Origin of the sequence: Acinetobacter sp. MYb191, assembly GCF_037572605.1 — a bacterium.
GTDB classification, from domain to species: Bacteria; Pseudomonadota; Gammaproteobacteria; order Pseudomonadales; family Moraxellaceae; genus Acinetobacter; species Acinetobacter johnsonii.
Genome location: NZ_JBBGZP010000013.1, coordinates 57,672 through 288,357, shown reverse-complemented (window position 1 = coordinate 288,357; position 230,686 = coordinate 57,672). Strand labels below are relative to the sequence as shown.

Annotated in this window: 210 protein-coding genes, 1 tRNA gene and 12 pseudogenes (2 of these 223 only partly in view); 82 read left to right on the top strand and 141 right to left on the bottom strand. The window is 40.6% G+C overall.

Going from position 1 to position 230,686, the window contains the following annotated elements; all coding sequences use genetic code 11:
- Together WH214_RS08285 and prpF are read right to left on the bottom strand one after the other, a co-directional pair.
- Nucleotides 1-734: the 5' portion of a polyprenyl synthetase family protein gene (locus WH214_RS08285; RefSeq protein ID WP_339421484.1), read on the bottom strand. It extends 178 nt beyond the left edge of the window; the window shows 734 of its 912 coding nt (coding positions 1-734); the start codon lies at nucleotides 732-734; its stop codon lies off the left edge, out of view.
- A gap of 316 nt (nucleotides 735-1,050) precedes the next feature.
- On the bottom strand, nucleotides 1,051-2,241 hold the full coding sequence (gene prpF, locus WH214_RS08280) for a 2-methylaconitate cis-trans isomerase PrpF (RefSeq protein ID WP_004981278.1): 1,191 nt from the start codon (nucleotides 2,239-2,241) through the stop codon (nucleotides 1,051-1,053).
- 331 nt (nucleotides 2,242-2,572) lie between these two features.
- Here prpF and WH214_RS08275 point away from each other — a divergent pair, with 331 nt between their 5' ends.
- The 5 genes from WH214_RS08275 to WH214_RS08255 all read left to right on the top strand — a co-directional run bounded on the left by WH214_RS08275 (nucleotide 2,573) and on the right by WH214_RS08255 (nucleotide 8,644).
- Entirely contained in the window at nucleotides 2,573-3,925 is a 1,353-nt protein-coding gene (locus WH214_RS08275) for an amino acid permease (protein ID WP_339993176.1), read from the top strand.
- 79 nt (nucleotides 3,926-4,004) lie between these two features.
- Nucleotides 4,005-4,080: transfer RNA gene (locus WH214_RS08270), tRNA-Arg, on the top strand.
- 681 nt (nucleotides 4,081-4,761) lie between these two features.
- A complete protein-coding gene (gene hppD, locus WH214_RS08265; RefSeq protein ID WP_058952181.1) occupies nucleotides 4,762-5,823 on the top strand; it encodes a 4-hydroxyphenylpyruvate dioxygenase in 1,062 nt (353 codons plus the stop codon).
- A gap of 164 nt (nucleotides 5,824-5,987) precedes the next feature.
- On the top strand, nucleotides 5,988-7,388 hold the full coding sequence (locus tag WH214_RS08260; RefSeq protein WP_339993173.1) for an amino acid permease: 1,401 nt from the start codon (nucleotides 5,988-5,990) through the stop codon (nucleotides 7,386-7,388).
- Nucleotides 7,389-7,417: 29 nt separating this feature from the next.
- Complete coding sequence (locus WH214_RS08255; RefSeq protein ID WP_339421485.1) at nucleotides 7,418-8,644, top strand: amino acid aminotransferase; 1,227 nt, start codon at nucleotides 7,418-7,420, stop codon at nucleotides 8,642-8,644.
- A 254-nt stretch (nucleotides 8,645-8,898) separates the two neighbouring features.
- On the opposite strand, the gene WH214_RS08250 is transcribed toward WH214_RS08255, so the two are convergent.
- A complete protein-coding gene (locus WH214_RS08250) occupies nucleotides 8,899-9,720 on the bottom strand; it encodes an IclR family transcriptional regulator (protein ID WP_339421486.1) in 822 nt (273 codons plus the stop codon).
- A 185-nt stretch (nucleotides 9,721-9,905) separates the two neighbouring features.
- On the opposite strand from WH214_RS08250, the gene fahA reads away from it, so the two are divergent.
- Genes fahA through WH214_RS08235 form a run of 3 tightly spaced genes read left to right on the top strand, consistent with a single transcriptional unit; the run spans nucleotide 9,906 to nucleotide 12,446 of the window.
- Complete coding sequence (gene fahA, locus WH214_RS08245) at nucleotides 9,906-11,189, top strand: fumarylacetoacetase (RefSeq protein ID WP_339421487.1); 1,284 nt, start codon at nucleotides 9,906-9,908, stop codon at nucleotides 11,187-11,189.
- A 21-nt stretch (nucleotides 11,190-11,210) separates the two neighbouring features.
- Nucleotides 11,211-11,849, top strand: a complete 639-nt coding sequence (gene maiA, locus WH214_RS08240; RefSeq protein WP_339421488.1) for a maleylacetoacetate isomerase — start codon at nucleotides 11,211-11,213, stop codon at nucleotides 11,847-11,849.
- A 21-nt stretch (nucleotides 11,850-11,870) separates the two neighbouring features.
- On the top strand, nucleotides 11,871-12,446 hold the full coding sequence (locus WH214_RS08235; protein ID WP_058952186.1) for a VOC family protein: 576 nt from the start codon (nucleotides 11,871-11,873) through the stop codon (nucleotides 12,444-12,446).
- 273 nt (nucleotides 12,447-12,719) lie between these two features.
- On the opposite strand, the pseudogene WH214_RS08230 reads toward WH214_RS08235, so the two are convergent.
- From WH214_RS08230 to WH214_RS08195, 8 genes and pseudogenes are all read right to left on the bottom strand, one after another.
- Nucleotides 12,720-13,784, bottom strand: a pseudogene (locus WH214_RS08230) (ArsO family NAD(P)H-dependent flavin-containing monooxygenase).
- Nucleotides 13,785-13,938: 154 nt separating this feature from the next.
- Nucleotides 13,939-14,643: an arsenical resistance protein ArsH gene (arsH, locus tag WH214_RS08225; protein ID WP_339421489.1), complete on the bottom strand. Its 705-nt coding sequence runs from the start codon at nucleotides 14,641-14,643 to the stop codon at nucleotides 13,939-13,941.
- Between the two features lie 5 nt (nucleotides 14,644-14,648).
- On the bottom strand, nucleotides 14,649-15,692 hold the full coding sequence (gene arsB, locus WH214_RS08220) for an ACR3 family arsenite efflux transporter (protein ID WP_339421490.1): 1,044 nt from the start codon (nucleotides 15,690-15,692) through the stop codon (nucleotides 14,649-14,651).
- Nucleotides 15,693-15,699: 7 nt separating this feature from the next.
- On the bottom strand, nucleotides 15,700-16,173 hold the full coding sequence (locus WH214_RS08215; RefSeq protein WP_339421491.1) for an arsenate reductase ArsC: 474 nt from the start codon (nucleotides 16,171-16,173) through the stop codon (nucleotides 15,700-15,702).
- 6 nt (nucleotides 16,174-16,179) lie between these two features.
- Complete coding sequence (locus WH214_RS08210) at nucleotides 16,180-16,500, bottom strand: metalloregulator ArsR/SmtB family transcription factor (RefSeq protein ID WP_339421492.1); 321 nt, start codon at nucleotides 16,498-16,500, stop codon at nucleotides 16,180-16,182.
- Between the two features lie 57 nt (nucleotides 16,501-16,557).
- Complete coding sequence (arsC, locus tag WH214_RS08205; protein WP_339421493.1) at nucleotides 16,558-16,992, bottom strand: arsenate reductase (glutaredoxin); 435 nt, start codon at nucleotides 16,990-16,992, stop codon at nucleotides 16,558-16,560.
- Between the two features lie 486 nt (nucleotides 16,993-17,478).
- Nucleotides 17,479-19,197 carry a GMC family oxidoreductase gene (locus WH214_RS08200; RefSeq protein WP_339421494.1) on the bottom strand — a complete coding sequence of 573 codons (1,719 nt, stop codon included), beginning with the start codon at nucleotides 19,195-19,197 and terminating at the stop codon, nucleotides 17,479-17,481.
- A 114-nt stretch (nucleotides 19,198-19,311) separates the two neighbouring features.
- Entirely contained in the window at nucleotides 19,312-20,757 is a 1,446-nt protein-coding gene (locus WH214_RS08195) for a coniferyl aldehyde dehydrogenase (RefSeq protein WP_339421495.1), read from the bottom strand.
- Between the two features lie 153 nt (nucleotides 20,758-20,910).
- Here WH214_RS08195 and WH214_RS08190 point away from each other — a divergent pair, with 153 nt between their 5' ends.
- Entirely contained in the window at nucleotides 20,911-21,930 is a 1,020-nt protein-coding gene (locus WH214_RS08190; RefSeq protein ID WP_339421496.1) for an AraC family transcriptional regulator, read from the top strand.
- A gap of 101 nt (nucleotides 21,931-22,031) precedes the next feature.
- Here WH214_RS08190 and WH214_RS08185 read toward each other — a convergent pair whose 3' ends face one another.
- Nucleotides 22,032-22,856, bottom strand: coding sequence for a transporter (locus WH214_RS08185; protein WP_339421497.1), 825 nt, complete (start codon nucleotides 22,854-22,856; stop codon nucleotides 22,032-22,034).
- A gap of 709 nt (nucleotides 22,857-23,565) precedes the next feature.
- Between WH214_RS08185 and WH214_RS08180 the strand changes: the two genes are divergently transcribed.
- Together WH214_RS08180 and WH214_RS08175 are read left to right on the top strand one after the other, a co-directional pair.
- A complete protein-coding gene (locus tag WH214_RS08180) occupies nucleotides 23,566-24,897 on the top strand; it encodes an OmpP1/FadL family transporter (RefSeq protein ID WP_004981322.1) in 1,332 nt (443 codons plus the stop codon).
- Nucleotides 24,898-25,226: 329 nt separating this feature from the next.
- Complete coding sequence (locus WH214_RS08175) at nucleotides 25,227-26,465, top strand: OmpP1/FadL family transporter (protein WP_339421498.1); 1,239 nt, start codon at nucleotides 25,227-25,229, stop codon at nucleotides 26,463-26,465.
- A 76-nt stretch (nucleotides 26,466-26,541) separates the two neighbouring features.
- Here the strand turns inward: WH214_RS08175 and thrH are convergent, their stop codons facing one another.
- On the bottom strand, nucleotides 26,542-27,159 hold the full coding sequence (thrH, locus tag WH214_RS08170; RefSeq protein ID WP_078426022.1) for a bifunctional phosphoserine phosphatase/homoserine phosphotransferase ThrH: 618 nt from the start codon (nucleotides 27,157-27,159) through the stop codon (nucleotides 26,542-26,544).
- 202 nt (nucleotides 27,160-27,361) lie between these two features.
- Here thrH and WH214_RS08165 point away from each other — a divergent pair, with 202 nt between their 5' ends.
- Entirely contained in the window at nucleotides 27,362-28,096 is a 735-nt protein-coding gene (locus WH214_RS08165; protein WP_004694654.1) for a phosphoadenylyl-sulfate reductase, read from the top strand.
- A 161-nt stretch (nucleotides 28,097-28,257) separates the two neighbouring features.
- Nucleotides 28,258-29,637, top strand: coding sequence for a WS/DGAT/MGAT family O-acyltransferase (locus WH214_RS08160; RefSeq protein WP_010326169.1), 1,380 nt, complete (start codon nucleotides 28,258-28,260; stop codon nucleotides 29,635-29,637).
- 63 nt (nucleotides 29,638-29,700) lie between these two features.
- Here the strand turns inward: WH214_RS08160 and WH214_RS08155 are convergent, their stop codons facing one another.
- From WH214_RS08155 to WH214_RS08130, 6 genes and pseudogenes are all read right to left on the bottom strand, one after another.
- Complete coding sequence (locus WH214_RS08155) at nucleotides 29,701-29,874, bottom strand: PA1571 family protein (RefSeq protein ID WP_004981331.1); 174 nt, start codon at nucleotides 29,872-29,874, stop codon at nucleotides 29,701-29,703.
- A 131-nt stretch (nucleotides 29,875-30,005) separates the two neighbouring features.
- The gene (gene rng / locus WH214_RS08150) at nucleotides 30,006-31,460 is read right to left on the bottom strand and encodes a ribonuclease G (RefSeq protein WP_339993167.1); all 1,455 of its coding nucleotides are present in this window, start codon (nucleotides 31,458-31,460) and stop codon (nucleotides 30,006-30,008) included.
- 38 nt (nucleotides 31,461-31,498) lie between these two features.
- Complete coding sequence (locus tag WH214_RS08145; protein WP_339421499.1) at nucleotides 31,499-32,065, bottom strand: Maf family nucleotide pyrophosphatase; 567 nt, start codon at nucleotides 32,063-32,065, stop codon at nucleotides 31,499-31,501.
- Nucleotides 32,053-32,544 carry a rod shape-determining protein MreD gene (gene mreD / locus WH214_RS08140; protein ID WP_058952196.1) on the bottom strand — a complete coding sequence of 164 codons (492 nt, stop codon included), beginning with the start codon at nucleotides 32,542-32,544 and terminating at the stop codon, nucleotides 32,053-32,055. Before mreD ends, WH214_RS08145 begins: the two co-directional genes overlap by 13 nt.
- Entirely contained in the window at nucleotides 32,531-33,388 is an 858-nt protein-coding gene (mreC, locus tag WH214_RS08135; RefSeq protein ID WP_004694667.1) for a rod shape-determining protein MreC, read from the bottom strand. Before mreC ends, mreD begins: the two co-directional genes overlap by 14 nt.
- A 15-nt stretch (nucleotides 33,389-33,403) precedes the next feature.
- A pseudogene (locus tag WH214_RS08130) lies at nucleotides 33,404-34,450 on the bottom strand (rod shape-determining protein).
- Between the two features lie 133 nt (nucleotides 34,451-34,583).
- Between WH214_RS08130 and gatC the strand changes: the two are divergent.
- The 4 genes from gatC (at nucleotide 34,584) to WH214_RS08110 (ending at nucleotide 38,345) form a co-directional block, all read left to right on the top strand.
- Nucleotides 34,584-34,898 carry an Asp-tRNA(Asn)/Glu-tRNA(Gln) amidotransferase subunit GatC gene (gatC, locus tag WH214_RS08125; RefSeq protein ID WP_004694671.1) on the top strand — a complete coding sequence of 105 codons (315 nt, stop codon included), beginning with the start codon at nucleotides 34,584-34,586 and terminating at the stop codon, nucleotides 34,896-34,898.
- 53 nt (nucleotides 34,899-34,951) lie between these two features.
- Nucleotides 34,952-36,430 (top strand): Asp-tRNA(Asn)/Glu-tRNA(Gln) amidotransferase subunit GatA, encoded by a 1,479-nt coding sequence (gene gatA, locus WH214_RS08120; protein WP_004981342.1) that lies wholly within the window; start codon nucleotides 34,952-34,954, stop codon nucleotides 36,428-36,430.
- Entirely contained in the window at nucleotides 36,430-37,905 is a 1,476-nt protein-coding gene (gene gatB / locus WH214_RS08115; RefSeq protein ID WP_168158417.1) for an Asp-tRNA(Asn)/Glu-tRNA(Gln) amidotransferase subunit GatB, read from the top strand. Before gatA ends, gatB begins: the two co-directional genes overlap by 1 nt.
- Before the next feature lie 86 nt (nucleotides 37,906-37,991).
- Complete coding sequence (locus WH214_RS08110) at nucleotides 37,992-38,345, top strand: hypothetical protein (protein WP_339421500.1); 354 nt, start codon at nucleotides 37,992-37,994, stop codon at nucleotides 38,343-38,345.
- A 192-nt stretch (nucleotides 38,346-38,537) separates the two neighbouring features.
- Here WH214_RS08110 and WH214_RS08105 read toward each other — a convergent pair whose 3' ends face one another.
- On the bottom strand, nucleotides 38,538-39,017 hold the full coding sequence (locus WH214_RS08105; RefSeq protein ID WP_339421501.1) for a hypothetical protein: 480 nt from the start codon (nucleotides 39,015-39,017) through the stop codon (nucleotides 38,538-38,540).
- On the bottom strand, nucleotides 39,004-39,318 hold the full coding sequence (locus tag WH214_RS08100) for a hypothetical protein (protein ID WP_339421502.1): 315 nt from the start codon (nucleotides 39,316-39,318) through the stop codon (nucleotides 39,004-39,006). Before WH214_RS08100 ends, WH214_RS08105 begins: the two co-directional genes overlap by 14 nt.
- A gap of 301 nt (nucleotides 39,319-39,619) precedes the next feature.
- Between WH214_RS08100 and WH214_RS08095 the strand changes: the two genes are divergently transcribed.
- Together WH214_RS08095 and WH214_RS08090 are read left to right on the top strand one after the other, a co-directional pair.
- On the top strand, nucleotides 39,620-40,093 hold the full coding sequence (locus WH214_RS08095) for a hypothetical protein (protein WP_339993163.1): 474 nt from the start codon (nucleotides 39,620-39,622) through the stop codon (nucleotides 40,091-40,093).
- A gap of 224 nt (nucleotides 40,094-40,317) precedes the next feature.
- The gene (locus tag WH214_RS08090; protein WP_339421504.1) at nucleotides 40,318-40,896 is read left to right on the top strand and encodes a DJ-1/PfpI family protein; all 579 of its coding nucleotides are present in this window, start codon (nucleotides 40,318-40,320) and stop codon (nucleotides 40,894-40,896) included.
- A gap of 182 nt (nucleotides 40,897-41,078) precedes the next feature.
- On the opposite strand, the gene WH214_RS08085 is transcribed toward WH214_RS08090, so the two are convergent.
- The 4 genes from WH214_RS08085 to sbmA form a co-directional block, all read right to left on the bottom strand.
- Nucleotides 41,079-41,597, bottom strand: coding sequence for a hypothetical protein (locus WH214_RS08085; protein WP_005399999.1), 519 nt, complete (start codon nucleotides 41,595-41,597; stop codon nucleotides 41,079-41,081).
- Between the two features lie 113 nt (nucleotides 41,598-41,710).
- Entirely contained in the window at nucleotides 41,711-42,574 is an 864-nt protein-coding gene (locus tag WH214_RS08080; RefSeq protein WP_339421505.1) for a hypothetical protein, read from the bottom strand.
- Nucleotides 42,575-42,633: 59 nt separating this feature from the next.
- Nucleotides 42,634-43,686, bottom strand: coding sequence for a hypothetical protein (locus tag WH214_RS08075; RefSeq protein WP_339421506.1), 1,053 nt, complete (start codon nucleotides 43,684-43,686; stop codon nucleotides 42,634-42,636).
- A 143-nt stretch (nucleotides 43,687-43,829) separates the two neighbouring features.
- Entirely contained in the window at nucleotides 43,830-45,026 is a 1,197-nt protein-coding gene (sbmA, locus tag WH214_RS08070) for a peptide antibiotic transporter SbmA (protein WP_339993160.1), read from the bottom strand.
- 449 nt (nucleotides 45,027-45,475) lie between these two features.
- Here sbmA and WH214_RS08065 point away from each other — a divergent pair, with 449 nt between their 5' ends.
- Nucleotides 45,476-45,670 carry a hypothetical protein gene (locus WH214_RS08065; RefSeq protein WP_004694700.1) on the top strand — a complete coding sequence of 65 codons (195 nt, stop codon included), beginning with the start codon at nucleotides 45,476-45,478 and terminating at the stop codon, nucleotides 45,668-45,670.
- Nucleotides 45,671-45,856: 186 nt separating this feature from the next.
- Here the strand turns inward: WH214_RS08065 and WH214_RS08060 are convergent, their stop codons facing one another.
- Together WH214_RS08060 and WH214_RS08055 are read right to left on the bottom strand one after the other, a co-directional pair.
- Nucleotides 45,857-46,267 carry a YbaN family protein gene (locus WH214_RS08060; RefSeq protein WP_339421507.1) on the bottom strand — a complete coding sequence of 137 codons (411 nt, stop codon included), beginning with the start codon at nucleotides 46,265-46,267 and terminating at the stop codon, nucleotides 45,857-45,859.
- 9 nt (nucleotides 46,268-46,276) lie between these two features.
- A complete protein-coding gene (locus WH214_RS08055; RefSeq protein WP_445206359.1) occupies nucleotides 46,277-46,873 on the bottom strand; it encodes a biliverdin-producing heme oxygenase in 597 nt (198 codons plus the stop codon).
- Nucleotides 46,874-47,228: 355 nt separating this feature from the next.
- On the opposite strand from WH214_RS08055, the gene WH214_RS08050 reads away from it, so the two are divergent.
- Together WH214_RS08050 and WH214_RS08045 are read left to right on the top strand one after the other, a co-directional pair.
- Nucleotides 47,229-47,699 carry an RNA polymerase sigma factor gene (locus tag WH214_RS08050; RefSeq protein WP_339993232.1) on the top strand — a complete coding sequence of 157 codons (471 nt, stop codon included), beginning with the start codon at nucleotides 47,229-47,231 and terminating at the stop codon, nucleotides 47,697-47,699.
- Nucleotides 47,687-48,685 (top strand): FecR family protein, encoded by a 999-nt coding sequence (locus tag WH214_RS08045; protein WP_339421508.1) that lies wholly within the window; start codon nucleotides 47,687-47,689, stop codon nucleotides 48,683-48,685. The genes WH214_RS08050 and WH214_RS08045 overlap by 13 nt, the downstream gene beginning before the upstream one ends.
- A 183-nt stretch (nucleotides 48,686-48,868) precedes the next feature.
- Here WH214_RS08045 and WH214_RS08040 read toward each other — a convergent pair whose 3' ends face one another.
- From WH214_RS08040 to WH214_RS08030, 3 genes are all read right to left on the bottom strand, one after another.
- Nucleotides 48,869-52,084 (bottom strand): TonB-dependent receptor, encoded by a 3,216-nt coding sequence (locus tag WH214_RS08040; RefSeq protein WP_339421509.1) that lies wholly within the window; start codon nucleotides 52,082-52,084, stop codon nucleotides 48,869-48,871.
- A gap of 321 nt (nucleotides 52,085-52,405) precedes the next feature.
- Complete coding sequence (locus tag WH214_RS08035; protein WP_339421510.1) at nucleotides 52,406-53,191, bottom strand: 3-hydroxybutyrate dehydrogenase; 786 nt, start codon at nucleotides 53,189-53,191, stop codon at nucleotides 52,406-52,408.
- Between the two features lie 37 nt (nucleotides 53,192-53,228).
- Nucleotides 53,229-54,653, bottom strand: a complete 1,425-nt coding sequence (locus WH214_RS08030; protein WP_078426036.1) for a GntP family permease — start codon at nucleotides 54,651-54,653, stop codon at nucleotides 53,229-53,231.
- A gap of 575 nt (nucleotides 54,654-55,228) precedes the next feature.
- Here WH214_RS08030 and WH214_RS08025 point away from each other — a divergent pair.
- From WH214_RS08025 to WH214_RS08010, 4 genes are all read left to right on the top strand, one after another.
- Nucleotides 55,229-56,110, top strand: a complete 882-nt coding sequence (locus WH214_RS08025) for a LysR family transcriptional regulator (RefSeq protein WP_336955479.1) — start codon at nucleotides 55,229-55,231, stop codon at nucleotides 56,108-56,110.
- A gap of 235 nt (nucleotides 56,111-56,345) precedes the next feature.
- On the top strand, nucleotides 56,346-57,050 hold the full coding sequence (locus WH214_RS08020; protein WP_339421512.1) for a CoA transferase subunit A: 705 nt from the start codon (nucleotides 56,346-56,348) through the stop codon (nucleotides 57,048-57,050).
- Between the two features lie 2 nt (nucleotides 57,051-57,052).
- On the top strand, nucleotides 57,053-57,700 hold the full coding sequence (locus tag WH214_RS08015) for a CoA transferase subunit B (RefSeq protein WP_114837685.1): 648 nt from the start codon (nucleotides 57,053-57,055) through the stop codon (nucleotides 57,698-57,700).
- A 253-nt stretch (nucleotides 57,701-57,953) separates the two neighbouring features.
- Entirely contained in the window at nucleotides 57,954-58,340 is a 387-nt protein-coding gene (locus WH214_RS08010; protein WP_004981378.1) for a carboxymuconolactone decarboxylase family protein, read from the top strand.
- Nucleotides 58,341-58,438: 98 nt separating this feature from the next.
- On the opposite strand, the gene WH214_RS08005 is transcribed toward WH214_RS08010, so the two are convergent.
- From WH214_RS08005 to WH214_RS07940, 14 genes are all read right to left on the bottom strand, one after another.
- Nucleotides 58,439-60,538 (bottom strand): TonB-dependent receptor, encoded by a 2,100-nt coding sequence (locus tag WH214_RS08005; RefSeq protein WP_339422943.1) that lies wholly within the window; start codon nucleotides 60,536-60,538, stop codon nucleotides 58,439-58,441.
- A gap of 94 nt (nucleotides 60,539-60,632) precedes the next feature.
- Nucleotides 60,633-63,056 (bottom strand): glucose/quinate/shikimate family membrane-bound PQQ-dependent dehydrogenase, encoded by a 2,424-nt coding sequence (locus WH214_RS08000; protein ID WP_339421513.1) that lies wholly within the window; start codon nucleotides 63,054-63,056, stop codon nucleotides 60,633-60,635.
- A gap of 446 nt (nucleotides 63,057-63,502) precedes the next feature.
- On the bottom strand, nucleotides 63,503-64,780 hold the full coding sequence (locus tag WH214_RS07995; RefSeq protein ID WP_445206362.1) for a carbohydrate porin: 1,278 nt from the start codon (nucleotides 64,778-64,780) through the stop codon (nucleotides 63,503-63,505).
- 105 nt (nucleotides 64,781-64,885) lie between these two features.
- On the bottom strand, nucleotides 64,886-66,346 hold the full coding sequence (locus WH214_RS07990) for a NosD domain-containing protein (protein WP_339421515.1): 1,461 nt from the start codon (nucleotides 66,344-66,346) through the stop codon (nucleotides 64,886-64,888).
- 44 nt (nucleotides 66,347-66,390) lie between these two features.
- Nucleotides 66,391-67,251, bottom strand: coding sequence for a type I 3-dehydroquinate dehydratase (gene aroD, locus WH214_RS07985; RefSeq protein WP_339421516.1), 861 nt, complete (start codon nucleotides 67,249-67,251; stop codon nucleotides 66,391-66,393).
- Between the two features lie 149 nt (nucleotides 67,252-67,400).
- Complete coding sequence (gene pcaG, locus WH214_RS07980) at nucleotides 67,401-68,030, bottom strand: protocatechuate 3,4-dioxygenase subunit alpha (RefSeq protein WP_339421517.1); 630 nt, start codon at nucleotides 68,028-68,030, stop codon at nucleotides 67,401-67,403.
- Nucleotides 68,031-68,045: 15 nt separating this feature from the next.
- Complete coding sequence (gene pcaH, locus WH214_RS07975; protein ID WP_087014105.1) at nucleotides 68,046-68,771, bottom strand: protocatechuate 3,4-dioxygenase subunit beta; 726 nt, start codon at nucleotides 68,769-68,771, stop codon at nucleotides 68,046-68,048.
- 26 nt (nucleotides 68,772-68,797) lie between these two features.
- Nucleotides 68,798-69,232, bottom strand: a complete 435-nt coding sequence (gene pcaC, locus WH214_RS07970; RefSeq protein ID WP_004981395.1) for a 4-carboxymuconolactone decarboxylase — start codon at nucleotides 69,230-69,232, stop codon at nucleotides 68,798-68,800.
- A 14-nt stretch (nucleotides 69,233-69,246) separates the two neighbouring features.
- The gene (locus WH214_RS07965) at nucleotides 69,247-70,602 is read right to left on the bottom strand and encodes an MFS transporter (protein ID WP_279745355.1); all 1,356 of its coding nucleotides are present in this window, start codon (nucleotides 70,600-70,602) and stop codon (nucleotides 69,247-69,249) included.
- 42 nt (nucleotides 70,603-70,644) lie between these two features.
- Complete coding sequence (gene pcaD / locus WH214_RS07960; RefSeq protein WP_445206361.1) at nucleotides 70,645-71,421, bottom strand: 3-oxoadipate enol-lactonase; 777 nt, start codon at nucleotides 71,419-71,421, stop codon at nucleotides 70,645-70,647.
- Nucleotides 71,422-71,429: 8 nt separating this feature from the next.
- Nucleotides 71,430-72,785 carry a 3-carboxy-cis,cis-muconate cycloisomerase gene (pcaB, locus tag WH214_RS07955; RefSeq protein WP_339421519.1) on the bottom strand — a complete coding sequence of 452 codons (1,356 nt, stop codon included), beginning with the start codon at nucleotides 72,783-72,785 and terminating at the stop codon, nucleotides 71,430-71,432.
- A gap of 22 nt (nucleotides 72,786-72,807) precedes the next feature.
- Nucleotides 72,808-74,013, bottom strand: coding sequence for a 3-oxoadipyl-CoA thiolase (gene pcaF / locus WH214_RS07950; RefSeq protein ID WP_339421520.1), 1,206 nt, complete (start codon nucleotides 74,011-74,013; stop codon nucleotides 72,808-72,810).
- A 253-nt stretch (nucleotides 74,014-74,266) separates the two neighbouring features.
- Nucleotides 74,267-74,914: a 3-oxoacid CoA-transferase subunit B gene (locus WH214_RS07945; protein ID WP_339421521.1), complete on the bottom strand. Its 648-nt coding sequence runs from the start codon at nucleotides 74,912-74,914 to the stop codon at nucleotides 74,267-74,269.
- Between the two features lie 13 nt (nucleotides 74,915-74,927).
- A complete protein-coding gene (locus WH214_RS07940; RefSeq protein WP_119063792.1) occupies nucleotides 74,928-75,608 on the bottom strand; it encodes a 3-oxoacid CoA-transferase subunit A in 681 nt (226 codons plus the stop codon).
- A 279-nt stretch (nucleotides 75,609-75,887) separates the two neighbouring features.
- Between WH214_RS07940 and pcaU the strand changes: the two genes are divergently transcribed.
- Nucleotides 75,888-76,712 (top strand): IclR family transcriptional regulator PcaU, encoded by an 825-nt coding sequence (pcaU, locus tag WH214_RS07935; protein ID WP_004694744.1) that lies wholly within the window; start codon nucleotides 75,888-75,890, stop codon nucleotides 76,710-76,712.
- Nucleotides 76,713-76,817: 105 nt separating this feature from the next.
- On the opposite strand, the gene WH214_RS07930 is transcribed toward pcaU, so the two are convergent.
- The 11 genes from WH214_RS07930 to WH214_RS07880 form a co-directional block, all read right to left on the bottom strand.
- The gene (locus WH214_RS07930) at nucleotides 76,818-77,630 is read right to left on the bottom strand and encodes a DUF4198 domain-containing protein (RefSeq protein ID WP_339421522.1); all 813 of its coding nucleotides are present in this window, start codon (nucleotides 77,628-77,630) and stop codon (nucleotides 76,818-76,820) included.
- Between the two features lie 92 nt (nucleotides 77,631-77,722).
- Nucleotides 77,723-78,532, bottom strand: coding sequence for a hypothetical protein (locus WH214_RS07925; protein WP_339421523.1), 810 nt, complete (start codon nucleotides 78,530-78,532; stop codon nucleotides 77,723-77,725).
- A 64-nt stretch (nucleotides 78,533-78,596) separates the two neighbouring features.
- Nucleotides 78,597-80,843: a TonB-dependent hemoglobin/transferrin/lactoferrin family receptor gene (locus tag WH214_RS07920; protein ID WP_339421524.1), complete on the bottom strand. Its 2,247-nt coding sequence runs from the start codon at nucleotides 80,841-80,843 to the stop codon at nucleotides 78,597-78,599.
- Between the two features lie 554 nt (nucleotides 80,844-81,397).
- The gene (gene alr, locus WH214_RS07915) at nucleotides 81,398-82,597 is read right to left on the bottom strand and encodes an alanine racemase (protein WP_339422944.1); all 1,200 of its coding nucleotides are present in this window, start codon (nucleotides 82,595-82,597) and stop codon (nucleotides 81,398-81,400) included.
- 83 nt (nucleotides 82,598-82,680) lie between these two features.
- Nucleotides 82,681-84,180, bottom strand: coding sequence for an amino acid permease (locus tag WH214_RS07910; RefSeq protein ID WP_058952225.1), 1,500 nt, complete (start codon nucleotides 84,178-84,180; stop codon nucleotides 82,681-82,683).
- A gap of 402 nt (nucleotides 84,181-84,582) precedes the next feature.
- Entirely contained in the window at nucleotides 84,583-85,560 is a 978-nt protein-coding gene (gene astE / locus WH214_RS07905; protein WP_339421525.1) for a succinylglutamate desuccinylase, read from the bottom strand.
- Nucleotides 85,561-85,581: 21 nt separating this feature from the next.
- On the bottom strand, nucleotides 85,582-86,922 hold the full coding sequence (gene astB, locus WH214_RS07900) for an N-succinylarginine dihydrolase (RefSeq protein WP_339421526.1): 1,341 nt from the start codon (nucleotides 86,920-86,922) through the stop codon (nucleotides 85,582-85,584).
- Nucleotides 86,923-86,944: 22 nt separating this feature from the next.
- Nucleotides 86,945-88,414: a succinylglutamate-semialdehyde dehydrogenase gene (gene astD / locus WH214_RS07895; RefSeq protein WP_339421527.1), complete on the bottom strand. Its 1,470-nt coding sequence runs from the start codon at nucleotides 88,412-88,414 to the stop codon at nucleotides 86,945-86,947.
- Complete coding sequence (astA, locus tag WH214_RS07890) at nucleotides 88,414-89,445, bottom strand: arginine N-succinyltransferase (protein ID WP_339421528.1); 1,032 nt, start codon at nucleotides 89,443-89,445, stop codon at nucleotides 88,414-88,416. The genes astD and astA overlap by 1 nt, the downstream gene beginning before the upstream one ends.
- 13 nt (nucleotides 89,446-89,458) lie before the next feature.
- A complete protein-coding gene (locus tag WH214_RS07885; protein ID WP_339421529.1) occupies nucleotides 89,459-90,676 on the bottom strand; it encodes an aspartate aminotransferase family protein in 1,218 nt (405 codons plus the stop codon).
- A 77-nt stretch (nucleotides 90,677-90,753) separates the two neighbouring features.
- A complete protein-coding gene (locus tag WH214_RS07880) occupies nucleotides 90,754-92,028 on the bottom strand; it encodes a Glu/Leu/Phe/Val family dehydrogenase (RefSeq protein WP_171253722.1) in 1,275 nt (424 codons plus the stop codon).
- A gap of 203 nt (nucleotides 92,029-92,231) precedes the next feature.
- Between WH214_RS07880 and WH214_RS07875 the strand changes: the two genes are divergently transcribed.
- On the top strand, nucleotides 92,232-92,654 hold the full coding sequence (locus WH214_RS07875) for an Lrp/AsnC family transcriptional regulator (RefSeq protein WP_004981435.1): 423 nt from the start codon (nucleotides 92,232-92,234) through the stop codon (nucleotides 92,652-92,654).
- 605 nt (nucleotides 92,655-93,259) lie between these two features.
- Nucleotides 93,260-93,682: a hypothetical protein gene (locus WH214_RS07870; protein WP_339421530.1), complete on the top strand. Its 423-nt coding sequence runs from the start codon at nucleotides 93,260-93,262 to the stop codon at nucleotides 93,680-93,682.
- Between the two features lie 219 nt (nucleotides 93,683-93,901).
- On the opposite strand, the gene WH214_RS07865 is transcribed toward WH214_RS07870, so the two are convergent.
- Together WH214_RS07865 and gabT are read right to left on the bottom strand one after the other, a co-directional pair.
- Nucleotides 93,902-95,350, bottom strand: coding sequence for an NAD-dependent succinate-semialdehyde dehydrogenase (locus WH214_RS07865; protein ID WP_005400031.1), 1,449 nt, complete (start codon nucleotides 95,348-95,350; stop codon nucleotides 93,902-93,904).
- A 16-nt stretch (nucleotides 95,351-95,366) separates the two neighbouring features.
- Nucleotides 95,367-96,629: a 4-aminobutyrate--2-oxoglutarate transaminase gene (gene gabT, locus WH214_RS07860; protein WP_339421531.1), complete on the bottom strand. Its 1,263-nt coding sequence runs from the start codon at nucleotides 96,627-96,629 to the stop codon at nucleotides 95,367-95,369.
- Nucleotides 96,630-97,206: 577 nt separating this feature from the next.
- Here gabT and pdxR point away from each other — a divergent pair.
- Both pdxR and WH214_RS07850 read left to right on the top strand, forming a co-directional pair.
- Complete coding sequence (gene pdxR, locus WH214_RS07855; protein ID WP_279676802.1) at nucleotides 97,207-98,709, top strand: MocR-like pyridoxine biosynthesis transcription factor PdxR; 1,503 nt, start codon at nucleotides 97,207-97,209, stop codon at nucleotides 98,707-98,709.
- Nucleotides 98,710-99,124: 415 nt separating this feature from the next.
- Entirely contained in the window at nucleotides 99,125-100,570 is a 1,446-nt protein-coding gene (locus tag WH214_RS07850) for an amino acid permease (protein WP_339421532.1), read from the top strand.
- Nucleotides 100,571-100,686: 116 nt separating this feature from the next.
- On the opposite strand, the gene WH214_RS07845 is transcribed toward WH214_RS07850, so the two are convergent.
- Nucleotides 100,687-101,913 carry a heparin lyase I family protein gene (locus WH214_RS07845; RefSeq protein WP_339421533.1) on the bottom strand — a complete coding sequence of 409 codons (1,227 nt, stop codon included), beginning with the start codon at nucleotides 101,911-101,913 and terminating at the stop codon, nucleotides 100,687-100,689.
- 501 nt (nucleotides 101,914-102,414) lie between these two features.
- On the opposite strand from WH214_RS07845, the gene WH214_RS07840 reads away from it, so the two are divergent.
- The 5 genes from WH214_RS07840 to WH214_RS07820 all read left to right on the top strand — a co-directional run bounded on the left by WH214_RS07840 (nucleotide 102,415) and on the right by WH214_RS07820 (nucleotide 107,742).
- Entirely contained in the window at nucleotides 102,415-103,110 is a 696-nt protein-coding gene (locus tag WH214_RS07840) for an alpha/beta hydrolase (RefSeq protein WP_004981456.1), read from the top strand.
- Nucleotides 103,111-103,661: 551 nt separating this feature from the next.
- Nucleotides 103,662-105,122: a cytochrome ubiquinol oxidase subunit I gene (locus WH214_RS07835; protein WP_339421534.1), complete on the top strand. Its 1,461-nt coding sequence runs from the start codon at nucleotides 103,662-103,664 to the stop codon at nucleotides 105,120-105,122.
- Nucleotides 105,115-106,119, top strand: a complete 1,005-nt coding sequence (gene cydB / locus WH214_RS07830) for a cytochrome d ubiquinol oxidase subunit II (RefSeq protein WP_339421535.1) — start codon at nucleotides 105,115-105,117, stop codon at nucleotides 106,117-106,119. The genes WH214_RS07835 and cydB overlap by 8 nt, the downstream gene beginning before the upstream one ends.
- A 14-nt stretch (nucleotides 106,120-106,133) precedes the next feature.
- Nucleotides 106,134-106,256, top strand: coding sequence for a hypothetical protein (locus WH214_RS07825; RefSeq protein ID WP_004694789.1), 123 nt, complete (start codon nucleotides 106,134-106,136; stop codon nucleotides 106,254-106,256).
- 79 nt (nucleotides 106,257-106,335) lie between these two features.
- The gene (locus WH214_RS07820; RefSeq protein WP_339421536.1) at nucleotides 106,336-107,742 is read left to right on the top strand and encodes an aminotransferase-like domain-containing protein; all 1,407 of its coding nucleotides are present in this window, start codon (nucleotides 106,336-106,338) and stop codon (nucleotides 107,740-107,742) included.
- 133 nt (nucleotides 107,743-107,875) lie between these two features.
- Here the strand turns inward: WH214_RS07820 and WH214_RS07815 are convergent, their stop codons facing one another.
- The 6 genes from WH214_RS07815 to WH214_RS07790 form a co-directional block, all read right to left on the bottom strand.
- Complete coding sequence (locus WH214_RS07815; RefSeq protein WP_339421537.1) at nucleotides 107,876-108,802, bottom strand: HPP family protein; 927 nt, start codon at nucleotides 108,800-108,802, stop codon at nucleotides 107,876-107,878.
- Nucleotides 108,803-108,820: 18 nt separating this feature from the next.
- Nucleotides 108,821-109,531 carry an LrgB family protein gene (locus WH214_RS07810; RefSeq protein ID WP_339421538.1) on the bottom strand — a complete coding sequence of 237 codons (711 nt, stop codon included), beginning with the start codon at nucleotides 109,529-109,531 and terminating at the stop codon, nucleotides 108,821-108,823.
- Nucleotides 109,524-109,940 carry a CidA/LrgA family protein gene (locus WH214_RS07805; protein WP_339421539.1) on the bottom strand — a complete coding sequence of 139 codons (417 nt, stop codon included), beginning with the start codon at nucleotides 109,938-109,940 and terminating at the stop codon, nucleotides 109,524-109,526. The genes WH214_RS07810 and WH214_RS07805 overlap by 8 nt, the downstream gene beginning before the upstream one ends.
- A gap of 1 nt (nucleotide 109,941) precedes the next feature.
- Entirely contained in the window at nucleotides 109,942-111,594 is a 1,653-nt protein-coding gene (locus tag WH214_RS07800) for a nitrite/sulfite reductase (protein WP_339421540.1), read from the bottom strand.
- Nucleotides 111,595-111,663: 69 nt separating this feature from the next.
- Nucleotides 111,664-112,485: a hypothetical protein gene (locus WH214_RS07795; protein ID WP_339421541.1), complete on the bottom strand. Its 822-nt coding sequence runs from the start codon at nucleotides 112,483-112,485 to the stop codon at nucleotides 111,664-111,666.
- Between the two features lie 294 nt (nucleotides 112,486-112,779).
- Nucleotides 112,780-113,241: an Lrp/AsnC family transcriptional regulator gene (locus WH214_RS07790; protein WP_339421542.1), complete on the bottom strand. Its 462-nt coding sequence runs from the start codon at nucleotides 113,239-113,241 to the stop codon at nucleotides 112,780-112,782.
- A gap of 108 nt (nucleotides 113,242-113,349) precedes the next feature.
- Here WH214_RS07790 and rarD point away from each other — a divergent pair, with 108 nt between their 5' ends.
- Nucleotides 113,350-114,255: an EamA family transporter RarD gene (gene rarD, locus WH214_RS07785; RefSeq protein ID WP_339421543.1), complete on the top strand. Its 906-nt coding sequence runs from the start codon at nucleotides 113,350-113,352 to the stop codon at nucleotides 114,253-114,255.
- Nucleotides 114,256-114,414: 159 nt separating this feature from the next.
- Here the strand turns inward: rarD and WH214_RS07780 are convergent, their stop codons facing one another.
- Nucleotides 114,415-115,326, bottom strand: coding sequence for a LysR family transcriptional regulator (locus WH214_RS07780; RefSeq protein WP_339421544.1), 912 nt, complete (start codon nucleotides 115,324-115,326; stop codon nucleotides 114,415-114,417).
- 96 nt (nucleotides 115,327-115,422) lie between these two features.
- Between WH214_RS07780 and WH214_RS07775 the strand changes: the two genes are divergently transcribed.
- The gene (locus tag WH214_RS07775; RefSeq protein ID WP_339421546.1) at nucleotides 115,423-116,676 is read left to right on the top strand and encodes an MFS transporter; all 1,254 of its coding nucleotides are present in this window, start codon (nucleotides 115,423-115,425) and stop codon (nucleotides 116,674-116,676) included.
- Between the two features lie 12 nt (nucleotides 116,677-116,688).
- Nucleotides 116,689-117,024 (top strand): gamma-glutamylcyclotransferase family protein, encoded by a 336-nt coding sequence (locus WH214_RS07770; RefSeq protein ID WP_339421547.1) that lies wholly within the window; start codon nucleotides 116,689-116,691, stop codon nucleotides 117,022-117,024.
- 127 nt (nucleotides 117,025-117,151) lie between these two features.
- Here the strand turns inward: WH214_RS07770 and WH214_RS07765 are convergent, their stop codons facing one another.
- From WH214_RS07765 to madL, 9 genes are all read right to left on the bottom strand, one after another.
- Nucleotides 117,152-118,069 (bottom strand): acyltransferase domain-containing protein, encoded by a 918-nt coding sequence (locus WH214_RS07765; protein WP_339421548.1) that lies wholly within the window; start codon nucleotides 118,067-118,069, stop codon nucleotides 117,152-117,154.
- Nucleotides 118,047-118,925, bottom strand: coding sequence for a triphosphoribosyl-dephospho-CoA synthase MdcB (gene mdcB, locus WH214_RS07760; protein WP_339421549.1), 879 nt, complete (start codon nucleotides 118,923-118,925; stop codon nucleotides 118,047-118,049). Before mdcB ends, WH214_RS07765 begins: the two co-directional genes overlap by 23 nt.
- Entirely contained in the window at nucleotides 118,903-119,583 is a 681-nt protein-coding gene (gene mdcG, locus WH214_RS07755; RefSeq protein ID WP_339421550.1) for a malonate decarboxylase holo-[acyl-carrier-protein] synthase, read from the bottom strand. The genes mdcB and mdcG overlap by 23 nt, the downstream gene beginning before the upstream one ends.
- Nucleotides 119,584-119,593: 10 nt before the next feature.
- Nucleotides 119,594-120,310, bottom strand: coding sequence for a biotin-independent malonate decarboxylase subunit gamma (mdcE, locus tag WH214_RS07750; RefSeq protein WP_339421551.1), 717 nt, complete (start codon nucleotides 120,308-120,310; stop codon nucleotides 119,594-119,596).
- 4 nt (nucleotides 120,311-120,314) lie between these two features.
- Complete coding sequence (locus WH214_RS07745; RefSeq protein WP_339421552.1) at nucleotides 120,315-121,202, bottom strand: biotin-independent malonate decarboxylase subunit beta; 888 nt, start codon at nucleotides 121,200-121,202, stop codon at nucleotides 120,315-120,317.
- A 3-nt stretch (nucleotides 121,203-121,205) separates the two neighbouring features.
- Entirely contained in the window at nucleotides 121,206-121,514 is a 309-nt protein-coding gene (gene mdcC / locus WH214_RS07740) for a malonate decarboxylase acyl carrier protein (protein WP_016166424.1), read from the bottom strand.
- A 5-nt stretch (nucleotides 121,515-121,519) separates the two neighbouring features.
- Nucleotides 121,520-123,175: a malonate decarboxylase subunit alpha gene (mdcA, locus tag WH214_RS07735; protein ID WP_339421553.1), complete on the bottom strand. Its 1,656-nt coding sequence runs from the start codon at nucleotides 123,173-123,175 to the stop codon at nucleotides 121,520-121,522.
- Between the two features lie 21 nt (nucleotides 123,176-123,196).
- The gene (gene madM, locus WH214_RS07730) at nucleotides 123,197-123,958 is read right to left on the bottom strand and encodes a malonate transporter subunit MadM (RefSeq protein ID WP_168158472.1); all 762 of its coding nucleotides are present in this window, start codon (nucleotides 123,956-123,958) and stop codon (nucleotides 123,197-123,199) included.
- Nucleotides 123,959-124,021: 63 nt separating this feature from the next.
- Nucleotides 124,022-124,423 carry a malonate transporter subunit MadL gene (gene madL / locus WH214_RS07725; protein ID WP_332478020.1) on the bottom strand — a complete coding sequence of 134 codons (402 nt, stop codon included), beginning with the start codon at nucleotides 124,421-124,423 and terminating at the stop codon, nucleotides 124,022-124,024.
- A 136-nt stretch (nucleotides 124,424-124,559) separates the two neighbouring features.
- On the opposite strand from madL, the gene WH214_RS07720 reads away from it, so the two are divergent.
- Nucleotides 124,560-125,228, top strand: coding sequence for a GntR family transcriptional regulator (locus WH214_RS07720; protein WP_218288171.1), 669 nt, complete (start codon nucleotides 124,560-124,562; stop codon nucleotides 125,226-125,228).
- A gap of 303 nt (nucleotides 125,229-125,531) precedes the next feature.
- Nucleotides 125,532-126,488 carry an NAD(P)-dependent oxidoreductase gene (locus tag WH214_RS07715; protein WP_339421554.1) on the top strand — a complete coding sequence of 319 codons (957 nt, stop codon included), beginning with the start codon at nucleotides 125,532-125,534 and terminating at the stop codon, nucleotides 126,486-126,488.
- A gap of 107 nt (nucleotides 126,489-126,595) precedes the next feature.
- On the opposite strand, the gene WH214_RS07710 is transcribed toward WH214_RS07715, so the two are convergent.
- The 4 genes from WH214_RS07710 to kdgD all read right to left on the bottom strand — a co-directional run bounded on the left by WH214_RS07710 (nucleotide 126,596) and on the right by kdgD (nucleotide 130,314).
- Nucleotides 126,596-127,309 carry a FadR/GntR family transcriptional regulator gene (locus tag WH214_RS07710; RefSeq protein ID WP_339421555.1) on the bottom strand — a complete coding sequence of 238 codons (714 nt, stop codon included), beginning with the start codon at nucleotides 127,307-127,309 and terminating at the stop codon, nucleotides 126,596-126,598.
- Between the two features lie 217 nt (nucleotides 127,310-127,526).
- Complete coding sequence (locus WH214_RS07705) at nucleotides 127,527-127,718, bottom strand: type II toxin-antitoxin system Phd/YefM family antitoxin (RefSeq protein ID WP_004981514.1); 192 nt, start codon at nucleotides 127,716-127,718, stop codon at nucleotides 127,527-127,529.
- Nucleotides 127,719-127,785: 67 nt separating this feature from the next.
- Entirely contained in the window at nucleotides 127,786-129,372 is a 1,587-nt protein-coding gene (locus WH214_RS07700; protein WP_339421556.1) for an aldehyde dehydrogenase (NADP(+)), read from the bottom strand.
- Nucleotides 129,373-129,402: 30 nt separating this feature from the next.
- Nucleotides 129,403-130,314: a 5-dehydro-4-deoxyglucarate dehydratase gene (gene kdgD / locus WH214_RS07695; RefSeq protein WP_259234315.1), complete on the bottom strand. Its 912-nt coding sequence runs from the start codon at nucleotides 130,312-130,314 to the stop codon at nucleotides 129,403-129,405.
- Between the two features lie 482 nt (nucleotides 130,315-130,796).
- Here kdgD and WH214_RS07690 point away from each other — a divergent pair, with 482 nt between their 5' ends.
- The 3 genes from WH214_RS07690 (at nucleotide 130,797) to WH214_RS07680 (ending at nucleotide 134,751) form a co-directional block, all read left to right on the top strand.
- Nucleotides 130,797-132,158 (top strand): MFS transporter, encoded by a 1,362-nt coding sequence (locus WH214_RS07690; RefSeq protein WP_339993141.1) that lies wholly within the window; start codon nucleotides 130,797-130,799, stop codon nucleotides 132,156-132,158.
- A 76-nt stretch (nucleotides 132,159-132,234) separates the two neighbouring features.
- The gene (gene garD / locus WH214_RS07685; protein ID WP_062035297.1) at nucleotides 132,235-133,785 is read left to right on the top strand and encodes a galactarate dehydratase; all 1,551 of its coding nucleotides are present in this window, start codon (nucleotides 132,235-132,237) and stop codon (nucleotides 133,783-133,785) included.
- 75 nt (nucleotides 133,786-133,860) lie between these two features.
- Entirely contained in the window at nucleotides 133,861-134,751 is an 891-nt protein-coding gene (locus tag WH214_RS07680; RefSeq protein ID WP_339422945.1) for a DMT family transporter, read from the top strand.
- Nucleotides 134,752-134,789: 38 nt separating this feature from the next.
- Here WH214_RS07680 and WH214_RS07675 read toward each other — a convergent pair whose 3' ends face one another.
- Genes WH214_RS07675 through kdpA form a run of 5 tightly spaced genes read right to left on the bottom strand, consistent with a single transcriptional unit; the run spans nucleotide 134,790 to nucleotide 142,543 of the window.
- Complete coding sequence (locus WH214_RS07675) at nucleotides 134,790-135,500, bottom strand: response regulator transcription factor (protein WP_339421557.1); 711 nt, start codon at nucleotides 135,498-135,500, stop codon at nucleotides 134,790-134,792.
- A gap of 10 nt (nucleotides 135,501-135,510) precedes the next feature.
- Nucleotides 135,511-138,159, bottom strand: a complete 2,649-nt coding sequence (locus WH214_RS07670; RefSeq protein ID WP_339421558.1) for a sensor histidine kinase KdpD — start codon at nucleotides 138,157-138,159, stop codon at nucleotides 135,511-135,513.
- Nucleotides 138,160-138,171: 12 nt separating this feature from the next.
- On the bottom strand, nucleotides 138,172-138,807 hold the full coding sequence (gene kdpC, locus WH214_RS07665) for a potassium-transporting ATPase subunit KdpC (protein WP_339421559.1): 636 nt from the start codon (nucleotides 138,805-138,807) through the stop codon (nucleotides 138,172-138,174).
- Between the two features lie 9 nt (nucleotides 138,808-138,816).
- A complete protein-coding gene (gene kdpB, locus WH214_RS07660) occupies nucleotides 138,817-140,829 on the bottom strand; it encodes a potassium-transporting ATPase subunit KdpB (RefSeq protein ID WP_339421560.1) in 2,013 nt (670 codons plus the stop codon).
- Between the two features lie 16 nt (nucleotides 140,830-140,845).
- Nucleotides 140,846-142,543 carry a potassium-transporting ATPase subunit KdpA gene (gene kdpA / locus WH214_RS07655; RefSeq protein WP_339421561.1) on the bottom strand — a complete coding sequence of 566 codons (1,698 nt, stop codon included), beginning with the start codon at nucleotides 142,541-142,543 and terminating at the stop codon, nucleotides 140,846-140,848.
- A 640-nt stretch (nucleotides 142,544-143,183) separates the two neighbouring features.
- Between kdpA and WH214_RS07650 the strand changes: the two genes are divergently transcribed.
- From WH214_RS07650 to WH214_RS07625, 6 genes are all read left to right on the top strand, one after another.
- Complete coding sequence (locus WH214_RS07650) at nucleotides 143,184-143,984, top strand: undecaprenyl-diphosphate phosphatase (RefSeq protein WP_339421562.1); 801 nt, start codon at nucleotides 143,184-143,186, stop codon at nucleotides 143,982-143,984.
- Nucleotides 143,985-144,463: 479 nt separating this feature from the next.
- A complete protein-coding gene (locus WH214_RS07645) occupies nucleotides 144,464-145,225 on the top strand; it encodes a hypothetical protein (protein ID WP_339421563.1) in 762 nt (253 codons plus the stop codon).
- A complete protein-coding gene (locus WH214_RS07640) occupies nucleotides 145,222-146,115 on the top strand; it encodes a hypothetical protein (protein ID WP_339421564.1) in 894 nt (297 codons plus the stop codon). The genes WH214_RS07645 and WH214_RS07640 overlap by 4 nt, the downstream gene beginning before the upstream one ends.
- Nucleotides 146,112-147,365: a glycosyltransferase family 2 protein gene (locus WH214_RS07635; RefSeq protein WP_339421565.1), complete on the top strand. Its 1,254-nt coding sequence runs from the start codon at nucleotides 146,112-146,114 to the stop codon at nucleotides 147,363-147,365. The genes WH214_RS07640 and WH214_RS07635 overlap by 4 nt, the downstream gene beginning before the upstream one ends.
- Nucleotides 147,362-149,185: a hypothetical protein gene (locus WH214_RS07630; RefSeq protein WP_339421566.1), complete on the top strand. Its 1,824-nt coding sequence runs from the start codon at nucleotides 147,362-147,364 to the stop codon at nucleotides 149,183-149,185. Before WH214_RS07635 ends, WH214_RS07630 begins: the two co-directional genes overlap by 4 nt.
- A 2-nt stretch (nucleotides 149,186-149,187) precedes the next feature.
- A complete protein-coding gene (locus tag WH214_RS07625; RefSeq protein ID WP_339421567.1) occupies nucleotides 149,188-150,057 on the top strand; it encodes a hypothetical protein in 870 nt (289 codons plus the stop codon).
- 1 nt (nucleotide 150,058) lies between these two features.
- Here the strand turns inward: WH214_RS07625 and wecB are convergent, their stop codons facing one another.
- Both wecB and WH214_RS07615 read right to left on the bottom strand, forming a co-directional pair.
- Nucleotides 150,059-151,204, bottom strand: a complete 1,146-nt coding sequence (wecB, locus tag WH214_RS07620; protein WP_339421568.1) for a non-hydrolyzing UDP-N-acetylglucosamine 2-epimerase — start codon at nucleotides 151,202-151,204, stop codon at nucleotides 150,059-150,061.
- A 2-nt stretch (nucleotides 151,205-151,206) separates the two neighbouring features.
- Nucleotides 151,207-152,385 (bottom strand): tetratricopeptide repeat protein, encoded by a 1,179-nt coding sequence (locus tag WH214_RS07615; RefSeq protein ID WP_339421569.1) that lies wholly within the window; start codon nucleotides 152,383-152,385, stop codon nucleotides 151,207-151,209.
- Between the two features lie 957 nt (nucleotides 152,386-153,342).
- On the opposite strand from WH214_RS07615, the gene WH214_RS07610 reads away from it, so the two are divergent.
- Nucleotides 153,343-154,569: an acetamidase/formamidase family protein gene (locus tag WH214_RS07610; RefSeq protein WP_339421570.1), complete on the top strand. Its 1,227-nt coding sequence runs from the start codon at nucleotides 153,343-153,345 to the stop codon at nucleotides 154,567-154,569.
- Between the two features lie 549 nt (nucleotides 154,570-155,118).
- Here WH214_RS07610 and WH214_RS07605 read toward each other — a convergent pair.
- Nucleotides 155,119-156,117 carry a Fic family protein gene (locus WH214_RS07605; protein ID WP_339993135.1) on the bottom strand — a complete coding sequence of 333 codons (999 nt, stop codon included), beginning with the start codon at nucleotides 156,115-156,117 and terminating at the stop codon, nucleotides 155,119-155,121.
- A gap of 147 nt (nucleotides 156,118-156,264) precedes the next feature.
- Here WH214_RS07605 and WH214_RS07600 point away from each other — a divergent pair.
- Nucleotides 156,265-156,996, top strand: a pseudogene (locus WH214_RS07600) (Fic family protein).
- A gap of 458 nt (nucleotides 156,997-157,454) precedes the next feature.
- On the top strand, nucleotides 157,455-158,057 hold the full coding sequence (gene ribA, locus WH214_RS07595; RefSeq protein ID WP_168158494.1) for a GTP cyclohydrolase II: 603 nt from the start codon (nucleotides 157,455-157,457) through the stop codon (nucleotides 158,055-158,057).
- A 123-nt stretch (nucleotides 158,058-158,180) separates the two neighbouring features.
- On the opposite strand, the gene trpA is transcribed toward ribA, so the two are convergent.
- Nucleotides 158,181-158,966, bottom strand: coding sequence for a tryptophan synthase subunit alpha (gene trpA, locus WH214_RS07590; RefSeq protein WP_168158495.1), 786 nt, complete (start codon nucleotides 158,964-158,966; stop codon nucleotides 158,181-158,183).
- A complete protein-coding gene (gene trpB / locus WH214_RS07585) occupies nucleotides 158,963-160,174 on the bottom strand; it encodes a tryptophan synthase subunit beta (protein ID WP_234623129.1) in 1,212 nt (403 codons plus the stop codon). Before trpB ends, trpA begins: the two co-directional genes overlap by 4 nt.
- Nucleotides 160,175-160,276: 102 nt before the next feature.
- Between trpB and WH214_RS07580 the strand changes: the two genes are divergently transcribed.
- From WH214_RS07580 to WH214_RS07565, 4 genes are all read left to right on the top strand, one after another.
- Nucleotides 160,277-161,158: a LysR family transcriptional regulator gene (locus WH214_RS07580; protein ID WP_234623128.1), complete on the top strand. Its 882-nt coding sequence runs from the start codon at nucleotides 160,277-160,279 to the stop codon at nucleotides 161,156-161,158.
- A gap of 120 nt (nucleotides 161,159-161,278) precedes the next feature.
- The gene (locus WH214_RS07575) at nucleotides 161,279-161,851 is read left to right on the top strand and encodes a nuclear transport factor 2 family protein (RefSeq protein ID WP_339421571.1); all 573 of its coding nucleotides are present in this window, start codon (nucleotides 161,279-161,281) and stop codon (nucleotides 161,849-161,851) included.
- Entirely contained in the window at nucleotides 161,827-162,324 is a 498-nt protein-coding gene (locus WH214_RS07570; RefSeq protein WP_339421572.1) for a chalcone isomerase family protein, read from the top strand. Before WH214_RS07575 ends, WH214_RS07570 begins: the two co-directional genes overlap by 25 nt.
- 11 nt (nucleotides 162,325-162,335) lie before the next feature.
- Nucleotides 162,336-163,022, top strand: coding sequence for a response regulator transcription factor (locus WH214_RS07565; protein ID WP_004981566.1), 687 nt, complete (start codon nucleotides 162,336-162,338; stop codon nucleotides 163,020-163,022).
- Nucleotides 163,023-163,039: 17 nt separating this feature from the next.
- On the opposite strand, the gene WH214_RS07560 is transcribed toward WH214_RS07565, so the two are convergent.
- The 9 genes from WH214_RS07560 to nudC form a co-directional block, all read right to left on the bottom strand.
- Nucleotides 163,040-164,362 (bottom strand): sensor histidine kinase, encoded by a 1,323-nt coding sequence (locus WH214_RS07560; protein WP_035326925.1) that lies wholly within the window; start codon nucleotides 164,360-164,362, stop codon nucleotides 163,040-163,042.
- 35 nt (nucleotides 164,363-164,397) lie between these two features.
- Entirely contained in the window at nucleotides 164,398-165,447 is a 1,050-nt protein-coding gene (locus WH214_RS07555) for an SAM-dependent methyltransferase (protein WP_339993131.1), read from the bottom strand.
- Between the two features lie 8 nt (nucleotides 165,448-165,455).
- Nucleotides 165,456-166,235 (bottom strand): DUF1295 domain-containing protein, encoded by a 780-nt coding sequence (locus WH214_RS07550; RefSeq protein ID WP_339421574.1) that lies wholly within the window; start codon nucleotides 166,233-166,235, stop codon nucleotides 165,456-165,458.
- A gap of 24 nt (nucleotides 166,236-166,259) precedes the next feature.
- Nucleotides 166,260-167,465 carry an SAM-dependent methyltransferase gene (locus WH214_RS07545; RefSeq protein WP_062034219.1) on the bottom strand — a complete coding sequence of 402 codons (1,206 nt, stop codon included), beginning with the start codon at nucleotides 167,463-167,465 and terminating at the stop codon, nucleotides 166,260-166,262.
- The gene (locus WH214_RS07540; RefSeq protein WP_234623125.1) at nucleotides 167,462-168,250 is read right to left on the bottom strand and encodes a DUF1365 domain-containing protein; all 789 of its coding nucleotides are present in this window, start codon (nucleotides 168,248-168,250) and stop codon (nucleotides 167,462-167,464) included. The genes WH214_RS07545 and WH214_RS07540 overlap by 4 nt, the downstream gene beginning before the upstream one ends.
- A gap of 9 nt (nucleotides 168,251-168,259) precedes the next feature.
- Nucleotides 168,260-169,543, bottom strand: coding sequence for an NAD(P)/FAD-dependent oxidoreductase (locus WH214_RS07535; protein ID WP_062034221.1), 1,284 nt, complete (start codon nucleotides 169,541-169,543; stop codon nucleotides 168,260-168,262).
- Nucleotides 169,540-170,526 (bottom strand): acyl-CoA desaturase, encoded by a 987-nt coding sequence (locus tag WH214_RS07530; RefSeq protein ID WP_234623123.1) that lies wholly within the window; start codon nucleotides 170,524-170,526, stop codon nucleotides 169,540-169,542. Before WH214_RS07530 ends, WH214_RS07535 begins: the two co-directional genes overlap by 4 nt.
- Nucleotides 170,527-170,660: 134 nt before the next feature.
- Nucleotides 170,661-171,209 (bottom strand): lipocalin family protein, encoded by a 549-nt coding sequence (locus tag WH214_RS07525; RefSeq protein WP_004981577.1) that lies wholly within the window; start codon nucleotides 171,207-171,209, stop codon nucleotides 170,661-170,663.
- A gap of 169 nt (nucleotides 171,210-171,378) precedes the next feature.
- Nucleotides 171,379-172,152: an NAD(+) diphosphatase gene (nudC, locus tag WH214_RS07520; RefSeq protein WP_004981580.1), complete on the bottom strand. Its 774-nt coding sequence runs from the start codon at nucleotides 172,150-172,152 to the stop codon at nucleotides 171,379-171,381.
- Nucleotides 172,153-172,535: 383 nt separating this feature from the next.
- Between nudC and WH214_RS07515 the strand changes: the two genes are divergently transcribed.
- Nucleotides 172,536-174,059 carry a cryptochrome/photolyase family protein gene (locus tag WH214_RS07515; RefSeq protein WP_339422946.1) on the top strand — a complete coding sequence of 508 codons (1,524 nt, stop codon included), beginning with the start codon at nucleotides 172,536-172,538 and terminating at the stop codon, nucleotides 174,057-174,059.
- Between the two features lie 3 nt (nucleotides 174,060-174,062).
- Nucleotides 174,063-174,197, top strand: a complete 135-nt coding sequence (locus tag WH214_RS07510) for a DUF2256 domain-containing protein (RefSeq protein WP_080632296.1) — start codon at nucleotides 174,063-174,065, stop codon at nucleotides 174,195-174,197.
- 14 nt (nucleotides 174,198-174,211) lie between these two features.
- Here the strand turns inward: WH214_RS07510 and WH214_RS07505 are convergent, their stop codons facing one another.
- The 3 genes from WH214_RS07505 to WH214_RS07495 form a co-directional block, all read right to left on the bottom strand.
- Entirely contained in the window at nucleotides 174,212-174,466 is a 255-nt protein-coding gene (locus WH214_RS07505; protein WP_058952279.1) for a TIGR03643 family protein, read from the bottom strand.
- Between the two features lie 179 nt (nucleotides 174,467-174,645).
- Complete coding sequence (gene uraH / locus WH214_RS07500) at nucleotides 174,646-175,047, bottom strand: hydroxyisourate hydrolase (protein ID WP_004981585.1); 402 nt, start codon at nucleotides 175,045-175,047, stop codon at nucleotides 174,646-174,648.
- Nucleotides 175,048-175,057: 10 nt separating this feature from the next.
- Entirely contained in the window at nucleotides 175,058-175,546 is a 489-nt protein-coding gene (locus WH214_RS07495) for a GlcG/HbpS family heme-binding protein (RefSeq protein WP_035326664.1), read from the bottom strand.
- Nucleotides 175,547-175,651: 105 nt separating this feature from the next.
- On the opposite strand from WH214_RS07495, the gene WH214_RS07490 reads away from it, so the two are divergent.
- Together WH214_RS07490 and WH214_RS07485 are read left to right on the top strand one after the other, a co-directional pair.
- Entirely contained in the window at nucleotides 175,652-176,323 is a 672-nt protein-coding gene (locus WH214_RS07490; RefSeq protein WP_004981589.1) for a heavy metal response regulator transcription factor, read from the top strand.
- Entirely contained in the window at nucleotides 176,320-177,699 is a 1,380-nt protein-coding gene (locus WH214_RS07485; RefSeq protein WP_159128700.1) for a heavy metal sensor histidine kinase, read from the top strand. Before WH214_RS07490 ends, WH214_RS07485 begins: the two co-directional genes overlap by 4 nt.
- 55 nt (nucleotides 177,700-177,754) lie before the next feature.
- Here the strand turns inward: WH214_RS07485 and WH214_RS07480 are convergent, their stop codons facing one another.
- A complete protein-coding gene (locus tag WH214_RS07480; protein WP_004981592.1) occupies nucleotides 177,755-178,702 on the bottom strand; it encodes a sensor domain-containing diguanylate cyclase in 948 nt (315 codons plus the stop codon).
- 246 nt (nucleotides 178,703-178,948) lie between these two features.
- On the opposite strand from WH214_RS07480, the pseudogene WH214_RS07475 reads away from it, so the two are divergent.
- Together WH214_RS07475 and WH214_RS07470 are read left to right on the top strand one after the other, a co-directional pair.
- Nucleotides 178,949-181,519 (top strand): annotated as a pseudogene (locus WH214_RS07475) (bifunctional diguanylate cyclase/phosphodiesterase).
- A gap of 164 nt (nucleotides 181,520-181,683) precedes the next feature.
- Nucleotides 181,684-182,610, top strand: a pseudogene (locus WH214_RS07470) (IS5 family transposase).
- Nucleotides 182,611-182,744: 134 nt separating this feature from the next.
- On the opposite strand, the gene trxB reads toward WH214_RS07470, so the two are convergent.
- The 8 genes from trxB to WH214_RS07430 all read right to left on the bottom strand — a co-directional run bounded on the left by trxB (nucleotide 182,745) and on the right by WH214_RS07430 (nucleotide 188,470).
- The gene (gene trxB, locus WH214_RS07465; protein ID WP_067669989.1) at nucleotides 182,745-183,698 is read right to left on the bottom strand and encodes a thioredoxin-disulfide reductase; all 954 of its coding nucleotides are present in this window, start codon (nucleotides 183,696-183,698) and stop codon (nucleotides 182,745-182,747) included.
- A gap of 17 nt (nucleotides 183,699-183,715) precedes the next feature.
- The gene (gene arsH / locus WH214_RS07460; protein WP_339421576.1) at nucleotides 183,716-184,420 is read right to left on the bottom strand and encodes an arsenical resistance protein ArsH; all 705 of its coding nucleotides are present in this window, start codon (nucleotides 184,418-184,420) and stop codon (nucleotides 183,716-183,718) included.
- A gap of 4 nt (nucleotides 184,421-184,424) precedes the next feature.
- A complete protein-coding gene (arsB, locus tag WH214_RS07455) occupies nucleotides 184,425-185,465 on the bottom strand; it encodes an ACR3 family arsenite efflux transporter (RefSeq protein WP_067669987.1) in 1,041 nt (346 codons plus the stop codon).
- Between the two features lie 7 nt (nucleotides 185,466-185,472).
- The gene (locus tag WH214_RS07450) at nucleotides 185,473-185,946 is read right to left on the bottom strand and encodes an arsenate reductase ArsC (protein ID WP_004981612.1); all 474 of its coding nucleotides are present in this window, start codon (nucleotides 185,944-185,946) and stop codon (nucleotides 185,473-185,475) included.
- 6 nt (nucleotides 185,947-185,952) lie between these two features.
- Nucleotides 185,953-186,273, bottom strand: a complete 321-nt coding sequence (locus WH214_RS07445; RefSeq protein WP_004981615.1) for a metalloregulator ArsR/SmtB family transcription factor — start codon at nucleotides 186,271-186,273, stop codon at nucleotides 185,953-185,955.
- Nucleotides 186,274-186,330: 57 nt separating this feature from the next.
- Nucleotides 186,331-186,765, bottom strand: a complete 435-nt coding sequence (arsC, locus tag WH214_RS07440) for an arsenate reductase (glutaredoxin) (RefSeq protein WP_004981624.1) — start codon at nucleotides 186,763-186,765, stop codon at nucleotides 186,331-186,333.
- Between the two features lie 195 nt (nucleotides 186,766-186,960).
- Nucleotides 186,961-187,503, bottom strand: coding sequence for a cysteine hydrolase family protein (locus WH214_RS07435; protein ID WP_163169899.1), 543 nt, complete (start codon nucleotides 187,501-187,503; stop codon nucleotides 186,961-186,963).
- 82 nt (nucleotides 187,504-187,585) lie between these two features.
- Complete coding sequence (locus WH214_RS07430) at nucleotides 187,586-188,470, bottom strand: MBL fold metallo-hydrolase (protein ID WP_339421577.1); 885 nt, start codon at nucleotides 188,468-188,470, stop codon at nucleotides 187,586-187,588.
- Nucleotides 188,471-188,603: 133 nt separating this feature from the next.
- On the opposite strand from WH214_RS07430, the gene WH214_RS07425 reads away from it, so the two are divergent.
- The gene (locus tag WH214_RS07425; RefSeq protein ID WP_339421578.1) at nucleotides 188,604-189,572 is read left to right on the top strand and encodes a GlxA family transcriptional regulator; all 969 of its coding nucleotides are present in this window, start codon (nucleotides 188,604-188,606) and stop codon (nucleotides 189,570-189,572) included.
- A 388-nt stretch (nucleotides 189,573-189,960) separates the two neighbouring features.
- Here the strand turns inward: WH214_RS07425 and WH214_RS07420 are convergent, their stop codons facing one another.
- The 6 genes from WH214_RS07420 to WH214_RS07395 form a co-directional block, all read right to left on the bottom strand.
- Entirely contained in the window at nucleotides 189,961-190,188 is a 228-nt protein-coding gene (locus WH214_RS07420) for a hypothetical protein (RefSeq protein WP_004981635.1), read from the bottom strand.
- Nucleotides 190,189-190,403: 215 nt separating this feature from the next.
- A complete protein-coding gene (locus WH214_RS07415; RefSeq protein WP_004981638.1) occupies nucleotides 190,404-190,589 on the bottom strand; it encodes a zf-HC2 domain-containing protein in 186 nt (61 codons plus the stop codon).
- Nucleotides 190,583-191,203: an RNA polymerase factor sigma-70 gene (locus tag WH214_RS07410; RefSeq protein WP_004981640.1), complete on the bottom strand. Its 621-nt coding sequence runs from the start codon at nucleotides 191,201-191,203 to the stop codon at nucleotides 190,583-190,585. The genes WH214_RS07415 and WH214_RS07410 overlap by 7 nt, the downstream gene beginning before the upstream one ends.
- Complete coding sequence (locus WH214_RS07405) at nucleotides 191,200-191,958, bottom strand: HvfC family RiPP maturation protein (RefSeq protein ID WP_339421579.1); 759 nt, start codon at nucleotides 191,956-191,958, stop codon at nucleotides 191,200-191,202. Before WH214_RS07405 ends, WH214_RS07410 begins: the two co-directional genes overlap by 4 nt.
- Entirely contained in the window at nucleotides 191,909-192,769 is an 861-nt protein-coding gene (locus WH214_RS07400) for an HvfB family MNIO-type RiPP peptide maturase (protein ID WP_339421580.1), read from the bottom strand. Before WH214_RS07400 ends, WH214_RS07405 begins: the two co-directional genes overlap by 50 nt.
- A gap of 70 nt (nucleotides 192,770-192,839) precedes the next feature.
- Nucleotides 192,840-193,148, bottom strand: coding sequence for an HvfA family oxazolone/thioamide-modified RiPP metallophore (locus WH214_RS07395; protein ID WP_218287667.1), 309 nt, complete (start codon nucleotides 193,146-193,148; stop codon nucleotides 192,840-192,842).
- A gap of 158 nt (nucleotides 193,149-193,306) precedes the next feature.
- On the opposite strand from WH214_RS07395, the gene WH214_RS07390 reads away from it, so the two are divergent.
- The 4 genes and pseudogenes from WH214_RS07390 to WH214_RS07375 all read left to right on the top strand — a co-directional run.
- Nucleotides 193,307-193,951 (top strand): HvfX family Cu-binding RiPP maturation protein, encoded by a 645-nt coding sequence (locus tag WH214_RS07390; protein ID WP_339421581.1) that lies wholly within the window; start codon nucleotides 193,307-193,309, stop codon nucleotides 193,949-193,951.
- Between the two features lie 20 nt (nucleotides 193,952-193,971).
- Nucleotides 193,972-194,903: pseudogene (locus WH214_RS07385) on the top strand (IS5 family transposase).
- Nucleotides 194,904-195,303: 400 nt separating this feature from the next.
- Nucleotides 195,304-197,001: a DUF4394 domain-containing protein gene (locus WH214_RS07380; protein ID WP_339993123.1), complete on the top strand. Its 1,698-nt coding sequence runs from the start codon at nucleotides 195,304-195,306 to the stop codon at nucleotides 196,999-197,001.
- A 16-nt stretch (nucleotides 197,002-197,017) separates the two neighbouring features.
- Nucleotides 197,018-197,197: pseudogene (locus WH214_RS07375) on the top strand (type II toxin-antitoxin system RelE/ParE family toxin); the annotation flags it as partial.
- Nucleotides 197,198-197,733: 536 nt separating this feature from the next.
- On the opposite strand, the gene WH214_RS07370 reads toward WH214_RS07375, so the two are convergent.
- Nucleotides 197,734-197,943: a hypothetical protein gene (locus WH214_RS07370; protein ID WP_004981654.1), complete on the bottom strand. Its 210-nt coding sequence runs from the start codon at nucleotides 197,941-197,943 to the stop codon at nucleotides 197,734-197,736.
- A 501-nt stretch (nucleotides 197,944-198,444) separates the two neighbouring features.
- The gene (locus tag WH214_RS07365; RefSeq protein WP_004981656.1) at nucleotides 198,445-198,714 is read right to left on the bottom strand and encodes a hypothetical protein; all 270 of its coding nucleotides are present in this window, start codon (nucleotides 198,712-198,714) and stop codon (nucleotides 198,445-198,447) included.
- 887 nt (nucleotides 198,715-199,601) lie between these two features.
- On the opposite strand from WH214_RS07365, the pseudogene WH214_RS07360 reads away from it, so the two are divergent.
- Nucleotides 199,602-200,031, top strand: a pseudogene (locus WH214_RS07360) (exodeoxyribonuclease VII large subunit); the annotation flags it as partial.
- On the opposite strand, the pseudogene WH214_RS07355 reads toward WH214_RS07360, so the two are convergent.
- Nucleotides 200,023-200,577: pseudogene (locus WH214_RS07355) on the bottom strand (acyl-CoA dehydrogenase); the annotation flags it as partial. The pseudogenes WH214_RS07360 and WH214_RS07355 overlap by 9 nt on opposite strands.
- 246 nt (nucleotides 200,578-200,823) lie before the next feature.
- Here WH214_RS07355 and WH214_RS07350 point away from each other — a divergent pair.
- The gene (locus tag WH214_RS07350; RefSeq protein WP_004981666.1) at nucleotides 200,824-201,057 is read left to right on the top strand and encodes a DUF2171 domain-containing protein; all 234 of its coding nucleotides are present in this window, start codon (nucleotides 200,824-200,826) and stop codon (nucleotides 201,055-201,057) included.
- A 199-nt stretch (nucleotides 201,058-201,256) separates the two neighbouring features.
- Here the strand turns inward: WH214_RS07350 and WH214_RS07345 are convergent, their stop codons facing one another.
- On the bottom strand, nucleotides 201,257-202,663 hold the full coding sequence (locus WH214_RS07345) for an iron-containing redox enzyme family protein (RefSeq protein WP_339993120.1): 1,407 nt from the start codon (nucleotides 202,661-202,663) through the stop codon (nucleotides 201,257-201,259).
- 621 nt (nucleotides 202,664-203,284) lie between these two features.
- Here WH214_RS07345 and WH214_RS07340 point away from each other — a divergent pair.
- The 4 genes from WH214_RS07340 to WH214_RS07325 all read left to right on the top strand — a co-directional run bounded on the left by WH214_RS07340 (nucleotide 203,285) and on the right by WH214_RS07325 (nucleotide 206,988).
- Nucleotides 203,285-203,431: a hypothetical protein gene (locus WH214_RS07340; protein WP_339421584.1), complete on the top strand. Its 147-nt coding sequence runs from the start codon at nucleotides 203,285-203,287 to the stop codon at nucleotides 203,429-203,431.
- A gap of 137 nt (nucleotides 203,432-203,568) precedes the next feature.
- Nucleotides 203,569-203,865 carry a hypothetical protein gene (locus WH214_RS07335; RefSeq protein ID WP_339421585.1) on the top strand — a complete coding sequence of 99 codons (297 nt, stop codon included), beginning with the start codon at nucleotides 203,569-203,571 and terminating at the stop codon, nucleotides 203,863-203,865.
- Nucleotides 203,866-203,936: 71 nt separating this feature from the next.
- Nucleotides 203,937-204,620, top strand: a complete 684-nt coding sequence (locus WH214_RS07330) for a DUF421 domain-containing protein (RefSeq protein WP_336162990.1) — start codon at nucleotides 203,937-203,939, stop codon at nucleotides 204,618-204,620.
- A gap of 289 nt (nucleotides 204,621-204,909) precedes the next feature.
- A complete protein-coding gene (locus tag WH214_RS07325; protein WP_339421586.1) occupies nucleotides 204,910-206,988 on the top strand; it encodes a catalase in 2,079 nt (692 codons plus the stop codon).
- A 67-nt stretch (nucleotides 206,989-207,055) separates the two neighbouring features.
- Here WH214_RS07325 and WH214_RS07320 read toward each other — a convergent pair whose 3' ends face one another.
- The gene (locus WH214_RS07320; protein ID WP_004986534.1) at nucleotides 207,056-207,196 is read right to left on the bottom strand and encodes a hypothetical protein; all 141 of its coding nucleotides are present in this window, start codon (nucleotides 207,194-207,196) and stop codon (nucleotides 207,056-207,058) included.
- A 219-nt stretch (nucleotides 207,197-207,415) separates the two neighbouring features.
- Here WH214_RS07320 and WH214_RS07315 point away from each other — a divergent pair.
- Nucleotides 207,416-208,336: pseudogene (locus tag WH214_RS07315) on the top strand (IS5 family transposase).
- Between the two features lie 110 nt (nucleotides 208,337-208,446).
- Here the strand turns inward: WH214_RS07315 and WH214_RS07310 are convergent.
- The 5 genes from WH214_RS07310 to WH214_RS07290 all read right to left on the bottom strand — a co-directional run bounded on the left by WH214_RS07310 (nucleotide 208,447) and on the right by WH214_RS07290 (nucleotide 211,647).
- The gene (locus WH214_RS07310) at nucleotides 208,447-208,842 is read right to left on the bottom strand and encodes a rhodanese-like domain-containing protein (protein WP_035327273.1); all 396 of its coding nucleotides are present in this window, start codon (nucleotides 208,840-208,842) and stop codon (nucleotides 208,447-208,449) included.
- 244 nt (nucleotides 208,843-209,086) lie between these two features.
- The gene (locus tag WH214_RS07305; RefSeq protein WP_339421587.1) at nucleotides 209,087-209,869 is read right to left on the bottom strand and encodes a sulfite exporter TauE/SafE family protein; all 783 of its coding nucleotides are present in this window, start codon (nucleotides 209,867-209,869) and stop codon (nucleotides 209,087-209,089) included.
- A gap of 68 nt (nucleotides 209,870-209,937) precedes the next feature.
- Nucleotides 209,938-210,810, bottom strand: a complete 873-nt coding sequence (locus tag WH214_RS07300; RefSeq protein WP_339421588.1) for an MBL fold metallo-hydrolase — start codon at nucleotides 210,808-210,810, stop codon at nucleotides 209,938-209,940.
- A 2-nt stretch (nucleotides 210,811-210,812) separates the two neighbouring features.
- A complete protein-coding gene (locus WH214_RS07295; protein WP_339421589.1) occupies nucleotides 210,813-211,229 on the bottom strand; it encodes a DUF6691 family protein in 417 nt (138 codons plus the stop codon).
- A gap of 1 nt (nucleotide 211,230) precedes the next feature.
- Nucleotides 211,231-211,647: a YeeE/YedE family protein gene (locus WH214_RS07290; protein WP_336955584.1), complete on the bottom strand. Its 417-nt coding sequence runs from the start codon at nucleotides 211,645-211,647 to the stop codon at nucleotides 211,231-211,233.
- A gap of 120 nt (nucleotides 211,648-211,767) precedes the next feature.
- On the opposite strand from WH214_RS07290, the gene WH214_RS07285 reads away from it, so the two are divergent.
- Nucleotides 211,768-212,079 carry an ArsR/SmtB family transcription factor gene (locus tag WH214_RS07285; RefSeq protein WP_004984482.1) on the top strand — a complete coding sequence of 104 codons (312 nt, stop codon included), beginning with the start codon at nucleotides 211,768-211,770 and terminating at the stop codon, nucleotides 212,077-212,079.
- Nucleotides 212,080-212,336: 257 nt separating this feature from the next.
- On the opposite strand, the gene WH214_RS07280 is transcribed toward WH214_RS07285, so the two are convergent.
- The 3 genes from WH214_RS07280 to WH214_RS07270 are packed head-to-tail and all read right to left on the bottom strand — an operon-like array spanning nucleotide 212,337 to nucleotide 215,489.
- Complete coding sequence (locus WH214_RS07280; protein ID WP_339421590.1) at nucleotides 212,337-213,050, bottom strand: ABC transporter ATP-binding protein; 714 nt, start codon at nucleotides 213,048-213,050, stop codon at nucleotides 212,337-212,339.
- A complete protein-coding gene (locus tag WH214_RS07275; protein ID WP_339421591.1) occupies nucleotides 213,043-214,266 on the bottom strand; it encodes an ABC transporter permease in 1,224 nt (407 codons plus the stop codon). The genes WH214_RS07280 and WH214_RS07275 overlap by 8 nt, the downstream gene beginning before the upstream one ends.
- On the bottom strand, nucleotides 214,263-215,489 hold the full coding sequence (locus tag WH214_RS07270) for an efflux RND transporter periplasmic adaptor subunit (RefSeq protein ID WP_339422947.1): 1,227 nt from the start codon (nucleotides 215,487-215,489) through the stop codon (nucleotides 214,263-214,265). Before WH214_RS07270 ends, WH214_RS07275 begins: the two co-directional genes overlap by 4 nt.
- A 421-nt stretch (nucleotides 215,490-215,910) precedes the next feature.
- Between WH214_RS07270 and WH214_RS07265 the strand changes: the two genes are divergently transcribed.
- Nucleotides 215,911-216,750: a TIGR02391 family protein gene (locus WH214_RS07265; RefSeq protein WP_339421592.1), complete on the top strand. Its 840-nt coding sequence runs from the start codon at nucleotides 215,911-215,913 to the stop codon at nucleotides 216,748-216,750.
- 222 nt (nucleotides 216,751-216,972) lie between these two features.
- Here WH214_RS07265 and WH214_RS07260 read toward each other — a convergent pair.
- Nucleotides 216,973-218,048, bottom strand: a pseudogene (locus WH214_RS07260) (IS3 family transposase).
- Between the two features lie 164 nt (nucleotides 218,049-218,212).
- Between WH214_RS07260 and WH214_RS07255 the strand changes: the two are divergent.
- Nucleotides 218,213-218,404: pseudogene (locus WH214_RS07255) on the top strand (Tn7-like element transposition protein TnsE); the annotation flags it as partial.
- Between the two features lie 46 nt (nucleotides 218,405-218,450).
- Here WH214_RS07255 and WH214_RS07250 read toward each other — a convergent pair.
- From WH214_RS07250 to WH214_RS07195, 12 genes are all read right to left on the bottom strand, one after another.
- A complete protein-coding gene (locus WH214_RS07250; RefSeq protein ID WP_339421593.1) occupies nucleotides 218,451-218,786 on the bottom strand; it encodes a DUF6527 family protein in 336 nt (111 codons plus the stop codon).
- Nucleotides 218,783-220,153 carry a ThiF family adenylyltransferase gene (locus WH214_RS07245; protein WP_339421594.1) on the bottom strand — a complete coding sequence of 457 codons (1,371 nt, stop codon included), beginning with the start codon at nucleotides 220,151-220,153 and terminating at the stop codon, nucleotides 218,783-218,785. Before WH214_RS07245 ends, WH214_RS07250 begins: the two co-directional genes overlap by 4 nt.
- On the bottom strand, nucleotides 220,150-221,211 hold the full coding sequence (locus WH214_RS07240; RefSeq protein WP_339421595.1) for an E2/UBC family protein: 1,062 nt from the start codon (nucleotides 221,209-221,211) through the stop codon (nucleotides 220,150-220,152). Before WH214_RS07240 ends, WH214_RS07245 begins: the two co-directional genes overlap by 4 nt.
- Before the next feature lie 129 nt (nucleotides 221,212-221,340).
- Entirely contained in the window at nucleotides 221,341-221,871 is a 531-nt protein-coding gene (locus tag WH214_RS07235) for a winged helix-turn-helix domain-containing protein (protein ID WP_339421596.1), read from the bottom strand.
- 42 nt (nucleotides 221,872-221,913) lie between these two features.
- Nucleotides 221,914-223,083, bottom strand: coding sequence for an ATP-binding protein (locus WH214_RS07230; protein ID WP_339421597.1), 1,170 nt, complete (start codon nucleotides 223,081-223,083; stop codon nucleotides 221,914-221,916).
- A gap of 153 nt (nucleotides 223,084-223,236) precedes the next feature.
- Nucleotides 223,237-223,914 (bottom strand): hypothetical protein, encoded by a 678-nt coding sequence (locus WH214_RS07225; RefSeq protein WP_339421598.1) that lies wholly within the window; start codon nucleotides 223,912-223,914, stop codon nucleotides 223,237-223,239.
- A gap of 982 nt (nucleotides 223,915-224,896) precedes the next feature.
- Nucleotides 224,897-225,127, bottom strand: a complete 231-nt coding sequence (locus WH214_RS07220) for a helix-turn-helix transcriptional regulator (RefSeq protein WP_339421599.1) — start codon at nucleotides 225,125-225,127, stop codon at nucleotides 224,897-224,899.
- A gap of 68 nt (nucleotides 225,128-225,195) precedes the next feature.
- A complete protein-coding gene (locus WH214_RS07215; protein ID WP_339421600.1) occupies nucleotides 225,196-226,098 on the bottom strand; it encodes a recombination directionality factor in 903 nt (300 codons plus the stop codon).
- Nucleotides 226,099-226,216: 118 nt separating this feature from the next.
- Complete coding sequence (locus WH214_RS07210; protein ID WP_339421601.1) at nucleotides 226,217-227,260, bottom strand: YqaJ viral recombinase family nuclease; 1,044 nt, start codon at nucleotides 227,258-227,260, stop codon at nucleotides 226,217-226,219.
- Nucleotides 227,261-227,409: 149 nt separating this feature from the next.
- Nucleotides 227,410-228,456, bottom strand: coding sequence for a DUF932 domain-containing protein (locus WH214_RS07205; RefSeq protein WP_339421602.1), 1,047 nt, complete (start codon nucleotides 228,454-228,456; stop codon nucleotides 227,410-227,412).
- A gap of 48 nt (nucleotides 228,457-228,504) precedes the next feature.
- Complete coding sequence (locus WH214_RS07200) at nucleotides 228,505-228,822, bottom strand: hypothetical protein (RefSeq protein WP_339421603.1); 318 nt, start codon at nucleotides 228,820-228,822, stop codon at nucleotides 228,505-228,507.
- 423 nt (nucleotides 228,823-229,245) lie between these two features.
- Complete coding sequence (locus WH214_RS07195) at nucleotides 229,246-229,431, bottom strand: hypothetical protein (RefSeq protein ID WP_336955592.1); 186 nt, start codon at nucleotides 229,429-229,431, stop codon at nucleotides 229,246-229,248.
- A gap of 209 nt (nucleotides 229,432-229,640) precedes the next feature.
- Between WH214_RS07195 and WH214_RS07190 the strand changes: the two genes are divergently transcribed.
- The 4 genes in view from WH214_RS07190 to WH214_RS07175 are tightly spaced (at most 59 nt apart) and all read left to right on the top strand, a layout consistent with a single transcriptional unit that may run on beyond the window.
- On the top strand, nucleotides 229,641-229,916 hold the full coding sequence (locus tag WH214_RS07190; protein WP_339421604.1) for a hypothetical protein: 276 nt from the start codon (nucleotides 229,641-229,643) through the stop codon (nucleotides 229,914-229,916).
- 22 nt (nucleotides 229,917-229,938) lie between these two features.
- Entirely contained in the window at nucleotides 229,939-230,085 is a 147-nt protein-coding gene (locus WH214_RS07185; protein ID WP_004984451.1) for a hypothetical protein, read from the top strand.
- 17 nt (nucleotides 230,086-230,102) lie between these two features.
- Nucleotides 230,103-230,408, top strand: a complete 306-nt coding sequence (locus tag WH214_RS07180; RefSeq protein WP_339421605.1) for a hypothetical protein — start codon at nucleotides 230,103-230,105, stop codon at nucleotides 230,406-230,408.
- A 59-nt stretch (nucleotides 230,409-230,467) separates the two neighbouring features.
- Nucleotides 230,468-230,686 carry the 5' end (the start) of a hypothetical protein gene (locus WH214_RS07175; RefSeq protein WP_339421606.1) on the top strand. The gene runs 315 nt beyond the window's last position, so only the first 219 of its 534 coding nucleotides appear in the window; the start codon lies at nucleotides 230,468-230,470; its stop codon lies beyond the right edge, outside the window.

The window sequence follows — 230,686 nt, the reverse complement described above, 5'->3', positions numbered from 1 at the left end:
GCAGTTTTACCCAGTACATCTGTATTTGAAATGATATCTAAAATATCGTCTTGCACCTGAAAAGCCAAACCAATTGCCTGTGCATATTCGCGTAAGTTTGGAATCGCTTGATCGCAACCGTCAAATACAGTCACCGCGGCCATCATCACCGCAGCAGAAATCAATGCACCCGTTTTATTTCGGTGGATATTTTCAAGTGCGGCCTGATCGACGCGTTTACCTTCGGCTTGTAGGTCAAGGACTTGTCCACACACCATTTTAGAGCTCGCTGTCGCTAAAATTTGCATCTGCTTCAGTACAATACCCTGATCAACCACTGGGCCAGCATCAAACAGTCGACTACCTAAAATTTCAAATGCCATGGACTGCAAGATATCGCCCGCAAGCAAAGCTGTATCTTCACCATAAGCCACATGACAGGTCGGCTGACCACGACGCAAAAGATCATTGTCCATACACGGCAAATCATCATGTGCCAAGGAATAACAATGGATCAGTTCCACAGCCACCGCGGCACGACGCACGGCTGCTGCATTATTGTTTGGATTTAAATGTGCCGTGGCATAGCACAGCGCAGGACGCACACGTTTGCCACCTAACATGACCGCATGATGCACAGCACTCTTTAACGGTTCCGGAATTGAAAAAGCATCAAGTGCCGTCAATAAATCATCGTGAATACGTTGTTGAGCCTGTTGGAGTGCATTTGCTGATACGTCGGTTAGTGCTGACACATTCGCCTCGAATAACAATAGGATAAATTAATCTGGTACTCAGTTTGCCTGAGCCGATCATTTGAAATGATCTGTTGGCATGATACTGCTTTCTGCCCGCTTTCTCTATGCCAAAAGCACAAACAAGGCACAGTATTCTATTAATTTTTGCAGACGAGGTGATAAGAATGACTTTTCTACTATTTCAAGCAACCATTACACAAGCAATCAAGCTCTAAAATTCACTGCTCATGGTCTTAGTTATTTTTAGCCTTCTTATCACAGACCTAGAGTTGACATAAAAAAGCCTCTACAGAAAGAGGCTTTTTACATCGCGTTAATCCAAGCTTTCCGCTGGAATACGCACCCAACCTTCCATCAACACGCGAGCACTACGACTCATGACAGCTTTTTTCACTACCCACTGACCCTTTTCTTGTATCGCTTGCGCTCCTACACGTAAGGTCCCTGAAGGATGACCAAAACGAACGGCTTCACGTGCTCCACCACCCGCGGCCAAATTGACCAAGGTTCCTGGTATCGCTGCTGCGGTACCAATGGCAACAGCTGCTGTCCCCATCATCGCATGGTGTAATTTACCCATAGAAAGTGCACGAACCAATAAATCGGTGTCTTGCTCTATAATGATTTTACCACTCGACGAGACATATTGTTTTGGCTTAGAAACAAAAGCAATTTTAGGCGTGTGTTGACGACTGGCAGCTTCAGAAATGTCTTGAATCAGCCCCATCTGTTTTGCACCATAGGCACGAATGGTTTCAAAACGCGCTAAAGCTTTAGCATCGCCATTAATTGCGTCTTGTAATTCACTCCCCGTGTAGCCAATGTCTTCTGCATTTAAGAAAATGGTCGGAATACCTGCATTGATAAACGTTGCTTGAAAGCGACCAATCTCTGGAACCTCTAAAGTGTCAACCAAATTCCCTGTTGGGAACATTGCACCCCCATCTTCACCATCATCGGCTGGATCTAAAAATTCAATTTGCACTTCTGCCGCTGGGAATGTCACACCATCAAGTTCAAAATCACCTGTTTCTTGAACTTGCCCCTGCGTAATAGGTACGTGTGCAATAATGGTTTTTTGAATATTCACCTGCCAAATGCGGACTGTGCAGATGCCATTTTCTGGAATACGTGCAGCATCGACCAAACCATTTGAAATTGCAAATGAACCCACCGCAGCGGTTAAGTTACCGCAGTTTCCGCTCCAGTCGACAAAAGGCTGATCAATCGACACCTGCCCAAATAAATAGTCGACATCATGTTCGGGCTGTTGGCTCTTCGCTAAAATCACCGTTTTACTGGTACTCGATGTTGCACCACCCATACCATCAATCTGCTTTGCATAAGGATCGGGGCTACCAATTACACGGAGCAATAACTGATCTCGAACGCGTCCAGCCTGTTGCGCGGCTTCTGGGAGATCATCTAATTTAAAGAATACGCCCTTACTGGTCCCTCCACGCATATACGTTGCTGGAATTTTGATTTGCGGTGCAAAACTCATTTTTATTGAATCCTTCATATTTATCATTGTGTTAAGTCAAAAGATCTGATTTAACTTAGGCTCATCATACCTTTTTTCCCTATGCCTACGTAAAATACAGACTTAAGTCTAAAAAAACATCATTTGTGAACGTCCGGTTTCCAAATAAAATTCCTGATTTGATAATTTAAATAAAATTAATATATTGATTCATATGTTTTTTATTTACAATTCATTACACATTATTTTTCATATGAATAATAACTTTTTTTCATGAATTTTGAGCTACTATGCGATTTCTTCGCGATCTATTACAATCGGAAACACTTATCCATTGTCGGGCTGAAATAACTTGAATAAAGAGTCGTCTCAACTTCAGCGTGGCTTAAAGAACCGTCATATTAAATTGATTGCCATGGGCGGCGCAATTGGTACTGGCTTATTTTTAGGTTCCGCACATGTGATTGAATCTGCTGGCCCATCCATTATTTTGGGCTATGCAATTGGTGGTTTAATTGCATTTCTAATCATGCGTCAACTCGGGGAAATGATCGTTGAGGAACCTGTAGCAGGTTCTTTTAGTCATTTTGCAAACAAATACTGGGGCAAATTTGCAGGCTTTTTGGCTGGTTGGAACTACTGGATTCTATATGTTCTGGTGGCCATGACCGAGCTGACCGCTGTTGCGAAGTATATCAACTACTGGTGGCCTCATATTCCTGCATGGGCATCTGTTCTCACCTTCTTTGTGATCATTACCTTAGTCAATTTAGGTAATGTGAAATTTTACGGTGAATCAGAGTTCTGGTTAGCTATCATCAAAGTCACAGCCGTCGTCGCCATGATTGTATTTGGTCTTTATCTTTTGGCTACGGCAGGCGCAGATTCCACGGCTTCATTCAGCAACCTTTGGTCTCATGGCGGCTTCTTCCCGCATGGCGTTGAAGGTCTATTCTATATGCTTGCCTTCCTCATGTTTGCCTTTGGCGGTATTGAATTGATTGGTATGGCTGCAGCAGAAGCTGATAACCCACAAAAATCAATTCCTAAAGCAATCAACCAAGTGGTATTCCGTATCCTCATTTTCTATGTGGGTTCATTGACCATTTTATTATCGCTTGTTCCTTGGAATGAATTACAACTTGGCGGCTTAGATAAAAGTCCATTTGTAATGATCTTCAGTCAATTAGGTATCGGTTGGGCTGCGCATTTACTGAACTTTATTATCTTGACTGCAGCACTTTCTGTATATAACAGCGGTATGTATGCTAACAGCCGTATGCTGTTTGGTTTAGCACAGCAAGGCAATGCACCTAAAATCTTCAGTAAAACCAATAAACAAGGTGTGCCAATTCCAGCAGTCTTGTTCTCTGCTTTACTGATTTTCGGTTGCGTACTGTTGAATTATTTTGCGCCAGAAGATGCTCTCAGCAACTTAATTTATATTGTTGTTGGTGCTTTGGTATTGAACTGGGCCATGATCAGCTTAACTCATCTTCAATTTATGAAGGCCATGAAAAGCGAAGCAAAAAAACCATTATTTCCTGCACTTTGGTCGCCTTTCAGTAACTACCTTGTGCTTGGATTTATTGCTGTAGTGCTTTACATCATGTGGACTCAAGGTTTAAGCGGCGCTGTGATCATGATTCCAATCTGGATCGTATTAATGTTCGTTCTATACAAAATTCTGTATAGAAAAGCATAAAATATTCATTTTTAAATAGTTATTGTTTCGGCAATAACTATTTTTTTTGAGTAAAATCAGCTACATTAACCCCACTTTTGCGCTCTTAGCTTAACTGGATAGAGCAGTTGCCTCCTAAGCGACCGACGTGGGTTCGAGTCCCGCAGAGCGCACCATTTTATGGTTGTTTTCAATCTCTCTAAGCCTAATCATAAACACTAAAAATTCGATTCACCGCGCCCAGATACTAATAATCCCCTCTCAAACTTGGACGCTGATTCAACAGCCGCTCAAGCTGATGCAAAAAATTCAGCGTAATCAAACTCGCTCGCGGCGACACCTACATCTGGGTTTTCAAATCAGGTTTTAGTAAGTCAAACTGTTCTTGATCTTTTACAATTAATTTTCGTTATCAAATCAGTTGCTTGGCTGTTTCATTTTCAAATAGCTGTTCTCAATAGATGCACTGAATGAGCCAAATTTCATACACAATTTTTCCCTTCTATTTTAGTCCTATAGCACAGATTTCATCCTGAAATCTTGGTATAACAAAGCGCCCTATTTTAAAAAATATTTTTATGAATAATATTAATTTAATTTATAGGTCAATCATTTACCAATTTTATTTATTACGTAATTAAATTACGTATTGAATAATAATCTGGATCAAGTATGATGAATTAAAACTTCTACACTTGTTCACTCAACATTGAGAATGCTGCAGAACAGGTGCCCATGTCAGACAAACGGATTTGTCTCTCTCGCTCTAAAATTGTAGCGACCAGTCCGTTGGCTCTGAAAGGAATCGTTAAAAAGATAAGCAATAGGATTGCTTAAAAAAGAAATGAGGACGTTGTATGAATGAATTAGCCAACCCATTAGAACTGTGTGGATTCGAATTTATTGAATTTGTTTCTGAAGATGGTCAGCTAGATGCGGTCTTTGAAACCATTGGGTTCAGCAAAGTGGCAAAGCATAAGTCGAAAAATGCGTATTTATGGCGTCAGGGCAAGATTAATATCATTCTAAATTATCAGCCTGAATCGTATGCAGCTTATTTCTATAAAGAACATGGCCCTTCTGCCTGTGCAATGGGTTTCCGCACCAAGAATGCGGCAAAGGCATTTAAAAAGGCGATAGAAATTGGTGCAGAACCAATTTACAACCAAGTTGGTCCGATGGAGCTAAATATCCCAGCAATTAAAGGGATTGGCGGCTCTCCTATTTTCCTTGTCGATTGTGACATTTACCAAAATGACTTCATCTTCTTTGATGATGTAGCATCCAATCCTGTCGGCACAGGTTTATATGAAATCGACCATTTGACCCATAATGTGTATAAAGGCCGTATGCAGTATTGGGCTGATTTCTATGAAAAGATTTTCAACTTCCAAGAAATTCGCTACTTCGATATTAAAGGTGAATATACTGGCCTGACGTCCAAGGCACTCACGGCGCCAGATGGCAAAATCCGTATTCCGCTGAATGAAGATTCGGATAAAGGAAATGGTCAGATTGCTGAATTCCTCAATGAATTTAACGGTGAAGGTATTCAGCATATTGCCTTCATTTGTGATGATCTAATCAGCACTTGGGACAAACTCAAAGCTTTAGGTGCCAAATTCATGACACCTCCACCCAATACCTATTATGAAATGCTAGATGAACGTTTGCCTAACCATGGCGAACCTGCTGATGAGCTACAAAAACGTGGCATTTTGCTGGATGGCAATACTAAAGACGGTAATAAACGTCTCCTCTTGCAAATTTTCTCTCAAAATATGTTAGGCCCTGTCTTCTTTGAATTTATTCAGCGTAAAGATGACGACGGTTTTGGTGAAGGCAACTTTAAAGCGCTATTTGAGTCGATTGAACGCGACCAAATTAAACGTGGCGTTTTAGATGTATCTAAAGCTTAAACGATTTCTAGAATTTCCCTGTACATATAGTTTTATGTACAGGGAAATTTAACTTTTGCGCAAGAACTATACTCGTAAAATTAAAGTCTGCTCCGATGACAATATAAAAATAACTAAACATCATCATGGTTCAGGGCTTTATCTCACATGGATGAAGAATAAAAATGCAGCATATTGAACAAGGAAACCTGAAAAAAGGTTTAAGTAATCGTCATATTCAGCTCATCGCCCTCGGTGGTTCTATCGGCACGGGGCTATTCCTCGGTATTTCACAAACCATCAAACTCGCAGGACCTTCTGTTATTTTAGGCTATGCCATCGCAGGCCTAATTGCCTTTCTCATGATGCGCCAACTCGGTGAAATGATTGTGCATGAACCCGTGAGTGGTTCTTTTAGTCATTTTGCTTATAAATACTGGGGCAAATTTGCGGGCTTTATGTCTGGCTGGAATTATTGGGTACTCAATATTTTAGTGTGTATGGCTGAACTCAGTGCTGTCGGCCTCTATATCCATTACTGGTGGCCTGATATTCCAACGTGGGTTTCTGCTTTGGGTTTCTTTATTTTCATTAATGTCATTAATTTACTGCACGTGAAATTATTTGGTGAAATGGAGTTTTGGCTAGCCATCATTAAGGTCGTGGCAATTATTGCCATGATTGCTTTTGGTAGTTACTTGTTGGCTAGCGGTAGTGGTCATAGCCAGTCTAGCTTACAAAATTTATGGCAGCTTGGTGGCTTCTTCCCCAATGGTATTACAGGTTTAGTGATGGCTATGGCCATGATTATGTTTGCTTTCGGTGGAATTGAACTGGTAGGTATTGCAGCAGCAGAGACAGATAACCCTCAAAAAACCCTCCCAAAAGCCGTCAATCAAATTGTTTACCGCGTCTTGTTGTTTTATATCTTGAGCCTAGTCGTAATTTTGTCGCTTTATCCATGGAATATGATGGCTGAAGGCGGTAGTCCTTTTGTATTGATTTTCGACTCTTTAGGCAGCCAGACCGTGGCCGCTGTTTTGAATTTTGTGGTTTTGACTGCGGCTGTTTCTGTCTATAACAGCACCAATTACTGTACCAGCCGAATGCTGCTTGGTCTGGCACAACAGGGCAATGCCCCAAAATTTTTAAGCAAAATTAATCCGCGTGGTATTCCTGTAAATGCCATTATGGTTTCAGCTTTCTTTACTTTAATATGTGTTCTGATTAACTATTTATTTCCTGAAAAAGCATTTAACTTACTCATGATGCTGGTCGTAGCGGCTATTGTGATTAACTGGGTCGTGATTTCTTATAAACATTTAAAGTTTAAAAAAGCCATGAATCGCATGCAGGTAAAAACTCACTTTCCAAGTGTGGCCTATCCATTTACCAATTATTTATGTATTGCCTTCATGGCGAGTATTCTGCTCATTATGAGCCGTAGCCCAGATATGCAAATTGCAGTTCTTATGATTCCAGTCTGGATTGCAATTTTACTGACGGCTTATCTCTTTAAACGAAAGCAAGAAGATCATGTTGCGTTGCTTGAAAAAAGTAAAATCACTTCCTTACCAGAAGCGTAATATCGTATTTATCATATTAGGATGTATTCATGTTTCAACATATTGATGCCTATGCAGGTGACCCGATTCTTTCTCTGATGGAGGAATTCAGCAAAGATACGCGCCAGAATAAGGTCAATCTCAGTATCGGACTTTATTATAATGAAGATAATATCGTGCCGCAGCTACAGTCGGTTCAAAAAGCCTATACGCATTTAATTCCTGACTATGACAAAGTCCGAGTCTATTTGCCGATGGATGGGCTCAAGAGCTTTAATGAGGCTGCACAAGAACTCATTTTCGGTCAGGCTAGCCCTGCCCGTCAGCAAGGGCGTGTCGTCACCATTCAGACTTTAGGTGGTTCTGGTGCACTCAAAGTAGGTGCAGACTTCTTGAACAAATACTTTCCGCAGTCCGAGATCTGGGTCAGTCAGCCGACTTGGGAAAACCATATTGCGATCTTTAATGGCGCTGGTGTTCAAACCCATTTCTACCCTTATTATGATGCGGACACCCATGCCGTAAATTTAACGGCAATGCTAGATACCTTAAGGCAGCTACCTGCTCAAAGTATCGTACTACTGCATCCTTGCTGTCATAACCCGACAGGTGCAGATTTAGCCCCCCATGAATGGGATCAAGTGATTGAGGTTCTAAAAGCAAATGACTTGATTCCTTTCTTGGACATGGCCTATCAAGGCTTTGGTCAAGGCTTGGAGCAAGATGCTTATGCGATACACGCGCTAGATCGATCTGGTATGAACTTTATTGTCAGCCATTCTTTTTCCAAGATCTTTTCCTTATATGGCGAACGCGTTGGTAGCTTGAGCTTTGTCTGCGATGACGCAAACATTGCCCAAAATGTATTGGGCCAGCTTAAAGCGACAGTCCGTCGCATTTATTCTAGCCCAGCAGCTAACGGTGCGTTATTGGTGAGTCAGGTATTAAATGACACAGCATTGTCTCAGCTATGGCAGTCTGAATTAGAAGAAATGCGTCAGCGTATTCTACTGATGCGTCGCTTACTTGAAGACAAACTCAGTCAAGCTTTACCAGATATGGACTTTAGCTATCTGACCCAGCAACAAGGCATGTTTAGTTATACGGGCTTAAGTGCAGAACAGGTCGATTTGCTGAAACAAGATTATGGTATTTATTTAGTCCGCAGCGGCCGTATGTGTACTGCTGGCCTGAATTTAAACAATATTGATTATGTGGCTGAGTCGATGGCAACTGTGCTTAAAGCGGCAAGCTCGGCTGAGTCCATGCTTACTTAAAATATATCATGTTCACTTAGGCTTCTCACTCTAGGGTTAGAAGCCTTTTTTATCGTTATTTTTCAGAATTTGAATCCAGGCAACCTAAGTCTGTGGGTTTCAATGTCACTATCTAGTTCCTAATTTCCCCTTTTCCTTTAGATAGCGTGGCAAAAAAGCAAATATTTCGACTGTCTGCCTCCACAACCCCATAAAAAAATCCACCAGAGGGTGGATTTAAAACTTAATTCATCTTTTCAATGTAATCGACGCTTTTATATGGCAGCAGCTGGACGAAATAAAGCATCGATCTGTCGCTGTACGCCAAGTACATAATCAATTGCTTGCTGTATTTGTCCTTCGGGTAACTGATCTTCTGTGCCAATACAAGTAATGACATGATCCAGTTGCTGCGTGAAATTAAAGACTGGAATACTAATCGCATTGATCCCAGCCATCATATCTCCTGTGACTGAAGCATAACCTTGACTCAGGATTTTCGCTTTTAGCTCTAAAAAATCTTCCCAATTTGCAGGATACTGCTCTGGTTTAGCGCTACTTTCCCATTCTTTTTCCAATAATGGCTTGATGATGTGCTCGGGCTGATAGCAGGCATGCAAGCGCCCTGTCGCAGATTTCAGCAGCGGCATGCGTGAACCAACTCGAGTAATAATATTAAAAACATGGTTAGATTCTAAAGACTGAACCACGACTGCGCCATCGGCAAACCATTTACTCACATGAATACTGCAATTCAGACGTTGCTGAATGTCCTGAATATAACGCTGGCTTAATTCCAGCATATCTGTTCGCTTGAGTGCATTCACCCCAAAAGCATGTGCGCGCTCACCTAAACTATAACGCCCATCCGTTAATTGCTGAGCATAGCCTTTACGAATCAAACTCACCACATAACGGTGTACTTTGGCTGGATGCATGGATAAAACTTCGGACAGCTCTTTTAACATCATCGGTGCATTATGTGCGGTTAATGCATCTAATACGGTTAATCCAACTTCCAGAGACTGAACCCCTCCCTGTATTTTTTCTTCCTCAACACTCATCGCTTTACCCTGCATAGCTGCATTAGTTTTCATGACTCCATCGGTGAATTGTACTACTTAAATCAAAAATGTGAGCCATCTAAACCTGACTCTCTCATTCAGAGTAGTATAGCCTAACAATTTACACTATTCATAAATAAATTATTTATTGCGTAATTCTAAAATATAAGTATGATTCTATCTAGAACTTAAATTTTCCACGGAAAGGATCAATATCCATGAGCAAACGCTTGAAGTCATTTGTTGAAATCGCTGCACATTCAGATTTCCCGCTAGAAAACCTGCCTTATGGCATTTTTAGTGAAAAACACAATTCGCAGCCTCGTGCCGGCGTAGCACTAGGAGAATGGGTGGTTGATCTGGCGGTACTGGAAGCGCATGGTTATTGCAAACTGGCAGATAGCAAACTGCTCTTTAATCAACCGACATTGAATATGTTTATTGAATCAGGTCAAGCCAATTGGTCTAAAGTTCGCGCAGAATTACAAGCTTTGTTATCTGCAGATAATCCTGAACTTCGTGACAATCAGGCCCTGCGTGATCAAGTTTTCTTCAAACAATCAGACGTTAAAATGCATATGCCTGTACACATCCTAGGCTATACCGATTTCTATTCATCTAAAGAACATGCCACCAATGTCGGTTGCATGTTCCGTGACCCGAAAAATGCTCTGCTGCCCAACTGGTCAGAACTCCCTGTTGGTTATAACGGTCGTGCCAGCTCAGTCATTGTGAGCGGCACTGACATTGTCCGTCCATCAGGACAAATCAAGCTGCCAGATTCAGAACGTCCTGTATTTTCTGCTTGTCGTAAACTCGACTTTGAACTGGAAACTGGCTTTATCGTAGGTAAATCAAGTCAGTTGGGTCAACCTGTTCCAATTGAAAACGCTTGGGATCATATTTTCGGTATGGTGCTGTTTAATGACTGGTCTGCTCGTGACTTGCAGCAATGGGAATATGTGCCACTTGGTCCGTTTAATGCCAAAACTTTTGCGTCGTCTATTTCACCTTGGATTGTGACGCTGGAAGCACTTGAGCCATTTAAAACCAGTTCACCTGAACAAGAGCCGAAACCTTTGGCTTATCTGCGTGAAGACAACAGCAGCAATAGTTATGACATTCATCTTTCGGTTGAAATTCAGCCTGAGAATGACGACCAGAGCGATGTAATCTGCACAACCAACTTTAAATATATGTACTGGTCCATGGCTCAGCAGCTCACACATCATACGATTGCGGGCTGTAACTTACAGGTCTGTGATTTGATGGGTTCAGGGACCATTTCAGGACCAACCCCAGATTCTTATGGTTCATTACTCGAAATCACATGGAATGCGACCAAACCTTTAACGCTATCAAATGGCGAACAACGTAACTTCATTCAAGACGGTGATACCGTCATTATGAAAGGCTATTGTGAAAAAGATGATTTGCGTATTGGCTTTGGTGAAGTCAGCGGCAAAATTCTGCCAGCAGTCGATTTTGGTTTTACCCAATAATTGCAGATCAGGATGTTGCCGATGAAACTGTATACCTATTTTCGTAGTTCTGCGGCTTACCGAGTTCGTATTGCCTTGAATTTAAAAGGTCTGGCCGCTGAACATGTACCTGTGCACTTAATCAATAATGGCGGCGAGCAGCATAGTGAAAGCTACCGTCAGATCAATCCGAGTGAGCTGGTGCCCACATGGACAGAGCAAGATTTTGTCTTGACCCAATCGCTAAGTATTCTTGAATATTTAGAAGAAAAATTCCAAGACATAGCCCTGCTCCCTCAAGACTTGCAGCAGCGTGCTTTGATCCGTGCATTTAGTTTAAGTATCGCCTGCGACATCCACCCACTCAACAACCTACGGGTACTTCAGTATCTGACGGGTACATTGGAAATAAGTGATGAGCAGAAAACGGCTTGGTATAAACACTGGGTTTTAACGGGCTTTAAAGCCCTTGAAGCACAACTGGAACAGTCAAATGGCAAATTCTGTTTTGGCAATCAGCCGACCCTCGCAGATTGCTGCCTGATCCCACAAGTCTATAACGCTCTACGTTTTAATCTTGATTTATCGGACTATCCAAAAATTTGTTCGATCTACACCCATTGCAACACTTTAGAGGCCTTTCAACACGCTGCACCTGAAATACAACCTGAAGCCGCTTAAGTTTTTTATAAGGATATAAAAATGACCATTCAAATTGAAAAAATTCACCACGTGGCCTATCGTTGTAAAGATGCTAAAGAAACGGTGGAATGGTACAAAAAAAATCTAAATATGGATTTCATTCTCGCCTTTGCTGAAGACCATGTCCCTTCAACCAAAGCCTTTGATCCCTATATGCACCTCTTCCTAGATGCAGGAAACGGCAATGTGCTGGCTTTCTTTGAACTACCAACCCAGCCTGAAATGGGTCGTGATGAAAACACCCCAAAATGGGTGCAGCACATTGCACTCAAAGTCAAAGACCGTCAGGCACTGATTGATGCTAAAGAACACCTAGAAGCCAATGGCATAGAGGTCTTGGGCATTACCAATCATGGTATTTTCCACTCAATTTATTTCTTTGATCCAAATGGTCATCGTTTGGAACTGGCCTATGACGATGAAAAAGCGCCACAAAAAATTGCCATGATTACAGAACAAATGAAATATGACATGCTGGAAGAATGGAGCAAAACCAAACGCGCACCGCAGCATACGCACTTCCTACATGCAGATGAATTAAGCCAAAACTCTCGTACCGCCAAAGTAGACGCTTAAGTCTGGCGGAAATTGTGCTGATGGTGAATGCCTTAGAGGCAACTTCAACGATGATAAAAAACGCAAAGCAGCTTCGGCTGCTTTTATGATTTAAATAGATAGGATTTCTTATTTTAATTAGCTATTTAGAGTACCTTAAATCTCCTATCAATCATCAACAATAACTTTGCGTTTATTGCACGGCGAATCCTATCTCAGTCCTCATCCATATAAAATCGAATCAAATTGTTCATGCATGAAACCTGTCTATGCATCCCTTTAAACTTATACGTTTTAGCTAGTCAAGTAGACAGCAATTTCATCAGCCGCAGCTCTTGCTGTTCTGGACACTCCAATTAAAGTCGCCGATGCCATGCCTGTCCACTCACCATAGCCAACCAACCATAAATTATTTAGTTTCATTGAACGCCCATTATGAACAGCAACCGTTTGATCAAGCTCGACCACACCAAGACTTCTTAAATGATTAAGTGCGGGGTTAAACCCTGTACACCAAATGACAGCATCTACCGCTTGCATTGAACCATCAGCCCAAATTGCCGAATGCTCAGTAAATGCGACAAAAGGCTCTCGACTGTGCAAAACTCCTCGTGTTCTTGCCTCTTTGACACTGTCAATCATGACAATATCTCCCAACCCACCTGCGAGTTGTTCCAAACTCCGACCTTCCTGTTGTGCTTTTAAACGCTCCGTTGCACGAAGAAACAAGACTCGCCCATCCACATCATCCGATAAAAATGCTGGTGCTGTCGTCGTGACCCAAGTCGTTTCTGCCACTTTTGAAACTTCGGCAAGAATTTGTGCACCTGAGTTACCACCACCGACAACGATGACTTTCTTATTTTTAAAAGGCGCTGCATTGACATAGTTTGCTGAATGAAGCTGTATTCCTTTAAATTTTTCACGTCCAATATCATTAGGAATATGAGGCTGGCTCCATGTACCTGTTGCACTGACCACAGCCTTTGCCCGCCAATATTGATCTCCAACATACACATCTAAATAGTCATCTTCTTGTTCAATACGATCGACATGGACTGGCCGAATGGTCGGAAATTGATAGCGTTGCTCGTATGCCGACAAATACTCGATCACTTCATTTCGCGTTGGGTAGGTGTGTTCAGTCGTTGGCATCATCCAACCCGACAACGAACTTCATGTATGCGGTGAAAAAAGACGTAGCGACTGCCATGCATGCAGCCATGCACCGCCAGCTTGCGATTGATCATCTAAAATCACAAATGAAACTTTTTTACGTTTGAGAAAATAAGCTGTAGCAAGTGCCGACTGACCACCACCGATGATAACCACATCGACTTCTGCTTGTAGTTGTGCCAAAGCCACTCTCCCATTTGCTATAGTGAAGCCATATTCATAATTAAAAAATCTCAGTCTATTCAATAAACTAAGTGACTTTTAAAAACTGATCAAATCTGTAATTGGGCTTTTCAATTGCACAAGCTACTTTTCAACATCTTTGATCATCTAGAGTTTATAAACTCCGTTGATTGACACGCTTAGATAATTCTTCTGCCGACTCTTTTCGCTCTGAATAACGGTCTGTGAGGTACTGAGTTTGCCCACGCGTCAGTAGCGTGAATTTATACAGCTCCTCCATGACATCGACAATTCGATCATAAAAGGCTGAAGGTTTCATTCGTCCATCTTCTTCAAACTCTAAAAAAGCTTTGGGAATAGACGATTGGTTTGGAATGGTGATCATACGCATCCAACGACCTAAAATACGCATCTGGTTTAAGCTGTTAAAAGACTGCGATCCACCACTGACTTGCATGAGCGCCAAAGTCTTGCCTTGGGTTGCACGAATCGCACCACCTGCCAGTGGAATCCAATCAATTTGCGATTTAAAAATTGAACTCATGGAGCCATGACGCTCCGGCGAACACCATACCATCCCTTCTGCCCATGCGAGTAGGTCATGCAACTCTTTAACTTTGGGATACTCAGTGTCCGCATCTTCAGGTAAAGGCAGCCCTTTAGGATGAAAGATTTTAACTTCTGCACCAAACTGCTCCAAAATACGCCCAGCTTCCATCACCGCCAATCGGCTGTATGAACGCTCACGGTTAGAACCATACAGCAGTAAAATACGGGGTGGATGATCTAGCGCTTTGGCCTGTACCTTTTCTAAAGTCGGTTGATCCAAAAGATTCATATCTACATTTGGGAGAGTCATAGAAATTACACCTCTTCTTTAAAAAACTTTTTTCTAAGCCACAAAGAAACACTGACTAAAGCAATCAACACTGGTACTTCAACCAGTGGACCAATTACAGTAGTAAACGCCACAGGTGAAGCTAAACCAAAAGTTGCAATGGCTACAGCCAGCGCCAATTCAAAATTATTTCCCGCAGCAGTAAAAGAAATGGCTGTGGTTTTAGGATAGTCATTCCCCATCCACTTACTCATAAAGAAGCTGATGAAGAACATCACGATAAAGTAAATCGTCAATGGAATCGCAATACGCATGACATCGAGTGGCAAGCTCACCACATCGTTTCCTTTCAGGCTAAACATCGCCACAATCGTGAATAATAAAGCCAACAGACTCAGCGGACCGATCTTCGGTAAAAAGACATGTTGATACCAATCCAAACCTTTAGCTTTCACTAGAGTGAATCGCGTCATAAAGCCAAGGAAAAATGGAATTCCCAAATACACTAGTACCGCATGGGTAATCGTCCAGAAATCGACATTGATTACCTGTCCTGCAACACCAAAATAAGGTGGTAAGAAGGTCAAGAACAACCAAGCATAGGTACTGAAAAATAAAATTTGGAAGATACTGTTAAATGCCACCAATGCAGCAACATATTGGTTATCCCCACAGGCCAAACCGTTCCACACCAAGACCATCGCAATACAACGAGCCAGTCCTATCAGGATTAGGCCTGTCATATATTCTGGATAGCTATGCAAAAAAATAATGGCTAATGCAAACATCAGAACAGGTGCGATGAGCCAGTTTTGTACTAAGGATAGCGTCAGCGTTTTCTTATCTTTAAACACCTGTGGCAAAGCTGCATAGTCCACTTTTGCTAATGGTGGATACATCATCAGAATCAAACCAATCGCAATTGGAATATTAACGGAATCCACACTCATTTTATCCAATGCCACTGAAGCTTGTGGAAAGAACACGCCTATCGCAATTCCCAACGCCATGGCAATAAAAATCCATAGCGTGAGGTTACGATCTAAAAATGACAGTCTTTGTTGAGCCATGATGATCTCATTTAATCTGCGAAATTTGATGGATTGCCACAATCAAATCTAGGCGAGACATATGTGTTGTATCGAATGCCCATAAAGCATCTAAGCGACGGTTGATATGATCCACAGTGACTTGGAAGGCTTTGAGTTTTTCTTCTTTCGGCAAGACTAAATGTGATGGATCAGCCAAACCCCAATGTGCTTTGATTGCACCACCTAAATAAAGTGGGCAAGCTTCCTGAGCGGCTGAATCACAAACCGTAATCACCACATCAGGTTGATATTGTTCACAATCATCAATGGTTTTACTCCACAAACCATCTGTTGAAAGACCAAGATTTTCTAAAGTTTCAATCGACAGTGGATGCACCTGTCCCGATGGCTGACTGCCTGCACTATAGGCTTTCCAACCCTCTGGGGCACGACTATTAAATAGCACTTCGGACAAAATGCTGCGACAACTATTTCCTGTACATAAAAAAATAAATTTCATATTGTGCTACTCGCAATAACTCTTTATTTGCGAAAAAGGGCGTTCAATTTGGGGCTGTAAATTGGCATTTTTAAGGGTATTAAGTACGTCTAAGCACCAATTGGGCAAATTGGGATTGAGACTGTAATAGACCCATTGCCCTTGACGTCGATCTTGTAAAAGACCTGAAGAGCGCAGTAAAGCTAAGTGCCGCGAAATCTTAGGTTGGTTAAGTTGCAATTTTTCAGTCAAATCACAGACACACTGCTCATGATTAACCACAACCAACATCACAATGTTGAATCGCGTTTCATCAGCTAAGCATTTAAAGAAATTGATTTGATCCATATTTTTACTCACTCAAACATATGGATATATCAATATTCACATATATCCATGAAATTTTTATTTCAATCGCTGCCCATTTGCATCCAGAACTTGTTCACCGTCTTCTTTAGTAAAAGCACCCTTTTGTGGGAGTGGCAGAATTTCTAAAACCAATTCTGACGGACGACTTAAACGAGTTCCTAATTCAGTCACTACGAATGGACGGTTAATCAAAATTGGATGCTGCAGCATAAAATCTAAAAGCTGTTCATCCGTCCAGTCCTCACGGCCCAACTCGAGATCACGATAAGGATCAACATTCTTACGAATCGCTTCTCTCACCGTTAAACCTGCATCCGCGATCATTTGAATCAGTTCATTTTTAGATGGAGGATTGACAAGATATTCAATGATTTCAGGTTCAATATTGGCATTACGGATCAACGCCAGTGTATTGCGTGATGTACCACAGTCTGGATTGTGATAAATCTTAATGTTTGGAGTAGCAGTCATTTACTCAAACTCAATGGAATCTTTAAATACATTTATATATGAATATACATATATATGAAAATCCATATTTAAAGAACGAAAAATGATCTTTTTTAAATATATCGTGATCGAATGAGCATGTTAAAATTAGATAAAATCCAAGATTTAGAGGTCAAACTATGGAAACAGTCATGATTACTTTGATCTTAGTGATTATTTTGATTTTACTTGTCATATTTTATAAAAAGAAAAAATAAACGATGGCTTTTGGATTTATGGATAGGCTCCGTAATAACCTAAATCATTCATTGATCTGTGAAAAGGTAAGAGAGCTTTTCGCTCTCTTCTTAGCTTAGGAATTTCTGAATCATAGCCCATCAAATCAGCAACACCCTCTAACACTGTCATACAGCGTTAGAGGGATAATGATCTAAAGATTGTATTGCTTCGGCTGTCTAATTTGCCTTATTAGGCACAATCACCAGCCCAACCCATATCCACTTTTTTTTAAGCATTGCTTAATGCACTAACTAAATCCCCACTGCCCTTTAAGTCAGACACCTGTCCGTCCAAAGGCTGACTAAACTGGATACGCTGAATCTTTGCTGCACGCTCTGCGGAGAACACTGGGATTTGACTCATCGCAAATTCAGACAGTGCGGTAATGGTCAGTGAGGGATTCACACCTAAATTTCCCGGCACAATTGAACCATCTAATACGCGTAAATTTTGATAACCAAAAACTTGACCAGTGAAGTCCACAACGCCATTCGACCTGTCATTACCCATCGCAACGCCACTCATAATATGTGCTGTCGTTGGCGTTCCCAGTAGAATTTCAGTAAGTGCAGAACCTGGCTCTCCACCCAACTTTTGCGCAATCATTTTAGTGGCTTCTTCAGCCGCAGGGAATGAAACGGTGAGTGGTGTGTCCCCTTCTTTTTGCACGGCAGTAATACTATTCTGGAACAGTCGATACCACTTTCTACGCCATTCAAAATGAATGAACGCTTCAGACTTCTGCATTACCAATAAAATAATAGAGTCTTTGGCTTTACCCTTATAACGCAGTACTTTAAAGGTTTTTAAGGGGTGCAACAGTGTATTGAACACAAACTTCATAAAGCGCATAAAGCCCTGACCAGTCACCATAGGCACGTATGGAATATAAATCCATGAAGCATCCGCACCTTCAGGGAAACGCGTGACTTCAATATTGGTATCTGCATCGACCGAAATAAAAGAGCTGATTGCCACCCCATCATCTAGTTTTTTCCCTGTGTTGTTCACTGTGGTCAGGGTTTCCGAATTCGTCCGAACTTCCTGTCCCAGAAATGAAGAAATATTGGGTAAAGTCTTATGCTGATCACGCATTTTTAATAGCAATGGTACTGTGCCCATTACCCCCGCAGATAACACTACCCCACGACTGCGTAAACTATACTGACGAACATCCTTGCCTAGAGTTTCTTTGACGATGATTTCATAGCCTTCACCACCATCCTCACTCAAAGGTGTAATTTTAAGGACTTCAGAACTTGGACGAATTTCAACGCCATTACGTTCAGCAAAATACAGGTAATTTTTCATGAGGGTATTTTTGGCATTATTACGACACCCCAACATACAAGCGCCACAATAAATACAGGAGTTACGATCTGGCCCATCACCATTGAAATACGGATCTTTCGCTAATAGCCCTTCCTGACCAGCTACTTGCGAAAAGAATACCCCTGTGTTGACCGTTTTAAAGGAGTTTGCATATCCAATTTCACTCGCAACTTCTTTTAAAGTGTCGTCAGCAATATTGGTATAGCTATTATTCGCTGTACCTAACATGCGTTGAGCGAGACCATAAAACGGCTTTAAGGTTTCTTTCCAATCTTTACGAATCTTGGTCCATGCCTCGGACTCAAAAACTGCATCAGGTGGAATTAAATGTACATTGGCATAAATTTGTGAGCCCCCACCAACACCAACCCCATGCAAAATGGTGGTTTTACTGGTGAAAGTAAATTGCATCGTGCCTCTGAATCCCAGTTCAGGCCGCCACAAATAGTTTTTGGTGTCTAAATTGGTGGTTGGAAAATCCTTGTCTTCACGGCGTAAACCTTTCTCCAAAATCAGGACTTTATAGCCTTTTTCACTGAGGCGTAAAGCACTGACCGATCCACCAAAGCCTGAGCCAATCACGATTTGATCAAAATCAAAATCTTTATTCTTCATCCTATTAACTCCTTTAATAGTTTTATTTTTCTGTTTTTAAACACACAAACCCCTTCACTTCAAAATACCCATCTTGAAGTGAAAAGTGATTTTGAGGTTTTAAAATTTAAGCGCTTATGACTTGATGCGGATCAATAAATTCAACAGCCAATTGGCAAATTTTCCGTAAGGCGGCGCGAGAAACTTCAAGCTCGAAAAACCCGCCTGATAAAACACAGGACGCATTTTGGAAAAAGTCAAAAAGCCTTCATAGCCATGATAATGCCCCATCCCGCTGGCACCGACTCCACCAAATGGCAAGTCATGCTGCCCGACATGAAATAAGGCATCATTGACCGAAACCCCGCCCGACATAACTCGGCTGATATAAAATTCGACTAGGCTTTTGTTATTACTAAATGGATAAAAGGCCAATGGACGATCACGCTGCACAATATAGTCCACCACCTCTTCAGGCTTCTGGTAGATTTTGACCATCAAAATTGGGCCAAAGGTTTCACGCGTATCGATTTCCATCGCATCATTGCTGTTCAACACCAAAGTCAGTGGGAATTTTCGTGTCCCCGCATCAGGCTCTTGCTGATTTAAATTAATCAAACTTGCCCCTTTGGCTTCAGCATCTGCCAAGCTATGTACTAAGCGCTGAAAGGCACGCTCATCAATCACAGAAGTATAATCTTTGCTATGAATATCAGGCACATGTTCCTGCACCCACGCTGCCGCAGCTTGAATAAACGCTTGTAACTTCGACTCATGTACAAATAAATAATCGACATTAGTACAAATTTGTCCCGCATTAAACTGTTTCACAAACATAATGCGTTCTACAGCTTTATCGATGGGATATTCAGGGTCAATCACCGCAGGAGATTTTCCGCCTAGCTCCAGAGTCACTGGCGTCAAGTTTTGTGCTGCAGCAGCCATGACTTTACGCCCTGTCGCACCAGAGCCAGTAAACATCAAGTGATCAAACGGCAGTTTTGAAAATGCGATGCCCACTTCACCAGTCTCATCGAAAATCTGTAATTTTTCCGCTTTAAAGTATTTGGGGCTTAACTCAATCAGCAATTCAGCCAAATGTCTTGAATTTTCAGACATTTTAACCATAGCGGTATTTCCCGCAGCAAACACGGCCGACAACTGTGAAAACATCAAATTGATGGGGAAATTCCACGGCACAATAATTCCAATCACCCCCAGCGGCTGCGGAATCACACGGTTCTTCGCGCCAAAATACAAGCTATGATCGACATGACGCTTTTGTACTTTGGTCCATTGCTTCAAATGTTTGATGCTGCCGTTAATGTCATCCGTGACAGTAATAATTTCTGCCAATAAGGTTTCATGACGTGAACGATTGCCATAATCACGATTCAGGGCGTCAATAATTGCTTCACGGTGATCGTTAATCAATGCTTTTAAATTCAGTAAATGTTGCTTGCGTTGTGCAATCGTTTCAATGCCTTGGTCATGAAAGCTTTTGCGCTGTAATTGAAAACAATCGTGTAATGTCTGTTCTATCACTGTTTGCTCGACATGAGACTGAACCGTAAGTTGCATATGCTTTTCCTTTCACGGCTAAAAATGGTGATTCAATACTTCTTTTCTATGTTGGTTGAGATAATCTCTTATCCTACTTTAACAAATGACTTGAATTACGCTTGACTTTTTAGGACACTAAATTGATCTTTTAGGACAACACGGAATGTTGTAATGGGAAGTTATATTCGTGCAGCCAGCCTCGGCGGTTTTGAAGACTTAGTCCGTAGTTATGGCATAAACCCTATAGAAATCTTGAAAGAGATCGGGATTTTACCTGCTTTACTCCGTGATCCAGATTCATTTATTCATTATGATCATTATTTAAATTTATTGGAAAAAGCGGCATTAGCTTGTCAGGATGATTGCTTCGGTTTAAAACTCGGTGCACTCCAAAATATTAGCACAATCGGTTTAATTGGCGTCTATATGTCCCGACAAACGACCATACTTGAAGCCTTAAGCGTGGCGCAAAAATATGTCTATTTACATGCTGAAGGCATTGTCTTCCACGTCTCGCAACATAATGCTCTACTCTGTAAGCTGAACTTTGTGCGTTTAAGTGAATACAACACCGATGTACCACAAAAATCACAACTGGCCATTTGCCTTGTCGCGAATATTTTAAAAGATTTGATTGGCCCACAGTGGCATGCAGAAAAAATTTGCTTCAAGCAAAAAGCACCACAAAAAGGTGCCCAAACTTTCCAAGCTCATTTTTCATGTCAGGTAGAGTTTGAAACCGATGAAGATGCACTTTATTTTCCTGCAAGCTTTTTAAGCTATAAACCCTATAATTTTAATGAGGATGCCATCAATCAACTGATCGTACAGCAGCTTGAAACACAAAGCAGCACCAAAACTGAAGACAATACCGCACTGATAGAGAGTTCAGTCCGCATGCTGATGGCGACAGGAGACTGCAGCATTGAAAATATTGCGCTATGTATGGGCATGCATCCGAAAAAGCTTCAGCGCGCTTTAAAAATACAAGGAACAACCTATCGAGATATACTCGAAAATGTCCGAAAAAAAGAAGCACTACGTATGCTTGATGCAGGCAATGTAAATTTGACAGATATTGCTCTACAGTTGGGCTATGCAGAGTTATCTATTTTCAGTCGCAACTTTAAAAGCTGGTTTGGCGTTCCTCCAACCGAGTTAAGAGACAAAAGTCGAAGCCATATTGTATGACTTCTGGTTTTGCTACTTCATTAAATAAAAAGTACCCAACGGATTCAAGCATATAGTTTAAATCCGTTGAATGTCACTCTAATCAATACAGACTCAATTGATTATTTCGGGAAAACAAAGGATGCGACCAAACGTGCCCCCCAACCTTTCGGGCTGCCATCAGTATCATCAACCCAATATCGAGCACCACCGCCCACACTAATCGCCTGACCATTTAGGCGAATCACTTTGGTCACAGTCAGGTTTACAGGAACTGTGGCTTCTTCTGCATTCCAGTCATATGTCGTTTCAGTATTCAATGCCACCGTCGTACTATTTGGATAAGTGTAACTAATAAAAGGTTGCACAAAGGTACTACTGATCGCCTCAGCATCATCTTCATGCTCTACTCCCCAAATATGGTTTGCCAATGCACCAAATGTCCAACCGTGACTTTGCTTCAAAACGACAAAAGTCGGGCCAGCACCATATTGATCCGCGCCCAAGGCCTTTTCAGAAGCGGTAGGAAATAGAAAGGCAGGACCTACTCCCCATGTAATCCCACTGTCCGATGTTTTTGAGGGAGAAAAGAATAAGCTTTGTACAATGTCACCCACGCCCCAATCATCATCACGCCCACCTTCATTATAAATTTGATAATTTACGGGTAATACAGTACGAGAGATCAAATTCCAATTTTCATTTAACTCAATCGGGATAACAGGCTGAATATTGAGTTGATAACGTTCTATATTTTCAGCTGCACCAATGTTTTCATCATAATTTAACTGAAATGGCACACTGACCAAGTTCGCGACAGGATTTGATAACTGTTGGGCCAAATCTGCACCATCGTCGGCATAAGCCTGAGAAGCTCCTAATCCTCCCAAAATGCTAAGAAGAAGCAAGCCTTTTATTGCTCTAGGATTGAAAGAAAAATTATTCATGTACTTATCTTATCCTTCTAATCATTTATGGTTCACAGTAGAGCGATAGCGAACTAAAACTCTAAATTTTTTAATAAATTATGCTTTTAACGGTATAACAAAACTACAGCTTAATTTAAGTCAAGATTGAGTGCTGATTACACCGCTTAATAACCACCTGTATTCATTCATCTATATTTAAAACTAAAGATTTTTGTTCTTAACATTTGTTTCAGCTTTTATATATTTTTTATAACACAACGCAATATAACCGCAACAATTATCATTGTCGCTGTAGACAATATTAATCATGTAAAAAACAATAACTCGATCTTCTAAATAAAAATAATCGATAAATGATCTACAAAATATAATTTTGTATTATAAAGCAGCAAAGAAAAACAGTGATCAGCATCACAAAAAAGATTTATTACAACACTCAATTGAGTGATTTTTAACCAAAAAATAAATTTTATATTTCAAATTATATAGTTATATTTTTCAAAAACTTAAATCTTAAAAGCGCATTTTTTTAGTATAAAAACTCTATTGTGACTACTTTTTGAACTGATTAGTTATATCTAGAGCATTTACTCTTATTTTAATTGTGCTATTTTTGTGACACGGAGTAACAAATGATTTCGGTTAACCGACTTCTCCAAAAGCCAAAAAACATAAACACAAAATGAGCAACAAACATTTGCATTTGCACCTCAAGGAAAGACGTAGAATGAAATTAAAGACATTAACGACAGCAATGATTTTAGCAACTGTACCAATGACGGGGGCATTTGCCGCTGCTCTAGATCGTTCAGGTCAGTCAATCTCTGCATTCTTGCAACCTGGTAATTACTTTGAAGCAGGTATTTCTGTATTAGATCCAGATGTATCTGGACAGGAAGCTGGCACAAGCACAACAAATCGTCAAATTGGTGATATGGCGGGCGATTACTATTTCCCTAGTGCCGCACTAAAATTCCAACTTACTGATAAATTCTCTTTTGGTCTGCTTTACGACCAACCTTTTGGTGCAGATGCTGAATATACTGGCACTAATAATTTTGTTGCAGCTCCAACAGATCGAGTACTAAGCTCACTACCTGTTACAACATCAATGATTGGTGGTACCACTACAGGTAGTACTTCAGTTGAAGTGGACACACAAAACATTTCTATGATTTTTGGTTTCCAGCCTACTGAAAACTTTAATATTTATGGTGGTGGTGTATATCAAACAATTAAAGGTCATGTTTCATTACGTGGTTCAGCTTATAGCGTATTCAATGGTTATGATGCGAACATTAAAGAGGATTCTGCCGCAGGTTGGTTAGCTGGTGCAGCATTTCAGATTCCTGAAATTGCATTAAAAGCTTCTGTAACATACCGTTCTGAAATTGATCATGAATTTGTTGCGAATGAAAATCTGAGTTTAGCAACGCCATTAGCAAATGCAGCACCAATGTTGGGTGGTATTGTACCGCCTGCATTATTACCTGCTATTTCACAAGCAATTGGTGGTTTTGCAGCAGCTAATTCAGCTGATGGCAAAACTAAAATTACAACACCTCAATCTGTGAATCTAGACTTCCAAACAGGCATCATGGCGAATACTGTAGCATTTGCAAATGTACGCTGGGTAAATTGGAAAGACTTCTCAATCACACCTTATAAATTTGGGAAAGCTGCTGAAGCTGTTGGACCTTTGGTCAATCGTCCAAATGGTTTTTCTCTAGTAGAATATACCGATGACCAATGGTCTGCAAACGTAGGTGTAGGTCGTAAATTAAATGACCAATGGGCGGGTAACGTTTCTGTAGGTTGGGACTCTGGCGCAGGTAACCCTGTATCAACGCTTGGCCCAACAGAAGGCTATTGGAACGTTGGTTTGGGTGTTCAATATAGCCCAACGCCAGCAACCTTCATCGCCGGCGGTGTAAAATACTTCTGGTTAGGCGATGCTAAAGCTCAAACTGGTGCTCAAGCAGGTGGCTCTGATTATGTAGCAGAGTTTGAAGATAACAATGCTTTAGCTTATGGCTTAAAAATCGGTTACAAGTTCTAATTATTAATACTGAAAAAACCATCTGTAAAGATGGTTTTTTCATTTTCAACAATGACATCTACGCTCTTTTTTATACACTTGTGATTCATTTGAGCAACAAATAAACACTTAAACATTTTGCATAATATTCAATCAGCCACTCAGCATCTAAAAATAAATCTATATAAATCATAAAATTAATATTTTTTTTTAGTGTTTTTACTCTACACAAGTACATTTTTTAACTTTTCAGTTCATTTTACAACCGTAGTTGAGCATTTACTCTTTTTGTATTTATGTTACTTTTCGTGCCAATCACTTACATAAAGCTACAACAAGGAATGTTCCCTATGAAGCTTACAGCTCTTCGCTCGGCTATTTTGCTCAGCTTAATCCCAACAACTTCAGTATTTGCTGCAGGTCTTGATCGCTCAGGCCAATCTATTGCTGCTTTCCTTCAACCTGGCAATTATTTTGAAGCAGGTATTTCAGTCCTTGACCCTGAAGTAAAAGGAAAAGATACAAGTGGCAACCAAACGGGTGACATGGCAAGTGACTACTACTTCCCTCACGCTGCTCTAAAAATTCAAGCAACGGATCATTTCTCTGTTGGTCTTATTTACGATCAACCTTTCGGTGCAGACGCAGAATACTCGGGTAATAGCACTTTTGTAGAAAACCGCCCAGTTCCATTTCAAGGTGGGACATCTGTTACTGTCGATACTCAGAACTTGAATTTACTTTTTGGATACCAACCGAACGAAAACTGGAATCTTTATGCAGGTGCGGTATACCAAACTGTAGATGGTACAGTTTTACTTCGCGGTACAACTTATAGCGTATTCAACGGTTACGACTTTAGAACTGGCGAAGACGAATCAGTAGGTTGGTTAGCAGGTGTTGCGTATCAAATTCCAGAAATCGCGCTTAAAGCATCAGTAACTTATCGCTCAGAAATCGAGCACAAAATGAATGCTTCAGAAAGTTTTGGCGCAGCTGGATATATTTCAATCCCTGGCGCACCTGGCCAATCTGCTCAACTCAATCAATTAATGACAGCCTTAAATGCATCTTCTGGCGAAACTAAGTTAACCACGCCACAATCTGTCAATATTGATTTCCAAACAGGTATTATGGCCAATACAGTTGCTTTCGCAAATATACGTTGGGTCGATTGGTCAAACTTCAAAGTACAACCGTATAACTTTGCTAAGCTTTCAAAAGTCGTTGGCCAAAACCCAACGATTAATAAACCAAATGGCTTTAATCTGATTGACTATAAAGAAGATCAAATTTCTGCAACCGTTGGTGTAGGTCGCAAATTTAACGAGCGCTGGGGTGGCAATGTTTCAGTAGGTTGGGATTCTGGCGCAGGTAACCCAGTGACAACACTTGGCCCAACAGAAGGTTTTTGGAGTGTGGGTACAGGTGTTCGTTTTTCGCCAGCAGAAAACTACTTTATTGGCGCTGGCGTGAAGTACTTCTGGTTAGGCGATGCTGATGCTGTAACAGGTGCTCACTCAAATGCTGGAAAATTCACCAACAATGATGCGATCGCTTATGGTTTAAATATCGGTTATAAATTCTAAACCATAGCATCATACTCAATAAAAAAGGCGCATCTATTGAGATGCGCCTTTTTGTTTTCGTAGATATAGCTGTTTTTTAAGCTGGAATATCACGAACTGAAGCATTACGAATTGCCTCTTTTAAAGCTTCATAACCATGAATTGCAGGGAATTGTGGGAATTCTTTAATCACATTTTCTGGTGCATCAAACAAAAAGCCTTTATCTGCTTCACCTAACATTGTGGTGTCATTATAAGAATCACCTGCGGCTATCACACGGTAATTTAGTCCATGCAATCCTTTAACTGCTTCACGTTTTTGGTCAGGTTGGCGCAGCTTATACGCTGTAATCATACCCTTTTCATCAGTTTCTAACTTATGGCAAAAAATCGTTGGCCAGCCCAGTTGTTTCATTAAAGGATGCGCAAACTCGTAGAAAGTATCTGATAAAATAATCAGCTGAAAGTGTGTACGTAACCATTCAACAAATTCTTTTGCGCCCGGAAATGGTCCCATTTCAGCAATCACTTCTTGAATATCATTTAAACCTAAACCATGTTCTTTTAATATATTCAAACGCTGCGTCATAAGCACATCATAATCAGGAATATCACGTGTGGTTGCTTCAAGCGCTTTAATGCCTGTTTTTTTAGCAAAGTTAATCCAAATCTCTGGAACTAACACCCCTTCTAGATCTAGGCAAACAACTTCCATGAATACTCCCTTTTATTTACGTGGAAAAATTTTGAACTATCATAGCTTAATATTTGTCTAATGCATTGTTGTTTTTTAAATCTATTTTTTTCATAAGCATTTATTTTTTAGTGATAAGTAGCTTATTTCAACTCTATTAAAATACGCAGCAAATAACGTAATATAGGTCTTGTTAGATTCCAAGCCTATTGCCAGGATACTCATGACAACCATTCCAACTATTGATCTTGTTGATGCTCTCGCAGCTGAATATGCAGACAAATCGCCAAGTGAAATTTTAGCACTTGCACTAAATCAAACAGGTGAAATTGCCATCTCGTTTTCAGGTGCAGAAGATGTCGTACTTATTGATATGGCTGCTAACTTAGGTAAACCCTTTCGTGTCTTTAGCTTAGACACTGGACGTTTACATGCAGAAACCTATCAATTTATCGAGACTGTGCGTAAACACTACAACATTAATATCGAAATCTGTTTCCCAGAAGCAGATGCCGTTCAACAACTGGTCAATGAAAAAGGTTTATTCAGCTTTTATCAAGATGATCATAAAGAGTGTTGTGGTATCCGTAAAGTTCAGCCTTTACGTAAAAAATTGGCGACTTTAGATGGTTGGATTACTGGTCAACGTAAAGACCAAAGTCCCGGCACACGAACTGAAATTCCAGTTGTTCAAGCAGATGTGGGGTTTTCAGGCGAAGGTAAACAGTTAATTAAATACAATCCCCTTGCCAACTGGTCAAGTGCCGATGTGTGGAGTTACATCCGCATGATGGAGGTACCTTATAATCCATTGCATGAGCGCGGTTTTATTTCTATTGGCTGTGAACCATGTACGCGTCCAGTGTTACCAAACCAACATGAACGTGAAGGACGTTGGTGGTGGGAGGAAGCGACTCACAAAGAATGTGGTCTGCATGCAGGTAATTTGAAAAAGTAAAGACTAAAACCACTGCAAAGCAGTGGTTTTTCGCAACCAATGGATACACACAAAGCGCTCCCATTGTTAAAAAAAATCGATATACTAGGTTTAAGTTCTATAATTCTAACAAGATTGCTCATATAGGAGCGGTCAGATATTGCAGTGAGGCAATCCAGACTATGCGTCCATTACATCCGATTGACTTTATTTTTTTATCACTTGAAAAACGCCAGCAACCCATGCATGTCGGTGGATTATTCTTATTCCAAATCCCTGAAAATGCACCTGCCAGCTTCATTCAAAATTTAGTTGCAGATATTCGTAACTCCAAATCTATTCCTATTCCTCCATTTAACAACAAACTCAACGGCTTATTTTGGGATGAAGATGAAGAGTTTGATCTTGATCACCATTTTCGTCATATCGCACTCCCACAACCGGGGCGTATTCTTGAACTGCTCACCTATATTTCACAGGAACACAGTAGTTTAATTGACCGCGCTAAACCGTTATGGACCTGTCATATCATTGAAGGGATTGAAGGGAATCGTTTTGCGATGTACTTCAAAATTCACCATGCGATGGTGGATGGTATCGCGGGTATGCGTTTGGTGGAAAAATCATTATCACAAGATCCAAACGCAAAGAGTATTGTGCCACCTTGGTGTGTTGAAGGCCCTCGTGCAAAACGCTTAAAAGAAGCTAATGTCAGTCGCTTTAAGAAAATTATGAATGGCGTAATGGGACAACTCGAGTCGACGCCACGTGTCATGTATGAGTTGTCACAAACAGTCATGAAAGATATGGGACGTAATCCTGATTATGTTTCAAGCTTCCAAGCACCCAGCTCTATTCTTAACCAGAGGGTTAGCTCCTCCCGCCGTTTTGCAGCACAGTCTTTTGAGTTTGACCGTTTACGTCATATTTCTAAAAGTTTGGGTGTCACGATTAATGACATCGTACTGGCGATTTGTTCAGGTGCCTTGCGTGAATATTTATTGTCCCAAGACGCACTTCCTAAAAAGCCTTTAATTGCCATGGTACCTGCATCGGTTCGCGATGACGATTCATCTATGTCAAATCGCATCACCATGATTTTGGCAAATTTAGGCACGCATAAAGAAGATCCATTAGAGCGCCTCGCAATTGTTCGTCGTAGTGTGCAAAATGCCAAAGAAAAATTTAAACGCATGAATTCAAACCAAATTTTGAACTATAGTGCCTTTGTTTATAGTGCAGCTGGGCTCAACATTGCCTCAGGCTTACTGCCTAAACGCCAAGCGTTTAATTTGGTAATTTCGAATGTCCCTGGCCCACGTGAGCCATTGTATTGGAATGGGGCACGACTCGATGCGCTATACCCTGCCTCAATCATTTTAGATGGTCAGGCACTCAACATCACTATGACCAGTTATTTAGATAAACTTGAAGTTGGTTTGACGGCTTGTCGAAATGCCCTACCGAAGATGCAGAATCTACTTACACATTTAGAAGAAGAGATTCAACGCTTTGAGGCGATTGTAGGGGTCGAAGGCCCAAAGTTGCAAGCGGTCAGTTGATGCCGCAAAACGAATCAGAAATACAAGAATAATCAATAAAACTAAGGGGCTTCGATAAGCCCCTTAGTTTTTAATGCTACGACATTGTTTTAATAATTGGTGACACGCAGTACGAATCATGGCAGTTGTAATTTGTACTTCTTTACCCTGATCATCCACAATATACGCATTATGCGTTACTTTCGTATCTAATAAATGTTTCAAACTAGGTTGAATAATTGCTTCTCTAACACCCATATCACACCTCATTTGCTAAACCTATTTGGGAGAATAAGCTTTGGCTATTTCCGTGTTTCTAGTATTAAAAATCTAAGATCGAAAGTAAAATTTCAGTTGTAACAACTATTTAACCATATATTGTTACAATTTCAGCTCAGAATGATATCGTATTGCTCTTGCGTATATAAATTTTCCACCTTAAATTTAATCACACGACCAATGAAATGCTCTAAATCCGCGACTGCTGGCGCTTCTGCGGTTAACAAGCGGTCAATCACGGATGGATGCGCAACGACAGTAAAGCCAGTCTGAGATTGATACGCACGTGTATATCTCATAATTTCTCGAAAGATTTCGTAACATACAGACTCAGCTGTTTTCACATAACCCCGTCCCTGACAGGTCGGACAAGATTCACATAATAAGTGCTCTAATGATTCACGCGTACGTTTACGCGTCATTTCGACCAAACCTAACTCAGAAACCTGTGTAATTTTGGTTTTTGCATGGTCCTGCTCAAGCATCCGTTCAAACTGAGTCATGACCTCAGTTCGATGCTCCTGCTCTTGCATGTCAATAAAGTCGATAATAATAATACCGCCTAAATTGCGTAGTCTCAGCTGACGCGCAATAACCTGTGTCGCTTCCATATTAGTTTTAAACACGGTGTCTTCTAAAGAGCGGCCACCTACATATGAGCCTGTATTGACATCAATGGTGGTCATAGCTTCAGTCTGGTCAATCATCAAATAACCACCGGACTTCAGCGCAACACGCGTCTGTAAGGCTCTTTGAATGTCTTCTTCGACATTATACAAATCAAAAATTGGGCGCTCACCCGGATAGTGAATGAGACGTTCTTTGATATTCGGGACAAATTCTTCTACGAATTCTTGGAGCTTGCCATGAATTTCACGCGAGTCGACTGAAATTTTAGCGGTCTTTTCACTCGCAAGATCGCGAATAATGCGCTGGGGTAAAGGCAGTTCTTCAAAAATTAACGATGGCACCGCAATACTGATTTGCTTGCGCTGAATAAATTCCCAAAGTTTTGCCAAATAAGCCATATCTTGTGCAATAGCAGCTTCCGCAATCCCATCAGCAGCTGTACGAACAATCACTGAACCCGGAAGTTTATGTTCCGCTTGAATACGCTCAATCATCGAACGTAAACGATCACGCTCAGCTTCAGACTCAATACGTTGAGACACACCCGTATGATTGCCATAAGGCATCATCACTAAATAACGCGAAGGAATGGAAAGGTCGGTTGAAAGCCGAGCCCCTTTGGTTCCCAGCATATCTTTCATGACTTGAACAGTAAGAATTTGTCCCGGCTGTAAGAGCTCAAAAACATTGGGTGTGGGTTGATTACGTGACCAAACCATATCATTAATATGTAAAAAAGCAGTTCGTGACAGTCCAATATCGACAAAAGCAGCCTGCATTCCCGGAAGAACACGCACCACTTTACCTTTATAAATATTGCCCACTAAACCACGTTTCACCGTACGCTCAATAAATAATTCATTGACCGTGCCGTTTTCAATTAACGCGACGCGACATTCCATAGGCGTGACGTTAATTAATAACTCGTCAGACATAACAAACTCAAAACATTATAAAAAATCTTTTGAGACAGTTAATTTAGTGCCTTAACTGCCTGTAATAACTGTACCGTTTCATGCAACGGTAGCCCCACGACATTGCTATAGCTTCCCTCTATGCGTGGAATATAACGTGCTGCAATGCCTTGTATGGCGTAGGCTCCCGCCTTACCAATGGGTTCAGATGTAGCCCAATATGCTTCCATATCATTCGGGCTTAAATGCTGAAATTCGACTTCAGTACGAACTACTATACTTGAAATTTGCGTATTTGTACGGACACAAACTGCAGTATATACATCATGCTTACGGCCAGAAATTTTTCCCCACATTTCAAATGCATGCTGCTTAGATTCTGGTTTGCCTAAAATCTCTTGATCGACCCCTAAACTGGTATCGGCAGCAATCACAATTGCATCAGGATATTGAAGCTGTACTGCCTTAGCTTTGGCGCATGCCAGTCGCTCTACATAATCGGCTACCGACTCGCCTGCTTGTACAGATTCATCAATATCTGGACTATAGATATCAAAGACTAGACCGAGCTGTTCAAGCAGCTCTCGGCGACGGGGCGAACCGGACGCTAAAATTAAACGCGCCATTTCTTCAAGATGAAATAGACCATCGGGAAAGTCAGCACACTACTCAACAGCGGTTGCCAATGACGTGCAAGGGAAAACTGTGCCCCAATCATAATTTGTGCGATCCACGTAATAAACAGATGCGCGATCACAGCCAAGGTAGCGATGACCCAAATATTGGCAAAGGTCATAATTCGACGTTCCCGCGTTAAAAAACGGGACACAAATGTAATCAGGACAAAGCTGAGCGCGTTTAAGCCCAAAGGTGCATCGAGCAGTAAATCGGTGAAAATCCCGACTGCAAAGGCAAACCAAATCCCACTCCATGTCGGCTGGCATAGCACCCAAAACAGCATCACCATCATCATAAACAGTGGACGCCAGCCAGAGAGCGCATAAGACAAAGGATAAACCATTAACACTGAAGCAATGATCACCGAAAAAATGATCGGAAATAACGGGTCACGCTGTTTGGCAGCACGAAGTTTAGCGATCGGCATGCGGTTGCTCCATCGCTAAAGAATCGGAAAATAACACAACGACATGATGCCCACCCGCTAACTGTGCAGCAGGAACAACATCAATTTGAGCAAACTCGCCTGAATTATGACGACTGATTTTTGAAATGGTGCCCACCAGATAACCTGCTGGAAAATGCTCACCTAAACCAGAGCTATACACTTTTTCACCCACTTTGATTTCGGCACTGGTCGGCACGTATTCCATTTTCAAATGACCCAAATCTCCAGTCCCTGAAACAATGGCACGCATTCCAGATCGCTCTAAGCGAACCGAAAGAGAATGTTCTTTATCTGAAAGCAACATGACGCGACTACTATGCGGATAGACATTAATAATCTGTCCCATAATACCTTTGTCATCGAGCACGGTTTGCCCTACCTTTAACTGACTGTTAGCACCACGGTTTACCACAATAATATGACGTAGTGGATCGGCATCTGTCCCAATGACTTCTGCAATTTCCATACGACCATCAATGATCAACGGGGTATCTAACAGACCACGTAAACGCGTATTTTCCGCAGATAATTCAGATAATTTTTGTAAACGCACCTGCGCCTGCAATAACTCGGCTTGCATCGCGGTATTTTCACGGCGCAATTGAGCTTCAGACTTGGTTTGTTGATTCAGCCACTCTCGCGATAACACGGGATAACTTGCTACGGCATAAATTGGATTATAAGCGGCGTACAAGACATCTCTTGCAGGTTGAATCACATGCGGCATGCGCCAGTTAAAAAACAGCACGACCAAGCATGTGATCACTGCAATGATAAATGAGCGAAAAGATGGCGGTTGTCTGGAAAACAGATTTGTTTGCACCCGCCGATTCCTTTATTAGCCTACAAATAACATGTCGTGATTTGGATTATCGAAGAATTCTAAAACTTTGCCACCACCACGAGTGACACAAGTTAGAGGATCTTCTGCAACCACCACAGGTAAGCCTGTTTCTTGCGCAAGAAGTTTATCGAGGTTACGCAGTAATGCACCACCACCGGTCAACACTATACCGCGCTCAGCGATGTCTGAAGACAGCTCAGGAGGCGTTTGCTCAAGTGCAGATTTCACAGCTGAAACAATACTTTGTAATGGATCAGAAATCGCTTGCGTAATTTCGTCCGAAGTCACAGTGATCGCACGTGGCACACCTTCAGCAAGGTTACGGCCGCGAACTTCAATTTAAAGTGCTTTGGCATCCGCTTCTGGTAAAGCCATACCCACTTCTTTCTTGATAATTTCAGCGGTGGTTTCACCAATCACGCAACCATGTGCTTTACGTACGTAGTTAATGATTTGTTCATCAAATACATCACCACCAATACGTAGTGAGTCAGCATAGACACAACCTTGAAGCGAAATAATCGCAATTTCAGTTGTACCACCACCAACATCGACCACCATAGAGCCGCATGCTTGTTCAACTGGCATACCCGCACCAATTGCAGCAGCCATTGGCTCTTCAATCAAACGAACATCACGCGCGCCTGCATTAAATACAGCTTCACGAATAGCACGACGTTCAACCAAAGTTGATTTGCAAGGCACACACACCACAACACGAGGTGCTGGTGGGAACAGACGTTTTTCATGTACTTTACCAATAAATTGGTTCAGCATAGTTTCGGTCACTTCAAAATCGGCAATCACACCATCCTTCATTGGACGAATGGCAGAGATATTTGCAGGTGTACGGCCCAGCATTTGCTTTGCATCAAGACCTACCGCGGCAACGATTTTTTGTGAACCACTGTGACGAATTGCCACAACTGTCGGTTCATTTAATATAATGCCTCGTCCTGGTGCATAAATAAGTGTATTTGCTGTACCTAAATCAATGGCTAGATCGGGCGAAAACAAGCCAATTAGTCTTTTTAGAATCACGGAGACGTTCTCGATTAAACTTTATGTGGACGCAAGGTGGCAACTTTAACTAAATGTGATGATTTGAACAAGTCAATCGCTTATTATAACGCACGATATTTTGAAATTTTTTAATACTGACTCAGGTGATGTTATGTCTACATCGGATGCACAGCATTCTGCAGATTTAAATGCACAAACAGTTTCAGCAATCGCCAATCTTGCTCGATTGTCGCTAGATGATACGCAATCTGCTGAATATGCTCAAAGTCTAAATAAAATTTTAGGCATGATGGAAACCTTAAAAGGCATCGACACCGATGGTGTTGAGCCGCTTAAAAGCCCATTTGATCACCCACAACCCTTACGTGAAGATGTGGTTTCAGAAACCAATCATCGTGATGAATATCAAGCCATTGCACCGCAAGTGCAAGACGGTTTGTACCTAGTTCCTCGCGTGATTGAATAATTTCTATTCAGTTAAACCATTATTTTGTAAAAATTAACGTAAAGACATTTCTCATGACAGATTTACATCGCTTATCGATTCGTGAACTCTCTGAGGGTTTAGCTGGGGCTAAATTTTCATCTCGCGAACTGACTGAACATTATTTAAAGCGCATTGCAAAACTGGATACACAAGTTAAATCTTATGTAACCGTGACTGCAGAACAAGCGCTTGCACAAGCCGATGCTGCCGATGCTGCAATTAAAGCAGGCACAGCAACCGCATTGACAGGTGTGCCAATTGCACACAAAGACATTTTTTGCACCCAAGGCATTAAAACCACTGCGGGCTCAAAAATGTTGGATAACTTTATCTCTCCTTACGACGCTACCGTTGTAGCGAAAGGTAAAGCCGCTGGTCTAGTCACTTTAGGTAAAGTGAACATGGACGAATTTGCAATGGGTTCAACCTCTGAGAATTCATTCTACGGCGCTACAGCAAACCCTTGGAACTTAGGTCATGTACCAGGTGGTTCTTCAGGTGGGTCTGCGGCAGCGGTTGCAGCGGACCTTGCTCCATTTGCCACAGGTACAGACACAGGTGGTTCAATTCGCCAACCTGCATCGTTCTGTGGCTTAACGGGTCTTAAGCCAACTTATGGCCGTGTCTCGCGCTTCGGTATGATTGCGTATGCATCATCGCTGGATCAAGGCGGGCCAATGGCACGTTCGGCTGAAGACTGTGCCTACCTCATGAATGTGATGGCAGGTCATGACGCAAAAGACTCAACATCCGTTGAAAAAGACGTTGATGACTATGTGGCGAACCTAAATGGCACAGCGGTTCAAGGTCTACGTATTGGTATTCCAAAGCAATACTTCAATGTCGCTGGTTTAGACGCAGACGTAAAAGCACGCGTTGAAGAATCATTGAAAAAGTTAGAAGACATGGGCGCGACCTTGGTTGAGATTGATCTCAACATGACTGAAGCTTATGTTCCGACCTATTACTTGATTGCGCCTGCTGAAGCATCATCAAACTTGTCTCGTTACGATGGCGTACGTTATGGCTACCGTGCAGAGAACCCTGTTGACCTGATGGACTTATACAAACGTTCACGTTCTGAAGGTTTTGGTGCAGAAGTGCAACGTCGTATCTTGATTGGTACGTATGCGTTGTCTGCAGGTTACTACGATGCGTACTACGTGAAAGCTCAAAAAGTCCGTCGTCTGATTCAACAAGACTTCTTAAAAGCGTTTGAATCGGTTGATGTGATTGCTGCACCTGCTGCTCCAACCACGGCTTATAAAATTGGTGCGAATCTGTCTCCAGTTGAAATGTACTTGGGCGACATTTACACCATCGCAGTTAACCTTGCGGGTCTTCCTGCGATTAACGCACCTGTTGGTTTTGACAAAGACAACTTACCTGTGGGCTTACAGCTGATTGGTAACTATTGGTCAGAATCTCAACTGTTGTCTGTGGTACATCAGTACCAACAAGCGACGGATTGGCATACGAAACGTGCGGCAATTGCTGAGGAGAATGCATAATGGCTCAAGCTCAAAAGAAACCAAAATCGTTATTGATTGATGGTTGGGAAGTCGTTATTGGGATCGAGATTCACACTCAGTTGGCGACCCAATCTAAAATCTTCTCAGGTTCTTCGACTGAATTTGGTCAAGACCCAAACACGCAAGCCAGCCTTGTTGACTTAGCGATGCCGGGTGTACTGCCTGTATTAAACAAAGAAGTGGTCGATTTAGCCATTCGCTTTGGTTTGGGTATTGATGCTTACATTGACCAAGCGTCTGTGTTTGCACGTAAAAACTACTTCTACCCTGACTCTCCAAAAGGCTACCAAATTAGCCAGATGGATAACCCGATTGTAGGCTTGGGTCATATCGACATTCAACTTGAAGATGGTACGGTAAAGCGCATTGGCGTAACGCGTGCCCACCTTGAGGAAGATGCAGGTAAATCCATCCATGACCAGTTTGAAGGTATGTCAGGCATCGACTTAAACCGTGCAGGTACACCTTTACTTGAAATCGTGTCTGAACCCGATATGCGTTCGGTTGAAGAAGCGGTGGCTTATATCAAGTCGATTCACACTTTAGTGCGTTGGTTGGGTATTTCTGACGGTAACATGGCGGAAGGTTCATTCCGTGCAGACTGTAACGTGTCGTTACGTCGTCCGGGTCAACCGTTCGGTACACGTTGCGAGTTGAAAAACCTCAACTCATTCCGTTTCATTGAACAAGCGATCAATGTTGAAATTGAACGCCAAATGGAAATTTTGGAATGGGATGGTACGATTGACCAAGAAACGCGTCTATTCGACCCTGTGAAGATGGAAACACGTTCAATGCGTTCGAAAGAAGAAGCGAACGACTATCGCTACTTCCCAGACCCTGACCTGTTGCCTGTGATTATTTCAGATGCGCAAATTGAAACGGCTCGTGCTGCATTGCCTGAACTTCCTGCAGCACGTCGTGAGCGTTTCGTAGCGGACTTTGGTGTCACTGAGTACGATGCGCATGTATTGACACTGACCCGTGAAATGTCAGACTTTTATGAAGTGGTTGTGGCTGCTGCTGGCGGTGCTGCACAAGGTAAAGTGTCTGCAAACTGGGTGATGGGCGAGTTCTCTGGTGCTTTAAACAAAGCAGGTTTAGAACTCGCAGACTCTCCTGTTTCTGCTGAAAAACTGGGCGGCATGGTTGCACGTATCGTGGATAACACCATTAGCGGCAAGATTGCGAAGCAAGTATTCGGCTTTATGTGGGATGAAGGCAAAACTGCGGACGAAATTATTGCGGAAAAAGGCTTGAAACAGGAAACTGATACAGGCGCGATTGAAGCGATTATTAAAGACGTTCTTGCTGCCAATGAGAAGATGGTTGAAGAATTTAAATCTGGTAAAGAGAAAGCTTTCAATGGTCTAGTGGGTCAAGTGATGAAAGCATCTAAGGGTAAAGCTAACCCTGCTCAAGTGAATGAGTTGATGAAGAAATTGATTGGTTGATATAATCGCTAATTTACTGATTTTATGCTATAAAAACCTCGCTTAATGCGAGGTTTTTTTAAATTTTGTCAAATCAGGATACACTTATGAAAGTTGATAACGCTAAAGAGTTAAAACAAGCTATCCAAAGTCAAGAACTTGAAATTATTATTAATGATGAAAAATTAATTACTCAAATAAAAGCTTTAAATTATGTTTTAAAACTTGGACCTTTTGCCGTTGCTGGCCTGATAGCAGCTATTCCACTGATAGCAACAACTGGTCCATTAGGTGCCATGGCAGTCACAGCAATTGCTCCTACTGCTGCTATATCAACATCGGCCATTGTTGCTTTAGTAGTAGCGATAGGAGGAACTATTGCTATCAGCTTACTCACTGATTGGGAAATTGTTGAATTACCAATGGGTATTAAACTAAAGAGAAAGCAAAAAGAATCTTAAAATTAACTATTCCAAGAAAAGTAGAATTACTGTAGTTATTGATATTACTTATTCAAATTGGGAAAAATCCGTTAGTAGGTGCTTGTTCTGTAAACTCATAAAACGCCTAATATGAACTCAACCTGCACAAGTTAATGTAGAAATATTGGCTGATCTAAACGATGAAAAACCCGCTTTAGAGCGGGTTTTCTTTTAGTCATTGACTGGTTCAATATTTTCACAATTTGAATTATAAAAAATATTTATATAAATATTAAATACGTCTAGAAAAAATTTAATAAACAAATAACCAGATACTAAGCCAATTACTCCTAAATCAACTATTCCTAAATCTTTAAAAAAATCTTGTTCGAAAAAAAGTTGACCACAAACACCTTTAATTAAAGTTAAACTCGATGTTACAACTGCCACATAAGTAGCAATTTGGAATACCAGTTGACTAACTACATTAAAGTCAAAATCCCAATTGATTGTTTTCCTTATTAGAACAGCTTCTAGAAAAATAGCTATTCCCGTTGTCCAACCAAAAAAATATTTCGTATTATCCGAGGCTAAAGTTTTATAGATAGTATTCAGATCACCAAATTTAGCAATTATTAAAGCTACGAGTAATACACATGCAAGTATACCAAATCCTTTGATATCAAAATTTTTTTTATTAATTGCTTGCATTAAAACTCTCTACATTTTTCTTTTCAGTTTCTAATTGTGCGCCCCCAACCACTCCACCAATTATAGCCCCTGCAAGAACACCTGGAACGCCACCCAATACTCCAATTAAACCACCAATCCCTGCTGCAACCTTAAATGCATTTTGATCCATTTCAGCCCTTACAGCCTTAACTTTATAAACATTACCATTTAGTTTAAATTTTTCAGATCCAACTATTTTCTGTAACTCTCCCCTGTTTCTAACTTTGTAATTCAAATATATTTTTTTTCCATCTTTTTCATCTTGCACATATAAACGCATATCTTTATCTCAAAAATGTAGTGCCTTTATAATTTAACCATATTTGAACATTTTCCAAGTAAATTTTTCTTAATAATCAAACATAAAGTCTACATCACGAACACATTCAAAATCACGTGATCAAATTGATACGCTTAGTTCCCTCTCCTTTTTAAGGAGAGGGTTAGGGAGAGGTATTTAAAAATTCAAAACTCTGCTTCGTATAGCTAAAACTACCTATCTAATTCCCGAAAAACCACTACACTAAACTAATTCTAATACTTTAAAACAGTCAGCATTTTCAAAATACCAAAGGACAAAAATGAAAACTACCATCCTTATACTTTCTACCCTTGCCGTTCTCAGCACCACTACCTTTGCAGAAACCAAACCCAATATCTCAACCAAAGAAGCCAGTCAAATCTTTAAAGCCGCTGGCTTTTCAAAAACAAAACATGGCTGGGAAGGTAGCTGTGACACAGGTGAAATCACCACATACAAAGACCTCAATGGTGACGGTCTAAAAGACGCAGTTATTTCAGACTACAGTACTATGTGCTATGGCAACACAGGTGTCGGCTACCATATCGTTGCTCAGCAAAAAACTGGAAATTGGAAACTCATTTTTGAAAACATGGGCATCCCTACTTTTCTAAAAACCAAAGTAAAAGACGGCTGGCCAGATATAGAAAATGGCGGCCCTGGATTTTGTTTTGCTGTTTACCGCTGGAATGGTCAAAAATATGATGTCAACCGTTATGAATATCAGGGCAAGGCTTGCACATTGGACTATTAACATGTCAGCATAATAAATTACATATCCATGAATATGTAAACTGATTGATTTAACACGCTTTTACAGACAGTTAAAACGCCTCAATTACTTGGGGCTTTTTTATAAAAAATGACTTCATCTATACGACTAAAGAGCACTGAATGACTTAAAAATGCCATCTGAACTGTGCTAATTTAGATCAAAATTGAACATAAATATGTACAAACAATAAAGAGGGTTTAAAGATGTCAAAACAAATTTTAATGCTCGTGGGTGACTATGCTGAGGACTATGAAACTATGGTGCCTTTTCAGTTTTTAACAGGTCTCGGTTATACCGTACACGCAGTCTGCCCCGATAAAAATGAAGGAGAAAGCATCGCCACAGCCATTCATGACTTTGAAGGCGAGCAAACCTATAGTGAAAAACGTGGTCATAACTTTGCCATCAACTACAACTTTGAAGCGGTACGCACTGCGGACTATGTCGGTTTAGTTATTCCCGGTGGTCGTGCGCCCGAATATTTACGCATGAATGAACGTATCCTTGAGATCGTACGTGAGTTTGATGCTGCGAAAAAACCTATTGCAGCAGTTTGTCATGGTGCACAAATTCTTGCAGCAGCCGATATACTCAAAGGCCGTACTTGTTCAGCTTACCCTGCGTGCGCAGCCGAAGTGAAACTTGCAGGCGGCACTTATGCGAACATTGAAGTGACGGAAGCTGTAACTGATGGGCACTTGATCACAGCGCCTGCTTGGCCTGCACACCCTGCTTGGATGGCACAGTTTATTCAAGCTTTAGGAGCGACTGTGACGATTTAATTGTGTTGTTCCTCAAGTGAATCTTTTATGGCATGGTTTATCATCTTTTTAGATTCAAAAATAAAAAAGCTCCTTCGAGTCAAGGAGCTTTTTTAATGACTTTTTTATAACATTAATGCTTTCGATTCAGTTTATAAATCACTCTCACTATTCATAATTTTCAAATATTTTAATCGATTAAACTACCTCGTCACACCCAACTTATTCCAAATTTCTGGGGTTAAAAAAGTCGTAACCAATTTATTCAAATCCACATAGCGCAGCACACCTTGCAACTGCCCTTTCACTTCAGGGTTCTTTAAAATTTCCTCACCCGTAATCTGTCCAAGTTCCTGAAAACTATCTCCAACCGCTTGTAAGCCTTCGGCTTGAATCACTGCTTTGGTCTGCGCTGAACATTGCTCCACCAAAATGCGTTGTAATACTTGTGCTAAGTTTTTATCTAGCTGTGTACGCTGTGCATCGGTGACATTGCTATACACCTTCAGATCTGGATGTGCAGCCAATGCCGCAAACGTCCACTGCAACACAGTGGTTTTATCTGTTGCTGTCGTTGACTTCACCAAACAATTACTCAGTTGGTCGACTGTGGTACTGGCCGTTGCAACTTGGACTGAACCACACAATGCTGCTGCCAAAAAAGCATGACGAAAAAGAACAGAAGACCGACCTCGTAAAACGCTTAAAACAGGCTGTGACATAAACTCAACTCCAATCAACAATTGCATTCTTTGTATCACAAAGCCCGTCAATCAGCCTGTTATGGAACTGTAAAATTACCGTGTAGTTGGAGAAAAAAATTAAACTGCTCAATTCAAGCGATTTCCCTATCCAACTCAGCAGTTTCAAAGGCAGCAAGCTGTGGGTGTATGGTCGGGCATGCATTCCAAAACCAATAGAAATAACCTTTGGGGTCAAGCAAAGTATGCATATGAATCGTAGACTGACTACTTTCACCCTTCCAACACGCTAAAGCCGCATTACGGTTATTGTGTAAATCGATAAATTCAGGAGCAACTTGCTTCGGCATTTCGGGAATATAAAGCGCGTCGCCATGCTCCACCCACAAGTCAGCCAAGTAAATTTTTCGGTCTTTTGGAAAATATCGTCCTGCTGAGATCACCAAAGGCAATTGATTTGGATCGGTCGAAGCAAAAACATGCGGAAAGTCGTGATGCTCTAAGTCTGTGACGACAAAGGGATATAAGGTTTTTGCGTCTAGATTAATTTGAGTTGGGTCATAAGGGAAAAAATGACCGGCCAACATACCATATTGATATTCAATTTGAGACAACTTTTTCTGCGTAGCCTGCACCTCTATCGCCTGTCCAGCTTTCACCAAAGTCATACCAAATGCAGCAACTGTTTCAGGCGTGGCTTTGAGTGGCATAAACTCAAAAGAGTTTCCCGCGAATGCTAACTGAGTCTGCTCTCCCCAATGGGTTTGGATCGTCGCAATTTCTTTGGGTACATCATAAACATATCCCATACTCATATGGGCGTTGGTTGAGGATACTTGAATCAGTTCAATACCAGTTGATACATCGGCTAAATACTCAGGCGTTCCGTCATTGTTGTAAAAATAAGGCTTAGCTGAAATATCAACGCCTATTTCTTGCACGGTCTGATCTAGCAAAGGCGCAGTAAAATATGTGGCTGGTGTTTGCACATTACTCATGATGTTATTCCTTTGGTTGAGGTGCTCACATGAAGTTCTGCCGCAAACAGCCGAAAATCTTACTTCATTTGCTTGAGCATATTTTTAGCACCTGTGTGGTTATGGTTTTTGGCTAAGTTCTGCAAAACATATTTTGCCTGCCCTTTAGGGTTGGAAAAACGACTGCTATAACTTGGAATACCCGTTAAACAACGTGCAACTAATATGCCCGATTCGGTATAGACATTTGAGGCATCCGACCCCGGCAAACGACCATAGTTATATGCGCGTTGTGCACTGTTACAGGCAGCGACTTGGTTGCGCCCACTGTTAATATCACGGCGTGCAGCCACATAGAGTTTGGCCTGTTGCTGCTGCGGTGTTTCTACAGCTTTGGCGACTTTAGGTGGTACTTCCACTTTATTTTCTTTTTTAGGCTCTACTTCTTTTTTGCTTTCTTCCTCTTTCTTCACCTCTGCCTTGATCGCAGGTGCCTTCGTCACCGCTTTTTTGCTTAGTGTAATAGGGGTCATACTCCGTGGTGCTGGCTCAGTCAGTACTTTGCTTTGTAGACTCACCACACGAGTATCATTTGAATTAGGCAGTTTGCGTTCAGACAATGCCTCAATACTCACCAGCCACTGTTCACCATTATTGAGTTGGCAACGAAAAGTCCCCGTGCCCTGTTTTAAACTGTTATAGGTGCGAAGTAACTTTTTCGCCCACGGATCTTTCACTAAGGTGAAACTACTTTTTTGTGTCTGAGTAAAACGGCCGTCATGTGCTTGGCAATACTGACTAAACATGCTCCGTGGGTATAACGTCTCGATATCTTTTTCATTTTTTACGCCTACCGTGTGATACACGTATTCTTTGCTGTTTTTATCGGCATCATTAATTTTTCGTTCTACGATTAGTTCTTGTGGTGATGCAATATTTGTAAAAGGTGCTTGTGCTATATTTCCCAGACTGGTACAGCCCTGCAACACACTCCCCAAAACCCCAAATACACATAAAATTTTATAATTCACTACGACTTTACTCTTAAACACCCGCATAAAAACATTAACGGAAAGCACATAAAATAACAAACTTAAACAACTGTTTTTATTATTTATTTTAGATCGACACACACATCATTTTGCTTTGTTTTATGACAACCTCAACAACATTTCATAAATTTAGTTTGACCCATACAACAAAAGTTACAGACAAAATGATGCTTGAGCACATAAAGAACCTGCCGTGAAAGGCAGGTGAGATACATCAAAAATATTTAGTCATCCAAAGTCGATTCAAAAGCTTTCAGACGCTTATAAATTGAGAGCAGTTCGATAATGGTTGGCCATGATGCAATCAAATACTGAAATGACTCCCTAACTTTGCCAAAAACATTCAAAATCTGTGTGAGTAAACCTAAAGTCACTAGCCCTGCTGCAATACTAGGGAAAAGTACAAATAGCCCATAAATATTATCTAACTGCATATACCATATTCGTACTAAATTAAAATATGCATAATGAAAATACAGTCGGAAATAGTTTTTACGTACACCACTGAATAATTCTTTTAGTGTGGCAGGTTGTGCACGGTCTGCATGGTCTTCTCCATACACCAACTCTTTACGATAGGCTGCTTCGACTTTTTGATTATTAAATTCTAAACCAGGTAATTTATAACCAACCAATACTAAAATGAGCGTTCCTAATAAAGCCCAACTTATAGCAGCCCAAACCAAAGCATATGGAATAGCCCCCACAATTGGAATTGCCTTTACATGGCTCGACAGACTAAACAACACTGGCAAAAAGGCAATCAACGTCATTAACGCTTCAATCAAGCTGACCCCTAAACCTTCTAAAGTTCTTGCAAAGCGCATGGTATCTTCTTGAATACGTTGCGATGCCCCTTCAATGTGCCTTAACTTATTCCAATTTGAAGTGTAATAGTCATTCATCGCAGTGCGCCAACGGAACACATAATGGCTCACAAAAAATAAATTTATAACAGCAAATGTAACGTAAACCATCGCAACATAAATAAAAGTTAAAATACCTTTATAAAGTTGGTTCACATCACCGCCCCCATTACTCAACATTTCTTGGATCAAGTCATAAAAAGGGTTATACCAAGCATTTACAACAACACTGACCTGTACACCAAACCAGATTTTAAACAGAATAAATGCGGACCCCCAAATCGACCAGCGTTGCCATTTATTGTCTGAGACAAAACGCCAAAATAAGGCAAAGAGTGTTGTCGCTATAAAAAACCAGAGATAGAACCACAGAAAAGATGGAGACCAAAAACGGCTTACCCCAATAGCTAATTCAGCCGTTGCATAACCTTGCGGCCAACCTATGGCGCTTCCCCATGTATTTCCCCCTGTGTACCACAGTACGACATTGATCACCGACCAAAGTAATACCGAAATGAAGAACCATCTAGGGTTTGGGAAAAATGACTTAAACATGAACGATATATATCCCTTTTATGTTTCAGGTATGCAATCCGTGCATACTAATCCTTATTTCTTAATTTAGTACAATCGCATTACAGCAAGTTTGTACACTTTACTTATCCTTATTGGGTTATACGTTATTTGATTTGTATGCCCCTTCACAAGAGCTCAGGACATTATTTTCCGACTTGATCAGTCACATCACAATCAAAATAAATTATTTCAATAACTTATGAAAATACGAACGGGCTTTGCCTCAGATTTAAAGTAATATTTTATTGCTTATAACTTTTGGGTTTCAAACTGAAAAATTGCTTAGGATTTAAAGCGAGTGCAATGACGGTATTTCTCTGACAACCATACGATTACTTGTTGATTTTATGTATAAAAGAATGAAGTTTGCACATTTTAAAATGACTTCATGCTACTATCTTTTCATTAAAAACTATTGGATCTATGACATGGAAACCCTAGTACTTGAACTGATCAAACCACTCACACTGACAAAAGAAGACTTTCCACCCATTAACTTTGAAGAAGGCACTGTGCTCAAAGTTCTCATGAAAACACCTACAGGTTATTTGGTAACAGCGGACTCTCGTTTTAATTTTACGGTGTCTTTTGATGATGAAAATCAAGTATGGCAGAAGCTGTAAGTTGCAACGCTCTTTAATAAAAGAATAATCCATTCAATAAGATAAAAATAAAAACCATCTTTTTTTTATTGATTTAAAACTGATTATTTTTATTAAAATTTAGTTTTTTATACCGAATCAGCAAATGAAGCCGTGCTGAGACTTCTCTGTACCTATTGATTTTTCCCGCTCAGATTATTTTTTCCATCAAATCCAAATTTGGACAGCGACCATGAGCAAAATAGTAATACCAACAAAATAAGGATGAGGTACTTTCCAAAGCATGAGCCCCGCAGCAAGGCTCATACTGAATAGCGAAAAAAATTTCGCTTTTGTTGGTAGGGTTTTATGCTCTTTCCACTGCTGTAAAATGGGTCCAATCAACCGATTTTGAACGATCCATCGATGCAATCGTGCAGAACCTTTGGCTGCAAATAGAGTCGCTAAAAAATAAAAGTCAAAGGTGGGTAAACCAGGAATAATAATCCCTAAAGTCCCAATACATAAACAAATCCAAGCCAGCCCAATACACAACCAACGTACCCAAATCGATTTTGCAAGATGTGCTTCTGACTCATCTTTGGATTTAGATATTAAGCTTAACTCGGTATTTTGCATATTTCCCTCTTATCTCAACTGTTCCAAGTCTGCTAACAATTGACCAAAACGGGAAAAGCCTTGCATCGCCCCTTCAATCACTTGATCCTGCTGCTCTTGACTAAAGTTTGCATCATCCATAGCTTGCTTAAAGCGTTTCCAAACCACTGCTCGACCTTCTGGATATGCAGCCAAATTACGCGCTGCAAAGTCCGCAGTAAAACCAAATTGGTGCTGTGCCGCTTTAAATAAAAATGCTGCACCTAAAGTCGAACCTTCAGACACATAAATCCAACCCAAAGCTTGAGGAAAGCTGACCCCATCTGTTGCAATGCGGGTGGACTGTGGCTCTAGTCCCAAATCTTTTAAGTCCAGTAATGCCGCATCTGAACGACCACGAACATCTAAATCAGGGATAATTTGAACCACATCTGGATGTGCATATAAATGTTCAACATCCTTTTGGAAGTAGTACTGGGATAACGTAAAACGTGCATAATTACTTTGGTTTTCAAAAACCTTCGCCTGCTCCATTAACTGTTCCATACGATCATGTTCAGTCGATGTTTCCGTTTTTAGACGCTGAGATAAACTTGTTTCTAGCTGCTGGTTCATACTGGTAGTCACGTTAAAATCCTATCTTTGCTGTTCTGCACTGATTTCCATGTTCGATGCCTTTAGAATTTCATACAACGTTAAATAACACCCAAGGTCATTTTAAGATTGATGATTTTTCCTAAACCATAAAAACTGGACTTATACATAGAGACGAATGAAACGCTCAAAATACGCAAAACAATTCAAAGTTTTTCGCACACTGAAAATTCGCTATTTTTACTTTACAAGCTATTGCATTTGAATACACCATAAATGATAATCACTATCATTTAAACCTTGGGGAAGTATTATGGCACCTCCCACCTCTTCCAAAGCACAACAGCAATTAATTGGTGAACTCTATCTTCAGCACCATGATTAGTTAATTCAGTGGCTGAGATATCGGATTCGTCATCCTTTTAATGCTGCCGATATTGTGCAAGATACTTTTGTGCGTTTGATCCAAGCCAAACATAAGTTAGCTTCAATTCAAGAACCGAAAGCTTATTTGATCAATATTGCTAAACACGTTTTGATTGATCAGCATCGACGTAATGTGATTGAAACCAATTACCTTAAAAATCTTTACGATGAAGCTCAATTTGGGCAAGAGCTAATCCAAGACAACACCATTGAAGAAACAGTACAAATTCTGGATTTTCTGTCGGTTGCCTTAGGTAAAACCACCGCTAAAGTGCGTCAGTCCTTTATTCTTTATTATATTGAAGGCTATAGCCAAACTGAGATTGCTGAATTAACAGGAAAATCACTGCGCAGTGTACAAGGCTATTTGGCCGATGGGCTGAGTCTCTGTTATGAGCTACGTCATAAAATGAATGCAGAATGCGAACAATGAATGACGCTCGACATATTCGTAAAGAAATTGCACTCTGGGTGATTCGGCTCAACTGCGACAACCCTATCGAGCGTGCACAAGTCCAGCAAGAGTTTCAGGCGTGGCAAAAAAATCATCCACAGTATCTGCCCTATTTTGAAGAATTTCGAGACTTTGATCTTGAGATGCAGAGCCTATCACACCAACAAAACTTACACGGCGAGACTGTCGAACAGACCTTTCAAGCCATTGAACATGAACAGCAAAAAGTGCTGTCTTTGTTTAACCAAACTGTTTTCTCATTCATGGCCATCAGTTGTCTTGGCTATTTGAGTTTTACTTACATTCCCTTTGCCTACTATTTTGCAGACTATAAAACTGCAACCAGTGAAGTAAAAAACGTTGTACTTGAAGATGGTTCTATGCTTACCCTCGCGCCTAAATCAGCAATAAAAGTGGATTACACCACAGGGCAAAGACGAATCGAATTGATTCAAGGTGATATCTATGTTGATGTCGCTAAAAATCCAACGCGTCCTTTTATTGTTCATACCAAACAAGCCGACTACCAAGCGCTTGGTACGCGTTTTATCATCAACCAATATACCGATACAAGTGCGCTCAGTATGCTGCATTCACGTGTTCGTGCCAGTACAAATCTCGCTAGGCATCCTCAAGTTCAGAATATTTCAGAAGGTCACCGTATACAAGTTGGCGCAAGTGGTCTAGGAAAAATCGAAGCCTTTGATGCACAAATGTTCAAAACTTCATGGCAAATGCAACAAATTCAAGCCAATGAACTGGCTTTACCCGATCTCCTCAATCGCTTAAATGCCTACCATACTGGCTACATGATTTTTAATGAAAAAGAGCTCAGCCAAATAAAAGTTACGGGGATTATTAACCCTCAACAAGACTTAGTCGGAACACTGCAACTGATCCAGTTACAGTATCCTCAGCTTGAATTTTTTTCAAATCGGGAACTATGTCACCTACGCCAAAATTAAAACGCCATAATCTAAACTTTAGGTACATTTCTGTTACCCCATATATAAACACATGGACACATACAGAAGGCTCAGATTAAATAAAGTGCTGCTCAGCCTTCGGTATTTCCTATGAATATTTCAAAGTTTATTAACTCATCAATATTCATATATTATTCAATGCAGTAAATCTTTTATGTCGCATTAAAACTTATAGCTTAGTGCCAATTTAAACGCGCGACCTGGAGCAGCAACCGCAGAACGGGTTAAAGGATCCAAGTAGTATTGATTGGTTAAGTTGGTTCCAATCAGGTCAAAACCTAAATGTTCACTGTGTTGATAGTGTGCATAAGCATCGACGGTCAGAGTGTCATCCCATTGCAAAGGTGCGTTAAACCAAGCCACCAACTCAGTTCCAATATAAGGATGGTCATAGCCTTCAAAATAATTCAGACGTGTGCCCAACTCTAATTTGTTATCCAATAACCGTGTGCCGAGGGTTAAATTAGCTTGATATTCTGGTAGAGCCATATTGACCAAATAACCTGTTGGGAAGCCGTAATCGATACAGCTTTTTGCCGCACCCGACATGGTCATTGCCTCTACGCTCGCAAGTAGCCCCGAACTTTCATCACACACTTCATTTTTTGAGTTATAAACCAAGGACAAATCGGTAAAATATTTGCCATTGTCAAAACGCCCTGAAAACTCATAGCCTTCCACAGTTTGTTTGTCGATATTGCTAAATTTCAGTTGGTTATTACGTTCAATCACATCTTCTGTTTTGTTGTGGAAATATGCCAACTTAATATCTGCATGACCATTTTGTAAGTTGAACAGATCCTGCATGTTATACACATAGGCCAGTTCAAAATTATGTGCATGTTCTGGTTTTAGGTCATAACCCGACTGCGATGCAGAGAAACCTAAAGTCGTTTCAAACATACTCGGCATGCGATAGGCTTCGGTATAGTTAATATAAAAACGATTGTTCGGATTCAAGGTAATAGCTGCTGAAACAGCAGGTGCCCAGTTTTTATGGTCTTTTTTCTTTTTCACCACAGTAGGGTTGGTTTCAGTCACTTCTGAGTAACTCACCACAGGCTGACCATTGGCATCGAGTGCCAAATTCTTTTGGCTTAAGTCAACCGTTCCATTTAAGAATGGATTATTCTCAGCATGAAATTTTCCATTTGCGTCAGCATACCAGTAGTGGACACCTTTAAATTGATAGGCTTTACCAATCGCACGTTTGGCACGATTCATAAGGGCAAGATTCTCCTTATCGTCCCAATCATTTTTAAAGGCACCATTTTGTCTCATTGCATCGAACATTTCTTGGGTATAGACGTTCACATTTTCAGTATAAGAAAGTTTCTGCCCGATCGTTCTCGTTGTTGTCGACAAACCTGTAATGCTGTCTTTGTTGCCATTTAAAAAGTCGTCAAAAGAACTATACGAAACTGAACGTGCACCTGCCGTTAAGTTTAGCCATGGGGTCGCTTTCCAATCAAAGTTAAACCAATATTGATTTTCTGAACGATGTCCTGCCCGTGGCAGCATGCGAAAGGCAGAAGTGCCCTGACTGTCGTTGATATATTCATCTTTGGTGGTCAGTTTTTCACGGGTTAAATCTGCTCCAACAGTTAAGCTTAAGGCATCGGCAAAGTTAAATTTGTTGCTTAAACTCACACCTTTATTGGTGGTTTTGGCATCGGTAAATGCTGTGTCAAGAATCGTAAAACCATCACCCGGGCTTCGGTCTCGGATACCATCCCCATCACGATCGACATTGGCTTCCCAAACATAGTCACGCTTTGAAATCCAGTTCACGAAACCGCCTGCCGAATATGTTTGTGATTCTGTATCGGTCTGAAATAGGTTTGCACTGAAGTCGATCCAACGACTATTTTCTGGGTTAAATCGATATTTCAAACTATACGCTTTGGTGCTCACTTCGCTTACAGGCCACTGCGGGACATTGTCTTGGGTCTGCCACATAATCCGCGAAGGCATAATTTCGCCATAAATGGTGTTGGTATCACGATAGGTCAACTGCAGCGCATGGTCATCGTTTGGTCGCCAATTCCCCTTTAACAACCAAGATTCCATACGGTTTGAGGTATTGGTGACTTCATTGCCTGGTTGCCAAACCGTTGCCATATAAGGTACCAGCCCAGTGTTGTAATCAATTTTGCTACGATCACCCTGCTTAAAAAAGTCGCTATTATGCTTTCCTGCAAAGTAGTTGCCACGGTCTCGATAAGCATAAGCGGCGAGTAAATCAAATTGATCTTGTTTGGTCGCCACCGCAATACGAAGTGCCTGATCTTCTAAATGAGTGAGTTTATTATCACTGCTGGTTTTTGGAGTTACTTGACCTAAAGGGTCTTCACCATTGTAACTACCGAGCTTCTCCCAACCTTTAGACTCCGCAACATCCCGATAATCTTGCCCATGATAAGAATGCATTTTTTGGGCTTTGGTGGTATTCGTCGCCCCTTCTACTTTAATTTCAGCACCATAGCGTTGTCCTTCACGTACAACATCATCAGCCTCTAAAGTCTTAACCGATACCCCACCCGCAATCCCTGTTTTCACATCACGATCTAAAACAGAGCCTTTTACTACTTGAATCGAACTGAGTAAATTTGGGTCAATATAACTGCGGCTATTGGCACCGTTATAGCCACGCCACACCGTCATCGACTGTTCTGTTCCATCAATCGTGACGGGTACACGTCCCTGCCCTTGCATACCCCGAATATTCGGATCTAAAGCCCCACTATTACGAGCATCTCCACTATACACATTCGACATCCCTTTCAGTAAATCTGAAGGCGTTGTTCCTTTAAAACGCTCAATGGCTTCTTTTCCTGCATAGACGGTCGAAATATTTTTATCATAAACATCGTCATAGCCTTGCTCATCTCGTTCTTTTTCGCCGCTAAAACTGAGAGCTTCAAGCTGTACGTGAACAGAATTTGGGGTTTCTACATCTACAGCCTGTGTGCTTTGTGAATCAGGCAGTGTTTGTGCGATGACCTTGCTTTGTTCCAAATCCGACTTTGCTGTTGCAGATACTTCTTTTAATAAATAGCCCGTCCCATTTTTTTGAATATTAAAGGGGGTGTCTTTCAATAGACGCTGAAAAGCTTCATCTGCGGTGTATTTACCCTTTAAAGCTGGCACCTGAAATAGATTGGTTTTTTTCGGGTCGAGTAATAAAGTGACATTGGCTTTCTGTGCGACCATATTCAAGGCGCTGGTTAAATTGCCTTGCGGGATTTGGTAATTTATTTCGGCCATTTGTGGTGCTGCCACAACATTTTGCATCATCAATGAAGATGAAATAGCCAGTGATATACAGAGGCTTAAATATGTGACCTGCTGTGTAAATTGTTTTGATGAATGACGCATGCCCCGACCCGAAATTAATTAAATGATAATCATTAACTAAACAAGCATAAATAAATCCCTTGTTTGTAAGTATAGAGACGAGTGACGGATAAAAAACATGCAAAAATAATATGATTTAATTTTGCAACTAAATATAAAGCTTGGGCTGTAATAAAATTTATAACGACAAATAATCTTTAAATTTACTTTCTAATCATATGTTGTTTATCATTTTTCATATGAAGTGAAATTTTAAATCTTATACAAAATCTATCGCTATAAAAAAAGCCTCAAATGCGAACATCGAAGGCTTTTCAATTTTTAAACGTGTGCTGAGCTAAGTTATTGCGCGGTATAGCCACCATCCATCACTACGGCTTGACCAGTTACACCGCCCGCCTTATCGCTGGCAAGGAAGATTGCATAATCAGCAATTTCTTCTACACTCAACAAGCGTTTTTGCGGCACCATTGCCAAAATCACATCTTCTAATGCACTTTGTTCACTGACATTTCGGGTTTTGGCCAAATCATGAATTTGACCGCGTACCAACGGCGTATCGACATAGCCCGGACACAGAGCGTTCACAGTGATGCCATCGCGCGCGGATTCTAAAGCCGCAACTTTGGTCAAACCAATCACACCATGCTTAGCACTGTTATAGCCAGCCTTGCCAGCAAAGCCAATCAGACCGTTAATCGAGGCCATATTAATCACGCGACCAAACTGCTGCGCTTTCATGATTGGAAATGCGTATTTAATGCCAATGAACGAACCTACTAACATGACATTAATCAGCTTTTGGTAGACTGCGGTTGGAAAGTCTTCAATCACTGCAACATGCTGAAAACCCGCATTATTGATGAGAATGTCCAATCGACCATACGTTTTCTGAGTCAATTCAATCGCTGCTTTATATGCTTCTTCATCAGTCACATCGCAAGGTGCAGACAATGCTTCATAGCCTTGCTTTTGAAGGGTCGCCACAGTTTCAGCACACTTCTCTGCATTCATATCAGAAATGACAACTTTTGCACCTTCACTGGCAAATTTCTTTGCAATTTCATGTCCAATACCACTGGCTGAACCAGTAATAAATGCAACTTTATCTTTTAACAGTTGACTCATGATGTACTCCGTTGTCTTCTTTTTTCATTCCAAAGTCTTAAACAATACCAAACCAAGTAAAGGCAGCAATGGCAACAAATACCGCGATGGTTTTAATAATCGTGATGGCAAAAATGTCTTTATAAGATTGCTTATGGGTTAAACCAGTCACAGCAAGCAAGGTAATCACGGCGCCGTTATGCGGTAAGGTATCCATACCGCCAGATGCCATCGCAACAATACGGTGCATCACTTCAGGTGGAATACCCATGGCTAGAATCGCAGCATTGTACTGATCAGCCATCGCACTTAAAGCGATACTCATACCGCCAGAGGCTGAACCAGTCACACCCGCTAAGACTGTCGTGGTAACCGCACCATTGACCAGTGGATTGGTAAAAGTATTGCCCAATGCATGACTAATAATCGCAAAGCCCGGTAAGGCCGCAATAATCGCACCAAAACCATATTCAGATGCGGTATTCATCACGGCAAGTAAAGACCCGCCAATACTGGCATTGACACCATCTTTGAAGCCCGTATAGACACGACGGAAGTCAAATGAAATTGCCGCGATAATACCCACAATTAAGGCCAAACCCACTGCCCAAATGGCAGAAGTTTTCGCAACATCGACAGTGTAAGCTGCAAGTCCAATGGCATTAAAGTCGAAACCGTTTGGATACCATTCTTTAATTGCAGTGGATAAATACTTATTGGTCACAGCAACTAAAATAAGAGGTACAAAAGCCAACCATTGACGCGCGGTAGAACCATTCGAGGTTGTATCTAAGTTTTGCTTCAGTTGTTGCTGCTCGGCTTCTGTCAGCTCAATACCTGTGGCATAACCATCGCCATTTCGAGCGGCTACACGGCGACGCCATTCCAAATAGCTCAAACCCGTTGCTAGAACAAATACACCACCAATCAAACCAAGAAACGGCGCTGCATAAATGTCTGTACCAAAAAAGGTCGTCGGAATAACGTTTTGAATTTGCGGGGTTCCCGGCAAGGCATCCATGGTAAAGGTAAATGCACCAAGGGCAATGGTTCCCGGAATCAAACGCTTTGGAATGTTGGCTTGTCTAAAGAGTTGATTTGCAAATGGATAAACTGCAAAGACCACCACAAAGAGACTGACACCGCTATAGGTTAAAATCGCACCCAACAGTACAACGGTTAACATCGCATTTTTAGAACCAATCAGGTTCACAATGGTTTTGGCAATGGATTCGGCAATCCCTGACATTTCAACCACTTTACCGAAAATGGCACCGAGTAAAAACACCAAGAAATAATCTTTAATAAACCCAACCATTTTGGGCATAAACACGCCTGAATAAAAAGGCAAAACGTTAGCAGGATTAATCAGTAAAACCGCTAACAGGGCACAAATCGGTGCCATAAGAATGACAGAAAAACCTCTGTAGGCTGTATACATCAGTAGCCCAAGAGACAATAAAATTACACCCAAATCCCACATATTTTTTACTCCATCCTTAAAGAAAATATGTCTTGATGTGCTGTGATATTAATAGCGAATGATGTCAAATCTAGTTGAGTCACAGTGCAATCAGCCTGTGTGGAAAGACCGAATACGCATTCATAGACCGTCTATTTCCCTCATGACGAGATGTCTATTTGCACTCTGATCTATGTACTATATTTATCCATCAGAGCATTAATATTTCAGCTTATGGGTCAGACTATAATGCATATAAACCCACACATTGTTTGAAAATAATCATTGAGTAAGAAGAAAAATTGATTAATATCCAAGCCCTAGCAAGACTGATAAAACTAATTACATCAAGTTAAAGGTAAAATTTCAAAATCGCACGAAATGACCAATTTTTATATTTTTCATTCAGTTAAAACATATTTTTACAGACTATCATGCTCTTCGATTTATACTGCTTTGACGACTTGATAAAAATGACATCCACTTCCATCACTTGATCTGTTTTGACCGTCTGTTGTATTTTTCATGTAAACCATTTGAGAACAACACGTTCATTTTCTTTCAACATCGTGTTGCATCATTGCTCAGGGAAGCTCATGACACTCAAACAATTAAAAGCCTTTTTGGTCCTTGCACGTACGCTTAATTATGCCAATGCAGCCAATGAACTGTGTCTGAGCCAATCCGCTCTTAGCTTAAGCATTAAAACATTGGAAGAAGAACTGGGTGGAAAACTGTTTAAACGCAACACGCGTCGAGTAGAAATCACCACTGAAGGTCAGTCCCTCATTCCCTATGCCAAAAAGCTTCTGGCCAACTGGGAGGATATGGAAAAAGATGTCAAGCAGCGCTTTAAACTTAACCGTGGCACTTTAAATATTGCCTCAATGCCCTTTGCCACCCATGCAGTACTCCCCGCAGTGATGCATGATTTTTCGCAGTTACACCCTAACATCAGTTTTTCAATCCATGACATCACCAATGAAAAAATCATTGAAAAAGTTCAAGAAGGCATCTTTGAAATTGGCATTTGTTTTGAACCCAAGGCCAATGACCAACTGATTTTTCAGCCTTTATTCAATGAAGACTTTTTGGCTCTATTGCCCAAACACCACGTCTTAGCCAAACAAAAAAGCGTGACATGGCTTGAACTGTGCTCTTGTCCATTTGTGACCTTACAAAACCCCTCAATTATTCGCCATGTGATTGAGGAACATTGTGCTGCGCTTCAAGTAGTGTTGGATTTGAAAGTCGAATGTCACCAAATCAGTTCCCTTTCACACTTTGTCGCCTACGGCATGGGCGTCAGCGCTATTCCACGACATTTCCAAAAATTCATCGACCTTGAAAAAAATGTGTTGGTTGAAATTGAGGACAATCAAGCGCAACTCGCGGTGGGCATTATTTATAAGAAAGATTATGAACTGTCTAACATGTCGTCTCAATTTATTGAAACCACACTTTGGCATCATTTCTAGGCTATGTTACCCCTTTCACTAAGCGAAACTGAAGCTAAACCTTGATCGTTCAGAATAAGCCGTATGATTATTTGCATAGCTTTCACACATGATTTGACTCTTCTTTTATCTATTTTTCTTCGTAAATATTCTGTATTAATGAGTTTTTCTTATTATACGTTAGAAAGATTCAATTTCTAAAAAGTGCAGCGCAATGCTAAAAAAATAACAAGCAAGGAAGATCAGGAAATAAAAGATGAATAAAGTCGTCGCAAATGCAGCCGAAGCATTGGCTGATGTAGTTGCCAATAATCAAACTATTGCTGTGGGTGGTTTCGGCCTCTGTGGTATTCCAGAAGCATTAATTGATGCCTTAAAAGATACAGGTGTCACAGGTTTAACCTGTATTTCAAATAATGCGGGTGTAGATGGCTTTGGTTTAGGTAAATTATTAGAAACCAAACAAATTAAAAAAATGATTGCCTCTTATGTCGGTGAAAACAAAGAGTTTGAGCGTCAATATCTCAATGGTGAACTTGAAGTTGAGCTCACTCCGCAAGGTACACTCGCAGAAAAACTACGTTCAGGCGGCGCAGGTATTCCTGCATTTTTCACCCAAACAGGTGTAGGCACCCTCATTGCCGAAGGCAAAGAAGTCCGCGACTTTGATGGTCGTCCGCATATTTTAGAAATGTCTCTCACTGCGGACGTTGCTTTAGTGAAAGCCTACAAAGCCGATAAAGCCGGTAACTTGGTATTCCGTAAAACAGCACGTAATTTTAACCCTGACTGTGCCATGGCAGGCAGATTCACCATTGCCGAAGTAGAACAGGTGGTTGAAATTGGTGAAATCGATCCAGATGACATCCATTTACCGGGTATCTACATTAACCGTGTGGTACTGAACACCACCCCTACAAAGCAGATCGAACAACTGACCATTAAAGCAGAGGAAGCTTAATCATGGCTTGGACACGTAATGAAATGGCGCAGCGTGCTGCCCTTGAACTCGAAGATGGTTTTTATGTCAACTTAGGTATTGGCTTACCGACTTTAGTGGCCAATTATCTGCCAGAAGGGATCAATGTTTGGTTACAGTCAGAAAATGGCTTACTCGGCATTGATGAATTTCCAACCCGTGATGCAGTCGATGCAGACTTGATTAATGCAGGAAAACAGACCGTCACCGCACGTAAAGGGGCTGCATTTTTCTCAAGCTCAGAGTCCTTTGCCATGATTCGGGGTGGGCATGTCAATATTGCTATTTTAGGTGCAATGGAAGTCTCTGAAACAGGCGACTTGGCAAACTGGATGATTCCGGGTAAAAAAGTCAAAGGCATGGGCGGTGCAATGGACTTGGTTTCTGGTGTACAAAAAGTTGTGGTTCTGATGGAACACTGCGCCAAAGATGGCACGCCAAAAATTGTGCCTCAATGTACCCTACCACTCACAGGTAAAGCTGTCGTCAGCCGTATCATTACTGACTTAGGCGTAATGGATATCACTGCTGAAGGTGTGAAATTGGTTGAACTGGCACGCGATGTAAGCCTAGAACAAATCCAAAAAGCGACTGGCTTAGAACTCATTATCAATGACTTTAAAGCCGCTTAGTACAAAATGACATCATCCAAAGCAGCTTCGGCTGCTTTCTTATTGGGCTCAATCAAAAAGATTTTCAGTTAGAAAAGGCTTCTTTACAGCCTTTGAATCAAGCATAAAAACCATCATCATCTTGGCCAAGAGTATCTCTATACGTCCAAATATATTGAAGGATGACCCCTGCGCTCACCTTTTCTACCCAAATATCGGATGAAAAACTAAGCCGCTCGGCTACTATATTCGCATTCCACATTCAGAGGTTCCCATGTCACAACAAGATTATGAAAATGGTTTAAAAGTTCGCACAGAAGTCATGGGCGAATCTTTTGTTAAACGTGCTCAGGACAATACTGTACCTTTCACCCAACCTTTGCAGGACTGGATTAATGAACATGCTTGGGGCTCAACATGGCAACGTGAAGGTGTCTTACCGCGTAAATATCGCTCGTTAATTACCATTGCATTTTTGACGGCACAAAAGAGTCCAACTGAGTTGAAAGGTCACGTTCGCGGTGCGCTAAATAACGGTGCAACGGTTGAAGAAATTCAAGAAGTCCTTTTACACAGTTTGCCTTATTGCGGCGCACCTGCGACTCAAGAGGCGTTCCGCGCTGCGCTGGAAGTGATTCAGGAATATCAAAGCAACTCATAAATAGATTAAGCGCCTATACAAAAGCGTCTTTTGCAGTCGTATGGCGCGATTCATCTGGTTTGGCTATACAGCATTTTTGCTTAGCCAAACCATTTTCATTAAAAGGCTTTGGTTACACTCATGCCAACGCTAAAGTTTCGACCATCGGCAGGTTCAAAGAAGCGACTATTGCCGTCATTCACAATCACTGAGCCAACATAGTTACGGTCAAACAGGTTATCGACTCGAGCATAGCTGTTTACTTTCCAGTCACGATTTACCCATAAATAGCCGACATTTGCAGCCACGACGGTATAACTTGGCGCAGTATCCGAGTTGATATCATCGACATAAATTTTATCCATATAGCGCGCTTCTAAGCCTGCTTGGAAACCCTGTGCAGGTTGCCATGCAATACGAGTAAACGCTTGGTTTTTGGCAATCCCGGGAATATATGTCCCTTTTTCAATCAAAGGCTTGGTGGTGGTGGTTGCAATATCGGCATCAAATGTGGCATCCAAATAGCTATAACTTGCACTAAGTTTTAGGTCCTGCCAAAGCTGCTGTTGCCAAGCCAGCTCAGCACCTTGTCGTAAGGTTTGCTCTGCATTACGAAATGTATTGCGTCCCGCATTGGCATCATCAGGCACGATGTCATTTTTAGTAACAGTATTGAAGACTGCCAATGTAAACAGGCCAAATGCGTTTTGGGACTTTAACCCTAGCTCATAGGTATCACTGCTTGCAGGTTTTAAATCGAAATTAATTCCCGATGTGGCCAATGTAGGATAAGCCATTTCGGTAAAGGTTGGGGTTTCAAAGCCTTTGCCATAACTGGCATAGGCATAAAGTTCAGGTAAAATGTCCCAGCCTAAGGCCACAGAAGGCAATAATTTCTGATAATCCGTTGAACCACTGTCATCACCATTGCCAGCGACAATGTAATGATCATCTGACTCATAATGCACATTGCTATAGCGTAAGCCTGTATCAAGATGCCACTTGGGTAAGAACTGCCAAGAGGCTTGTACATACGGATCTAAATTCCACAGGGTATTATTTTCATTACGGCGTAAATCACCTTTCACGCCAAATGTACCTGCATGATTATAATTGTTATAGCCTTTACGATCTTCGACCATCCGGTCTAAAGCCACACCTGCAACCAAGGTTGTATTTGGTAAAAGTTCTTTACCCGTCCAACGGAAATCTGCGCCATAATAATCCCGATCAAAATCAATCACGCCACCTGCATGGCGAGCATTAGCTTGCGGCCCCTTTGGAATCGACTGATATTGTACGACTTGTCGGTTGCCCAAATAGAGCATGCTATATAGCTCTTGCTGGTCATTCAGCGGCTTAGTCCACGTCAGTCCTGTTTGAGTTTGTTCAATTTCTTTTCGAAGATTAAATTGTTTTAAAAAACTCGCTTGTTGTGTTGGATTATTTTTCCAATCTTTTCGTTCTAGGCCCGCTGGATCATCGGCATCAATATCGACACGGTTCATCACCCAGTTGATTTTACTGCCATCGTCTAAGTTCCACGTCAGTTTGGCATTATTCAATACTTTTTGTGCTGCGCTATGGTCTCGAAAACCATCGGTATCAAAATAAGAAGAACTAATCACATAAGCGGGTTGATTGGCCTGTTCAGAACCCCCTTGTAATTGGATATTGGCTTGTTGCTTATGGTGGCTGCCTGCATTGAGTCCTACTTGAATTGAGTCTTTGCCTTGCCCTTCTTTGGTCTCAGCCAAGATGGTTCCCCCTGATGAGTTACCATATAAAGATGAAAATGGCCCTGTCAGCACTTCGATGTGATCCAAACTATTGAGGTCAATATTGGAACTTTGCCCTTGACCATCAGGCATGGTCGCAGGAATACCATCGACATACATCCGAATGCCACGCACGCCAAAAGTCGAACGAGCGCCAAAGCCACGCATCGAAATCTGTAAGTCTTGCGCATAGTTTTCACGGTTATTAATTTGTAAGCCTGCAACCCCTTGTAAAACTTCCGATAGGTTAACATTGGCATTGTTTTGTACTGTAGCCGCTTGGACTTTTTGAATGGATGCAGAAGTCGATAACAACTCGCTATCGGTATGTACCGCTTGGACGGTGATGACAGGAAGTTGATATTCTGTCGTTTCTGCATAAGCATGCATAGATTGTAAAATAACCGCAGTCAATAAGGCTTGTTTAAAAGGCGCAGGCATCAAATAAGTTAATCGCACAATATTTCCTTGCTTGTTATTACCATAAAAATGGGAAGCCTATCATCTCGACAGGCTTCCCATACAATAAAACGTTTTAATCGGCTAAGCTATACGCAACCACATAATCACCATGATCAGGCGACTGACGTGCCCCACCTGCGGAAATGACCACATATTGCTTGCCTGTTTTTGGAGAAATGTAGCTCATCGGTGTACCTTGGCTACCTACGGGTAAACGCGCTTTCCATAACTCTTCACCATTAGATGAATTGAAGGCGCGCAAGTAGAAGTCTTGTGTTGCAGCAAAGAACACTAAACCACCTTGCGTCGCCATTGGACCACCAATAGTTGGCATACCAATCGGCGCTTTTAAGCCCATTTTAATGCCCATTGGACCCGTATCTTCAACAGTACCTAAAGGCACCTGCCAAGCCACTTGACGGGTTTTCATATCAATCGCCGTCATGGTTCCGAAAGGTGGTTTTTGGCATGGAATGCCCAATACCGACATAAAACGGTTTTTATTCACTTTATACGGTGTGCCTTTCATTGGCACTGCGCCCATACCAGTGTTGACCTTCTCTCCGCCACTGGCTTCAAGTTTTAAGTCTTCAGGCGTTTGTTTAATCAGCTGAATCCACAGACCTAGGCGCATGTCGTTGACAAACATATAACGATGCGTTGGGTCAAATGCGATACTGCCCCAGTTCATCCCACCCAGCGACCCCGGAAAACTTAAAGATATATCAGAACCCGGTGCTGTAAAGAGACCGTCATAACGCATCGATTTAAAGTTAATGCGACACATCAACTGGTCAAATGGCGTTGCACCCCACATGTCCGATTCAGTCAAAGTTTGATTGCCAATTTGTGGCATTTCAACTGAACGTGGTTGGGTTGCACTGTATTGCTCATCAGGAATATCTGCAGCTTTTACAGGCTGTTCAATGACTTTGGTTAAAGGCTTGCCTGTCACACGGTCGAGTACAAAGAACTGCCCTGACTTGGTGCCAATGACAACAGCAGGTTTGGTTTGCCCATTTTGCATTGGAAAATCGACCAAGCTTGGCTGCATGGGTAAATCGAAGTCCCAGAGGTCATTGTGAACAGTTTGATAAACCCACTTCTCTTGACCTGTGGTTGCATCTAAAGCCAAAACAGAAGAATTATACTTATGATCGACAGGTTGACGGTTCCCACCCCAGACATCAACCGACGAACTTCCCATCGGTAAGAACACCGTGTTCATTTGCGGGTCGTAGGACATTGCCGCCCAAGAGTTTGCCGAGCTACGTTTATAGATTTCACCCGGTTTGAGGACATAGTTTGGATTTGGGTTACGTGGATCAAAAGCCCAGCGTAGCTGTCCAGTAATCACATCATAAGCACGAATCACACCACCCGGCATATCGGCTGCAAAGTTGTCAGCAATACGACTCCCGACAATGATGCTAGTGCCTGCAATGGTTGGTGCCGAGGTCACTTCAAAACGAGGCGCTTGCGTGCCCGCACCTAGACCTTCCAGTAAGTTCACCGTTCCATCAACACCAAAGTCTTTACAGCGTTCACCTGTATCGGCATTGACTGCAATTAAACGACCATCAGGCGTATTGGTATAAACACGACGTGGACATGCGGTATTATTTGCCACCGCTGTCACCGCACTTGCACCTGCTAAAGTCGGTTGTACCAAGGCTTGAGTCGAGTCAAAGTAACCCACACCACGACAACGCTCCCAAGCATCGGCTTTTGAGTTCACTTCAGCTTTCCAGATTTGTTTACCTGTGTCAGCATCTAAAGCAATGATGTTGTTATGCGGGGTACATAAAAAGACTTTATCGCCCACCTGTAAAGGGGTGAGCTGATCTTCTGCGCCATTACCCGTACCTGTGGTCATATCGCCTGTTTGAAAGCGCCATGCTTCCTTTAACTTAGATACATTATTACGGTTAATTTGATCCAACGCAGCAAAACGACTCCCACCCGCATCGTTACCATAGTGCGACCAATTCACTTGTTGGGTTTGAACTGTTACAGGCACTAGGGGTAGCTCTTCACCACTGGCTTTGACTGTAGGATGTGGAATAAACATGCCATATAAACCACCGAGCATACCTAACACTGTCAAACCACCTAAGGCATAAGCGGGTGCTGAAGGCGCAATTTGAAATTGGTACTTACGAATAGCAGGTAAAGTAAAACACAGTGCGGCAAATAAACCCGCCGGAAACATTAAACGTGAATGGAGCGCCCAAAAATCCCAACCTACATCAAACAGTGCCCAAACCACAGTTCCAAGAAAAACCAGTGCAAAGATCCAGACACCCAATGCTTTTTTTCTAAAAATAAATATTGCGGAAATTGTGGTCAATAAACCTGCAATGAGGAAGTACCATGAACCACCTAGACTGATCAGCTTTCCACCACCGATTAAATAGAATAAGCCAGTCAGTAATAAAGCTAAGCCTAATATAAAGCACCATATTTTAAATATGGGTTGAGATTGCGCTTCGGACATACTTTTTACTCCAAATGCTGTGTTTTAAATGATCTCTCCTACTTTGTTTTGAGCATCATTCACATCACATCCAAACTTTTGAGTATCCACAATTAACTTGCTTCAACAATGAAAAAAGAGTGTTTAGGGGCTGTTGATATTTCATAAATGGCTTGCGTTGTAGGCTAAAATTGAGCAGGCAAGGCATGGAACGATGACAATAGTGGGACTATTTTCAAGTTTCATAACGATGTCTGTGAAGATTTTAGCCACAACCTTTTAGGACTAGAGTATTTTTTGATGCTACGTTGTTGCGAACCACTTATTTAGAATGACTAAATTGCGTATTTCACGCCTAGTATCATCTAAAAAATACTCGTTGTCGCAAACATAGATGAAGTGTCAACAGCCCCTGACTCAGCAACAGTATTGCTTACATTTTAAACACTCTTTCACTTTAAATACGATTAAAAATTCACCTTAACGCTAAGGCCCGCCACCCAAGCATCATCCACTTCTTTTACGCCAGAAGGTTGATAGATATATTGCAGGTTGGGTCTGAGCATCACCACAGGAGACCATTGATAGGTATAGTTCAACTCAACATTGAGTTCGTCATGTTGAATTGGGACATAATCGCTGGCAAGCGCGTCATAACTGTAATAACCACGGCCTTCGTTAGTGGCGATTTGCTTGTCCGTCACACGGTCATTCACCACATAGTTGGCCAAACCAAAACCAATAGAATCATTTGGACGGCTATCAAAAGGGCCTTTGTACCAAAGTGCCAGTTGTTGTGTACTTCCTACAGCAGTCGTGTCTCGGTCATTGATGACCCCATTGAAACTGATATATAAACCGCGCTTCGGATCAGCCCCGTGTTGAGTCAGTTGTTGTTGAGCATTCAACCAAAAACTATATTTGCCATCGTGGATTTCTCCTGATGTACCCACATCTTTAGCTTCTGCTGTGGAATACAGTGCACCGAGTTTATATTCACCTGGTAAGCCATTAAATGTGGCAAGTTTTGGTTTCCAAGCCAGTTCAACTGGAATGGTCGCCCCTTCGACATTGTCCATATCGAGGTTGAAGCCATCACTGTCTGAGTCTGTTTTGACATTGTCTGGGTTGACCTCATAGACGCCAATGCCAAGTAACCAGTCTGGTGCAAATTGGTATTTAACATTGGTGCCCCATAAACTGACAGGCCAGTTATACCAAATCGAACCGATGGATTTTCCAAGCTGTCCGCCACACAAAAGTAAATTCTGAAATTCACATTGCGAACTATTAAAGTCATCCGACATGCCCATACGACCAATCTTAAATTGAACGCGGTTATCATCAAATCCAGTTTTGATCCAAGCCTGAGTTAAGCGCCAAATTTTGCCACGACCATAAATTTCTTGGCTGTTGCCCAAGGTACTGGCACGAGGGTCTTTAATTCGTTCAAGCGTTAGGGCGTTACCATCACGTTTGGTAATCATTAAGCTGGCTGTGGTATTTTCCCAACCTGCAATTTTATTTAAATCAAAATTGGCACCTAAGGTCAACTGTGCAGCATTGTCAAAACTTCTGTCATCGTTATAACCACCAGCCAAATTGGTCGCTGCTTGGCTCATAATTGAAGCTGTAAATTTATAACCTTGATCTTCCAGTTGCTTCCGTTCACCGTTCCAATCACCGAATAACCATTGACGATCTGCCGAATAAAATTCATTGGCTGAAGCCAATTGGCAAGTCATAAGCGCCAAAGACAATGTGCCGATTCTTAATAATTGTTGTTGCATCCCAAACATCCTTTTCTGTGAGGAAAGCTCAACTCAAGTGAGCTTTCCATGCGGTTTTTATTATTTGACTCGAACGGCTGGACTCAGTTCAGAAGTTGCACCCAAATGGTCAGTCACATTGGCTGTCACACTTGCAGCACCACTGGTCACTTTCCATATTGCTTGACCTTGACCTTGTGCATTCGTTGTCACAACTTGCATCCCTAAATACTGCTCTGCTTCTTGACTCTTCGCTTGACGGTTGGCAAAGAACTCAACTTGATAGCGTTGATTCGGTTGCGCTTGAATGTCAGCCGTAACTTGACCTTTGCTATAACTCAAACGCGGAGCTTGAATGTTTTGGTTGGGAATAGCATTACAGCCTTGTTCATTCGGCTGTGTACAGGTTTTTTGCAGTTTCGCCGCTTCAATGACCACGCCACCACCACGGGAACCGACAAAGCCAGCATGTTCAAGTGCAGGCACTGCAAATACAATTGCGCCTAAACGCTGATTGGGTACACACGAACCACCCGCTTCACAGCGTTTAATATCTTTACCATTGTCCCAAATTAAGTTTTTGGTCAAGGTTGTGCGGGCATTGGCATCTTTTTCTGAACGAATGGCAATGCCAAGGCGGTTACCATGAACTCTGTTACTGTCAAAAATGTTGCCATCACCGGTGAGGTTAAAACCTATCGAGTTGTTGGTCAGTTCGTTATAAGCGATGTAATTGCGCTTACCCCAGTTGATTTGCAAACCATCAGAATAGTTTTCAAACTTGTTACCAACCACGGCATTATCATTACCCCAAAGAATCTCAATACCTTGCGACGGTTCTGGGTTGGCTTTGGTTGAAGTGAACAGGTTATTGGCCACAAGGTTAAATGCCGCTCCACGGGTGAGCTCTAAACCGTCACCATTATCGACAAACAAGTTGTTCAAGACTTTGTTGTTATTGGTGGTGGTTGAGGTCGGATTGCCCTTACCATCATCACCCGTCAACATCACGCCTGAGCCACCGTAGTTATTACTGATACGGTTATGTTGAATCAAGTTGTTGCTTGAACGATTCACTAATACACCAATGCAGAAACGGTGAATATCAAGACCTTTTAAGGTCACACCATTCACATCTTGCAGAACCAGACCCGGTAAAGTTGTGGTACGGACATTGGTGCCATACTGTTCAGGGTTTGCCCCCGGGCAGGCTGTCGCGCCTTCACCTTTAATATAGTTTGAACCATCAATCGCAATAAACTCGCCTGTTTTGTCCCATTGCGTTCCGATGATCTTCACTGAAGATTTAATTGGCGGTAAAGGCTGATTCAGTTTAATTGCATAGGGAGCTTTGCCTACAGCTTGGATTTGAATTTCATTTTCTTGCGTCGCATTGGCATTGGATTGTTCAATTGCCCAACGCAGTGAACCTTTTGCACTATCATCCTGATAGCGATCCACAATATAAGTTTCTGCACTGGCAAAACCTGATGCCGCTAAACTCACAACCAATGTGGTCAAACGTAAAGTTGATGGTTTCATATTTTAAATCCTTTTCTGTCCTTGAAGATGAATAACGCAGTGCATTAAGGGGTTGGTTGTACTGTTTTCAGCAACTGTTTAAGTTGAGTCACATCAATTTGACCCGGTGCTGAAGCCTCACCAATCATGCCGAAACTGAGGCTACCGCCCATATTGGCGGTCGCGACACGTGAAATCGTACCCAATTGCCCCATCGACATAGTTAGCAGTGGTTTTTGACTTTTTTGACTCACAGCCAACGTGGCATTCATGAGAGTAAAGACATCTTGTTTTGACTTTGGCATCACCGCAATTTTTAGAATGTCGGCACCCATCTGATCTTGTTTTAGCAAACGGTTTTCAATGTCTTGTTGCTCAGGTGTTTTGGCAAAATCATGATTTGACATGATCACCAACACGTTCTTGTCATGTGCCAATTTGGTTAATTTCGCTACACTGCCTGCATCACGGAACATTTCGATATCTAGCAATTGCATAAATGGCTTTTTCAGGTATTCACGATAAATCTTTTCATAGTCTTGGTCAGACACCGTCATTTTCCCGCCTTCGTTGTGGGTACGAATGGTCGCAATCAACGGTTTGTCTTTTAAAATTTGATTCAACTGCTGACCCAGTGCGATGACTTTTTTTGTGTCCGCAGAAAATTCGAGTAAATCGATGCGAAACTCAGCCACATCTGCGTTTGGGTTGCTGGCAATCACTTGCGCTTGGGCAATGGCTTGCTCAGCTGTCTTTGCGGTAATCGGCACAATAGTTTTGACAGGTAAGTCACCAATATTGAGGTTTTTCACCATATAGTGTTGTGCGCTTGATTGAGCCGATTCAGCTGCAAATGCAGATGGCATTGCGGCGATAACTGCACTGCTTAAGCAAAGTTGCATCGCTAATTTTTTGATGGTAATCATTACATGTCCTTGTATTTTCAAACTATTGCCTGACTTTTGTCATCAGCCGCAAACATACGTGGGATGAATGAAATGGGTCATACCATCACCACGTATAAACTTTTATCTATCGAGCCAATGCAAAGTGTTCTGCACTGAACTGAATCAACTTAGATATCTAAAAAGACCGTTTCGTCTTCACCTTGCACACGAATATCAAAGCGATACACCACTTCACCATCACGCTCTTCACGCTTGGCAATAAGAGTTTGACGACGAGGTGCCCATTCAATACCTTTCAGTACAGGATCTTGTGCATTGGCTTCCGCTTCATCTTCAAAATACACACGGGTATTCAAGCCAATGTTAATCCCGCGAGCGAAAATGATCAGTGCGATATGCGGTGCTTGAGTTGTGCCTTTACGTCCCGGAACCGCACCCGGTTTAATGGTATTGAAGCTCCAAAAACCAGTCTCAAAGTCCGCGCCTGTACGTCCCCAACCGAGGAAGTTTGGATCGGCCGCTTTGCCTTGAATATCTGCCGCACTTGGATAGACACCGTTGGCATCTGCCTGCCAAATTTCAATCAATACATCACGTAACGGTAAACCTAAACCATCAAAGACTTGACCTTCTAAGCGAATACGTTCGCCTAAGGTTTTTTCTTGAACCAACTGATTGTTAAAGTTGTTTTCAAAGACTTCGATGTTGGCTTGTTGTGGCAACAAACCAATGTGTACGTATGGTCCACCTGTTTGAGATGGCGTTTCATGCAATTCTTGAAAGTTCCAATGGTTCATGTTGTTCTCCCTGAATTAAGTCAAATCATTTTCGAAATAAGTCGCACGACGACCACGTAAAGTGATGTCAAAACGATAACAACGACTGTCTGCTTCAATAAAATTGCTCTTATCTTCAAGGGCAATCAGCGCACGACGTTGTTCTTCCGAAGGAATGGTTTTAATAATCGGACACGAATCAATCAACGTATCGCCTTCAAAATAGAACTGTGAAATCAGACGCTGCGCCCAACCATCGGCAAGTAAAGAGAAGTGAATATGTGCAGGACGCCATTCATTAATACGGTTACGCCAAGGGTATGGGCCCGGCTTAATGGTACGGAATACAAAATATCCGTTAGCATCCGTCATCATGCGGCCACAGCCGCCAAAGTTCGGGTCCATCGCACCAATAAACTGATCATTTGGATGGCGGTAACGACCAGAAGCATTGGCTTGCCACACTTCGAGCAAAGCATTTTTTACAGGACGGCCGAACTGATCACGAACATAGCCATGCACAATAATACGCTCGCCAATCGGTAAACCTTCTTTGGCATAGTTCAAAATCAAATCGTTATCTTTAGGCCCAAACTGCTCCGCACTAAATTGTGGTGAAGTCACTTCAGTTAAGGTTTCTGCAATTGAGATCAACGCATTTTTTGGCGAGCGTAATACACTGGTTTTATAGCCGGGTGCATATGCTGGCGGATGATCATCGGTATTACGTTGTGCATAAGCACCTAAAATAAGTTGCGACATGTGACGTCCCTCTTAATCTTGTTCCATTACTCTTGATTCGTTTGTTCTTGGCTAAGTTGCTGTTCGCTCAACTTTTGCGGGGCAATCCCCAAATCTGCAAAAACTTCTTCTGCCATGTGCATGGCTGCATTGGCTGCGGGCAAACCTGCATACAGTGAACAGTGCAAAATCAACTCTTTTAAATCGTCTTTGGTCACACCATTGTTAAAACAAGCACGTAAATGCATACGTAGTTCGTCTTCACGGCCCAATGCCAATAACACGGCAATGGTGACTAAGCTACGGGTGTGGCGCGGCATGCCTGGTCTAGACCAGACTTCGCCCCACGCAAAACGGCTAATAAAATTTTGAAAGTCGGCATTGAAATCATTCAAGTTCTCAAGTGAACGACCGACATGCTTTTCACCCAGCACTTCAGTGCGTACGGTAATTCCTTGTTCATAACGTTGTTCATCATTCATGGGAGAAACCTCAATTAGGTCGCGTCTGTATGTGCAACCAGTGATTTAACAAAAATAGCGACTGCTGCTGCTGTTGCTGGAATTAACAGCAGACTTAAAATAGCTGTAAACGACCAGTCATTGCCGAGTAATACCGCACCGATCCAAGCACCAAATACCGCACCAAAACGTCCAATCCCAGACATCCATGCCACACCTGTTGCACGACATTGGGTTGGATAAAAACGAGCACTCAGTGCTGGCATTGCCGACTGCGCACCATTAATTGCAACACCTGCACAAAGCACTAAAATGGCAAGTAAGGTTGGATTTGCTAAGCTCTGACCAACAGCAAAGGCAAAGATTCCAGCGACAAAGTAGAAGCCTGCAATAATGCGGTTCGGATTGAAACGGTCCATTGCCCAGCCAATAAATAAAGCGCTGAGGACACCACCAAACTGGAATAAACCACCAATAAATGCAGCACGTTCCATAGTTGCGCCAGTTTCACGCATTAAGGTTGGTAACCAACTGGTGAGTAGATAAATCATCACCAGACCCATGAAATAGGTCAGCCACAATAAAACCGTACCTTTGACATATTTCTGAGAGAACAGCATGCCAAACACACCTTTCTTCTCTCCACCTTCGGTTTTTTCTTCGGGTACATGAAACTCAGTAACACCCTGTACTTGCGTCGGTGCAATACGCGTCAAAATTTTGCGAACTTTTTCAGGGTCACGACCTTTCACAATCAAGAAACGATAAGATTCTGGCAGGAAGAAAATCACCAAGATCATCAAGATCAGTGGCGACCAACCGCCCAATAAGAATAAGCTGTGCCAACCAAAGGTTGGGATCAACCAACTGCTGATGAAACCACCTGTCGCCATACCTAAGTTGTAACCACAGAACATACAAGTCACGAGTAGCGAACGTGAGCGCTGCGGGCAATATTCAGAAAATAGCGTGGTTGCATTCGGCATCGCTGCACCCAAACCAATACCAGTTAAAAAGCGAAGGACCACCAAGGTATTTAAGTCAGCTGCATATGCCGATGCTAAAGTAAAGCCACCGAAAATCAGCATCGAAACACTTAAAACAATCTTTCGCCCAAAGCGGTCAGCAGTTGGACCAGACACCAAAGCACCAATAATCATGCCGCCTAAAGCCGCACTCATGACTGGACCCAATTGTGAGCGGTCTATTCCCCAGTCTTGTGCCAAGGCTGGAGCAATAAAACCCATTGCCGCAGTATCAATACCATCAACAAAAACAATGAGAAAACATACAATTGCGATCAACCACTGATATTTGCTAATCGGTGCATCATTAATCAGTGCTTGTGCGTCTATACTCGTTTTTTGAGTAGCGTATTCCTGAGACGCCATACCTGCCTCCTTGGGCTGAAAGTCCTTTTAAAAATCCTTAAACTATTGAATCGATCCAATGAACTGACTGAGGGTTTGGGTAAACAGCTCAGGTTGCTCAATATTGGAAAGATGCGATGCATCAATCACCGCTAATTCACTATTTTGAATCTGTTGTTGCATAAAGACGCCATCTGCCACTGTCGTAACTGGGTCAAATGCGCCTGCAATCACTAAAGTTGGAATCTGAATCTGTTGAATTTGAGTAGATAGATCTGCTTGCGCGAGCGCTCGGCAAGATTCTGCATAGCCCAGTGCTGGCGTAGTCGCTAAAGATTGAATGGTGCGCTGCGCCAAAGCATCGTGTTGATAATCAAACCGCTCACTAAACCAGCGTGTATGCGTAGTCGCGACCAAGTCTGCTAAGCCATTGGCTGTCACAGCATCTGCACGAGCATTCCAACCTTCTTCAGTCCAAATTTTGGCTGCTGAATTCGCCACAGTGATGCTATGAAAACGATCTGCATGGTGAATACCGAGCCACAAAGCCGTCATGCCGCCCATTGAAATCCCGCAAAAATGCGCTTTTTCAATATTTAAACCGTTCAGAATATCAATCACATCTTCTGCAAGGTTTTGTACAGTGGTCTGCTCAATCACATCACTTTGCCCATGACCACGCGTGTCATAAGTCACCACTTTGAACTGCTGTTCGAAGGCCGCAACTTGTGGCTGCCACATGCCTTTATCTGTACCCAATGAGTTTGAAAATACAATCACAGGTGCATGGTCTTGCCCACTGATTGCAACAGATAAAGTCTTGCCTTGACGATTGGTCATCGTGATATTCACTTTGCCTCTCCTTTTGCTTCTTGCAACACCGCATCAATCTGGTCTTGAATATTGCCGAGATATGACGCGGGTTTAAAAATTTCTGAAATCTGAGCTGCACTAAAATAGGTTTTGACTGGATCGAGTTCAGTCATGACCTCTTTTAAGTGAACACCTTTTTCAACCGCTGTTTTACATGCTGCTTCCACCAAATGATGAGCCTGTAAGCGTCCCATATGCGGTGCCAAAGCCATCATCACTGCTTCCGCCATGATCAAACCCTGCGTGCAATCTAAATTGCGTTGCATATTTTCAGCATTGACTTGCATGCCTTGTAACACCTCCAAAGTCCGCTCTAAAGCACCTGCACACAGTTGGAAAATTTCAGGCAATGCCAACCATTCTGCATGCCAACCACCTAGACTACGCTCATGTTCCTGCACCATGCTTTGATACAAACTCGACATCAACACAGGCACACGATTGGCTGCTGCCAAAACGGATGCCGCAGCAACAGGATTACGCTTGTGTGGCATCGTCGATGATCCGCCACGCCCTTTCGCTGCCGGCTCAAACACTTCTGCAATTTCAGTTTGCATCATCAACGACCAGTCACGTGCCATTTTGCCCAAACTACCTGTCACCATTGCTAAGATGCTCGCGATTTCAACAATACGGTCGCGCTCACCATGCCAAGTACAGCTTGGAACAGAAAGTTGTAACTGCGCTGCAAATGCTTGCACAACTGCTGTGCCTTGATTCTGCAAAGATGCTAATGAACCCACAGCACCGCCCAACTGAGCAGTAAAAACACGTGCTTTCATGGCTTCAATACGGGCTAAATCACGATGAAATGCCGAGGCCCAACGCGCGAATTTATGCCCCAAAGTAATCGGCAACCCTTGCTGCAACCATGTGCGTCCAATCATCACTTGTGCACGATACTGTTCAGCTTGAGCCAATGCAGTGCGGTAACATTGGTGAATTAAAGCTTCAACATGCGTCATTGCAGCACGACATTGCAAAATACAGGCAGTGTCTAAAATGTCTTGACTGGTTGCGCCCCAATGCACATAACGCGCAGCATCTTCATCTTTTTGCTTCACAATCGCAGTTAATTGCTTCACAAAAGGAATCGCGATATTGCCCGCCAAACCTGTTGCAATCGCTAATGCATCAAAGTCAATCTGATCAATTGCAGTTGCTGCAATGTTTGAAATTGCTGTTGCCGCAGATTCTGAAATAACACCGACCTGAGCCTGCGCTTGTGCCAAGGCAACTTCAGCCTCAATCATGTATGACACCAACGCGCGATCACTGAAAATTTCAGTCACCTCGTTTTGATAAAATAAGCTGGCATATAACTGGCTCATGATCGCTATCCTTAAATCTGCTTTAAACGCGCTGAATAATCATTGCAATGCCTTGACCGACCCCAATACACATTGAACATAGCGCATAGGTTCCACCCGTTTGTTCTAATTGGTTTAAGGCCGTGGTGACTAAACGTGCACCCGATGCACCCAGTGGATGACCAATCGCAATCGCACCACCATTCGGATTCACTTGTGTGGTGTCATCTGCCAGACCTAAATCACGGGTAACGGCCAGTGCTTGTGCAGCAAAGGCTTCATTCAGCTCAATCACATCCATCTGCTCTAATGTCAGATTGGCTTGTTTCAGTAACTTTTTGATGGCTGGTGCAGGTGCAAAGCCCATAATGCGTGGTTCTACACCCACTGCTGTTGAAGCAATGATTTTGGCACGTGGTTTAAGTTGGTACTGCTCAATCGCTGCTTCTGAAGCGATCAGTACAGCAGCCGCACCGTCATTGATACCTGACGCATTCCCCGCAGTAACGGTGCCTTCTGCTGTCACAACTGGCTTAAGTTTGGCTAAACCTTCCAAGGTGGTCGATGCACGTGGATGTTCATCGGTATCGATCACAATCGGATCACCCTTACGCTGTGGAATATTCACAGGGATGATCTCATGTGTAAAAAAGCCTTGAGCTTGCGCGGTTGCGGTGCGCTGTTGACTCGCCAAGGCAAAATGGTCTTGATCTAGGCGATCAATATTAAATTGTTGTGCTACGTTCTCCGCGGTTTGCGGCATGGTGTCTACACCATACATCGCTTTCAGCTTAGGATTAATGAAACGCCAGCCCATAGTGGTGTCTTCAATCTTCTGGCTACGGCCATACGCGGTTTCTGATTTACCCATGACAAAAGGTGCACGAGACATACTTTCCACACCACCTGCAATAATCAGGTCAGCTTCACCTGCTTTAATCGCACGAGCTGCCATCGCAATCGCATCGAGTGATGAGCCACATAAACGGTTTACAGTCGTGGCTGGGACTTCAACGGGTAAGCCTGCAAGCAGTGCAGACATACGTCCGACATTACGGTTATCTTCTCCCGCTTGGTTGGCGCAGCCGTAGATCACGTCATCCACCTGTTTCCAATCTACACTTGGATTACGTTGCATCAAGGCTTGAATTGGCACGGCACCCAAGTCATCGGCACGCACTGGGGCTAAACCTCCAGCATAACGACCAAATGGGGTACGGATGGCATCGATAATATAAGCATTTTTCATTTTTAATCTTGTCCTTTAAAACGGGACTCTGCTGATAGATCAACTGTATCTAGTCACGACGGAGTCTTACCGTGTTCAGTCAAATAGAAGTAGCTCGTTCTTGTCACTTTTTTAAAAAAGTGACCAAAAATTTTGTCATCAACAAAACCTGTTCACTCGCAGCAATTTTCCACTGCTGTTGCAAAAACAATACTTTTAATGTGCTCGACAGGTTGTTGATGACTTAAGCTCTAGCAAAAGTCTCTGAAATTTACTATGTCGCATCCACCAACAGAGCACCCGTCATCGCCTGTAATTCTGCAAAGCTTAGGCCGTCGACTTTCTCAATCACTTTTAAACCTTCAGCAGTGACATCAATCACGCACAGGTCGGTGTAAATCCGATCGACACACTTCAAACCTGTCGCGGGGTAGCTCAGTTCAGCCACGATCTTTGGTTCACCTTGTTTAGTCACATGGTCGGTGGTGATAAATACTTTCTTAGCACCGACGGCTAAGTCCATCGCACCGCCCACTGCTGGAATCGCATCGGGTGCGCCCGTATGCCAATTGGCCAAGTCACCATTGGCTGCCACTTGGAAGGCACCTAATACTGCAATATCTAAGTGACCACCACGCATCATGGCAAAAGAATCTCCATGATGGAAAAAGCTGCCACCTTGCAGCATAGTCACATATTCTTTACCTGCATTGATCAGCTCAGGATCTTCTTGACCTTTTTCAGGTGGTGGACCAAAAGCCAATAAACCATTTTCAGAATGTAAAAACACATCTTTGTCTGAAGGCAGGTAGCTGGCAATCTTGGTCGGTAAGCCAATCCCAAGATTCACATAAGCCCCATCGGGAATATCTTGTGCCACACGTTCTGCAATTTGGTTACGGCTGAGTTTTTGATAGCTCATGATGTTCTCCCGATTACACAGCAACAGGTTCAGGTTGAACCTGCACCACATGCTGAACAAAAATACCTGCGGTGATGATGTGTTCAGGGTCTAAAGCACCCAAGTCCACCACTTCAGACACTTGTGCAATGGTTACACCGGCCGCCATAGCCATAATCGGGCCGAAGTTACGTGCCGATTTGCGGTAGACCAAATTCCCCCAACGGTCGCCTTGCTGCGCTTTAATCAAAGCAAAGTCGGCTTTGATTGGATATTCCAGTACATAATCTTTACCGTCGATGTGACGGGTTTCTTTGCCTTCGGCCAATAAGGTACCGTAGCCTGTAGGGGTGAAGACTGCACCAAGTCCCATGCCTGCGGCTTGAATACGACAGGCCAAATTGCCTTGCGGCACCAGTTCCAATTCGATTTTGCCTGCACGATAGAGTTCATCGAAGACCCAAGAATCGGACTGACGCGGGAACGAACAGATGACTTTTTTCACGGCACCCGCTTTGAGTAGCTTGGCTAAACCATAGTCGCCATTACCAGCATTGTTGCTGACGATGGTGAGGTCTTTAATGCCGAGTTGAATTAAGCCATCGATCAGTTCAGCAGGTTGTCCTGCGGTGCCAAAACCACCAATCATGATGGTTGAGCCGTCGGTGATTTGGGAGAGCACTTCCGCGAGGGATGCCGCGCTTTTATCTATCATTAGATAACTCCATTGTGCATCATGCAAATTTGAAAAGGCGCGGAAAACTAACTTATACTGGAGGATGATTCAGCTAAAACCACATTCCCTAGTTTTTCAGTTCGATTTCCTTATCTGTTCATTTTTTATAATTTCTCCGCTTTGGGATAGATAGTGATCATAGGTTTTGTTCGATCATCGAACAAAATACCTATATATCGAACAAAACCTGATTATTTCACTCTGATTTCACGTTATAGTAAAAATAATGAAGAAATAAAAATGGATAAAGGGAACACGATGGAAGAAACAACCGAGACAAGAGAAAAGTGTCTTCAACACAAAGACAATAAAAAAACCATTCGACATGAAGATTTTGTCGCAGGTATTAGTAAAGGCATGGCCATTCTCGACAGTTTTGGTACTGACCGACATCGTTTAAATATCACTATGGCAGCAGAACGCACAGGCATGACCCGTGCCGCGGCACGACGCCATTTACTCACCCTTGAATATTTAGGCTATTTAGAATCTGATGGTCATTATTTTTATTTAACCCCTAAAATTCTTAAATTTTCAGGGTCTTACTTGGGTGGAGCACATCTTCCCAAAATTTCTCAGCCTTTGCTAAACTTGCTCACCAATCAAACCTCACTCATTTTTTCCGTTATGGTTCTAGATGGCTATGAAGCCATTACCATTGCACGCAGTGCCGCGCACCAGCAAACGGATCGTGTCAATCCTTATGGCCTGCATTTGGGAAATCGTTTACCTGCACATGCGACATCGGCAGGCAAAATTTTACTGGCCTATCTAGATGATCAGGAACAATGTGAATGGCTGAATCAATATCCGTTACAACGCCTAACCAAATACACCCATACCAACAATGAAACGTTTCTGGCCTTATTGCATGAAATTCGAGAGCAAGGTTGGTGTTATTCATGCGAGGAACATGAATTGGGCGTACATGCCCTTGCCGTTCCGATTTATGGGCAACAGTTAAAAGTGGTTGCAGCCTTAAATATTGTTTCCCCTACCATGCGCACAACCAAAGAGTATTTGATTCAACACATACTGCCATTACTACAAGAAACCGCACGCGAACTACGCAATATTCTTTAATGCTTAAAAGAAAATCACGCAGTCCTTATCATATATAAGTCTATGATTCAGCCGAGAGGAGCTAGAACAGCTTTCTGTGAATTTTCTCTTTGTCTTAGCTTAAGTTTAAGGGTTTACATATAAACTCAAAATCGTTCTATAGACCTGAGCACTGGGTCGAATCTTTTCAGACTGTTCTGGTGAGGTGATGGTGACAAGGTACTGCCCGACCACTGAAAATGGCAAAGTGACTTCACCCGAACCATTAGTCTCCAACTGGATCGCTTTTTCAGCCTTTCCCAATGTGGTGGCTTGCTTTTCTAGTGTGACCTGAAAACCTGACGCAGCTTTATTGCCCAAATTCAATTTCACTCTGAATGGTGTTTTTAATGAAATTTGATTTGGATGTCCTGAAAATTCCAAACTTAAACCTTGTTGCGTGGGGTCTCGCTTCACCTCACTATGTTGTTGCTTAGAAAAATAACTCAGCAACTGATCAACACGTTGCACAGTAAACTGCTGGGTTTTCGCTTGTACTTCACTTGGGGTGACAAAGTGACGTTCAGCCAGTGGCGCTAAATCTTCAGCTTTTGCATCTAAGACACGCAACCAACGCTGCCCCACTTTTGCATATTTAAGCTCACCTGTTCGAAGTCCAGTAACTGTATAAGTTCCTGCATGATCCGTTTTCACATCCGCCAAACTTAAAGCTTTACTATGACTCAGGGCTAACTCTTGAGTTTCACCCTTCGGCGTGAGTACTTTAAAGTTAAAGCCTTTAATCGCCACTTCCGAGTCAAAGGCTTGCTCTGCAAATCCTGCCAAAATTGCAGTGTTCCCACCTTCCACCACATAACTGCTTGGCGCCACAAAGGGTGCATGTGCCCAACCATTTGCGACCAAGATACTCAGTAAGCAAGCCAAACCTATTTTTTTCATCGTTGATATTCCATTGATGTATCGTTGTCCATCGTCTATCTCATCAGTTTTACCTTTAAGCCATCCATAGATGGCTTAAAGGTATGGCTGGTTTATTGCACTGAGGCTTGCCCTACTTTTTTCGCATACTGTTTAATATCGTTTGCTTGAATGGTGGTTTTACCCTTTGCAATGGCTTTGAATTGCTGTGCAGCAATCTCCTGCATTTGAGTTGTACCAGTCGCCAAATTACGGTCAAAACGTTGCATAAACTCATCGACATATTCTTGTTCAGTCACAATCAAATCTTGATTGGTATCGGTCTCAAAATATTGTTTATCGCGCGCTGTTAAATAGTCGCCCAAAGTCACATAATTTTTACCCTGACCATATTGCGCGATAAACTCATTCACATTACTTGGCATCGGCATTGAAATGGGTAATTTGGCACGGAAACCATCATGTGTCCCTGTATTTGCCCCAGCCAACTTTGCATCTTCAGCATTAATCAAACCATCTTGGTTCTGATCGAAACCATCAAAAGTCTTTTCACCTGAGGCTTGGAACTCTTTCAATGTCAACTTTTGATCTTTACTTTTATCTAAAATACCGTAACGGACATGCGCCTGTTTTAAAGACATTTCGCGTCGTTGCTTAAGTACAGGGTCTAAACGTGCCTGTTCAAATTGTGCAAACTGTTCGGCTGTCACTTTTTTAGTGGTCGAAAAAAGTGCGGCATAATCCTGCGTATATTGCTGTGTTACCAGTGCAGCACTCGGTTGTTTATTTTCTGGATGGTAAAGTGCATGAATGGCATAAGCTTGTTGGTATACATCCGTTTGTGCTGTTTTCTCTGTAGCTAAAACACTCGCTGAAGCACTGAGCATAACGATGCCCGTTGCCAATGTGGTCATAATTTTCATGGTGATTTCATTTCCTGAAGGTTAAGTTTGCTGGATGGAATCTCAGTTCTATCTAGCGTTGAAATTAGTATTTAAATTCGATACTTGCGACAATATTACGACCCGGTTCTGCGGCACGATCGATCATCACTGCTTTATCTATGGCATCGAGAGTACCCACCGATGCATAGTTCCAATAGGTTTTATCAAACATATTGTTTAAAGCCACATTCAGCTTGGTAAATTTATTGATCTTCCAATACGCAGATAAGTCAAAAACTGTATACCCTGCTACTGATTTATAGTTTTGGGACTCGCCATCTGGTTGGAACGAACTAGCATCTATAGATGCCGTTCTTGAACCAACAGTAGTTGCTGTCAAGCCCAAGCCAAATTTTCGGTTTGGATCATCATAAGCAAAGGTGAGACTGCCTTTTTCCGGTTGAACAGAATTTAAACCAGTCTTAGTACCTTCTTTATTCTTGGCAGCACCTTTGGTTTTCCCTGCAACCAAAGCAAGACTAAAACCATCCGCATTTTCGATAAAGTGTCCTAAATCTATACGAGAAGAAAGTTCTGCCCCCCAAATACGTGCATCAGCAATATTCTCGGCACGGTAAACAAGGAAATAACCTGGAACTGATACATTTTGATAATCGATGAAATCACTATAGGCTGTGTAAAAAGCCGTTACGTCTACTTTGATCCCATCGAAAGCAGTATTTTTTAAGCCAATTTCAAATCCATCACTCGTTTCTTTGTTTAAATTTGAATTTCCCATCACCAAATAGCTTGCACCATTTGAAGTTTCATAAGACCCACCCATTTCCATTGGAGATGGAATACGTGCACCGCGTGCATATTTAAAATAGCTATAATTTTCTGGGGTAAACTGATAAGCAATCGCTAGACTCGGTGCAAAATAAGTAAAATCTTTATCTTGAATACGTGAACCTGATTCTTCAGGTTTGTATTGCTGATGCTCCAAGCGCAAAGATGGTGTCACAGAAAGCGTACGGCCATAGGGTTCAAAATTAAATTGATCTGAGATATAAGCTGCATAACGATCCAATACAGAATTCGTTAAATAAGTACCTGAAAAAGGTGGGATTTTACCATTACTCCTTACTTCCTTCCGATCACTCGAATATTCTTTCCGATCAAAAATAACACCATACTTTAAAGCCTGACTTGATAGGTCTTTGTGAGCATCTAACTTAATACCGACGCTAGTCTGCTCATAGGAATTCAAGAAGTCTCGAATATAAGTCCCAGTATCATAAATAGTTCGTGTTTCATTATTTGATTCTTGATACCATGCTTTTGTCGCTAAACGATCAAACAAACTCAAGCTTTCAGGCTTATAAATATCCTCTAAAGAGACTGTTGTTCTGTCAATTTTTTGATGTTGTGTTGCTGTATCTGTCTTAAATGCAATAAATGCCGAAGCATCCATTCCCAAGGTATTGGCTTCCTTTCGGTAGGTATCTACAGCGAATTTCAGTTGATGTTGATCATTTACACTCCAACTAAAGTTAGCTAAAGCAGCGTCCAAGTCCCAATCCGTTTTAAATGCTTTGGTTTTAGAGTTTCCATCGACTTGGTGACCATCACGATGTGCATAAGCAACTAAGGCTTTTACCTTGTCGCTTCCTATCGCACCCGTTACCGAACCTAACCATGCTTCATCCGCAGAGCTATAGCCTGCTTTGGCAGTACCCGCAATGGTTTTTCCATCTATCAAATAATCTTCTGGAGATTTATTTTTAAATGAAACTCGCCCACCGATTCCGTCGGTAGATGCATCAGTTGTTCCGGAAACAATATCCACAGCATTAAGCATTTCTGGCTCAATATAGTCACGTCCTGCGCCACGTTTACTCATACTCGATGGCGGCATATAGGGACTAATTGAAGCTTCTGCAATATCAACCCCATCAATATCTAAGCCAATACGGTTGGCATCAATACCACGGATATTATAACTACTTGTACCCGCACTATCGATATAAGTACCACCACCGTAAACTGAAAATGGCGCCTGTACTAAAGGCATGTACTTCACGATACTTGCCATATCGGTCACCCCAGTTTTATCTAAATTTTCCCGATTAATCGTTGTCTTAGAAACTGGGGCTTGATCTTCATGTTCAGCATAAACCGTAATCTTTGGGAGTGAGGCTGAAACTAAAACATTGTCTTGTGCAAAACTGTTAGAACACAAACCTGTGGTCATAAGCACAGCCAAACATAATGATAAATAGCAAGGTCGGAGGTTCAAACTTTTAACTTCATCGCCCGAAAATTGCGACTGATATTGATTCATACTCATGCGGTTAAACCCACCTTTTAAATGATATTGATAATCATTACATATTATTCAAATTACTTTTCCATGCTCTTAAGGACGGAGGCTAGGAAAGATAATTGATATAGGGATACTTAGTGGATGCGAATCATAATCAATTAGATTATTATTTACAAATAGTATTTGCTTTTATTTTATTTTTCCAGCGAATCAGCCTGTTCAAAAAATAGTTTTTTTATTTCAATGCTTAACTCAAGCTGACTAGCTTCTCGATCGATTTGTATACAAAAAACTGTCAAACTTTAAACCACATATCGAGTGTTTAAAGCGAAAAATGACGGGACGTTATCATCCATTCCAAGAATCTCAATACAGTTCAACTCCACCCTTAAACTTCAAATCATCGATGCTAGAAATGAAAAAGCAGTGCATATCAACATATGCACTGCCTTGAATAAAACCGTCAGTTCATTCTTAAAAACAATATTTTAATCATTATTAGACACAGGAATAATGCCCAAACCAAACGATGATTTTGTCAGTGAGGAGGTCAAAACAACAGAGTCCCTCCTTTTACTCTACCGAACTATAACTTTCGGATTCGAGTTACCCCACATGGTGTAGACATCTGCCAGCAAAGCGCCATTGTATTCTTCCAAATCACTTTGCTTCACTATTGCGCCCCCTTGTTCGCCAAACAGGACCACTTCATCATTGGCACGAATATCTGGAAAATCAGTGACATCCACCATGGTAGTATTCATGGAGGTGCGCCCGACTACAGGCACTTTATGCCCTCGAATCAATACATAGGCTTTATTACTAAACGCCCGTCGATAACCATCTGAATAACCAAGCGGCAAGTTCGCCAATAGTGAATCACGCTTCAAGGTATACGTTTGGTCATAGCCAACTGTTGTGCCTTTCAAGTAGGCATTGACTGTTGCCACTTGGGTTTTAAAGGTCATCAGCTTTTTATATTCAACTCGATCTGGAAGGCTGTCACCATAAATCACACCGCCTGCACGCACCATATCTAGGTGTGACTCTGGAACCGTTAAGGTCGCAAAAGAATTTGCAGTATGTAAAGTCAGCGCTTCTCGCTTTAATTTGGCTTTTTTAATTATCCAATCCGTTTGCTGGTTAAAGACCGCCAAACGTTCACGCACATATTTTTCATCTTCCACAGCATAATGCGTCATGATGCCCACCAGCTTTAAATTTGGCAGTTTGGTCATGCGTAGCGCTTGCTGTTTACCTAGTGCACTGTTCAGCTCTAAACCGTTTCGGTCCATCCCCCCTGCATTTAAACCCAAATGATACGCAAGGGTTAAACCTTGTTGTTTTGCCCATTCTGACAGGCGCTGTGCTTGTTCATAGTTCCCCAACAACTCTTCCATGTTTAAGGAAGCAGCATTTTGGATTTCTTGATCAGTCGCTGCACGTAATCTTAACAGCCGTCCCTGATAACCAGACTTGCGTACCATCGCGGCTTCGGCATTACTGGTGATGCCGACACAGGGCACATTGAGCTTAATAATACTCGGCATCAACAGTTCAATCCCGTGACCATAAGCATCGGCTTTCATGACCGCACAAATTTGGCTTTTGTCCTGTAGTTGCTGTTGTAAGGTCTGAATATTCTGCTCAAAGGTCTGCGCATTAATTTCGACCCATGCATTGGCCTGTGGTGCTGCCACTTGTGTCGCTGAAAGATGTGGCGTCAATAACGGTGCGGCAAAACTGCTCTGTATATGTAGTAATCCTGTACCCAACATGCATACCCAAAGTGTCGCTTTTTTCAAAATAAATCCCTCTGCTTTGCGATAAAAATAAAGGGGGAAAACTCCCCCTCTGTTCCTTAATTATTTTCTGGCATTTCATCCTGTTCAATGCGGCGACCATGGGTCAAAATCCAGTTACGCTCTGCATATTTTTTCGTTTTATAGTAATAAGCAATACCTAATCCAATAAACCAAAGTGGAGAGAACGCTAACGAAATCATGGTGTCATGATCGAGCGCCAAAATCGCTACCACAAAGATTAAGAACAATAAGGTAAACCATGCCATAAAACGTCCACCCGGCATTTTATACGCTGACTGTTCATGCAGTTCAGGCGCTTTTTTGCGATAAGCCAAGTACGACAAAATAATCATGGCAAAGGTGAAAATACATAAAATCGAGGTGAAGGCTGAAATGATGATAAATGCCGTCATTACATCAGGCACAATGAACAAAATTGAAGTACCTACCACCACACAGAACATCGAGAACATTAAACTCAATACAGGCACTTTGCTTTTCGACAGTCGAGCAAAGCTTTTCGGTGCATCTTTTTCTACCGCTAAACCGAACAACATCCGGCTGGTGGCAAACACCCCACTGTTCGCTGAAGACATGGCAGAGGTGGCCACGACAAAGTTGACAATACTGGCTGCTGCAGGCAAACCAATTAAAGTAAACATTTCAACAAACGGACTCTTGTCAGGTGAAATCTGCGACCAAGAAGTGACTGCGATAATACAGACCAAAGCACCGATATAGAACAATAAAATACGTAATGGAATTGAGTTAATCGCGCGTGGTAAAGCATGATGCGGATCTTTGGTTTCTGCTGCTGTAGTACCCACCAACTCAATACCAACAAAAGCAAATACCGCAATTTGGAAACCAGCTAAGAAGCCCGTTAGACCATAAGGGAACAGCGACTCTTTCTCGACCACATGGGCTAAAGACGCTTTCACACCATCTGGGGAGACAAAACCAATCGTAATCAGATAAACACCGACCAACAGGAACATAATGATCGCTATAATTTTAATTAAAGCAAACCAGAACTCCACTTCACCAAACAGTTTTACCGCAACAAAGTTCAACAAAGTCAAAATGGCAATGGAGGTGAAGGCGGGTATCCATGCGGGGAGATCGGGATACCAAAACTGTGCATAACCTCCAATCACAATCACATCTGCGATTGCGGTGACAATCCAACTGAGCCAGTACGACCAACCTAAAAAGAACCCTGCCCACGGCCCCAAATAAGCCGTTGCAAAGTCTGCAAAAGATTTGTAATTGGTATTAGAAAGCAGTAATTCCCCCATCGCACGCATGACAAAGAAGAAGAAGAAGCCAATAATAAGGTAAGTTAAGATGATCGAAGTACCCGACACAGCGAGTGTCTTGCCCGACCCCATAAAAAGACCTGTACCAATCGCACCACCAATCGCAATCATCTGAATATGACGATTGGTCAGTGAGCGTTGCAGTTGTTCTTCCTCAACTGACTCGTAATGATGTCCACCCAGTAAATCACCGTCTAAAGGCTCTTTTTGTTGATGGGTCTGTTTTCCATTCATCATGTGTTTACTCCAATTTACAACCCAATGGGTGTAAATATGGGACTCAGATTTAGATAATTCCTTATTTCATCTCAGTCCAAAATTAAGCTACATATTATTTTTCAATAACATTAATTTTTTTATTCAGCACCACACTATTCATCTCTTTATGGCGACAAAATAATACTCACACAGGCTGCAAAACCCATGCCTAATTTAATTACTTAATATTAAAAAACAATAACTTAATAAAAACACAACGCAAAATCATCCATCGATTATAAGTACCCTTATGATCGACAGATGAAAATATTGAATTAATATTTTTCTCAATATCCATATATTCAATTCCATTGAAAATTAATTTAACGACTTAAGTTCGATAAACCACCATCATCACATTTAATAAATTGACTGAAATCATCAAGGATGAACCTCAGTTAATATCAGCCCTGCTCTTAATCCCTTTTTCACTTGAGTATTCGGAAATAAAATTCGAACCTGCTCAGGTGCAGTCACATACGGTTTGCCCTGTTGCAGAGCAATCACGGCATCGGTTTCGAACACGGAAAAATTAGGCGCAGAATCTGCCAAATTAAGCTGGAAGTCATCTTCAGTTTTGATGATCGAATCAACGACTCGAAAAGTTTGAATTGCTTGTTTTTGACGGATAGGTAAGGACTGTTCACTCACCACGGCGCGAAGCACATGATTAATCGCGGCGAAAGCTGCCAAATCATTTTGGCCAAAGGGTTTGGCATGACCAAGTTCGAGGGTCGAACTGGCTGCTTGAAACTGAGCGCTGCTAAAGTGCGTAAAGGTACGACCTACGGCATTGTGATACACCACGGCATCCAGTTCCGCAGCTTTTAGGCTGTCCAGCATCACCGCATCATAGTCATGGATTTGATATGGAAATAAGGCAAAAGTCGGCAACAAAGATGGGCGAATCGCAGTGTGCAAATCGTAATGATAGCGTCGCACTTGAGCTGGACTATCATTAAAAAAAGCGGTGACGATCTGTTCTAAGACCGCCACCCGCTGCGCTTCAACTGTGTCGGTAAATTGTTGATAGGCCCCGCAGAACATGCGGTTCATATCATTTTCAACATAACGTTGCCCTGCGCGAATCGCGACAGGGTTACCTAAAATCAGTAATAACTTAACCTTGAGCTCTAATGCCCCTGCAAACAAATCTTGACTAAGCTCCGCCAACAATTCGATTGGCGCAGTTTCATTGCCATGCACACCCGCGGAAAGCACGACTGCTTTTTCATAAGCCTGTTTTGGCGTAAAAGATAAAACACCTTCAACCAACCACTCCCAACGAAAATCATGCTGTACGCCATGCGCTACAGTCGGGACACGTTGTGCTAAAACATCACCTAGAAAATCGATCATCTGCTTTCCCTGCACGATTGCTTAACGTTGGAAGTGATACACCGAACCTAAGTTCAAAATTTGCGTCAGTTCATCTAACGCAGTACGGCTTTCAATCAGTAATTGCGGGTCAGCCAAATCTTGCTGCGCCAGCTGGTCGCGGTAGTACTGATCCACCCACGCATTTAAACGGGTAAACAAGGCATCATTCATGAACAGGTTTGGATTGATTGCATTCAACTCCGCTTCATTCACCGCCACACGTAAACGTAAACATGCAGGACCACCGCCATTGCGCATACTTTCACGCAGGTCGAAGACTTTGATGTCATCAATCGGCGTGCCCATTTGGATCATGTCGTTTAAATAGCCCCACACTGCTGGGTTTTGACGTGACTCTTCAGGCACCACAATGCTCATACCGCCATCGGCACGCGTGAGCAATTGGCTATTGAACAAATAGGTATTCACCGCATCTTTCACTGATACACGCTGATCAGGCACTTCAATGGACACGAACTCGTGACCCAAGCGCGCCATTTTTTCACGAATTTCTGACAACGCTTCAGATTGATTCAAAAATGCATGCTGATGGTGAAACAGGACGTTTTGGTTACTCACCGCAATCACGTCGTTGTGGAAGACGCCTTGGTCAATCACATCAGGATGCTGCTGTACAAACACCGTTTGTTCCGCTTTGAGTTGGTGTAAACGTGCTACTGCTTCACTCGCTTCACGCGACTGGCGTGCAGGATAGTGTTTCGGACCAATACCACCACCGAGGAACTGCTGACCATAGACAAACACTTGTACGCTGGCTTGATCATAAGCACCGCCTAAACGGTTGTGGTTCGCGGCACCTTCATCACCAAACAACGCCACTGGTGGTAAAGCTTCATGATGAGCAAAGTGACGCTCATCATTAAACATTGCCGCCATAACACGCGATGTCGTTTCATGCTCAATCGAACGGTGGAATTTGTTGTTCAAGTTTGCCGCAGTAAAATGCACACGACCATCTGCACTGTCCGCCGACGGTGAAACCGTTGCCGCATTGGCAGTCCACATGCACGATGCAGAACTCAAAGCGGATAATAATGCAGGCGAAGTTCGCATGGCTTGTTCAATCACGCTGTGATCATCACCGCGAAAACCCAATTTGCGTAAAGTCGGGACATGTGGACGTTCTTGCGGTGCAAATACACCCTGCTTTAAGCCCATGTCGGCCAAAGCTTTCATCTTTAACAGACCTTGCTTGGCAGCCAACTTCGGGTTAGAGACATTATTTTGGTTTTTGGTGGATGCTTCGTTTCCGAATGACAATCCCGCATAGTGATGCGTTGGACCGACTAAACCATCAAAATTAATTTCATAGCCTGACATTTCTAAACTCCCTTTTGTCGACTTACAGCACAATGCCTGGCGATAATTTTTCAGGTAGGCTTACCTGCTGACTTTCCAATGATGCCATTGGCCATGCGCAATAATCTGCGGCATAGAAGGCACTGGCACGATGGTTTCCTGATGCACCTACACCACCAAAGGGTGCAGCACTTGACGCGCCTGTTAATGGTTTATTCCAGTTCACAATGCCTGCACGCGCTTCAATCAATAAACGATCAAACAGCTCACGGTCAGGTGAAACTAGACCCACCGACAAACCGAATCGAGTGCCATTCGCTAGTGCCAAAGCTTCATCAAAATGGTCATAACGATAGATACAGCTCAATGGGCCAAAATATTCTTCGTCGGGTACGTCGCTGATATGGGTCACGTCTAAAAGACCCGGACTTAACAAGCTGCTGTTAGCATCCGCTTGAGTAACAGGGAGCAGAACTTGAGCCCCTAAATCGATCAGGCGTTGTTGTGCTTGTAGAATTTGCTGTGCAGCATGCAATGAAATCACACCACCCATAAACGGTTGTGGCTGAGCATCCCACTGACCCACCACCAAGTTACGACTGACTTCAACCAGACGTTGAATGAAGGCATCGCCTACAGCACCATTTTTAATGATTAAACGGCGTGCACAAGTACAGCGCTGACCCGCTGAAATAAAGGCAGATTGGACGGTTAAGTTCACCACCGCATCAATGTCGGTAATCTCGTCGATAATTAATGCGTTGTTACCGCCCATTTCTAGAGCGAGAATTTTTTCTGGAGCACCAGCCAATTGTTTATGCAGGTGGTAACCGGTATTAGCACTGCCTGTGAACAACAAACCATCAATTTCATGCGACTGCGCAAGTGCCTCACCTGTGCTACGACCACCTTGCACCAAGTTCAACACACCTGCAGGCAAGCCTGCCTCATGCCATAACTTCACGGTTTCTTCCGCAGTCCACGGCGTGAGTTCACTTGGTTTAAACACCAAAGTGTTTCCTGCAATCAGCGCAGGGACAATGTGACCATTGGGTAAGTGACCTGGGAAGTTATACGGGCCGAATACAGCCAACACACCATGCGGACGGTGACGTAAAGACGCAGCACCATCTGGCATTTCCGCCAGACTTTCACCTGTACGTTCGTGATAAGCACGTACTGAAATCGCCACTTTGCCAATCATTGACTGGACTTCAGTCAACGTTTCCCAAATCGGCTTACTGGTTTCACGACTAATAATCGTTGCAAGCTGTTGTTTGTTTTGTTCTAACAAGCTGGTAAATCGTTGAATAATTTCAAGGCGCTCAGCTAAAGGACGGCGTGCCCAAGCGGAAAAGGCTGCACGTGCAGACTGACAAGCCTGTTCAACTTGCTCAGCCGTCGCTTCTGCACCGTGCCAAATTGTGTCTTGCGTAACTGGATCGAGTTTGTCCCATACTGCACCTTGCGCTGGAGACCATGTCCCGTTTATATATAAATTCCCTTGTGACATTATTTTTGCTCCATCTTATCTAAAGGCAGCATACGAATGCTTTGCCCTGCTTGCACACCAAGGGCATGCGCTTGTTCTACCGTTAAACTTAAACTGTCAGACTCAGCCGCATGCTGAATTAAAATCGCGCGATAGTCTTGATAGCGATCATTCGCCACCAAATAACGCCCTGCACCTTCTGGTACGCTATCGACAATTTTGACGGCACAAGTGTGACTTTCTTTGACTGCACGCAGGCTACTGACTTCCGCTTCAAGCGTCGGGCCTGCATCGAAAATATCGACATAACCTTGGTAACACAGCCCTTCTGACTCCAACACACGAGAGGCAGGAACAGTCTGAGGATGCACCTGTGCAATCACTTGTTGCGCGGCCATCGGCAGTAAGTCGATATACACAGGAAAACGTGGCATCAACTCTGCAATAAAGACTTTTTGTCCAATACCGCTGAGATAATCCGCAGTCGAGAAATCCATATTGAAAAAGTGATGACCTAAGGCATCCCAAAATGGCGAACGACCATTTTCATCCGAATAACCACGCATTTCTGCAATCAGCTTATTTTGAAAAGCCTGTTTGAAAGCTGCGATAAACAGAAAACGGATCTTCGACAGCAGTTTTCCATTTTGGTCTTTGCGGTACTCTGGGTCTAAAAACAGCGTGCAGAGTTCGCTACAACCAGTATGGTCATTGCTTAAAAACAGCGTATTTAAGGTTTTATAAACATTCAGAGTTTGTGAGGCATGGACTTGTTTGCCCACATGGTAGTTATAGAAAGGCTCAGTTAAACCCACTGAAACTTCAATTGCACTGACGCCAACCACACGTTGTAACAAGGTATCTTCTAATACAAATAAATAGCCCTGTTCACTCGGTGTTGCCTGACCCGCTAAAGTCTTTTGCGTACGTGCAATACGAGCCGATAAGATCTCTTTATTTTGGGGTAAAGAAGTCAGGCCAATGCCAGACTTCCCCGCCAGAATGTAGATATCATCTAAATCTCGATGCTCTGCATGTCTAACAATCATCATAACCAGTGGCCTATCACGCGCCAACAAAGCGCGCGAGCGCACGCTCAAAGCGTTGTAAACCTGCTTCGATATCTGCTTCTGGAATAATTAATGATGGCGTGAAACGAACGACATTTGGACCTGCAACCAGCGCCAATAAGCCTTCTTCGCCCGCTAAAGTCACGATGTCTTTGGCTTTGCCTGCATATTCAGCTTTTAGTACACAACCAATGAGTAAACCTTGACCACGGACTTCTTCAAATAGACCATAGCGTGCATTTAACTGATTTAAACCGTTGGCAAAAATTTGCGCACGTGTACGTACACCATTCAACACTTCTGGGGTATTGATCAAACCAAATACGGCATTAGCTACAGCAGACGCCAATGGGTTACCACCATAAGTCGTACCATGGTCACCCACCACAAACATGTTGGCAAACTTATCTGTTGTGATCATGGCACCAATTGGGAAACCACCACCAAGTGCTTTAGCTGTAGTTAAAATGTCTGGGGTCACATCAGTGTTCATATACGCATATAAAGCACCTGTACGACCAACACCTGTTTGCACTTCATCAAAAATCAGTACCGCACCATGTTGATCACACAGTTCACGTAAGCCTTTTAAAAACTCAGGGCTTGCCGTAATGACACCGCCTTCACCTTGAATCGGCTCAACAATCACCGCACACGTGTCTGCATCAATCGCTTCACGTACTGCATCTAAATCATTGAATGGTAAGTGGTGAATACCTTCTGGAAGCGGTGCAAAATCTTGTGAATATTTCGGTTGACCACCTGCCGTAACCGTAAACAAAGTACGACCGTGGAAAGCATTTTTAAATGCAATAATTTTATTTTTGCGTGCAGAGCCTGAAAGTAGGCCTACTTTGCGCGCAAGTTTCAAAGCCGCTTCATTGGCTTCTGCACCAGAGTTACAGAAGAACACTTTATCTGCAAAGGTGTTATCAACTAATTGTTTTGCAAGCGCAAGTACAGGCTCATTGGTATAACCATTGCCAATGTGCCAAAGCTTTTGACCTTGTTCAACCAAAGCTTTAACCGCCACAGGGTGAGCATGTCCAAGCGCATTGACCGCAATACCACCTGCAAAATCAATATATTCCTTACCTTGCTGATCCCATAAACGAGAACCTTCGCCACGCACAGGAATAAACTGAGCGGGTGCAAAAACTGGCACCATGTACTGATTAAAATCTTGGCGATTTGGTTGACTATTCTGGTTCATGGTTTGTTCGTCCTTAATAAATCTGATGTTGTTCTTTCTAATAATGTGGTGTGCCCCGAAGGGCACGGAACTTCCCCTTAACCTGGGAAAATTCCTCGTTCTTTACGTGCTTTTAAGATACGTTTACACGCCAAGATGTATGCTGCTGTACGTAGGCTGCACTGCTTTTCGCTTGCAGTGAACCAAACGTCTTCAACTGCTGACATCATGAGTTTGTCTAAACGTTGATTAATTTCTTCTTCTGTCCAGAAGTAGCTCGCCATATCTTGAACCCATTCGAAGTAACTCACGGTTACACCACCTGCGTTACACAGTACGTCAGGTACAATCGTGATTTTACGTTCTAACAGAATGTCTTCTGCGTCTGGATACGTTGGACCATTCGCACCTTCCAAGACTAATTTTGCAGTCAATTTTTGCGCACGTTCAGGCGTAATCTGACCTTCTAAAGCCGCTGGAATTAAAATATCCATTTCAACTGACCAGAACGCTTCGTCTTCAATTAAAGTGGCATCAGGGAAGCCTGCTACACCTTTATGAATCGCAACGTAGTCTTGTAGCTGCTTAACGTCCATGCCTTCAGCATTAAAGATCGTGCCTGTATGGTCTTGTACACACACCACTTTCGCATTGGCTTTATGGAATAAGTAACCCGCTTCGCTACCCACGTTACCGAAACCTTGGATCGCTACACGGCTGCCTTCAAGCGCGAGATTGATTTTCTTAGCAACTTCTAAACCAGTCACAAATACGCCACGACCAGTTGCACGTACACGACCTAAAGAACCACCCAAGTGCACAGGCTTACCTGTCACCACACCTGTTACGGTATGACCTTTAATACTTGAATAGGTATCCATCATCCAACCCATGATGTCTGCATTGGTGCCTACATCTGGAGCTGGAATATCGACTTGTGGGCCAATCACTAGGCTAATTTCACTAGTAAAACGGCGTGTCAGGCGTTCAAGTTCACGTGGAGACAATTTGCGAGGGTCTACACGAACACCACCTTTAGCGCCGCCATACGGTAAGTTTAATACCGCAGTTTTAATCGTCATCCACGCTGAGAGTGCCATGACTTCATTGAGTTCTACGTCTGGATGATAACGAATACCACCTTTACCCGGTCCACGCGACAAATTGTGTTGTACACGATAACCTTCGAAGTGCTGGATCGAACCATCGTCCATCACGATTGGTACATCAACAATCAAAGCGCGCTTAGGACGCTTTAAAGTATCGATGAATGGAATTAAGTCGTCTTCCAGATATGGCGCAACACGGTTAATCTGTGCAAGATAGGTCTGCCAAGCGCCACTATTGTCCATTTCATATGACAAAGACATGATGTTTCCCTTTGAAAATTTGGTGAATCAAATCCATTAAATAGATATGAGACATCACCCGCAGAACACATCGCCTCAGCTCGATGTAACGTTCATGTGGATACTGCTCAATATGCATAGTATGAAAAATCAAACTGCGCCGAAAAAGTTGTAATTTTGATTAAAATGAAATAAATTTCATCAAATTGATAACAGGAAAAATCAAAATGAATGATACGGACAGTCAAATCCTCGGCTTACTGCAAGACAATGCACGTATCTCGATTACCGAGATTGCTAACAAGCTCCGTATCTCTCGAAATACGGTGCAAAAGCGTATTGAATATTTGGAAACCAGTGGCGTGATTACAGGCTATACGGTGCGGATTAAACCGGGGACTGAGAAGAATAGTATCCGTGCTTGGATGAATATTATGGTCGAAGGCACCAAGACCAGTGCGGTGGTCAAAGAGCTCAGAATTGACCCTGCCGTGCATACCTTGCATAGCACCAATGGCAAGTGGGATCTGTTGGTAGAGTTGAAGTCTGACAGCTTAGAAAATTTTGATCGAATTTTAGAACGAATTCGAAATATTTCAGGAATTTACAATACTGAAACCAGCATTTTACTGTCTACCTATAAAGTTTAAAGTCGATAAAGACAATCTGGAAAATTTATACTTCTCTCTAGCCTGTTGCCTTAAAATCAAAAGATGTTGCAAATTGGATGCTGGACTAAAAGTGTATAATCCATAAGGATCAAATTCTGCTTTATTTGAGCGGTTAGTGTGAATATTTAACATTATTACCCTAATCTATCATGTTGTTTTATAGTATATAAAATAGTGAACACTACCCCACTAGATGCATTTGGCTATTATAAAAATCCTTTGATAGGCTCGATACTTGGTTGTCGTTTCTCCACCCATACTTAGTCTAGACCACTGATTTGGTCTGTGCTGGTTTGAATGGCATGACACTTCAAATGTTCTCATTTTAAAGCGTGACGAGCCTTTATTTTATAGTCAGTTTGATGGGGTTGATCCATCTCGAACTGCAAAAATGATTCAAGCAGAAAAAATACCAGAACAATGCAATATATGGAGCAGATTTCAGGTGTAGTGGAGTATATGAGTCAAGAATTTTCACTTTTACAGCATTAAGTTAATTATATTCGCTTATAAAAAGTTAATTTTAAAAATATATTCATTTAATTGAATTTTACTTACCTCAAGATAATAGGTTGATTGTTAGCATGGGTGACCTCTATTTTATTCTAATTATTATTTGTTTTTTTGTTGTTATATTGTCTTTAGTTTTTGTTGTTTTATTTGATAGACAGATATATTTACTTGGCATCTTATTTTTGATACCAATGCTTTTTTTTGGGTATAAATATTTGCCATACTCCCCTTCATTTGATTACCTTGAGAAAGAAGAGTTATGCGGGATTTATGTGTATGAAGATTATGTTATTTCATCAAGACCTCCTTATCCAAAGGAATATTTTATAAGATTTGATCAGTATGGTATATTTGGATTCAGAAATAATACCTACCCAGATAGAGTGCGTTTTGATAATCTAAAAAAAGGGCAAAAAGTTTGTTTGATTTTAAAGCGCAGGAAAGATAAAGAAAACGATTTGAGTCAAGCAATTTTAATTTTACTAAAAAATTAATAATAAGGGTTGCTATGAATATAAAACCTCTTTCATAAAAAAAGTGATCTTATTAGATTGATCAAATATTATCTCGCATAACTATAAGTTTCAGGGTCAGACCAATATTAGACCTTGCAATATTTTAAAATAAATCGATTCTCCTCCAATAATACGCCCATAAAAAATCAGCCTTGAATGGGCAAGGCTGATTCTTTAACTGATGGTTACTGGACTGACTTAAACAGATAAGTCCACGCACAAATATTTCATTTCGAGATATTCGTCGATACCAAATTTAGAACCTTCACGACCTAAGCCAGACTGCTTCACACCACCAAAGGGAGCCACTTCATTTGAAATCGCACCTGTGTTGATGCCCACCATACCGTACTCAAGCGCTTCACCAACACGCCACTGACGTGCTGTGTTTTGAGTGAACAAGTAAGTTGCTAGACCAAACTCAGTGTCATTGGCCATTTGCACTGCTTCTTCTTCCGTTTTAAAACGGAATAGCGGTGCCAATGGACCAAAGGTTTCTTCTTTTGCCACTTTCATCTCTTGTGTCACTTCCGTTAAAAGTGTCGGTTCAAAGAAAGTACCACCTAGGCTTGAGCGTTGACCACCGGTTTTAACCTGCGCACCTTTGCTAATGGCATCGGCAATATGCGACTGTACTTTTTCAATCGCGGCTTCATCGATCAGCGGACCTTGGGTTGAAGTCTCAACTCGGCCATCACCCACTTTTAAGTTCGCTACAGCAACTGCCAGTTTTTCAACCAAAGCATCGTAAATACCGTCTTGTACATAAATACGGTTGGCACATACACAGGTCTGTCCGCTATTGCGGAACTTGCTGGCCATAATGCCTTGTACCGCTTGCTCAAGATTGGCATCATCAAAAACCAATACTGGTGCATTACCGCCTAATTCTAAAGACAGTTTTTTGATGGTTGGCGCACATTGTTGCATCAAAATACGACCAACTTGAGTTGAACCTGTGAAGCTCAACTTTTTCACCGTGTCGCTTTCACACAGTGTTTTACCCACTTCGCTTGAATCACCGCTGATGTGTAATAATACGTCTTGTGGCAAACCCGCACGTAGCGCTAACACTTCTAAAGCATAAGCCGTTAAAGGCGTTTGCTCAGCAGGTTTCACAATCATCGAGCACCCTGCTGCAATTGCAGGTGCGGCCTTACGTGTGATCATTGCTGCGGGGAAGTTCCACGGCGTAATTGCTGCCGTAACACCAATCGCCTGTTTGATCACCAACAAACGTTGGTTCGGCAGTGTTGGTGTTAAAACTTCACCATCGATACGGCGCGCTTGTTCTGCAAACCAACGAATAAATGAAGCCGCATAGCCAATTTCACCACGTGCTTCAGCTAAAGGCTTACCTTGTTCAGCAGTCAAAATCTGAGCCAATGACTCTTTATTTTCCTGCATCAAATCAAACCAAGCCCAAAGCACATCAGCACGTTGTAGAGCTGTTTGCGCTTTCCACGCAGTTTGTGCCTTTTGAGAGCGAGCAATCACTTGCTCAACTGACGCGCGGTCATGGGATTTCACCCATGCCAAAGTGTCATGTGTTGCGGCATCTTTGACTTCGATGTAACCGCCATTTTCAGGCACATCAAAACGAATATCTGGATGCTGTAATAAATCTTTATATTGCGCTTGAAGCATAGTCATTACTCTTCAATTATGCTGCAGCAGAAAGTGCAAAACCTTGTTTTAAAATGTTTAAGCCAGCACGGAATTGTTCTGCAGGAATCGTTAAAGGATATAAGAAACGGATCACATTACCATAACGGCCACAGGTCAAAATAAGCAAGCCATTTTGCATTGCATAGTTTTGAATTGCTTTCGCTTGATCCGCCGTTTCCAACTCAATCGCGACCATTGAACCCAACGCACGAATTTCTTGGACTGTAGTCGAAGACAGTTTGAGTTCATTCAGAACCTCAACCAACTCTGCGCCCAATACATTTGCACGTTCGCAAAGACCTTCTTCTTCAATCACGTCCAGTACGGCATGTGCAGAAGCCACAGCCACTGGGTTACCTGCATAAGTACCACCTAGACCACCTGGGTTTGGTGCATCCATCACTTCAGCACGACCAACCACGCCAGAGATTGGGAAACCACCACCAAGGCTTTTCGCCATAGTGATTAAATCGGCTTTGGTCTCGTAGTGATCCATGGCAAATAACTTACCAGTACGGGCAAAGCCTGTCTGTACTTCATCTGCAATAATCAAAATACCGTGTTGATCACATAGCGCACGTAAACGCTTTAAGAATTCAGCAGGAACAACGTTGAAACCGCCTTCACCTTGAACAGGTTCAAGCACAATAGCAGCGACATCATGCGCCGCAATATCTTCAGCAAAAATATCTTCAATGCTTTCAATCGCAGCATCGACAGTAATGCCCTTTGACTCTACAGGATAGCGCGCATGGAAAACACCTGAAGGCATCACACCAAAGTCACGTTTGTACGGTGCAGTTTTACCTGTCATTGCCATGGTCATAAATGAACGACCGTGGAAACCGTTACCAAAAGTCACAATACCGTGACGACCTGTGTAAGAACGTGCGATTTTCACTGCATTTTCTACAGCTTCAGCACCAGTAGAGAAGAATGTTGTTTTCGCTTCACCCGCAATTGGCGCACGTGCATTTATACGTTCAGCTAAAGAAACATAGCTTTCATACGGTACAACTTGGTACGCTGTATGGGTGAATTTAGTCAATTGTTCAGTAACAGCAGCAATAATTTTAGGATGACGGTGACCTGTGTTCAGTACCGCAATACCACCCGCGAAGTCAGTATATTGATTCCCTTCAGCATCCCAAATGGTGGAATTTTCTGCTTTCTCCGCATACCATTGACACATGACACCAACGCCACGAGGAGTCGCTTTTAGTTTACGTGCGTTCAGTGCAGAGTGTTTACTGTCCATTTTGTATCCTCATTCTTGATTCATACATTTATAAAATTTCAGCGTCCCGATCATGCTTTTTGCTGATATACAAAGGACGTGGGGTTTATTGCATTTTGCGCTTTTATTGGCACTAGACGAGAGCCACTTTTCATCAGACAGATGGAGCCAATTTACCCTATCCCTTTATAGTTATTTTCCACCTGAAATATTTATTTGATAAAAATAAACAACTTAAAAAATATCAATTAAAAAAGACATACTTATTTAAGAGAGCCATTACGGTATTCAATCGAATCACCAAAAATGATAAAGAAACCCAAAACTCAGCAGATGACTGTGCCAACCCAGAACCCATTTATGTCCAGCCTTACGCTTTTCTGACTATATTTTCAAACCGTTGTACGCGAATGTGTAAATCATCTAAAAAAACTTTTGCTTTGGATACGACTTGTGTATATTTCCAGCCCCTTAGTCGCGGGCATTTGCTCCCAACGTCTTCAAGCGAAATGCTTTACAACGGCTGCCTGACGAGATAATTTTGCATTTATGGTAATCGCTCAAGAAAAGCCATTTTAATATTGTAGGAGAGAGCCAATTGCGTAGCTTGCTTGGAGATTATTTACTGCAACGATTACAGCAAGATATTGACGGAACCCTACAATTGCGGTTGTTTCGCTGCTTACGCAACGCCATTATTGACAGTGTGCTCGCACCCAAAACTCGCCTACCTGCATCGCGTGATTTGGCCAAAGAAATTAAAGTCTCACGCAATACCGTACTCAGTGCATATGAACAATTACAAGCACAAGGCTATGTTGAAGCACGTACAGGCCAAGGCACGTGGGTCGCTGAAAAACTGCCTGAGTCCTTTTTGGTCAAAGCTGAAAATACCAATAGCCAAACTCAAGAAAAAAAGCCCCAGCAGAATTATAATTTGTCGCAACGCGGTTCCTATCTCATCGGCTATTCAGCTGCATCACCTTACCAATGGGGCGCGTTTGTGCCCGGTGCACCCGATGTCACAGAGTTTCCGCACCATATTTTTAGCCGTATTCAGACCCGCCTCAGCCGTGAACCTGAGATTAACAGTCTCATATATAGCAATGCGGGCGGTTGTTTAGAGTTGCGCCAAGAACTGGCTGAATACCTCAAAATTGCGCGTTCGGTGCAATGCGATGCAGACCAAATCATTATTACCGAAGGGACACATCAGGCGATCGATTTGGTTTCGCGGACCTTAAGTGACCCAGGCGATGAAGTTTGGATTGAAGATCCAGCTTATTGGGGGGCACGGAATATTTTACGCATTAATGGCGTAAATCTACGCTCCTTGCCTGTCGATCAAGAAGGTATTATTCCTGACCTAGACCCGAAAACCCCGCCTAAACTGATTTTTGTGACGCCTTCACATCAGTACCCTTTAGGCTCTCACTTAAGTTTAGAACGTCGTAAACAACTGATTGCCATCGCGCGCCAGCATAAAAGTTGGATTGTGGAAGATGACTATGACAGTGAGTTCCGCTTCTCGGGTCAGCCCTTCCCTTCTTTGCAAGGTTTGGAACCTGATGCACCTGTCATTTATATGGGAACCTTCAGTAAAACCATCTACCCAGCTTTGCGTATTGGCTATTTGGTGGTCCCTAAAAAGTTGTTTTCACCACTGCGTATTGTGGCATCGGAACTATATCGGGGCGGGCATTTACTGGATCAAAAAGTCTTGGCAGAGTTTATCCGTGAGGGCCATTATGAAGCACATATTCGTCGTATGCGTTTACTCTATAGCAAGCGTCACGCCTTTTTAATCGACCTGATTACACGTCATCTTGGGGCAGACTTCCTGCATGAATACAATACCGCTGCTGGTTTACATTTGATTTTAAAGCTGCCGAGCAACATGGATGATGTGTTAATTGCCAGCAATGCACTTGATCAAGGCGTAAAAGTTCGAGCACTGTCACAATACTATACCAAGCATTATTCAACACGGCAGAAAGGACTACTATTGGGCTTTGCCTGTGTCCGTGAACAAGAAATATTGGTGGCTTTTGGTGTGTTACTCAAATGTCTACGAAATGCAGGAGTTCGTACGCTGAGTTGATTGTTTTTATAAATTAGATACTTAAGTTTTTTTTACAACCATTCGACTTACGACTAAAGACGCAGTTACAAAGCTGAGTTTTGCTGCTTCATTCTATAAATTATTGAGATGAGAGTAAACATTGGCTCCCCAGCTTTTCATATTTTAGCTGCAATTGGCTCCTTCCAAATGCTAAAAAATGGCTCTCGTTTACTGAGAACAAAAAAGAGAGATTAGGTGCATACATAAACAACATGTAACCGCTTTGTAGCCAAAGTGTGATTTTTCACGCTTTGACAGGAATATCAGATTTATTCATTTTTGCCTTAATAATGATAAAGCCTCTGATCATTCGGTTACAGTTTTAAAGGATGAGTAGTCCGAAAAAGGCTTTGCCCCCTTTTGAAGCTACCTCCTTAAGATTAAGGAAAATTATATGGAAGCACCTAAACAAAGCGCTGTGCCGGATGCATCTCAAGGCTTAAAAAATGGACTTAAGTCGCGTCATCTCACCATGATTTCGATTGCAGGTGTCATTGGTGGTTCACTGTTCATCGGCTCAGGAAATGTTATCTATTCGGCAGGCCCTGCTGCAGTTTTGGCCTATGCGTTTGGTGGATTACTCATTCTGTTAATCATGCGTATGCTAGGTGAAATGGCTGTTCTCAATCCAGACAGTGGGTCGTTTTCAACCTATGCAGATCGTGCCATTGGGCGTTGGGCTGGTTTTACCATTGGCTGGCTGTATTGGTGTTCTTGGGCTTTGCTGATGGGCTGGGAAGCCTATGTCGCAGGTAAAATTCTCAACAGTTGGTTTCCCTTTATCCCAATCTGGGGTTACATGCTAGTCGTGATTGTGTTCTTAGTTTTGGTTAACTTACAAAATGTGAAAAACTATGGTGAATTTGAATTTTGGTTTGCACTCATCAAAGTAATTGCGATTGTGATTTTCTTAGTGATTGGTAGCTTGGCTATCATGCATTTATGGCCATGGGGTCAAGCAACTGCATCAGGAATCACGCATTTAACTGCAGACGGCTTCATGCCGAACGGTTTCTCGGCAGTGATCACCGCCTTACTTGGGGTTATGTTTGCCTACATCGGTGCTGAAATTGTTACAGTTGCGGCGGCAGAATCAGAAAATCCAGCCCGTGAAATCCGTAAAGCATCTAACTCTGTGGTTTGGCGGATTATGTTGTTCTATGTCGGTTCAATGTTTATTACCGTCTGCCTAATTCCACATAACAATCCACTGTTAAAAGATCCAACTTGGGGAACCTATAGTGTGACTTTGTCAGCACTTGGCATTCCAGAAGCAAAACACATTGTTAACTTTGTAGTCCTGACCTCGGTATGTAGCTGTTTTAACTCGGCACTTTATACCTGTTCACGGATGTTATTTTCACTGTCAAAACGTGGCGATGCACCAAAAAGCTTCGGTTCGATCAACCGTAATGGTAGTCCGTGGATGGGCGTTCTGGTCTCATCATTATTTGCTCTAGTAGCGACGTACCTTACCGCGACTGAAAGTATGAATGTCTATGACATCTTCATGTTAGCAACAGGTACAGCAGCGTTGTATGTCTACCTGACCATTGCCTTCTCACAATTACGTATGCGTAAGAAATTAGAAGCCGAAGGACAAGTGATTGACTTTAAAATGTGGTTATTCCCTTGGCTCACTTATCTTGCCATCGTCTTTATCATTGGTGCACTCATTACCATGCTTGTGGAAGGTACCTACTTTAAAGAAGTGACTTACACTAGTTTACTTGCCTTGTTTATAGTTGGATTAGGCATCTGTGCACAGAAGTTTAACTGGGGAAAGCATGCTCAAGATAAGCCTATGAACACTCAAGCCGATTTGAGCAATAACCTTTAATTTTAAAATAATCTGGTAATGATCTAAGGTTACACCAGATTAAACCGATGGCTTTCAAGTGAGAGCCATCGGTTTTTTAATGGTACTAAATGACCACTTAGATGAAACTCAAAATCTTAATTAAGATCTTTGATCACCACATTTTTATGGTAAGCCTCGACAGGCTGCCCCACGATAACACGGTTCTTCAGTGCTCCTTCTCGCCAACTTGAACGGTAAATGCCCATTTGGAAATAAGGTGACCACTTTTGATGGTAATTATTGACCCCACTGATGTTGGCTACTTCTTTCCCATTATGTTTCACCACCACTTTCCCGGGAATCAGTTGATTGTTTGCATCAAGTTCTGACCATTGGATATCAAAATTCCAATCATTCCACTGGTTATACACCACAGGCACATCTAAGACATAACGCTTCAAAAGCGTTTCTGGAACCGCCAATGGTGAACTCATTGGCTTCAACTCATATAAATGTAACTGCCATTCAGGTTTTAGACCTGAAAGCACCAAGGCTATTGGAGGATTCAAATCCTTGCCATTTAGGTTAAAACCATGCCACTGCGCCAATATTGTTCCATACTGAAAGGCGGGCCATGTTGAGGGAATATAATGAGAAAAAGAATAGTTGTAATGACCCCAACCAAATTGCTTTCGTTGTATTTCTGCGCGATAACATTGACCATCATCAGGCACGACAAATTTGGCAACATTCTGTCCTGTACCAGCAGGATCTTTAACAATTGTTGCTGAACTACGATTTTCAAAGTGGAGAGCCATTGCATTCCACGTCGACAGATTATTGCTATATTTATCGACACGAATCGTCCCCGTCTCAAAGCCATCACGAAAAATGACCTTACCCTTTTCTTCTGTATTGTCGACCAATACATCATCATCTTTAGGATCTGGTATCACATCTGATGGATTGACAACTTGTTCTGTATTTCTTGCGAAGACTTGTAGTTTGACCGTAGTGGTTTGACTGTCTTGTTGACCATCATTCACCACTAAACTCAGTTCATAATCTCCTGTACGGTCTGGAATAAAATGAAATGTTTTATCTGTACTGGCACCAAAACTGGGAAAGCTATTTTCAGGCTTTTTAACAACCGACCAACGATAGCTCAATGTCATCGCGCCATCATCAGTACTTTCAGAACCATCTAAAAGTATACTATCCCCGACCATAACGCTATCCTGCGTTGACTGAATTACGGCTACAGGCATTTCATTTTGAACATCTTTTACCGTTGCTGTTGTTGACTGCTGATCCTCACCGCCCCCGCAAGCACTCATCCCCAAAACTGTAGCTAAAACTAAAAAACATCTAATTTTTTTCATGCAAATGCACTCTATTTATACCCACCCAAAATCTGCCATGTACCTTACCTCACCCATTTATCATTGAGCGGAGGAAACAGTGAGACATGGCCAAATTCAATTTTTAAAAACCTAAAAACGAGCTTCATTTGAAACAATGAAACGTGCTGCTTTAGTTGTTGATAAATGATCAATTTTCCCCAAAATCAACCATTCAGCACAGCCTGCTCATCTTATAACATTATGAAAATTCAGCTCTGCTTTTTTTATGGCTGAATACTCAAAAAATGATTATCAGTAGTGAATATTTTAAAAAATCTAAAAAACAGCAGTAAGAAAAAATAAAATATTAATCACACAAAATGCCCACTTTTTAATGTAATTGGCATTTTTTGTAGTCTTTTATCTATATTTTTTTAACTTACAATTAGTTAAATTAACTTGCATCGATAATCATTAGCCCAACCTAGCATGACCACTTTTTTAACTATAAGATGATATTTTTACTCTAGGGATGAGAAGATGAATAAGAAGCCAACAATTATTTTAGTACATGGATTTTGGGGCGGCGCTGCCCATTGGTCTAAAGTCATTACTGACCTATCTCACCGAGGTTACGAAGCCCTCCGTGCCGTTGAACTGCCTCTCACCTCTTTGGCCGATGATGTCGAACGAACCCGTAAAATGATTGCACAAGTACAAGGAGATGTACTTTTAGTTGGCCACTCCTATGGGGGGGCGGTCATTACCGAAGTGGGTAATCAACCCAATGTTGTTGGTCTAGTCTATATTGCAGCTTTTGCACCCGATGCTGGTGAAAGTCCAGGTGGCATTACTCAGCAACATTTACCCGTTGGCGCACCCAACTTAGAACCCGACAGTGACGGATACCTTTGGGTCAAAGCCGATAAATACCATGAAAGCTTCTGTCAGGACTTAACGAATGATGAAGGACTGGTCATGGGCATCACCCAGAAAGCCCCTGTTGCCAGTACTTTTGGTGATACCATTTCAAACCCAGCATGGAAAAACAAACCATCTTGGTACCAAATTTCAACTGAAGACCGCATGATTCACCCTGAAAACCAAGCCATGATGTCTTCACGCTTAAATGCTCAAAAAGTCATTTCTTTAAATGCCAGTCATGCTTCACTCGCATCTCAACCCAAAGCCGTTGCTGATTTAATTGATGAAGCCGCAACTTTCCTTGCGCATTAAACTATCTATATTGAAGGGAGTCTACAGACTCCCTTTTTTAGAGCTATTTTAAGTATCAAACGACTTTCGAATCACAATAGATAGCGCAATATCATTATCCTATTGGTGTAAATATTCGCACATACTTGGTTCGATGGCTGTCAGCTAGACCTCAGCTTTTACTACTGACCTTATCATTCATAATGAAGTTTCCTCGTTAAAAGTTTTATTTAAACTACGCTATTTCAAACCATGTGTTATGCGAGTTTTGAATAACATTTTTTAACTAACTCAGCATCAAAACTTTCTGTATATTTTAATTAAGCAATAAGAATGAATAGATCATAAAAACAGTTCAAAAAATATAACAGACTAAGTGCACTTTTCTATTTTGTTATATTTTTTCTCTCCAATTCTTGTACCTACATCTTCTAGACATCCTGATGCAAGATCATCATCAGTATTTTAAGTAGGTAGTTTTTAATGAAACGATCTATGCTTTTTTATCATTCCGATTTAGACAGCAATTGGGTATCTAACCGTCGATATTCCTGCCGGCCATGGAGGATGCAATGAGCCTCGGATTAACCGCACTTGAGTTGGCAAGAATTCAATTTGCCTTTACTGTTTCCTTTCATATTATTTTTCCTGCAACTTCTATTGGTTTAGCCTGCTTTCTTGCCATGCTGGAATGGAAGTGGCTACGCACCCAAAATCCAATTTATAAAGACTTATTTAAGTACTGGATTAAGATTTTTGCCGTGGCATTTGCTATGGGGGTTGTTTCGGGCATTGTCATGGCCTACCAGTTCGGGACCAATTGGAGTGAATTTTCACGCATCGCAGGTAGTGTCACTGGACCACTACTCACGTATGAAGTCATGAGCGCCTTCTTTTTAGAGGCAGGTTTCTTGGGCATTATGCTATTTGGTTGGGGACGCGTCAGTCCCAAAGCCCACTTTTTTGCCACTTTAATGGTCGCTATCGGTACCTGTATTTCCATGTTCTGGATTTTATCCTCCAACAGTTGGATGCAGACACCTCAAGGCTTTGCCATCGAAAATGGTATTATTGTCCCCACAGACTGGTGGGCAATTGTGTTTAACCCATCCTTCCCCTATCGATTTGCCCATATGGCAGCAGCGGCCTTCCTAGTCTCATCACTTTTGGTGGTTGGCACCGCAGCCTGGCATTTGCTGAAAGGTCGTCGTGATGAATTGGTAAAAAAGTCTTTTTCTATGGGCTTATGGATGGTACTGGTCACGTCTTGCTTACAAGTTGTGATTGGGGATAACCACGGTTTAAATACCTTAAAACACCAACCTGCAAAATTGGCAGCCATTGAGGGTCATTGGGAAACCAATCGTGATCATGGCATGCCTTTATTACTGTTCGCTTTACCGAATATGGAAACAGAATCGAACGATCTTGAGATTGGTATTCCCAATCTGGGCAGTTTGATTCTGACGCATTCCCTAGAGGGTCAGGTTACTGGTTTAAAAGACTTCGCAGCTGAAGACCGTCCGAATGCACTGATTGTATTCTGGAGTTTCCGGGTCATGGTTGGCTTGGGCATGTTAATGGTTTTACTCTCGTTAACAGCGCTGTGGCTACGTAAAAAAGGCTCTCTATACGAAAGCAGTTGGTTTCATAAATTTGCCATCATCATGGGGCCTACAGGTTATATCGCGCTCCTAGCAGGTTGGGTCACTACGGAAGTTGGCCGTCAGCCTTGGGTCGTGTATGGTGTGATTCGGACTAAAGACGGTTTATCGCATACAGTCACCGCAGATCAAGTCGGCTTGAGCCTGATTATTTTTGTTCTGGTCTATACCGTCGTCTTTGGTGCGGGTATTTACTACATGCTGCGCTTGATCAAATTAGGCCCTGCTTTTTCTACGCCTTTAGATGCCGTGCAAGATACTGGCCCGGGGCATTTTAAAACCCCTTTACGTCCACTCAGTGCTGTTGAAGAATCTATCGAGACCACTGATCCTTCTGCTCAAAATAGTAAGGAGAAACCACATGATTGATCTCGCTTTGGTTTGGGTCGGTATTATCGGGCTCGGGGTACTCATCTATGTGGTTATGGATGGTTTCGACTTAGGCATTGGCATTCTGTTTCCCTTTATGAACGGAACGCAAGAACGTGATGTGATGATGAATACCGTCGCGCCCGTTTGGGACGGTAATGAAACATGGATGGTCCTAGGTGGTGCTGGCTTATTCGCTGCATTTCCTTTGGTCTATTCAACCGTTTTATCGGCACTGTATTTACCCATTATCTTTATGGTGGTTGCCCTGATTTTCCGCGGTGTGGCATTCGAGTTTCGTTTCAAAGCCACGCGCACCAAATACCTCTGGGATCTCGCGTTTATCTGGGGCTCTATCTTATCGAGCTTTTTCCAAGGCGTGATTTTAGGGGCTTATATCCAAGGTATTCAGACCACCAATGGTATTTACAGCGGTGGTGGATGGGACTGGTTCACGCCATTTACATGTTTTACCGGTCTAGGAGTCGTGGTCATGTATGCCACCTTAGGTTGTGGTTGGCTCATTTGGAAAACCGAAAAAGAGATACAGCAACGGATGTTTCATCTCATGCCTAGGCTGATTATTACTTTGCTCATCATCTTCGGTGCCGTAAGTTTATATACGCCGCTGACCCATCCTGAAATTGCGCAGCGTTGGTTCTCTCTGCCGAATCTATACTATTTTAGCCCAGTGCCAATTTTAGTCTTACTGTTTGTTGGCTTGATTCTATCGGCGTGCAAAAAGCAGCATGAACTAAAACCGTTTATCTATACTTTGGCTTTAGTCTTTTTGGCTTTTACTGGCTTCGTCATCAGCTTATGGCCCAATATTATTCCGCCATCGGTCACTATTTGGCAGGCCGCTGCACCTGAGTCAAGTTTGAAGTTCACCTTAGTAGGAGCTGCAATTCTCATTCCGATCATCATTGCCTATACCTTCTTGTCCTATTGGGTGTTCCGTGACAAAGTACGTATAGGGGATCAGGGTTATCATTAATTGAGGAGATAGACATGAAAAAATTTGTTGATCGACTCAGCCCACGATTATGGTTTATTTTATTGTGGTGCTTTGGCTTTATTTCTCTCGCACTAATTGCGGGTTTCTTTAAGCTGTTACTGAGTTTTGCTTACTAAAGCCAGCCAAGCATTTTTTATGAATTAGGCACGGGACTTTCAATACATGTCCTGTGCCTTTTAATTGCAGCGAACCCATATGTATAAATCAGAAAAACTTGCACTCAGCCTGAAACATTTGATTGAACGTGGTTTTTGGAAAGCCAACGATAAACTACCTTCACTCCGTCAACAAGCTGAAACATCGGGTTTTAGCCTGATGACGGTGATGAATGCCTATCAAGAACTCGAAGCGCAAGGGCTGATTTATTCACAAGAAAAACTCGGTTACTTTGTGACAGGCGATGCACGCTCAGAAAGCAACTCCAATAGTGTCATCCTCAACGAAAAGATTGAAATCAACTCTAAAATTTTCAGATACTTAAAATCGATCCAATCTGAACAAATGGTTCCCTTTGGCATTGCCTTTCCCAACAGCCAACTACTCTACTCTGCCAAGCTGATGCAAACGTTGGGACAACGTGCCAAACACCGTCTTAGTTATGAACAGATGCCAAGTTTACCTCCCGGAAACTTTGAGCTACGGAAACTGATTGCGCAGCGCTACTGTATGCAAGGAATTCCAACAGACCCATCCGATATCGTAATTACCTCGGGCGGATTAGATGCTTTAAACCTCTCCTTACAAGCCATGACCCAACCGGGTGACTATATTTTACTTCAAAAAACAATATTTTATGGTGCATGGCAAGCGGCTGAACATTTGGGCCTAAAAGTCATTAGTATTCCTGAACATGAAGAACATGGTATTGACCTTGAGGCGTTTAAAGATGCAATTGAACGTTATCCAATTAAAGTCTGTTTATTGATGCTCAACAGTCACAACCCAATTGGTTTTACGGTCAGTGACGACATCAAATACCAACTGGCAAAGCTACTGCATGAGCGCGATATTTATTTAATTGAAGACGATGTGTATGAAGAGCTTTATTTTGATCATAAAAAACCACTGTCGATGAAATACTTTGATCAGAAAAATTTGGTTTTACACTGCTCTTCTTTTTCAAAAACTTTGGGTGCGGGTTTTCGGATTGGTTGGGTCTATGCAGGTAAATTTTCGGAGCATATTCAGCATCTACAGCTGATGAGCACGCTTTCCGTCAACTCGTTTATTCAAAATGCTTTGGTTGATTATTTATCGCATCGACACTATGAAAAGCACTTAAAAACTTTGCGTAACACCTTAAAACGTCTCAAAAATCAGTATTACACTTATTTATCTGAACATTTGTCTGAAGAATATCAAATTCATTATTATCCATCGGGCTATTTCTTATGGATTACTTTGCCCGAGCAGATCAATGGAAATTTGATTTATGAGCAGCTTTTAGAGAAAAATATCAGCATTGCGCCCGGTTCATTATTTTATCAAACCGACAATGTCCCACATCATATTCGAATCAATTGTTCATTTGAAATCAATGAGCGTATTCAAAATGCCTTAGATGCCTTGATCCAATGTATTTACCCAGAAGCCTTTGAATAAAAGTTGAATGGTTTAAATCAAGGCTGATTTAAACCATCTTTTGATTTGAAGAGACTCACTGCCCATACTGCAAATATCACTATCCCAGAGATAAAATGACATGATCAGATCGGATCATGTCATTCCTCTCAAGCTAGGTATAAGATTTCTCAGCACTCATATTCTGAAAATAGGTGCGATAGACATAGACACAGCCAAGTGAAAAGCCAGCCATCAGGCCGGATGCAACAGGTAAATGCATCACACTGTCTTGTGGAAAGACAAAAACCAAAAATGGAAAGGCATATACCGCAGGAATGCGCATATCAAAGAGCTTGAGCAAAAGAAACATCAAGGGCATATATATGAGGGTGAGCAAGATCCAATCTTGAATCCACAACTGCATAAACACGGCCATTGAAATCGACAGTGTCAACACAGCAACCTGCTTAAGATACATTTTCAACGAATACATCATCATATTTAATGATTCATACACCACCACTGTAATGGGTGGAATCAGTGCCATCGCTTCAATCTTGAAAATAGCAGCGAGTGCAAAACCGATTAAAGTAATACTGGCATACACACCTATTTTTCGTCGATCAAAATTGCCTTTTCTCTCCACGCCTTGGTTCAGCTTAAAGAGCACAACACCCAACATTAGGATAAAACTGGTGGCAAAAATCGAAATCAAAAACGATATTTCGTAGGCTTGGGTCACAATCGGCAAGAAACCCGTGGCCAGTGCGGGCGGTAATATATAGTTAAACATCCGCATCACGAGCAACATGGCACAGAGAACCAAAACCAGTTTGAACAGATATGAAATTGGCATCAAATTAATACAGAAGCCTATAACAGCGGTCAAACTGGGTAAAATAAAAATTTTATCTGGCTGATTCAGCCACTGTTTATCTCGATAGACCCACAGCCCAACGGCCATCGCCGCCATTTCAGGCAGAATAATTTCACGATCATTCAGTCCATAGGCAGCCGCCACCATAAGCCCTATAAAGACAAAGGCCGCGAGATAGCTTTTGGGACTTAAGATTGTCTTTGCATGTGACATAGGATTCATATTCGATTCCTTATTGATTTAAAAAGATATAAAGCCAAGTAAATACTTCGTCACTGCAATCAGCGATGGCGCAAATAGCACCATAATGATTCCTGAAATAATCATCGAGAGACTGGCAATGACGCCTTCCAATTCATGCCGCTGTCTTGCCCGAGCTATGCCCATAGCATGTGCGGCATTACCTAGTGCTGCGCCCGAAGCAAGATGATTTTTATATTTCATCCAAAGCAAAAGGAGATCTCCCAACAACATACCGACCAAACCTGTAATCACAGTAAATAGCGGAATCAGGCTGATAGAGCCCCCCACTTTTTCGGTAAGCACCAAAGCGAAAGGAATCGAAATGGAACGCGCCAACAGGCTATTTTTAACAATGTCATCAAAATCCAATAGGCTCGCCAAAAACCAACTGCTGAAAATACCCACCAACATGGCGAGGCTAGAACTGAAGAGCAACACTTTAAAATGTTGCTGAATCATGCGGCGATAACGAAAAACAGGAATAGCAAAAGCCACTGTGATTGGACCGAGCATGGCCACCAAATATTGGGTATAAAAGTAATAGTCTTGGAACTGATGCTGTAAAAGAAAGATCAGTACGATGCTCAAGCTAGGAACAACAATAATGGGGGATAAATAGATTTTTTGTGTTCGAACAAAGAGCCTCTTTGCCATGAAATAGCACAGCACGGTCCAAACCAAGTAAAAAATTCCCCAAAATTCAGTCATTCTGATCTTCCAGTTTTGGTTCTTGATTTAGCTCTGGCTGCTTTAACAACAACCGCACGCTATATACAGAAACCATCATCACTAATGCGGTGCTGATTAAAATCACTAGCAGAATTTTCCAACCACTGGTGATCAATAAATCCTGATATTGAATCACACCAACCACAGGCGGAATGAAAAACAGCAGCAGTTCAGCCAGCAACAGATCGGCACCGCGTTCAACGTGGGCTAATTTCAACCATTTCATTTCAAGTAAAAACAACAGCAGAAAAAACCCAAGTACCCCTGATGCCACTGGTAAACTCAACAACTTTTGTAAGACATCAGCACAGCTCCAAACGGCCAAAATGGCCATGATTTGGCAGCTCGCAGTGTTTAGCTTCTTCAGCCGAGTTTGGTCATGCAACATCTCAATTTATGTCCGCATATGCCCGCTCTTTAAACGGCTGGATCGAGACACGTTTGTAGGTTTCTAAAAAAGATTCATGTGCTAAACGAAGATCCAGATAAGTATTTAGAATTTCTTCCAGCACATCGGGAATATCTTCTGCAGGAAATGATGGCCCTAAAATATCACCGATGGATGCATCATGATCTGAGTTACCGCCTAAGCTAATTTGGTAATATTCAGCGCCTTTTTTATCGACACCTAAGATGCCAATATTGCCGACATGGTGGTGTCCACACGCATTCATACAACCTGAAATGTTCAGATCGACCTTGCCTAAATGATATAAAGCATCCAGATCATCAAAACGGCGAGCAATCGCTTCATACACCGGAATGGATTTGGCATTTGCCAATGAGCAAAAGTCGCCGCCTGGACAGCAAATCATGTCAGTCAGAAAGCCAATATGCGCACGAGCCAAATTGCCACGATCTAAGACTTGCCACAGTTCAAACAGATCCTTTTGACGTACGTCGGTTAAGGCAATATTTTGCTCATGGGTGGTTCGCAGCTCACCAAAGGTATATTGGTCAGCTAAATCTGCAATTAAACTCATTTCATCGGAAGTCATATCCCCCGGTGCTACACCCGCCCGTTTTAAGCTGATCGTAACGATGCGGTAGCCCGCGACTTTATGCGCATGGGTATTGATACTGAACCAGTGTTTAAACTTCGGATACTGTTGGAACAAAGCCTCAAAATTTTCCGCATCTAAAGGTTCATAGGCAAACGGTCGAAATACGGCATCCATTTGCGCTAAAACACTGGGCTGAACTTTGAGCAGTGTTTGAGTATGTGCAAACTCAGCTTCAACTTTTTCTGCAAAGCCCGCTGGAGTGAGGGCTTTCACTAAAATTTTAATACGTGCTTTGTATTTATTATCACGGCGGCCATGCAAGTTATATACGCGCATGATGGCATCTAAATAAGCAATTAAGTGTTCACGAGCTAAAAATGGCTTAATGACATGTCCCGCTAAAGGTGTACGTCCAAGACCGCCGCCGACTTTAATTTGATAGCCCAATTCTCCTGCTTCATTTTCCACCAGATAAACCCCAACATCATGGAAGGTCGTGGCAGCACGGTCTTGTTCAGGGTGTGCACAAACTGCAATTTTGAATTTACGCGGAAGGAATGAAAACTCTGGATGGAAAGTACTCCACTGACGAATCAGTTCACAGGTGGGACGCGGGTCTGTGAGCTCGCCCTCAACTACACCTGCATACTGGTCTGTGGTGGTGTTTCGAATACAGTTGCCACTGGTCTGAATAGAATGCATGTGTACCGTAGCGAGTTCCTGCAAAATATCAGGAACATCTTCAAGCTGCGGCCAATTCAGTTGAATATTTTGACGTGTAGAAATATGCGCATAACCACGATCATACTTCTGTGCAACCTCAGCCACCTTACGCAATTGCTCAGAGTTCATTAAGCCATAAGGCACTGCCAAACGTAGCATGGGAGCATAGCGTTGAACATATAAACCATTTTGTAAGCGTAAGGGACGATATTCTTCTTCAGTCAGTTTCCCCTCTAAATAACGCTGGGTTTGGTCGCGAAACTGTGCGACTCGTTCATTTAATAAATTTTGATCAAAGTCTGTATATAAAAACATGGGGATGACCTAAGTATATGCATCAATATGAAAGAAAAGCTGTTTTGAATGGGAGATCAAAAATGCAAGTTAGGCGAAAAAAGTCGCCTGCTTTCGGGACACACCATGTTGTAAACAGGTCTGCATATACTCGGCATAGACCGATAACTTTTCATAAATATGCTCGGCATAGAACATATCTTCAACCAACTGGATCGCTTGCTGCTGGTTATAACTGCCATAACTCAACAGTAACTGCGCATTTAATGTAGCGAATTTTTCACATAAATCGATATATTGCTGATCTTTGTTTTTAAAAAACAATTTCCGCATATTCCATTCACCGCTGTCGATAATGGCATCTTGTGGATGGGTAGAAATATAATTAATTTTGACTTTAAAAAACTGTTCTAGCTCCGCGAGTTTTTGTGTATTGAGCGCTAATGATGTCACCAAAAAAATCTGAGAGACATCAGTTCGACATAGTGCTTTGATCAATGAAAAATAGAAAAAATCGACATCATTGAATATGCTATCACTCAAATCTAAATAAACATTGAGTGCCTCAAGCACATCATCTATTTTTAGGTTTTGTTTTTGCTCTGCTTGATAGTAACGATTGAGGATATTGAGTACGGTTGGCGTTGCAGGACTGCTATAAATCACAGGATGGTTCAAATTTGCCAAGATAAAAGGCGCAAATAAAAATGCGACCTCGGCATGTTCTGCTTGAATGGCAGACTGCACAATATACTGAACTTTAGCACTTGAAAAATCACGTAAAACTTTAGCACGTAACAAAGTCGCTTCTAAGTTTAAATATTGCTGCGCAAGTAGATGTTGCAGTTGGTCTGAAAGACCCTGCCCCTCAACCAATTCAGAAATTGTATTTAGTTGCTGTGTTATAAACATTACGCCACCATCAAGATTGTGATCCCTTCTTGAGTCAAATTTTCAGCTAGTTTGGTGTGAATGAGTAGCTACAGTAAGGCTTGAAAAAACTATAACAGCGTGCCTCCTTCTCAAGTTTTACGGGTACAAAGCCATCAAAATTAGAAAATAAATTCGCTATTTAAATAGAAGCCAATCCCCTCATGGCGTTATTTTGAGTGCCTAAAAATTCAGAAACGACTTTTCTATTTTCCTATTTCAAGCAGCCCCTTTAGCCATTGAATATAAGGTGGAATCTAGAAAGGAGAATAAAAGTTATGGCTGACAAGACACCTCTAAAGTTGTTTTAATCCGTTCTAACACAACAGTGGTTTTAAACCATTGCACATTGGCATTATGATGAAAAAGCTGATCACATAAGGCTTGAAACCGACTCATACTTGGCACCAAGAGTACCAGCATAAAATCTGCCTCACCGGTTACGTAATAACACTGCTGTACTTCTGGAATTGAAAAACTCGTTTTCAACGCCTCAAGGTCAGTCACATGGGTTTGGTTGACACGAACCTCGACAAAAATCGTAATCACTTGCCCCAATTTGTCTGGATCAAGCAATGCGGTATTGCCAATAATATAGCCACTGTCTCTTAATTTTTGAATGCGACGTTGTACCGAGGCCGTTGATAAATGCACTAAATCAGCCAATTCTCGGAGCGGCGTTAAGCAATCTTTTTGCAGATGCTCCAATAAAGCGAAATCAAACTTATCTAATTGCATGAGCAGCTTCCTGCGAGAAATTTTCTCATCCAAACTAATGATTACAAGCCATTTTATCAAGATTATTGCAATAAAATAGCATCCATTGATACAGCTTAAGAACCGCCTATGTCTACGCATACCAATACAGCACTTGGCATTAGCTTAAATGTCACGGCCTCGGTATTATTTGCTTTAATGTTTGCCTATACCTCACTTTTGGGCACACTGGCAGGTACAGAAATTTACGGCTGGCGCATTATATTGACTATTCCATGTTTAACACTTTTTATTTGGCTCAAAGGCAATTGGTCTCAGGTGGTTGTTATTTATCGTCGTTTCTACCAAGAGCGCTTTTTCTTTTTAACGCGAATTTTATCTTCGTTTTTAATTGGAATTCAGTTGTGGCTGTTTATGTGGGCACCCAGTCATGGCTATGGATTGGATGTTTCACTCGGTTATTTTATTATGCCGATTAGCATGGTGATTGTCGGTCGCATCGCATTTAAAGAGCGGATGTCACGCTTTCAGCAACTGTCCTGTATTTTTGCAGTGCTGGGGATCGTGAATCTCTTGGCGATTTCTCAAACACTGAGTTGGCCTACTCTGCTGATTTGCTTAGGTTACCCGATCTATTTTTGGCTCAGACAAAAAACGAAGACGAATAATATAGGTGGACTTTGGTTTGACATGATGCTGAGTCTCCCAGTTTGTATTTTCTTTATCCTGCAAGGCAGTATTGTCACAGAAAGCCTATCTGAAAGTTCACATATGCTTTGGCTCATTTCAGGACTTGGACTAATCAGTGCACTGGCTTTGGCATTTCAGTCCTTGTCTGCCCCGCATTTAAACTTAAGCCTGTTTGGACTGTTGGTTTATGTTGAACCGATATTGTTAGTGACCGTTTCAATCGCCTTAGGGGAAAGCATTACTTCAGCAGAATGGCCAACCTATATCGCCATTTGGCTCGCAGTTTTTACCCTCATGCTGGAAGGATTACGCAGCTTTAAAAAGAATCGTAAACTTGCAACATAGGCATTTTTTATGCATATTTTCCTCTAGATAGCTTAAATTTAGCCGTCTAGACATGTTTTGGTGCTGAATCGAGAACTGACTTTCTGATTGTATTTAAATGGCTATTTGACTCCGCGAGTTACGTGCTGACAATTCATATTTAAAACGACATAGAGTGAATTACAGCGAACCTTTTAAATGATGATGCTGCCTCACAATACTATTCAATAAGCTAGAGAAGTTGATTGCAGGTTGGCTATGTAAATCCGCTTTAAACGCAATACCGAGTCCAATGGTTGCAGTTTTATTTTTTAGGTATTTATATTTAATCCCTTCAATTTTGAGCTGTTGGGTGGACTCAGGCACCAAAGAAATCCCTAAGTTCGCCGCAACCAACGATAAAATTGACACAATCTGAGGCGCTTGCTGTCCAATTTTAGGAGTGAAGCCATGCTGTTGGCAGCTATTTAAAATCGCGGCATACAGCCCGGCACTCACCTCTGGTGGTGAGACAATAAAGCTTTCATACTTAAATTCTGCCAAATCTACCACCTCATCTTCTGCGGGATATTGAATCGGTAAAGCAGCAATCAATTTTTCATCGATCAAATTACGAATCGTAATGGCTTTAGGATACTGCGCAGGTGGTCGTACAATTGCAATGTCTAATTCATTATTCAATAAACTTTCAATCAAAATCAAAGAATTGGCTTCTTTTAACACCAAATTCACCTGAGGATATTGCTGTTGAAATGCTTGAATGGCTGTCGGAATTAAAGAGTTTAAAATTGAAGTGCCTGTAAAGCCAAGCCGTAGTTCTCCCAATTCACCATTTGCCGTACTTTGGGTCAATTTCACCGCATTTTTCAGTTGGTTCTGAACAGGCAAAACCATTTTAAGAAAAGTTTCCCCTGCTGATGTCAGAGCTACACCATGCGAATAGCGATAAAAAAGTTCTACACCAATTTCCCTTTCCAATTTTTTAATTTGCATACTCAACGGTGGCTGACTTATGCCAAGACGCAAGGCTGCTTTAGAGAAACTTTGCTCTTCCGCGATAGCAATGAAATATTGAATATTGCGCAACTCCATATATTAAAGCTATACCATTATTGAGTTATATATATTATACATATACAGGTATAATTCTTAAAATAAAGCTTCTCTCCATTTTAAATCAGCTAAGTCATGAAACTGAGCTCTTCACTAGAAGCAGATTGGTCTACTTCTCAACAGCCGATTCCACAGACCATTAGCCAAGGTACAGTTGAATATAAAAGATCGGGCATAGCGCTGTTTTTGTTGGGCTTTGCCAGTTTTTCACTGATCTATTGCGTACAACCCTTACTGCCCAACTTAAGTCAGAGTTTCCATATTGCACCCAGTGCAAGCGCACTAGCACTGTCCTTAACTACAGGCTTTTTAGCTATGTCGATCGTACTATCCAGTGCCTTTTCACAAACATTGGGCAGAAAAGGTCTGATGTTTTTCTCTATGCTTTTGGCTTCTATACTCAATGTGGTATGCGCGGTTTCACCGAGTTGGCATGTGCTCATGGTTTCAAGAAGCTTAGAGGGTTTTGTTCTAGGTGGAGTTCCCGCTGTTGCAATGGCTTGGATTGCAGAAGAAATTAGTCCCAAAAACTTAAGTAAAACCATGGGGCTGTATATTGCAGGCACAGCATTTGGCGGCATGATGGGACGTGTTGGCATGGGCATTTTGACCGAGTTTTTCTCATGGCGTATTTCCATGGCCATTCTCGGCGGCATTTGTCTGTTCTGTGCATTTGGTTTTTTGAAACTTTTACCCAACTCACGAAATTTCATTGCCCAGCAAGGTATCTCTTTTAAGTTCCATCTACATGCATGGTATGCACACTTAAGTCATACACGGCTGTTAAAAATCTATGGGATTGGCTTTTTACTCACCAGTGTATTTGTCACGCTGTTTAATTATGTGACCTTCAGACTCTTTGCAGCACCGTATCATTTAAGCCAAACCCAGATTAGCCTGATTTTTTTATCTTATAGTTTGGGTATTATTTCCTCTTCGATTGCAGGCCATATTGCAGACCGAATAGGCAAAAAGCAGGTAATGATTTTAGGCTTTTTGTGCATGCTCTTAGGGGTACTACTCACGCTTTCTGCCTCGTTGTTTTTGATTATTCTCGGGATTGGCTGTGTGACCACTGGCTTTTTCATTGCCCATGCCATTGCCAGCAGTCGTGTTGGAGAGCTCGCAACATCCAATAAAGGTCATGCCACTTCTTTATATCTGCTTTTTTATTATTTGGGTTCAAGCATTGTGGGTGCGTATGGTGGAAATATCTGGCAAAGCCATGGCTGGAATGGCATCGTTATATTAAATATTTTTCTGATTCTAATTGCACTCATCGTTATTTTTTCGATAAAACCACTTCATTCTCCATCTGTTACCCATTAGGAAATCTACATCATGCAACAACACTTATTTGTTTACGGTACTTTAGGGCCAAACAAACCCAACGCTCATATTTTAGAAGCGATTGGCGGTACATGGCGCAAAGGTTCTGTGAAAGGTTTGCTTAAGGAAGCAGGTTGGGGAGCAGAACTTGGTTTTCCTGGGCTGATGCTGAGTCCAGCTGGATCAACTGTTGATGGAGATATGTTTAGTTCAGAGCAATTAAATACGCTGTGGAACAGCTTAGATGAGTTTGAAGGAAGTGAATATCAGCGTGTTTTAACTGAAGTCACTTTAGAAAATGGGCAAATACAACAGGCTTATGTTTATGCGTTGAACCCAAATACATAAAAAGCATGACATCATATCGTTAGTATATAAATGTTGTGCATACATCGAAAAATTAGCGGTATTTGAATGTTATTTCCTAATATTCAAGTACCGCTAATTTTTGAATCCTTGATACGTATTATCAAACTCATGCAAAGTTCTGTTTTTCTAACCATGCCTGCAACCCAGACCAACTTTTAAAATCATCCACCGCACGTACGATACAATTTGGATTGCGCTCTAATAGCATTTTACTTAAGACACAGCCCGGCCCAATTTCTAAGACAACATCAGGCTGATTTTCTTGTATTGCACTTAAACAAGCATCCCAATCAATCGCATGATTCATTTGGTGAATCAGCGCATTAACTGCATCCGTAGTCTTAAAAAACTTATGTCCACCCGAACCACTAATCATGGCCGTGCATAAACCAGCAAAGTCTTGCTGCTGTAAAACCTGTTGATACGGGTGAACCGCAGCATCCATACAGACGGTATGCGATGCTATGGTGACATTCAAGCGTTTAACAAAACGTGTTCCTCGCAATTCAAGTTGCTGAGCCAGCTGCTGTAAATTAGCATCAGCCCCACCCACGACAAAACTACTATCACTCAGTTTGATGGAAAGTGCTGTTGACGTTTCAGTCAATAACGGTTCAAGCGTATTGAGATTGATGCCCTGAATAGCCATTAAGCCACTTACGTGCTGAGTGGCTGAAGACATCAACGAGGCACGCTGCTGGGCTAAATACAGGCCTTGCTCTAGGCCTATCTGGGTAGCACAAATGAGTGCGCTTAACTCTCCGAGTGAATAACCTGAGAAGCTCATAAGGTCTTCAATCTCAGGTTTTAACTTTTGCCAACGACACCATTGCAAAGCAAAAATAAAAGGCTGCGCGAACTCATTCGGATACAGATCCGCTTCGGTTAAACCTGAACAAAAGAGTTGCGGCAAATGCCGCTCTAAAATATGTGATACATGAAGCTCATCTGCCATGCTGAGCAGTTCTTGTACATGCGCTAAGCTTTGGAGTCCTTGCCCACTAAATATGATTGCGAAATTCATTTTCCACCTTCAGCAGGAACAAAGTCACCCCCAATAGATCGGCACTGCCCCCTGGACTTAAACGATGCAGAACGAAATAATCTTCCACTTTAGCCACATCTTGCATCCAATTGTGTTGTAACACACCGCCACGGCCCAAAAACTGCTTGGCTAGATCCTGCACAATATACAAGGCTGATAAACCACCGCGCCAAACAATATTGGTATCTTGTACATAAGCCATCAGACTGAATAAAGTCTGAATTGCAGCCTGTTGTGCATTGGCCGTTTGGGCATAAGTATCAATATACGTTGGTAAGGCAACTTCCATCACCGTTTTAAAACCTGAAGCCACTTCTTCAATCGCCCCTGTGATGCCATATTGACTACGCATACGTTGCCCGTGGCTGTTGGGATTTCGCTCTAAATGATGTAACAGTTCATCCTGCCAAGTGCTTTGAATTTTTTGACTGATTGAGTCTGCACTCAACGAACTATCAGTTGCTAGACATTGCCCTACTGCCGCGCTGGCAAAACCCAAATTAAAAATTGCCCCTTTATGGGTATTGATCTGCTGAGTGGCAGTCATCATTTTTTGTTCAGCTAAAATGCCACACTGTCGAATCTCTTCAAAATCGACATCGCGATACCCATTCAAACATTGCGCCTGAAAATAGCCCTGTAAAGCATCCACACTACATTGGAACAAGCTAAAGTCCATATCCCGATGACTGCCCTGCGAACTTGGACAAACCAAACCGGGCTTATGTTCTAAACTGGTTTCATCCAATAACGCCATACATGCCAAACGGTCTAATGTTTCAGCAGTAGTGATAATGCTTGGGCATAAAACTTCATGTGGTTGTAGCATCTGCATATTCCAGCTTCCCTTCGAATAATTGTTCTAATCTCAGCATCTCGACACGCTGAATTCCTTTTACGATCACTTGCTGTTTCATTTCAGGAAAAACCGCAATTAGTTCATTAAATGACACATGCCAGTCTGGATGGATTTGAATCTCGCCATCTAACTGGATAGAACTCTGGGCTTGGACTTGTTGAATGAACTGTAAAATTTCTGGTACATCATGTTGATGCTGTGGATACAACAACACATCTAAGTCTGAAGTCGGTCTGACATAAGTCTCCTGCGTAAGAGACTGGTAGGCATAGGAGCCATAGACATACACTTTGCAGCCCAATTGTTCTAAATTGTCTGCAAAATCAATCAACACTTTAGGTTGTCGGATCTGCGATTCAGCTTCGAGCAACACCTTTAGAGAAAGCGGTCGAGTAATCCGCTCAATATTGTGTTTCTCTACGAAACATGCCACACGATATTTATAACCCTCAACCAAGCAGTTGATCGCCAGCTTCACTTGTCCCACATCCACATCTTCCTGCCGACAAACGGTCATTGGGATATGTTGGTTCAACAACTGATACACCTTTTGTTTCACCGTTTCTGGTAAAGAAACATCTAAAAAATGTAAGGTTACTGAATCACGAAGATAAGCTAAGTCATGACGATCCATATCTGCTTCCTTAACTGTGGACAACTTTCTCGATGATGGTATTACACAGCACACGCCCTTGACGCTGCTGCCCCACCACACGGCGTTGATCTGTCAAATAAGTATCAAGATGATGTTGTTGATTTAACAAGGCTTGGCTGACCCAGTCTGTCTCCAAATCTGGCCAAATGGCATTGATTGCGCCCATTTTGTAAAAGTTTTCTGCCCCTGGGGCAAAAATAGCTGAGCTTTGCGACAACTCTTTTAACTTTTCGACTGGAATTTTAGTGACTCGTGCCATCGCGTTCAGATCCATGACTTTGACCTGAGAATCACTGAGTGCATAGACTTCGTTTGCCATGAGTCCATAGGATAGGAAGCCGCCACTGACCGCTTGACCGAAAATAATCGCGAGGTTGGCATGTCCACTTCTGCGCAGTAGGTCAACACAAGATGCCAAATGCGCGAAGGTACGGTTGAGACACAACAATTCATCGGCACGTGATAAATCTTGTCCTTGCGTATCTACAATAAAGACCACGGGAGTTTGATTGCCTTGTTGTACCAATTTCAAAATTTCTGAGGATAATTGAATGGCAATGTCTTGATTAATGGGTGCTGCATTGACTGTGCCGAGAATCCGCACTGGACCTGCGTCCGTCTGCGCATTGCCCTTAATCACATAACCTTCGATCTGATAATCCAGTTGACGCGGAAACAACTGTTGTAAAAGTAATTCTGTATTCATGAGCTCATCCTTGCTTTAACAACACAACTTCATGGGCAGACAACATCGGAATTTTTTCTGGCTGTGAAATTCCCATGTCATGCCAAATCTGTAAACCATCATTTTTACCAAACCAACGCTGGTACTGTTGCTCAAGCTGTTGCTGCTGTTGCAATAATTGTTCTAAGTCTAAAGGAGTGACCTTAGCGTCTAGCTGCGTTAAAATCGCATCACGAATATCGGCAATATCATCCTCAACTAAAGCCTGTACATGGCTCAGTAAATAACGATGTTTACCGCCAGTCACGCGCCAAACCAAAGCACGGTCTTTCGAGTCAAACTCTTCTACGCCTTTAACTGTTTCAATCACTTCTGGGCCAGACAGTGCCAAACGCCCTTCTTCCGTCATGATGATGGCACTGCTCAAACAGGCACTGATACCCATACCACCAAAGGCGCCACAGGTGCCACCAATCACGGTAATAATGGGAATCCCAGCATTTCGTACCTGCAACATGGCACGCATAATTTCGGAAATGGCAATCAGACCTGCATTGGCTTCATGCAGACGCACACCGCCTGAGTCGACAAAAAACAGCACCGCTTGCGCTTGATCTTGAATGGCTTTATGTAAGAGACCGACAATTTTCGCCCCGTGGATTTCACCCACAGCCCCACCCATAAATTGACCTTCTTGCGCCATGATATGTACAGGTATTCCGTTTAAACGCGCTGTACCAATAATCACGCCATCATCAAAACTACCTGGAATATCCAAAGCAGACAGGTGTGGGCTGACTTCAATTTCAGTCGGTTTGAGTATTTCATTAAAACTCTGAGCATCCACAACTGCTTGAATACGCGCACGTGCAGTTTTTTCATAAAAACTGTTTTTGAGCATCACTTGATCCATGTTCTATACTCCTTTAAACATAGATATTGCTTGGCTTAAGCGCAGGTTCACCACCGCTGGGGTCGCTCCCATATCATTTAACTGAAATTTAAGCCCTGCCACCGCATGACGTTGCGCAAATTCATTCAGTACAGACTGCCAAACATGTTGAAACCCTACGGCTGATGTCGTGACTTCAATCTGACAAATATCCGCCTGATCATGCTGTGAAACCAAGACTTCTAAATTTCCAGAACCGACCACACCACAAATGACCGCCGCTTGTTCAGCGCTCAGCGGTGCGGATTGCAATTCAAATTTTAACTTTTCCATGTCGATCACCAGTTTCTAAAGCGACTTGGGGGACTATATAAACCACCCGACCATTTAACTAAATCTTTCACCGACTTTGCCGCCAACAAATCACGACTGACCTGTGTTGGATCGATACCCAAATCTTCTGGACGTTGAATAATGCCGCGCTGACGTAACTCTTCCACTTTGGCCTCATCACGCTGCATACCGACTGGCGTATAACCTGCCACACCGCGAATAGCTTGTTCACGTTCTTCAGGTGTGCGACATAACAGTAAGTTAGCAATACCTTCTTCAGTGACAATATGCGTTACGTCTTCGCCATAAATCATGATTGGCGGAAGTTCGCTCTCCATTTTGTCTTGTAACTGCCACGCATCTAACTCTTCAACAAAGACAGGATGCATATGTTCACGGTACGTTTCGACCAATTGCACCACCAACTTACGCCCTTTAATCAGTTTTCCATCGACTGCTTCACGGCCTGCTTTGGTATAGGCATAACTGGCATGACGGCGTCCATGTGGGTCAGAGCCCATATTTGGTGCACCACCAAAACCAGAAATACGGTCTACAGTGGCGGTTGAACTGTTGCCTTGTAAATCAATCTGTAAAGTCGAACCAATGAACAAATCACACGCATATAAACCCGCGGTTTGACTAAAGGCACGATTGGAACGCATGCTGCCGTCACTGCCTGTAAAAAACACATCTGGACGTTCTTTAATATAGTCTTCCATCCCGACTTCGGAACCGAAGCTATGGATCGATTCGACAAATCCACTTTCAATCGCTGGAATTAAAGTCGGGTGCGGATTCAAAGCCCAATTGGTACAAATCTGCCCCTTTAGTCCTAAGGATGCTCCATACGTAGGCAATAACAATTCAATTGCCGCAGTATCAAAGCCAATCCCATGATTTAAACGTTGAATTTGATATGGTGCATAGATGCCTTTAATCACCATCATCGCCATTAAAATTTGCACTTCAGTAATTTGTGCAGGATCACGGGTAAATAATGGTTCTATATAGTTGTACTTGGGACTTTCAATATAAAAATCGACCCAATCCGCAGGTACATCGACACGCGGTAACTTATCGACAATTTCATTGACCTGCGCAATCACAATGCCGCTTTTAAATGCTGTCGCTTCAATAATCGCGGGCGTATCTTCGGTATTCGCACCTGTATAAAGGTTGCCCTCACGGTCAGCCGCATGTGCCGTAATCAAGCAGACATTTGGCGTCAGATCGATAAAGTATCGCCCATACAGCTCTAGGTAAGTATGGATCGAACCAATACTGATTTTTTGCTGCTGAACCAATTGTGCTAGACGTAAACTTTGTGGGCCTGCAAAGGAGAAATCGACCTTAGAGGCAATGCCTTTTTCAAAGACATCAATATGACTGGGTAAAGCCAATACCGACTGCACGATATGTAAGTCATGAACCACTTCTGGATTACACTGACTTAAACTCTTTGACAAAAAGTCGGCCTGCTTTTGGTTATTACCTTCTAAACAAACGCGATCACCACTGGAAATTACCGTTTCCAAAAGTTCAATCACCCGAGCATGCTCAACTTGTTTTGCAAAGCCTTTTTCTTTGGCAAGATTCAACTTTTCTTGTCTACGGGTGCGCTGCTTATCCCATAAGCGCGTCTTAACCATTTGGTTCATGGGGTCACCTTTATGCTGTGCTTAGCCGAAGATGGCATTAATTGTGAGAAAAAATACAGAGGGGCCAAGTAAACAACCAAGACCGGTATAGAAGGTTGCGACCAATGCACCATAGGGTACTAAACGCACATCAGTTCCTGCTAAACCTGCTGCTGTACCACTGGTCGTCCCCGCCATTCCACCAAAAACCATGGCAGAACGTGGACTTTTGAGATACATAAATTTTGCGAATAACGGTGTACCCACCATGAAAAACACCGCTTTAATCAGACCAATTGCAATCGATAATGCAATCACTTCTGAGCTTGCACCAATGGCTGAACCCGTTACTGGTCCAACGATGTAGGTCATCGCACCTGCGCCAATCGTGGTCATCGAAACGGGATCTTTATAACCCATCAACCACGCGACCATTGCACCAATCAAAAATGGAATCACGCAGCCAAGTGCAAGCGCGATCAAGCCCACCTTTCCTGCTTTTTTCACTTCTTTGACGTCGACTTCAAACGCCGTTGATGCAATGGCCAAGTCACGAATCATGGCACCACCGAGTAAAGCAAAACCTGAGAAAATGGCGATATCTGAAATGCCCTTTTCACCTTGAGTATAAATCCCAGCGAAATAAGCCAAAACTAGCCCCATGGTGATGGCTATAGCTGAGCTTTGTAACTTCCCTTTGGTGAGATATTTCGACAAAAGATGTGACACATACATCATCAAACCAGTCACTGCGAGCGCCGCGACGAGGGCGTTTTTGGTAAAAACCGTAATTATTTCTTCCATTGCGTTTCTTCCTTGTAACCGTACAACTGATTGTTATTTCGTGTTAAGACAACACCCTTGTCCTTAAGCGGCTTTTTCAGTTGGCTCTACAGCCCATTCATAGCTTTCATAGTCGCCACTGGATTTATTTAACCAACGAATCACCAAGACGGTACCAATCAAAGACGCAACCGAAACAATCAGACCCAACATCCCGCCTGACATAGCAGCAACGACGTTTTGGCCTGCCGACATTGCAACGACAATTGGGATATACATACCTGACCAGTACAACACACCAAATTGAGTCACTTGCGGTAAGTGCCCGCGTTTAGCTAACAGTTCCTTCGATAGAATTAATAAAATCATGGCGATAGCCACACCACCTACATTGGCTTGGACACCGAGTGCAACTCCGAGAACATTGCCTAGATAAACACCAAGTAAATGGCAGATTGCCAATATGGCTGTTCCGTAAATAATCATTGCTGAATCCTCCCTGGATCATGCAGCGCTTCTAATAATCTGACTTATAATTTGCTATAGTTATAGCTTATCTGTATCCAGTGTACAATGTTTTGTACTCAAATAAACATAAATTGTATACAATTTTTGGTGATGTATGACTTCAATTGCGGAACTTCCTCTTTCTATTCAAATTAGTAAAAAGTTAGAGGATGATATTATTTATGGCTTTTTCCTACCCGGGACTAAGCTAGATGAACAAGAGCTTTGCGAACGCTATGGTGCTTCACGCACCCCGATTCGTGAGGCATTAAAGCTATTGGCCGCTGAAGGATTGGTTGAAATTCGCCCACGTCGTGGCGCAATTATTCCAGCTATTAACTCACTCACCCTTTGTGAAATGTTTGAGGTGATGGCTGAGTTAGAGGCCATGTGTGGACGTTTAGCAGCACGGCGCATTCAACCTGAAGAAAAGCAAGAATTACAGCGCTTACATCAGTTATGTCAGGACTATTTAAATCAGAACGACTCAGAAAATTATTATGAGGCCAACCGTTTATTTCACTTTGCCATTTATCAAGCCAGTCATAATGCCTTTTTAATTGAACAAGCGTGTACCTTGCACAAACGTTTACACCCGTACCGTCGCCTACAACTCCGCGTTAACCATCGAATGAATCATTCATTTTCAGAACATAGCGCAATTTTAGAGGCCATTTTTGCAGGGGATGAACAAGAAGCTGAGGCTTTGCTGAAAGCACATGTGGTGATTCAAGGTGAGAAATTTACGGACTTTATTTCAACCTTAGAGCATTTAAATACTTAACTAGAATCAGGACTTGTTTGAGCTGAGTTGTTCAGGCTTTTGATGTTTAGCTTCATATTTAAGACCATTCATGTAGCGAAGATAAATACCAAGAAATACGTATCGATTTCTTGGTATTTTTTCTTGATGAGTGCCTTGATTAGAGCAGTATCAGATGCATCTCCCTCCTAGAAACTCATCGAGTTAAAATTAAGAAATGGCTTGAACGATGCGCAACTGCCCTGCGTATGATGATGTGATATAGAAATCAGCACTCAGATGACATATGATGTCTTATATCTAGTTTTATGTTGAATACTTCTTATGTCGACTCTCAAAGTAACCTGTGCCGAAAAATATGTCTTAATTGATCAAGCATTTCAATTCGATTTTCCTGTGCAATACAGCGAATTTCAGCAACTCGATCAAGAACAGTTTCAAACACAAGTCCATGATCAAGATGTCATTATCATTAGTGATTTAAATGTTAACGAACAAGTTTTAGCCAACAACCCCAATCTAAAGCTCCTAGCACTCTGCTCAACTGGCTTTAACCACGTCAATCTGCCTCTGCTCAAACAACATGGCGTTCAAGTCTGTAATATTCGTGGTTATGCGGGTGATGCTGTAGCAGAACATGCATTTACTCTAATGATCAACCTAATTAAAAACTTTAACCAACAAGTTGATGGCGTTAAACAAGGTCTCTGGTCAAATGGCAACAGTTCATTTTATCTTGCTGCCCCAATGGGTGAACTTAAAAACAAGACCCTAACCATCATGGGTAAAGGTGAAATTGGCTTATCGCTAGCGCAAAAAGCCGAAGCATTTGGCATGAAAGTCATTTTTAGTGAGCGTAAAAATGCGGCGCAATGCCGTGATGGATATGTGCCATTTGAGCAAGCTGTACAACAAGCAGATATTTTGTCTTTACACTGTGAGTTAAATGTTGAAACTCAACATATGATTGATGCTTCAGTCTTTGAACGCATGAAAGAAAAAAGTATTCTGATTAATGTCGGTCGTGGTGGCTTAGTGCATGATGCCGACCTGATTGCAGCAATTGAAAGCAAAAAAATTGCAGGTTTTGGTGCTGATGTATTAAATCAGGAACCGCCTGCCGATGACCATCCGCTACTCCAACTGCAACGCCAGCATGCCAATGTCATGATTACTGGACATATTGCTTGGGGTACAGACGAAGCACAGCAACGTTTGTTTGACATTTTACAAAGTAATATCAATCAAAATATGCAAGGTGTTAAGCAAAACCTTGTTTAAATAGATCATGCTTCAATAGACTTTGCATCAATAAAAAAAGCAGCAGACTCGAATTAAGTCATGCTGCTTTTTTTATATCAGAACTTTAATCGTCGTTAAGTCCGAAACTATTGCTTAAACTTTTTAATGCTTTTTGAGAGGTGAGCACGCATCATTTGACGTGCCAAAAGTCCATCTTGATCTACAATCGCATTGAAAATATTGACATGATCATGGTGTACTGTTTTTAAATAATCTTCACGATTCACAGGGCTGTGTTCAATGGATTTTACTCGTGCACGCGGGATAATTTTTTCACCTAAGTATTTCAGAAAATCAACAAAATATTGATTTTCAGATGCCTCGGCAATTGCAATATGAAAGTCATAATCAGCTTTCACTGTACCGTCATTCACATCAGATGAAATATGCTTTTCAAAGTCATCCAATGCTACTTTCATTTTATCGATATGCACTTGTTTACGGCGTTCCGAAGCAAGAAATACTGCCTCTGACTCCAAACTAATCCGCAATTCCAGTAAGGCCACAATGTCATTGATGGTTTCTAAGCTGGCATTTGAAAGTAAAAAAATTTGTTCGATGGAATGTTCTTTGACAAAAGTACCAATACCATGACGGGTCTCGACATAACCGAGAGAACGTAATTCGGTAATAGCCTCTCGAATAACCGAACGACTCACTTCAAACTGTTCAATCAGTTCAAGTTCTGTCGGAATTTTTTCTCCAACCGTAAAGTCTCCGGATTGAATTTTTTCAATCAATTGCGCGACGATGATTTGGCTTAATTTTTTTGTTGATCTAGATTTAATCGCACTAGACATAATGAAAGAGACTCACCAAATATTGGAAAATTAGAGACTTAGTTTACTATAACCCGACCCAATAGTCCTATAGTAAGTTGTTTGGACTTCAATTGTTATGGGGAGTGGTGATACATCATATCAGTCTGATCCTGTCATTCAAACTAACACTGTTTATTCAAAAAAAGGAAATACATGCCTGACATGCTCGTGCACTAGATATTGAAGCCTAAAACCTTCAGTAAGATTCGGACTGTTTTGGAAATTTCGCCTCAAATTCTGCTTTTTTATAAGCCTCATAGGAGGCCTTGCTGATCATGACCGCAGACTCTCGGCCTTTTCTGGTGATTTCGACGGGATCACCCGCGACTGCTTTATCCATAATCATGGACAACAGCGCTTTGGCATTACTGCAATTAAAACTTTCCATAGAATACTGTCCTAAATAAAGCCACGCCATGATCAATCATAGCGTGGCTTTGGTTTAATCCATTGAATTAAAGTGCTGCTTTAGTCAATTCACCATTAATCAAACGATTAATTTGTAATGGATTTTCATCTTTAAGCGCTGCTGGCAATAATACTTGTGGTGTGTTTTGATAACACACTGGACGCATGAAACGTTCAATTGCACCCGTACCTACCGATGTACCACGTGCATCACTTGTTGCAGGGAATGGACCACCATGCACCATGGCATCAGACACTTCTACCCCAGTCGGGAAGCCGTTAAACAAAACACGACCTGCCTTACGGGTAAACAATGCCAACAATTGAGCTGCTGTAGCCAATTCAGCATCTTCACCAATGATGGTGGCTGTCAATTGACCTGCCAATTGTTCAAGACCTTGTAATAAGGTTGCTTCATCATCTACTGCAACAACAATCGACATTGGACCAAACACTTCGTGTTGTAATTTGGCATTACCTGCCAACAACACACTTTGGTCTGCTTGGAACAAGTTCGCAGAAGCTTGTGAAATCAACGTTGCTTTTTGACCTTGAGCAATCAGCTCAAAGCCAGCTTCGGTTTTTAACTCAGCAACACCTTGTTGATAGCTTTTTAAAGTGCCTGGATTTAACATTACTTGCGGAACAGCTTGCTGTGTATGTGCAATTAGACCTTCAACAAACTGGTCAAATTCAGGGCTTTTCACCCCTAAAATTAAACCTGGTTTGGTACAGAATTGACCACAGCCCATGTTGAATGATGCAACTGTATCTTGTGCAATTTGCACACCGCGAGTAGCCAATGCTTGAGGCATCACCACAACTGGGTTCACGCTCGACATTTCAGCAAATACAGGAATGGGTTGTGGACGGTTTTGCGCAATATTATACAGCGCCATACCACCTTCCAAAGAACCTGTGAAGCCTACAGCTTGAATCAGTGGATGTGCCACCAAATCCGCACCAATACGACCACCAAAGATCATATTGAATGTACCCGCGGGCATGCCACATTTTACGACGGCTTTTTCAATGGCTTCAGCCACCAATTCAGCCGTTGCCATATGCCCTGAGTGTGCTTTAAATACCACCGAACAGCCTGCTGCCAAAGCAGCAACGGTGTCGCCACCCGCGGTTGAAAATGCCAGTGGGAAATTACTCGCACCAAACACGGCAACAGGACCTAAACCGACTTTATACTGACGTAGGTCAACACGAGGCATCGGCTTACGATCTGGCAATGCAGGATCAATACGTGCAGCATAAAAATCACCACGACGTAACAACTGAGCAAATAAACGCAACTGACCTGTAATACGCCCTGTTTCACCTTGCAAACGCGCCAAAGGGAGACCCGTTTCTAAAGATGCAACCTCTTGTAGTGATGCACCTAAAGCTTCAATTTCAACGGCAATTTCATCTAAGAAACCTGCACGTTGTTCTTGCGAAATTTGGCTGTACAACACAAAAGCGGCTTCTGCGGCTTGAGCTGCAGCATCAACTTCTTCAATACTCGCTTGACTAAAGAGGTAGCCCGTAGGTTGATAGTCCGTTGCATTAATACTTTCAAGTGCAGGTGCATGTACTGCTACACGCTGACCCTTGATAAATTGCTTACCTATATTCAATGCCATGAATAAACTCCAATGCCTAAATTTCTAAACTTATTGCGGACCTAAAGTCGCAATTAATGCTGCTAAATCTTCGAAGTCTTTCGGCGTTAAGTCACTTAATGGTGGACGAACAGGACCCGCATCATAACCCACAATCTTCGCACCCGCTTTAATCATACTTACGCCATAACCCGCTTTACGGTCACGGATTTGGATTAACGGCAAGAAGAAATCCTTGATTAAACGATCAGTCGTTGCTGTATCGTTGGCACGAATTGCGTGGTAGAACTCCATGGCAGTTTTTGGAATGAAGTTAAACACTGCAGATGAATAGACTGGGCAACCGAGTGCTTTGTATGGTGCTGCAAATACTTCTGCAGTTGGTAAACCACCTAAGTAAGATAAACGGTCACCGACAGTTTGAGTAATCCCTGTCATCATGTCGATTTGACCAGAGCTGTCTTTGAAACCAATCAGGTTAGGACATGCTTCTGTCAATTGCTGTAATGAATCAAGATTTAAAAGAGATACGCTACGGTTATAGAAAATGACACCGAAGTCTACAGAGTTACACACTTGTTTAACGTGTTCAATCAAGCCTTCTTGGCTCGCTTCAGTTAAGTAGTGCGGCATTAAAAGAATACCTTGAGCACCTAGACGTTCAGCTTCTTGCGCTTGTGCAATCGCTTGACGAGTTGGACCACCCGCACCTGCAATAATTGGCACACTGCCCTTACAAGTATCCACCGCAGTCTTGATGACTTCAGAATATTCATTGCCAGTTAATGAGAAAAACTCACCTGTACCACCCGCAGCAAAAAGTGCACTTGCACCGTAAGGTGCTAACCACTCTAAACGCTTTGCATAGGTTGCTTTGTTGAAATCACCATTTTTGTCAAAGTCAGTTACTGGGAAAGAAAGTAAACCGTCAGAAATAATACTCTTTAACTCAATTGCTTCCATTGTAACTCTCCATAGTCATCTATAAGTTGTCTGACATCCTACAACATAAATTTTGAATATCCAATCTTTTTTCTCAAAAAGCCCAAAAAATTGCTCGATAGTTAAATAATAGGCAAAAAATCTTATACTTTTTCAACTAATTGCTGATTTAGTTCCTCTTTTAAAAAGAATAAAATATGATGTTTTATACGTATAAATAAGTTTCTCTTAGGCAAACCAACAAGTCATCATACCTCTTAATTTTTTTAAATTATTAATATTCAATAACTTAATAAAAAATCGATTAAAATCCAAAAAAAACAAATTGCAAACAATTCAAAAATAATCATAAGATGTCATACATCTTTAAAGAATTGCTTAGAGCATTTGGGAAGAAATAGTGTATTTGCTCATGATGCTAGAGTACCTATTTCGTTAAATAGACATGAAGTCACTCTAATTTGAATGCGCACAAATTAGGTTACGGATAGAAGAGTTTGTGTATGGAAAACTTACAAACGCAAAGCGCCGCTACAGTTGCAACGGCCAAACATACCAAGACCCGCTACTTAATTTTAGCGATGATCTTTATTGTCACCTCACTCAATTATGGTGATCGTGCCACCCTTTCTATGGCTGCTTCACCAATGACACAAGAGTTGGGAATTGACTCTGTGACCATGGGCTATATTTTTTCTGCATTCGCATGGGCCTATGTGATTGGTCAGATTCCTGGAGGTTGGCTACTCGATAAATACGGTGCGCGAAAAGTTTATTTTGCCAGTATTTTTTTATGGTCATTCTTCACGATTTTAATTGGTTTTTCGGATATTTTCGGCAGTACTGGCGCTGTTATCAGTGTCCTGTTTTTATTGCGCTTCCTTGTTGGCTTATCTGAAAGCCCTGCTTTTACAGGCAATAGCCAAATTGTGGCAGCATGGTTCCCCACCAAAGAACGCGGTACAGCAGCAGCCATCTTTAACTCTGCACAGTATTTTGCAACCGTAATCTTTGCTCCATTTATGGGCTGGTTAGTTGCTCAAGTTCATTGGCAATCTATTTTCTGGATTATGGGTGGTCTTGGTATTGTCGTATCATTTATTTGGCTAAAAGTGATTTATAGCCCAGTCAACCATCCAAGTATCAATCCATCAGAGCTTGAATACATCAAACAAGGTGGTGGTTTAGTCCTCATGGGGGAAGATAAAAATAATACTCAGCAAAAGAAAAAAACCTCTTTTGCCGATATTAAACAACTTCTTTCTTCACGTATGTTACTGGGGATATTCATCGCGCAGTATTGTATTAACTGCTTAACCTATTTCTTCTTAACTTGGTTCCCTGTGTACCTTGTAAAAGAACGTCATATGACTATTTTGCAGGCTGGTTTCGCTGCGGTTGCACCTGCACTCTGTGGTTTTATTGGCGGTATTTTGGGCGGTTTGGTATCAGACCGTCTTATCAAAATGAATCATTCAGTGACTTTCGCACGTAAGTTGCCAATTATTTTAGGTCTGTTCTTATCAACCAGTATTGTGATCTGTAACTATGTGGAATCACATACTGCCATCATCTTCTTTATGTCATTGGCTTTCTTCGGCAAAGGCTTTGGTTCTTTAGGTTGGGCGGTGATGTCGGACGTCGCACCAAAAGAAATGATTGGTCTATCTGGCGGTCTATTCAATACCTTTGGTAATACTGCAGGTATCGTGATTCCAATCGTGATTGGTTACATCATCAGCTCAACAGGTTCATTCAATAATGCTTTAGTCTTTGTGGGTATCCATGCCGTGATTGCACTGCTGTGTTATCTATTCATGGTTGGCAAAATCGAACGCTTCCAACTGAAAACCACTGCACCTTAATTCATCCGCTTCATGCTTTACCAGAGCTGGCTATCTTCTAGCTAACTCTGTTTGCCACTAAATACAAGGAACGATCATGCAACAAAGACCACTACTCATCAAAATTAATCCGCAAGACAACGTCGCGATCGTGGTGAACGATGGTGGTCTAGCACAGGGAACTTATGTTGAAGCACAAGACATCACTTTGGTTGAAGCTGTGCCTCAAGGACATAAAGTCTTATTAACAACATTGAAAGAAAATGATCCGATTGTGCGCTACGGTGAAATTATTGGATATGCAAATAAAGCGTTAAACGCAGGCTCATGGGTCAATGAAGCCGTTACACTGATGCCTGAAGCACCGACCTTAGACTCTTTAGAACTCGCAACTCGTCCTGCACCAGTACTTGAACCGCTCACTGGTTACACTTTTAAAGGTTATAAAAACAAAGATGGCTCTGTTGGAACCAAAAACTTATTGGCAATTACCACCAGCGTGAACTGCGTTGAAGGGATTGTCGATCATGTGGTTAAAATCGTAGAACGTGAATTACTGCATAAATATCCAAATGTCGATGGTATTGTCGGACTCAACCATTTATATGGCTGTGGTGTCGCGATTGATGCACCTGCGGCGATTGTGCCGATTCGTACCATTCATAACTTAGCGCTGAATCCAAACTTTGGTGGCGAAGTAATGGTGGTCAGCTTAGGCTGTGAAAAAATGCAACCTGAACGCTTGCTGAATATTCCTGCTGAAAACAAACGTATTCCTGTTGAAGATCAAGATATCATTCAACTGCAAGATGAACGTCATAATGGCTTTCAGAGTATGGTTGACCACATTTTGGCGGTGGCGGAACACCATTTAGAAAAACTCAATCAACGTCAACGTGAAGAAGTGTCTGCATCACATTTGGTGGTGGGCATGCAATGTGGTGGCAGTGATGCGTTCTCAGGTGTGACCTCTAACCCTGCTGTAGGCTTTGCTTCTGACCTCATTGTCCGTTGCGGCGGTACAGTGATGTTCTCAGAAGTGACTGAAGTACGTGACGGTATTCATTTATTGACCCCTCGTGCTGAAAATGAGCAAGTTGCAAAAGACCTCATTCGTGAAATGCAATGGTATGATGACTACCTTGCCGCAGGTAAAGTAGACCGCAGTGCCAATACCACCCCAGGCAACAAAAAAGGTGGTTTAAATAACATTGTGGAAAAAGCCATGGGATCGATTGCCAAGTCTGGCAGTTCCGCAATTGTTGAAGTCTTGGCACCGGGGCAAAAACCAACCAAGAAAGGGCTGATTTTTGCTGCAACGCCATCTAGCGACTTTATTTGTGGTACACAACAAATGGCGTCTGGTATTACTGTACAAGTCTTTACCACAGGTCGTGGTACACCTTACGGTTTAGCCGCAGTTCCTGTGATTAAAATGGCGAGCCGCAACACCATTGCCAACCGTTGGTATGACCTGATTGATATTAGCGCGGGTGATATCGCGATTGGTAAACGCAGCATTGAACAAGTGGGTTGGGAATTATTTGAACTCATTTTACAAGTTGCAAGCGGTGAAAAGAAAACTTGGTCAGATCACTGGGGAATTCATAATTCACTTGCAGTCTTTAACCCTGCCCCTGTGACCTAAACTTTATAAGCTAAGTAGAGGAGTCGGCTGATTCTTCTATTTACCTGTTTATGTACTCGGAAACACAATCTTATGATGCAAAACACATCATCGCCGTCAACGGCTGTGAGTAAAGCACTGCTCTGTTTAATGACTTCAGCCTTGCTGTTTTCGATTATGGGCGTGTGCATTCGTTTTGCATCTGAAACGGTAGATAATCCGACAGTGGTCTTTTTTAGGAATGCTGTCGGATTATTTATTTTTATTCCTATGCTGTTTAAGCAGGGTTTAAGCTTTATTAAAACCGATAAATTGTGGATGCATACTTGGCGCAGTATCGTCGGTTTAGCTGCAATGTATGGTTTTTTCTATGCCATTGCACATCTAAAACTGTCCAATGCGATGGTGTTTAGTTACTCCTCACCGATTTTTATTCCACTGATTGCATACTTCTTTCTCAAAGAAAAAATAAGTCTCGGCATGATTATCGCGGCAGTTGTCGGTTTAATTGGGGTACTGTTGGTGGCAAAACCTGATCAAGGGATGTTTAATGCGTTGTCTGTGATTGGTCTAGGTGCTTGTTTCTTATCTGCAATGGCCTTTGTCACTGTACGTGCGCTGACCAGTACCGAGCCACCCGAACGAATTGTTTTCTATTTTTGTATTTTTGGCACGCTCATTTCATCTATTCCGATGTTTTGGCACTGGCGTATCTTCACACTCAAAGAATTGGCCTTACTGATTACCGCTGGGCTCTTAGCCAACATCAGCCAGTTGTTTATGTCTTATGCCTATAGTTTAGCCCCTGCTGGGCAAATTGGGCCGATGAATTATATTGCGATTGTATTTGCAGGGATTTGGGGCTTTATTTTTTGGCATGAGATTCCCGACATGTTCAGTATTCTCGGTATCTCTATCATCTTAATCGCAATTTTGGCGTGTAATCCCATGATTACGAATAAAGTTAGGCATCTTTTGAAGTTTTAAGTTACCCGAAATCGATTATTAAAAAGTTGAGCTTTTTACTATGTGCGGTTTGCTGCATCGAAACGTAACCCCACGCCTGCAATGGTAAAAATATATTTTGGAGTGACCGCAGAATCTCCAATTTTGCTGCGGAGTTTTTTCACCAAGATTCGAAGATAATGGGTATCTTCTTCATGGCTAATGCCCCATAACTCCGTCATAATTTGTTTTTGTGTGACGATCTTACCTTGATGGCGAATCAAGAGTGCTAACAGTTGAAATTCTTTTTTGCTGAGCACAATTTCTTCATGGGCTAATTTCACCACATGCTCAGCCACATCCACAGATAATTGACCATCATCAAATACAATGTTTTGTTCAGACTGTTGTGGTTTATTGCGAAACATCACCCGAATACGCGCACATAACTCCTGAATGCTAAACGGTTTAGTGACATAATCATTTGCGCCTGCATCCAGCAATTTAATTTTTTGATTTTCATCAGGGCGTGCAGATAACACAATCACAGGAATATCTGACCACTGTCTCATCTCGGTCAACACCTGCTGTCCTTCCATATCAGGTAAACCCAAATCTAAAATCAGTAAATCCGCACCCCGTGTTGCCAAAATTTCTAAGCCTTTCATGCCATTTTCAGCAACATGCACCTGATAGCCTTGCGCACGTAAAGCAATGTCTAAAAATTTTCGAATTTGAGGTTCATCATCAATAATTAAAATTGATGCATTCGGATAGATTGTTTGCGGCATAAAAGATCGTTTAACCCTGATATAACGGTAATCGTATGCGAATTAAAGTACCTTGACCATCTGTTCCAGCAAAAGCTTCGATACTGCCCATATGAGCGCCAATAATGGCTTTGACAATCACCAGCCCTAAACCTGTTCCTGTTTTCCCTCGATCGCCACGCTGCATGGTATAGAACATATCAAAAATTTGTTCACGCTCATGCTCAGGAATGCCAACCCCTTGATCCATAATATCAATTTGCAAAAATTGTTCTTGTTGCTGAATCTTTATTTCAATCGGAAGATTCTCTGGTGAGAACTTGGCTGCATTTTCCAAGACATTAAAAATGGCTTGTTCAATCAAAGCAGGATGCACATATAATTGCGGAAGTTCTTCCGCCAAAGCAACTTCGATTTTTACCTCAGGCTGATAGCGTTTAAGCCGTTGCGTTGCCGAGCCAATCAGTTCATCCACACCGATCCAAGCACGACTCAAAGTCAAACCCTGATGACCTAAACGAGTCATGTCCAACAGGTTTTGAATATAGCGATCCAGTCGTTCGCCCTCGATATGAATGGTGTCTAATAATTCATGGCGATCGCTTTCAGGCATCTGTTCACCATAATATTTGAGCGTATCTGCCGAACCAATCATCGCGGCTAAGGGTGAACGTAAATCATGCGATACCGAAGAAAGCAAGGCGGAGCGGAGCTTTTCCGTTTCGGCCACTACTCTAGAATTTTCTAATTGTAAAGACAGTTGTACCCGAGCAACAGTTTGCGCAATATCCTCAATCATCAACTCAGTTAAACGTTGTAATTCAAAACTGATGGTTTGAGCATTTTGATGAAAGCGAATTGCAATCACGCCATATTCTTTCACTAAATTCAGCGGAATGAACCACCAATCAGAATTGGTCAACGTATTGGTAAAACGTCCACAGGGTTTTGCATTCTTCTGCGTCCAATCTGCGGCAATTTGATCTTTTTCATTTAAGACGGATGGATCACCTAAAGACTGATTTTCAACTTTTAACCAAACCGTGGCATTTAATGAAGTTTCCAAATGTTGTTTGGCGACATTTAACACCTGTTCAATATCTACACAGATCGATAGCTTGCGCTCTAATTCCTGTAACTGTAACGACACTGAATTTGCAGCACGTAGGCTAAGCACCTGAGCGCGTAATTGGTTGGCCAAACGCCCAACCAGTAAGGCTGAAACAATGAACGTGATAATGGTAATCACGCCACGTTCAGCGTTAATCATAAAGGTAAAGCGAGGTTCAATAAAAAGGTAGTTGTAGAGTAAAAAACAGACGAATACGCTAATAATCGTGATCAACATGCGTGCGCGTATCGCAACAAGCAATACAGTCACAATAAAAATTAAAGCTAAATCACTATACCCAATAAAATGATCACTGATTGCAGCCACAATCAATCCTAGCAATACAATGATAATACTTTCAAACACTTCACGTTGATTAAACGCCAAGCCTTGTTCCAGCCAAGATGAATAAGCCACATCTGTCTGCAAACGCTTTTCATTATTTTTGGCTTTTAAAGGCTGAACAAAGGTGATTTCAAAAGGATGCTGTTTCTCTAACAGTTGATCGGCAATATGATCTGAAAATAGGCGCTGCCATAGCGATTTTTGAGGGCTTTTGCCGAGTAAAATATTAGATGCACCATAATCATAAGCCGCTTGTAAAATGGTCGATGCAATATGATTGCTATACAGCAAATAGGTATCTCCACCGAGCTTACGCGCTAGATTAAAGGCTTTAGTCACTGCAAAGGCTTGGGTCGTTTCAACCTTACTTTTTTGAATCGAAATGACGCTCCACATTGCATTGCGCCTTTCTGCAATCCGATGCGCACGGCGTACCAAATCTTCAGAAAATTCAGAACCATCTATTGCCAACATGACGTGATTTTGAATCGGGATAATCTGCCCTTGTGCAACAAATTTTTCTCGATAATCAATATCGACCTGCCCTGCAACAGTTTGAATTGCCAGATCACGTAACGCTGTCAAATTCGCAGCTTTAAAAAAACCTTGTAATGCATGGGGGGCAACATCGGCGAAATAAATCTTGCCATGATTCATTCGTTCTAATAATTCAGGAACAGGTAAATCAACCAGTCGAATATCTTTTAAACGTTTAAGTAATGCATCGGGGACAGTTTCAGTGACCCGAATCCCCGTAATTTGAAAAACCACATCATTCAGACTTTCCAAATGCTGAATATTTAAGGTGCTATAGACATCAATGCCTGCATCCAACAACTCATTGACATCTTGCCAACGATATTCATGCCGACTATTGGGTACATTGCGATGGGCAAGTTCATCAACAAGCACAATTTGAGGCTTTAATTTAAGAATTTGGTCGAGATCCATCTCGTCCAACATTCGCCCCTGATATTCCACAGGCTTCCTTGGAATAACATTCAGCCCTTGAATCAAACGTTCGGTATCAGATCGACCGTGAGTTTCTACGACCCCGACCACCACATGCTGCCCTTGTTGCATCAATTCATGCGCTCGGGTCAGCATGGCATAGGTTTTCCCCACCCCAGGTGCTGCACCCAAGAAAATGGTCAAACGTCCAGATTGTTCACGTTGACTATGTGCCAACCATGCATCTGCTTTGTTATTACGGTCGATCTGCATAATTACGCTCTATCAACGTGTGGTCGATGACAATTGATCTAAGGCTAAATTTAGCTGTAGCACATTGACCCGCGCTTGCCCATAGATGCCGAATTGTGCAGGCTGAATTTGTTGTTGTACCAAATCACGCACTCGCTGCTCAGGTAAATGATGTTGCTGTGCCACGCGTTTCACCTGTAATAAAGCACTTTCAGGTGAAATATCTGGGTCAATCCCGCTTCCTGAAGCAGTCACCATCTCATTCGGCACGTGTTGCTCAGTAATATGATTATTCTGGGCAAATTGCACTGTTCGCTCTTTAATTTGTTTTTGCAAATCAGGATTAGAGATTGCCAAATTACTGCCTGCCATACCATCGACATTGTAACTTACCGCACTTGGTCGTCCATGAAAATATTGTTCACTAACAAAGTTTTGTCCTACCAAGTTTGAACCAATAATTTTACCATTCAGTTCAATGACACTACCATTGGCTTGTTTGGGAAAGATCAACTGCGCAATGGAGACACTTGCTGTAGCGTACAACATGCCTGCAATGAAAAAACCAACCACGATCAAACCAAGACTCGGACGTAGGACTGAATGTACTAGATTCGATAATTGCGGATTCTGTTGATTCAATTGCTCATGCTTCAATAAAGTATTCATTTCCAACTCCTAAATCCACAAGGACACAACAAGATCAATCAGCTTGATCACAATAAACGGAAAGATCACCCCACCTACACCGTAAATCAGCATATTGCGGCGTAACAATTGCAGCGCACTGGCAGGTTTGAATTGAACACCTTTGAGTGCCAATGGAATCAACATTGGAATAATCAAGGCATTAAAGATTAAAGCGGAAATCACCGCGCTACTTGGGCTACTAAGCTGTAAAATATTCAGTACCCCAAGCTCAGGAATCGCCACTGCGAATAATGCAGGTAAAATCACAAAGTATTTAGATACATCATTTGCCAAAGAAAAAGTGGTTAATGCTCCACGAGTAATCAATTGCTGCTTACCAATTTCGACTACATCCAGCAATTTGGTTGGATCAGAATCCAAATCCACCATATTGCCTGCTTCTTTGGCTGCTTGAGTACCTGAGTTCATGGCTAAACCAATATCTGCCTGTGCCAAGGCGGGTGCATCATTGGTACCATCACCCACCATTGCGACCAATTTTCCTGCTGCTTGCTCATGACGAATACACGCCAATTTATCCTCAGGTCTCGCTTCCGCAATATAGTCATCTACCCCTGCTTCAGCCGCAATCGCAGCCGCAGTTAGAGGATTGTCTCCCGTGACCATAATGGTTTTGATGCCCATTTCACGTAGCAGTGCAAAGCGTTCTTTAATACCCTGTTTAATCACATCTGAAAGTTCAATCACACCTAAAATATTGTGATTCGAAGCTACTACGAGTGGTGTCGCACCTTTAGAAGCCACTTGCTCGACACGAGTTTTAAGCTCAATGTTGTCTTTGATTTCTTGATGGGTAAATTTAAGAATGGCATCGACTGCACCCTTGCGAATCGTTTGTCCAGTTGCTAGATTTACTCCTGAAAGACGAGTTGAGGCACTAAATTGAATGAACTCAGCATCTTTCGGCTCTTGAATGCTTTCGCCTAATTCCTTCCCAAGGCTGATGACTGACTTCCCTTCAGGCGTTGGATCGGCAAAAGAGGTCAGCATCGCTGCTTGGCGTAACTCACTTGGTGTCACACCTGCCAATGGATAAAAAGCAGTAGCCTGGCGATCTCCATAGGTGATCGTGCCTGTTTTATCCAAGAGCAACACATCAATATCACCCGCAACTTCAACCGCTTTACCTGATTTGGCTAAGACATTGGCTTTTAAAGCACGGTTCATCCCTGCAATCCCAATCGCAGGCAGCAAGCCGCCAATCGTAGTTGGAATCAAACACACCAATAGGGAAATCAGCAAAACCATACTGATTTTGATCCCAACCATTGAACCAATCACAGGTAAAGTCAGCACAACTACAATAAAGGTGATGGTCATAATATTGAGTAAAATACTCAATGCGATCTCATTCGGTGTCTTTTGACGGTTGGCACCTTCAACCAAGGCAATCATACGATCTAAGAAGCTATGCCCTGCCTCATTACTGACTCGAATAATAATTTCATCAGACAAAACCTTAGTGCCGCCAATCACACCAGAACGATCGGTATTGGCTTCACGCAGTACGGGTGCAGATTCACCTGTAACGGCTGATTCATTGATGGTCGCAAAACCCTGAATAATCTCACCATCCGCAGGAACAATTTCACCAGCTTTAACGATGACTAAATCATCCTTTTTCAGTAAATTTGCAGAAATCACTGTCGGTACGGCATTTAAATCGAGGATACGATTTGCAGTTAAATTTTCACGCGCCTGACGTAAAGATGCAGCTTGTCCACGACCTTTGGCTTCTGCAACCGCTTCGGCATAATTGGCGAATAAGACCGTGACCAATAAAATTAAACTCAGGACTAAACCAAAACCTAAGCTAGTACTTCCCATCAACGTCGCAGTAATGGTTAAAATTGTTCCGACCCAGACACATGCCATCACTGGATTTTTAAAAGCGTGTTGAGGCAGCAATTTATGGAAAGTTTGCTGAATAATTTCTTTATTCAAAATATCCATCTGTTGTGTCGCATTTGAATGTTTCATTGTGCTTGCTCCACGCTTAAACTTTTATCGATAAATAGTCAGCAATTGGCCCAATCACCAACACTGGCATGAATTGCAACAAGGTGAGGATCAACACAATCCCGATTAAAGTCAGGGCAAAGGTTGGAGATTCGATCTGTAAAGAACCTTTGCTTTCGGCTGCTTGCGGTTTGGTTGCCAGACTGACTGCAATTAAGACTGGAATGATCAGCACGCTATAACGCCCTGCCAATAACGCCACACTCGCACTCAGGTTCCACCATAAAGTGTTATCACCTAAGCCTTCAAAACCTGAACCATTATTGGCATAAGCAGAAACATACTCATAAAACACTTGGCTAATCCCGTGAAATGCTGGATTGGAACTCCCTGTCATTGATGGAAAGGCAATGGCGATGGCCGTCAAGCCAAGAATCACCACAGGTTGTAAGAGAATTACCAGTGCCAATAACTTAATTTCAGTGACTTCAACTTTTCGCCCAAATAATTCAGGGGTACGCCCTGTCATCAAACCTGCGATAAATACGGCAAGAAACAGGTAAATAAAGAACTGTAATAAACCACAACCAATCCCGCCCCAAATGGCATTAATCAGCATATTGCACAGTTCAACCAATCCCGTCAGTGGTGAAGCCGAATCATGCATCATATTGACTGAGCCGTTATTCACTTGTGTGGTCAAACTTCCCCATAATGCCGATGCGTCAGCACCGAAACGCATTTCCTTCCCTTCCATCAAAGCCATATTTGGGATTAATGAGGATTGTTCAGCCCACAGGGTCAATAGCGTTGAAGACAGCGACATCAACAACATGCTGCCAAAAATCATCCACATCAGTTTTTTACGTTGAATAAAGCGTCCAACCATAAACACCGCAGAAAGTGGAATCAGTAAAATCGCAATCATTTCAATCACATTGGACAATGGAGTTGGGTTTTCTAAAGGCACAGTACTGTTTGGTCCATACCAGCCACCACCATTACTGCCGAGTTGTTTAATCGCAACCATCGGTGCAACGGGACCCAATGGAATATGTTGGGTTTTGACTTCTGTGCTTTGATCTAAAACTTGCGCTGTTGGGCCCGCAGACAGCGTTGATGGAACACCTTGAAAAGTGAGCAGCAAAGAAAAAACAAAACCAAGCGGAATGAAGAATCGAAATAAGGGGCGGATGATATCCATCCAATAATTACCCAGATTAATGCGATTCCATTTGTTTTGATCTAGGTCTTGTTGTTGAGCTGATTGTAAAAATAATGCTCTTAACATGGCAACCAATAAGGCAAGCCCCATAATTGGTGACAAATATTGCAATCCCACAATCACGGTCATTTGCGATAGATAGGACAGTTGTGCTTGTCCTGAGTAATGCTGCTGGTTGGTATTGGTCAGGAATGAAATGGTGGTATGTAAAGCCAAATCCCAATTCATATTCGGAATATGATCAGGATTTAATGGTAGCCATGCCTGTGTCATTAAAATAGTGATACTCGCCCCCAGCAATAAAATATTACTCAGAACAAAAGCACCCAAATATTGTCGCCAGTTCATCCCACTGCGCTTAACACCGAGCACAGCATAAATCGGTTGCTCAATCCATTTAAAAAAATGGTCACTTTTCATTGGCTTGGCTTGCATCACATCCGCAAGATAAGCACCAAGCGGGTAAGCCAGCAACAATGAAAAGACAAATACAGTAATAAATTCCCACATAGCAAATGCCATTTAAAATAGGTCAGCATTAGTATGGAAATTGAGGGCGTAAATTCTCTATATTCAAAAATGCGGATGGCGTAAACTTTGCGTAAATTATTCTATTTAAAATTACATAAGCATCTTTTTCTTCTTATTATTTCAACTTCTCTAATTCCGATGACAACTCAGTCAAAAAAAGTGAAGCAATAATTGGCTTGCTCTTTAGATAACTGAACTTTTGATCACGTGCTCTTTAAACTGCATCAGTTAGATCTAGATATTGTTGGGCCCCATCTAGATTTCCATGCAGTTTTTTTTCATCTAAGAAGAAGATAATTCAAGGTCTACACAAGAGTGATGACAAAAAATTCAAAACCATTCATTTAGAGCGTTGAATAGGGTTCAAGAGTTTTGATCGCTGAATAGAATATGATTTTAGGATATTTTCGTTTGGATGCACCATTCTGCGGTCTTCATCATTTTCTTCATTATTCAGAAAACATCCACGACGACCCTAAATACGCATACAGCACATGAATACTCCATCCATCCCAAGACCTATGACATAAAAAAACTAAAAAACTTCCTCCTCCCCATTTCAAAGTGGCCCGAAATGCCTTAAAACAGATTCCAATTTTTAATTATTAATTTTTTATTTATGCACAACTTGGAATTACTTAAAGCCTTATTCTTAGGGCTTATTGAAGGATTAACGGAGTTTCTACCGATTTCCAGTACAGGGCATTTGATTCTTTTTGGTCATCTTATTGATTTCCAATCAGATGCGGGACGTGCATTTGAAGTCGTAATTCAGCTCGGTGCGATTTTGGCGGTTTGCTGGTTGTACCGACACAAAATTATTGAACTGGTTCGAGGCTTTTTTTCGGGCGACCAACACGCGCGACGTTTTGCCATGAATGTCATCTTGGCCTTCATTCCTGCAGTGGTCATTGGGGTGCTAGCGGTTGATTTTATTAAACAAGTATTATTTAGTCCGCTGGTAGTCGCATGTGCATTGATTATTGGGGGATTGATTATTTTTGCAGTAGAAGCTCGAAAAATTGAGCCTAAAACTATCGAAGCGACGGATATTACCATCAAACAGGCCATTATCGTTGGTTTTGCACAATGCGTCGCAATGATTCCAGGCACTTCGCGTTCAGGTGCCACCATCATTGGGGGGATGTTATCGGGACTTTCGCGTAAAGCAGCAACGGAATTTTCTTTCTTCTTAGCCATGCCGACTATGCTCGGTGCAGCCACCTATGACCTAATTCGCAATGCAAGTGTACTAACCTCGGATAATTTACTGAATATTTCTGTTGGCTTTGTCGCAGCCTTTATTGCGGCATTACTTGTTGTAAAAGCTTTAGTGAAATTTGTAGAAAAACATACGTTAAGAGTGTTTGCTTGGTATCGCGTCGTTTTAGGTGTAATTTTATTAATTGTATTTTTATAATTGAAAAATTCAAATGAGTAAGACTTTGTTTAAAATGGAGTCTTATTCAAAAAATCATTTTTCTCAGCCTTTTAAGACTTTCTGCTCCAAACTATACTAGACACCATATTTAAAATTTTAATATGTCATACTTCATTACCACTTCTTCAAGCATTATCAGAATTTTTGGGACAATATTTATGGATGCTATTGACCTACCCTCTCATTGAATAAATTTATCTATTAGGAATCTTAGACAGAATTAATACCCATCTATCCCTCAATCAAATTTTACTGAAATCATCACTCTGCATACATCCCAAGAAAAAAATTTAATAAAGTCATTAAGGTTGAGTTTTCTAAATAAAAGTCAACTGCCTTCAGGCTAATATAATAATTTTACATCCTTTTTACACAATTTATTTACAATGCTTTATGTAATAATTTAAATGAAATTTAACAGTTATTTACATCATTACACTTCTTAAAAAGTAATTTTAATGCAAAAGAATTGGTTAGTAAGAACAAATCAAACCATCACCTTCATTCCTATGCTGATTGTCCTTTTTATAGGAATCGTTGGGTACGAGTGGTTACGTACAGAGCTTGTAGGGAGCTGGGTACTTTTAATTGCTTTTATTTTACTGGGGCGATTCTTAAATTTAATTCAAGCAATGATTTTGAGTATTTTTATTTTTATTGTCTTCTTTATTTACATTTTGTTTGATATCCAAATCAATACAATCGATACCAATACCAAATTATTACAGCTTTTCGTTTTACCCGTGGCACCTATTTTATTAAGTATTTATTATGAAATGATGTCGACCAATCGACAGACCAATAATTTACTTGATACGTATCGTAAAAATTTAACATATAAAACACTTCCTATTAGTACCTATCAATATACGCATGATCAAGTACAACACATGTTGAACCAAGGCCTTATTCCTCAATACAATGAAATTCATATAGAAATTACAAACCATAATTTATTAAGAGATATGTTGCAGGTGGATGAGCTAAAACACCTACAGCAGAAAATTATCAATGTGCTAGAAAATAATTTTGAGACCCCACATTTTTCTTTTACTGATACGCGACTTTCAATGCTCCATGTGATTATGATTGCCGATCAAGACTCTGTGACATCTAAGCAGTTGATTGACAGAATCAAGCAGATTGAACTAATCAAAATGAAAATCACCCATCATTCGCATGTTAAAGGGCAAATTTCTTTTTCAGAGGAAAGCCTATGAGTAGCATGATTTTCGCCTGCGGATTATTGATTTCAGTCCATACACAGCCCGATCTAATCCTTTCTTCTTATTATCAGCAGTATTACCACTGCCGTTTGGAAAAGGCCTCTTCAACCCAACAAAAAGGGATCTCTGATAACAGCAAAATTCCTGAACATTTTGCAGCAACTAAAAAATTATGGCCTGTTTTTACAGTTGATCAACTTGACTCTGAAAGCTATAAAAAAATGAAGAGCCAAGGAATTAAATCTGGCTTACTTATTCCTCAAAACTTTATGAAACCTGCCATTTATTTTCAAGTCAAACAGGAAGTTTCTGAAGGAGCAATCCCACTACTCGATCTGAGTAGTGTTGAACCGCAACACTTCCCAGGTCTAGCAACATTGGCAACCAGTGCAGGCTTACGTCCTATGGGGGCCTATATTCAAGAAGGCTGGAACCCAAACTTGAAGGTCTTACCAAGTGGCTTATATGTTGTTCAAGCGAATCCTGACCAACTCCCTTTACCTGCACGGCGTATCCAATCAGGTCAACAGCTTTTTTATACGGCTTACACTCACTCACCTTTTAATGGCACTGGAATTGTTTTAAACCCGCAGCTCAGCCTTGCAGAAAGTGATATTGCATATCCTGATCTAGGAATCTCTTGGAATTTTTTAAATATGCATTTTAATAGCCAGCAAGATCGGATTCACACCAATCCGATCGGATATGTATTACTTTCAGCTGGTCTAGTGATTTTACCTTTTCACCTTGTTCTCTCTACTCATTACCCTGGTTTACTGAGCTTTTGGGGTACATCTACCTCTTGGGCATCTGTATTTGTAATCATTATTTTAATGCTCCTTCTTCTCTCCACTATGCTATGGAGAAGGTTCAAAAAATCATGAGCACTATTGATATTCTTTTTATTATCGGATTTATTGGGATCTGGATTCCTCAAGCTTTTTGGGCTTGGCTTAGCTTTTCTGCTTGGCGCTACTCTATACGAGCCAGCAAAGAACTGGCCAACCTTCCAGTACCTCAACGCTGGCCCATGCTCAGTGTATTGATTCCTGCCTATAATGAAGGGTTGGTGATTGAAGATACCTTACGTGCATTAGCAGCACAGGACTATCCTGCTGAAAGCTATGAGGTACTCCTGATTAATGATGCATCCAAAGATGATACACAGGAAATTGCGGATCGTATGGCCGCCGAGTTTCCTGTCATTCGTGTAGTTAATGTCCCTAAAGGCCAAGGTGGTAAAGGAAAATCTAGAACCTTAAATAACGGCCTCAAGTATGCCCAAGGTGAGCTGATTGCCGTTTATGATGCAGATAGTACACCTGAACCCGATTGTGTGCGTTTAATTGCGCAAACTCTATTGGCAGATTCCAGCCTCGTCGCTGTCAATGGAAAGGTACGTACACGTAACTGGAAAGACAGTGCTCTCAGTACCTTTATTGCAATTGAATTTATTTATTTTCAATGGATTTTTCAGGGTGGGCGTTGGCTACGCTTCCGTCTATCTACATTGATGGGCACCAATTATGTCATCTGGCGAGACGCATTGGATATTTTGGGTGGCTTTGATGAGAAATCTCTAGTTGATGATACAGAAATGAGTTATCGGATTTTTTTAGGTCACAAGCGAATTAAATGGGTACCTTATGCCGTGGGCTGGCAGCAAGATCCTGGGGACCTAGGTATTTTCATCAAACAACGCTCTAGATGGACTCAAGGTAACTTCTATGTAACACGCAAATATTTAAGAACAGCTATTCGACACCCTTTTCCTATTGGAATGGAAATCGGAAATAATATTATGTGCTACATCATGTTTGTTCCAGCCCTGTTCTTAAGTCACTTAACCATGATCATTGGCTTGTTGGGTATTGATGGTACTACTATTCCAGGCCCATTCACCCTACTGTTCATTCTGGCCTTTATTCTTTATTTAATACAAATTTGGTTCACACTTAGCCTTGAAAAAGAAGTACCGAAAAGATTTTATTTCTATGCCTTTATTGCCTATTTCACTTATTCACAAGTCTTTCTTCTGATTGTTTTCAAAGCCGCTTGGGATATGCTGAAAAGCAAAATTAAAGGTGAAGGAATTACTTGGTACAAGACAGAACGAAAGAAGGAAAAAAAATGACCTCGCAGATAAAAACAGCTCCTTTTACATTAATGTCATCGCTCCTATTTCTTGCATGTAGCGCACATGTCCATGCAGATACATGGAAGCTAGATGATTTCATCTCACAGAACATTGAGCAAAGTACGCCTTATTTCTTTTATGTGGCTAAAGGGGAAAGCTGGCAAAACGTCCTGTTCAATAGTCAGTTTAATGTACAGGGTAATAGTACAGTTATTGTACGTTATGACAACCAGCTCATCCATCAGCAGAACTTAAGTGGTAAAGGCACATTAAGTTTCAATCTTCAACCATCTCAAAGTGGCTTCCACCGGCTCGATATTAGTATTTTACAAAAGCCCTCTACTGAAGAACAAAGCACTGAAAATATGTGCTTAGAGTCTAGTAATCTCTATACGGCGCTAACACAGGTAAGTCTGAGCTATCAGCCACAGCGTGAAGCCCTACAGCTCAATCAGCTACCAGATGCATTGTTTAATAGCCAGCTCAACCGTGCAGAACCGATACAGGCATTACTACGCTTCGACACTGCGAATTTCATGGAAGCTAGTATGATCAGCCGGCTTACCACAGCTTGGAATTTTGCTACGCCAGTACAATGGAAACTGACTGAAAACACGGAAGTAAAACCCGACTTCATTATCAGTATTCAGCGTTCAACCAAGACATTACCAAATGCACAAATTAGTCTGAGTCAGACAACCCAAACACCCACTCTAAATATTGAATATGAGACAGAATCGCAATTGCTGATGGCTATAAACGCTCTGCTCAACCGCCAATATCTAGAACAGCTAAATACCCCAACAGCATCATTAAATGGACCTGTTGCAAGACCGACATGGGCCAGTTTACGTAAATTCGAGAGCCTAGCTGATTTAGGTGTTACCGATTTTAAACTCGATAATTCCCCTAAAAACCTTTCATTGATCTTTCCAGCTGTTTGGGAAGCAACTGATATTTTAAATGGGCAACTGAGCTTTCGTTCTCAAAGCGGACTATTACAGGGATCTACTTTACAAGTCTGGTTAAATGATGGTTTGGCGGGGAGCACCAGTCTGGCTAAGCTAGATTCTAGCCCAGTGGAACGTCAGTTTGACTTTATAAGTACCGACTATCCTTATACCACCAGCTTTAACATGATGGTCAGCAATACTCAATTAAATAACAATTACTGCCTCCCAAATGCAGGCAATGCTTTATGGATAGATACGAAAAAATCAAAGCTGAATCTACCGCATCAGATGAAAAAAGGCGTAATCACGCTTTCTAGCACTTTTAGCAATGTGCCTGAAATTGCCATCAACACCCCAGCCGCGACTCCAATCGCTATTAGCTTGGCTCAAGTTGCCAAGAAAATGTTGTTGAGTAATGACCCCATTGGTTTAAATATCACGCCACTCACATTAAATGCCCCTAAAGCCATTAATATCCAGCTTGATGCTCAACGTTATCAATCCGAATTGCAAAAATACAGTCAAATTCTCTATCTGCCTACCACAGAAAATGGTGGCCTGATTACAGTCAAAAATGGAAACTTCTGGATCTATAGTGATAATAACTTGGGAGCAGAAAATTTTGCACGATTCTGGCCTGAAATTCAGCAGAAAATACCCAACAATACCACGGCATTATTTATTTCTGCACAAGGGCAAATCACTGTTTTGAATCAAAACATGGTTGAAAAAGCCAAACCACCGATTATTGAGCAGATTTCTCTACAAACTATTGCTATTATCCTAGGGGTTCTGATTGTTTTAATTATCAGCCTACTCATCTGGCGCAGGAACCGCAAAGCGCATAAGAATAAAGAAGAATAAAGATGAAAAAATACCTCATTTTAGGTTTGTTTGTGCTCCTAGCTCTTCCCACTTTAGCTGTGACTAGCTCGGTATTGCTCATGACTCGAGCAGATGTACAATCTATTCCCCCTAAAATTGAAGGTATATTCTGGCAAGTAGATCAAATCAGCCACCCTTCTGGAAACTGGCATCTCTTGGGGATTGATACATTTGTGACCCAATGGAGTATTGTTGATGGACATTCCTTTTTTAAGGAAATTCCTACACAACAATGGGAGCATCAACCTAAATGGAACTCAATTGCTGAACAACCTTGGGCAAAAAAAGTGATTTTGGGCTTAGCTGGAAATTATCAAGAACCCGCAGCTCGTGAAAATATAGACCAGCTTTTTTTACAATCCCAGCAAGTAATCCATACTAAGCTGCCTGTACAACCTGCTGGTTATTATTTCCCAGTAGAAGCAGATCCAAGTTGGCATGGGATTGCCAATCTAGCACATCATGTTTCCGAATTTAAACGCCCTGTCTGGATTAGTATTTATAGTGCTGATCGTAAATCACCTTTTTTACATTATTGGTTAGAAAGTTGGCTGCCAGATAATGCTCACGTTTTCTTTCAAGATGGTGTAGGAGTAGGCACGCGCAGTCCAGAAGAAGCTGCTCTCATTTATAAAAATCTTAAGAATGAGTTTGGTGAAAACCGAGTAGTAATTATTTTAGAGGCTTTTCGGCCTAAACCTGATGGAAGTTTTCGTGCAGCCTATCCCTGGGAAATTTCTAAGCAACTGAGAGCTTATGCTGGGCAACGAATATATATTTTTGATGGGCCACATTATTTAGATAAAGCCAGTGTGTTCTGGCTTTATCTATGGATGAAGATCAATTACTAATTTATTCAGCTACTTTTAAGTCTTGTAGTATTTGCTCAAGGATACGTTCTGAAGCGTGCCCATCACCAAATGGATTTTCCACTTCTGCATGCTGTTGATAATAGACAGAATCATCCATCAACTGAGAAAACACTTTGATAATTTTGGCTTTATCTGTACCTACCAGTATGCCACAGCCAGCTTCAACCACTTCAGGCCGCTCAGTTACGTCCCGCAGAATAAGTACCGGCTTCTGATAAGTTGGACTTTCTTCTTGGATTCCACCTGAATCCGTCATAATAAAATGAGCCGCCTGCAAGATTGCGAGTAAGTCTGGATAATCCAAGGGTTTTAATAAATGGACTTGGGGATGCTTCGAAAACTCTTTATAGGCAATGTCATGAACCTGAGGATTAAGATGCACAGGCCAAGCGAAATGTAGCTCCGGATAACGCTGGCATAATTCATGAATCACAGCACAGATATTCTGAATACCCTCACCAAAGTTCTCGCGTCGATGCGCTGTCAACAAAACCAATTGATGCTGCCCGCTCAAATTCAGCCCCAATCTTTCTAATCTTTGTTGGGACTGCTGTGAAGAAGACTCTATCAACTCACGTGCATAATGAATCGCATCAACGACCGTATTTCCTGTAATAAAAATTTGCTGTTTGGAAATATTTTCTTGGTATAAATTTTCAGCAGAAAGTTGAGTTGGCGCAAAATGCCAACGCGCCAAACGCGAAACCAACTGCCGATTCCCTTCTTCTGGAAAAGGATGCATCAAGTCAAAAGAACGTAATCCCGCTTCGACATGTGCCAAATGAATATTCAGATTAAAAGCCACCAAAGCACCAGCGAGTACGGTTGTTGTATCACCTTGCACCATAATTACGTCACATTTTGGCATTTCACGATAGACCTGATCGAGCTCGCTCAATGCCTTACTTAATAAGATATTTAGGCTTTTTCCTGGTTGCATAATTTGCAAATGATGGTCAATTTCGATCTGAAAAAATTCAATTGCATCTTGCACCAACTCCAAATGCTGGCCTGTGAATACAACATTCACCTCAAAACGTGAATCTTGTCTAGCTTTTAAAATTACGGGTGCCAGCTTAATCAGCTCAGGGCGTGTACCAAAAATAAAAGAAAGATAAATCGGCATCGTTAAAAGCTCCAGTAATAGGTCAGTTCAACTCGTGTATTATCAAAAGTTCTTTTCCCTGATACAGGTGCACCACTGATATATTTGCCATACATCTGCTCAACCCGTAATTTGATAGGAAAATTTTCAGGTTGCCAAGCAACTCCTGGCCCTAGCTCAGCCAAATTGTTATAAAACTCGTTATTAGAGTCGTTAATGCTGTGTAATTTTAAATAGGCCTGTACATTACCGAAATGATCACGATTCATGTTCCAACCTGTACGTAAGCGCAGATCACCAATTACGTTATAATCTTCACGGGAATAGCTTGCAGCATTACCATATAGTTCAGCAAAATATTGATTTTGGTTCAGCCTTGGTGTGTGTGTGGTTTCAGCATTGTGCCAATACCATTCCTGATAGCCCGCTAGACCAAAGTTAATGCTTTCTCTAAATTTATCCCGATTTAAATCAATCAGGTCATAACTTCCCCCAACTTCCAAATACAAATAAATTGGCCATTCCCAAGGGCGATAATTCGCTCCAACACCTAAAATAGCGGCATTCTGATCAATAATTTCAGGACGGGCTCCACCCGTTGAACGTGTGTCACGGTTAACATTAGCAAAACCATAAACCTGCCCACGGTTTTCTTCCCCCCAATAGCGTCCATACCGTAATTTTAGAGGCAAGATAGCGGTGTCATAACGGCCTTCAAAAGAAGGCGAAAAGTAAATATCTGAGAAACTTATTTTAGATGAACTGCTTTCTGTTCCAGTCAAATTCTTTACTGACTGTCGAGCTTTCTCAGCAGTTTCTAGATTTGAAGAATGTTGTAACCTTTTAAATATCTCTAAAGCTTCTGGATTACGCTGTGCAATATTTAACAAATAAGCTTTTTGTAGTAATAATTCTTCATCTTCTGGATTAAGCGTTAGAGCACGATCTATGTAAGTTAAAGCTTGGGAATTATTTTTTTTTCGTAGTTCTAAATATGCCCATGTTTTCCAAACTTTCGGATCTTGAGGGGTTTTTAAGCTTAATTTTTGTAAAATTTCATTCGCTTTTTCTAAGTCATTATTTTCTGTTTGATAATATTCACTCCATAAAGCATATGCTTCAGGCGTAACTTCTACTTGAGCGTGTACAAAGGAACTCACAGCTAACACACAAGCACTTGAAATTATATGTAAATTTTTCATTCTAAATAGTAAATTAGCGGTCTCTAGAGCAATATATCAGCAATTTGTTTTTAAGTTTGAGATAGTTAATATTGGTTACCAAACTACATATATTCTTTATAAAAAAGAACTTTAACACCTGAAAATGAATTCTCAATTTATATCAGTTATCAAATAAGTTAGTTGTAGTTTAGCAATAGGTTGCCGTATTCGTTGGCAAGATGAGACATAGCGCAATATCAACAATCCACAGATCCTATTAAATATACAGTCTCCGATTATTGGTTAGTTGAAGCAATGGCAAATTATCAAATCAACGACTAACTATCACTTTCATTTAATTTGAATAATCTTTTGGATGAAAAATACTACACGATTTTTAGTTGGTATAGTACTTGTACAATAGGAAAAGACAGAATTATAACCTAGGAATCAAATAAAGATTTTAGTTTCTAAAACTTACCATTTAGACTGTTGGTATATGGTCTAAATGGTTTGCGTAGAATGCAAAATCTAGCTTATAAAAACTGTTTAACACACAACCAAGGAACTCGTACAAGTCACTTTTTATTAAGGCTTAACATTACGCGTATCATTCCCAACCTCTAACATATGTGAATTAAATTATTTTAATTTATCCATACCGACACACATAAGTTAAATACTTAAAAATTTAGCATGATCTTAAACTGATAGAGCACAGTTTTAATTAAATTGGTTAAATCATTTAATTAAAAATTTTGAGTATAAATCCAATGTCTCCCTCATTCTTGTTATCTAATACATCCCCATTAGAGTATCTCGCTACTTAAAATTTCAGTGCTTTATCACTTAGTACGAATGCACTAAATTTAATCAAATAAATATATACCAATAGTGCATTTTTCATTTAAACCTTTCAATAATAATGTTTTCGCTGTGGCATAGAATTTGCTATAGACATACTTGCAATATTTTTAATTATTTAAGGTATATTCTATGTTTAAGCGCACACTCCTATCACTTTTTATTTTCAGTACTCTTGGTACTTCAGTTGTCTATGCAGATAGTTTTAATGTTCTTAAGCAAATATCAAATAAACCCGTTCAACTAAAAGATGGTGAGTACAAAGGTAATTATTATGTACCTTCGACCTTAAATACTGTAACTTGGGGATATTTACCAAATAAAGATGCTAAACCTGTTATTTCTGTTCCTTCTGGAAGTGTGGTGACTTTCGATACAGTTTCACATGAAGGCTTATTAGAAGACCAAGGGCGCGATGCAGAAAAGTACTTTAAATCAAAAGGTGTTAAGGATGCTTATATCTTAGATGAAGCAAAAACTATTACAAAATCGAATTTAAAACATGATTTTCATAAAGATGGCCCACATATAGTGACTGGGCCTATTGAAATACAAGGTGCTCAACCGGGAGATATCTTAAAAGTAGAGGTGATTAAGGTTGAACCGCGTGTTCCTTATGGCGTAATTTCTAACCGTCATGGTAAAGGTGCATTGGTTGGCGAGTTTCCTAAGAAACCAAAACAAGAAAATGCTTCTGCTACTCATCCAGAACGCTATGGTAATGTTTCGGTATTTACACCTATAGAAAAAAATGCCACAGGTGAATATGAGGGTGTTCTGAAAACAGAGTCAGGGAAAGCAATTCGTTTTCCACTATATCCATTTATGGGCATTATGGGGGTAGCGGCTAACACATCTGAGCCTGTACATTCTGTACCTCCAGCAATGTATGGCGGGAATATCGATATTAATGAATTAGGTGCTGGATCAACGGCATATTATCCAATACAAGTCTCTGGTGCACTTTTCTATACAGGTGACAGTCATTTTGCGCAGGGCGATGGTGAAGTTGCACTAACAGCGCTTGAGGCATCCGCACGCGCAACGCTTAAATTTACTTTATTAAAAACAGGCAGAGATAAAATCCCAGGTAAGGAAATTGTACAACCCTTAGCTGAGAATGCTGAATTCTGGATTACACCAGGATTAGATGAAGATTTAGATGAAGCAATGAAAAAATCTACTCGTGAAGCAATTCGTTTTTTAAACCAGGAGTATGGGATTGATGAAGCACTCGCTTATGCTTACTTAAGCGCAGCTACAGACTTTGAAGTTTCACAAGTTGTAGATAGAACTAAAGGCATACACGCTAAAATACGTAAAGCAGACTTCAAAGAGTTTAGTGAAGAACAAAAATAATCCTAAAAATAATTCTCCTTTGAAAGCTAACTTTGTAATCTGGCTTTCAAGGGAGCAATGAGTACTCTTATGATAATTTATATAGGTACACATTCCTTCAAAGTTTCTTAAAACTGCAAGTTATTTAGTACACAACAAGTCGAAAACTTACCTTAAAAGTATATGCTAGGATAAATTGAAAGCAATACTATTTACTTTTATATTCAAGCAAGAAAAAAGGCTTGATCTCTTTAGAATCAAGCCTTTCATCTACTATTTAAAACATATTTAGGTATGTTTTGTTAGGAATTTGGTGGAGGTGGCGTCAATTGAACTCAAAACCCAAGCAACTGTTTTTATGTAATTTATAACAAAAAATATATTTCATTGACCCAATTTTGACCCAACTTAGATTTAGTGCATTGAATCGCTTTAATATCTTGTTCAAATCCAAATTCAGGATTTGAAATGGTATGCAGCATTATAGCAGAACACTATATTTGAAAATAATTACAATGTTATATCATTTCAATTATTTTCAAATATAGTACAAATAACCCCTTAACCTCATTATAACTCAATTTTCAATTTGTATTTTTGCTTAGGACTCTTAGGCTTATCAGGAAGAGTGCGTTCAACCACACCTGCTTCTAATGCTGGAGTTAAATAATTTTTTTGGAATGTTGCTCGGTGGGACAAGTCTAATAGAGCCATCAGCTGAGTTAGGCTATATTCCTTCTGCTCCATATTCTGGATGAGACGTTTAACTTGATCGCTAACTTGTACGCTAGCTTGAGCGGTATCTTGATCGCTGGCATCAGAACTGAGTATTGCATCTAGAATCATCTGCAAAATAAACTCAATAAAAGGTGCAGAATCTGAACGATCTATGCTCGCTTGCAATGCATAGTAATAAGCTTTTTGGTTTTGATAAATCAAGCTTTCTACAGGGATATTGAGAAAAATTGGATTCCACTGGCTTAAGATTAAAGTTTGCCATAAACGCCCCATACGCCCATTGCCATCAGCAAATGGATGTATAAACTCAAACTCATAATGAAATACTGAACTCTGAATTAATGGGTGCTCATTGCCTTCAGCCAACCACTGCAATAATTCTCCCATTAAACGGTCAACTTGATTTGCAGGCGGAGCCATATGCACGACTTGATCCCCTGACATCACACCAACACCACCATGACGATACTGTCCAACCTCATCAATCAATCCTGTCATCAATATTTGATGTGCTTTAAGCAAATGCGATTCTTGATCAGGATTCCAATCTTGAATTTCTTCATATGCCTTTAGGGCGTTACGTACCTCTTGAACTTCTTTAGGTGGAGCGATAATGGTCTTGCCATTCAGGATCGCTGTGATTTGCTCTGTACTCAAGGTATTCCCTTCAATCGCTAAAGACCCTTGAATCGTTCGAATACGATTGGCTTTTCGCAATTTAAGACTATCTTGAATTTGGGTTAATGCAGTCAAACGCCCTATTGATTCACTAATTTGTGCAATCAAGTGAATAATTTTAGAGGTGATTGTATAAGGCGGTTGATATTTCATGCCATTCCTAAATAACATAAAGGTTCTAGTTAATTAAACTCTAAAATATCAATTTCTCAAAACTTAAAACATAAGTCATTCATATATATTTTTTTACTGACCAAAAGAGCAATCAATTCTAGTCGTAAATACTGAGAGGTTATCCATTTGTTTGCAATTATTGATAGTCTTAAGAATAAACTTGATCAAAGCAGGTCTTTGTCAGACTTTACTTCAAAAAACATTGAAAATGATCTTTTTCTTCGCTGGATCTTTCACTCAAATGCTATCTCAGGAAATAGACTCAGCCTATTAGAAACCAAAGTCGTATTAGAAGGTATTACTGTCGGCGGTAAAAAATTAAAAGATCAATTCGAAGTAATTAATCATAGAAATGTAATCTACTACGTTGAAGACATTATTCGCAAGAAAGAACCATTTTCAGAGTGCCAGATAAGAAATATACACCAACTTATTCTAAAAAATATCGATGATGAAAATGTAGGTCTCTATCGCCAACAGAATATCTTAATCTCTGGTGCTACAACTACGCCCCCTGATTACACTCTGTTAAATGACAAGATGGCTCATTTAGTTGATTGCTATAATAGTGCTGCCTATACATTTCATCCCATTGAACATGCAGCCAAAGTACATTCTGATTTCGTTGGTATTCATCCCTTTATTGATGGTAATGGTTGTACATAACGTTTACTAATGAACTTGGAATTAATGAAAGCTGGTTATCCACCATGCGTGATTACTGTAGAGAATCGTTTAGCTTATTATGAAGCTTTAGATCAATGGATGTCTTATGACAAAACTGAAGCTTTTATCCAGTTGATTTCTGAAGCGGTGATCGAAGGATTTAAACCATATCAGATAATTTTAGGAATTTAGAGTTACTCCAAGTTACATGTTTCTTTATTTGTACTGCTGCTAAGGACATTTTAGTTTATTAGAGCCTTGTTGCCTAAAGCTGTTCTCAAAAAATTGTTCAGCAATATAATTTCAGAATGAAGAAGCCTACACATAGAACCTATCATACAAAGAATTGACCTTACCACAACCCTACCTTTATTAACTTATTCAATAAATTCAATTAACTATACAAAAAACCCAACTTATCTTAAATATTGATGGTTTAGGCAAGCCTCAGCTTTTGAGTGTTTTTGCAACAAAGCAGAACGCTAATAAAATATTCTAAATAACATTTCACATAAAATTCACTATCAGATACATACTCTTTAATTGGAAGTAAAACGCTGAAATTTATAACTGCAAAAAATTCGGCCGATGCTTTTAAGATAGATTAAGTAAATTGTATCAAATATAAATTTATATAGGTGTATTCTTCCGTGGCTATAGAATTTGTTTCCAAATCAAAGTTACCTACTGCATTTGGCGATTTTGAAATTATAGCATTTCAAGATCAAAGTACTGGTGAAGAACATATCGCTCTTGCTAAAGGGATGAATGCCGCTCCCAATCAACCTGTACTGGTCAGAATACATTCAGAATGCTTAACAGGTGATGCTTTTGGATCACTCAAATGTGATTGTGGTCCACAATTACACTCAACCATGAAAATGATTAATGATGCAGGTCAAGGAGTCATTTTATACTTACGCCAAGAAGGCCGTGGCATAGGACTAACCAATAAAATTCGTGCCTACGCACTTCAAGACCAAGGACATGATACTCTTGATGCCAATTTATTATTAAACCTGCCAGCAGATGCTCGCAGGTATGATATGTGTACAATAATGCTTGATTATTTACAAATAAAAGACGTCAAGTTAATTACCAATAATCCATTTAAAATCAAATCTTTGAATGATTTAGGGATTAACGTAGTTGAACGTATTCCTTTGAAAGTAGGCTTAAATAGCTTTAATAAGAGTTATCTCGAAACAAAGCAAAAACGCATGTCACATCTATATGATAATAGTGATTTTTAAAAAGCGATCACTTTTAGAAAAAACTCCACATCCAAAGTTCGATCTCCCTTTCGGGAGAAGGTTTTATCACATATGGTTATTATTAAATTAACTTAAAAAAATCGTGATTAAAGAAGCAGGATCTTATTTATTTTCTCTCAGGATTTTCGAAAAAGCTGTGACTTTTTCTAAAGTCGCATTCATTCCCTTATTAAAAAAAGTATCGACAAGCGCTGAGCCAATGATAATAAGATCTACTTTATTGGCTAGTGCTTTAACGTGGTTTTCATTTTTGATCCCAAAGCCAATTGCAACAGGAATATTAAAAATAGGTTTAATTTCAGCAATCTTTTTCTCAAGATTAAGCAGATTGAAGTCTCCTCCTGTTAAACCATTTTCTGCAACATGATATAAAAAACCTGTCGCACGCGCTGAAATTTGCTCTAACCTTTCAATTGGGGTAGTCGGCGCTGTCATTGCAATTAAATGCATATTTTTTTCATTTAATTGCACTTCAAAGTTTTCTCGATATCCATAGGGAGCATCTAAAATCAATATTCCATCTATAAGATTTTCTGTTTCGGCGATAAGTGTCTCAAAACCATATTGCATAATCGGATTTAAATAAGTCATGAAAATTATTGGTGTTTTTTCATCATGTAGCCTGATTGCTTTTACCAACTCAATGGTTTGTTTTACCGTTTGACCTGCACTTAATGCCCTAAGATGTGCTGCCTGAATGATCTCACCATCTGCCACTGGATCTGAAAAAGGAATGCCAACTTCGATAATGTCAGCTCCAGCTTGACCCAATTGGCTTAACAGACGGTAACTTTCTGCGAAATTAGGATCTCCAGCAGTAAAATAACAAACCAGACCGCTTCGATTTTCCAGTTTTAATTGCTCTAATTTTTGATCTAGACGGTTCATGCTGTAGCTCCTGCAAGATATTTTTTTACCGTGTTTAAGTCTTTGTCACCTCTGCCACTTAAATTGACAATAATGATCTGTTCTGGCTGCATTTCTTGAGCAAGTTGAATCGCATATGCAATCGCATGAGAACTCTCAAGAGCAGGAATAATGCCCTCCTGTTGGCTTAAAAGCTGAAATGCATTTACAGCGTCTTGATCGGTTATAGCCGTATATGTCACACGTCCTGTTTCAAACAGAAGGCCATGTTCAGGGCCGACACCAGGATAATCTAAGCCAGCTGATATAGAGTGGCCCTCTAAAATCTGTCCATCTAAATCTTGTAATAAATAGGTTAAATTACCATGCAGCACACCGACTTGACCTTTGCAAATAGAGGCCGCATGTTCACCGCTATTTGTTCCTTTTCCACCTGCCTCAACGCCAAACATTTTGACATTCAGGTCTTCTAGAAAAGGATGCATCAACCCTAATGCATTTGATCCACCACCAACGCAAGCAACCAAAGCATCAGGCAGTTTATTTTCTTTGAGGAGTATTTGGTTTCTGGCTTCTAGACCAATAATTTTTTGAAATTCTCTGACCATGATGGGATATGGATGAGGACCTGCACCAGTACCCAACAGATAATAGGTTGTATCAACATGACTAATCCAGTCACGTAATGCTTCGTTCATCGCATCTTTTAAGGTCCTACGACCTTTTTGAACACTTCTGACTTCAGCACCGAGTAATTTCATGCGTTCAACATTCACTTGTTGGCGCTGAATGTCTGTTTCTCCCATAAAAATGGTACATTTCATCTTAAACAGTGCACAAACAGTTGCTGTTGCAACACCATGTTGTCCAGCACCAGTTTCTGCAATGATTCTAGTTTTCCCCATAAATTTGGCTAATAAGATTTGCCCAACACAATTATTGATTTTATGCGCACCCGTATGGTTCAAATCTTCTCGCTTGAGATATATTCGAGCACCTCCCGCATAAGCTGTTAGGTTTTTTGCATAAAAAAGAGGACTAGGACGACCAACAAAGTCCGTTAAAATCTGCTGATATTCAGCCCAAAATTTAGGTTTGTGCCGAACAGTATTAAAGGCTTGCTCTAATTCTCGAAGTGCTGGCATTAAGCTCTCTGGCATGTAAGATCCGCCAAATTTACCAAAAAATCCCAAGTCATCAGGACCATTACCTGTATAAGGGGTTGTCATCTCATATCTCTTTTACTATCAAAACTTGTTTGATCTTAAAATATTTTCATTTTTCTGATAATTGATATATTTTGAGCTTAGGGTGTTAGAAAATTTTACAACATGAAACGCAGAACATTACCTCCCCTTAATGCTTTAAAAGCATTCGAGGCAGTCGCCAGAAATAAAAGTTTCAGCTTAGCTGCGGAAGAATTGTGTGTCACCCATAGCGCGATTAGCCACCAAATAAAGCAGTTAGAAGAATGGTTGGATAAAAAATTGTTTATTCGACATTCCTCTACCATCTCTCTGACAAAGGATGCAGAAGAATTATCTCTAGTTTGTACGCATCTTTTTAATCGTTTAGAACAATGTGTCTTTGAGTTAACAAATAAAACGTCAGAGGTAGAGGTGGTAATAGGTGCTTCTCATAGTTTTATGGCAAATTGGCTGATTCCTCGATTAGAAAAGCTCGAAGTCATTTATCCCAATATCCATATCAAATTAATGACATGTAATGACTTAAAATTGTTAGAAAAAGAGAAAGTTGACATATTTATCAATAGCATCAGTGAGAATCATATACTTTCCAACTTTTTGAATAAATATCTTTTATTTCCCGATAACATGGGGCCTATTTGTAGTCGGGAAATAAATCCTCTCCATACAAAACATGATCTTTTAAATTATCCATTACTTCATACCCACTCAAATAAAAGCGCATGGCATACATGGTTTGATCAGTCCAAAATTAACTTTTCCCCAAAAGCGAATGATCGTTATTTTGATCGTCTTAATTTGATGATAGAAGCTGCTGTGTCTGGATTAGGAATTGCCATAGCACCTCAAATTCTAATAGAAAAAGAAATATTAAATGGAAGAGTAATTGCACCTTTTGGTTTTATCTATTGTGACTATAATTTTTATGCAATGGTCAGAAAAAATAATGAAAATCGTGATGTCATGAATATCATTAATTGGTTAATGACTGGAGAAAAAGGTTAAAAATTATTTTTTTGATTTAAAAATTCGATTCAATGTACTGTCTTTAGCATCTATCTTCACATTCTATTCACTTCAGCTTATCTAAAGTGAGAGGATAAACTGTGAAGATGGACAGTGAACATGAATCATGTCAAAACGTTAATGGCAATTGCTTTATCCTTACCAGTGCTTTTACTGTCAGGATGCAAAAGTGTTCCTCGTTATTCCTCTGATTATGCAAATGCCAGAGCGAGTATTCAGGGAATACCCTTAGATGATGCAAAAGCACTAGAAATCGGCACCCGCTTCACTTCGGTATTTAATACCTTGGGCACACCTAAATTCGTTGAAAATGCTGGAGCACTGTATGCAGATCAGCTTTTTATTAACGATACTCTGTCGCAATTTTCATCGCGTAAAAAACTGCTTGAACATTTTCAGGGTATGAACCAGCGGGTTAGTAATGTAACTGTCAGTCTATTAAATACTTCATATCATCAAGACTCAGCCTATGTGCATTGGCATATGGTTTATGATTTTAAAATGTTTGGGAAGATACGAACAATGGATTCTTTTGGAATCAGTGAAATAAAGGTCAACCCAAACCATCAGATTATTTTCCAACAAGACTTCTGGGATCCGGCCAATGGTCTGTATCGTTCTTTGCCTTATGTAGGAGGAACCTATTCATGGGTACTGCCTTTCAAAAAGTAGCCATAACCACTGTACTGATGCTTGGGAGTTTCGGTTCGTGGGCGCATGCACAAACCTTAAATAAATGTGGTAATGGCCCACTAATGGTGGGACAAAAACAGGTCGGTGTGGCCAGTTACTTTGCGCAAAACTGTAATCAGCCTTGGCAAGGCCAAAACATGCAGATGGATTTTACCTATACGCAGAATATTCCAGAATGGGCATTCAAACGTGCAGCCAGACATCTACTCCAACGTAATATCAAAGATCAAAAAATTCAGGCTGTTTTCAATCCAATCACCGATATGTATCGTCCAGTGAACTCAGGAGATCTATACCAACTAAAATATAGCCATGCCACACACACATTAAGCCTATACTTAAACCAGAAACTGCAGGGACAACTCCAGAACCCATTAGCCCAGCAATATTTTAATATATGGCTAGGTCCTCAGCCATTTAGTGCTAAATTAAAACAGCAATTAATAAAGTAGTCTCTACAGTTATGTCTAAACATTTTATTTTGATGGTTGAAGATCATTACGAACTGGCATCTACCTTATGCGAGTTTCTAGAAGAGCATGGTTTTGTGGTCGATCATGCTCGAAACCTAAATGCTGCGCGCCAATTGCTCAAGCAGCAACGCTATCATATTTTACTTTTAGATATTAACTTACCTGATGGTTCGGGTTATGAACTATGTGAATGGCTACGAAATAAAGAAGGTATGGACCTCCCTGTGCTGATGCTCACCGCACGCGATACGTTGAATGACAAACTCAAAGGTTTCAATTCAGGCACGGATGATTATCTAGTCAAGCCATTTGACTTTAATGAGCTGGTGGTTCGAGTCAAAGCTCTGATCAAGCGTTCACAGGGTGAAGTCTCCTCTAGCCGTCTTCAAATTCATGATCTTATTCTGGACCCTGCAACACAGCAACTGACTCGTGGAGGACAAACCATTGAACTGCCCCCCATTCAATTCAAACTGCTCAAACTACTGATGCGTCATTCACCTAAAGTTCTGACTAAACAGGAAATTATGATAGAGCTTTGGGGGGATCAAGAGCCTGAGAGCGATGCCCTGCGTAGTCATATTTATAATTTGCGTAAAATGGTCGATAAGCCTTTTGAGCAAAAACTAATTCACACCATATCTGGTGTAGGGTTAAAGATCACTTTAGAAGCTTAAGCTCTAGAAGCCCAGCCTTAATTTAAATACACGACGACAATCAGTCCAGTCGTCATCGCCAGATCAACATCCTGATGGGTATTGAGATAATACTGCCGATCAAACAATTCCACTCGCCAGCCAAGCTGCTTGCACAACTTCTGTACCAATTGCAGTCCAATGCCATGACCTTTGATCTCTAATTGCAATTGCTGCCCCGACAGTTCTTGTACCTTTGAGTTATTCGGTAAAGGAATGCCGACACCATTATCTGCAATCAATACTGTATTTTTTTGCAAAATGACATCAATTTCTGTGCCTTGTGAATAATTCAGTGCATTCCGCAAAATATTGCCAAATACCATTTTGGTCATCGACGGGTAAAGTTTACGTGGCTGTTCGTTTAGATCTTTTTGAAAATTTATCCGCATACCTTTGTTATGGCTAACACTATCCAGATCCTGAACTAGATTCTCCAGACATTCTGAAAGCATAGTCGATTCAGCGGTTAAAGTATTGGTGGTATTGCGGGCGATAGCCAGTAGTGTGTCAACTAATAGTTGCATGTCTTCAATGGTGTTGTTCAAGCGAGTAAATGATTTATTGTCCCCATAGCGTGCCTGACACAACTGCACATTGCCTTTTAAGATGGTCAGTGGTGTGCGAAGCTCATGACTGACATCACCAGTAAATTCACGTTCACGCTGAATAAACTCGCTTAATACCTGATGATATTTTTCTAGCGCCTGCTTCAGATATTCCGCTTCCAGATTTGAATCAGTCCGGATGTCATGAAACGGTGAAGCCTGATTTTTATAATCTTCCCAATCAATATGTTCCAGTGCGTTGGCAAGCCTGGTAATGGGAGAAAAATAGCGCCGGGCACGACGGTTCCACCACCATAACATACTATAAAGTACAAACAAGCTGACCATCAATGGTGCCAGACCAAACAGCCAGACCAGTTTATTGACATTGCTTTCGCCAAAGACCAACAGGACATGCTGCCCATCTTTTTCGCCATAAACGGTCATGCGTTCCTTACCATCGACAAAATGCCGATTCACCCCTTGCTCAAGTGACATATTCTTAAATTGGGAGGGTGGCACAGTGTTCCAGCGGTAACCATACAGGTTTTTGGTGTCGGGCAATTCTGCGGCAGGGTTACGTTCCAGTCGCTGCCAGTAGTGTGACATTTCCTGTTCTAGCGCCGTTCTGAGCAAAGAACCTTTAATCACCCAGGCACTGAAGCCAATCCCAATCACCACAGACAAGGCAATGAATCCGATTTGCAGCCAGTAGTAGCGGTTAAACACCTCACCCAGAGGATGATCACGTTTGTCCCTAAACAGCTTTAACATTGATGCATTCCCCGCTGGCCCATCCCACTGTTCAATTATACGGCTTTCTTCTTCAACAGAAAGTGGCCAATGACCCACTCGCGTCCATGGTCATAACCAAACAGCTCGGCACAGGCCATAAAGAAAATCCGCCAGCGCTGCCACCAGATTGCGGCATCCGCACCATAGGTTTGTTCAAACAGGGGCTTTAGCTCGGCCTGTTTACCATCCATATTCTCTAGCCAAGCATTTGCGGTACGTTCATACTGCGTACCCGCCCATTGCCAGTGCTGTTCTAGCTGCAAATGCTGCTGAAAATGTAGGAAAGTTGAGGCTGCCGGCATCAACCCACCACTGAAGAAATATTGCGACATCCAGTCAAACTCATTTTTGACTTCAAACGGATAATGCAAGAAACGATGACAGAAAATATGACACCACAGTAAACCATCTGGTTTGAGCCAAATACTGATATTTTCAAACAGTTTTTGATAGTTGCGTACATGCTCAAACATCTCCACCGAAACCACACGGTCAAATGACGCAGGTTCAAGTTGCAACACATTGACATCACAAGTGATCACATTAAGGTTATCCAGTTTTTTTAAACGGGCTTGTTCCTGAATATGCTCACGCTGCGTTGAATAATTTGACACGACTGTAATACGGGCCGTTGGATAATGCTCGGCCATATACAGACTTAAAGAACCCCAGCCACAGCCAATTTCCAAAATATCCTGCCCGTCTTTCAGTTGCGCTCGCTGGCAATAGCAGGCAAGAGCGGCCTCTTCGGCTTGATCTAGCGTCGTATCGGCATGTTCAAAGAGACTCGCACTATATTTCAGGCGCTTACCGAGGACTGCCTGAAAAAATGCGGTCGGCAGTTCATAGTGCTGCTCATTGGCTTTGTCTGTCTCAATGGCAATTTCGCTGTTTTTCAGCATGGTCAGCACATCCATATAGCGCTGCGCTGCCAATGCGGGGTCAAACCGACCTTCTTGTGCCAATCGTTTTTTGCTCAAGATTTTAATACCAGCACGAATCACTGGGTCTGGCACCTTGCCATTTTCGATCAGTTCTAAGGTTTTTTGAATCATAAAGTCCATGTATTTACCTACTCTTTGGGTGGCCACGGAATAAACATTGAAGTTCGTCGTTGATAGTCTTTATAGTTGTCACCACGGTGGGTGAGCGCCTGTTTTTCACTAAAAGGAATACCCGTAAGGTAGTACAGGAATAGCCACATCAGCAGCGGATAAATCCATAATTCATAGCATCCGACTGCCAGACCGAGCACTGGATAGGCAAACCAATGCAGCCATTCAAAAAAATAATTCGGATGGCGCGAGTATTTCCACAAGCCCTGATCCATGGTTTTACCTTGATTCTGTGGATCTAGCTTAAAACGGTAAAGTTGCTGATCGGCAGTGCTTTCGCCTATCAAAGCCGATAGCATGATCATGCCAGCCACAATCACAGTGACCAAAGTCCAGTCATTCCACTGCTGGGTCGGAAGACTCAACAGCTTCAGCATTGGGTAAGAAAACAGTAGGGCCAAACCTGCCTGAAATATAAAAAACACCAGAAAACCAAGATGCTGATAATCCCCCATCGCTCGGCGCATGTTGGCATAACGCGTGTCTTCTTGGGTTTCATTGGAATAGCGCCGTAACAGATGCCAAGTCAGCCGAGAAAACCAGATCCCACTCGCCAGTCCCAGAAATAACCGAACCAACATCGGTGCACTGTCAATCGCCCAAGCGGCAATAATCACATTAAGGGCAATACTGAAACTCCAAGCGACATCCACCAGCCCTGCTCTGCGGTTATAGGTCACCAACACCCAGCTACAGAGCATGATGAAGACATTGAGCAAAAATAAATCTAGCAGCATGTCGCCCTCCTGTTTTATTTCTGCTTAGTAAGCACTGGCTTCAAACAGCAAATGCACATCACTGATCACACCTTCCCTAAAACCACCTTCGCAATAACACAGATAAAAATCCCACATGCGGATAAAACGCTCATCAAAATCAAGTTGCAGCACTTGATCACGCTGCTCCAGAAAACGCTGGCGCCAACACTTCAGGGTTTGTGCGTAGCTTTGACCAATATCTTCCAGATGTTTGAGACGAAGTTTTTGCTCAGAAGCCGTTTGCGTCATCACACTGATACATGGAATAAAACTACCGGGGAAAATATAACGCTTAATGTAATCCACCGTATTTAAAGCTTTAACATAACGTGCATCTTCAATCGTAATCGCCTGTATCAAGGCTAGACCATTCGGCTTGAGAAGCTCACGACATTTTCGGAAATAAGTCGGTAAATACTGCTCACCGACTGCTTCAATCATTTCAATGGACACCAATTTGTCGTATTTACCCTCGAGTAAACGGTAGTCCTGAAGCTGTACAGACACCCGATGAGACAGCCCTGCTTCAGCAACTCGGGCGATTGCTTCATCGTACTGAGCTTTGGAAATGGTAATGGTGGTCACCTTACAGCCATAATGCTGAGCCGCATAAATGGCAAAGCCTCCCCAGCCGCTGCCAATTTCGACCAAATGGTCCATCGGTTGCAATTGAAGTTTCTGGCAGATCAGTTCTTTTTTATAATCTGAAGCTTGTTCCAAGCTCATACAGGGTTCTTTAAACACCGCACTGGAATACATCATGCTGGAATCTAAGAACAATTTAAAAAAATCATTGCTCAAGTCATAATGCTCAGCAATATTCTGACGACTACCATCAATCGAATTCTTGCGGGATTTATACCAAGCCTTGAGTACCAACTGGCTGGCTTTTGCCACTACATTTTGATTCATCCGATCAAGCACATCTCGATTACGCGCTAGAATACGAATTACATTGACCAGATCTTCACTGCTCCAGTAACCACGAATAAAGCCTTCTGCTGCCCCCAGTACACCATTACGGAACAGCAAATCGATAAGGCGTTCGTCATGAACTTGAATTACTGCATGCAAATCACTATAGTTTTCCCCGACCAGACCGTTCCAGATACCTTTAAATATCAACTGACCATGACGCAATTTCAGCATATGGCGTAGGACTATCGGCAGTTCGGTATGCTCTCCCATTAACAGTGTTTTCATAGTCATGTCTTTCCTTTTTCTTTTTTAGGATGCCGATAAAACGGAATTTTCTTTTTCCATAACCGCAAAGCATGTAGATAAATCCCGCTCACCATCCTAAAGGGCTCAAGAACTTTTAATACAGCATATCGATGTTGCTGTGAAGGAAGTGTGATGGCTTGCAGCTTAAATTTCATGGTGGCATCAAATTGCAATATTTCTTGTTCAAACAACTGCATATGAATCACATTTTGCTGTTCTGAAAAGCTAAAACGCCAACGGTAATCCAGTGACATCGGCATGAATGGCGACACATGAAAGGCCTTTTTAAAGTCAAACTGGTGGCTCTGGTAAGGCGTATGTTTAGTTACATTGTGCCGACAATCGTGAATGTACACCTGACGTTCATTCCACGGTGTATTGGTGATTTCACTCAGTATAAAAATCAGTTGATCGGTCGTATCAAAGATCAAATAAAACACCACAGAATTAAAACGAAAACCCAGTGTGCGTGGTAAAGCCAGTACACGAATAGATGCAGCATGTGGTAAATGATAGTTTACGTGCTTGATCAGTAACCGTGCAACTTTCTGCCGAATCGAGCCATATTCCATGTTTAGAAAGTCACGTTGATCCAAGGTCAATAAATTCCAGCGACTAGAAGACCAGAACCAAGATTTTTGGGTAAAATTTGCCAGTTGATCCGGATCAAAGCATAAATAGCTAAGCTTCACTTCAAAAGCATGTGATTTGGGCAAATAGCGACGATGGCGAATTTCGGTAGAAGCGATAGCCAGTGGATACATTTGCATTCTGTACTCCTAAGCCGCTTGCTCAGTGTGTTGCAGCAACTGATTTACAACCCATGAAGCACTACGCGCTCCATCTTCATGAAAGCCCCAGCCCCAGTAGGCACCACAGTATGACGTCCGGTTCTGACCATTAACCTCAGCCCAACGTTGTTGTGCCTCAATCGCGGCAGCATCAAATACTGGATGACGGTAATATCGTTCTACCCATATTTTTTTCGGATCGAGGTTAAAGTTAGGATTGAGTGTGGCAAAGATTTGAGTTTTACAATTCAGGTTTTGCAACTGGTTCATCCAGTAACTGAAACCATAATGCATGCCACTATGCTGGAATGGAGTTGATTCGGTTGCACGACTAGGTGTCACATGTACATGCCAGCTGGCCCATTGGTGTCTGGATTTGGGCATGATATGAGTATCGGAATGCACCACCATATGGTTATCCTGATAACGAAACTTGCCAAGTACTTCCCGCTCTTGCGCTGACGGGTCTGTAAGTAAATTCAAGCTATCATCAGCATGGCTGGCAAAAATGACCCAGTCAAAACGTTCACTGCCCTGTCCAGTTTCAATCACTACATCATTGGCACTACGGGATACATGAAGCACACCTGTCTTGCGGAAAGTCATATTCGATTGGGCCTGAATGGCACGAACATAACGAGCTGATCCACCCTTGACCGTAAGCCACGAAGGTCGCTCTTTCAGCTGCAACATACGATGGTGCTGAAAAAAGCTCACCACAAATTTATACGGAATCTGTCCAGCTTGCTCTACTGGACAAGACCATAGCGCCCCGCACATCGGATAGAGATGTTCCTGACGAAAGGCTTCGGAATAGTCATGTCGATTGAGATATGCATCAATACTGAGCTGTGCATCGACCTGTTCAACATCAATATCTTTATTCGCCGCATAGAAACGGAACAGATCCGACAACATCACGCGAAAATCAGCGTTAAAGAAGTTTTGCGGTCGGAACAACAGCGAGAATTTTTTTGAAGGATTGTACTGCAAGCCAGTGACCTGATTGTTCACCGAAAAGCCCATGTCACTGCTTTGCGATTGAATCCCGAGTTCTTTGAGCATTGCACAGAACAGTGGATAGTTATGCTCATTAAATACAATAAAGCCACTGTCCACCGCGACCTGTTCGCCATCTATATTCAACTGATGGGTATCGGTATGACCGCCAAAGTAGTTATTCTTTTCAAAGACGGTAACGTCATGCACTTTACCTAATTTCCAAGCCGCATACAAACCGGAAATACCTGAACCAATAATCGCAATTTTCATGGTGATTCCTTCGAATGAATAGTAGGAGCGCCTGTTTTGGCTACTTTTCTCTGTTTTCGAGCTTGTGCAATTTTACTGACGTCATAGACCCGCGCTGGAATTGGCTTTAAACCCCAGACTATCCCGAGCCAAGACATAATTTTTAGGAGGTAATAGGTCACATCAATCTGCCACCAGTAAAAGCCCTGTCGCGTACTGCCTGCATAATAATGGTGATTGTTGTGCCAGCCTTCGCCCAAGGTAATGATAGACAAGAATAAATTGTTGCGGCTTTGATCATCAGTGTCAAAATCACGGCTGCCGTAATGATGCGCCAGTGAATTGATACATAAGGTGGCATGGATCAGTAACACGGTGGACACCACAAATCCCCAGACCAGTAATTGCAAGCCGGAAGTCCCCAGTTGCGGCCAAGCTATTGCCAACCATTCTCCTAGTGCATAAATCCCACCCGCGGTCAACAGCACCACAATTAGACTAAACCGGTCTAGCCAGATTAATTCCGGATATTTCAGCCAGTCTTTGATGACTTCTTTACGCGTGGTAAAGTTATATTCATTCAGAAACCAACCCACATGGCTATACCAAAAACCGTGGGTAGATGAATGCGGGTCTTGTGAAGAATCTGTATAGCGGTGGTGATAACGATGATGGGCTGCCCACCATAAGGGGCCACGCTGTGCACTCATGGTGCCTAGTAATACAAATAGGAACTGCACTGGACGCGAGGTCTGAAAGGTTTTATGCGATAAATAGCGATGAAAAAAAGCCGTAATGGAAAACATACGAATCAGGTAGAACAGCAGCATAAAGCCCACTGCAAACCACGACACTCCCACCCAGAACACTGCTAGACAAGCCAGATGCAACAGAATAAAGGGTAAAATCCGCTGCCACTGAATCTTGCTGTTTTCAGCCGTCAGTGTTTCGGGCGCTGTGGGTGTGGACCAGCTGTCTATCCATCGCATCAGAGTTTTCAACATGGACTCATCCTACTTTCGAGCGATTGTATTTATTCTATTTGATGAGTGTAATCAGTCAGGTATGAATTTTATGTGAAGTAAATAAAAAAACCGAACTGTTGAGAGATTTATCAGTTCGGCAAAAGGTTAGCAGATTAATGAGGCAATTTGATAAGTTTTGTCACGTCATAGCCATAATCTTTCGCAGTGTCTATATATGACTGATAAGTTGCTTCATCTAGTTGCGGTTCACGTGACAAAATCCATAGGTATTTATTACTTGGGCCACCCACCAGTGCCACTTTATATTCCGGGTCTACTCGTAATACCCAGTAATGACCTTTAGTAAAGGGTATCCATCTTAAACCTTTAGGCAAAAAGCTGACCTTCAGTTTGCTGTTCCCCTGATTTTGCGAATACGCAACACCTTCAGAGCTAATTATCTCGCCATTGGCAATTCGGCAGCTATTCAATACCCCGATAGTTTGATCGGCATTGACGCTATATTGTGCCGTGATATTAGCTATACATTTACGCTGAAAATACATCGGTAAATGCGCAATTTCATACCATTTACCGGCATACTTCTGTATATCTACCCGATCAACTGCCTGAGGCGCAGCAGTTTCTGCTTGAGTTGTTGTATTTAAGCTGATGATAGACAGTGCTATCGCTGCAAAAGCAGACTTAAATCGCATCTTCATTTTTTAGCCTTGTTGGATCTCAGGATTAAGATAACCCAGCTAGATGTGAACAAAGCGTGAAGATCAAATGATGCGATTCAGTTTCTCCAGATCAGGAAATGCCATCTGAATATTCACTACCTAATGCGTTATTGCAGTTTATTTGAGAGACCCAAACAAGATTACTTTTTCAAAGCCATTTTTTGCTGTCATCTGCAACAGGCGTTCCATGTATCACATGCTGAATCATGGTATAGGCTATACTGCCCTTAAACGGAATCTCGGGTAACTGATCAAATTTAAAAAATTGCGCATCGCTGAGTTCATTTTCTTGAATCTGAATTTCCCCTCCCTGATATTCTGCCTTGAAGGCCATCATCAGATTGCTGGGAAACGGCCACGGCTGACTGGCTAGATATTGAATATTTTTGATTTGTAGTCCCACTTCTTCCAGCGTTTCACGGCTTACTGCCTCTTCCAGGGTTTCTCCAACTTCAACAAAGCCTGCAATCAGGCTGTACATCTGGGTTTTGTTGCGAGCATTTTTTGCCAGCAGAATTTCATCTGTACCTCGGGTAATGATGGTAATCACACAGGGATTCACCCGCGGATACTGGTTATAGCCACAGGATGGACAGATCATGGCATACTGGCTGACATGCTGCTGGGTGACGTGACCACATTTACTGCAAAAGCGGTGGTTACGGCGCCATTCCAGTAACTGTACCGCACGGCTGGCCTGTTCAAACTGCGGTCTGCTCCAGACTTGCACCAGTTGCCGGATTGGAACCAGCTGATAACCTTCCGGCACCGGTTCGTCTTCTTTCAGGTCACGAGCAATGATCTCGCAATTTTCCGACAGGTTTAGGTCGTGCTGCAGTCTTTCTACCTGCGGCAACTGAAAATGCTCATCTACTAGTAATTGCTGCTGTCTAAAAATATACGCTTTTGAATGCATGCTCATGACAATTCCCTGATTAAAAAAATCCCATACAGAGGGGTGTATGGGACAAAACTAAGGAAGCTCACATGGAGTAACTTCAAGCCAGATACTAGGCGTGAGCTACTTGAATTACAACCATAATAATTTGTATCTTTTTGATTAAAATCACATAATTTTCACACTATTCATGTATTAAGAAATCATGTAAAGCGAGTTTCATCAACTGGCTTTAGCATTGTAGGGATGAATATTTTGTTATAGCAGTACTCATCATTTCTGTGCGATGTCAGCGGGCCATCTGGTCGAGTTGGATTGATTCAACATGCAGGATGATCTTTATTTTCACAAAAAATTGAACTGTCTTGACTTACACTGCGCTATCTTTCATAGGGTCTGGAATGGCTATGCGTTTCGGTTTAATTCTGGGTGACCAGCTTCATCATCAGCTTGCTACGCTCAAAGCGCTGGATCGTATCAGGGATGTGATCCTGATGGCCGAAGTTGTTGAGGAAGCCACTTATGTCGCCCATCATCCGCAGAAAATTGCCCTGATTTTTAGCGCCATGCGTCATTTTGCCAAAGAACTCAAAGCAGAAGGCTGGCGTGTACGTTACCATGCTTTTAAATCTGATAGTCCGATTCGTAGCCTGCTGGATTTCGTAGAGTCACAGCAGCAACTCTTACCAGTCACAGAACTGGTCATTACGCACTGCGGGGAATATCGTTTACAGCAGCAGATTGAACAGTATTGGAGCCAGCTGCTGCAATTGCCAGTACAATGCCTGAATGATGAACGTTTTTTCTGTAGTCCGGAGCAGTTCCGGCACTGGGCCAGTCGCTACCAGACACTGCGTATGGAATATTTTTACCGGGAAATGCGCAAGCAGACCGGTTACTTGATGCAAGGACAGCAGCCGTTTGGAGAACAGTGGAACTATGACAGCGCCAATCGTAAGGCCTGGGCTGGCAATCCCCCTTTGCCTGCACCACTTCACTTTGAACACGATCAGATTGATCTGGATGTGCTTGAATTGGTTGAACGTGAATTTTCCCGTCACTCTGGCAGCCTTGACAACTTCCGCTGGGGCACCACACGTAGCAATGCTCTGCTTGCACTGGAGCATTTCATTACCCACAGTTTGCCACATTTTGGCGATTATCAAGATGCCATGGTTCAAGACTCAGACATGCTGTTTCACAGCCTGCTCTCACCTTATCTGAACTGTGGTCTGCTACTACCTAAAGAAGTCTGTGATGCGGCAGAAGCTGCATACCATGCCGGTCATGCACCACTGAATGCAGTGGAAGGCTTTATCCGACAAATTCTCGGCTGGCGCGAATATGTTCGCGGAATTTACTGGCTGTACATGCCAGAATATGCCAGCCGCAATGCACTGCAGCACTCAGCACCATTGCCACAATTTTACTGGACTGGCCGTACTCGGATGAACTGTATGGCTGAGTGTTTCCGTAATACTTTTCAGCATGCCTATGCACATCATATCCAGCGTTTGATGGTGACTGGAAATTTTGCCTTATTAACTGGTGTAGACCCGCAGCAGATCAGCGAGTGGTATCTGGCAGTCTATGCCGATGCCTATGAATGGGTAGAACTACCGAACACGCTGGGTATGGTGATGCATGCCGATAGCGGCTTGATGGCCAGCAAACCCTATGCGGCCTCGAGCAATTACATCCATAAGATGTCCGATTACTGTAAGCACTGTAGCTACAATGTCAAAACTCGCACAGAGCTAGATAGCTGTCCGTTCAATAGCCTGTACTGGTATTTTATGATCCGGAATGAGGCGAAATTTCGTACTCATCCACGTATGGGCATGATCTATCGACAGCTAGATAAACTTAAAGATCGGCATCAGATTATCAGCCATGCCCAGCAACTTCTTAGCCAGATCAATGAGTTATAAACGATGAAAAAACAGCATCTCCCTGAAAAAATCTGTATCCACTGTTTGCGCCCTTTTACTTGGCGCAAGAAATGGTACCGCTGCTGGGAGGAAGTACAATATTGTTCTGAACGATGTAAACGTGAGTCCAGACGGTAATCAAAATCAAACACTTAGAAACGCTTGTATTGGCGTGAACAATAGGCCCGTATCACATCAGGTAAACGCAGCTGCAGATGCTTGGTTTTTCGGCCTGTCACACGTGCACGCCACATTTTAAAGCTACTGGGTTTCATATTTTGCCGCATCAAGCGGATCACTGCCGCTTCGTTCAAACCAAACTCACATTGAATGGCTTCAAATGGGGTTCGATCCTCCCAGGCCATTTCGATAATTCTGGATAAGTCTTCTTCAGAAAATTGGTTCATGCCATTCTCATTTTAATTACTATGAAGCTTCAATAAGTTCTATCAACTCATTTACATAACTTGAGTCAACTTTAATTCAACTAAAAGCATAATAATACGATCATGAATTTTTTGTGATTTTCTCTAGTTTACGGACTAAACACAAATAATAGGGCTAGTTAGACTAGCCCTTTTAAATCTTAGTTGCCTCTATAAGTCGAATATCCATAAGGACTTAGAAGTAGAGGAATATGATAATGGCTGACACTTCCATCTACCTTAAAAATTACAGGAACTTCAGGAAAGAAGGTATCTTGCTTATTTTTTTTAAACCAGTCCTCGGTTTTAAAGGTAACTTTATAAATACCAGCTTCAAGCTTCTGATTTTCAGGAAACAATCCAGTAATACGGCCATTAGGGCCAGTATATTGCTGATTTAATTTCACCCATTTATTCCCGGTACTTTTTTCGAGTACCACCTCGACTTGAGCGGAAGGCAGACCATTTTCTAGATTCAACACATGCACACTTAAGGGGTTAGTTTGTGCAAAAGTCATTGAGGTCAACAATAGTGTTGAGAGTGGCAATAATTTTTTAAACATGATGAATTCCTTAAGGATTGAAAATAGACTTAACAGCTGTTTCAGCGCAGTAATGGTCATTTTTTGCGCCCCCTGCTCCGGCAACGCCAATGGCGCCGACCACTTGACTCTCATAACGCACAGGTACGCCGCCACCTAACAATAGTAAATTTGATAAAGTGGTTAAATTTTTTGCATCCTTATTTTCATGGGCATTTTGACTTAACAACATGGTCGCCATTTTGGTGGATAAAGCGGTATAGGCTTTCTTTTCGGCTGCGCCTAAATTATGTGGCCCGACAGTTTCATGTCTCTTTGAAATCAAGGTATTTCCTCCCCGATCTACCACCACCACGGCAATATTGTGCTGTATTTTTTGACATACGGTCACAGCAGCATCAATAAGAGTTTGTGCTGTCTGAGAATCAAGTGAATAAACTTGATTCAATTGAACGGATTGTGCAAAAGTACTGCTACTCATCAGCATTACTGTTGCAATAAGCCCTTTGAGTTTGTTCATCATGATTGCCCTGAATTAAGTTTTAAAAATCTTATACAATCTGAATGATTTGGATGATGACAATCACATTACAAAGTTGTCATCTTCAAAATGAGCCTGAACAAAATGTGTATTCTAATTATCGAAGATGAAGTGAAAATCGCCTCATATCTAGTTAAAGGGTTAAATGAATCTGGCTATGAGGCGCAATGTGTCCATTCAGGGCTAGAAGGCTTGGAAAAGTTAAAAATGCATGCATATAGTCTGGTTATATTAGATGTGATGTTGCCCGATATAGATGGCTGGGCAGTCCTGACAGTATTGCGACAATTTTCTAAGATTCCAGTAATTTTTCTTACCGCAAAAGACCAAGTGATTGATCGGGTCAAAGGTTTGGAACTAGGCGCCGATGATTATCTAGCCAAGCCTTTTTCTTATATTGAATTACTGGCCCGAATTAAAAGTCTACTTAGACGTCAGCAGTATGTAGAGGAAAATCAATTAGAAATTGCAAATTTAAAATTGGATTTAATCCATCATAAAGTCTGGCGTAACCAACAGCCTGTAGAACTCAGTAAAAAAGAATTCAATCTTTTGCGCTTCTTACTTCGCCATCCGAATGAAATTATTACGCGCAGGCAAATAGCGTCTGAAGTCTGGCAGATCAATTTTGATACCGATACTAATTTTATTGATGTAGCTGTGCGGCGTTTACGCAGTAAAATTGATGAGGGACATGATATAAAGTTAATTCATACTGTTCGCGGTTTGGGCTATAAAATTTCGGTAGACAAATAATGTTTAACCCCATTCGTTCGCTAGAACTACGATTAACACTACTAGCTACCACTTGTGCTGCGATGGTTCTGTGTACTGTGGCATTGATGACTTATCTTGGCATCAACCAGATTCTAATTACACAGCAAGATCGGGCTTTGGTTGAACGTATTGAACGTCTGGAAATTTTATTGCAGGACAGTCGCAATATTGAGCAGATTATTGCGCAGCCGAAGCTGTATCAAAATATGCTCGGCAATCAGGACAATCTATTTGTATTGCTTAAAGGGAATCAGGCTCTGATCAACATTAATCCTCTTGGCATTCCACTGCCTGAATTTACCCACCAGCCCCAGATTCAATTCCGTGATTTATCGGCTTATACTTATCCCACCCGTATTGCATGGAAAACTATTCAAATTAATCGACAACCCTATCTATTAATTGCAGGCAAGCAGTGGTCGGAACGTTTAGCGATTATCTCGCCTTTTAAAAAACGTCTATTTATCTATGTATTTAGCGGCATTCTAGCCATTTTCATACTTTGCGCGATTGCCAGCCGTTTCGGATTGAACGCATTAAGAACACTACGCAAACAAACTCATGCTATTAGTATTCACAAACTTGAACAGAGACTTAATCTAAATCATCCTCCTCAAGAGATCGAACAACTAGCCTCCGATATTAACGCCATGCTTGACCGTATTGAACTAGGATATAGCCAACTGAATCGTTTTTCCGAAGACATTGCTCATGAATTCAGAACACCTTTGAATAATTTAATCGGGCAAACCGAAATTTTACTCATGAGTAAACGTAGTCCCGCACAGTATCAGGAACTCTTGATTTCCAACTTAGAGGACTATCAACGTTTAAAACGAATGATTGACAGCATGTTATTTCTAGCACGCGCAGATGCGCACAAAGTTTGCTTAAACAAACAGAAGATTCAACTTCAATCATTTATAGAAGATATATTCAGTATTTTCGAGTATCAAGCCGAAGAACAACACTGCAATTTTGTTTTAAGTCTTGAGGCGACTGAGCTATCGGCAGATCCTGAACTGTTACAACAAGTGCTGTATAATCTGATATCAAATGCGCTCGTTCACGGCGGCAATCACCGAACTATTTATGTGCTTAGCCACCGGAAGATCATTAATAATATGCAGATGATTACATTATCTGTAATCACCAGTGGTTTGGAAGTTGCCCCTGAGCATTTGCCTCATCTCTTTGAGCGTTTTTATCAGTGCAACTCCAGCAGACAAAGTCCTCATCAAACGGGTGGTTTAGGCCTATCGATTGTTGCATCCATTTTAACGCTTCATCAGGGAATGTATCAGGCAGTCAATAGCGCAGAAGGTATATGCTTTGAATTGTGTTTTCCTAAATAGTCTTAAATTTAAATGTATGTATTAGGACATCAGTAAAGTAAATATTTACGTTATATTAAAAAATTAATTTAGACTTTAATTTTTTCTTATGCATATACATTTTTTTATCAGCTTGTTCTGCTGCAAATAATAAACCTTTATTTGGGACTCTCATTGAAAAACCAATAGCTATACTAATATCAACCTCACAAAAAGCATCTAGAATTCTTTTTAAAAGTATTTCAGCCCCTACTGAGTTGTTTTCCATACTTAATATTACAAATTCATCTCCACCTAATCTAGCAATAATATCATTACTGCGCACTGTATTCACAAGCACATTTGCAGCGCACTGTATTAAATGATCGCCAGCCGAATGCCCCAAACTATCATTAACTTGTTTCAAATCGTTTATATCAATAAAAAAAATTGCTGCTGGATGGCCATACCGTTTACATCGCTCTTCTTCCTTTTCTAAGAATTCTTCCCAAGCTCTTCTATTGTACAGACCAGTCAAATCATCTTTAAATACTTTTTTTCTTAAACTTTTAAACTCATTAATATGCTTAAATTGACGTAATTCAGCTTGAAGTATTCTACTAAGTAAATCTCCTAATAACTCTATTATAGCTATATCTTGACTTATATTTTCAGATTTTGTTTGAGGGTGAATAGCACATAATGTTCCAAATAAGCTACCATCCTCATTAGTTATAGGTTGGCCAATATATGATTTAATACTTACCTGATTATTAATTGGTGCACTTGCATATAGTTCAATTTTTTCTGAGGCAGGAGCAATTTTTGGACCATTTCCTTTAACCATATGGCAACAAAATGAATCAGCCCATTTGAAAACTTGACCTGGTTTAATATGGTATCCATGGTCTTCTGTTTGTAATACTATCCAATCATCACCTTCTACCCGAGTAATCATACATAAGTCAAATCCAAACCTCTGATGTAAAAAATTTAAAATTTCTCTTCCTGCATCTTCAAAATTTTTAAACTTTTGTTTATTCATTAAAGTAGTCCTTGGTTGTATACTAGCCATCTTTCGGTGAAACTTTTGATCCTAAACATACATTCTTATATCAAAATTAAAAAACATATAAAAGCAGCTAAATTAATATACACAAAAAAAACATATTTTTCATAAAGTTGTTTTTACTTTACAATGTTTTTCAATATAGACTATTGATACTTAAATTAAATAAAAAATTACTTTTATTTCGCATAAAATGTATTGGAGCCAAGGAGGGTCTGAAAAGTGAAGAGTGATCTTAGAAAGCTAAATATTGAGTATGTTTTAAATTCTATTGATAAAAGTACAGATCTTCAACTTATACTTAACTCGATATGTTCTTGGCTTGAATCAAATATTACAGATGCTTTAGTCACAATTATGCTTTATTCAGAAGTGGAGCAAACATTAACACTTGTAAATGGGGAACATCACTTTTCTTCTAAATATTGTCGTTCAATCAGTCCTTTAAAAGTTAAGGATAAGAATGGATCTTGTGGTACAGCTGCTTTTTCTAGAAAAACTATTATTAGTCGTAATTTGATACTTGATCCTAATTGGAAAAATTATTTAGAGTTTGTTAGAGAATAAAATATTATTAGTTGTTGGTCTGTACCTATTATAAGTGCTAAAGGTATATTATATGGAACTTTTGGCACCTACTATCGTGAAGAGAAGACGCCCAGATCAGAGCACTTTGAATTTATAAATCAAGCGGTATCATTAATTGCGTTAGCAATTGAAAGAGAAAATGAATACAAACAGAGACTAGCTATTAATGAAAAATATAGCTCTTTTTATACACATCATCCTGATTTAATTATTGAAATTGACCTTAATGGTTATATTTTAAATTCAAATATTACTTGTAATAAAATTCTTGGATTCTCAGAAAAACAGATATTAGGAAAACATTTTTGGACTTTTATACCAACTAAATATCATAAACTTATTAACTTAGCATTTAAAGATGCATTAAAAGGTATTGCTAAACATTATAAAATTCCTGCATATCATGCTTCTGGAAAACTCATTTGGCTTGATCTTACAAATTTACCCATTATTCAAAATCAAAAAGTCACTGGTGTATTTGCCATCGCACGTGATATTTCTACACGATTAAAAAATGAAGAAAGCCTGCGCTTATTAAAGCGCGGGGTAGATGCGAGTCCAAATGGGATCTTCATAACTGACATCTCTGATAAATTAGAAATAGTTTTTGTTAACCCCTCATTTACATCTATAACTGGATATAGCCCAGAAGAAATTTTAGGCAAAAGTTATAACTTCTTGTCAGGACCTGAAACTGATTTAATTCAGGTAGAAAAGATCAAAACAGGAATAAAGGAACTAAAAGAAGCAACAGTGAAATTAAAAAAGTACCGTAGAAATGGAACTTGGTTTTGGTGTCGTTTAACGTTTGGGCCTGTATTCGATCAAAATAATATTTGTACTCACTTCTTAGGTAATATTGAAGATATAACTGAGGATGAAAAGAACAGAAGTTATATTAAGTATCAACATACCCGTGACTCAATCACTGGTTTGCCAAATCAGAGAACATTTAATAAATTTTTAGAAAAAGAATTTGAACAAAAAAATCAATCCCCAGCTAGTCTGGCATTATTTTACATTGATCTTGATGATTTTAGATCTATGAATGAAAGTCTAGGCTATTTGATCGGTGATAAAATAATTAGAGATATCGGCTCACGTTTACAGGACTTATTAAAAAAAGATGTTTTACTGAGTCGATATATTGAAGATAAGTTTATTTTATTAGTAAAAAATTCTAAAAATCATAACCAGTTATTTACTTTGGCAGAAAGTATACTTGACCTTATTTCTCAAAACTTTCAGATTGAAAATAAAACTCTACATTTAACAGCTAGTATTGGAATTGCCGTAAGAAACTCTAATACTCGATATGCTTCAGAGCTGTTATATGAATCCATGAATGCCCTGAAAGAAGCAAAAAAACAAGGAAGAAACACGTGGTATTTATATAAAAGAGATCCAAACAAATTTTTCCCAGAGAAAGATTATGCTCTTTTGCGATTAGAACTTATGACTGCACTAAAGGAAAAACAATTTAGATTATTTTATCAACCTTTGGTGGATCCACGAACAGGAAAAGTTCACAGTGTAGAAGCACTGATTCGCTGGCATCATCCTCAAAAAGGCTTTATTTTTCCTGATACTTTCATTCCATTAGCCGAAAGAACTGGTCAAATTGTCGCAATTGGTCAGTGGGTTCTTGAACAAGCGTGTTTTGATATTGCCCATATAAATGGAAAAAATAACGCTACAATTTCGGTCTCTGTCAATATTTCTCCTCTTCAATTCGGTCGCAGTAATTTCCTTAGTTGCTTGGAAAGTGTACTGATTAAAAGTAAACTACCAGCTAATCTTCTTAAAATCGAAATTACAGAAGGCGTGATTATTAATGGTGCAGATAGAGCAATTGAGATATTAAAGTCAGTTCGTGAGCTAGGAGTAAAAGTTTCAATTGATGATTTTGGAACAGGTTATTCAAGTCTTAGCTATTTACGTCGATTACCAATTAATCAAATTAAATTAGATCGTGAGTTTATAGATAATTTGACAAATAATTCTCAAGATGCATCTATAGTTCAATCTATAATTCATTTAGCTCATCAGCTTAATCTTGAGGTTGTTGCAGAAGGAGTAGAAACACTAGAACAAGCAAAAATACTTCATTATCAAAATTGTGATCTCTTGCAAGGATATTTTTACACGAAGCCAGTTGAACTGAATAACCTAATTTTTAAATACTACTCACTAGAAGAATGTTAAATTGTAGATTTTAGCTAAAAGTTAAAATCTACAAATAATGTTACTTCAAAACTAAAACTTATTAAGTAATAAAGCAATATCTATAAGCGGTTCAGTTCCTATAGTAGATGGGCTTTGTTGCACAAACCTAGCCTAGAAGGTTTATTCAGTCCTATAATTTCACTATGAATAAGCCTACTCCTAAAATCTATCGTACAACTAACTGGTCTTCCTACAATCGTGCCCTCATTAACCGGGGTAATATTTCCATTTGGTTTGATCCAAACACTCAATGGTATGCACAATCACACGGCAAACAAGTTAGAAATCAAACTTACTCTGATACCGCTATTCAATGCTGTTTAATGATCAAATCCTTATTCAGACTCTCTTTACGAATGGTCACGGGTTTTGTTTAAAGTCTGATTAAACTGTGTGGATTAAATTGGACTGCGCCAGATTACAGCACGCTTTGTCGAAGACAAAAACATATTGATATTGCGATTAGCTATCAAAAAAGTAGCGATGGGTTACATCTACTTGTGGACTCAACTGGCTTGAAGTTTCTAGGTGAATGGAAATGTAAAAAACATGGACCTGAATATCGTCGCCAATAGCGTAAGCTGCATATTGGTATTGATGCTGAAACGCTGCAAATACGTGCAGTACAACTTACTACAAATAATGTAAGTGATTCGCAAGTACTCGGTGATTTACTTGCTCAAATTCCTTTAGATGAACGAATTGACTCAGTCTATACCGATGGTGCTTATGACACGAAGCACTGCAGACAAGTCATTTTAGATCGAGATGCATATGCGGTCATTCCGCCAAGAAAAAATGCAAAACCATGGAAAGATCAGAAATTGAGATCTTTAGAGCGGAATGAATTACTAAAAACAGTGAAACGTTTAGGAAGAACGCTTTGGAAAAAATGGTCAGGTTATCATCGTCGAAGTTTGGTCGAAACCAAGATGCATTCCATCAAATTATTGGGCGATAAATTAACAGCAAGGAGTTTTCTTAGTCAGGTAAGTGAGATTCATGCACGCATAGCTGTATTGAATAAATTTACAGAATTAGGTCGTCCTCATACCCAAATTCTCACTTGAGTTCTGCTCAAGTGAGCAGAGTTCTGTCTTTTAAATCTTTGTGCAACAAAGCCTTGTTATAATCAAAATAACGCCCAGTCTGCTCAACAGACTGGGCGTATTTCATACAATTTTCAAGCATTTAAATGAGCCTTTCAATTGCTCAATTGATCAAGATACTTTTCGGCATCCAAAGCTGCCATACAGCCTGAGCCTGCCGAAGTAATTGCTTGGCGATAAATGCTGTCAGCAACGTCACCCGCAGCAAATACCCCTGCCACAGAAGTTGCTGTTGCATTGCCTGAAGTACCACTTTGTACTTGAATGTAGCCATCTCGTAGGTTGAGTTGGCCGTCAAACATACCTGTATTCGGTTTGTGACCAATAGCAACAAATAAGCCCTGAACTTCAACGTCTTGTATGCTTTCGTCCAAAGTTGACTTCAAGCGGACTGAAGTAACACCAGTATTATCACCTAAGACTTCATCAACTTGATTGTTCCAAAGAATACTAATTTTGCCTTCTTTTTCTTTGGCAAAAAGATGATCTTGTAGAATTTTCTCTGAACGTAAACTGTCTCTACGGTGAACTAAGGTGACATGTTCAGCGATATTTGCAAGATAAAGGGCTTCTTCAACTGCTGTGTTACCACCACCCACGACCATGACTTTTTGGTGCTTATAGAAGAAACCATCACAAGTTGCACATGCACTGACACCTTGACCCATGAATTTAGCTTCAGATTCAAGACCCAAGTATTGTGCTGTCGCACCTGTAGCAATAATCAGTGCATCACAAGTGAATTCTTCCATGTCGCCTTTAAGCACAAATGGACGGACACTTAAATCGACTTCATTGATGTGGTCATACACAATCTCTGTACCAAAGCGTTCAGCATGGGCTTGCATTCTTTCCATAAGTGCAGGACCAGTTAAACCTTCTGGGTCGCCCGGCCAGTTATCTACCTCAGTGGTCGTTGTTAATTGACCACCAAGTTGTATACCCGCTATCAATGTAGGTTTTAAGTTTGCACGTGCTGCATACACAGCAGCACTATAACCCGCAGGCCCTGAACCTAAAATCAATAATTTAGAATGTCTCTTTTGCATTTCTGATCACCTAGAGTTTATAAACTACGTTGATTGACACGCTTGGATAATTCTTCAGCAGACTCTTTGCGCTCTGAATAACGATTTGTGAGGTACTGACTTTGCCCGCGGGTGAGTAGGGTGAATTTATATAATTCTTCCATCACATCCACAATCCGATCATAGAAGGCTGAAGGTTTCATCCGTCCATCCTCTTCAAACTCTAAAAAAGCTTTGGGAATAGACGATTGGTTTGGAATCGTGATCATACGCATCCAACGACCTAAAATACGCATCTGGTTTAAGCTGTTAAAAGACTGCGAACCACCACTGACCTGCATCAAGGCTAAAGTCTTGCCTTGCGTTGCACGAATCGCACCACCCGCTAGAGGTATCCAGTCAATTTGTGACTTAAAGATTGAACTCATTGAGCCATGACGTTCAGGTGAACACCACACCATACCTTCTGCCCAAGCGAGTAAATCATGCAATTCTTTAACCTTTAGATGCTCAGTATCCGCATCTTCAGGCAAGGGTAAACCTTTAGAATGGAAGATTTTTACTTCAGCACCAAACTGCTCCAAAATACGTCCTGCTTCCATCACCGCCAATCGGCTATATGAACGCTCACGGTTTGAGCCATACAGCAGCAAAATACGCGGTGGATGATTCACCTCTTTAGCCTGTACTTTTTCTAAAGTAGGTTGATCGAGAAGATTCATATCTACATTTGGGAGATTCATAGCGTTAGGCCTCTTTAAAGTATTTCTTTCTTAACCACAATGACACGCTCACCAAAGCAATCAGCACAGGCACTTCAACCAATGGTCCGATCACCGTTGTAAAAGCGACTGGCGAAGCTAAACCGAATGTGGCGATTGCAACGGCAAGTGCTAATTCAAAGTTGTTTCCAGCCGCAGTAAAAGAGATTGCTGCTGTCTTCGGATAATCATTGCCCATCCATTTGCTCATAAAGAAGCTAATAAAGAACATCAATACAAAGTAAATTGTTAAAGGAATCGCAATTCGTAAAACATCCATTGGCAGGCTTACAACATCACCACCTTTTAGGCTAAACATAGCCAAAATCGTGAACAGCAAAGCAATCAAACTTAGAGGACTGATTTTCGGAATAAACTTGGTTTGATACCACTCCACGCCTTTTTGTTTCACCAAAATTAAGCGCGTTAAGAAACCTAATAAAAACGGAATACCGAGATAAACCAAAACAGCATGGGTAATGGTCCAAAAATCAACATTGATCACTTGCCCTGCAACGCCAAAATAAGGCGGTAAGAAGGTCAAGAATAACCAAGCATAAGTACTAAAAAACAAAATCTGAAAGATACTGTTAAAAGCGACCAATGCTGCGACATATTGATTATCACCACAGGCCAAACCATTCCAGACTAAAACCATCGCAATACATCGTGCTAAACCAATCAGGATTACGCCTGTCATGTATTCGGGATAACTCTGCAAAAATATGATTGCCAATGCAAACATGAGCACGGGAGCGATCAGCCAGTTTTGTACTAAGGATAAAGTTAGTGTTTTCTTATCCTTAAATACTTGCGGCAACGTCGCATAGTCCACTTTTGCCAGTGGCGGATACATCATCAAAATCAAACCTATCGCAATCGGGATATTGACTGAATCCACACTCATTTTGTCCAAAGCGACAGAAGCTTGCGGAAAGAACACGCCTATCGCAATTCCCAACGCCATAGCAATAAAAATCCATAGCGTCAGGTTACGATCTAAAAAGGATAATCTTTGTTGAGCCATGATGTTCTCATTCAATATGCGAAATTTGATTGATTGCGGCAATCAAATCTGGGCGAGACATATGCGCTGTATCGAGTGCCAATAAAGCGTCTAAGCGACGGTTGATATGATCAACAGTGACTTGGAATGCTTTGAGCTTTTCTTCTTTCGGTAAATCCAAATGTGAAGGATCGACCAAACCCCAATGTGCTTTAATTGCACCACCTAAATACAGCGGGCATGCTTCTTGAGCTGCCGAATCACAGACGGTAATCACAACGTCAGGTTGGTATTGTTCGCAGTCATCAATCGTTTTACTCCACAAACCTTCAGTTGAAAGACCTAAGTTTTCCAGAGTTTCAATGGTCAATGGATGCACCTGTCCAGATGGTTTGCTACCTGCACTGTAAGCTTTCCACCCTTCAGGCGCACGACTATTAAACAGCACTTCTGACAGGATGCTACGGCAACTATTTCCAGTACATAAAAAAAGAAATTTCATATTTTACTACTCGCAATAACTATTGATTTGCTGAAAGGATGGTGCAACTTTTGGCTGTATATCGGTATTGTTAAGGGTGTTAAGTACGTCTACGCACCAAGTGGGTAAATTGGGATTGAGACTGTAATAAACCCATTGCCCTTGACGTCGATCTTGTAAGAGACCCGAAGAACGCAGTAAGGCTAAATGCCGTGAAATCTTGGGTTGGCTCAGCTGTAATTTTTCAGTCAAATCACAAACACACTGTTCATTATTCCCAAGAACCAACATAACAATGTTGAATCGCGTTTCATCAGCCAAACATTTAAAGAAATTGATTTGATCCATATTTTTACTCACTCAAACATATGGATATATCAATATTCACATATATCCATGAAATTTTTATTTCAATCTCTGCCCATTCGCATCAATCACTTGCTCACCGTCTTCTTTAGTGAAAGCACCCTTTTGCGGTAAAGGCAAAATCTCCAACACAATTTCAGAAGGACGACTTAAACGAGTTCCTCGTTCAGTCACCACGAATGGACGGTTAATTAAAATTGGATACTGAAGCATAAAGCACAATAATTGGTCTTCGGTCCAGTCTTCATTGTCAATTCCTAAATCTATATATGGATCAACATTCTTACGAATCGCCTCTCGCACCGTTAAACCTGCATCCGCGATCATTTGAATCAGTTCATTTTTAGATGGAGGTGTTACAAGGTACTCAATCACTTCAGGTTCAATATTGGCATTACGAATTAATGCCAATGTATTACGTGATGTACCACATTCAGGATTGTGATAGATCTTCACTTTTGGAGTAGCAGTCATTTGCTCAAACTCAATCGAATCTTTACATATATTTATATATGAATAAACATATATATGCAATTCCATATTTTACTTTAAAGCATTACCATTTTGTCCAGCACAATGAGCAGACAATAAAAAGCCTGATAAATAATCAGGCTTTTTATTGTCTAATTTTAGATTTAGCATAAAGTTAATTTTAGAAAATCTTAATCTTTAGCTAACATAATCTTCGGTTGATATCACTTGAGCATATGCAAATTCAAAAGCGGCCATTAATGTTGCATGAACATGACCAGCAGGTACTTTAACGCCATTAAATTCTAGGTCTAGCGTTGCACAAGCATCATGAATAACCCTTACCTTATAACCAAAGTCAGAAGCAGCACGAACAGCAGCATCAACACACATATGGCTCATAGCACCAATCACGACTAGCTCAGTCACGTGATTGCTATCTAAAATTTCTTTGAGATTCGTATTTAAGAACGCGTTGATGTGATTTTTAATGACCACAGTTTCATCTGCTTGTGGCTTAACTGTGTCCTGAAATTCAATACCAATTGAGTCAGGTTGAAATATAGGCGATTCAGCATTCGCAATATGCTGGACATGAATCACTTGAGTACCCTGTTGACGGGCCTTGGCAATTACCTTCACTGCATTAGCAGCAGCCTGTTCAATATTGACCAAAGGTAATTTACCTGTAGGCAGATATTCATTTTGTAAATCGATGACTAATAAAGCTGATTTTGACATGTCTGTTCCTTTATTTAATCTATATTGGTTTTGTTCTGCTTATGATTTAAAAAAAGTGGAAATTCCACTTCTTTAAGTTGCTTTAAAATGAAAGCGTTTCACCATCGATAGGAATTAAAACCTTATCTTGGATTCCTTTGTCTTTTACATATTCTGCAAGCTGAGCACGTGTTACCGACATGTGGTTAATGGCATCCATGTGAACAGCAATAACTTTGGCATTTGGGGCTTTCTGAGTTGCGTGATAAGTATCTTCTTTGCCCATAATGATGGACTCTTTATATCCATCCATTAATGCATTACCTGTATTTAATACAATTACATCAGGTTTAAATGTTTGAATTGCCTGATCAACTTCAGGACGCCAAATGGTATCACCAGCCATGTAAACCGTTTCATGGCCAGCAGCTTCAAATACCATACCCATTGCTTCACCTAATCCAGCTTTGAGTTTAGGAATACGGTACATAGCATCAGTACCGTGTTGACCACCAATTTTAGTGAGTTTAATGCCTTCAAACGTTGTTTGTGTTAATACACGAACATCTTTAAAACCCTGTGACTGGATGACTTTTTGGTCTTCTTTATTCTGTACAAACACAGGCATGTTTTTCGGAATAGTCGCTTGTGCTGCATCATCCCAATGATCTAAATGGGTATGGGTCACGATTACCGCATCTACACCTTCTAAAATCGTTTCGGGCTTGATAGGCAAATCGACTAATGGATTGCGTAAATAGCTACGATGAGTATCAGGGAAACCTTCATAAAACCCCTTTTTCGCAAACATTGGGTCAATTAAAAAGGTTGTATCGGCATAGCTGATTTTAATCGTTGCATTGCGAATTTCTTGTATATGGGTAACTTTAGAGGTATCTCGCTGAACCACCTGATCATTCGCATATAAATGGACTGAAGCGATTGCCAGAGAGAGTGCAATAACAGAGCGGCTTAAAACTTTATTCATATTCCAGATCCAATCATTGAGTCATGCTTGGATCATGATAGAAATCATCCAATAAAAAAATTGTCCTTAAAGACAATCATCGAAACTATTGGGACAAAATGCTATAGTCACAATTTTCGCGGAGAGAAATGGAGTGGCTATACCTACTATTGGATTGTTCGTTTATCCCAATATCAATCCGTTTCACTTCTCCATTCCTCACATTATCTTTAATATTAAAATTGAAGATAAGCCATTATTTAACCTTAAAATCTTTTCTATAGATGGCCAGCCCGTAAAAACAGAACAATCCATGATCATTATTCCTGATGGCGGCATCGAACTCATCAAAGAGTCGGATCTCATTATTATTCCTGGATGGAATGATTTTAATCACAAGCCTGAACAAGTCCTGATTGAAGGCCTAAATTGGGCATATCAGACTGGAATCAGAATCGTGGGGCTATGCTACGGGACCTATGCATTGGCATATGCGGGTTTGCTCGACCATAAAAAAGCCGCTACGCACTGGATGGCTGAACACGATTTCAGTGAACGATTTCCACAGGTTCAGCTCGATCATGATGCCCTGTATGTAGAAGACCAAAGAGTCGTCACCTCAGCTGGAACAGGCGCAGCATTGGATTGCTGTCTATATTTAGTACGTGAAATCTATAATGCACGAGTTGCAAATAAAGTGTCTAGAATAATGGTGATCCCACCTCATCGTGAAGGAGGACAAGCTCAATTTATTGAACAGCCTGTGGCAAATTCGAGCCAGGATGCACAAATTAATCTGTTACTTGATTTTTTAAGAAAGAATTTAACTATTCAACATAGTATTGAAGGCCTAGCTGAACGGGCAAATATGACACGTAGGACATTCACACGGCATTTCAAGAAAGCTACGGGCATGACCTTAGTCGATTGGCTGAATACTGAAAGAATAAGACTAAGTTGTGAATTATTAGAAACCACAAACTTGTCTATCGAAAAGATCACCGAGCTTTCAGGGTTTAACAATACAGTGTCATTTAGAAAGAACTTCCGTGAAAAATATGGCACCAGTCCTCAGGTGTGGAGAAAGTCTTTTGGGATCAACACTAAAGATCTGCAGCTCTAAGTAAAATATTTGTAATTTTAACAGTTCAGCATGGATGGCCTTTACGTTAAGGCTATTCGTTGGTTAATAGCGTGATTTCAGCAGGGGTATAACCACGCTCATAAAGGATGCTGCAAATGGCTGCTCTAAGATTTTGGCAGCTAGATTTTTGAATTTTCTTAACTAAGTCCAAATCACTATAACTACTTAAGTTATATTTCATCTCAAGAACTTTTGAATTCGGTGGTGAACAAAAGGAATGTAAGAACTTACGTATTCGGGGGCGCATATAGAGCACAAAAAAATAATGGATTATTATCTTATCGAATTTTTTCACAGTAGAAAAGTGGGTACTCTTAATTTTAATATTGCACTTAGACTTCAAAATTTTTTATTCAAGTAGATGATTTTACTCAAAGTGAAGCTGGTATTCATCCGTCGTGATTTTGATTTTTAAACGCTTATATTTTCTTTTCGTCGCACTTAACGCTGAATTAGTCACTTCTGCATGAAACTTAGGATCATTCATTAACTCATGAAATAGCTTATATCCCATCAATACTTTACTGATCTTTTTATTTTCTTTCAGTGTGTTTTCAATTATTTGGTCTAAATCACTTACAGAAAAGTTATACATACCGCCCTCTTCACAACGCAAATTTGACTAATAAATGTACAGAATAATCACAAATAAAGAAACTGATATAAAATATTTTCCTTTAAAAAAAATAGATTTTATAAAACAAACATAAGCATTCACGTACAAATTCTCAAAATCGAATTAATAGTTATTTTATATTACTCACATCAACTTAGCCTGAGGACTTTGTATTTGGAAAAAGCAGATACGAGCTACTTACCCTCATCAAAATTTTTAAACTCTTTGGAAAGCTGACTAAGTGTTTTGACTTGCTTTCCATAACGACGACATGAACGGCATGCCAACAAATGAATTTGTAAATTAGTCTGTTCTAGAAACAGAAGGGGTCTGTCTAATCTTTCAGATAATAATTGGGTGGCTTGGAGACACGTTAGCATGAGCAATCCTCCTTCAATAACCATTTATTTTCTAAGCATTCACGTAATCTTGTTCGACTTCTATACATAAGTACATTTAAGTTAGTAACAGTAATTCCGAGCTTTTCACAAATTTCATCTGAACTCAGTTCAATCATTTCTCTAAGCATAAAAACTTGTGCATATTTGGCTGGTAAGTGATTCAAACAGGCATTAAAAATGATCCAAAAATCATGTTGCTCCAACATCTCTTCTGGACTAGGCCAAGCTTGAGGTGCTTCATATTTATGCCAATGTCCAGACGCATCAAATAACGCATCTATACTTAATTCGCTTTCCTCATCATTAAACAACTCGCTCATTGTCATCAAACGAGATTTTTGTCGAATTAAATCAATAATTTTGTTTTTTAAAATAGCAAACACCCATGTTTTAAAAGCTGCCCGACCAGTAAAAGAGCTAATATGTTGGTATGCACTGGCTAATGCTTCTTGAACAGCATCTTCAGCAAGTTGAAATGAGGACAATTGTAAAATGGCAAACTTCAACATTTGTTGTCTGAGTTCGATTAAAAAGGCTGGGCTTTGCAGTTGTTGCAATATTTCCTCATCCCTATTTGCTGGTTCTACGCTCATCCCTTTTCCTCATCATTGTTATTGGGAGCATCTAACAATTTCAATCGGGTTAATAACTCTTTTAACCCATAGATCTGTGTTTGGATCTGGGTATTAGAAAAATCAGGGAATGTCGCTTTTATTAAATTCTTAATGTCTTGTTCAACTAACTCTTGTTGATTGAGTTGTTCAATGACCACTGCAAATAAAGCAGATAAGGTTTCGATGCAGATATGATCTTGATCATTTCGCCATACCATGATGACACTCGGCATATGCTCAATTTCAGAAATGCTCATACGTGACGACCATTGATAGACTGGATATTGATAAACGAGCACCCAGACTTGGGTTTTTAATTGCCATTTATCCTGCAAAGTCACCTTTTTTTTTGCAATTTCAATGGTATCTAAATAGAGTTCAAGCCACTCATACTGTAAGAGCTCAGATAACCAAGGATATTCTTTTAAAATAGGATGCTGACAGTCTGTCAGATACTCTCTAAATTGTAGGGAAATATCATTATAAAACGGTGAATCGCATTGCGCTTTTTGAAAGAATTCATTTAATAGCTTTTGCCACTTTAACTCAGGCAAGATTGCTCGAGTTACTGGATAAACCAAGTTAATAAAAGAACAAACATTATTAAAAAGTAAATCTCGATAAATCTGCATTCTTTCCGCAGGAAGTGCTTTCGGCAATTCAGATTGAGGAGAACGAATCCAGTTACAAAACTGCTGCTGCGTCGCGTGGAAAGATATTTGCTCTATTTTCATTACCGCCCTCCTGCTGCATTATTGTAATTTTGGTCATTTCATCTTGTAACGCTTTCCACGATGGAATATTAAAATCACGCTCAAGTAAGGTTGGCTTTACACCGCAGACTTGATAAGTATGTTGCAATAATTGCCAAACAGAATCACACACTTCTGCGCCATGCGTATCAATCAATAGGTCTTGTTCAACTTGTTCATGTCCCGCAATATGTATATAACGGATCCGCTCTTTTGGCATTGCTCGAATAAAAGCGTAGCCATCACTGCCATGATTTATACTGTTTACATAGACATTATTCACATCAAGTAGTAATTCACAGTCAGCTTGCTGAAGAACTTCAGAAACAAAATCGGCTTCACTCATCTCAGCATTTGGCATTAAATAGGTTGAGACATTTTCAACCACCAATCTTTTTCCTAAAATATCTTGAACACGTAAAATACGTTCAGCCACATATTTGACCGCAGTCTCTGTCATTGGAATCGGCATCAAATCGTATAAGTAGCCACTATCATATGTATAGCTTAAATGTTCAGAATAAATCGGGACATGATAATCTGCTAAGAAACTTTTAATCTGTTGAATAAATTCAATATTGAGCGGATGAGGTCCTCCAATCGATAATGATAGTCCATGACATATTAATGGTGCTTTTTCTACGCATCGTGCTAATAGCTTTGCATGCCGACCACCAAAACCCATCCAATTTTCAGGTGCAATCTCTATAAAGTCTGGAGCTTTTTCAGCACTAAGAAATTCATCTATAAAATCCCTTCTTATCCCAAGTCCTACACCAGCTAAATCAACCATAGCGATACTCCAATGTTGGAAATGATGTCGACTATGTGATCCATAGCGACATCATCTTCTAACTGATTGACTATTTAGCACCACACTTGCCATCAGCAACTTTTTTATCAGCACCACATTTCGCATCTGCTGCTTTATTGGTTGCACCACATTTACCATCTGCTGCTTTTTTATCAGCGCCACATTTTGCTTCAGTGGTCTTTTCGTGTTTATGCATTTTATTTGCACCACACTTAGCTTCACCACATTTGCCATCAGCCGCTTTACTTGCATGTGTTTCTGTCGCATGAGTAGTTGTTGCTGCGGATACTTGAGTTACACCAACTACAGATAAAGCTAATAGTGCTGCGACTGATGTGATTGAGTTTAGTTTGTTCATTTTTCTATTCCTTTAAGATAATTTCTCGGTTTGTACTTAGGTACATGTTGTTAGACGACTTAAACTGACATTTATTACAGTCCAAATTAAAAATTATGTAAGAAATACCGTTATCACCCGACTAATGACTATTCAATCGCATTGGGTGTGAATTTATCATGAACAACGTTATCTATCTTTTATCAGAAAAATTCCAAAAATTTTGTAGTGTCATAAAACATGGTGATGGTATTGCAGCACTTGCACTAAGACTTTATTTAGTTCCGATATTCTGGATGGCGGGTACAAATAAATTTACCCATTTTCAAGATACAGTCGAATGGTTCGGTGATACTGATTGGGGTTTAGGTCTACCATTTCCTACACTGCTGGCTGCACTCGCAACTTCGACTGAAATTATGGGGGCTATTCTGTTAGCGTTAGGCTTATTAACCCGCTTTATCAGCATTCCACTCATTATCACCATGTTAGTTGCTATCGTTACGGTACATTTACCGAATGGATGGCAAGCAATTGCTGATCCCAATGCGCCATTTGCTAGTGCTCAGGTGATTGCTTCATCTGAAAAGTTAGAAAAGGCTCGTCAGATATTAGAGACGTATGGAAATTATGACTGGTTAACTTCAAGTGGATCATTTGTCATCTTAAATAATGGTATTGAGTTTGCAGTAACTTACTTAGTCATGCTGTTAGCTTTATTGGTACTCGGTGGTGGGCGCTACCTAAGTTTTGATTACTGGCTGAAGCGTATATTTTTAAATATCAAAAGGGCTTTGTTGCACAAAGCTGTTCGTAAGCTCTGATTCAGCAATATAATTCTGAGATGAATAAGTCTATACCTAAAATCTATCGTACAACCAACTGGCCCACCTACAATAAAGCTTCAATTAATCGTGGAAATATTTCGATTTGGTTAGATCCTCAGACTCAATGGTATGCTCAATTTCAAGGTAAACAAGGACGAAATTAAACCTACTCAGATAGAGCAATTCAATGCTGTTTGATGATCAAATCTCTATTTCGACTTTCTTTACGTCTGGTCACGGGCTTTGTGCAAAGCCTTATTCAACTCTGTGGTTTAAGTTGGACGGCACCAGATTATTCCACACTCTGCAGAAGACAAAAGCAAATTGATATTGCGATAAGCTATCGGCAAAGTCATGGTGAACTACATCTACATGTAGATTCAACTGGCCTGAAGTTTTTAGGTGAAGGTGAATGGAAACGCAAGAAACATCAACCTGAATACCGTCGGCAATCGCGTAAACTGCATATTGGTATAGATGCTAAAACGCTGCAAATACGGGCAGTTCAGCTCACGACGAATAATGTCAGTGATTCACAAGTACTTGGTAATTTACTTGATCAAATTCCACCAGATGAACAGATTGATTCAGTCTATATAGATGGGGCTTATGACACAAAACAATGCCGTCAGGTTATTGCAGATCGACAAGCGCATGCGGTGATTCCGTCAAGAAAAAATGCGAAGCCTTGGAAGGATACAAAAGTTCATTCGCTAGAGCGAAATGAATTACTTCGTATTGTTAAACTTTAGGCAGGACACTATGGAAAAAATGGTCAGGCTATCATCGACGCAGTTTGGTTGAAACCAAGATGCACTGCATCAAATTATTAGGCGATAAATTAATGGCAAGAAGCTTTCCTAGTCAGGTGAATGAAATTCATGCTCGTGTAGCGGTCTTAAATAAATTTACAGAAATAGGCCGACCTCATACCCAAGTTGTCACTTAAATTTGAGCGACTAAGGAAAGCTCTATCTTTAAAATCTTTATGCAACAAAGCCATTCAGATCTAGATGTTGAAATGCAGTTTAATTTTGCATTTAGTCTCGTACTTGATGTGAACAATCTGTGAAGCATTACCAAATAGATATAACAATACAAAATAATATCCATAAAACATATATTTACTAAAAAACAATAAAGACATATGGTTAATTAACATGCGACAAACATTGAACTTAAATATCTTCATTTCTATGCATTCTACACGCTTAACAATAGAAAATGATCCTTTTCAAGTCTAAATATACCTCGACGTGTTTCTCAGCAAAGCTAAGTTGTTTTACAAATTTAACCGTGTAATCAAAAGTTCTTCGAAATCAAATATCAATAATTAAGGAAAATTATACATGGAACTCAAAACACTCATCTGTACTCTCACCGCACTCGGTGGCATCGGATTAGTTGGATGTAATGATTCAAATTCATCTGAGCCTATTCCTCCAACAAATGCTACCGGTAATCTCTTGGTACTGACCAGTAACGGTATGATTAGTTCACTCAATCATGACAAACCTGGTTCACTGATTTCAAATATTAAAATTTCAGGTTTAGTTTCTGGGGATCAACTGGTTGGAATGGACCATCGTCCAAGTGATGGAAAGTTATATGCAGTAGGTTTGTTGGGTAATATTTACACGTTAAATCCAAGCTCTGGCGTGGCAAAATTCGTCATTAAGATAACAGCTGATCCAGCAGATACGACCGATGGTAATGCAGCTTTTAGTAAAATTACTGCCAATCCCGATGCGCTTAGCGTGAATTTCAACCCTGCTGCGGATCGTCTAAGAATTATTGGTCAAGATGGTCAAAACCTAAGAGTCAATGTTGATACAGGTCTCACTATCACCGACGGAGAAATCAGTCGGGTTGGTGATGCTACAACTGAAGTCAGTGCCGCAGCTTATAGCAATGCTTTTGCTGGAACGGCAAGTACAAAATTATACAGTATCGATTCTGCGACAGATCGCATTTATCTGCAAAATGCAAATGCCGGAACATTAGGTATCTCTGCACCCTTAGGTCAGGATGTATCGAATAACGGTGGTTTTGATATAGACCCAATGAATAATATTGGTTTTGCCGCATTACAAGTCTCAGGTGCATATAAATTATTTAGAGTTAATCTTGCTCATGTAGGAACGACCAGTAACGCTATTTTTGAGACGAGCGACTTGCCTAGCGAATATCGTCAAACCTCCATTCGTGGGGTTGCACTTAATCGAGCAGAAGATACCACCTCAAAAGGAATCGGGCTGACTAACAATAATGCTTTAATTCGATTTGAAATCAATCGTCCAAATGATACGACTGAACAAAAAATCACAGGCGTATTGGTCAATGAAAAATTCGTAGGTATTGATTTTAGATTACGTACTGCTACCGATAAAACCAATACGCTATATGGTTTAACTGACCAAGCAAACCTGTATACTATTAATCCAAATTCTGGTGCTGCAACACTTGTGACTGCGCTTAAAGCCGGTACAGGTAGTAACTTTAGTGCTCTAGACGGCACAGAGTTTGCTGTTGACTTCAATCCAACGGCTGACCGTTTAAGAGTCATCAGTAATTCGGGGCAAAATCTGCGAATCAATGTCGATACAGGTGAAACCATTCAAGATGGCAAAATCAATGGGATCACCAATGCCGTGATTAGCGCTGCTGCATATACCAACAGTTTTCAAACACCTATTTCAGCACTTAGCACCGAATTATTTAATCTAGATCAGACCAATCAGTTACTGACGAAGCAAGTTCCACCCAATGATGGAACATTGGTGAGATTAGGTAGTCTTGGCGTGAACTTAGGCTTGAATGATGGTTTTGATATTGCTGGTGGTGATAATGGATTGGCTCTAGCGGCAATAAACAACAATAATGGTGCTTCTGTCCTATACCGTATAGATCTAAATAGCGATACAACACTAACAACTCCACGTGCACGTCCCGCAATTTCTGTCAGTGGTACGCCTAGTGTTATGAGCTCAATGATTGGTTCAAACACCACGCCCGCCTTGATTGATTTAGCGATACTTTTCAAATAGTTTAAAGAGTGCGCTTACCAAGTTAAAAGACCAACAGTCAAAAAGACGCATATAGGTCCGAATTGATAGGGTTGCAAATGGAAACTTTGGAGATACTGAACCAGTCAGTGAAGGTATCTCTGAATTAAGTTTCTTTTTTGGACCAAGCTATAGGATTTATTATTGCAAGCAAGGGCAAAGGGTTATTATTTTCTTACAAACGTTCCCAAATCTACTTGATTTTATTTAACATAAATCTCTTATGCGTAATTCCCAATATTTAAATTTTCCATCAAATTATTGTCAATTGAACATAATAGAGCTTACTCGAAACAGCCCTCACTCAGAGGGTTTTCTCAATTAACACACTGCACACAAACAGTGACATGTGCACCTTTGTCGAAATCGAATGCGCTGTGCAGTCCGAAAGTAGAATGCACAGCAACATGTGGTTAGTTATCCTGAGCAGCATATTTCAAGTTATCCGCTACACGATTCGTCCAGTCTGAGAGGGGGGTAACACCAGACGTGCTATCTAGAATCCCCAATAATTAAATAGGGATAGTTCCAAAATCGGTGGCTATTCAGGGATTGATTTGTAAGAGATTTTATAAAAGTAACTATGACGTTAATTAAGTATATAAAGTTGTATAACAACATCTCATAAAAGAGAAACAACCTCCGAGAATAATAGATATCGAACGGTTTTTTTTATGTCTGATCCATTTTAAAAAATAGAGGCTTAAAACTCTCTTAAGATGGATTGCTTAAAAATTTACGCATCTGTCTATGTCTTCTAGTGAGACCTAGTACCTCTTTACGCTTAATAATTTCATCTTCAGTAAAAGGCAGATGATTAATAAGCTCCTCAATCACCATAACACTATTTTCAATTAAGAAACTATCTTGCTCGGTTGACCAATTTGAGGTTATATGCTCAGGTTTTTTAGACAGTCTTTTCATAAAAAGAAATTATACCTAATCATGAGGACTCTTGACTTTCTTCAAGCACTCGCGGAATACACAAATTTCTTTATGGTCATTGGTGTAATCAATCTCTCTAGCACCATGAAGGCCAAATATACACATTAATAATCTGATCATCTTATTCCTCCTTTAACTACTTAAAAGGTATATGTCTTAGGCATCTATATTTATATGAATCCCTGTAAGACAGCATTTCGAACAACCTTATCGAAGTTTGAATGAAATGAATTTTCAGTAGTGTGACGCTTTGACAATAAACAGAAACTTGCTACCACACCTATGCCCACCAAAGTTAATATTTTCATCTTTAATTCCATCCGTGTAGAACTTTTGATTCAAACATATCATTGTGATTTGTATCTATCTAACCGCCTTCTGATGAATTACTGTTCATAATGTAACCACATTATTATTTATGTAATTGAATTTATTAAATAATGAAACAATTCCTATCAAATTACACTGAGTTATTACAACTTATAGATTTAAAGCTTTATGTGCCCATTTCAGAAATTTATCTTTATCGTTGAAATGAGGGACATTCAATAAATTGATATAGGAAACTTCGCCAAAGTTTCCTGAGATTTTATTTGATTCAAGAATTGTAAAATCTTCTTCTTGCCCTACATGTACTTCCCGAAAAAACTCCGTAACCTTCCGATCAAGGTTTAGTGAGGTAAACCCCTCTCTTTCAACTAAAAAGTCATAGATCTGGCTAATCACATGTAGTTCAAATTTTCTATTCATTGTTTTCCGTTCTCATAATTATTTTAACAATTGGTTTAATTTAAACTAATTTCTTTTACGGATAAAGGCAATAAAAAACCTACTCTCAGGGACATTTAAATAGATTTTCGCTTAGCCTTTGCTAGTAATATCTCTATTCGTTAAGTAACTTCCCACAATTTAAGCTCAGCATCACGCCAAAAATAGTAGACGTCACCATCTATGACATACATTTGCTTAATGTAGTTTATTGATTTTGGCTTGTTTACTTCTTTAGCATTAAAACATGGTTTATCAAGCACTATTACCCTGCCATCCAAATCACCACCGATACAGATATTCATTTCTATTCTTATTGTTGTAAGCAATGATTAAACTATATCACAAACGAAAAAGCGCAATTATCTGAACGCACTTTATCTACTAAGTATCTGATGAAAAATTAAAATTCATACCAATACGATTAAATTAAGCTACCATTAAAAAAGCTCTACATTTCTGTAGAGCTTTCCCCTTGGTCTTTTGCGCCGAAACAAGGAATCGTCGTTTTTTTTTAAACAAAATAATTAAATAATTAATAGAATAAAAAATTAAGCAAAAAAAACCTGCAACTTGGGGAAGGTGCAGGTAGAAAACTGATATTAACTATCATGGAGAACTTAATACCAAGTAATATACTCGGTTTATATTGAGATCTCATTTACATTTTATTCCAAATTATCTAGCAACAAAAAAAAGTCCTTCAAATGATGAACTTTTTGCGGTAATTAAGTGAATTTCTATAACTTCGTCCACTATAGCAGAAATACGACATATACCTTGATCAAGGTCAAGTTAGAATATTCTCAATTTGCACTTCTAGCTTTGCTTTAATACTATTCACTTAAGCAATTAAAATAATTGATCTAATGTCTGAACCTCAGTTTTCTCTTAGTGATTACCTATCCACAGTACAGGAAGTAATTCAAATTACTTTCAATGAGCCTGTATGGGTGAAAGCTGAGATCCGCAATCTCAATATTAAGGGTGGACATTACTATCTTGAGTTAGCTGAAAAGGATGAAAACACCGATAAAGTTATAGCAAGTTGTAAAGGCACCATTTGGAAATTTACAGCACAGAAAATGTGTGCTTAAGTTTGAAAGAGAAAGTGGTGTAGAACTTTCAAAGGATTTAAATGTCTTGGTAAAAGTCAGAGCCAAGTTTGATCCTCAGTATGGCTTTTCAGTGAATGTTGAAGATATTAATTCAAGCTATACCCTTGGAGACATTGCATGGCGCTATCAACAAATTTTAGAAAGACTTACCTCTGAAGGCTTATTAAATAAAAACAAACTCGACTGCGGTCTCCTGAAAATTGACTCTGGCGGTCTGTGTGCCTTGCATGCCTAAAGCTTGCCAGTGAGCTGAATCAATCGAGATCGATGATGGGTTTAAGTCAATAATGCAGAGCTGAGATTTCCCTTGTTGATCTTTAAAACTGATTAATGCTTTATGAATCAATTCAGCACCTGAACACCACTGCTTAACTCCATGACAAAGCCCATTTTTGACCTGTAACGGCGCTGGTCCACCATCGGCAGCCCAAACAGCCCATGTCTCCTCATCGATTTCTTTTTCATAACCGAGTTCATGCAAAATACTTAAAGCATCAAAATGTGACTCAAAAAGCTTGGCTAAACTTAGGTCAAAGCCAGCTATCTGAGCAAAAATTTGCCAACGCTGATAGGTTTGCCCCGAAGCAGGTTCAGGCAACCTTCCAACAGAATGAATCAACTGTTTCAACACAATTGGACGTTGATTTAGTTTTTCTTCAGCTGAGTAATGCTCAAAGCGATTTAATATCTCTAAAGTTGAGCTTTTTATAAATATTTTTCTATTCATTCTTAAAATATTAATTCAAGTCAATTAATTTAAATAACAGGTGAAATATTATGTTTGTTTAAATAGATAAATATTCATAGTTATTTAACTATTTATTTCGTTTTGTTTCATTGTTAACCAAATAGTATGTTTAGGTGTATCTATAAAATCATCATGTAAGGATTATTTAAAATCCAACAATTATAAGGAAATATGCAGTAGTTTAAAGGCTTCCGTGTTGTTATGTTTATAAAAGAGGTTTAAGAAATGAGTACTTTAAATATTCAAGATATTAAAAAACATTCAGATGTAATTGCTTCTTGTGGTTCCAAAGTCGGAACAGTTGATCATCTCGAAGGTGATAACCAACTCAAATTGACTCGTGATGAAAATGATCAACATCATCTGATCCCAACGGCATGGATTGGTGAAGTCAAAGATGACAAAATAGTTCTGATTAAAAATTCAGAAGAAGTTAAGCAACAATGGCAAGCTATTTAAATTATTCTAAAATAAAGAGTACGACTAGATTTTGGTCGTACTCTTTTATTTCTTTGTAAGTAATTTCAAAGAAGCGCGAATCCGTCGCAATGTCCGTTGAATCAAAGGTGTTTCATTTCTTACTTGTAAAAATAGGTAGATGGAATCTATTTGTCATAGACTACATCTATTTTATATAAATTAATAGGTTAGCCTACTATCATTTAAAATTACTTCCTAAGAATGGGAAAATATACTCAACCACTTTTTGCGTAGCCCATAAACCAATCTCTTGGTGATGTTGATGTGGAGCTAAATATGGCATCAATTTGCTAATTTTATGCCCAGTATTTGTAGATATCTGAATTTGCTGCTGTAACAGCGATAATTCTTTTTCTGACAAATAACTAAAATCATTTAGTTCTATAAAGTTTTTTATATATTCTGAATTTACTGGATTAATGCGTCTACTTAAATTAGCACCAGCAATCCAATCATAAATAAAAGTTTTTTCTGCAGCAGAGAAAACTCCAAACATTTTCCCATCTTCTTCATTGATCAGTTTCCAAAATCGGCTATGTTCCGGATCTTCGTTAAGCTTAATCCATCCTATTTTTATTAGCTCAATAATGAATTCCTCAACCTGATCTTCTTCTGATAGCCATGAATTTACAGACTTATTATTAAACTTGCATTTCTCATTATGCATGTGCTTTCCAACCAAAGCTTTGCTCTTGAAAATGTCCAGAACCACTCGCTCAGTATTTAGGTTCTTTATTATTTGAACTGAGCTAACTCCCCGATTATTCAATAAAAAGCCTATCTTTAATTTACGAATAAATTCGGATTGATTTGGGTAGCGTTTGGCTAAACATTTAATCGCATTTGTAGCTAATTGAGCATGTCCATTATCAAAGTTATCAATTGTAATGTGTAGGTTAAAATATTTGGAATCAATACCTAACTCTTTAAGTTCATAATTTGTAATCAGTAAATGAAGTGGTAGTTGTTCGTATCCAAAATTAAAACCTGCAATCTCGGGTATAAAATCTGATGGAGCATAAGCTAAAGCCAATTGTATTGCTGACTGGTGATAATATTCATCAGGCAAATTCATTGAAAATTGATGAAGACCAAGTGATAGAAGTAATTTATTGAAAAGTTTTACATGGTTACTTTGACTGGAACCTAACCCCAACTCCTCAACATATATCTGTATAAAGTCTCTAAAAGCTGGATCATTCCAGTACTGTGTAAAGCTATAAAGCCAAGCCCCGTCTACACGTTTGGTCGGTGCTACTTTGTATAAAAACTCATAAGCTTTACTTGTAGTTCCAAAAAACTCCCTTGCACTCCCATTTTCACGCCTTTTTAAGTACTCTTTGTAATGCAAGCATTGTGTTTTATTTTGTTTCTGCATCCAGACTGCCAATTGATCAACATTAGTAGGAAAATCAGAGAAATCACTATCCAAATGAAGTATTTCGTTTTCTAGGAAATTAAAAGCTTTCAACTCTTTTGCAGAACGCGACACTGATGGATCTAAGAAAAATTGTGTTATTTCAAAATATTTCTGATGGGCATCGGTTATTAAATTTAAAATTCTCTCTTTTACTGCAGTAGGCATTATAATTCTCTCGCGGTAAATAACTTATACCAACATAATTGACACTTATACTTAATTAATTAACAACTTTGAAAAGAAACGTTAATAAATGTAATCCTTTAATTTATTTAACATCACAATACAACACCTTAATTAAATATTTATAATTTTTAGAAAAAATAAAAATTTCACAATCTGTGATATAAATCACACTCATTGGAATTAAAAAAATTATGGTGTTTAAAATTAGTAAAAAGCATTATATCTAATTTATAAAATTTTTAACTTTATTTATTGAAAGTACAAGCACCGTTATTATTCCTTTCGTTATTCCATTGATCCAACACAGATTTTTTTTCAAATTCAAAAAAAAAATCAATAAATTACAAACACAAATCCAATCAAAAAGATATAAATCTGAATTAAGAATAAAATTTAACATTGTTAGCCTTTTGTAAAAAACAAAATATATATTTCCATTTATTATCAACACCTAAACCTTTAAAACAAACACAATTTAACTCAAAAATTAAAATGTAACACCTCTGATGTTTTTTAAAACACAAATTATGATATTAATAATAAATCTACTGATTAATAATGTAGATTAATTCTAATCTTAATCTTATGAGGTTCAGTAAAATGACTAATCAAAATCAACAGCAAAAAAATCAGCAACAGCAGCAGCCAAATCAACCGCAAAAAAAGCCAGATCAGCAGCAACAGCAACAGCAACCAGACCAACCGCAAAAAAATCCGAATCAGCAAAAACAACCGAACCAAAACTAGCAAAATGAACAACACGGTCAACAGAAATAATAGTTTTTCATGTTGAATAACATTATAAAAACTAAAACTCATTCATTAATTAAATCCAACTAAGAATTATTTTTTGAATTCTTAGTTGGATAGAATTGGAGTTCATTATGACTATAAATGACCATCAAGACGAAAACCCAATCAAACATGATTGGCGTACAGATTTTTCAAACCGCCCATATTACGGCGATATCCAACGAGAACTTCCCGATGTGGATTATGACCGTGATCTTCGTTCAGCCTATGAACTAGGTCAGCATGCCCGTAATGAGCGTGGTACTGATGCACGATTTGAGGATTCAGAAAGTGATCTAAAAGTAAAATGGGAAGAATTAAAGGCTGAATCACGCTTAAAGTGGGAACAAGCCAAACATGCTATTAAAGATGCATGGGACAAAATGTAAGTCAATATATTGATAATGAGTCTTTTAGACTCATTATCAACACATCTAAATAATAATTAAATAGGTGTAAAATGGACTTTATAAAAATACTATTAGCTGATACTACATTCACTTTTGCAGCAGAAATTGTACTTCGTAGTATCTTGATGTACTTCTTAATTATCTTGGTTTTAAGATTTTCTGGTAAACGTGGTGTCAGGCAACTTTCTATCTTTGAAATCGCAATTATTCTTAGTTTAGGATCTGCTGCTGGCGATGCTATGTTCTATGAAGAAGTTCCGATCATACATGCTGTCATCGTTTTTGCAGTAATTATGGCTTTATATCGCTTAACAACTTATTTAATGATGAAATCCGATGCTATTGAGACCGTATTGGAAGGTCGACCAATATACATCGTCAAAAATGGTTTACTGATTGTTGAGGATATTAAGCAAGAAAAGTATTCATATGATGAGTTCTTTGCTGAAATGCGCCAAAAGAAAATAGAGCATCTTGGACAAGTTAAAATGGCACTGCTTGAGACTGATGGCTGCCTAAGCGTGATCCCATATTCTAAAGAAAATATAAAATGGGGCCTTCCTCTGTTTCCCGATGAATACCAAATCGCAGATCATCACAATGTAGATCACTTTTATTCTTGTATGTTGTGTGGCCAAACCCAACTTTTAAATCATTTAAAAGAAGAATGCCCTCGCTGTCAAAATACAAAATGGGCTAAATCCTGTTTGTATTGCGAGGAATATCAAAATTAATAAGCTTTTGTTTTGACTTAGATTAATTCAATATTATTTAAAATGAATAGTTTAAGCGAACAAAAAATACACATTTCTTTACCTTACTCAAAGAGTAAATACTTAAAGTTTATATGGGTATCTTTGATCCAAAAAAGAGTTTCTGGCAAGTAACTCATATTCGATTGTAGATAACCTATTAAATTGTATAAGCACAAAATATCCGTCAACAAATAAGCCATTAACTTACGTGAAAATAAATACTTATTTTCATAAAACGTTATAAAGCAAATGTATAAGAGAATGTGATATGAAAGAACCAAATACACCAAAAATCGACCAGCTTTCTGAGGAAGCATACGTGGATCCTATAGGTAAAACTCTTACCACTTCTTTAGGTGTTCCCGTAGCTGATAATCAAAATAGTCTAAAAATTAATGAGAAAGGCCCTACTCTTCTCGAGGACTTTCTTCTAAGGGATAAACTTATTCATTTTGATCGTGAGCGTATTCCAGAACGTGTTGTACATGCTCGAGGGGTCGGTGCTCATGGTTACTTTCAAGCTTATACCGGTAATGAAAAATGGACTAAAGCCAAGTTCCTAACGGACACAAATAATCAAACCCCTATCTTTGTCCGTATTTCTACAGTTCAAGGTGGGCGAGGTTCGGCTGATGTCGTTCGAGATGTACGAGGTTTTTCTATAAAATTTTATACTGAAGAAGGAAATTATGATTTGGTGGGGAATAATATCCCTGTCTTCTTCATTCAGGATGCTATTAAATTTCCGGACTTTGTTCATGCAGTAAAGCCAGAAGATGCCAATGAAGTTCCAACTGGTCAATCTGCCCATGATACTTTCTGGGATTTTATTTCTTTAAACACCGAAGCATCACATATGACTACTTGGATAATGTCAGATAGAGCAATTCCAAGAAATCTACGCTCTATACAAGGTTTTGGTGTTCATACATTTAGATTGATTAATAAGAATAATGAAGCATTCTTAGTGAAATTCCATTGGACTCCAAAGCAAGGGGTAGCTCAAGTCGTCTGGGATGAAGCCCTAAAAATTAATGGCAAAGATCCCGATTTTCACAGACGTGATCTGTGGGATGCTATTGAGCGTGGCAATTACCCGGAATGGGAATTAGGCGCACAAATTTTCTCTGAAGAAGATGCAAAACAATGGGACTTTGATGTCTTAGATGCTACAAAATTAATCCCAGAAGAACTTGTACCTGTCACTCCACTAGGTAAATTTGTTTTAAACAAAAATACAGATGATTTTTTCGCAGAAACAGAACAAGTTGCTTTTAGTCCTGCAAATATTGTCTCAGGTATAGATTTTAGTAACGATCCCCTTTTACAGGGACGGCTATTTAGCTATACGGATACTCACTTACACAGACTAGGTACGGTAAATTTTAATCAAATTCCAATTAACAAACCCGTTTGTCCTTTTCATACGAATAGACGAGGTGGTTATGCTAATCACGAAGTTTATAAAGGAAAGGCAAATTATGAACCTAATTCTGTTGATGAAAATTGGCCAAGAGAATCACCTAATGACAGTGGTGCCTTCAAGACACATCCTGAAGAAGTACAAGGCAGCAAACTAAGAGTTCGACCAGAAAGTTTCGCTGATCATTTCTCGCAAGCCACAATGCACTACCATAGTTTGGAAAAACATGAACAACAGCATATTAAGGATGCATATTCTTTTGAATTATCTAAGGTTAAATCGGAAGATATCCGCAGACGTGTAGTTTACGCTGTCTTAGCTAATATTGACTTTGACTTAGCTGAATATGTTGCGAAAGAGTTAGGTATTAAAACTCCCCCTAAACAGCAAGATAGTCTGCACCAACCCGTAATTGAATCTTCGAAAAGATTAAGTACCTCATCTTTTCCTGCATCTGATATTAAACAGCGAAAAATTGCCTTGCTCGTTCATAACGGTGTAAATGCGTCATCAATAGATGATATTAAAATATGGGCTGAAGCAGAAAAAGCTATTGTGGAAACTTTAGCACCGAACGCAGCCCCTGTTAAATCTAGTGATGGCAATGAAATACCAGTAGATGGAAGACAAAATGGCGAGCCTTCAGTGACTTATGATGCCGTAATCGTGATTGATGGGAATAATTTAGAAGTATTTAAGGCTGATGGAGTTTCTAAACATTATGTATTAGAGACATATAAACATCTCAAGCCCATTGTTTTCCTGGGTGATAAATGCGCTTTAATAGATGAGTTTCAGCTCACTAAGGATGCAGCTCTATTCTCTACTCAAAATTTTAAAGAGATCCAAGATCAATTCAAACAAGCTATTCAAAATCACCGTTTGTGGGATAGAGAAAAAGTTGTCGCAGCTATTCCAGCATGAATTTATTTGAGATTAAAAGTAGTGTAAGCATTTGATTTCAAAAAGCCCTCGACGAGGGCTTTTTGATCTACTTTTGCTCTTTAAGTGGATTCTCAGGCTCTTCATTTGGTTTTTTCTGAGGATCTGGATTCTGATAGGTTTTCTGATCACCCTTGTCATCGTTTGATTCTTTTTGAGGTTTTGATTCTGGATTTTGCTTATTAATCATGTCGGTTCCATCACGTGAAATACTATAATAATAGATATGACATCAGGCTCTATCTATCAATAATAGATATGTTACGCAATACTACCCTGTAAAATAATTAGCACCTTAAATTCATTACTATTTCCCTAAACTATTATGCATTGATCACACCTGATAGTTATAGGTGGCTTTGTTGCACAAACCTACCGATAAAGTCCTATTCAGCAATATAATTTATAAATGAATAAGCCTACACCTAAAATTTATCGTACAACCAATTGGTCATCCTACAATTGCGCTTTGATCAATCGTGGCAATTTGACAATTTGGTTTGATCTGAATACTAAGTGGCATGCACAATCACAAGGCAAACAAGGTCGAAATCAAACCTATTCTGATATAGCAATTCAGTGCTGTTTAATGATCAAATCTCTATTTCGACTTTTTTTAAATATGGTCACAGGCTTTATACAAAGCCTTATTAAGCTTAGTGGGTTAAGTTGGACAGCACCAGATTACTCCACCCTCTAAAGACGGCAAAAACATATTGATATTGCAATCAGCTATCAAAAAAATCATGAAGGACTATATCTATTAGTAGACTCAACTGGCCTTAATTTTTGGTGAAGGTGAATGGAAACGCAAGAAACACCAACCTGAATATCGTCGGCAATGGCGTAATCTGCATATTGGTATAGATGCTCAAACCCTTCAATTATGTACACTACAACTGACCAAAAATAATGTCAGTAATTCACAAATTCTTCAGGATTTACTTAATCAAATCCCATCTGATGAGCAGATTAATTCTGTCTATATAGATGGATCATATGTTACAAAATATTGTAGACAAGTGATTTCAGATCGACAAGCACATGCCATGATTCCATAAAGAAAGAATGAAAATGCCATGGAAAGATAAGAAAGTGAGATGCATGGAGCGAAATGAGTTATTTAAAACAGTTAAACGTCTAAGAGGAGCACTTTGGAAAAAGTGGGTCTGGTTATCATCGGCGAAGTTTGGTCGAAACCAAGATAAATTGCATCAAATTATTAGGCGATAAACTCTGCTAAAGGAATTTTGACAGCCAAGAAAATCAGATCCATGCAAGCGTAGCCGTATTAAATAAATTTACAGAATTATGTAGTCTTCATACCTAAGTTGTAACTTAAATTTTAGTAACTTAGGAAAACTTTACCTTCAAAGACTTTATGTAACAAAACCCCTTAAATTAAAAAATCAACGATAAGATTTTCTTTATTTCAATAGCTTATTTTCCTACGGGATAGCCTTGTTCAAGCCAAGCCTGATAACCGCCCCGAACAGACTTCACATAAGTAAATCCCATATTTTGTAATGTATCTGTTGCTAATGCTGAACGGCCACCCGTGCCACAGATCAAATATATCGGCTGATCTTTAAGGTATTCCAGTGCCTGCTGAGTATCGCAATGATGACTGGCTAAAGGATGCTGGTGAATTCTCATTTCCAAAACACCACGAGGATAATTCACCGCTCGGTCTATTGCTGCCGCCTGAAATTCATCCGGTTCCCTGATATCAATCAGAATGGTTTTATGGTTTTTCATCGCTTCAAACAGTTCAGCTACACTCACTTCCTGAATCCGACTTTTCGCATTCAGAATCAATTGCTCTGCAGTTTTCATCATTTTCATTCTTCCTCGTGCATCATATTCATATTTTATAAACTAGGGCCAGGTAGATTAAAAGCTGTTTAGCTTCAATGCCCAACCAGCTTGTTTCAACCCTGTTGATACGATCAGGCTATGCAAACCTTAGTTTTGCTAACGTCTTCTCATATGCTACCGCTGTTTAGATATCAAGCTAGATGAGACAGATCATATCCAACAGGCATCAACTCAGGCATTTTTATCTAGACAGCGTACAGAACTACCCCATGAGTGCGGAATAGATTAAATACATCGCCACCCCAACCACGGTGGTGGCAAATATTTTCTGTACTTTGTTACTGTCAATCCGATGCATCAGACTGCGTCCAATCAACATCCCCACAGTACAGGCCAGGACAAAAGTCAGCGTGACCGAAACAGGATATTGAAATCCATCCAGCACATGGGCATAAATACTGACCCCGCCAATCAGGAAAATAATCATCAGGGAAGTCGCAACGATACTGCGCATATCCAGGCCTGTGAATTTACGCAGGGCTGGAACAATGACAAATCCCCCCCCCACACCAAGCAAACCGGTCAGTAAACCCGCCACGACACCAATACCAGCAAGGAACGAGGCAGTTTTGACATCCCAGATCAGGCGACCAGTGGTTTGATTGACCTTGCACGGTGCATTTCCATGATCATGGACTTTATTAAACAAGATCCGGTAAGCCACAATCAGCATCACCAAACTGAAAGCCAGTGTCAGCCAGACCGGAGAAACAATAGCAGCCAGCTGCACCCCGTAACGTGCAGAAGGAATACTAATGAGAGCAATCCAGAGCGCAGCACGATAACGCACAATACGCTTGAATAAACCCTCGAACGTTCCGACCAAAGCGGACAGCGTGACTGCAAGCAATCCCACCGGCGCAGCTTGGGCCACGGTCCAACCCTGACTCGCCATAAGTGCGGGTACAGCCAGAATGCCGCCACCAGCACCGGTTAGACCCAGCAAGCCACCAATTGCTAATCCTTCCAGTATTAATGCCCACATCGCCCTCTCCTTTATCCACAAAAATGATTCAATAAAAGTTGAACTTTTTGTTGAATCACGACACAAGCTTATTTGAAGTAGTTAAGAGGAAGCTTGAGGTAAGAAACACCATTTTGTTCAGGCTCAGGAAACTGCCCTGCTTTCATATTGATCTGAATCGAGGGCAGAATCAGTTTAGGCATACTCAGTCCTGAATCCCGCTGATTTCGCATCTGAGCAAATTCAGTTTTGCTGATTCCCTGATGAATATGGATATTCTGTGTTTTCTGCGTCTGTATATCAGATTCACATACATATGATTCACGTGTTTCAGGCAAATAGTCATGACATAAAAAGACCCGGGTATCTTCTGGCAACTGAAACAGGCTTTGTACCGAATCATAAAGTTGTTCTGCACTGCCTCGCGGGAAGTCACAACGGGCTGTACCATAATCTGGCATGAACAACGTATCACCCACAAAGACTGCATCGCCAATCACATAACTCAGGCAAGCAGGCGTATGTCCCGGTGTTGGAATGTTATAGGCTTTTAATGTTCCGATTTGGAGCGACTCATGATCTTCAAATAAATAATCAAAGAGCTGCTGGGCATTCCATTGTTTAATATCCAGATGATAAATCGCACCAAAGGTTTCCTGTACAATACCAATTTTCTGGCTTATGGCAATCTTGCCACCTAACTCAGCTTTGAGATATTGCGCTGCAGTCAGATGATCAGCATGTACATGGGTTTCAAGAATCCACTCAACCGTTAAACCCTGCTTTTTAATATAGGCAATAATTTTATCGGCATGAATAGTTGATGTACTTGCTGATGCCGGATCATAATCCAGAACGCTATCAATAATGGCGCAGGCTTTGGTCGCAGGATCACGTACAACATAACTGAAGGTATTGGTATCTTCGTGAAAAAAATCTTTTACTATAGGTAAGTTTGACATCGTTAAGCTCCTGACCATTTACGGTGAATCCATACACCCACCAGCATTGCTACAATAAAATAGAGCACTTGATAGTGGCCCAAACCGATCAAGGTAAAACTTGGTGCCGGACAGATGCCGGCAATGCCCCAACCTGCACCAAATAAAACCGCACCCGTGATCAGCTTCTTATCTATCTGATTATTTTTAGGTAAATCAATAGGTTCATTAAATACTGTTTTCGGTTGTGCCGTACGTAATACTTTCTGGAAAGGAATAAAGGCCACCGCAATCGCGCCCATCATGACAAAGGCCAGACTAGCATCCCAGTCACCAAACAGATCCAAGAAATCGAGTACTTTTTCCGGATTGGACATACCCGATACCATCAACCCAATAGAGAACAGTGCACCAAATAAAAAGGCAAACAGATTTTTCATTTTAGAATGCTCCTGTGATATGACGGATAATATAAACAGCAACGAAACCTGCAAACATGAAAGTCATGGTCGCGATGATAGAACGTTTAGACATGCGACTGATGCCACAAATTCCGTGACCACTGGTACAGCCCGAACCTAAGCGCGTCCCAAAACCCACCAGCAGACCTGCCACAATCATCATCAGTGGGCTGGCATTCAATTCGATTTCAGGTTGTACAAACAGACCATAAATAAACGGTGTGAGGATCAAGCCTGATAAAAACCAGATTGCAGGTGTTTTAAACATGGTTTTTGAGTTTAATACTTGCCCAATCAAACCACTGATTCCCGCAATACGGCCATTGACGTAAAGATAGCCAACCACGGAAAGCCCGAGCATTAAGCCGCCAATAAATGCGATGAGGAAGTCATGCATGATGAATTAATCCTTATACAATATACTTTTTTATATTATATAATAAAAAATATTAATCAAGCAGTTTTATGGTAAATTATGTAAACTGCACGGGCTACATCAAAAGTTGTGAGGACATTTATGGATATGATTGCTGAAAATGCCAAAATTGATTTTTCTCAAGTCGATTTCGTCAGCCAATGCCTGAAAGTTTTGGCCAATCCTGATCGCCTGAAAATCTTATGTGTCCTGGTGGATGGGGAAATGAATGTTCAGGAAATTGAAGAGTCCACTGACATTCATCAACCTACACTTTCACAACAACTGACTGTCCTACGTAAGGCTGACATGGTCAGCACACGACGTGAGGGTAAACAGATTTTCTATCGTCTGAGTGATCCCAAGGTCTTAAGCTTGATGCAAAAGCTGTACGAGCTGTATTGTGCGAATTAATCCGCTTAGTACAGCTAAAAAGAAATGATCAGAAGCAGTAAACCTTTGTTTTTTTAAATACTCTTAATATTGAAAAATCTTGTACTCATTTTTTCTCTAGATTAGATTTAGTGAACTAAATCTGAAAAATATTTTATTCAAATTACACAGGGTTGTAATTTATCGATTTACAAGTTTGTTCTTATATCGTGCTAGAATTTTGATGTCTACTCAATGTTTTGAACTGCTTTTACCAGAAGAGTGATCTACATTCCGGCTCATTCCATCTCGTGTTTGGAATCACTCTGAATTCTCCCATCCACCAAATTAATGGTTCGATCACAGGTTGCCGATAATCTAGGATCATGAGTCACCAATAAGACTGCACAGTCATGTTCGCGATGTACTTTACGAAATAATTCAAACATTTCCGCAGCAGTTTGAGTATCAAGATTACCTGTCGGTTCATCGGCCAACAATAGTGCAGGCTGAGTAATCAGTGCACGTGCAATCGCTACGCGCTGCTGCTGCCCTCCAGAAAGCTCATTGGGTTTACGGTCAGCGAACTTATCTAACCCTACAGCGGCCAATAATTCATGGGCATATTGCAATGCAGATTGATCTGGCTTACCTTGCTTCAGCATTAATGGCATGAGTACATTATGTAAGGCAGTAAAAGCCTGTATAAGATGATGGAACTGAAACACAAAACCTATACTATTGCCTCGTAATCCTGTCCGAGCCGTATCATCCATACGGCTTGTCGCCTGCCCCAACAAGTACAACTCACCACGACTAGGCTGATCTAATAAGCCGAGAATATTCAGTAAAGTACTTTTGCCTGAACCAGAAGGACCAATTAATGCAGCAAAGTCATTCCGTTGAATACACAGGTCAATTCCATGTAATACCTCCACTTCATTAGGCTGCCCAACATTGTAGGACTTTCGCAATGCTTCTAAACGCAGTACTTCCTGAGATGGATCAAACATGACGAATTGCCTCCACAGGATCAAGTGCAGCCGCCCGACGGGATGGTATTGTAGCAGCCAAAACACCTGTCAGTGTCGCCAAGAATAATGCCGACAAGATAAGCTTGATTGAAATCGAAATATAAAACAAGCCGGGACCAAACTGGTTAAATCCCCAGATCAAACCATAACTGACTACACTACCAAGCATCGAACCAAGCAGACCAAAAATTGCTCCCTGAAACAAGAAAACTCTTAAAATTTGTGCTTGTGTCGCCCCCGTCGCACGTAAAATACCGATTTCCCGAGTCCGTTGCACCACACTCACCGACATCACACTGGCAATGCCAAAAGCGACTGAAATCCCTACAAAAACAATAATCATGTTTGTAGAAAGACTTTGAGCGGTAATCGCATTCATTAATTGAGCATTGGTTTCAATCCAGCTTTCTGCTTTTAATCCTGTCAGGCGTCCAACCTGTGAGGCAATTTGATCCGCCTGAAAAATATCCTGAATCGTCAGATCAATCACGGTCACGCCGCCCGGCAAATTAAGTAAAGATTGCGCCTGTTTCAAATCTAGATAGACATAGCGCGCATCCAATTCACGCACGCCCAGTTCAAATATCCCAGAGATATTCACCACCGCATTTTTCTGTTGCCCAGTATCTAACCTTAATTTGCTCCCGACTTGCACACCCAAATCTTTGGCCAATTGACGCCCAATTAATACATTATCCGCACTGACCCGTAATTCACCACTCACCAAATATTGCTTTAACGGAATAATTTGTTGATAACGTTCAAGATTGATACCAACCAAAGCAACCGATTGAATCGCCTCTCCACGCTGTACAAATGCAGGACCAGAGACCACAAGAGAAACCGCCGTCAACACGGGCAACTGATCTAAAGTCTCAGTAATCTGCTGCCAATTATTAATAGAGCGTAAGCGTTGCGCACGCTGATCTTCTTGTAACAACTGAAGTGTTCCTGCTGCTGGTGGCACAATGTGATTCACCTCATCTGGTGAAAGCAAACGAATATGTGCCTGCGTCCCTAAAGTCCTTTCTACAATATTCGATTGTAAGCCCTGAATTAAGGCACTAATGAACACAATGACTGCCACCCCCACCGCGATGCCAATGGTAATCATCATCGACTGTGTGCGACCCTCTCGCAGAAAACTGATTGCGATAGTCCACTCTGTCCAAAGTCGCCCAAAAAAGTTTTTCAATCGAATTTCACCGGTAATTCGTTTTTGCTATTTGTCGGATCCGTTTGACTCTGCAAAACACGTTTAGTTTGCTCTATTCGGACACGAGTTCCATCTTTAAGCACTGATTCTGCATCGGTAAGGACATGATCACCTTCTTTCAATCCAGCTACAACTTCCGACATGACCAAACCACGTAAACCCAGTGTGATGGGATGACGTTGAATTTTTCTATCTCTTACTAAAATAACCATAGCCTTGTTTCCACTTATACTGCTTAAAGCATCATTTGGAATGACCAGGGTTCGCTCGCGCTTGTTGGTTTCAACATTTACCGATACCGTCATGTCTTGACGCAAAAAATCAGGGACTGGATCAACTGTTAATCGAGCGTCTACTGTGCCACGTTGAGCATCAATACTTGGGGCAATAAAATTAATATGGGCAGGAAAAGGTTGATCTGGATAGGCATCCGTAATCACTGCTGCTTTTTGTTGTAAAGCCAGCAGTGGTAAATTTCGCTCATCAAATGGCACTCGTATTTCAGTCGCACCATCCAGTGCAATAGTGAAGAGAGTCTGACTCGGTTGTACCAAATCCCCTGGCTCAACATTACGAGTTAAAATAATACCTGAAACTTCTGCGCGAATTTTGGTCTTGGCGAGTTGCGCTTGTAATGCAGCGAGTCGTTCACGTAATTTTGTCTCTTCAACTTTATCTGGGGCAAGTGAAGCAACTTTTAATCGAGCTGATTCAAAATTATTACGAGCGAGTTTTTCTGCCTCTATCGATTTCTCCCTTTCCTCTGCTGATAATATTCCTAATTCGGCATTCCGTCTGCGTACTGCCTCTCTTTGAGCCTGTTCTAATTGCACTTTGGCATTCGCTAAATCGACTTGTGCTTGCGGCCGTCTAGTGGTTGTGAGCTCCTTTAATTCAGTTTCTGCCTGCCGCACTTGCGCTGAAATTTCATCAGATTTCAGTACTAAAAGGACGTCCCCTCGAGAGACCTGATCCCCTTCTTGAGCCAGGCGCTCAAGAACAACCCCAGTAATTTCACTGCCAATCTGAGTCCGAGATACTTTCTCTACCCGTCCTGAAGCAACAACTGTCTGAATCAAAGGACTAGATACGACTTCATAACCAGGTAACAATGGTCCTTGCCACCAGCGATATGTAGCAAAACTGACGAGCAAAACCAGTGGTATGATCATGATCCAAGGCTTATAGCGGATTACAAGCAATTCCATTCTCCAAGCCAGATTAAAGAAAAGTTTTTGAATCGAATAATTAATTTTTAGTTAAATATATATGAAAATTTAGTTACAACACACCAAATTAAAAAAGCACACCATTTTTATTAAATTAATTTCTCTTACTGTTATAATTTTCTCATAATATTGATTAAAAAAACAAACAACAATAAACTTATATTTTTATATATTTCATAGTCTTATATAAAATTATAACACGTTTTAGACTTTAATATTCCAGCTATCAATAACATAATACATAGCCATATTTAGTAAAGTAGCTGTGATGGTGGCAGTTTAATTCAAAATAAATTTTCATTAAAAAACTTAGCATTAGATTGAAATGCAAACTAGATTTATACCCACTTTTGTCCCATGATACGAATAACAATATACATAAACTTCACTTCAAATGTTTAGAACAGAAAATTATTACCACGTTGAATACATCGGAACAAATGGCATAACTCAGGCTTGTCTAAAAAGTCTCTGCAACCTGATCCAAACAAATCCATATCTCTCTTATGCCCTAATTCTTACTGCTGACCAATCGCATGCAATTATTATTACTGACGAATCAGCCAGCTTCTACATCATTCGATCTGGCTTTACTTCTGGTTACCCTGGTGAAGGCCCAAAAGGTTTAGCAAAGGCTTTAACCATATTTAATAAGCATGAAATAGAAACTGAAGAAACTCTAATTACAACTAAAATTATGAATAGATTGAATAATTCATCTCTAAGCGATAATGATATAGATTCAATTTTCAAACAAAAAATTATTCGCCCTATACGTTTACATGACTATATCTATCCTTTTAAAACGGAAATTTCAGAAACTTCTAGTCTAAAACGTTATTTTCCACTTGAGCTACCTTTTTCAATCATTGACGATAGAATTTTTGATCTCGCTCTACTATTTAAAAAGGATCCAGATTCAGCTCTTTTAAAAGCTTATAAACGACTAGAAGATATAGTGAGAACGAGAACTGGGCTCAATGAGCATAGTAATAGATTATTCTCTCAAGCACTACTTCCACCTAAAGGGTGTCTTACTTGGGATTTACCTGATAATTCAGAAATTGATGGTCGAGCCAATTTATTTATAAATACCTATAAAGCTTTTAGGAATGCACGCACCCACCGAGAAAAAAATGAAAACTTAATCCACCAATATCGTGAGTTTTTGCTCATAAACGAATTATATTTACTTGAAGCAGAGGCAATCACAAGTAATTCCTCTGAACATTAGTTAGCCTCCGGTGAATCACCACTATTTTTAGTGGATCAATCCTCCGATAGTGTCCACTAACAAATAAGTGGACACCTATTTATGGATTTTAAAAAATCATAGACAGTACAACAATACAAAGAAAGCCCGTCGAACTTTTACAGCCGAATTCGAACAGTGTATTAGCCCCAAATTAAAACGGACGGTAATCCTCTCATAAATAACCGAAGTGAAAAGTAGAGGTCAAGCAGCCATTAAAGGTGGCTTTCCTTTGTTAGCTTGGTGTGGTCTTTCATAATTGTAATGCCACAGCCAACTTGTTGCATAATCTTGTACCTCATCCAAAGTATCAAATAAATGTTTGCTCAGCCAACTATAACGTATGGTTCAGTTATAGCATTCAATATATGCGTTTTGCTGTGGCTTTCCATGTTAGATATATTCAATACGAATGTTGTGCTCGCTAGCCCAACGTACAAATGCATGACTGATAAACTCTGGTCCATTGTCGCATCGGATCACTAATGGTTTTTCTCGCCATTCCAGCAATTGATTCAACGTACGAATAACCCGAATCGTGGATAATGAGAAACCTGCGTCAATGACTAAGCCTTCTCGACGATAATCATCAATAACATTCAATAATCGAAACTTTCGACCATCAGAAAGCTGATCATGCATAAAATCCAGTGACCAAACCTGATTTGCACGTATTGACTTTTTTAGTGGTTCTGGTGCATGCCGTTTGAACCTTCTTCTTGGCTTAATACGAAGATTTAATGCCAATTCACAGTAAATACGGTAAACACGCTTGTGATTCCAACCGGAATATCTAACATGACGTAGATAGGAGAAAAACAGACCAAAGCCCCAATCTGAATTTTCTTCAGACAGTTCGATGAGCTGTTCTGCAATTAGTTCATTGTCATTACTGAGTTTAGCTTGATAGCGGTAGCAGGTTTCACTAATTCCAAAAGCATTACATGCCAAACGAATATTAATCGCATGGCGGGCAACTGCCTGTTATGCCATCTTACGCCGGCAAGATGGCTTCACCACTTTTTTGCCATCGCTTCCTGAATAATCTCTGCTTTTAATCGTTCTTCCGCACACATCTTGTTAAGTTTGGTATTTTCAGCCTCTAGCTCTTTCAACCATGCCATCAATGATGCATCCATACCACCATACTTGGCACGCTATTTATAGAATGTGGCATTATTCATGCCGTGTTCACGACAAAGGGGAGCTACAGGCGTCTCAGACTCAGCTTGTTTCAAAATGTACATAATATGGCTGTCAGTAAATTTAGATGCTTTCATGCAGAATCTCCTGCTTGTATCTTAAGAGAAAATTCTACTTTTAGATCCTATTATTTTTAGGGGGGATTACCGTGTGCGTCTAAAATTTTGGTGGCTATTCACCTGACGATAATCTAAAGCCTCTTTCTACACTGATTATGAGAATCTAAGATACAAACGCATGGAATACACATTTTTCAACTTTTCAAAAACAAGTCGTTAAACGCTCTTTACGTTGGCCGACAGCCAAGTCTTTACAAGATATAGGTATATGGAAAACCTTTAATCATCCACGGAATCTAGCCGAAATGACTGAGTCTGATGAGGAATTTAAGAATCGGGGAAGACAGTTTGGAGATGTTTTACTATCATTATAAAAAATCAGAATTAAGTGGTGGACTCGAATAAAGTCCACTTTTATTATCAGTCACACCAAACTACCTTACCATTCCTAATCCAAAAATGTGATTTACAACCTTTTTTTAGAAACACTGAAGGATATAGACTAATTTTGTTCTCTGAGTTGATCTGGATATCCCATCTTGGCTTTGCCTCTTTAATTACAGGCAACTCTATTGTATAACCACAGCCACAAGGACATTTTAATCCTACACACCAGAATTCATCATCTTCAGCAGCTACTACAATTGCTCTTAGAGGCATTAGTTTAGGTAGAGAATCTCCGTCTATTAAAACAAATGATCTATAAAGAATTTTATCCAATAATAAATTAAAGTATTTTAAGAAAAATCTTTTCATTTACTATCTCCAAGATTAGGTATACCTAGCAATGGATTTGTCACTCCGTGACCAATATTTACCTTAGAGGTTGGTTCAAAATCATCTTCTTTAGAATATTCAGTTTCATTTGCCCCTAAGCAAACAATTGTCCTTGCATAATTATCATTACTCTCTTGGCGAAATGGAAAAGTTCGGGCAATAAATTCATTTATACAAAAAGCAGATGCAAGCATGTTGAGTGAAATCACCGATGGAGCTTCTTCATGTACTCCCTTTATATAGCCAGCTTGAAGCTGCTGCTCATAAGTTTCAGGGGAGGAATCTTTTAAATATTCTGTATTTAAAGAAGCAGAAGTATAAACTTTTCGATCCCTTAATGAACTTTTATGTGGCTGAATATAATCTAACCGTGCACAAACTTCTGTAATAAAGGTTCGTCCATCTTTGAAACCTGTCGGAATTGTTACTCCAATATCAAAAACGGGTAAAAGGAAAAACTCATTAATTAAATCGATATACATCCTTGCCGAAACAGTATCAACGCAACAGAACAATACATCACAAGTTGCAGCCTCCAAAATAGCCTCATATGTACCGATCTTACAATTCAATGAAGTTAATTCAATATCTGATCGATAGCCTCGAATTGCATTTGTTATAACTTCAACCTTGGCTCTTTGGTTATCCGCATCTTGTATCGTTGAATTCAAAATTCTATTTAAATTCTTATGCTCAATAACATCATCATCGATCAGAACAAGATGTCCAACTCCTAATCTAGCTAAACTCTCCGCTACAATAGAACCAGTCCCAGAAACACCAATAACACCAACTTTAAAATCTTTTAAAATGCGCGTCATTTCAGAAGAAAAAGGCAATGTATTTTTTGATGAAGAGGGAGATATCAGCTCAATATCATTACCAACTATCAGAAACTTATCAATATATTGTTTAGATAGGTTTGGTTGATAATAACGACCAACCAACTCCCCCTCAGGTGTCATGATAATTGAACCATGTAATTGATGATAAGCAGCGAAAATGCATGGAAACACTTTTACATCACTAGAATCATCTGCTTTTGAAAACCAATTCACACCTGAAGGATGTGAATGCATAAGAAATATACTAAAGCTGTTTATTTCTCCTTTTTGTATAGCATCTTCAATATACTTTCCAGGCCAAGTTAAATAATCAACTTCTCTTTTACATTCATCATAAGGCACAAAAATGATATCTTGGACCATGAAAATAACTTGATCATTTATGTGATTACACACTGCAAGTACTATTGCACTTGCTTCTAATCCATCCCCAGGAAATAGATGCTGTTTTAGAGCATCTAAATCTTTATCAAGAATTCTAAAATGTGATTTTGAAATCATTGCTGCACCTCACGCAATAAAGACTCCTCAATCAATGAAAAATGTGTCACAACACTGTCTATTACAGGATTCCACTGCGATAAATTACTACGATGTCTTGACCATCTTTGATAGCTTTTGCTCTCAATAATTTGGTCGACCTCTGTACAAGACGGTGTTACTCCATTAGGCAAATAGATACGTGGACTGGTATAAAACATATCGATCTCCGCCTGAGGATATAAACTAGGTATTTCAATCGCTAATGTAATTTGTTTATGACTATAACCTTCAGGGAGTTCATAATTTTCAACAATTAACCATCTACGTCTTTGATCAATAATGGTTCTAAAATTTCCAAAAACCTGTTTCAAATATTCACCATCTTTAGGCAATACTTCAAACTGCCCCAAAGAAACATCACCATTATTTACTTCTCGCGGGATCAAGCGTAATTTTTCAATACCAGGCTTTGATAAATCAATGATAGAGCTAGATTGCACCTCAACTTTTGGCTCACCTTGAACTTTCAAGAACATTTGATAATTGTGCCCATCTTGGATACCAACTAAAGCTAATGCCTCTGAAACAACGATTTGGGCTTTATCAACTTTGATCTTTGTTCCATTAACATTTAATTCAAAATACTGCTTAACCACTTTGGTATAAATATCTTCAATACCAGATGCATCCAAATTCACAACAATACCATCAGTGATTAATAAGTCTTCTTCAGTCTGTCTAGATAAAAAGAATGACTTATCTGCAATACCTGTAAGGGAATGCAGATGCTTTAACGTAATTTGACTTTCTGGCCACTCATAGTTAAAACCATTAACTTTAAATTTAAGGCTTCGATCTCCCTCAACAATGAAAAATTTATCACCTTTTTCAAAATCAATATTTTCTTCAAGACTAATTTCTTCCATACCTTGTTGCTTGAGCACTTGATATAAGAGAACATCATCTTTTTGAGAATAGCCAATGGATCTTAAAAGTTGAGAACCAATAGGTGAATGATCATCTATTGTTCCATTTTTAAAACTTAAATCGCTGAGAGAATAAGAAAATTGTTGCATGAGTAACTCCACTTCCGCTTAATCTGGTTAAATTAATCTTATTAACCAGAGGTTAAAAAAAACTTCTTGCAAATGAAGGTACTCTAAAATTCTGCTTAAGTAAACACTTTTAAGCAGAATTTTTACAAATTATTGTATAGCTTGATAAATAAACTCAATGCCACCGCTTTCAGCTGTTTCTTCAAACCGTAGGATATAACCGTCATCTACTAACTTTTTTAGCTTACTACTAGCGTTGGGAACTGATATATCAAATGCATTCGCAACTAATGCTGTGGTTACTTTTTTTCGCTCAATAATCAATTCTATAATTTCTAAATTTGCATTAGTCAACCTTGGACCTAAAATTTGAATATTTTGATCAAATTTTATAGCAATAGGTTGTTTTAAAACCTGAGCTATGTAGTCAATATTGTCTACAATATCTTTATCCTCAATATGGGATAAATAAAAACCTTTTTTTCCTTTATAGAGTTGAGCTAAAAGAATAATACTTTCTCTAGTAAAAGAAGAGTCAATAAACTCTATCCCTTCAAGAGATAATTCAAAAATAGTACTAGATGCATGTTTTTCAATAAAATCTCTCATTAAAGAAAAAACTTGGCGACCTTTTTGAGTACCATAAGGTGAGCTTTCTTTAGTAAAATCTATTAATTTCATAATTTTGACTATCTGGTTCATGCTGTTCTTTTAATCAGATTATTACACTTTGTCAAGAACTATTGTTAGAACAAAGTGAGTTCCTTGTAAAAATGTTAATCCTGTTTTTTTTCTAGCTTCCTCAGAAATTAAAAGACCATTCATATAAGGGAAGATGATTTCTTGATCACTTTGTCTTATAGATAAAGTAATTGAATGAAGATTACTAGACTCTAAACCATTATCTTTTTCTGCGATTAATTTTAATTTACTGCTCCCACGTTCTAACCCCATACCTCTTCCATCCATTTCTATTCTAGAAATTCCACCGTTATTTAGAATATAGGTAAGTAAATCAATATCGCTAGAACTATCATTGAAGCTAAACTCTTCAAAAATTTTTTTATTTTTTTCTAATTTAGATGCTTCATTCCTCAATGTAGATAATAATCCTGGACCGCTATCAGATACAGAAACTACAATTTTTTTTGACTCAGCTAAATTATAGGTTTGAAGGGCCACGTAACCATCTAAATCAGATTTACCATGATCTCTAATATTTGTAATTAATTCTGTTATGAGGTGGCTAAGCTTCCCTAGAATAACTTTATTTTCATTTTCTGATAGTTCACCACTTATACAGCTTTTTAGCCGTGGTAATTCAGAGCCTTCATAAATCTCTTTGATTGGGAAAATTTCAACTAATTTTTCGGAGTTAGAGTTATATTTTTTAGCTGAAGATTCGCTTGGTCTATATGGAGAAATTAGAATATTAGGTTGGACTTGATCAAAAAACCCACATCGATCTAAATAGCTGAAAACCCCTGAATTCTCCGCAAAAAATAGAGACACTTTAGAACCAATCAACGATAATTGATTGGTTAAACTTAGAATTTTGAGGATACAATCTAAAAGTATAGGCTTATTAGGAAAGTGAAATTCGATGTCCGATTTAGTAGTTAGTAGATTTGGATATTCTTTTAATACTTTTTCTACATGTAAAGAGCTCAACCAACTAGAAGAACTATCAAAAGAAATTTTGACCAACTGATGTTCTTCATAACTCCAAACATTCTTGTCACTCTTCATTAAACCATCTAATTCCCTTAATGCTGCATAAAGCGTTGGGTTCAAATCTTTCTTCGTTTTTCCAAGAACTCTAGCAATTTGTGACGCTTTTAAAGGCCCTTTATCCTTTAAAACTGTTAAAATATTTTTTAATAATTCATTCATAATTAAAACTAAACTTAGAGAATTTTAACAGCGCTATTAGGGTAAAACCACTTTCACTGGTGAGATTTATTCTACATCATAAAGATGATTAATCTTTAAAAATGTAATTGGAGATTAATCTCAAAATTTAATTATGCAGTTTAACCCACACTATCAAAAATATTTATTTGCTAACTTTTCCAACTCTTCTGCATGTCTAGCCTGCCAACCATTTTGAATTGCCCAAAATTTAACATCTTCAGGTTCTACTGGATGTCCTTCACTTTTCAATTTTAGGAACATACGCTTAGCAAATTCTTTATCAGATGGATGTGCTAGCCCTGTGGATAAGTTTATTACTTTGGTTAAACGGCTTAAAGCCTCTTCAATATCTGGCGTAAAAGTCAGAGGTTTAATTATCCAAGAGGAATTACCCCAGATAACTGGACTCCAACATGCTAACCACTTTTTCCCTTCCTCTTCATGCCAAGGCAAATATACGACTGCCCGAGCAGTTCTTAGAGCATCGATAATAGACATATCTTTCTCTGATAAGTAAGTAGCTAATACAACTCCAACCTTTTTATGTGAAGAAAGGCTACGAGGAATTTCTAGATTCATTGATACCCCATACCCTAAATCTACAACACCTCCTTTACACAATAGTTTAGAAGTCTGATCACCAAAAAATTCTCCAATTACAGTATCAGGAAAACCACCTTTGGCAGGTACAATCAAATTGATTTGACCAATACCATTTGAGTGTGAGAATTTTATTGCCTCAGCCAATGCCATCTTAAAAGCATCAACATTTGGACCATGATTTTCAATTAAAAACCTTTGAGTGTTCACATTATATCTCTTTTATTTCATTAAATATTTTCATCATACACAACCTGTCCTTGATACTTAAAATTGTTAAAAGTTAGTAGAATATTATTGTATGCACATGAAGCCCATTAGTAGAATATTCAAATTAGACTTAGCTTGTAGTTTATGCCGATTCTTTCATAGCATGTAATAATAGTATAATTAATAAGTTATTGGGTCTATGAGTTTAGGATGATACTTTATTACTAGATCTGTACTGATTGAAGAAAAATGTGAACTGTAAGGGTTCATCATCCTCGTTTTGACAAGTAAGCTCTGTAATAACATTAAAAGTATTTTTATTTATATTTTCAAAATCAATAAGCTTTATCCCTGAGCAATTGACTTACTTACTAAAAAAACTTTTCCTAGATCATCATTATCTAAAGTTAACTTTAGATCTTGCAACTCTCTTTGAATATCATCTTTTTCAAAGGAAGGATTAATTCTACTGATGGATTCAATGAAGATGTCTGGAAAAATGTTTGATTCCACATCCCATGTATGTTCATTTAAAGAAAGGTACTTATACCCAAGCCTTGTACAATGAAGAATTGTTGGAATTTTTACACGAGCATCTTAATTAAACTTCATGGAACCCTCTAACTAAAATTTTAATTATCAAATACTAAGCTACTATAATATATATAAAACTCTACTAATGAGTAAAAGCAAATTCTGATATTTTACTCTTTGATTAATTCGTAGATTTCTCACCCCAAAAAAATTCATATCCATTTTCTTCTACTTATGTACATCTAGGCCAAAACAGATGTTAATAATTCTATAAAATTTAGTGATTTAGCTAAAAAATAACTGATACAAAAGCCCCATATAAAAATTAATGGTCCCTTGGACCAATTCATCTACGTATTCATTATAGTATTTTATCACCTTAATAATTGATTCTTAAGCTAAAGATTTAAAGTACTCTACTAATAAAAAGGGAGCGTAAGCTCCCATCTTATTCACGGCTTGCCAACTTATTTTCAATCCATTGATGAATTTCATAAGCAGACCAACCGATACGATTCTGTGTAATTTTTACTTTTTTGGGAAAAGTCGGATCATAGTAAGGTGAGTATTCATCCATCATTTCATAGATTGTTGATCTACCCACACCAACAAATTTAATAACATCTTTAATACTAATCAGTTGATTCATTTGAAAAGTTTGTCCAACAAACGCATTCATGAAATTTACTCCAAATCAATAATGCGAGCGTTACTGCTCAAATAATCAGGAGGTCTGTAAAAAATTAACTAATTCACTGCCCTCACACTCCCCTGCAACCCTTTCTGCATATCCTGTACAAATCCATCATCCTGATTGAGCTTATGTTTTGTCTTAGCTTTAGACGATTCTTCCGTATAGAACTCCTCAACCAAATCCAACCCTTCCTCCGTATTCACCTCAAACTGTGCATTGCTAAAACCATGGCGAGCGATCTGATCTAAAGCCACTTGATTAAAACCACACAATTTACTTTTCTGGTCAATCTCCTTAGCGGTTTGAATCGCTTCTTGTAAATGGATGCCTTCATGTAAAGTCAGATCAACGTAATACACAGGAGTACGATAACTTTGTGTGGTACTTTTCCCTCGAAGTGTTAGTTGTAGAGGTAGACAGGAAAGCAAACCATTGGATGCTGCATGGTAGTAACTGAGTCTTGCAGCCAAAGTACGAATACTGTTAAAACCTGTGGTTCTGAAGATGAATGTGCCAAGTTCATCGGATTCATCTAAATTGACATACAAACGCCCATACGGTTTACATAGCCCGCCTTGCGCCAATGGACATAAGTCAGGTGATGGGCATGGATGATGTTCTACCCCTTGATTTGTCAGTCGTTGGCAAGTTTCACCATTGCCCACGCAAATAGGGCGTCCTGTCTGACGATCAAATAAACTGTACTCAGCCCTCAAGTTAAGCTCTGGATCGTTAAAGATCATCCGGACTGGGATTGAACGAAGTTTTTGATTGGGTGCTTTGGCACGGAGTTGTTCATCCAGTGGATGTTTCACCCAACCCTCTTTATTTTGGATTTGTGAGGTCAAGGTAAACTGGTCATCCTTTTCAGGGACGCGTTTACCATTTTTCTCGACCATCTTGCCGATACTGATTCGTCCGAGTATTGGCGGTGTAATTGCTAAACCCTTGATCATGTTAATTTCCTCTTTTTCTGTAAATTGAATACGTATAAAAAAGCCCATGCTGTGAGCATGGGCTGATAAGAGCTTGCTTGTTGGTATTTCGTCTGATGCTTGTATGGATAAAATTTGGCTATGCACCGTTGGCATAAATCTGAAAACGCCGTGTCCCTGATTTATGTTGTGGAAATTGATTGAGATACTCAGGGTGTGAATCGAGTAAGGCCTTTGCATCTAGACTGACTGAGTCCTTCGATTTTTTCCACGTCACTGAACCTGTTTTAAAGGTAGCGCGTTCAGCCTGTTGCATCTTTGCTTGTAGCTGATGTTTAAGGAGGTCAAATTGCTCTTGGTGCTTTTCAACTTGATTGCGTACTCGGATCAGTTGTTCAAACTGTTGATTGGCTTGCTCATCTTCAGATAAGTCTGTCGTACTGAGTGGGATATGCTCTGGATATAACAGTTGTAAAGCTTTGGCTGCCGATTCACTGGCATCCGCTTCAGGTGGGGTATCCTTTTCCACACAGTCCCAGAAGTAACGCTCTGCATTGATGATGTGTTGAATCACCGACTCAGAACGGGTGACTTTAAAGATGCGCGTTTCATGCCCACAGATCAGCACACAGATATGTGCCGCTTGTTTGCCTGTGACTGCTAACTGATGTTGTACTTGGCAAAGGACATAGAGCGGTACGCCATCTCGCCACAGCTTAGCCCCATATTCCCCTGCGGTTTTGCATTCCAGAATTTGGACCTCGGCATTACCCACCACAGAGTAATCTAGATTAGCCAACATGAAATGTTTGTCTGGATCAGGATGTTGCAACACTGCATTGACACGACGCACTTTATAGTTGGTATGCATGCTGTAGTATTCAGCCACTAAGGGTTCAAGCTGTTTACCCCAATATAAAGGTGCATGGCCTTCACTTTCATCTTCAATCGATTGTTGAATCCGTCCTGTCTTGATCATCCACAGTTCTAGCATCGACATATAAGGGTTTAGGCCACAAGCCGCAGCACAATCACTGCTACCAATGCCCTTGCGTCGTACTTCCAGCCATTCGGCTTGAGTCATATTTTTAGTCTCTACGAAACGTTTTGCTGTAAACAGTTTTGGGCGATTGGAGTAGATATTCAGTGTTGCGTTGTTTGGTTGAATTACGGCTGAGTTCATAGTAATTTCCTGTCATTGTTGAATTTTGGGCATAAAAAAAGCCGTGTCCGAAGACACAGCTTTTGAATGAATGAGTTAAGTTATTTGTAAGGTTGAGCTTTTCAGTTAGGCGATGAGTCAGCTTAGGCTAATCAACAGATGCTTTGGAATTAAGCCAACATGCGTAAAGCTTGTTCGAGTCCACGTTGCTTGAGACCCGCTCCAGCACCAAACCATGCAGAATCAAGCCTGTGATCTTGACTCATGGCGCGACGTTCGTGATCGGCAAATTCAGTAATTGAGCACAGCAAACCATATACCGTATCTTTGGCCGAACTCAGTTCTGCCCCACGACCCTGCCCGTTAAACATAGTCATGACTTTCGACATGGCACGGCCATTCGGTTCCATCTTGTTTTCAGCTTTGGTAGCTGAATTGGCTTGTGTGGCAACATTACGGTAGAACTGAATAATGCCTTCATCCTGTTCCATTCGGCTGAGACTGGTATTGTTAAACACGGCATCAAAATAAGCGGCTGCTTCGGTCTGCGTCACTTTACGCTGACTGAGCTGTTTCATTTCATACATGTGTTCATCCCATGCACGCACTGAAATACTCAGTTGCTGTTTAATCTTCTGTGCATCGAACTTGGTGCTATGTGGCACTTTAACCACCCCTGCACTGCTGCTTTGCCCCTTGAGAGCAATCGCCAAGGTGTTGTTACAAACCACGCGGATCGAGGTGAATTGTGCCGTTGTTGCTAAAGTGCCATCACACGCAGTGGCTAAGAGAATATAACCATTACTGACATCTTTGCCCTTTAAAGCAGAAGTCTGTCCAGTTCGTGCTAACGCCCAGAACTTCTTACCGCCTTTGAGTACACCAGCGGTTTCCAGTTCAAAGCCTGATTGCTCGGTCAGATCACGATAAAACTCTAAAATCTGTTTCGGTTGCACTTCCTGATAACGCTGACTGACTACTGATAAAGGTGCATGGGTGTCAGAACGATACAACACACGCTGTTCTTCATAAGGCATGATGATGTTTTGTCCACGGTCATTTTTAGCCATGTAACTAACATCGGAGGATTCGATGCGCCAGTCCATGCCTGCCTGCTGTGCCCAGACTTCAATCGGTTGGTTTTGGGTCAGTTGATTACCTAAACCATGCCAAGGGGTTTCACCGACATAGGCCATTTGTTCAAGTTGATGTGCCATGATTTTAATTCCTATAAAAAGTTGAATTGCTGTAAATGGTGTAAAAGCTTAATTACGCAGGCTCGGACTAAAATCACGGTCACAGTCATTGCAGTAATAATGTCGGGTATAAACTGGATGAGAGTTGTTTTGAACTTCATCCTCCGTCATCAGCATCCAAATGCCGCCGATCAGGACACCCACTAAGGCGCCTGCAATCGGGGGAATATTTAAACTTTTAGAAACACTGATGCCCAACGTCGCTAATGCCAAAGGTGACATCACATTGTTTTGTGCTGAAGGTGAATTGCTGTTGCTGACGAAGTGTTGTGGAGATTCCAGCAGTACCGTATCTCGGGACTGACAATAAGGACATGGCAAACTCATCTGAATAATTCCTGTAATAAAAAATGAGTGAAATAAAAAAAGCCTGCTTTGGGGGAAAGCAGGCAAAACGTGAATCGGGTTATGGCATAGGGCTGTTTTGAAGGAGCTATATGCTTCTCAGTCAGATGATATGTATTTGTATTTTTTTAGAATGTGATTTTAATCGATGCTTTTTTAGATCAATTTTAATGTCTTGATACAGGGATCAATTGACCTGATTTTTATCAACGATTATGATGCAAGGGCTGGCCTACATTGCCAGTCGGTTTTGACAGACCGTTTCCTAAGAACATTAAAAGTTTCCGACTTTTAGTGCGTAATCTCGTGCACCCCTCTCGTTGAGGTAGGACGGGAGGGGGACACCTTCGGGTGTGCTGATTCTTAGGTTCAGTCTGTCAACCCTCTTTCGTTCTGCCACCATAATCAATTGACAGTGATTCGGTAGAACTTCTTAGTACCTAAGGAGTCAATCATGACGCTATTCAATTTCTGTGCTTCCCCTGCACTCACTTCATTTATACCCACTTTTCGATTTCGGTATTGCATACCGATTCCAACCTTATTGTCTTGCCCTGTGCACTGATTCATTTCACCGTACTGATCAACCACTGAGTTTTCAATTCAGGGGCTGCTTTGTGCTGGAAAAACCTTATGAAATTGATCGCACAGCTGATTTTAATTGTCGTCGTGGTGGCGATGCTAGGCCCTTTTGTTTTTGTGCTTGGCGGACTATGGCTGCTGATTTATCTGGCAGGCTGGCATAAATAAACCCATCCGTATGACTTTAGAACAATAGATAACAATGATTTGGAACAGAAATGAAATATCAAAATTGGTTTGGGGTAATCACCATTGCCTTCAGTAGCACCCTGCTGACTGCTTGTGACAGCAAAGTCAAACGTGACTTTAAAGCAGGTTGTCAGGCAGGCGGTTTAGATCGTTCTAGCTGTGGTTGTATTTACGACAAAGTCGAAGCACATTACTCGCCTGAATTTATGCAGAGCATGGCAGATGTCACGGTTCGAGAAACGATGCAGCCACCTGAAGATTTCAATGTAGTAATGGCAAACGCTGTTCAGCAATGTCAGTCATAAATTCAAGTATCTGGGGAAACACATGAAAAACTATTTAATTATCGGCTACGTGCTGATCGCACTGATTTGCTCAGTATATTTCAAGAATTGCAGTAGTACCGCGCATTACAGCTATGCCTACAACCTCGGTAAAGCTGTGGTCTGGCCTGTCACGATTTTTAAGAACTAAGCCATAGGAATAAAAAAATGAAAAAACTCATCTTGGCCTGTGGCCTTAGTCTGATCTGCACTTCACTGTTTGCACAATCTAATAAAGTAACCGTCATCGTCAAAAAGATCGAAGGTTTTAGTGAATCAGGCGATGCCTTTAGTTTTAAAACCACCACTGGCAAACGCTATCAAGTTTATAACGCAGGTGGAGCCAACCCAATTCAGGGTGAAGAACTGATTTCCAGCTCAATCAAAACCAAGAAAGCCATTTGCCTACGCCTAGATGCAGACAAAACTGAACCACGTTTGGTGCAATCGGTTCATAAAGGTAAATGTAAATAACCACTAAGAACGAACGACGACTTTATTTATGAAATAAGCAATTTTTTAGGAATTCAGCCATGAAACTGATACACCCGATTCTTTTATCCAGCGTATTAATACTGGGCTTAACCGCATGTAGTCCAGCCAAAGAATCTCAAGCCACAGTAGAACCCAAAGCAACAGCAGAGCAAAATACGGCCTCTGCTGAAAATAGCACTTCTGATCAGTCTGAGATGACCAATCAATCCGAGGATGATTTTGTCGTTGATAAATCATTTTTAGAAAATGGTGCTGAT

Excerpts from the sequence above, each read along its gene's own strand:
- prpF (WP_004981278.1), bottom strand. The coding sequence starts at position 2,241 with ATGAGTTTTGCACCGCAAATCAAAATTCCAGCAACGTATATGCGTGGA.
- hppD (WP_058952181.1), top strand. The coding sequence starts at position 4,762 with ATGAATGAATTAGCCAACCCATTAGAACTGTGTGGATTCGAATTTATT.
- WH214_RS08260 (WP_339993173.1), top strand. The coding sequence starts at position 5,988 with ATGCAGCATATTGAACAAGGAAACCTGAAAAAAGGTTTAAGTAATCGT.
- WH214_RS08255 (WP_339421485.1), top strand. The coding sequence starts at position 7,418 with ATGTTTCAACATATTGATGCCTATGCAGGTGACCCGATTCTTTCTCTG.
- WH214_RS08250 (WP_339421486.1), bottom strand. The coding sequence starts at position 9,720 with ATGAAAACTAATGCAGCTATGCAGGGTAAAGCGATGAGTGTTGAGGAA.
- fahA (WP_339421487.1), top strand. The coding sequence starts at position 9,906 with ATGAGCAAACGCTTGAAGTCATTTGTTGAAATCGCTGCACATTCAGAT.
- maiA (WP_339421488.1), top strand. The coding sequence starts at position 11,211 with ATGAAACTGTATACCTATTTTCGTAGTTCTGCGGCTTACCGAGTTCGT.
- WH214_RS08235 (WP_058952186.1), top strand. The coding sequence starts at position 11,871 with ATGACCATTCAAATTGAAAAAATTCACCACGTGGCCTATCGTTGTAAA.
- arsH (WP_339421489.1), bottom strand. The coding sequence starts at position 14,643 with ATGACTCTCCCAAATGTAGATATGAATCTTTTGGATCAACCGACTTTA.
- arsB (WP_339421490.1), bottom strand. The coding sequence starts at position 15,692 with ATGGCTCAACAAAGACTGTCATTTTTAGATCGTAACCTCACGCTATGG.
- WH214_RS08215 (WP_339421491.1), bottom strand. The coding sequence starts at position 16,173 with ATGAAATTTATTTTTTTATGTACAGGAAATAGTTGTCGCAGCATTTTG.
- WH214_RS08210 (WP_339421492.1), bottom strand. The coding sequence starts at position 16,500 with ATGGATCAAATCAATTTCTTTAAATGCTTAGCTGATGAAACGCGATTC.
- arsC (WP_339421493.1), bottom strand. The coding sequence starts at position 16,992 with ATGACTGCTACTCCAAACATTAAGATTTATCACAATCCAGACTGTGGT.
- WH214_RS08200 (WP_339421494.1), bottom strand. The coding sequence starts at position 19,197 with ATGAAGAATAAAGATTTTGATTTTGATCAAATCGTGATTGGCTCAGGC.
- WH214_RS08195 (WP_339421495.1), bottom strand. The coding sequence starts at position 20,757 with ATGCAACTTACGGTTCAGTCTCATGTCGAGCAAACAGTGATAGAACAG.
- WH214_RS08190 (WP_339421496.1), top strand. The coding sequence starts at position 20,911 with ATGGGAAGTTATATTCGTGCAGCCAGCCTCGGCGGTTTTGAAGACTTA.
- WH214_RS08185 (WP_339421497.1), bottom strand. The coding sequence starts at position 22,856 with ATGAATAATTTTTCTTTCAATCCTAGAGCAATAAAAGGCTTGCTTCTT.
- WH214_RS08180 (WP_004981322.1), top strand. The coding sequence starts at position 23,566 with ATGAAATTAAAGACATTAACGACAGCAATGATTTTAGCAACTGTACCA.
- WH214_RS08175 (WP_339421498.1), top strand. The coding sequence starts at position 25,227 with ATGAAGCTTACAGCTCTTCGCTCGGCTATTTTGCTCAGCTTAATCCCA.
- thrH (WP_078426022.1), bottom strand. The coding sequence starts at position 27,159 with ATGGAAGTTGTTTGCCTAGATCTAGAAGGGGTGTTAGTTCCAGAGATT.
- WH214_RS08165 (WP_004694654.1), top strand. The coding sequence starts at position 27,362 with ATGACAACCATTCCAACTATTGATCTTGTTGATGCTCTCGCAGCTGAA.
- WH214_RS08160 (WP_010326169.1), top strand. The coding sequence starts at position 28,258 with ATGCGTCCATTACATCCGATTGACTTTATTTTTTTATCACTTGAAAAA.
- WH214_RS08155 (WP_004981331.1), bottom strand. The coding sequence starts at position 29,874 with ATGGGTGTTAGAGAAGCAATTATTCAACCTAGTTTGAAACATTTATTA.
- rng (WP_339993167.1), bottom strand. The coding sequence starts at position 31,460 with ATGTCTGACGAGTTATTAATTAACGTCACGCCTATGGAATGTCGCGTC.
- WH214_RS08145 (WP_339421499.1), bottom strand. The coding sequence starts at position 32,065 with ATGGCGCGTTTAATTTTAGCGTCCGGTTCGCCCCGTCGCCGAGAGCTG.
- mreD (WP_058952196.1), bottom strand. The coding sequence starts at position 32,544 with ATGCCGATCGCTAAACTTCGTGCTGCCAAACAGCGTGACCCGTTATTT.
- gatC (WP_004694671.1), top strand. The coding sequence starts at position 34,584 with ATGTCTACATCGGATGCACAGCATTCTGCAGATTTAAATGCACAAACA.
- gatA (WP_004981342.1), top strand. The coding sequence starts at position 34,952 with ATGACAGATTTACATCGCTTATCGATTCGTGAACTCTCTGAGGGTTTA.
- gatB (WP_168158417.1), top strand. The coding sequence starts at position 36,430 with ATGGCTCAAGCTCAAAAGAAACCAAAATCGTTATTGATTGATGGTTGG.
- WH214_RS08110 (WP_339421500.1), top strand. The coding sequence starts at position 37,992 with ATGAAAGTTGATAACGCTAAAGAGTTAAAACAAGCTATCCAAAGTCAA.
- WH214_RS08105 (WP_339421501.1), bottom strand. The coding sequence starts at position 39,017 with ATGCAAGCAATTAATAAAAAAAATTTTGATATCAAAGGATTTGGTATA.
- WH214_RS08100 (WP_339421502.1), bottom strand. The coding sequence starts at position 39,318 with ATGCGTTTATATGTGCAAGATGAAAAAGATGGAAAAAAAATATATTTG.
- WH214_RS08095 (WP_339993163.1), top strand. The coding sequence starts at position 39,620 with ATGAAAACTACCATCCTTATACTTTCTACCCTTGCCGTTCTCAGCACC.
- WH214_RS08090 (WP_339421504.1), top strand. The coding sequence starts at position 40,318 with ATGTCAAAACAAATTTTAATGCTCGTGGGTGACTATGCTGAGGACTAT.
- WH214_RS08085 (WP_005399999.1), bottom strand. The coding sequence starts at position 41,597 with ATGTCACAGCCTGTTTTAAGCGTTTTACGAGGTCGGTCTTCTGTTCTT.
- WH214_RS08080 (WP_339421505.1), bottom strand. The coding sequence starts at position 42,574 with ATGAGTAATGTGCAAACACCAGCCACATATTTTACTGCGCCTTTGCTA.
- sbmA (WP_339993160.1), bottom strand. The coding sequence starts at position 45,026 with ATGTTTAAGTCATTTTTCCCAAACCCTAGATGGTTCTTCATTTCGGTA.
- WH214_RS08065 (WP_004694700.1), top strand. The coding sequence starts at position 45,476 with ATGGAAACCCTAGTACTTGAACTGATCAAACCACTCACACTGACAAAA.
- WH214_RS08060 (WP_339421507.1), bottom strand. The coding sequence starts at position 46,267 with ATGCAAAATACCGAGTTAAGCTTAATATCTAAATCCAAAGATGAGTCA.
- WH214_RS08045 (WP_339421508.1), top strand. The coding sequence starts at position 47,687 with ATGCGAACAATGAATGACGCTCGACATATTCGTAAAGAAATTGCACTC.
- WH214_RS08040 (WP_339421509.1), bottom strand. The coding sequence starts at position 52,084 with ATGCGTCATTCATCAAAACAATTTACACAGCAGGTCACATATTTAAGC.
- WH214_RS08035 (WP_339421510.1), bottom strand. The coding sequence starts at position 53,191 with ATGAGTCAACTGTTAAAAGATAAAGTTGCATTTATTACTGGTTCAGCC.
- WH214_RS08030 (WP_078426036.1), bottom strand. The coding sequence starts at position 54,653 with ATGTGGGATTTGGGTGTAATTTTATTGTCTCTTGGGCTACTGATGTAT.
- WH214_RS08025 (WP_336955479.1), top strand. The coding sequence starts at position 55,229 with ATGACACTCAAACAATTAAAAGCCTTTTTGGTCCTTGCACGTACGCTT.
- WH214_RS08020 (WP_339421512.1), top strand. The coding sequence starts at position 56,346 with ATGAATAAAGTCGTCGCAAATGCAGCCGAAGCATTGGCTGATGTAGTT.
- WH214_RS08015 (WP_114837685.1), top strand. The coding sequence starts at position 57,053 with ATGGCTTGGACACGTAATGAAATGGCGCAGCGTGCTGCCCTTGAACTC.
- WH214_RS08010 (WP_004981378.1), top strand. The coding sequence starts at position 57,954 with ATGTCACAACAAGATTATGAAAATGGTTTAAAAGTTCGCACAGAAGTC.
- WH214_RS08005 (WP_339422943.1), bottom strand. The coding sequence starts at position 60,538 with ATGCCTGCGCCTTTTAAACAAGCCTTATTGACTGCGGTTATTTTACAA.
- WH214_RS08000 (WP_339421513.1), bottom strand. The coding sequence starts at position 63,056 with ATGTCCGAAGCGCAATCTCAACCCATATTTAAAATATGGTGCTTTATA.
- WH214_RS07995 (WP_445206362.1), bottom strand. The coding sequence starts at position 64,780 with ATGACTTGCCAATTGGCTTCAGCCAATGAATTTTATTCGGCAGATCGT.
- WH214_RS07990 (WP_339421515.1), bottom strand. The coding sequence starts at position 66,346 with ATGAAACCATCAACTTTACGTTTGACCACATTGGTTGTGAGTTTAGCG.
- aroD (WP_339421516.1), bottom strand. The coding sequence starts at position 67,251 with ATGATTACCATCAAAAAATTAGCGATGCAACTTTGCTTAAGCAGTGCA.
- pcaG (WP_339421517.1), bottom strand. The coding sequence starts at position 68,030 with ATGAACCATTGGAACTTTCAAGAATTGCATGAAACGCCATCTCAAACA.
- pcaH (WP_087014105.1), bottom strand. The coding sequence starts at position 68,771 with ATGTCGCAACTTATTTTAGGTGCTTATGCACAACGTAATACCGATGAT.
- pcaC (WP_004981395.1), bottom strand. The coding sequence starts at position 69,232 with ATGAATGATGAACAACGTTATGAACAAGGAATTACCGTACGCACTGAA.
- WH214_RS07965 (WP_279745355.1), bottom strand. The coding sequence starts at position 70,602 with ATGGCGTCTCAGGAATACGCTACTCAAAAAACGAGTATAGACGCACAA.
- pcaD (WP_445206361.1), bottom strand. The coding sequence starts at position 71,421 with ATGACCAATCGTCAAGGCAAGACTTTATCTGTTGCAATCAGTGGGCAA.
- pcaB (WP_339421519.1), bottom strand. The coding sequence starts at position 72,785 with ATGAGCCAGTTATATGCCAGCTTATTTTATCAAAACGAGGTGACTGAA.
- pcaF (WP_339421520.1), bottom strand. The coding sequence starts at position 74,013 with ATGAAAAATGCTTATATTATCGATGCCATCCGTACCCCATTTGGTCGT.
- WH214_RS07945 (WP_339421521.1), bottom strand. The coding sequence starts at position 74,914 with ATGAGCTATCAAAAACTCAGCCGTAACCAAATTGCAGAACGTGTGGCA.
- WH214_RS07940 (WP_119063792.1), bottom strand. The coding sequence starts at position 75,608 with ATGATAGATAAAAGCGCGGCATCCCTCGCGGAAGTGCTCTCCCAAATC.
- pcaU (WP_004694744.1), top strand. The coding sequence starts at position 75,888 with ATGGAAGAAACAACCGAGACAAGAGAAAAGTGTCTTCAACACAAAGAC.
- WH214_RS07930 (WP_339421522.1), bottom strand. The coding sequence starts at position 77,630 with ATGAAAAAAATAGGTTTGGCTTGCTTACTGAGTATCTTGGTCGCAAAT.
- WH214_RS07925 (WP_339421523.1), bottom strand. The coding sequence starts at position 78,532 with ATGAAAATTATGACCACATTGGCAACGGGCATCGTTATGCTCAGTGCT.
- WH214_RS07920 (WP_339421524.1), bottom strand. The coding sequence starts at position 80,843 with ATGAGTATGAATCAATATCAGTCGCAATTTTCGGGCGATGAAGTTAAA.
- alr (WP_339422944.1), bottom strand. The coding sequence starts at position 82,597 with ATGTTGGGTACAGGATTACTACATATACAGAGCAGTTTTGCCGCACCG.
- WH214_RS07910 (WP_058952225.1), bottom strand. The coding sequence starts at position 84,180 with ATGATGAATGGAAAACAGACCCATCAACAAAAAGAGCCTTTAGACGGT.
- astE (WP_339421525.1), bottom strand. The coding sequence starts at position 85,560 with ATGATCGATTTTCTAGGTGATGTTTTAGCACAACGTGTCCCGACTGTA.
- astB (WP_339421526.1), bottom strand. The coding sequence starts at position 86,922 with ATGTCAGGCTATGAAATTAATTTTGATGGTTTAGTCGGTCCAACGCAT.
- astD (WP_339421527.1), bottom strand. The coding sequence starts at position 88,414 with ATGTCACAAGGGAATTTATATATAAACGGGACATGGTCTCCAGCGCAA.
- astA (WP_339421528.1), bottom strand. The coding sequence starts at position 89,445 with ATGATGATTGTTAGACATGCAGAGCATCGAGATTTAGATGATATCTAC.
- WH214_RS07885 (WP_339421529.1), bottom strand. The coding sequence starts at position 90,676 with ATGAACCAGAATAGTCAACCAAATCGCCAAGATTTTAATCAGTACATG.
- WH214_RS07875 (WP_004981435.1), top strand. The coding sequence starts at position 92,232 with ATGAATGATACGGACAGTCAAATCCTCGGCTTACTGCAAGACAATGCA.
- WH214_RS07870 (WP_339421530.1), top strand. The coding sequence starts at position 93,260 with ATGGGTGACCTCTATTTTATTCTAATTATTATTTGTTTTTTTGTTGTT.
- WH214_RS07865 (WP_005400031.1), bottom strand. The coding sequence starts at position 95,350 with ATGCTTCAAGCGCAATATAAAGATTTATTACAGCATCCAGATATTCGT.
- gabT (WP_339421531.1), bottom strand. The coding sequence starts at position 96,629 with ATGGACAGTAAACACTCTGCACTGAACGCACGTAAACTAAAAGCGACT.
- WH214_RS07850 (WP_339421532.1), top strand. The coding sequence starts at position 99,125 with ATGGAAGCACCTAAACAAAGCGCTGTGCCGGATGCATCTCAAGGCTTA.
- WH214_RS07845 (WP_339421533.1), bottom strand. The coding sequence starts at position 101,913 with ATGAAAAAAATTAGATGTTTTTTAGTTTTAGCTACAGTTTTGGGGATG.
- WH214_RS07840 (WP_004981456.1), top strand. The coding sequence starts at position 102,415 with ATGAATAAGAAGCCAACAATTATTTTAGTACATGGATTTTGGGGCGGC.
- WH214_RS07835 (WP_339421534.1), top strand. The coding sequence starts at position 103,662 with ATGAGCCTCGGATTAACCGCACTTGAGTTGGCAAGAATTCAATTTGCC.
- cydB (WP_339421535.1), top strand. The coding sequence starts at position 105,115 with ATGATTGATCTCGCTTTGGTTTGGGTCGGTATTATCGGGCTCGGGGTA.
- WH214_RS07825 (WP_004694789.1), top strand. The coding sequence starts at position 106,134 with ATGAAAAAATTTGTTGATCGACTCAGCCCACGATTATGGTTTATTTTA.
- WH214_RS07820 (WP_339421536.1), top strand. The coding sequence starts at position 106,336 with ATGTATAAATCAGAAAAACTTGCACTCAGCCTGAAACATTTGATTGAA.
- WH214_RS07815 (WP_339421537.1), bottom strand. The coding sequence starts at position 108,802 with ATGAATCCTATGTCACATGCAAAGACAATCTTAAGTCCCAAAAGCTAT.
- WH214_RS07810 (WP_339421538.1), bottom strand. The coding sequence starts at position 109,531 with ATGACTGAATTTTGGGGAATTTTTTACTTGGTTTGGACCGTGCTGTGC.
- WH214_RS07805 (WP_339421539.1), bottom strand. The coding sequence starts at position 109,940 with ATGTTGCATGACCAAACTCGGCTGAAGAAGCTAAACACTGCGAGCTGC.
- WH214_RS07800 (WP_339421540.1), bottom strand. The coding sequence starts at position 111,594 with ATGTTTTTATATACAGACTTTGATCAAAATTTATTAAATGAACGAGTC.
- WH214_RS07795 (WP_339421541.1), bottom strand. The coding sequence starts at position 112,485 with ATGTTTATAACACAGCAACTAAATACAATTTCTGAATTGGTTGAGGGG.
- WH214_RS07790 (WP_339421542.1), bottom strand. The coding sequence starts at position 113,241 with ATGCAATTAGATAAGTTTGATTTCGCTTTATTGGAGCATCTGCAAAAA.
- rarD (WP_339421543.1), top strand. The coding sequence starts at position 113,350 with ATGTCTACGCATACCAATACAGCACTTGGCATTAGCTTAAATGTCACG.
- WH214_RS07780 (WP_339421544.1), bottom strand. The coding sequence starts at position 115,326 with ATGGAGTTGCGCAATATTCAATATTTCATTGCTATCGCGGAAGAGCAA.
- WH214_RS07775 (WP_339421546.1), top strand. The coding sequence starts at position 115,423 with ATGAAACTGAGCTCTTCACTAGAAGCAGATTGGTCTACTTCTCAACAG.
- WH214_RS07770 (WP_339421547.1), top strand. The coding sequence starts at position 116,689 with ATGCAACAACACTTATTTGTTTACGGTACTTTAGGGCCAAACAAACCC.
- WH214_RS07765 (WP_339421548.1), bottom strand. The coding sequence starts at position 118,069 with ATGAATTTCGCAATCATATTTAGTGGGCAAGGACTCCAAAGCTTAGCG.
- mdcB (WP_339421549.1), bottom strand. The coding sequence starts at position 118,925 with ATGCAGATGCTACAACCACATGAAGTTTTATGCCCAAGCATTATCACT.
- mdcG (WP_339421550.1), bottom strand. The coding sequence starts at position 119,583 with ATGGATCGTCATGACTTAGCTTATCTTCGTGATTCAGTAACCTTACAT.
- mdcE (WP_339421551.1), bottom strand. The coding sequence starts at position 120,310 with ATGAATACAGAATTACTTTTACAACAGTTGTTTCCGCGTCAACTGGAT.
- WH214_RS07745 (WP_339421552.1), bottom strand. The coding sequence starts at position 121,202 with ATGGATCAAGTGATGCTCAAAAACAGTTTTTATGAAAAAACTGCACGT.
- mdcC (WP_016166424.1), bottom strand. The coding sequence starts at position 121,514 with ATGGAAAAGTTAAAATTTGAATTGCAATCCGCACCGCTGAGCGCTGAA.
- mdcA (WP_339421553.1), bottom strand. The coding sequence starts at position 123,175 with ATGAACCAAATGGTTAAGACGCGCTTATGGGATAAGCAGCGCACCCGT.
- madM (WP_168158472.1), bottom strand. The coding sequence starts at position 123,958 with ATGGAAGAAATAATTACGGTTTTTACCAAAAACGCCCTCGTCGCGGCG.
- madL (WP_332478020.1), bottom strand. The coding sequence starts at position 124,423 with ATGATTATTTACGGAACAGCCATATTGGCAATCTGCCATTTACTTGGT.
- WH214_RS07720 (WP_218288171.1), top strand. The coding sequence starts at position 124,560 with ATGACTTCAATTGCGGAACTTCCTCTTTCTATTCAAATTAGTAAAAAG.
- WH214_RS07715 (WP_339421554.1), top strand. The coding sequence starts at position 125,532 with ATGTCGACTCTCAAAGTAACCTGTGCCGAAAAATATGTCTTAATTGAT.
- WH214_RS07710 (WP_339421555.1), bottom strand. The coding sequence starts at position 127,309 with ATGTCTAGTGCGATTAAATCTAGATCAACAAAAAAATTAAGCCAAATC.
- WH214_RS07705 (WP_004981514.1), bottom strand. The coding sequence starts at position 127,718 with ATGGAAAGTTTTAATTGCAGTAATGCCAAAGCGCTGTTGTCCATGATT.
- WH214_RS07700 (WP_339421556.1), bottom strand. The coding sequence starts at position 129,372 with ATGGCATTGAATATAGGTAAGCAATTTATCAAGGGTCAGCGTGTAGCA.
- kdgD (WP_259234315.1), bottom strand. The coding sequence starts at position 130,314 with ATGGAAGCAATTGAGTTAAAGAGTATTATTTCTGACGGTTTACTTTCT.
- WH214_RS07690 (WP_339993141.1), top strand. The coding sequence starts at position 130,797 with ATGGAAAACTTACAAACGCAAAGCGCCGCTACAGTTGCAACGGCCAAA.
- garD (WP_062035297.1), top strand. The coding sequence starts at position 132,235 with ATGCAACAAAGACCACTACTCATCAAAATTAATCCGCAAGACAACGTC.
- WH214_RS07680 (WP_339422945.1), top strand. The coding sequence starts at position 133,861 with ATGCAAAACACATCATCGCCGTCAACGGCTGTGAGTAAAGCACTGCTC.
- WH214_RS07675 (WP_339421557.1), bottom strand. The coding sequence starts at position 135,500 with ATGCCGCAAACAATCTATCCGAATGCATCAATTTTAATTATTGATGAT.
- WH214_RS07670 (WP_339421558.1), bottom strand. The coding sequence starts at position 138,159 with ATGCAGATCGACCGTAATAACAAAGCAGATGCATGGTTGGCACATAGT.
- kdpC (WP_339421559.1), bottom strand. The coding sequence starts at position 138,807 with ATGAATACTTTATTGAAGCATGAGCAATTGAATCAACAGAATCCGCAA.
- kdpB (WP_339421560.1), bottom strand. The coding sequence starts at position 140,829 with ATGAAACATTCAAATGCGACACAACAGATGGATATTTTGAATAAAGAA.
- kdpA (WP_339421561.1), bottom strand. The coding sequence starts at position 142,543 with ATGTGGGAATTTATTACTGTATTTGTCTTTTCATTGTTGCTGGCTTAC.
- WH214_RS07650 (WP_339421562.1), top strand. The coding sequence starts at position 143,184 with ATGCACAACTTGGAATTACTTAAAGCCTTATTCTTAGGGCTTATTGAA.
- WH214_RS07645 (WP_339421563.1), top strand. The coding sequence starts at position 144,464 with ATGCAAAAGAATTGGTTAGTAAGAACAAATCAAACCATCACCTTCATT.
- WH214_RS07640 (WP_339421564.1), top strand. The coding sequence starts at position 145,222 with ATGAGTAGCATGATTTTCGCCTGCGGATTATTGATTTCAGTCCATACA.
- WH214_RS07635 (WP_339421565.1), top strand. The coding sequence starts at position 146,112 with ATGAGCACTATTGATATTCTTTTTATTATCGGATTTATTGGGATCTGG.
- WH214_RS07630 (WP_339421566.1), top strand. The coding sequence starts at position 147,362 with ATGACCTCGCAGATAAAAACAGCTCCTTTTACATTAATGTCATCGCTC.
- WH214_RS07625 (WP_339421567.1), top strand. The coding sequence starts at position 149,188 with ATGAAAAAATACCTCATTTTAGGTTTGTTTGTGCTCCTAGCTCTTCCC.
- wecB (WP_339421568.1), bottom strand. The coding sequence starts at position 151,204 with ATGCCGATTTATCTTTCTTTTATTTTTGGTACACGCCCTGAGCTGATT.
- WH214_RS07615 (WP_339421569.1), bottom strand. The coding sequence starts at position 152,385 with ATGAAAAATTTACATATAATTTCAAGTGCTTGTGTGTTAGCTGTGAGT.
- WH214_RS07610 (WP_339421570.1), top strand. The coding sequence starts at position 153,343 with ATGTTTAAGCGCACACTCCTATCACTTTTTATTTTCAGTACTCTTGGT.
- WH214_RS07605 (WP_339993135.1), bottom strand. The coding sequence starts at position 156,117 with ATGAAATATCAACCGCCTTATACAATCACCTCTAAAATTATTCACTTG.
- trpA (WP_168158495.1), bottom strand. The coding sequence starts at position 158,966 with ATGAACCGTCTAGATCAAAAATTAGAGCAATTAAAACTGGAAAATCGA.
- trpB (WP_234623129.1), bottom strand. The coding sequence starts at position 160,174 with ATGACAACCCCTTATACAGGTAATGGTCCTGATGACTTGGGATTTTTT.
- WH214_RS07580 (WP_234623128.1), top strand. The coding sequence starts at position 160,277 with ATGAAACGCAGAACATTACCTCCCCTTAATGCTTTAAAAGCATTCGAG.
- WH214_RS07575 (WP_339421571.1), top strand. The coding sequence starts at position 161,279 with ATGAATCATGTCAAAACGTTAATGGCAATTGCTTTATCCTTACCAGTG.
- WH214_RS07570 (WP_339421572.1), top strand. The coding sequence starts at position 161,827 with ATGGGTACTGCCTTTCAAAAAGTAGCCATAACCACTGTACTGATGCTT.
- WH214_RS07565 (WP_004981566.1), top strand. The coding sequence starts at position 162,336 with ATGTCTAAACATTTTATTTTGATGGTTGAAGATCATTACGAACTGGCA.
- WH214_RS07560 (WP_035326925.1), bottom strand. The coding sequence starts at position 164,362 with ATGTTAAAGCTGTTTAGGGACAAACGTGATCATCCTCTGGGTGAGGTG.
- WH214_RS07555 (WP_339993131.1), bottom strand. The coding sequence starts at position 165,447 with ATGGACTTTATGATTCAAAAAACCTTAGAACTGATCGAAAATGGCAAG.
- WH214_RS07550 (WP_339421574.1), bottom strand. The coding sequence starts at position 166,235 with ATGCTGCTAGATTTATTTTTGCTCAATGTCTTCATCATGCTCTGTAGC.
- WH214_RS07545 (WP_062034219.1), bottom strand. The coding sequence starts at position 167,465 with ATGACTATGAAAACACTGTTAATGGGAGAGCATACCGAACTGCCGATA.
- WH214_RS07540 (WP_234623125.1), bottom strand. The coding sequence starts at position 168,250 with ATGCAAATGTATCCACTGGCTATCGCTTCTACCGAAATTCGCCATCGT.
- WH214_RS07535 (WP_062034221.1), bottom strand. The coding sequence starts at position 169,543 with ATGAAAATTGCGATTATTGGTTCAGGTATTTCCGGTTTGTATGCGGCT.
- WH214_RS07530 (WP_234623123.1), bottom strand. The coding sequence starts at position 170,526 with ATGTTGAAAACTCTGATGCGATGGATAGACAGCTGGTCCACACCCACA.
- WH214_RS07525 (WP_004981577.1), bottom strand. The coding sequence starts at position 171,209 with ATGAAGATGCGATTTAAGTCTGCTTTTGCAGCGATAGCACTGTCTATC.
- nudC (WP_004981580.1), bottom strand. The coding sequence starts at position 172,152 with ATGAGCATGCATTCAAAAGCGTATATTTTTAGACAGCAGCAATTACTA.
- WH214_RS07515 (WP_339422946.1), top strand. The coding sequence starts at position 172,536 with ATGCGTTTCGGTTTAATTCTGGGTGACCAGCTTCATCATCAGCTTGCT.
- WH214_RS07510 (WP_080632296.1), top strand. The coding sequence starts at position 174,063 with ATGAAAAAACAGCATCTCCCTGAAAAAATCTGTATCCACTGTTTGCGC.
- WH214_RS07505 (WP_058952279.1), bottom strand. The coding sequence starts at position 174,466 with ATGAACCAATTTTCTGAAGAAGACTTATCCAGAATTATCGAAATGGCC.
- uraH (WP_004981585.1), bottom strand. The coding sequence starts at position 175,047 with ATGTTTAAAAAATTATTGCCACTCTCAACACTATTGTTGACCTCAATG.
- WH214_RS07495 (WP_035326664.1), bottom strand. The coding sequence starts at position 175,546 with ATGAACAAACTCAAAGGGCTTATTGCAACAGTAATGCTGATGAGTAGC.
- WH214_RS07490 (WP_004981589.1), top strand. The coding sequence starts at position 175,652 with ATGTGTATTCTAATTATCGAAGATGAAGTGAAAATCGCCTCATATCTA.
- WH214_RS07480 (WP_004981592.1), bottom strand. The coding sequence starts at position 178,702 with ATGAATAAACAAAAGTTTAAAAATTTTGAAGATGCAGGAAGAGAAATT.
- trxB (WP_067669989.1), bottom strand. The coding sequence starts at position 183,698 with ATGCAAAAGAGACATTCTAAATTATTGATTTTAGGTTCAGGGCCTGCG.
- arsH (WP_339421576.1), bottom strand. The coding sequence starts at position 184,420 with ATGAATCTCCCAAATGTAGATATGAATCTTCTCGATCAACCTACTTTA.
- arsB (WP_067669987.1), bottom strand. The coding sequence starts at position 185,465 with ATGGCTCAACAAAGATTATCCTTTTTAGATCGTAACCTGACGCTATGG.
- WH214_RS07450 (WP_004981612.1), bottom strand. The coding sequence starts at position 185,946 with ATGAAATTTCTTTTTTTATGTACTGGAAATAGTTGCCGTAGCATCCTG.
- WH214_RS07445 (WP_004981615.1), bottom strand. The coding sequence starts at position 186,273 with ATGGATCAAATCAATTTCTTTAAATGTTTGGCTGATGAAACGCGATTC.
- arsC (WP_004981624.1), bottom strand. The coding sequence starts at position 186,765 with ATGACTGCTACTCCAAAAGTGAAGATCTATCACAATCCTGAATGTGGT.
- WH214_RS07435 (WP_163169899.1), bottom strand. The coding sequence starts at position 187,503 with ATGTCAAAATCAGCTTTATTAGTCATCGATTTACAAAATGAATATCTG.
- WH214_RS07430 (WP_339421577.1), bottom strand. The coding sequence starts at position 188,470 with ATGAATAAAGTTTTAAGCCGCTCTGTTATTGCACTCTCTCTGGCAATC.
- WH214_RS07420 (WP_004981635.1), bottom strand. The coding sequence starts at position 190,188 with ATGTATAACTTTTCTGTAAGTGATTTAGACCAAATAATTGAAAACACA.
- WH214_RS07415 (WP_004981638.1), bottom strand. The coding sequence starts at position 190,589 with ATGCTAACGTGTCTCCAAGCCACCCAATTATTATCTGAAAGATTAGAC.
- WH214_RS07410 (WP_004981640.1), bottom strand. The coding sequence starts at position 191,203 with ATGAGCGTAGAACCAGCAAATAGGGATGAGGAAATATTGCAACAACTG.
- WH214_RS07405 (WP_339421579.1), bottom strand. The coding sequence starts at position 191,958 with ATGAAAATAGAGCAAATATCTTTCCACGCGACGCAGCAGCAGTTTTGT.
- WH214_RS07400 (WP_339421580.1), bottom strand. The coding sequence starts at position 192,769 with ATGGTTGATTTAGCTGGTGTAGGACTTGGGATAAGAAGGGATTTTATA.
- WH214_RS07395 (WP_218287667.1), bottom strand. The coding sequence starts at position 193,148 with ATGAACAAACTAAACTCAATCACATCAGTCGCAGCACTATTAGCTTTA.
- WH214_RS07390 (WP_339421581.1), top strand. The coding sequence starts at position 193,307 with ATGAACAACGTTATCTATCTTTTATCAGAAAAATTCCAAAAATTTTGT.
- WH214_RS07380 (WP_339993123.1), top strand. The coding sequence starts at position 195,304 with ATGGAACTCAAAACACTCATCTGTACTCTCACCGCACTCGGTGGCATC.
- WH214_RS07370 (WP_004981654.1), bottom strand. The coding sequence starts at position 197,943 with ATGAAAAGACTGTCTAAAAAACCTGAGCATATAACCTCAAATTGGTCA.
- WH214_RS07365 (WP_004981656.1), bottom strand. The coding sequence starts at position 198,714 with ATGAATAGAAAATTTGAACTACATGTGATTAGCCAGATCTATGACTTT.
- WH214_RS07350 (WP_004981666.1), top strand. The coding sequence starts at position 200,824 with ATGAGTACTTTAAATATTCAAGATATTAAAAAACATTCAGATGTAATT.
- WH214_RS07345 (WP_339993120.1), bottom strand. The coding sequence starts at position 202,663 with ATGCCTACTGCAGTAAAAGAGAGAATTTTAAATTTAATAACCGATGCC.
- WH214_RS07340 (WP_339421584.1), top strand. The coding sequence starts at position 203,285 with ATGACTAATCAAAATCAACAGCAAAAAAATCAGCAACAGCAGCAGCCA.
- WH214_RS07335 (WP_339421585.1), top strand. The coding sequence starts at position 203,569 with ATGACTATAAATGACCATCAAGACGAAAACCCAATCAAACATGATTGG.
- WH214_RS07330 (WP_336162990.1), top strand. The coding sequence starts at position 203,937 with ATGGACTTTATAAAAATACTATTAGCTGATACTACATTCACTTTTGCA.
- WH214_RS07325 (WP_339421586.1), top strand. The coding sequence starts at position 204,910 with ATGAAAGAACCAAATACACCAAAAATCGACCAGCTTTCTGAGGAAGCA.
- WH214_RS07320 (WP_004986534.1), bottom strand. The coding sequence starts at position 207,196 with ATGATTAATAAGCAAAATCCAGAATCAAAACCTCAAAAAGAATCAAAC.
- WH214_RS07310 (WP_035327273.1), bottom strand. The coding sequence starts at position 208,842 with ATGAAAACTGCAGAGCAATTGATTCTGAATGCGAAAAGTCGGATTCAG.
- WH214_RS07305 (WP_339421587.1), bottom strand. The coding sequence starts at position 209,869 with ATGTGGGCATTAATACTGGAAGGATTAGCAATTGGTGGCTTGCTGGGT.
- WH214_RS07300 (WP_339421588.1), bottom strand. The coding sequence starts at position 210,810 with ATGTCAAACTTACCTATAGTAAAAGATTTTTTTCACGAAGATACCAAT.
- WH214_RS07295 (WP_339421589.1), bottom strand. The coding sequence starts at position 211,229 with ATGAAAAATCTGTTTGCCTTTTTATTTGGTGCACTGTTCTCTATTGGG.
- WH214_RS07290 (WP_336955584.1), bottom strand. The coding sequence starts at position 211,647 with ATGCATGACTTCCTCATCGCATTTATTGGCGGCTTAATGCTCGGGCTT.
- WH214_RS07285 (WP_004984482.1), top strand. The coding sequence starts at position 211,768 with ATGGATATGATTGCTGAAAATGCCAAAATTGATTTTTCTCAAGTCGAT.
- WH214_RS07280 (WP_339421590.1), bottom strand. The coding sequence starts at position 213,050 with ATGTTTGATCCATCTCAGGAAGTACTGCGTTTAGAAGCATTGCGAAAG.
- WH214_RS07265 (WP_339421592.1), top strand. The coding sequence starts at position 215,911 with ATGTTTAGAACAGAAAATTATTACCACGTTGAATACATCGGAACAAAT.
- WH214_RS07250 (WP_339421593.1), bottom strand. The coding sequence starts at position 218,786 with ATGAAAAGATTTTTCTTAAAATACTTTAATTTATTATTGGATAAAATT.
- WH214_RS07245 (WP_339421594.1), bottom strand. The coding sequence starts at position 220,153 with ATGATTTCAAAATCACATTTTAGAATTCTTGATAAAGATTTAGATGCT.
- WH214_RS07240 (WP_339421595.1), bottom strand. The coding sequence starts at position 221,211 with ATGCAACAATTTTCTTATTCTCTCAGCGATTTAAGTTTTAAAAATGGA.
- WH214_RS07235 (WP_339421596.1), bottom strand. The coding sequence starts at position 221,871 with ATGAAATTAATAGATTTTACTAAAGAAAGCTCACCTTATGGTACTCAA.
- WH214_RS07230 (WP_339421597.1), bottom strand. The coding sequence starts at position 223,083 with ATGAATGAATTATTAAAAAATATTTTAACAGTTTTAAAGGATAAAGGG.
- WH214_RS07220 (WP_339421599.1), bottom strand. The coding sequence starts at position 225,127 with ATGAATGCGTTTGTTGGACAAACTTTTCAAATGAATCAACTGATTAGT.
- WH214_RS07215 (WP_339421600.1), bottom strand. The coding sequence starts at position 226,098 with ATGATCAAGGGTTTAGCAATTACACCGCCAATACTCGGACGAATCAGT.
- WH214_RS07210 (WP_339421601.1), bottom strand. The coding sequence starts at position 227,260 with ATGAACTCAGCCGTAATTCAACCAAACAACGCAACACTGAATATCTAC.
- WH214_RS07205 (WP_339421602.1), bottom strand. The coding sequence starts at position 228,456 with ATGGCACATCAACTTGAACAAATGGCCTATGTCGGTGAAACCCCTTGG.
- WH214_RS07200 (WP_339421603.1), bottom strand. The coding sequence starts at position 228,822 with ATGAGTTTGCCATGTCCTTATTGTCAGTCCCGAGATACGGTACTGCTG.
- WH214_RS07190 (WP_339421604.1), top strand. The coding sequence starts at position 229,641 with ATGAAATATCAAAATTGGTTTGGGGTAATCACCATTGCCTTCAGTAGC.
- WH214_RS07185 (WP_004984451.1), top strand. The coding sequence starts at position 229,939 with ATGAAAAACTATTTAATTATCGGCTACGTGCTGATCGCACTGATTTGC.
- WH214_RS07180 (WP_339421605.1), top strand. The coding sequence starts at position 230,103 with ATGAAAAAACTCATCTTGGCCTGTGGCCTTAGTCTGATCTGCACTTCA.